Raw genomic sequence first — 226846 nt, 5'->3', positions numbered from 1 at the left:
GGCTGATGAGCCCGCTATAGTGAAGGCAGAGGTCGTTTGAAGAGGCGTGGACAACGAGCAGGACGCTCAAGCCGTCAATTATTTCAGCCGGGGCGCACGCCGCTGGCGCATGGCGTTGGCCACTCGCGAGGAATGCGTGCAAACCAATCTGCGAACGGCAGACGGTGATGCCAGTTGTCGGCAAACGTGACATGTAACCCCCGGTATTATTGATGTTATGGGTTGCCACCGAGCTTAGCGTTGTTCATTTTTTTACACAACACCCCCGTAAAAAATAGAACACGGCACGCTCAAAACAGCCGATACCGTACGAAAGGAGTCCTTGCTCATGCCCTCTATTGCAGCAAAAATGCCGCTGCGAGGCCATTTTAGGGCATCATGGGGTTGGCTTGACTTCAGCATGGCTTTCGGATTGACTGAACCTGCAAGCCCCCATTGATTGATATTTTTAACAACAAAGGTGTTGCATCATGTCGGTACCCCCGCGTGCCGTTCAGCTTAACGAAGCGAACGCGTTCCTTAAGGAACATCCTGAGGTTCTCTACGTTGACCTTCTGATTGCAGATATGAATGGTGTGGTGCGTGGCAAGCGCATCGAGCGCACCAGCCTCCACAAGGTTTACGAGAAAGGCATCAACCTGCCGGCCTCCCTCTTCGCATTGGATATCAACGGCTCCACGGTCGAAAGCACCGGCCTGGGCCTGGACATCGGCGATGCCGACCGCATCTGCTATCCAATCCCGGACACCCTGTCCAACGAACCCTGGCAGAAGCGCCCAACCGCGCAACTGCTGATGACCATGCACGAACTCGAAGGCGAGCCGTTCTTTGCCGACCCGCGGGAAGTCCTGCGCCAGGTCGTGAGCAAGTTCGACGAGATGGGCCTGACCATTTGCGCCGCGTTCGAGCTGGAGTTCTACCTGATCGACCAGGAGAACGTGAACGGTCGCCCACAGCCACCGCGCTCGCCCATCTCCGGCAAACGCCCGATGTCGACCCAGGTTTACCTGATCGACGATCTGGACGAATACGTCGACTGCCTGCAGGACATCCTCGAAGGCGCCAAGGAACAGGGCATCCCTGCCGACGCCATCGTCAAGGAAAGCGCTCCGGCGCAGTTCGAAGTCAACCTGCACCACGTTGCCGACCCGATGAAGGCCTGCGACTACGCGGTATTGCTCAAGCGCCTGATCAAGAACATCGCCTACGACCATGAGATGGACACCACCTTCATGGCCAAGCCCTATCCGGGCCAGGCGGGTAATGGTCTGCATGTCCATATTTCGGTGCTGGACAAAGATGGCAAGAACATCTTCACCAGCGAGGATCCCGAGCAGAACGCCGCACTGCGTCACGCGATCGGCGGTGTGCTCGAGACCCTACCGGCGTCGATGGCGTTCCTGTGCCCGAACGTCAACTCGTACCGCCGTTTCGGTGCCCAGTTCTACGTACCGAACTCGCCAAGCTGGGGCCTGGACAACCGTACCGTTGCCCTGCGCGTTCCAACCGGCACGCCAGACGCCGTGCGCATCGAACACCGGGTTGCCGGCGCCGATGCCAACCCGTACCTGCTGATGGCGGCCGTGCTGGCCGGTGTCCACCATGGCCTGACCAACAAGGTCGAGCCGGGTGCGCCGACCGAAGGCAACTCCTACGAGCAGAACGAGCAGAGCCTGCCGAACAACCTGCGCGATGCACTGCGCGAGCTGGACGACAGCGAGATCCTGGCCAAGTACATCGATCCGAAGTACATCGATATCTTCGTGGCCTGCAAGGAAAGTGAGCTGGAGGAGTTCGAACACTCCATCTCCGACCTTGAGTACAACTGGTATCTGCATACCGTATGAATGCAATCGCGGGGCCAGCCCACTCCTACTGTAGGAGCGGGCTGGCCCCGCGATGCATTTAAAGCGACTTCTCGAAAATCTTCGAATTACGCTGATAGTTGTACAGTGACGCCCGCGCCGCCGGCAGTCGCTCGACTCCGCTCGGCACAAACCCCCGCTCCCGGAACCAGTGCGCCGTACGCGTCGTCAGCACGAACAGCGTATTGAGCCCCATCTCCCGCGCCCGCGTCTCGATGCGTTCCAGCAACTCGTCACCGCGCCCGCCATGGCGGTACTCAGGGTTCACCGCCAGGCACGCCAGCTCTCCGGCCTCGGAGTCTGCAATCGGGTACAACGCCGCACAGGCGATGATCATGCCTTCGCGCTCAACCACGCTGAACTGCTCGATCTCGCGCTCCAGTACCTCGCGTGAACGACGCACCAGAATGCCCTGCTCTTCCAGCGGGCTGATCAGGTCGAGCAAACCACCGACATCCTCGATCGCCGCCTCGCGCACCTTCTCGAATTGCTCCTGGGCCACCAGGGTGCCGCCACCGTCACGGGTGAACAACTCGGTCAGCAAAGCGCCGTCTTCGGCGTAGCTGACGATGTGACTGCGCGCCACGCCGCCCCGGCAGGCTTCGGCCGCCGCATCGAGCAGCTCGCCCTGGTAGTCGCTGCCCAGGCGCTGCAAGTGCGCGGGTACCTGCTGCGGACGCAGTTCACGCACCAGCCGCCCCTGCTCGTCGAGCAAGCCACGCTCAGCTCCGAACAAAAGCAGCTTGTCGGCGCCCAGTTCGATGGCCGCACGGGTGGCGACATCCTCACAGGCCAGGTTGAAGATCTCGCCCGTGGGCGAGTAGCCCAATGGCGACAACAGCACGATCGAACGCTCGTCGAGCAGGCGGTTGATACCTTTGCGGTCAACCCGGCGCACTTCGCCGGTGTGGTGGTAATCCACCCCTTCGACAACGCCGATCGGCCGCGCGGTGACCAAGTTGCCTGCGGCTACCCGCAAGCGCGAACCCTGCATCGGCGAGGCAGCCATGTCCATCGACAGGCGCGCCTCGATAGCGATGCGCAGGTGCCCCACGGCGTCGATCACACATTCCAGGGTCGCGGCATCGGTGATGCGCATGCCGCGATGGTAGTGCGGGGTCAGGCCGCGGCTGGTCAGGCGGCTTTCGATCTGCGGACGCGAGCCATGCACCAGCACCAGGCGAACCCCCAGGCTGTGCAACAGGACCAGGTCGTGGACGATATTGCCGAAGTTGGGGTGCTCGACGCCGTCTCCGGGAAGCATGACCACAAAGGTGCAGTCGCGGTGGGCATTGATGTAAGGCGAAGCATGACGCAACCAATTGACGTATTCGGGCATAACCACAGAGCCTGTAGAGAGTGGAGACAAGTACGGGAAAGCACACAGCGCTCGAAGGGTTATCGTCGGAACAGGCTTGGCGTCACGCGCAATCTCCTTGGGAAAACGGCCGAACTCAGCGGGTAATGACCGGGCTCAGGCAGTAATGTTCGATCAATTCACGCAATAGACGCACGGTAGGCTGCAAGCGTGACATTTCAAGGTACTCACCCGGCTGGTGGGCACAGGCGATGTCGCCAGGGCCCAGCACCAGGGTTTCACACCCCAGGCGCTGAAGATAAGGCGCTTCGGTGCCGAAGGCTACCGCTTCGGCCCGATGACCGGTCAGACGTTCGGCTACCCGCACCAGCTCGGCATCGGCCGCCTGCTCGAACGGCGGCACCTCCGGGAACAGCGGCGCGTAATCGATCTTTACCTGATGCTGCTCGGCCAGCGGCACCAGCTTCTGCCGGATGGCGGCGCGCAGCGCTTGCGGGTCCATGCCCGGCAATGGCCGCAAGTCGAACTCCAGGGCACACTGGCCGCAGATCCGGTTGGGGTTGTCACCGCCATGGATACAACCGAAATTCATCGTCGGCTGCGGCACGCTGAACTGAGCGTTGTTGAATTCTTTCTGCCATTGCCGGCGCAGCTCCATCAGTTCGCCCATGACCTGGTGCATGGCCTCGAGCGCACTGTGGCCCAGGCTTGGGTCCGACGAATGGCCACTGCGGCCGAGAATATCGATGCGTTCCATCATTACGCCCTTGTGCAGGCGAATCGGCTTGAGCCCGGTCGGCTCGCCGATCACGGCAGCCCGGCCCAATGGCCGGCCTGCTTCAGCCAGGGCCCGGGCACCTGACATCGAGCTCTCTTCGTCGCACGTGGCGAGGATCAGTAGCGGCTGCTTGAAATCGTGAGCCAGCAGCGGTTGCACCGCCTCGATGATCAGGGCGAAGAAGCCCTTCATGTCGCAACTGCCAAGGCCGACCCAGCGCCCGTCTACCTCGGTCAGCTTCAGCGGATCGGTCTGCCACAGTTCAGGATCGTAAGGCACGGTATCGCTGTGCCCGGCCAGCACCAGCCCACCCGGACCGCTGCCGTAGGAGGCCAGCAAGTTGAACTTGCCCGGCGTAACCTGCTGGATATCGCAGGTAAAACCCAGGTCTCCCAGCCAGCCGGCCAGCAGGTCGATCACCGCACGGTTGGATTGATCCAGCGCAGCTTGGGTACAACTGACCGAGGGCGCGGCAATCAGCGCGGCGAACTGGTCTTTGAGCGATGGCAACGGCATGCGCATTCTCCACGGGGCTTGGCCCATCATAGGGCCATCGGGCACCGGGAATAAACCGCCACGAGCCGACTCCTGTACACTGCGCCCCACGACGCTCCCTGTCATTCGAGCCTGGATCACCAGCAATGCATAAAGAAACCGAAATCAAACTGCGGGTCAGCCGCGAGACCCTCGCCGCCTTGCGCGAGCACCCATTGCTGAAGAAGCGCAACAAGTCCGGCTGGCAGCAGCGCGAGCTGCTGAACCAGTACTTCGATACCCCGGAGCGTGACCTGGCCGCGGCCAAGGTTGCCCTGCGCCTGCGCCGCGACGGTGACGTGGTCATCCAGACCCTCAAGACCCGCGGCCAGAGCGTCGCCGGCCTGTCCCAGCGCAACGAGCACGAATGGGAGCTGCCCAAGGCCAAGCTGGACCTGAAGAAACTTGACGAGCAATGCTGGCCGGCTGAGCTGGCCGAAGTGGACAAAAAGACCATCAAGGCGCTGTTCACCACCGATTTCACCCGCGAATACGCGGAAATCGCCTGGGGCCGCGGCAAGGCCAAAGTGGTGATCGAAGCGGCCCTGGACCTGGGCACCGTAGTCGCCGGCAAGCAGAAGGAAGAAATCTGCGAGCTGGAACTGGAACTGCGCGAAGGCGAGCCAGAGGCGCTGCTGGAACTGGCCGCCGAGCTGTCCGCCACGCTGCCATTGTTCCCGTGTGATATCAGCAAGGCCGAGCGCGGCTATCGCCTGCTCGACCCGAGCAGCTACGCCCTGAGCCTGCCAGGCGCCGAGCTGAATGCCGAAATGACGCTGGACGACGCCTTCGCAGCCCTGGCCTGGCAACTGCTGGGCAGCAGCCAGCGCCTGGCCGAGCAGTATCGTTTTAATGGCCACTGGCGCCTGCTGCAGGACTGGGTCCAGTCCCTGTCCGAACTGCGCGCCCTGGCCAGCAGCCTGGGTCAGGCCGCACCGCGTGCGACTACCCGTGCCCTGCGTGCCAGCCTCGACGCGCTGCTGGAAGACTGGCGCCCACTGGTACTGGCCGGCAACGACGACGAAGATGTACGCCGTGCGGCGCCCGAGCAGTTCGCCGAAGAGTTGCTGGACACGCGCTGGGGCCAGTTCTCCCTGGAAACTTCGCGCTGGCTGCTGGCCCGCGGCTGGACCGTCGAGCGCAACAAGCGCGGCGACCGCCAAGGTGCGGCACAGCTGGCCAACTGGCTGAACGTGCTGCTGGCTGACGAAGCGAAGGACCTGCAACTGCCCCTGTACCATCGCCAACCTGAAGACCTGGCCGAGCAACTGCCACGTATCGAGCGCCTGCTGGCCTGGTTGCACCACGCCCGCCAGGTGCTGGAGAGCCCGGACCTGGACCGCCTGTTTGGTGAGCTGAACAAGCTGCACGAGCTGGCCAACCTGCCGATCAGCGACGAAGTGGAAGCTGATGTGCGCACCGAGGTCCTCGAAGCCCGTGCGGACCAAGCGATGGCTGTGTTCCAGAGCCGTGGCTGGAAGCACTTGCTGCGCAAGTAAGGCTCAGCGCAGCACCGGCAGACTCGTCGTGGACTTGATTTCGGACAAGGCCACGATCGAGTTGACCTCCTGGATCCCCGGCACCATCGACAACTTTTCGAAGAAGAAACGTTCGTAGGCTTCGATGTCCGGGGTGACAATACGCAACAGAAAGTCCACCGCGCCCATCAGCACATAACACTCCAGCACTTCGGGAAAACCGCGAATCGCCTCGGTGAACTCGGTAAAGTTGCTGCGGCCATGGGCGTTGAGTTTGACCTCGGCGAAAATCTGCGTGTTCAGGCCGATCTTCTTGCGATCGAGCAAGGTCACCTGGCCTCGAATCACCCCCTCCTCCTTCATCCGCTGAATGCGCCGCCAGCACGGCGACTGCGAGAGCCCCACCCGCTCGGCAATCTGCGCACTGGAAAGCGAGGCATCCTCCTGCAACAGGGCCAGGATGCGACGATCATAGGCGTCTAACTCACTCTGCATATTTTTTCCTCTTGATCGGCACCGGGCGAATTGATCAATTCGTAATTTCTGGATAGTTGCCGATCATAGAGAAAAATTTCCCGCACGCGCATGTAAAAATTTCCCCACTGACACCGGAGATTCCCATGAGCGCACTCGAACGTTTCGACAGCCCCCTCACACCGCTGCGTGAAGACGTCTGGGCCGCCAGCACTGCCCACAGCAACGTGCGCTACCACCTGCAGGTCGAGGCCGAGCCCGATAGCCTGTGCCGCGTACTGAACCTGTTCGCACTGCAGTTCCTCACCCCGCACAAAGTGCAGATGAAACAACAGGACGAACTGCTGGAGGTCGAGATCGACATCACCGGGCTGAGCTGGCACCGGGCTGAGCTCATTGCTCAAAAAATGCGCAATCTTATTTGCGTCGACGATGTCCGACTGCAGTCAGCGCATACCTTGTAATGCTTGAAGTCGCTTGCCGACCGCACTGATTGAATCGGTCGACTAATCTTGTCGTTGCCACCCCTTCAGGCAACGGCAAGGACGCCACATGCCCACTCCCCCTCAGGACCACTGGCTGAGCTTGGACAGCCTGCTGACCGACCTGCTCGACGCCCAGCTCATTACCCCTGCCGCCGCTCGACTATTGGCCACTCAAGGACTGGCCGAGGATGAACACCCGCTCGAACCGATCGCCCGCCAGCATCTGCCCGACCCACGCCGGGCCGGCCAACGCCTTGACCTCGACACCCTGTGCCAGTGGTTGGCAGAGCGCGCCTGCCAGCCCTATCTGTATATAGACCCCCTGCAACTTGACCTGAGCGCGACGGCTGAGCTGATGTCTGCCGCCTTTGCCCGACGCCACGCAATACTGGCCGTCGCTGTCGATGCCCACTGCGTCACGGTGGCCAGCGCGCAACCCTTCGTGCGGGCCTGGGAGGTGGATCTTGGCCAGGTGCTGCGCCGCCCGATCAAGCGCGTCCTGGCCAGCCCCGCGCAGATCCGCCAGTTCAGCCAGACGTTCTGCCAGCTTGCACGGTCGGTCAACGCGGCTAACAGCAACACGGCCCGGCGCGACAATGAAGAAACCCATATTGTCGCCATCGTCGACTGGCTTTTGCAGTACGCCTTCGACCAGCGCGCCAGCGATATCCACATCGAACCCCGACGCGATCACGGCCAGCTGCGGTTTCGCATCGACGGATTGCTGCACCCGATCTACCAGTTCCCCACCGACGTCACGCTGGCGGTCGTCAGTCGCCTGAAAACGCTGGGACGCATGAATGTCGCCGAAAAGCGGCGCCCACAGGACGGCAGGATCAAGACCCGGCTCACCGCCGGCAGCGAAGTCGAGCTGCGCTTGTCGACCCTGCCCACTCCCTTTGGTGAAAAACTGGTGCTGCGCCTCTTCGATCCGTTCCTGTTGCAGCAGGACTTTGCTCAATTGGGCCTGGACGGCGACGACCTGACACTGTGGCAGCGCGTGATTGGACAGCGGCACGGCCTGATCCTGGTAACCGGCCCCACGGGCTCTGGCAAGACCAGCACCCTTTACGCCACCCTCAAGTACCTGGCTACACCCGAGGTCAATCTGTGTACTGTCGAAGACCCGATCGAAATGGTTGAACCGACGTTCAATCAATTGCAGGTTCACCCGGCCATCGACCTGGGCTTTGCAGAAGGTGCCCGGGCCCTGCTGCGGCAAGATCCGGACATCATCATGATCGGCGAAATACGTGACCTGGAAACCGCCCAGGTGGCGTTCCAGGCTGCGCTCACCGGCCATCTGGTGCTTTCCACCCTGCACACCAACGACGCCTGCAGCGCCATCACCCGCCTGCTGGAGCTGGGTATCGCGCCCCACCTGATCAAGGCCGGGCTGATCGGGGTGATGGCGCAGCGGTTGGTGCGCACGCTCTGCCCTGCCTGCAAACAGCCGCTAGCCGCGCTCGAGGCTGGCTATCAGGCCAGGGGCTGTAACGAATGCCGGCAAACCGGCTATCACGGGCGTACGGGTATCCATGAAGTGCTGTGCGTCAGTGCCGCGTTCGGTCGCCGTATCGGCAATGATGCAGACCTGACAGCACTTCGTCGCCAGGCATGTGATGAGGGACTGCGCAGCCTGCACCAGAGCGGGGCACAAAAGGTGGCACTGGGCCTGACGTCAACGGCAGAAGTGCTACGGGTGGCGCCGGGGAACTAGAGCAAGGGGATTCGATCCAAGCGCTCAGTTCAACTCAGCTGGAGTCACCCGCAATGCGTGTCAAATTTGCAGTCGCAACCCTTGCCCTGCTGTCCCTGCCTGTCGGTTCGGCCATGGCCGATACGTTCTGGCGCAATGTCATTTCCTCAGGCGCAACCACCGGCTCCACCTACCTGACCTTCAAGGACCACAAGCTGGTTGTTGCCGCCCAGGACGATGCCGGTAGTTTTGTTGCCAGCGAAGGCAATATCTGTGGCCCCTACCTGGAAGCGGCGATGCAGAAAGTACGGGCCGACAACCCAGGCCTGGACGCGAGCGACATGGAACTGGCCAATGCAATTCTGGCCAAGAATGCCGTAAGCGAATAAAAGACGTCGCGGAGCAAGCCCGCTCCTGCAGGCACATACAAAACCTGTGGGACCTGGCTTGCCAGCGATGAGACCCGTGCTGACCTACGACCGCTGTGCGGTCGATCGCCGGCAAGTCCGGCCACACATATGTCCCAGTGGGCCTGCGGGAGCGATCAACGATAGTCCTCCACCGGCACACACGCACAGAACAAGTTCCGGTCACCAAACACGTTGTCGACCCGGTTCACCGCCGGCCAGTATTTGTGCAAGCGCACGTGGTTGCTGGGCGCAATACCCTGGGCGATGCTATACGGACGCTCCCATACCCCCAGTACATCCGCCAGAGTATGCGGCGCATGCTTGAGCGGATTGTCTTCTGCCGGCCAGCCGCCGTCCTGCACTTCACGAATTTCTGCACGAATGCAAAGCATTGCTTCGACAAAGCGATCCAGTTCGGCCTTCGACTCGCTTTCGGTCGGCTCGACCATCAAGGTGCCCGGCACCGGAAACGACATGGTCGGTGCATGAAAGCCGTAGTCCATCAGCCGCTTTGCCACATCCTCCTCGGTAATTCCGGTCAGCGCCTTCAACGGTCGCAGATCGAGGATGCACTCATGGGCCACTCGCGCGTTGCGCCCGCGGTACAGCACCGGGAAAGCCCCGCCCAACTGCTCTGCCAGGTAATTGGCCGAAAGAATCGCCACCTCGCTGGCATCCGCCAGTTGCGGGCCCATCATGGCGATATACATCCAGCTGATCGGCAGAATGCTCGCACTACCCCAGGGGGCGGCACTGACGGCAGTGTTCTGTGGATCGGGACCGGGAACCGGGACTACCGGATGGCTGGCCACGAACGGTGCCAGGTGTGCCCGCACCCCGATCGGCCCCATGCCCGGTCCACCACCGCCGTGAGGAATGCAAAAGGTCTTGTGCAGGTTCATGTGTGACACATCGGCGCCGATATCGGCGGGTCGGGTCAACCCCACCTGAGCATTGAGGTTGGCCCCGTCCATGTACACCTGGCCACCCTGCTTGTGGATAACCTCGCAGATTTCACTGATGCCCTCCTCATACACCCCGTGGGTCGACGGATAGGTCGCCATCAAACACGACAGGCGCTCGCCGGCCGCCTGCGCCTTGGCCTTGAGGTCGGCCAGGTCGACGTTACCTGCTTCGTCGCACTCGACGATCACCACCTGCATGCCCGCCATCTGCGCCGAAGCCGGGTTGGTGCCGTGGGCCGACGAGGGAATCAGGCAGATATCGCGCTGGGGCTGGTGACGACTGCGGTGATACTTGGCGATGGCCATCAGCCCGGCGTACTCGCCCTGGGCGCCGGAGTTGGGCTGCATGCAAATGGCATCGAAGCCGGTGATCGCACACAGCCAGGCCTCAAGCTCATCGATCATGGCTTTGTAGCCCTGCGCCTGTGCCGCAGGGGCAAAGGGATGCACGTGGGCAAAGCCTGGCCAGGTAATCGGGATCATCTCGCTGCTGGCGTTGAGTTTCATGGTGCAGGAGCCCAGTGGAATCATCGACTGGTTCAGCGCCAGGTCCTTGTTCTCCAACTGTTTGAGATAACGCAGCATCTCGGTTTCGCTGTGATGCAGATTGAACACTGGATGGGTCAGGAACGCGGAGCGGCGCACCAGCGCGGCGGGAATGCCCTCGGGCAATGCCAGGGCATCGAGGCTGGCGATATCCAGGCCGTGGTCTGCGCCCAGGAAAATATCGAACAGGCGCAGCACGGTGGCTTCATCGCAGGTTTCGTCGAGGCTGACACCCAGGTGACCGCGCCCGAGTATGCGCAAGTTGATCTGCGCCGCCTCGGCGCTTTCGATGATCGCTGTCTGGCTGCCACCGACGTCCAGGGTCAAGGTGTCGAAGAAGTGTTCGTTGACGCGCTTGATACCCTTGCTCTCAAGGCCTGCAGCCAGGATGAAGGTCAATGCATGCACCCGCTGGGCAATGCGCAGCAAGCCCTCCGGGCCGTGATAGACCGCATAGAACGCGGCAATGTTGGCCAGCAGCACTTGCGCGGTACAGATGTTGGAATTGGCCTTCTCGCGGCGGATATGCTGCTCGCGCGTTTGCAGCGCCATACGCAGCGCCACGTTGCCCCGGGCATCCTTGGAGACGCCGATGATGCGTCCGGGCATGGCCCGCTTGAACTCATCGCGACAGGCAAAGTAGGCCGCGTGGGGCCCACCAAAGCCCATGGGAACACCAAAGCGTTGCGATGACCCCAACACCACATCGGCGCCCTGCTCGCCCGGTGGGCTCAACATCAGCAGGCTCAACACGTCGGCGGCCACGCAGGCCAGGGCCTGCTGTTTGTGCAGTTGCTCCACCAGCGGGCGCAGGTCGCGGATCTCGCCGTGGGTATCGGGGTACTGCAGCAACGCCCCGAACACCTGGTAGTTGCCGAGGTTATCCACGGAATCGACGACCAGCTCGAAGCCAAAACCCTCGGCGCGGGTCTGCAACACCGAAAGTGTTTGCGGGTGGCAATGTTCATCGGCAAAGAACACATTGCTTTTCGACTTGGCCATGCGCTTGGCCAGGGCCATGGCTTCGGCGGCGGCTGTTGCCTCATCGAGCAAGGAGGCATTGGCCAGGTCGAGCCCCGTGAGGTCGATGATCATTTGCTGAAAATTCAGCAAGGCTTCCAGACGACCCTGGGCAATTTCCGGTTGGTAAGGCGTGTAGGCGGTGTACCAGCCCGGGTTCTCAAGGACGTTGCGCAGAATGACGGTCGGCGTGATCGTGCCGTGGTAGCCCATGCCGATCAGGCTGGTCCACACCTGGTTCTGTTCGGCGTAGCCCCTGAGCTTGTTCAGGGCGGCCTGTTCATCCAGGGCGGCAGGCAGGTCCAGCGCTCGATTCAGGCGAATACCCGGCGGGACGGTCTGCTCGATCAGTTCGCGACGGCTGCCCAGGCCAAGAGCCTCGAGCATGGCCTGCTGCTCCGGGGCATCGGGGCCCAGGTGGCGACGCAGGAAAGGATTGGGGTCGTGCAGTTGGCTCAGGGACGGCGACTGGGACATAGCGGCTCTCTCTTCCTAGACCAAGCCCCGACCAGTCGAGGCATATTGAGTCTAGGAAGAGATTGCCGCTTTGTGTGAAAACTATTCGCCGATGGCAGCTTTGTAGCCGGCGGCGTCGAGCAGTTTGTCCAGTTCGGCCTTGTCGCTCGGCTTGAGCTTGAAGATCCAGCTGGCATAGGGGTCGCTGTTCAGCGACTCGGGGCTGTCGGCCAGCGCCTCGTTCACCGCGATCACTTCGCCGCTGACCGGCGCGTAGATATCCGAGGCTGCCTTGACCGACTCGACCACGCCGGCTGCATCCCCTGCGGCGAACACCTTGCCGATTTCCGCCAGTTCGACGAACACCACGTCACCCAGGGCTTCCTGGGCGTGGTCGCTGATGCCGACGGTCACGCTGCCATCGGCTTCCAGCTTGGCCCACTCGTGGCTCTCGGCAAAACGCAGGTCGGCGGGGATATTGCTCATCTTGTTGTCCTCGATAGGGTCAGCGGTAAGCCCGCCAGAATAGGTTCAGATCAGAATCTTGCCATGGCGCACGAAGGTCGGCTTGACCACCCGCACCGGGTACCACTTGCCGCGAATTTCCACCTCGGCACGATCGGCGGTTGCCATCGGCACCCGCGCCAGCGCGATCGATTTGCTCAGCGTAGGGGAGAAACTACCACTGGTGATCTCTCCTTCGCCAATACCGTTCACGCGCACCACTTGATGGGCACGCAGTACGCCACGCTCCTCGAGCACCAGGCCGACGAGTTTCTGCTCGACGCCGTGCTCGATTTCCGCCAGTAAACCATTGCGGCCAATGAAGTCACGACCGGCCGGCTTCCAGGCGATGCTCCAGCCAAGGTTGGAGGTCAGGGGGGTATGGGCCTGGTCAATGTCCTGGCCGTACAGGTTCATGCCCGCTTCGAGACGCAAGGTATCGCGCGCGCCCAGGCCGCTGGGGGCAATGCCCGCGCCCACCAGGTCGTTGAAGAACGCCGGCGCCTGCAAGGCGGGCAGGATTATTTCCAGGCCATCTTCACCGGTGTAGCCGGTGCGAGCGACAAACCAGTCACCTTCGGCACGACCTTCAAAGGGCTTGAGATCGCGGATCAGCGCGGAGCGCGCCGCGCTGACCAGTTCAGCGACCCTGGTCCTGGCTTCGGGCCCCTGGATAGCAAGAATGGCCAGCTCCGGACGCTCATGCAGCTCGACCTCGTAGCTGCCTTTGCAGGCATTGAGCCAAGCCATGTCCTGGTCGCGGGTCGAGGCGTTGACCACCAGGCGATAACCGTCATCGCAGCGGTAGACAATCATGTCATCGATCACAAAGCCTTGTTCGTCGAGCATGGTGCTGTACAGGGCTTTGCCAGGTTCGTTCAGACGACCGACATCGTTGGCCAGCAGGTGCTGCAACCAGACTTCGGCCTGCGCGCCTTGAACATCGATCACGGTCATATGGGAGACATCGAACACCCCACAGTCACGGCGCACCTGATGGTGCTCCTCGACTTGCGAGCCATAATGCAGGGGCATGTCCCAACCGCCAAAATCGACCATCTTGGCGCCTAGCGCCAAGTGCAGGTCATAAAGAGGCGTACGCTGTCCCATGGGTTTCTCCTTCCGGGCGTGGCGAAGCTAGCGGCTGAAGGCAGCATTGCAGCTACCTGGTCTGTAGGACCGACCGCAGCGAATGCCGCGCATTGTAGCTGCAAGCTGGAAGGCTTACACCCTTCAGCGCGTTTGACCGATGTGCCTGGCTGAACGTCGAATCAGACCGATGACCGGCAACAGACCGACCAGGATCAGCGTCAGGGCAGGCAGCGAAGCCCGCGCCCACTCGCCTTCGCTGGTCATTTCAAACACACGCACCGCCAGGGTATCCCAGCCGAACGGGCGCATCAGCAAAGTCGCGGGCATTTCCTTCAGCACATCGACGAACACCAGCAAGGCTGCACTCAAGGCCCCGGGTACCAGCAACGGCAGATACACCTTGAAAAACAATCTTGGACCACTGACACCAAGGCTGCGGGAAGCCTCGGGCAGCGACGGCCTGATCCGGTCCAGGCTGTTTTCCAGCGGGCCGTAGGCGACAGCAATGAAGCGCACCAGGTAGGCCAGCAACAGCGCGAACAGACTCCCCAGCAGCAATGGCCTGCCTGCGCCGCCCAGCCAATTCGAGAGCGGGACGACCAAGTGGTTGTCGAGGTAGCTGAACGCCAACATGATCGACACAGCCAGTACCGAGCCTGGCAGCGCATACCCGAGGTTGGCCAGGCCGACACCGGCGCCGATGGCCGTGGTCGGCGCCTGGCGCCGGGCAAAGGCCAGCACCAGCGCCACACACACGGTGATCAACGCCGCCATCGCCCCCAGGTAGAGGGTATGCAGGATCAGGGCGGCATACCGCTCATCCAGGTCAAACCGCCCCCGCTGCCAGAACCACACCAGCAACTGGATGACCGGAATGACAAACGCGCAGGCGAACACCAGCAAGCACCAGCCACTGGCAGCCAGCGCCTTGACACCACGCAGGTGGTACAACGCCTTGCCCCTTGGCCGCTCATTACTGCCACGCACCGCGCCACGCGCGCGACGCTCGCCATACAGCACCAGCATCACCACCAACAGCAACAGACTGGCAAGTTGAGCCGCACTGGAAAGGCTGAAGAAGCCATACCAGGTCTTGTAGATCGCGGTGGTGAAGGTGTCGAAGTTGAACACCGAGACGGCGCCGAAATCCGCCAGCGTCTCCATCAACGCCAAGGCAACACCCGCACCGATGGCAGGGCGGGCCATGGGCATTGCCACCCGCCAGAACGCCTGCAAGGGCGAGTGCCCCAGCACCCGCGCCGCCTCCATCAAGCCTTTACCCTGGGCCATGAACGCGGTGCGTGCCAGCAAGTAGACGTAGGGGTAGAACACCAGCACCAGGACAATGATCACCCCACCGGTGGAGCGCACCCGTGGCAAGCGCATGGGGCCGAACCACTCGCGCATCAGGGTCTGCACCGGTCCGGCAAAATCCAGCAGTCCGACAAAAACGAACGCCAGCACGTACGCAGGGATGGCAAACGGCAGCATCAGCGCCCAGTCCAACCAGCGTCTCCCGGGGAATTCGCAGAGGCTGGTGAGCCAGGCCAGGCTCACGCCGAGCACGGTAACGCCCATGCCCACACCGACAATCAGGGTCAGGGTGTTGCCCAACAGGCGGCTCATCTGGGTGTCCAGCAGGTGCGACCAGATCTGCATGTCGACCGACTGCCAGGACAACAGCAGCACGCTCAGGGGCAGCAGCACCAGGGCAGCAATGACAAAAACCAGGGGATACCAGCGACGTTGGGCGGGGTGAGCCAAAACAAAAATCTCGGTTGTAGGAGCGGGCTTGCCCCGCGATCCCATCAGGCGGCACAAGGCCGCTCCTGCAGATGCAGGAGCGGCCTCATGAAGGATAAAGCCTTGCGCTTAGTTCCAGCCAGCCCGATCCATCAAGCGAATCGCTTCAGCCTGGCGCTTGCCAGCGATTTCCACCGGAATGGAGTCGGCCTTGAACGAACCCCAGGCGGCAACTTCTTCCGAGGGCTTCACTTTCGGATTGGCCGGGAATTCCTGGTTCACATCGGCGAAAAGCTTCTGGGCTTCTTCACCGGTCATCCACTCCACCAGCTTCTTGGCGGCTTCCGGATGCGGGGCGTACTTGGTCAGGCCGATACCCGAGAGGTTTACGTGGACACCGCGGTCAGCCTGGTTGGGCCAGAACAGCTTGACCGCCAGCTTCGGGTCTTGTTTGTGCAGGCGACCGTAGTAGTAGGTGTTGACGATACCGACATCGCACTGGCCGGCATTGATGGCCTGCAACAGCGCGGTATCGTCGGAGAACACATCGGTGGACAGGTTGTTGACCCAGCCCTTGATGATTTCCTCGGTTTTCTTCTCACCGTGGGTTTCGATCAGGGTGGCAGTCAACGACTGGTTGTAGACCTTCTTCGCCGTACGCAGGCACAGGCGACCTTCCCAGTTCTTGTCGGCCAGGGCTTCATAGGTGCTCAGCTCTTCTGGCTTGACCCGTTCGGTGGAGTAGGCGATGGTCCGGGCGCGCAGGCTCAGGCCGGTCCAGTCGTGGGACGAGGCACGGTACTGCTTGGGAATGTTGGCGTCGATAACATCGGACTTGATCGGCTGCAGAATGCCCATCTGCTCGGCCTGCCAGAGGTTGCCGGCGTCGACGGTGAGCAGCAGGTCGGCTGTGGCATTCTGGCCTTCAGCCTTGATGCGCTGCATCAGCGGCGCTTCCTTGTCGGTGATGAACTTCACCTTCACGCCCGTCTTGGCGGTGTAGGCATCGAACACCGGCTTGATCAACTCGTCGATGCGCGAGGAATACACCACCACCTCGTCTGCCGCCTGGGCAGTGCCGCCCAACAGGGTCAGAGCCAGGGCGGCCAATACGTGCTTGCGTGGCAACATGGTGCAGTCCTCGGAGATAAATAGAGGCGCAAATGGTAGTTAATCCCATTTGCCTTCTCAACCGAACTCACCGGGGAGGAGTTACCAGATGTTACCAGGCCTCAAGCGCGTGCCAGATCCGGCAGATCACCGGTCAAGCCCATGGCCTGGCGAACGAACAGTGCCTTGGCCTCGGGCAGTTGCTCCACCCATTTCAGACCACTGTTGCGCAACCAGCGCAACGGCAGCGGGTCAGCCTGGAACAGGCGCTCAAAACCTTCCATGGCTGCCATCAGTGCGAGGTTGTGTGGCATGCGACGGCGCTCGTAGCGGCTCAGCACACGTACGTCGGCCAACCGCTCGCCACGCTCATAGGCATGCTGCAGTTCCTCGGCCAGCACCGCGGCATCGAGAAAGCCCAGGTTGACGCCCTGCCCGGCCAGCGGATGGATAGTGTGGGCGGCATCGCCGATCAGGGCCAGGCCCTCGGCCACGTAACGCTTGGCATGACGCTGGCGCAACGGCACGCAGACCCGAGGGTCGGCCTGCAACACAGCGCCGAGTCGGCCTTCGAAGGCGCGCTCGAGTTCGGCACAGAAAGCTTCGTCGGGCAGGCCCATTAGGTGTTCGGCCTGCTCCGGCGTGGTCGACCAGACAATCGAGCACCAGTCTTGCTGGCCATCGCGCAGCAGCGGCAAGAAGGCCAGCGGACCGTCATCAGTGAAACGCTGCCAGGCCGTGGCCTGGTGCGGCTCGGCGCAGCGCACGCTGGTGACGATGGCATGATGCAGATAATCCCACTCGCGGGTTTCGCAACCGGTCAGGCGCCGCACTGCAGAGTTGGCACCATCGGCGGCGATGACCAGTGGCGCACGCAAGGTGCGGCCATCGGCGAGTGTCAGCAGCCACTCGTCACCCGAACGACGCATCTGCTCCAGGCGCGCGTTGGCCAGCAAACCGATCTCGCTGTCGTGCAGGCGTTCGAGCAATCCGTCCTGCACCACCCGGTTCTCGACAATGTGCCCCAGTACTTCGGCATGCACACTGGCGGCCGAAAAATGGATCTGGCCGGTGCCACTGCCATCCCATACACGCATGTCCGAGTAGGGGCTCAAGCGTCGGTCGCTGATGCCCTGCCAGGCCCCCACCCGCTCGAGGATGCGCTGGCTGGCCATCGACAGGGCGCTGACGCGCGGTTCGAAGGCAGACTGATCATCGAAGGGTTTGATCGACAGCGGGCTGCCATCAAGCAGGAGTATCTCCAGGCCGCTGTGCTGCAATGCCAGGGCCAGGGCGCTGCCGACCATACCGGCACCGACAATCAACAGATCTGCGCGCATTTCCATGCCTTAAGCCTGTCTCGCTTGCGGCTTGAGCCGCACATAAAGGGTTTTGTCGACCCGTGCCACCAGCTCGCCGGCAGCATCTCGGATATCGACCTGAAGTCGTGGCAGGTATTTCTTGCCGCCTGCGGTGTGTTCGCGAATATCGGTCAGCAAGTCGTCATCAATACACAGCTCGGCAAATACCGGGCCTTTGCCCGGTGAAATGAAGTCGATGCTGGCGGCCTTGTCCCAGACGATGTACTCGCGGCCCAGGAGTTCCATCAGCATCAGCATGTAGAACGGATCGACCATCGAATACAGGCTGCCGCCGAACTGGGTATGGACATAGTTGCGGTTGAACCAGTGCAAGCCCATGCGCACCTTCACCTGGCGCAGGTCAGGGCTGATGCTCTGCACGCGGATACCGGCGCCAATGTAGGGCGGGTACACATTCAGCAGCCAGCGCAGCATGCGCGCACGCCGTGCCAGTTTTCGCGAATCGCTCATGCTTAGCTCCGCGGGTCCGGACGAGTTCCCAGGCCCATGGCCTGACGGGCGAACCAGCGTTTGGCCGGCGGCAACAGATCAAGCCCCAGCAGCCCCAGGTTACGTCCGGCAGCCACCAACGGCTGCGCGCTGCCGAACAACCGGGTAACGCGGTCGGAGAAGCCCACCGTCAGGTCCTGGTCCAGACGCTGACGCTCGCGGTAAGCCTGCAGGGTGGCGAAATCACCGGGGACCGCCGGGCCTGCCAACAGCCCTTCAGCCAGCGACTGCACATCGCGCAGCGACAGGTTGAAGCCTTGCCCGGCGATCGGGTGCAGGCTGTGAGCGGCATTGCCCAGCACGACCAGGTGCGAGCGCACCTGCTCCTGTGCTTCAACCAGCGACAAGGGATACAAATGCCGCGCACCGACCTGGCGCAACGTGCCCAGGCGATAGCCAAACACGTCCTGCAACTCGGACAAGAAGCTGCGCTCGTCCAGCTCTGCCAGGCGCTTTGCGTCCATGCCGGCGCGGGTCCAGACCAACGCACAGCGGTTTTCCGGCAACGGCAGAAGGGCCATCGGGCCTTCATCGGTGAAGCGCTCGAACGCCTGCCCGCAATGGGCTTCGCTCGGGGTGATATTGGCGATCAGCGCGCTCTGGTTGTACGGGCGCTGGCTGACATGAATGCCCAGTTGTTCACGCAGACCGGAGCGGCCGCCATCGGCCAGGACTGCCAGGTCGCACTCAACGGTGGTGTCATCATCGAGCGACAGCCGATAGCCATCTTCGAGGGCCTGCATGGCCGTTACTTGCGCCGGGCAACGCCAACTGACCACGTCGGCATCCAGGCCTTTCCACAGGCACTGGCCGAGCCAGGCGTTCTCTACCACGTAACCCAGGGCCGGGACGCCCTCTTCCAGCGCATCGAGGCGTGTGGAGCCGAAGCGGCCACGGTCGGACACCTGGATCTGCCGGATCGGTTCGGCGCGGCGGCTGATCTGCTGCCAAAGGCCCAGGCGTTCGTAGATCTGGCGAGTACCAAAGGACAACGCCGAGGAGCGTGCGTCATAACTTGGCTGGTAGGTATCGCCCGGCGCGAAGGGTTCGATCAGCAGAATGCTCCAGCCACGCGCCTTGGCACCGGCCTGCAAGGCCAGGGCCAGGCTTGCGCCAACCAGGCCACCACCGATAATTGCCAGGTTTACTCGATTCATGCCGCGACACTACGCGCGGCAGCCATCAAGGCTTCGATTTCGGCGACCGCTTTCGGCACGCCGGAGGTCAGGATTTCACAGCCCTGCTTGGTTACCACTACGTCATCCTCGATACGTACACCAATGCCACGCCACTTCTTTGCAACACTCTGGTTGTCGGCACCGATGTAGATGCCCGGTTCCACGGTCAGGGCCATGCCGGGTTCAAGCACCCGCCACTGACCACCCACCTTGTATTCGCCGACATCATGTACATCCATGCCCAGCCAGTGCCCGGCGCGGTGCATATAGAAGGCCCGATAGGCCTCGCTCTCGATCAGTTCCTCGACCTTGCCCTTGAGCAGGCCAAGCTCCACCAGCCCTTCGGTGATCACCTGGACCGTAGCCTCATGGGCGTGGTTCCAGTGCTTGCCTGGGGCGATGACCGCGAATGCTGCTTCCTGAGCCTTGAGCACGAGCTCGTAGATTGCCTTCTGCTCCGGCGAAAACCGCCCGCTGACCGGGAAGGTGCGGGTGATGTCGCTGGCGTAGCAATCGATCTCGCACCCGGCATCGATCAACACCAGGTCGCCGTCCTTGAGCAGTGCATCGTTCTCCTGATAGTGAAGAATGCAACTGTTGCGTCCGGCAGCAACGATCGAACCATAGGCCGGCATCTTCGCCCCGCCCTTGCGAAACTCGTAGTCCAGCTCTGCCTCCAGGCTGTACTCGCGCAAGCCCGCGCGACAGGCCTGCATGGCCCGCACATGGGCGCGGGAGGAGATCTCGGCGGCCTCGCGCATCACTTTCACTTCAGTTGCCGATTTATACAGGCGCATGTCGTGAAGCAAATGATCCAGGGCAACGAATTCGTTCGGCGGCTGGGCACCGAGCCGGGCCTTGGAGCGGATCACGTTGATCCACTCCATCAGGTGGCGATCGAACTCGGGGTTGCTGCCCATGGCCGAATAGACCCGGTCGCGGCCTTCGATCAGGCCGGGCAGGATGTCGTCGATATCGGTAATGGGAAAGGCGTCATCGGCGCCGAAGTCGCGGATCGCGCCTTCCTGGCCCGCGCGCAGGCCATCCCAGAGTTCGCGCTCCGGATTGCGCTCGCGGCAGAACAGTACATATTCACCGTGCTCACGGCCGGGGATCAGGGCAATTACCGCTTCAGGCTCGGGAAAGCCGCTCAGGTACTGGAAATCGCTGTCCTGTCGATATACATGCTCAACGTCACGGTTGCGAATGGCAACTGCGGCGGCAGGCAATATGGCAATGCTGTTGGGCTCCATCTGCGCCATCAGCGCCTTGCGTCGACGGGCGTATTCCGACTTGGGGATATGGCTCATGGGCAGGTGGGCCCCTCTGTAGAATCAGTGCAGCGACGGTTTGGCTGCAGGCTCGACTGGCTTGGCCAGCTCCGTGTACAGCAGCAGGGGAGCGACGCGCAGGTACTCCATTACTTCCATATAGTCGTTTTCGCCGTCTTCGGATTCTTCCAGGGCGTCTTGCACCTGGGAAATAGCGACCAGGTCCTGCAGCACTTCCTTCGCCTCAGTGCTCAGTTCCTTGCCGCCGGCGTTCAGGCCGAATCCGGAAATGAACCCCTGGCACCATTGGCCCAGCGCGGCAGCACGATCGGTCAGGGGCAACTCGTCACCGGGCAACAACAGCACGACAGTGATATCGTCGCTAGTGAGTTCGCCCTTGACCATTTCCTGCAGGCCGATCAAAGCGTTACGAACGTTGTCAGAAGGTTCGACCTCGAGCAGCTGAGCGGCGTCAGCCAACCAGCCCTCGGCATCGAAGCCCGCCCCTGCACAGCTGCGCCCGAGCAACAGCCCGTGCAGTTCGGCAGGGGAAACAGGATGCCCATTGTTGTTGAGCAAGGTGGCGAAGGCGGTGTACGGCGAATTGGTATTGGGCATGGGCAACTAGGCGCCAGACGGCGCAATGACTAGAATGAAGACCTTGTATCCTAGCACCGGCAGGCGCGCCAAGACCATCGACGCGGCCAACTCGGGGCAGGCCGGGGCATAATCCGGGCAACCACCCGCCAGACCGAATCGAGTGGCAACCAATGCAAGAGAACGATCTGCAAACGCTGATGGGCCGATTCGAACTGCTGATTGAGCGAGTCGAGCAACTAAAACGGCAAAATGCACTCCTATTAGCTCAGGAAAAGTCCTGGCGCGAGGAGCGCGCCCACCTCATCGAAAAAAACGAAATCGCCCGGCGTAAGGTCGAATCGATGATTTCGCGGCTCAAGGCCCTGGAGCAAGACTCATGAGTTCAAGCAATAGCGTCACCGTTCAGATCCTCGACAAAGAGTATTCGATCATCTGCCCGCCCGAAGAGCGCAGCAACCTGGTCAGTGCAGCCCGCTACCTCGATGGCAAGATGCGCGAGATCCGCAGCAGCGGCAAGGTGATCGGCGCCGACCGTATCGCCGTGATGGCGGCGTTGAACATTACCCACGACCTGCTGCACAACCAGGAACGCCCCGAAGCACCCGCCGGTGGCGCGACCCGTGAACAGGTGCGTGACCTGCTCGATCGTGTCGACCAGGCGCTGACCGACGATGCGGATACAAAAACCAGTTGAGTTTCAGTATACTGGCGCCACTCCCTGGAGTGCTTGCCAGTCGGTCATGTCCCTGAGCCGATACGCACAACCACGGGGGTTGCACGTGGGGCCGGTGTGCATGTCCGCTTGACGGAAAGCCTTAACGCCTCCTGCAATCTCCACCTTGAACTTTCGGGTTCAAGGGCTACACCGACAGCGGTTCGTCGGGGAGCCTGAATTACCTCTGCTCGCGCCATCCAGCGGGCAATCGAGCTGTCACCCAAGCGTGACAGCCCTCTCTGGGAACGCCTGTGCCATGACCGACACCGCGCCGCTCACCCGCCCCCAGCTTCGCCGCCTACTACGTGATGCCCGTCGAGCCTTGAGCCCGGCCCAGCAACGTCAGGCCGCGCAAGGCCTGTATCGTCAACTGGCCCAGCACCCCCTCTTCCGCCGCGCCCGGCACATCGCCCTCTACCTGCCCAACGACTGCGAGATCGACCCGCGCCTGCTGCTGCGCGAAGCACAGCGTCGTGGCAAGCGTACTTATCTGCCGGTTCTGCACGCCTGGCCGAAGTGCAAAATGGTCTTCCAGCGTATCGAGCCCGGTGAAAAGCTGCGACCGAACCGCTTCCACATTCCGGAACCGCACATCAGCCTGGCTCGGCAGCGTCCGATCTGGGCGCTGGACCTGATCCTGCTACCGCTGGTGGGATTTGATGAAGTGGGAGGACGACTGGGCATGGGCGGTGGCTTCTATGATCGAAGCCTGGCCTATCAGGCACGCCGCAAGGCCTGGAAAAAGCCGTTGCTGCTGGGCCTGGCCCATGAGTGTCAGAAGGTCGAAAAGCTGGCCCAGGCCAGTTGGGATGTACCGTTGCAAGGCACGGTATCGGACCGTGCCTGGTACCTGGCGCCTTCCTGAAGGCGCCAGCAAGGCGATTAACGCTGTTGCGGATTGACCGGCATTTCGTAAGGGGCGTCGAGCTTGCGTTCCCAAAGGCTTTGCGCATAACCGGTAGTGACAACACCCAAACCGAACAGAAATACCAGAATCCAGAGCAAGTCCGGTTTGCGATTCATCGATTGCCCCCCTAAGGCAAACTGATCACGTTGTCAGCAACGTTTTTTAATGGTTGCAGCAGCGTCAAGCTTAAAATGGGCGCATTCTCCGACAACCTGCGGCAACACGCAAACCTTGACGCCAACCGACCGTCGGTTTGATAAAAGAGGTTATTACAAATTTTGTCAGGAGCAACATCCATGGCCTATTGGCTGATGAAATCCGAGCCAGATGAACTGTCGATCAAGGATCTGGCGCGCCTGAAAGAAGCGCGCTGGGACGGCGTTCGCAACTACCAGGCGCGTAACTTCTTGCGCAGCATGGCAGTGGGTGACCAGTTTTTCTTCTACCACTCCAGCTGCCCCGAGCCGGGTATCGCCGGCATTGCCCGCATCAGCGCGGCAGCCTACCCCGACCCGACCGCGCTGGATCCGCAAAGCCATTATTTCGACGCCAAGGCCAATGACGAGAAGAACCCTTGGAGCGCCGTCGATGTAGCCCACGTCGAAACCTTCAGCAAAGTCCTCGGTCTCGGTTACCTGAAACAGCAGGCCGCCCTGGCTGAACTGCCCCTGGTACAAAAAGGCAGCCGCCTGTCGGTGATGCCTGTTACCCCTGAACAATGGGCCGCAGTACTCGCTTTGCGTTAAACCGGGTAGGATTGCCGCACATTTGACGAACATCAACGCACCAGGACCGGTGCCGCGTCACAATCTGACGCGAATGCAGCAGGATGCAGACTGATGAGCCAACATACCCCGAAACTCTTCGCCGGCGCCTTGATCGCCTTGCTCTTGGCCGCTGGTGGCCTGGGCTACTGGAAGTCGTTGCATGATCGCCTGCCCGACGGCCTGAGCATGGGCAACGGCCGACTCGAAGCCACCGAAGTGCAGATTGCCAGCAAGATTCCCGGCCGCCTGGCCGAAGTGCTGGTCGACGAAGGCGACACAGTCGGCAAGGGCCAGTTGCTGGCACGTATCGATACCCGCACCCTCGAAGCGCAACGCAACCAGGCCGAGGCCGAAGTGCTGCGCGCCCAGGAAAACTACTCCGCCGCCCAGGCCAACGTGCAACTGCGCCAGAGCGAGCTGTTGCTGGCCAGCCAGGAACTCAAGCGGGTTCGGGAAATCTTCCAGCGCAAATACGCTAGCCAGCAGTTGCTCGATCAACAACAGGCTCGCTACGACACCGCCAATTCCGCCGTGGTTGCAGCACGCGCCCAGCTGGCCGCAATCAAGGCAGCCATCGGTGCTGCCCAAGCCCAGGTAGCCCAACTCACCAGCGAGATCGACGACGCCAGCCTGCGCGCCCCCATTGATGGCGTCATTCAGCTGCGCCTGGCCGAACCTGGCGAAGTACTCGGTGCCGGTGGTCGCGTGCTGATGCTGATCGACCCGAACGATCAGTACATGAACCTCTACCTGCCCGCGTCCACCACAGGTCGCCTGGCCGTAGGCGACCAGGCCCGCGTGGTGCTCGACGCCCTGCCGGAAAAAGCCCTGCCGGCCAAAATAACCTTTGTAGCTGCCAAGGCCCAGTTCACTCCCAAGCAGGTGGAAACCCGCGACGAGCGGCAAAAACTGGTGTTCCGGGTCAAGCTGCGCCTGACCGAGCCCAGCGCCGTGCCGCAAGCCAAGCCCGGCATGCCCGGGGCAGGTTATGTGCGCACCGCTGAAGTGGACTGGCCGGCCAATCTGCAATGAATGCGCTTGCGCTTCAAGCCGCGGGCATCAGCCACCGCTACGGCAAGCTGGATGCCCTGCTGGATATCACCTTCGACCTTCCCGCCGGCACCCGCTGCGGCCTGATCGGCCCGGACGGTGCTGGCAAGTCCAGCCTGCTCGGCCTGATCGCCGGGGTGAAAAAGCTGCAAGACGGCGAACTCTCGGTGCTGGGCGGCTCGATTCGCAAACGGCGCCATCGCAACAGCCTGTACCCACGCATCGCCTTCATGCCCCAGGGCCTGGGTGGCAACCTCTACCCTGAGCTTTCGATCAGCGAAAACATCCGCTTCTTTGCCACCCTGTTCGGACTGAGCACGGCCGAGTGCGAGCAGCGCATGCACGGCCTGCTGCTGGCAACCGACCTTGCGCGCTTTGCCGACCGCCCGGCGGGGAAACTATCGGGCGGCATGAAACAAAAGCTCGGTTTGTGTTGTGCCCTGATCCACGAGCCGGATCTGTTGATCCTCGACGAACCGACCACCGGGGTAGACCCGTTGTCACGTCGACGCTTCTGGGAGCTGGTCGAGCAGGTTCGCGAGGAGCGACCGCAACTCACGCTGCTGGTCGCCACCGCCTACATGGAAGAGGCCGAGCAATTCGAACACTGCCTGATGCTCGATCGCGGCAAGCTGATCGCCTCGGGCCTGAGCCAGACCCTTGCCAGCGTCACCCCCAGCGGCAAGCTGGATGATGCCTTCACCCACTTCCAGGGCGACAGCGCCCACAACGCACAACCCCTGCAAATCCCACCCCGGCCCGAAGGCGATGCCACCATTGCCATCGAAGCGCACGAACTGACCTTGCGCTTTGGCGACTTCACTGCGGTGAACAAGGTCAGCTTTGCCATCGGTCGCGGTGAAATCTTCGGCTTTCTCGGTTCCAACGGATGCGGCAAGACCACCACCATGAAAGTGCTCACCGGCCTGATGCCCGCCAGCGAAGGCAGCGCCACGTTGTTGGGCCGTCCGGTCGATGCCAAGGACCTGGCCACACGCAAGCGTGTCGGCTTCATGTCCCAGAGTTTCTCGCTGTATGGCGAACTCAGCGTGCGCCAGAACCTGGAGCTGCACGCGCGCCTGTTCGATCTGCCCAAGGCCGAAAGCGCGCCGCGCATCGCCGAACTGATCGAGCGCTTCGACCTGGGCGAAATCGCCGACCAGCAATCCGGCGCCCTGCCTTTGGGGTTGCGCCAGCGCCTGTCGCTGGCAGTGGCAGTGCTGCACCGGCCTGAAGTGCTGATCCTCGACGAACCGACATCAGGCGTCGACCCAGCTGCCCGCGACGACTTCTGGCGCTTGCTGATCGAATTATCGCGGGACCAGGGCGTGACTATCTTCCTGTCCACCCACTTCATGAACGAAGCCTTGCGCTGCGACCGCATCTCCCTGATGCACGCCGGCAAGGTGCTGGCCTGTGACACCCCCGCCGCCCTGCAACAGCAGTTTGCCGGCGCCACGCTGGAAGACGCTTTCGTCACCTGTCTTGAGCACGCACAAGGCGCGAGCAGTACGCCCGACACAACCACCCCGCTCGAAACCCCACCTGGCGCAGTGCCCTCAGCGCTGCGCCAGGGCTTCAGCATCAAGCGCCTGTTCGCCGTGGCCACCCGCGAAGGCAAGGAACTGCTGCGCGACAAAGTGCGCCTGGCGTTCGCCCTGGCAGGTGCATTGTTCATGATGGTGATTTTCGGCTACGGCATTTCACTGGACGTCGAGAACCTCGCCTTCGCCGTCTACGACCAGGATCAAAGCCCGCAAAGCCGGGCCTACCTGGAGGCGTTCCGCGGCTCGCGCTACTTTGAAGAGCAACCACCTATTCGCGACTCGGCACAATTGCACAAGCGCCTGCAGCGCTCGGAAATCAAACTGGCCCTGGAGATTCCCCCCGGCTTTGGCCGCGACCTGCACGCAGGGCGGCAACCGGTGGTAGCCGCCTGGCTCGATGGCGGCATGCCGTTTCGCGCCGAGACCAGCCGCAACTATGTCGAGGCCGTGCATCAGGCCAACCTTGAACAACTCGCCGCCCTGAGCAGCAACGCCGTGCCCGGACAATCCCCGGTACGCCTGGAAACCCGCTTTCGCTACAACCAGGACGTGGTCAGCGTCAACGCCATCGGCCCCGGGGTCATGGCGCTGATCCTGGCGTTCATTCCGGCCATGCTCACGGCCCTGGGCATCGTGCGCGAAAAAGAGCTCGGGTCGATCACCAACTTCTACGCAACACCCTTGACCCGCCTGGAGTTCCTGCTCGGCAAGCAAGCGCCATACCTGGCGATCAGCCTGGTCAACCTGGCGTTACTGGTGGCCATGAACCGCTGGTTGTTCGGCGTGCCGTTCAAAGGCAGTGCCCTGACCCTGGCCCTGGGCGGGTTCCTGTACCTGCTGGCGACCACCAGCCTGGGCTTGCTGATCTCGGCGTTCACCCGCACCCAGATCGCCGCGATTCTCGGCACCATGATCATCACCAGCCTGCCGACCATCCAGTTCTCCGGCCTGATCGTCCCGCGCTCGTCGCTCGACGGCTCGGCGGCGCTGATGGGGCAGCTCTTTCCGGCCGGCTACTTTCTCGACATCGCCGTCGGCACCTTCACCAAGGCCCTGAGCCTACGTGAGCTGTGGCCACAGTGCCTGGCACTGCTGGGGTTCTTCCTCGGCTTTACCGGCTTGAGCCTGGCTATGCTCAAGAAGCAGGAGGCCTGATGCATCGATTGGCACACACTCTGCGCCTGGGCCTCAAGGAGCTGACCAGCCTGCGCCACGACAGCGTACTGCTGCTGTTTCTGCTCTATGCCTTCAGCGTGGCGATCTATATGCCAGCGGCCGGCTCGATCATCGGCGTACACAACGCCAGTGTTGCCGTCGTGGACGAAGATCACAGCCAGCTTTCCCGCAAGCTTGCCGAGGCACTTCAGCCTCCGGAGTTCCAACCGGCCGCAACCCTGGCCTACGACCAGCTCGACAACGCCATGGACAGTGGCCTGTACACCTTCGTGATCAACGTCCCGGTGAATTTCCAGACTGACCTGCTGGCAGGGCGTTCCCCGGAGTTGCAGGTCAATGTCGACGCCACGGCAATGAGCCAGGCCTTCATGGGCGCCGGGTACATCGGGCGGATTTTCGAACGCGAGCTACTCGACTATGCCAACCAGGGTTCAGCCACCAGCAACACCCCGGCGCTGATCAGTCCCCGAGCACTGTTCAACCCAAACCTGGAAGGCGGCTGGTTCCTGGCAGTGATCCAGATCGTCAACAACATCACCATCCTGGCCATAGTCCTGACCGGCACGGCGCTACTGCGCGAACGCGAACACGGCACACTCGATCACCTGCTGGTGCTGCCGCTGACGGCGCTGGAAATCATGCTGGCGAAGATCGGCAGCAACGCCCTGGTGGTGGTGCTGTGTACCTGGGTGTCGTTGGAGGTGGTGGTAAAAGGTGCCCTGGGCGTGCCGCTGGCAGGGTCCCTGGGGTTGTTCCTGGCGGTCACGGCGCTCTATCTGTTTGCCAGCACGTCGCTAGGCATCTTCCTCGCCACACTGGCCCGCTCGACCCCGCAGTTCGGCCTGCTGGCCATTCCGGTGATCATCCCCATGCTGTTGCTGTCGGGTGGCAGCACACCGCTGGACAGCATGCCGCAATGGCTGCAATGGGTCATGCAGCTCTCGCCTTCGACCCACTTCGTCAGCCTGAGCGCCGCCATTTTGTTCCGTGACGCCGGACTGAGCGTAGTCTGGCCCGACATACTGGCCCTGGCCGCCATCGGCCTGGCGTTTTTCGCAGTTGCCCTGGGACGCTTCCGCCGCAGCCTGACGTCCTAGACCTGAAGCGGCCTACTGGACGATCAGGTTGTTGAACAGCAGGTCATCCACCAGCGGCTTGCCTTCTTCGGTCTCGAGCACCTGTTGAACCTGCTTCAAAGCTTCCTGGCGCAGCTTTTCCTTGGACTCGACATTGCTCAGGCTTTCCAGGTTCTGCTGGGTGAACAGTGCCACCAACTGGTTGCGGATCAATGGCTCGTGGTGGCGCACCGCAGCGGCCGCCGCATCACTGTTGACCCGCAGGGCCACGTCAGCCTTGTACACGCGCAGCTTCGGGCTGCCATCAAGGGCGTAGTTGCCGACAAAGGGTGGGCTCAGCGAGATGTAGGAGACCTTCGGCACTCCTTCCTTGGCTTCTTCGGCCATGGCCACCATCGGCAGCATCAGGGCCAGTACCATCAAGATCCACGCTTTCACGAATTCGCTCCTCAAACAGTTGGCGCCAGCATACCCAGCGCACCGGTCAATCCCAAGCCCGGGCTTATGCCGGCCTATCAGGGCGGGCCATGCTCGTTGACCCGGCAACTGACCCACCTACACTTATCGGCCACTACGCGCAAAGGAATAGTCCCGATGAAAGCAGTGTTGTGCAAAACCCTCGGCCCGGCGCAGAACCTGGTCCTGGAAGAGGTTGCCAGTCCCGTCCCGAAGAAGAACGAAATCCTGTTGGATGTGCATGCGGCCGGGGTCAACTTTCCCGACACCCTGATCATCGAGGGCAAGTACCAGTTCCAACCGCCGCTGCCTTTCTCTCCGGGAGGCGAAGCCGCGGGGGTAGTCAGTGCGGTGGGCGAAAAAGTCAGCGATCTCAAGGTTGGTGACCGGGTCATGGCCCTCACGGGCTGGGGCAGTTTTGCCGAGCAGGTGGCGGTACCGGCCTACAACGTGCTGCCCATTCCGCCTCAGATGAACTTCACCCAGGCCGCCGCCTTCGGCATGACCTACGGCACCTCGATGCATGCCTTGCAGCAGCGCGGTCAGCTCCAGGCCGGCGAAACCTTGCTGGTGCTGGGTGCCTCGGGGGGTGTGGGACTTGCGGCAGTGGAGATCGGCAAGGCCATGGGCGCGCGAGTCATTGCAGCAGCGAGCAGCGCCGAGAAGCTTGCCGTGGCCAAGGCAGCAGGTGCCGATGAGCTGATCAACTACAGCGAGCACAGCCTCAAGGACGAAATCAAACGCCTGACCGGGGGCAACGGCGCCGATGTGATCTACGACCCGGTCGGCGGCGACCTGTTCGACCAGGCGGTGCGTGGTATTGCCTGGAGCGGCCGCTTGCTGGTGGTGGGCTTTGCCAGCGGCCGCATCCCCGAGCTGCCGGTGAACCTGGCACTGCTCAAGGGAGCGGCGGTGATCGGCGTGTTCTGGGGTGCGTTTGCCCAGCGCCAGCCTGCAGACAATGCGGCGAACTTCAAGCAACTGTTTGCCTGGTTCGCCGAGGGCAAACTCAAGCCGCTGGTATCGCAGACCTTTCCGTTGGCCGAAGCCGGGGCTGCCATCGATACGCTGGGCCAGCGCCGGGCCGTCGGCAAGCTGGTCGTCACCACTCGCTGACCCGTGGCCTTCCAGCGGCGTTACAGCCGCTGGATCAGGCGTTCACGCAAGGCGGCCGGCCAGACATCGACAAGGTCGACACCTGGGTAGGTCTCGCACTTCTTCATGATGCCGGGAAGTGCCTTCTGGAAGGACTCGGCGGTGGCCCGCGACTCTTTGTAGCTGGTGACACCATCGACGTTGAAGCTCGACATCATGCGAACCGATACCAGCGTGGTTTCCATGTCGTCGAGCGACCGGGTCGGATCATCCTTGCGGTACAGCGCCACTTCCTCGTTGAACTGCTTGCAGGTCTTGAGCACCAAGCCGGCGCGCTCATAGATGTCCCACCACTCTTTCTTGTCGTTCAGACGAAAATGCAGATCGTTGCGCACATCGAGAAATGCCGGGTTCTCTTTGGAGACAGTCCAGGGTTTGAAGCGCCATTGGCGAACGGCTTCCAGGGCAGCATTGGCAAAGGCGGGTTCACTGCTTCGAATGACCTTCACATCAGTGACCGTACCATCGGCCATGACCCGAAAACCGACTTTGACGGAACCGGTAATAGTCGCCTTGCGCATCTCGGCGGGATAGACCGGAACGACCTTCTTTTCAAACTCCAGCCCTACATCCGCCTGCGCTATTCCTGCTGCCATCAATAGCAAAACCGCAAACCATTTCATCCTTGATCCTAGCCTGTCCGAAAAATACGAAAGGCGCGATAGTAGCGTGCCAGAGCCCTCCAGACGAAGTAACAATTCTCATTATCTTGTATGGAGGGCTTGCCCCGCGATCCCGATCCGTCAGTCACAACCGCTTGAACCGGGCCTCCAGATTGCGATCAGGCATGGCATGGCTGCGCAGGGCATTGAGCGTTTGTTCGACATAGTCGCGGGTACTGCCATAACGCCCCTTGGCGTTGGCGAAAACCATGCTGAGCAAGTTGTCTGGCAAGTTGCCGGCGTAACACGGCAGGTGTCGCTCCAGCACAAAGCCCAGGGCCTGGACCTTGGTACCGTCATCAAGGCGGCAATTGAGCCAGTGCGGCCGATACGCCGGGTAGGGCATTTCACGCTGCCACAGGGCCAGCAGGGACTCTTCAAGGCAGTCGTCTGGCAAGCGGTAGGCGAAACCACTGCAGGAACCGCCACGGTCCAAGCCGAAGACCAGGCCCGGGCACTCCGGGGTGCCCCGATGCGCGTGGGACCACAAGTAAAGACCCCGATGGTAACCATGTACCCTGGCGCGCCGACGCTCGGCTGCATTGCATTCCGGGCGCCAGATCAGCGACCCATAGGCAAACAACCAGACCGGACCACCCTGGTGACGGGACATGGTGTGATGAACCGAAAGTCTAAGTTGCTCCTGGGACAGTTGCTGTCCAAAGTCGAGCAACGGAGGATAGGCCACATTCAAAGATGCAGTTTCGATCGCCGACATAGCTGCCGCCAGAATTCCTCGTGAACTACTGGAGTGAGTCACGTTAAACGAATACGTTATCCGCGTACTTACCGTACAGCAGATTGCGAATTCAACACACGCCTCACTTCGCCCCGGAAGCGCCCTGCAATAGGGCTTTGAGCTAACAACCGGGTGTTGTTTCAAGTGTAGCGAACGTTATTTGCATTGCCGGCAATAATTATCAGCCTTCTGCCGGACATCAACAACGGCGGCTATTAAATCCGGCACGCTATTGCCGCGCGCCTTATTCCTTCATTCAACCGCGCGGCGCATAAGCGAATACATCGGCGCGCATCTGGTGAGCGTCCATTCCCGCGTCAACCAGCGCATCGAGGGTGGCATAGATCATATTGGGCGAGCCGCTGGCATAAACATGCACACCCGCCAGATCGCTCAAATCTTCACAAACCGCCTCATGCAGCATCCCGCAGCGCCCTTCCCAGCCACACAGGTCACTGACGACCTTGTGCAGGAACAGGTTGGGCAAGCGCTCCCATTCGTCCCAGTGCTCGATCTCGTAGAAATCTTCAGGACGGCGAACCCCCCAATAGAGATGGACCGGGTGCTTGAAGCCCTGGGCCCGGCAATGCTCGAGCAGGCTGTGCATCTGTGCCATGCCGGTACCAGCAGCGATCAACACCAGCGGCCCCTCGGGCAGTTCGGCAAGGTGGGTATCGCCAAACGGCATCTCGATCCGTGCCATGCGCGTACGCTGCAATTGCTCGATCAGCTGTTGGGCGCTGTTCTCGCGGGCCAGCACATGCATTTCCAGATCGCGCCCACGATGGGGCGCCGAGGCCAGTGAGAAGGCGGCCTTGTCACCGCCTTCGCGTTCGATCATCAGGTACTGCCCAGCGTGGTAGCGCGGCGGCTTGCCGGCAGGCGCACGCAGGCGCACACGCCAGACGTCGCCACCGACCTCGACGCACTCACTCAGCTGACAGGCCAGTGTCCTTACCGGCAACTCGCCCAGGGCGAGCACGCCATCCCACAACAAGACGCAATCCTCCAGTGGCTCGGCGATACAGGTGAACAGCTCACCGTGATCGCGCACCTGGCCCTCTTGGCGCACCCGGCCTTCAACCAGCAACGCGGCACAGACATGGCAGTTGCCATTGCGACAGCTCTGCGGGCAGTCATAGCCGAGTCGGCGCGCCGCATCCAGAATCCTTTCCCCGGGCTTGAGTGCCAACACGGCCCCGGACGGCTGCAAGGTTACCTGCATTTAGTCTATTCCCAACTGGTTCCACAGCTCATCGATCCGCCGGGTGACAGCTTCATCCTTGACGATGACCCGTCCCCATTCACGGGTGGTTTCACCTGCCCATTTATGGGTGGCATCCAGCCCCATCTTCGACCCCAGGCCCGAGATCGGCGAGGCGAAGTCCAGGTAGTCGATCGGGGTGTTGTCGATCATCACCGTATCGCGCTTGGGGTCCATGCGCGTGGTGATGGCCCAGATCACATCATTCCAGTCGCGGGCATTGATGTCGTCGTCGGTGACGATAACGAATTTGGTGTACATGAACTGTCGCAAAAACGACCAGACACCGAGCATGACGCGCTTGGCGTGCCCCGGATACTGCTTCTTCATGGTCACTACCGCCATGCGGTAGGAGCAGCCTTCAGGCGGCAGGTAGAAGTCGGTGATCTCCGGGAACTGCTTTTGCAGGATCGGCACGAACACTTCGTTCAACGCCACACCGAGAATCGCCGGCTCATCAGGTGGACGGCCAGTGTAGGTGCTGTGGTAGATAGGCTTTTGTCGATGGGTGATGCGCTCGACCGTAAACACCGGGAAGCTGTCGACTTCATTGTAGTAGCCGGTATGGTCGCCGTACGGACCTTCCGGGGCCATCTCGCCTGGGTGAATCACCCCTTCGAGGATGATTTCGGCGGTGGCCGGCACTTGCAGATCGTTGCCACGGCATTTGACCAGCTCGGTCCGGTTACCGCGCAGTAGCCCGGCGAAGGCATACTCCGACAGGGAGTCGGGCACCGGCGTCACTGCACCAAGGATGGTGGCCGGGTCCGCCCCCAGGGCCACGGAGACCGGGAACGGCTGGCCCGGGTGTTTCTCGCACCATTCGCGATAGTCCAGGGCGCCGCCCCGGTGGCTGAGCCAGCGCATGATGACCTTGTTGCGGCCAATCACCTGCTGACGGTAGATGCCCAGGTTCTGGCGGTCCTTGTTCGGCCCGCGGGTCACCGTGAGGCCCCAGGTAATCAGCGGCGCCACATCACCCGGCCAGCAATGCTGCACCGGCAGCATGCCCAGATCGACATCGTCGCCTTCGATGATGACGTCATGGCAGGCCGCATCCTTGACCACCTTCGGCGCCATAGACACGACTTTCTTGAAGATGGGCAGTTTCGACCAGGCATCCTTGAGGCCTTTGGGCGGCTCAGGTTCCTTGAGGAAGGCCAGCAGCTTGCCGATCTCGCGCAGCTCACTGACCGACTCGGCGCCCATGCCCATGGCCACCCGCTCCGGGGTGCCGAACAAGTTGCCCAGCACTGGAATGTCGAAGCCCGTTGGCTTCTCGAACAGCAGGGCCGGGCCTTTGGCGCGCAGGGTGCGGTCGCAGACTTCGGTCATTTCCAGAACTGGAGAGATCGGAACCTGGATGCGCTTGAGTTCGCCGCGCTGTTCCAGGCCACGGATAAAGTCGCGCAAATCGCGATACTGCATGCAAAAGCCTCGTATTCGCCGTACCGGTCGGGGTGCAAAGTGTATCGCCTAACCCGGCCGGCCAGAATAGCCAAAGTACAGATAGCAAAAAGCCGGGTTGCCCCGGCTCTTGCGTACCGCAACTGTTTTACTTGCGCTTCATCGACAAGAAGAACTCGTCGTTGGTCTTGGTCTGCTTGAGCTTGTCGATCAGGAACTCGATAGCGGCAACTTCATCCATCGGGTGCAGCAGCTTGCGCAGGATCCACATGCGCTGCAGTTCGTCGTCAGCGGTCAGCAGCTCTTCGCGACGGGTACCCGAACGGTTGATGTTGATGGCCGGGAAGACGCGCTTCTCGGCGATCTTGCGGTCCAGAGGCAGCTCCATGTTGCCGGTGCCCTTGAACTCCTCGTAGATCACTTCGTCCATCTTCGAGCCGGTTTCAACCAGCGCGGTGGCGATGATGGTCAGCGAGCCGCCCTCTTCGATGTTACGCGCGGCACCGAAGAAACGCTTCGGCTTCTCCAGGGCGTGGGCATCGACACCACCGGTCAGGACCTTGCCGGAGCTCGGGATCACGGTGTTGTAGGCACGGGCCAGACGGGTGATCGAGTCGAGCAGGATGACCACGTCTTTCTTGTGCTCAACCAGGCGCTTGGCCTTCTCGATGACCATTTCGGCAACCTGCACGTGGCGGGTTGGTGGCTCGTCGAAGGTGGAGGCGACCACTTCGCCGCGCACGGTGCGCTGCATTTCGGTCACTTCTTCCGGGCGCTCGTCGATCAGCAGAACGATCAGGTGGCACTCGGGGTTGTTACGGGTGATGTTCGCCGCGATGTTCTGCAGCATGATGGTCTTGCCCGCTTTTGGCGGGGCGACGATCAGGCCGCGCTGGCCTTTGCCGATCGGGGCGCAGAGGTCGATAACACGGCCGGTGAGGTCTTCGGTGGAGCCGTTGCCGGCTTCCATCTTCAGGCGCTCGTTGGGGAACAGCGGCGTCAGGTTTTCGAACAGGATCTTGTTCTTCGCGTTTTCCGGCCGGTCGAAGTTGATGGTATCGACTTTCAGCAGGGCGAAGTAACGCTCGCCTTCTTTTGGCGGGCGGATCTTGCCGACGATGGTGTCGCCGGTACGCAGGTTGAAGCGACGGATCTGGCTTGGCGATACATAGATATCGTCCGGGCCGGCCAGGTAAGAGGCATCAGCCGAACGCAGGAAGCCGAAGCCGTCCTGGAGAATCTCCAGCACGCCGTCACCGGAGATTTCCTCGCCGCTTTTCGCATGCTTTTTCAACAGGGAGAAAATCACATCTTGCTTGCGCGAACGGGCCATATTTTCTATGCCCATCTGTTCGGCCATTTCGAGCAGATCGGTAATCGGCTTTTGCTTGAGTTCAGTCAGGTTCATAAGGGGAGTGACGTAATCATGTAAGAAGGGGGAATTAAGCTTCTGGCTTAATGAAGCCGCGCCGCAGAGATGGCGACAGGATCGCGTACTGATTCGAATTAGGGATGCGTCGGCGACGGCGTGCAGAGGGCACCGAAGAAACAGTGCGAGGCCGAATGTAACACCTGCATTTTCTGGCGTCTAGTCACCAGATAAAGAAAAGCCCCGACGAATGCGGGGCTTTTTTGACTCAGATATTGGCGTCCAGGAAGGCTGCCAGCTGAGACTTGGACAGTGCGCCGACCTTGGTGGCCTCGACGTTGCCGTTCTTGAACAGCATCAGCGTCGGGATGCCACGCACGCCGTGCTTGGCCGGGGTTTCCTGGTTTTCGTCGATGTTCAGCTTGGCGACGGTCAGTTTGCCCTGGTAGGTAGTGGCGATGTCGTCCAGAACCGGAGCGATCATTTTGCATGGGCCGCACCATTCAGCCCAGTAGTCGACCAGCACCGGGCCTTCAGCCTTCAGTACGTCGGCTTCGAAGCTGGCGTCGGTGACGTGTTTGATAAGATCGCTGCTCATGGAAGTCTCCAAGGTCGTAAGCAAAAAAAACGTGGCCCATCATAGCCGCACCGGCGACGGACAGGAAGTCGCGGACGATTGAGTGTAACTATAGTTGTGCATGACGGTTCATATCGACCCTGTCACAGGAAGGTCATATTTCCTGTTCCACCTGCCCCATATCAAGCCTTGATACGCTGCGCGTTGGCGTCAGCCGTGGATCGTGGCAGGATTGCCGGGTTATCGACCGAGACCCCATGACCATGCCGCAAACCACAGCCAAGAATCTGTCCTTGATCGCTGCTATAGACCTGGGCTCCAACAGTTTCCACATGGTGGTAGCCAAGGCCCACCATACCGAGATCCGCATCCTCGAGCGCCTCGGGGAGAAGGTTCAGCTGGCCGCCGGTATCAACGAGGAGCGCCAGCTCAACGAAGAGTCCATGCAGCGCGGCCTGGACTGCCTCAAGCGTTTCGCCCAACTGATCAGTGGCATGCCTGACGGCGCAGTTCGAATCGTCGGCACCAACGCCCTGCGCGAAGCGCGCAACCGCGGCGAATTCATCCGCCGCGCCGAAGCGATCCTGGGGCACCCGGTAGAAGTGATCTCCGGGCGTGAAGAGGCCCGCCTGATCTACCTGGGCGTGTCCCACACCCTGGCCGACACCCCCGGCAAACGCCTGGTCGCCGACATCGGCGGTGGCAGTACCGAATTCATCATTGGCCAGCGCTTCGAGCCACTGCTGCGCGAAAGCCTGCAGATGGGCTGCGTCAGCTACACCCAGCGCTATTTCCGCGACGGCAAGATCACCCCGGCACGCTACGCCCAGGCCTACACCGCGGCACGCCTGGAGCTGATGAGCATCGAAAACGCCCTGCACCGCCTGACCTGGGATGAGGCCATCGGCTCTTCCGGGACCATCCGCGCCATTGGCCTGGCGCTCAAGTCCGGCGGCATGGGCAATGGCGAAGTCAACGCCGAAGGCCTGGCCTGGCTCAAGCGCAAGCTGTTCAAACTGGGTGAAACCGACAAGATCGACTTCGAGGGCGTCAAGCCGGACCGCCGGGCGATCTTCCCCGCGGGCCTGGCTATCATGGAGGCGATTTTCGACGCCCTGGAGCTGCAGCGCATGGACCACTGCGACGGCGCCCTGCGCGAAGGCGTGCTCTATGACCTGCTAGGCCGTCATCACCATGAAGACGTGCGCGAGCGCACCCTGAGCTCGCTGATGGAGCGCTACCACGTCGACCAGGGGCAAGCAGCCCGGGTCGAACGCAAGGCCCTGCACGCCTTCGACCAGGTGGCCAAGGCCTGGGACCTGGAAGACGGGATCTGGCGCGAACTGCTCGGCTGGGCCGCCAAGGTGCATGAAGTGGGCCTGGATATCGCCCACTACCATTACCACAAGCACGGCGCCTACCTGATCGAGCACTCGGATCTGGCCGGTTTTTCCCGGGAAGACCAGCAGATGCTCGCGCTGCTGGTGCGCGGTCACCGTCGCAATATCCCCAAGGACAAGTTCGCCGAGTTCGGTGATGAAGGCGTCAAGCTGATACGCCTGTGCGTGCTGCTGCGCTTTGCGATCCTCTTCCACCACATCCGCGGCACCCAGCAAATGCCGAAAGTTACGCTGCATGCGGCCGGTGAAAGCCTGGACGTGGAATTTCCGGCAGGCTGGCTTGAACAGAACCAGCTGACCCAGGCCGACTTCGGCCTGGAGGCTGAGTGGCTGACCCGGGTCGGCTTCGTCCTCAGCGTACGCTGAGGACCGGGTTGCTCAGGCGTTCCAGCAAGGTCGCCTGGGCACTGCGAGGGTTCTGGTTGCCGGTCGGTGTGCTACGCACGTAGCGGCCGTCCGGCTGCAGGATCCAGGCGTGGGTATTGTCGGTCAGGTACCCTTCCAGTTCCTTTTTCACCCGCAGGATCAACTTCTTGCCCTCGACCGGGAAGCAGGTCTCGACGCGTTTGTCGAGGTTGCGCTCCATCCAGTCCGCGCTCGACAGGAACATCTGCTCCTCGCCACCGTTGAGGAAGTAGAACACCCGGGTGTGCTCCAGGAAGCGGCCGATGATCGAGCGCACATGGATGTTGTGCGATACCCCGGCAATCCCCGGACGCAGGCAGCACATACCGCGCACGACCAGATCGATACGCACACCCGACTGACTGGCCTTGTACAGCGCGCGAATGATCTTCGGATCGGTCAGCGAGTTGAACTTGGCGATGATGTGCGCAGGCTTGCCGTCGAGGGCAAACTGGGTTTCTCGCGCGATCATGTCGAGCATGCCCTTCTTCAGGGTGAACGGCGCATGCAGCAGCTTTTTCATGCGCAGGGTCTTGCCCATGCCAATCAACTGGCTGAACAGTTTGCCGACGTCTTCGCACAAGGCATCGTCGGAGGTCAGCAGGCTGTAGTCGGTATACAGGCGGGCGTTACCGGCGTGATAGTTACCGGTACCCAGGTGCGCGTAGCGAACGATCTCGCCGGCCTCGCGACGCAGGATCAGCATCATCTTGGCGTGGGTCTTGAAACCCACCACACCGTAGATCACTACCGCACCGGCAGCCTGCAGCCGGCTGGCCATCTGCAGGTTGGACTCTTCGTCGAAGCGCGCACGCAATTCGATCACCGCAGTGACCTCCTTGCCGTTACGCGCCGCGTCGACCAGCGCGTCGACGATCTCCGAGTTGGCACCGCTGCGGTACAGGGTCTGGCGCACGGCCAGGACGTGCGGGTCCTTGGCGGCCTGGCGCAGCAGATCGACCACCGGGGTGAACGACTCGAAGGGGTGCATGAGCAGGATGTCCTGCTTGCCGACCACGCTGAAAATGTTCTCGGCGTTCTGCAGCAGCTTGGGGATGGCTGGCGTGAACGGGGTGTACTGCAATTCGGGATGGCTATCCAGGCTGGTAATGCTGAACAACCGGGTCAGGTTGACCGGGCCGTTGACCTGGTAAAGCTCGCTTTCGCTAAGGCTGAACTGCTTGAGCAGGTAGTCCGACAGATGCTTGGGGCAGGTGTCGGCCACTTCCAGGCGCACCGCATCGCCATAACGGCGCGAGAACAGCTCACCGCGCAGGGCCCGGGCGAGGTCCTCGACATCCTCGGAGTCCAGCGCCAGGTCGGCGTTACGGGTCAGGCGGAACTGGTAGCACCCCTTGACCTTCATGCCCTGGAACAGGTCATCGGCGTGCGCATGGATCATCGACGACAGGAACACATAGTTGTCGCCAGTGCCGCCCACATCCTCCGGCACCTTGATCACCCGCGGCAACAAGCGCGGAGCGGGAATGATCGCCAGGCCCGAATCGCGGCCGAAGGCATCCACACCCTCAAGCTCGACGATGAAGTTCAGGCTCTTGTTCACCAGCAACGGGAACGGGTGCGTCGGGTCAAGGCCGATCGGGGTAATGATCGGCGCGATCTCGTCACGGAAGAAGCGTCGCACCCAGGTTTTGATCTTGGTGTTCCAGTGACGACGGCGAATGAAGCGAATCTGGTGTTTTTCCAGTTCCGGCAACAGCACGTCGTTGAGGATCGCGTATTGGCGATCCACTTCGCTGTGTACCACTTCGCTGATTCGTGCCAGGGCCTGGTGCGGCTGCAGGCCATCGGCTCCGGCCTGTTCACGTGCGAAGGTGATCTGCTTCTTCAGGCCCGCCACACGAATCTCGAAGAACTCATCCAGGTTGCTGGAGAAGATCAGCAGAAACTTCAACCGCTCCAGCAATGGATAGCTCTCATCCAGTGCCTGCTCAAGCACGCGGATGTTGAACTGAAGCTGGGACAGCTCGCGGTGAATGTACAGGCTGCTGTCATCCAGGCCAGGGATAGCGATGGCCGGCGCCGCGGGTGCCGGGGCAGGCGTAGGCGCCTCGACCTCGGCCACAGGCAGCGCAGCAGGCTCAGGCGGGGTTTCGAGCAGTTGCTCGGGCACGGGCTGGGCTTGCTTCATGTCGACATCACTCAGTACTTCGTTATTCATCTGGCGTTCCTGAAGGGCGTTACTGCCCTCTCATCAATTGAGCAGCGCGAACAGCGAAATAGGTCAGGATGCCATCAGCTCCTGCCCGTTTGAAGGCCGTAAGGGATTCAAGGATCACCCCTTCACTGAGCCAGCCGTTCTGGATCGCGGCCATGTGCATGGCGTACTCGCCACTGACCTGATAGACAAAGGTCGGGACCTTGAATTCATCTTTGGCCCGATAAAGGATGTCCAGGTACGGCATACCTGGCTTGACCATGACCATATCGGCGCCCTCGGCCAGGTCTGCAGCCACTTCATGCAGGGCTTCGTTGCTGTTGGCCGGGTCCATCTGGTAGGAGGCTTTGTTGGCCTTGCCCAGGTTCAGGGCCGAGCCGACCGCGTCGCGGAACGGGCCGTAATAGGCGCTGGCGTACTTGGCCGAGTACGCCATGATACGCACGTTGACGTGACCGGCCAGCTCCAGGGCTTCACGGATGGCCTGGATGCGGCCGTCCATCATGTCCGAAGGAGCCACCACCTGGGCGCCAGCTTCAGCATGAGACAGCGCCTGACGCACCAGCGCGTCGACGGTAATGTCGTTCTGTACGTAGCCTTCCTCGTCGAGGATACCGTCCTGGCCGTGAGTGGTGAACGGGTCGAGGGCGACGTCGGTGATCACACCCAGCTCAGGGAATCGCTCACGCAGGGCACGGGTGGCGCGCTGGGCGATACCGTCCGGATTCCAGGCTTCGGCGCCGTCCAGCGACTTCTTCTCGGTCGGCGTGACCGGGAACAGCGCCAGGGCCGGAATACCCAGGTTCACCCACTCTTGCGCAGCTTCCAGCAGCAGGTCGATGCTCAGACGCTCGACACCCGGCATCGAGGCAACTTCTTCGCGGCGGTTCTCGCCATCCAGCACAAACACCGGCAGGATCAGGTCATCGACAGTCAGTACGTTTTCGCGAACCAGACGACGGGAAAAATCGTCACGACGGTTGCGACGCAGACGAGTGGCAGGAAACAAACGGTTAGCGGGGGTAAAGCTCACGGCAGACTCCTGAGCCCGCGCAGGCGGGCGGGCGCGACAGTTATAAGCGGCCATTATGACGCTTGAATGACAGCCTGGGACAACCCTGCGACTTGAGGACGCAGTCATTGTCCTTGTAGGAAATGTTAACGTCGAGACACATTTGGATACTTTCCCCAACGGCCACGAAGGGTTAGGCTGCGCGTTCATTTCGCCAGCACCCAGAAAATGCTCCAACAATTCCTGCAGGATTTTGGCTACTTTGCCCTTTTTCTCGGCACGTTTTTCGAAGGTGAGACCATCCTGGTTCTCGCAGGCTTCCTTGCGTTCCGCGGATACATGGATATCAACATGGTGGTCCTGGTGGCCTTCTTCGGCAGCTATGCCGGGGACCAGCTCTGGTACTTCATGGGGCGCAAGCATGGGCGCAAGTTGCTGGCACGTAAACCGCGCTGGCAGTTGATGGGTGACCGCGCCCTGGAGCACATTCGCCGCCACCCGGATATCTGGGTGTTGAGCTTCCGCTTTGTGTACGGCTTGCGGACCGTGATGCCGGTGGCCATCGGCCTGTCGGGCTACCCGCCGCGTCGCTACCTGTTGCTCAATGGTATTGGCGCCGCTGTATGGGCCCTGGCCCTTGGCGCCGCTGCCTACCACTTCGGCGCCATTCTCGAAGGCATGCTGGGCAACGTCAAAAAGTACGAGCTATGGGTGCTCGGCGGCCTGCTGGCCCTCGGCGGCTGCCTGTGGCTGCGTCGACGCTTCCGTGCTGCGCGCGTTGCCCGCAAGGAAGCGGCTGCCATACAGGCCGAGCAAACTGATCAGGCTGTAGGCAAGCAGCCCGACCCAGACCAGGGCAGTGACCGGCCATAAGCCGGTGATCCCGGCCAGCAGCATGGCCGGGATGTTCAACCCCAGCCGCGCCAGCTCCAGCCGGAACGCCCAGGGCCGGTTCTCCAGTGCAGTGCCGAAGACGAACAAGCCGAACGCCATCACCCCCCACCCCAGCACCAGGGAGGCCACCGAAAGCCTGTCGGCGTGCTCCATCAAGTAGCTGCCCAAGCCCACATACACCGCGAACTGCAGCGTCACATACAGCTGCTGCGACCAGCCGAGCGGCACTTCGAATTTGCGAAAGCGGCTCAGGTCCTGCTTGGCCTGCGGGAAGCGCCGCGCCACGTCCTCCGGACGCCAGCCGGTGGGCATGAACCAGATCCGCAACTTGTCCCGCCAGCGCTCGGCATGACGGGCGTCGTGCCACAACTGGGCATAGAACTGCAGGTTGGCCCACAACGGATTCCAGCTCGCCAGGGGCGTGGTGACACCGAAAATGACTGGCTCGTTTTCGTCTTCCTCCTGAAAGGTGCCAAACAGCCGGTCCCACACAATGAACACTCCGCCGTAGTTGCGATCCAAATACAAAGGATTCTGCGCATGGTGGACACGATGATTGGACGGAGTGATGAACAGCCACTCGAACCAACCCAGTTTGGGAATGTGCCGGGTGTGTACCCAGAACTGGTACAGCAGGTTCAGCGCCGCGACGGTGATGAACACCAGCGGCGGCACGCCCACGACCGCCAGCGGCAAGTAAAAGATCCACGACAGCAAGAAGCCGCTACTGGTCTGACGCAGGGCGGTGGACAGGTTGTAGTCCTCGCTCTGGTGATGCACCGAATGCGCAGCCCACAGAATGTTGCGCTCGTGCCCGAAGCGGTGCAGCCAGTAGTAGCACAGGTCATACAGCACAAAGGCAAGCACCCAGACCCACACCCCATCCCCCGGCAACGAAAACAGCGCCAGGTGCTCCCAGGCCAGCGCGTAGGTGACCAACCCTACCCCTTTGGTCAGCAGCCCTGTGGTAGTCGACAACACTCCGGTGCTGAGGCTGTTGATGGCGTCGGCGAGGCGATAGGTACGCATCCCGCGCAGGCGATCGGCGAGCAACTCGACCACAATCAGGACAAAGAAGAACGGTACCGCCAACAGGATCAGATCCATGGGTCATCCATCTCCAGGCTATTGCATAAGATTAGGCCCGGAATGCCTCAGACCCTATGGCGACATCTGCCAATTTAGAGGACATTTAGCGCCTCGACTCGGGAGTAGTGAGCATGACCAAAAAAGTTGCAGTGATTCTTTCCGGCTGTGGTGTCTATGACGGCGCCGAAATCCACGAAAGCGTGATCACCCTGCTGCGCCTCGACCAGCGCGGCGCCAAGGTGCAGTGCTTTGCGCCCAATATTGCGCAGATGCACGTGATCAACCACCTGACCGGCGAAGAAATGCCTGAAGCACGCAACGTGCTGGTGGAGTCGGCTCGCATCGCCCGTGGCGACATCAAGGACTTGCGCGAAGCCGACGCCAAGGATTTCGACGCCCTGATCGTGCCGGGCGGCTTCGGCGCGGCAAAAAACCTGTCCAACTTTGCCGTTGAAGGCACCGGCTGCACCGTCAACCCGGACGTGCTGGCCCTGGCCGAGGCCTTTGCCGAAGCCGGCAAACCGGTCGGCCTGATCTGCATCTCGCCGGCCCTGGCGGCAAAGATCTACGGCCCGGGCGTGGTCTGCACCATCGGCAGCGATGCCGACACCAGCGCAGCTATCGTCAAGATGGGTGGCACCCATGAAGAATGCGATGTGCATGACATCGTCGAAGATACCCAGCGCAAACTGGTCAGCACCCCGGCCTACATGCTCGCCAAAAGCATCAGCGAAGCCGCGGGCGGTATCTACAAGCTGGTTGACCGGGTGCTCGAGCTGACCCACGAGAACGACTGACGCTGATCGCGGGGCATACCGGCTCCCACGGCAATCAGGTAGGAGCGGGCTAGCCCCGCGATGACGCCAGCCGCGTCAGAATGCGATCCAGCGAATTGGCAAACGCCTGCTTCTCGCGATCACCATACGGCGCCTGACCACCACCGACCTGCCCCTGCTCGCGCAGGTCGGTGAACAGGTTACGCACGGCCAGCCGCTCCCCCATGTTGCGTTCATCGAATTCGCGACCGCGCGGATCGAGACAGGCGACACCCTTCTTGACCAGGCGATCGGCCAGTGGCACATCGCTGCAGATCACTAGCTCACCTGGCACGGCATGCTCGACCAGGTAATCGTCGGCCGCATCCGGTCCACTGGGCACCACGATCAGCCTGACACAGGCAAACGCAGGCTTGATCTGGCTCTGGCCGGCCACCAACACCACCTCCAGCTGGCGCTTGAGGGCGAACTTGACGACCTGATCCTTGGCCGCCTTGGGGCAGGCATCGGCATCGATCCACACACGCATGACAGAACATTCCAACAAAAACGGGTGAACAGTATCCCCGCTCACCCGTCTGGCTTCAAATCAACCCGCCGGCAGGCGACGCTTCTCAGCCAGTCGGCTGCGCCCGTAGAGCACGGCAATTGCCAGCAAGGCAACCACTTGCGCCGCCAATGAGTACGCATCGGCATGAATACCCAGCCAGTCGAACTCGAAGAACGCCACCGGGCGGGTGCCGAACACGCCGGCTTCTTGCAGCGCCTTGACCCCGTGCCCGGCGAACACCACCGACAGCGCGCACAGCAAGGCAGCGTTGATACTGAAGAACAGTGCCAGCGGCAACTTTGCCGAACCGCGCAGAATCACCCAGGCCAAGCCCACCAACAACACCAGTGCCGTTGCGCCCCCGGCCAGCACCGCGTTGTGCCCTGCGGGCCCGGCCTGCAGCCAGAGGGTTTCGTAGAACAGGATCACCTCGAACAGTTCGCGGTACACCGAGAAAAACGCCAGGATGGCAAAGCCGAAGCGACCACCGCCACTGAGCAGGCTGCTCTTGATGTAGTCCTGCCAGGCCGCCGCGTGCCGGCGGTCATGCATCCACACCCCGAGCCACAGCACCATGACGCTGGCAAACAACGCCGTGCAGCCTTCGAGCAACTCACGTTGCGCACCGCTGACATCGATCACGTAGGCCGCCAGGGCCCATGTTCCCAGGCCGGCCAAAAGCGCCAACCCCCAGCCGACGTTGACGCTGCGCACCGCGGACTGCTGGCCGGTGTTGCGCAGGAACGCCAGGATCGCCGCCAGCACCAGAATCGCCTCCAGGCCTTCGCGCAGCAGGATCAACAAACCGGAGATATAGCTCAGCGACCAGCTCAGGCCATCCCCGCCCAGCAGGCCTGCAGCCTCCTTGAGCTTGGCCTTGGCCGCATCCAGACGCTGGTTGACCTGCTCGAGCGGCAGGCCGTCCTGCAAGGATTGTCGGTAGGCCATCAGCGACTTTTCAGTGTCCTTGCGTACATTGGCGTCGACATTGTCCAGCGAGCTTTCAACCAGCTCGAAGCCTTCCAGGTAGGCCGCCACTGACAGGTCATAGGCCTGTTCATGGTCACCGGCCTGATAGGCCGCCAGGCTCTTGTCGAGGGTGCTGGCGGTGTAGTCGAGCAACTGCGCCGGGCCACGCTGGACCTGTGGCGGCTGGGCGCGCTGGGCACGGAACATAGCTGCAGACTCGGCGCCCTGGGACGCTTCAACCTCCAGGGGCGTCTGGCGGGCCAGGTCGGCAAGGTTGTAGGGGGTGTCATTTTTAGCGTGCGCAGGGTCAGCGGTGAAACTGGCGATATAGGTCGCCAGGTCCCAACGTTGACGATCGTCGAGCTGGTCGGCGAACGACGGCATGTCGGTGCCTTCGATGCCCTGGCCCAAGGTGTTGTACAGGTCATACAGGCTCAAGCGATCCACACGCTCACTGCTGCGCAGATTCGCCGGTGGCGGAGTCAGCCCGACACCTGCCGGGCCGTCACCTGCACCAGTATCGCCATGGCACACCGAGCAATGCTGAGCGTAGAGCGGAGCGCCACGGGCCGGGTCGGGGGTGATGACCGGGGCCTGGCTGACCTCATAGGCCACCGCCAGTTGCGCACCGAGTTGGCGAGCCAGGCGGGCGACACTGGCACCGTCCTGGCGCTGGTTGATCGCCTGGCGCAGGTCGACAACGCCTTGCTCCAGCGCCTGGCGCTCGGCGCGAGCCGGCAAAGCGCCAATGACACCTTGCAGTACGTCGGTGAACTCCAGCTGCTCGCGGTATTCCCCGTCGTCTACCACCTTGCCGGCCGCCACGGTCGCCGGATAGTCGGCACCAATGTAGCCGAGCAGGTGCAAAGCCTTGGCGGCGTCATCGACGGTGTCGGCCCACACCATCAAGCTGCTCAGCGCCAGCACCGGCCACAGCAGCCAGGCAAACAAGCGGGAACGGGAAATCATCAGGTAATCTCAAATAGCAATACGAGGTATTGCATTGTTCACTTCCAATGACGATCGCTCAAGGAATCCGGCAAAATTTAGTGACAATTTAATCACCGACAAAAAAAGACGACCCTGAGGTCGCCTTCTTTTTTTGTCGGTGCGGGTCTCAAACCGGCGCGCGTCGAATCGTCGCCAACAACGTTGCTGCGCCCAGGAACAGGCCGGCAAAGGTCCGGTTCATTCGCCGCTGCTGTCTGGGTGTACGCAGCAGACGCAGAACCCGCGCGGCCAGCCCGGTGTACCCCGCCATGACCAGCAGGTCCACGATCACCATGGTCGCCGAAATGATCAGGTACTGTGGCAACAACGGCGCATGCGGGTTGATGAACTGCGGCAGCACCGCAAGCATGAAGATCAGCGCCTTGGGGTTGCTGACGTTGACCAGAAAACCACGAAACACCAGGGCAAGGGGCTTGCCGATGGGACGAACCGCGGATTCGTCGCTGAGATCGGCAGGCAACGCACGCCACTGCTTGACCGCCAGGTACACCAGGTACGCAACACCGAACCACTTGATCACCTGGAACGCGGTGGCTGATGCCGCGAGGATGGCACCGACGCCCGCCGCAATGATCGCAATCTGCAACACCAGGCCCAGCTGCAGGCCAAGGGCGTTCCAGTAACCGCGCCAGAAACCGTACTGCAGGCCGCACGACATCGAGGCAATGGCCCCGGCGCCCGGCGACAGACTGATGACCCAGCAAGCGGCAAAAAATGCCAACCATGTTTCCAATGACATCGCGCACCTCGGCCCGGGATTTTTACAAAACCTTAAGCTAGTGCGCTGGCGAAAAAATAACCACGATTATTTTCAACCGTCGATCACTTGCCGATGACCTTGTCGTCGCCCACCAGCGGCACGACCTCGGCGCCGCGCCAGCGTCGGACCGACTTCTGGAAAAACTGGCTATTGGGTACTTGAACCAGTGCGCCACCGGCCTCCGGCATCTCGATCAAGGTGGTGAACAACAAGTTGATTGCGACCACCCGCCCCTTCACGCCTGGCTTGTCGATAGTCTCGACCAGCTCCACCACGTCACCGATACGAAACGGCCCGACGGTGAAGATCAGTACCGCACACAACAGGTTGGACAACACGCTCCACATGGCAAAGAACGCGACAGCCGCTACCGCAACGAAGCCGGACAGCGCCGTCCATAGCACCGTGGCGGAAACCCCGAGGCGCTCCAGCACGAACACCAGTGCACTGCCCATGATCAACCAGCGCAAACCGCCGCGCACCGGCATCATCAGCTCCGGCGGCAATGGATAGCGCTCACCGAGGCGCTTGAGACATCGCCCTACCAGGCGCTGCAGTACAAAGGCCGCGCAGAGAATCAACAAAATCTGCAAACCCAGCCAGAACGGTGCAATCCACTCCGGTGGTACTGGCAGTTGCAACGACGCCATCAAGACAACGCCTCCAGCTCCGCCTGCATAGTCTCTAGCTGCTCAAGGGCTGCCATCCAGGCTTCTTCCAGTTCCGCTTCGCGCACTTTCAGCTTGGCCTGCTTGGCCAGTAGGTCACGCAGCTCGTCCTTGCGCGCGACTTCATAGAGGGCACTATCGCCCAGGCTGGCGTCGATCTTGGCCAACTGCTCATGCACGGTGCCCAGTTCGCGCTCAAGCTTGTCGGCTTCACGCTTGTGCGGGGCCAACTGCTGACGCAGGGCTGCCGCTGCCTGGCGCTGGGCTTTCTTGTCGGTCTTGTCGGCATTGACCGGCGCAGTGCTGACAGGCGCGTTGCGCTGACGGTACTCGACCAGCCAGCGGGTGTAGTCATCCAGGTCGCCGTCAAACGTCTCGACTTTGCCATCAGCGACCAACAGGAAATCGTCGGTAGTGCTCTTGAGCAAGTGACGGTCGTGAGAGACGACCAACACAGCACCGCTGAACTCTTGCAGGGCCATGGTCAGCGCCAGGCGCATTTCCAGGTCCAGGTGGTTGGTCGGCTCATCGAGCAGCAGCAGGTTCGGCCGCTCCCAGGCGATCAGTGCCAGTGCCAGGCGAGCCTTTTCACCGCCGGAGAAATTCAGCACCGGTTCATCGATACGAGCGCCACGGAAGTCGAAGCCGCCGAGGAAGTCGCGCAGGGTTTGCTCGCGCTCGGTCGGTGCCAGACGCTGCAGGTGCAGCAACGGGCTGGCCTTGTTGTCCAGCGAGTCGAGCTGGTGCTGGGCGAAGTAACCCACCGACAGGTTTTCTCCACGTACCAGACGCCCGCCTAGCGGCTCCAGCTCACCCGCGAGGTTCTTGATCAGGGTCGACTTGCCAGCGCCGTTCGGGCCCAGCAAGCCAATACGCGCACCCGGGGTGAGCTGCAACTTGACCTTCTCCAGGATGGTCTTGTCGCCATAGCCCAGGCGGCCTTCGGACAGGTCGAGCAAGGGGCTGGAGATTTTCTCCGACTCACGGAACGTGAAGTCGAATGGCGAATCGACATGCGCCGCCGACAGCTCCTCCATGCGCTCCAGTGCCTTGATCCGGCTCTGGGCCTGACGTGCCTTGGTAGCCTGCGCCTTGAAGCGGGCTATGTACTTTTCCATGTGCGCGCGCTGGGCCTGCTGCTTCTCGTAGGCCTGTTGCTGCTGGGCCAGGCGTTCGGCACGGGTGCGCTCGAAGGCGGAGTAACCGCCACGGTACAGCGTCAGCTTGCACTGCTCGACATGCGCCACATGGTCGACCACCGCATCGAGAAAATCGCGATCGTGGGAGATCAACAACAGCGTGCCCGGATAACCCTTGAGCCAGTCTTCCAGCCAGAGGATGGCATCGAGGTCCAGGTGGTTGGTGGGTTCGTCGAGCAACAACAGGTCGGAGGGGCACATCAGTGCCTGGGCCAGGTTAAGGCGCATCCGCCAGCCACCGGAGAAGTCCCCTACGCGGCGATCCATCTGTTCGTTGGTGAAGCCCAGGCCGGCCAACAATTTGCGCGCACGCGCATCGGCGGTGTAGCCATCGGCGCTGTCGAGCTCGATATGCAGGCGCGCCAGGGCCGTGCCGTCGTGGGCTGCCTCGGCCGCCGCCAGGTCGGTTTGAACCTTGCGCAGGCGCGCGTCGCCATCAAGCACATAGTCGACCGCCAGGCGATCGAGGGTATCGACCTCCTGGCGCATGTGCGCGATACGCCAGTCGGCGGGCAGCTGGCAGTCGCCCGAATCGGGCGTCAGCTCACCGCGCAGCAAGGCGAACAGGCTGGATTTACCGGCGCCGTTGGCACCGATCAAGCCGGCCTTCTGACCGGCGTGCAGGGTCATCTCGGCGCCTTCTAGCAGGCGCTGGGGACCACGCTGTAAAGTGAGGTTCGATAGTCTGATCATAATGGCCGCGGAGTCTACCAGCTTCGTCGGCAACTGGCGCGAGTAGGACCATGCACACCGACCTGTGGAATTTTGCCTTGAAACTGTACGCCCGCCCAGGCGTCGAAGCGGCCTGCCTGCAATGGCAGGACCAGGGCGGTGATGTCTGCTTGCTGCTGTGTGCAGCCTGGCTTCGCGAGCGCGGCAGAATTCCGAACGAGCAGCGTGCCCGCGCATTGCATGCACAGGCTCGAAGCTGGCAGGCAGAGGTGGTAAAGCCGCTGCGCAGTTTGCGCCAGCAATGGCGAATGGCATCGGCACACGATGCGCAACTGGCGAGCTTGCGTGATCAAGTGAAGGGCTTGGAGCTGGCGGCAGAGCGCGTGTTGCTGGAACGCCTGGAGGCAGTCAGCGAAGGCGGGGAAGCAGAGAGCCCATCTCATGCAGACTGGCTGCAATGGGCGCTGCCCTCAGGCGCCCGCTTGCATCACGACGCGCTGCAAAAGCTGCGCGCCGTGATGCTGACCACTCAGGATGCCGAAGACGGCGTCTGAGAAGTCGTTACCGACGATGCGGTGGCCGTCGACGGCGTAGTTGCCGGTGGCGTAGTCGCGGCTGGCGTTGTGGCTGGGGCGACGGGCGCCGCAGGGGTTGCAGGCTTGGCCGCTACGGGCTGCGCCGCAGGTTTGGCAGCCGGTTTTGCGGCTGGCTTGGCCGGTGCTTTGGCGGCAGCGGGTTTGGCTGCTGGCTTGACAGGCGCCTTTGCCGCAACAGGCTTGGCCGCAGGTTTTGCCGGGGCCTTGGCGGCAGCAGGTTTGGCTGCTGGCCTGGCAGGTGCTTTTGCTGCAGCAGGCTTGGCGGCAGGTTTGGCCGGAGCCTTGGCGGCGGCAGGTTTGGCTGCAGGCCTGGCAGGTGCTTTTGCTGCAGCAGGCCTGGCGGCAGGTTTTGCCGGGGCCTTGGCAACTGCAGGTTTGGCTGCAGGTTTGGCGGCTACCGTTCTGGCAGCTGGTTTGGCGGCGGCGGTTTTAGCCGCTGGCTTGGCAGGCGATTTTGCCGCTGCAGGTTTGGCCGCAGGTTTTGCAGCAGCCGTTCTGGTCGCTGGCTTGGCCGCAGGTTTTGCAGCTGCGGTTTTAGCAGCCGGCTTGGCAGCGGGTTTTGCCGCAGCCGCTTTAACAGCAGGCTTGGCGGCAGGTTTGCTGGCAGCCTTGGCAGCTGGCTTGGCAGTAGCGACAGGTGCAGGTTTTGCTGCACGCTGGGTCAGCGCCTTGGCAGCCGCTTCCCTGACCTTGCCAACACCCTGGGCCAGTTTCAGGCTTTCCTGGGCATCACGCTTGAGTTGCAGAATGTAGGTGCGTGTCTGCGACTGACGCTCCTTGAGCGAGTCGAGCAGCGTTTCGAGTTCACCAACTGCCGACTTGGCCTTGCCTTGCGCCTTGGCTTTGCCGGACTTGGCAGCGTCCTGCAGTTTGAGGCGGGACTTGTGCAGTTTCTCTTGAGCCTTGCCACGTTGTTTTTCCAACTTGGCGAGCAGTTTTTCAGCATCAGCCAGCGCTTGCGAGCAGGCATTTTCCAAATGGTCGAGCAGGCTGCCCGAGAGTTGCTGGAGCAGGTGCAACGGCGTACTTACTGGCTTCTTATTGGCCGACATGGTTTACCTCCTGGCTGACGAGAGTGCGGCTCATACTATGCTTCTGCTGCTACCGCCGCTAGGGCATGTTGACAGTATTAAAGGCGCCGCGTTGCATGCCTGGGCAAAGTTGTTATCGCTGCAGCTGGAAGCAAGTGTAGATGCTGCACAAAGTGTTGCTGATATTTGCACGAAGTAACGAGTGAAGGCTGGCATACTTTATTTCCGCTGAAGCAGGAGTGAGCCAGTGTCGCGTTATCTAGTATTAGCTCTTTTTCTATTGCCGGTGTCGCTCATGGCAGCGCCTGCGAACACCCCTGAAAGCAATCACGACCTGGCCTACAGCCTGGGCGCCAGCCTGGGTGAGCGGCTGCGCACGGAAGTTCCAAACCTGCAGTTGGATGCCTTGCTGGAAGGGTTGCGACAGGCCTACCAGAACAAGCCCCTGGCCCTGAGCAAAGAACGTATGACGGCAATACTCGGCGAACATGAAATCCAGGCCAACCAAGCTGCGTTACAGGCACACAGCGAACAGTTGCAGACTGCGGAAAAACGCTTCATGGCCACAGAGCGGGCACGTGCAGGCGTGCGCGAATTAGCCGCAGGTATTCTGGTGGCCGAACAGGTCAACGGTACTGGCGCCAAACCTTCAGCGCAGGGAAAAGTCCAGGTCCGGTATGTCGGCAAGTTGCCTGACGGAACCGTTTTCGATCAGAACCAGCAAGCGCAGTGGTTCAATCTGGGCAGTGTGATCGAGGGATGGCAACTGACATTGCCAGAGATGACGACAGGGTCGAAATGGCGCCTGGTGATTCCTTCAGCCCTGGCCTATGGTGCCGAAGGCGCGGGCGACCTGATTGCGCCCTATACGCCATTGGTGTTCGAGATCGAATTGCTGGGTGTCGCCGAATAAACCGTCGGCACACCCATCAAGCCTGAACGGCAGCTTCTTCGCTATGTGCGTTGTGCAGCACTTCGATCAGGCAGTCTTCAAGCTCGAAGCGCTCATGCAACAAGCTGCCCAGTTCGTTGAGCTTCTTTGCGAAGCGCTCCGGGTCGTTGCAGTCGCCTCTGTCGCAATGATCATTGAAGGCAGAGGCTATCTCGGTGATCGCATCGATCCGCGGGCTGATCTGTGTAGCCAGTTCCAGGCCTCGCGTATCACCAAAGGCCTTGGCTTCGCTGACCAGCTGCTCGCTGACTTCAAAATGCCAGGCCGATACATAGTCGATCAGCACGGCACAAAAGTCGCGACTCTTGTCCTTGTCGGCAAAGGCCGGCTTGGCATCGCGTAACTCACGAAAGGCTGTCACCAGCTCTGCACGCTCATCCAACCAGCGGTCAATGAGCTTATGAACCCCACCCCAGCGTTCCTGAGCATTCTGACAACTATCTAGCATGGCGATCTCATCCCTTCTGGGTAATGCCCCCGCTCCTCGCTCGCAAGTGTGCAAGCAAAGGTGACGTCAGCAGGGCAGCATCGAGCAGCTGTATTTTCGGTATGCGTGCAGGGAGATTATTCCCGTGCGCCCTAGGCTTCAAGGTACGCAGGCGACAAAGTTCATACAAGTGTTTAATCCCTGCCTGACCTGCCGCCGGTCGTTTGCAGACAGAAGTGACCGCCTCAGTTTTTCGCCGGACGATTGAACACTGCAGCCCTCCCCCCGAACAGGCGCACTAAAGCCAACACTGCCAAGAAGACAAATGCCAACAGGCTCCACTCGGGAATCGTCAGATCAAGAAAGCTCCAGTTCAAGCGCACGCAGTCAGGGCTACCGATCAGCATCAGCTTGAACTGATGGGCCAGCGGCATGCTGTCGACGGCAGGCGGGCAATCGCTGGCAACGGGCCAATGCATGCCCTGAAGCCACACATGCCTGCCGGCGAGGAGGGCACCGCAGGTAGCGCACAGCAGCGCCAGCGCCGCATAGATTCGCGCCCCCAGGCACCCAGGGCCATGGAGCACCGCACACACGCTCACCAACGCGAAAGCTCCCAGGAACAACCGCTGGCTGTAGCACAACAGGCAAGGCTCCAACCCCACTTCCCACTCAAGGTAGAACGCAGCCGCCAGCATCAGCACCGAGACCACGAAGGCCAGAAGGAACATTGAGCGCAGGGAGACCGACGGCATGAGTAGTCCGGAGGGGTAGAAAGACAGGCGTCAACGGTAGAGGATGTCCGTGCCTTGTTTCAAGCTACTACAACTGAGACAAATCACTGATTAGTAAGGGAATAATCCCATGTTAGATATGAGTTTTCTTTGAGCGCCTAAAGAAAAAACTCACGTGCATGTAGGATATTTCGATAACAGCTTGGGCTCGCGGCTTGGCGCGAGCCCAAGGGTTACTCAAGCGCGTACCGTGTCTGGCAACGGCAATGCCAACAGGCGATCATCGAGCAGGCCAAGGCCTTCCTGGAACAGTTGGTTACTCCGGTCCGTATCACCTAGCCCGGCCAACAAACGGGCCAGTTCGGCACACGCCTCGGGATTACGCTGCAATCGCAAACTGCTTTCCAGATAATCACGGGCCTTGCCCCACAGACGGTTCTGCAGGCTCAACCGACCTAGCGTGAGCAACAAGCTGGGATCATCACCATGTTGCTTGAGCCATCCCTCGGCCGTCTGCAGCTGGCGCGCCAGATCGGCGCCGCGCACCAGGCCGTAGAGCCTGGCAAGGTGGCTTTCATACTGACGCTTGAGCGCCGTGCGCAGCGCCTCTTCTGCCTCACTCTCGGCGCCCAGCTGGCGCAGTTGCTCGGCATAGGCCAGCACCAGTTGCGGCTCCTGGCGCTGGGCAGCCGTCAATTGCTGCCAGGCGCGCTCCAGGGACTGCCGCGCACTGTGCTCCTCCCCTTCACGGCTGGCGGCAAGGGAGAGGTTTTCCCCCCAGGAACGCCGCTCCAGCTCTTCCAGCTCGGCAGTCGGAAGCACTTTCCCCTTGCGCAGCTCCGGCAACAAACGGATGAGCGCCGACCAGTCACCCCGTTCGCGGTACAAGCGCTGCAGCAGCCGCAGTACCTGGGCGTTATGCGGGTGACGCTCCTGCATCGCTTGCAAGGTTTCCAGCGCTGCCTCGCTTTCACCGTTGTCCATCTGCATTTGCGCATGGCTCAGCGCGATGGCCAGTTCTGCTTCTGGCTGGCGCTCCAGTGCGCGCTCAAGCAGCTTGTCGCGGTCTTCGATACGCCCCAGTTCATTGGCTGCCCGCGCCGCCCCAAGGTAGTACAACAGCGGTTGGCGCTCGGCCTCGGCAGCACGATGGAGGTGACGCTGGGCACTGGACCAGCGCCCTTCGGCAAGGTCCAGCTGCCCCTGCTCTATGGCCAACCGGGTGCGACGGCTGCGGTTGCGCCGTGACCAGGGATTGACCACACCGCTGGAGGTCAGCACCAGGCCAACCAGGTAGCGCACCAGCAATACCAGCAACAGGATTGCCGCCAGCGCCGCCAGCGCGGCCCACAGGCCCGATTGATAGCGAAAGTTGCCATAGGAAATCAGTACGTAACCGCTATGTTTGGCGATCGCGACCCCGAGTGCGGCAGCGGCTGCAATGGCCACCACCATCAGCAGGTACACGCGCTTCATGGCTTGGCCTCCTCGACCGGCAGGTGCCGACGCTCCAGGTAGGCCTGGACCGCACTGAGGCTGTCGGCCAGGTCAGGCACCACCACCGAGACCGGCTCGTTGGCCAAGGCGTTGAGGCTGTCGAGCATTGCCTTGCTTTGCGGGTTGTCCGGATTGAAGTTGGCCAGCAGCACGCTGCGTGCATCATCCAGTGCCTGGGTGTAGACCTTGGCCTCTCCGTTGAGCGCCGCCCACTGGGCCTGCTCGAGGGTCAGGCTCAGGGCCAGGCGCAGTTGGTTGAGCGACTGCCCAGCAAGCAGTGGGCGGATGTTATCGTCGGCATTGAAGTCGATCTGGAAGTACTTCGACAGCTCCGCCCACCATTGCGACCAGCGACTGGCACCGTCACCGTCGGCAGTCAATGCACCCAGGGCATCGGCATTGCTTTCAAATTCCGGGGACAGGGCACTGAGTTGCTGCACTTGCTCACGTTGGGCGGCGAGCTTGAGGAACAACCCGGTGCGATCCGGCTGCTGGACGCTGTTGAGGGTCGCCAGGCTCTTGGCCAGCTGCTCACGGGCGGCAAATGCTCCCGGGTCGCTCTGCTCACGCAGAATATCATCGGCGCCCTGGACCAGCGCACGGGCGCTGACGATGTCCTGCAAGGCCGACAAACGCAGGCTGGCCAGACGCAACAGGTGTTCGGCTTCAGCCAGGCGCCAGTCCTTGCGGCTGGCACCCAGGATAGTCTCCAGGCGCTGGCTCAACCGCTGCTGGTCGCCCTGCAGTTGCGCCACCAGGCGGCGGCGATCTTCCAGTTCGGTGGCAGCAGGCAGGCTGGCAAGCTGCGCAGAGATTTGCTGCTCGCGCAACTGCAGTGCCTGAGTCTTCTCACTCAGACCTTGCAGGTACTGACCCTGACCCTGTTCGGTGCCCTGAAGCTGGCGCACCTGCCAAACACCCCACCCTCCTACAGCAACACCCGCTGCACCGAGCAGCAAGGCCAGGATCGCCAAGCCGTTGCCCGAGCGCTTGCCCGGCGTGGCGGCGGTAGGTTCAGACGCCTCAGGCGTCGATTGCAGGTCATCGTTGGGCAAGACAGTTTCGCTCACGTATCCATCCTTTGCATTGGGCTCGTCGCCAATCAGCTTAGCGCCTCAGGGGGCAGGTGCAGGTGTTTGCTGCAGCGCTGCCAACAAAGCCGCGGCGCTGGCACCGCGACAATCCACTACATTCCGGGCCCCGGCATCGCGGGCCTGCGCCGCAACACGAGGGCTGGGCACGAACAGCGGCAACTGCGCCAATTGCGGCCAATCACCGGCAGCCAGTTGCTGCAAGTGTTCAAGACCCTGCCCACTGCTGACCACCAGGCCATTCAGGCGTTCCCCGCTAACGCGCGCAGACAGCGCATTGCTCGGGTAAACCGGCAGGAATCGGCGATAGAGTTGCAGATATTCGACACTAGCACCTAGTTCAGCGAGACGCTCGGCGAGCAATTCACGCCCCCCTTCGCCCCGCATGATCAGCACCCGCGGTGCTGTGCAGGCAATGGCCTGGTGCAGCGCCGGTAGCGCTAGCAGTGCCTCGCTATCGTCACCAGCCTGGGGATAACTGACCTGACAGCCATGGTCCTGCAGAATTTGTGCAGACGCAGCTCCCACCGTGAACCAGGCCTGGGCCGGCAGTTGCGGCCAGAACGGCGAAAGCGCGGCCAGCCCGAGGCGGGCCGCTGGCTTGCTGACCACGATGATCGCGGCATACCGATCAAGATGGCGTAGCGTGTCGAGCTCGGGTTGATCCAGCGGCAGCGGCTCGATATCGAGCAATGGCAGGCTGCTGCTGGCCACTCCCTGTTCAGCGAGTATCTGGGCCAGCGCAGTACATTCTTCAGCCGGCCGGGTCAGGAGCAGGCGCCAGGTCCTCACGGGTGGCCGGCCTCGCCGTACACCGCCTTCAGAATATCTTCGGCACCTTGCTTGAGCAGGTCTTCAGCGACCTGAACACCCAAGGCTTCTGCATCGGCGCGCGATGCGCGCGCCTGGGCTGTCAGCAGCTTGCCGCCGCTAGGTTCGCCCACCAGGCCACGCAGCCACAATTGATCGCCTTCGAGCACGGCGTAACAGGCAATCGGCACCTGGCAGCCGCCATTGAGGTGCTTGTTCAGCGCGCGCTCTGCTACCACGCGGTCTGCGGTGTCCTGGTGGTGCAGCGGCGCCAGCAGCGCGTGGATCTCGGTATCGGCGCTACGGCATTCGATACCCACGGCACCCTGGCCACCAGCGGGCAGGCTGTCGTCAACGCTGATGCCGGAGGTGATGCGATCTTCAAAGCCAAGACGAATGAGGCCTGCGGCCGCGAGGATGATCGCGTCATATTCACCCGCGTCGAGCTTGGCCAGGCGGGTGTTGACGTTGCCGCGCAGAAAGCGGATCTCGAGATCCGGGCGGCGAGTCAGCAGCTGGGCCTGGCGGCGCAGGCTGGAGGTGCCTACCACGCTGCCGGCGGGCAGGTCGTCTAGGCTCTTGAAGGTATTGGAAACGAAGGCGTCACGCGGGTCTTCACGCTCGCAGATGCAGTACAGGCCCAGGCCCTGCGGGAAGTCCATCGGCACGTCTTTCATCGAGTGCACGGCAATGTCGGCCTGGTTGTCCAGCAGCGCGGTTTCAAGCTCCTTGACGAACAAGCCTTTGCCGCCGATTTTCGACAGGGGCGAGTCCAGCAGCTTGTCGCCACGGCTGACCATCGGTACCAAGGTCACGATCAGACCAGGATGCGCCTGCACCAGACGGGATTTGACATATTCGGCCTGCCACAGGGCCAAGGCACTTTTGCGGGTGGCAATGCGGATTTCGCGAGTGGACATGGAACGATCCGTACGAGATAGATTCGCCCGATGATAACAGTTCAACCCAACCCGCTTGCAGATCTAAATCACGAGAGCAGCCGGCCGTCCCTGGCTGCACGCGGCAACCTCAAAGCTGCTGCATCATCTTGCGCACGCCCGCAACATGGCGGCGGCTGACAATCAGGGCGTCGCCATTGAGGCCCTTGAGAAACAACTGAAAATGCCCAAGGGGCGTGCGCTGCAGGCGCTCGATGCGACTGCGGGCAACCAGTGCATTGCGGTGAATACGCACGAATCGCTCGCCAAACTCGTCTTCAAGGGCCTTGAGCGGTTCATCCAGCAGGACTTCGCCACCTTCGTGACGCAGGGTCACGTACTTGTGGTCGGCGATGAAATAGATCACCTGGTCCAGTGGAATCAACTCAATGCCCTTGCGGGTCCGGGCGCTGATATGGCTGCGCGGACCGCTGCCGCTTTCGGCGGCAGGACGTGTCAGCGCCGCCAGCTGTACCCGACTCGGGCGCTCGGCCTTTTTCAAGGCTTCGCGCAGGTTGTCCGGCTGCACCGGCTTCAACACATAGCCCAAGGTACTGTCCTTGAACGACTCCAGGGTGAATTCATCATCCCCGGTACAGAACACCACGGCAGGCGGGGCTTCGCGCTCACACAGACGAGCAGCGACCTGAAGGCCATCAAGGCCCGGCATGCGGATGTCCAGCAAGACCACCTCGGGCTTGAGGCTGTCAATCAGGGCCAGGGCCTCTTCGCCATTGGTGGCGCTGGGCTCCAGCACGGTATAGCCCTCCAGTTCACCGAGCAGTCGGCTCAAGCGTTCCCGGGCTTGGGGTTCGTCATCAACGATCAGGACATTCATATTGCGCTGGATTCCTGCGTGAGTCTCGCACAAGGATAGCGTAGACAGGTGAGGTGACGACCGTCACGGCGATCCACGCTCAGACTCGCACGATGGCTAAAGATTCACTGGCGCGGCAGGAAACATGCCACGCCTCTGTCCAACTGTAGACGGTTGCCGGAACGCTGCCGTTCAATCGTTAAATATCCTGTTACCCGCCACCCCCTGCGACACAAACCCGCATTAACCCGTATTTGCCCCGACCGCAGTCCTGCGGTGCGGGTGCCAACCCTGCTATTATCGGCACCACTTTTCCGTTCACGCCTTCAACGAGTGAATCCATGAGCACCGACAAGACCAATCAGTCCTGGGGCGGCCGCTTCAGTGAGCCCGTCGACGCCTTCGTCGCCCGTTTCACCGCCTCCGTCAACTTCGACCAGCGCCTGTACCGCCACGACATCATGGGTTCGATCGCCCACGCCACCATGCTGGCGAAGGTCGGCGTGCTCACAGACGCCGAGCGCGACACTATCATCGACGGCCTCAAGACCATCCAGGCTGAAATCGAGGCCGGCAACTTCGACTGGCGCGTCGACCTCGAAGACGTGCACATGAACATCGAAGCACGCCTGACCGACCGCATCGGCATCACCGGTAAAAAGCTGCACACCGGCCGCAGCCGCAACGACCAGGTCGCCACCGATATCCGCCTGTGGCTGCGTGACGAGATCGACCAGATCCTGGCCGAAATCACGCGCCTGCAGCAGGGCCTGCTGGAGCAGGCCGAGCGTGAAGCCGAGACCATCATGCCCGGCTTCACCCACTTGCAGACCGCTCAGCCGGTCACCTTCGGTCACCACCTGCTGGCCTGGTTCGAGATGCTCAGCCGCGACTACGAGCGCCTGGTCGACTGCCGCAAGCGCACCAACCGCATGCCCCTGGGCAGCGCTGCGCTGGCTGGCACCACCTACCCGATCGACCGTGAACTGACCTGCCAGCTGCTGGGTTTCGAAGCCGTGGGCGGCAACTCGCTGGACGGCGTTTCCGACCGCGATTTCGCCATCGAATTCTGCGCTGCTGCCAGCGTCGCGATGATGCACCTGTCGCGCTTCTCCGAAGAGCTGGTGCTGTGGACCAGCGCCCAGTTCCAGTTCATCGACCTGCCTGATCGCTTCTGCACCGGCAGCTCGATCATGCCGCAGAAAAAGAACCCGGACGTCCCGGAGCTGGTTCGCGGCAAGACCGGCCGCGTGTTCGGCGCCCTCACCGGCCTGCTGACCCTGATGAAAGGCCAGCCCCTGGCCTACAACAAGGACAACCAGGAAGACAAGGAACCGCTTTTCGACGCCGCCGACACCCTGCGCGACTCGCTGCGGGCCTTTGCCGACATGATCCCGGCAATCAAGCCGCGTCATGCCATCATGCGCGAAGCAGCGCTGCGTGGTTTCTCCACCGCCACCGACCTTGCCGACTACCTGGTGCGCCGCGGCCTGCCGTTCCGTGATTGCCACGAAATCGTCGGTCACGCGGTCAAGTATGGTGTCGATACCGGCAAGGACCTGGCCGAAATGAGCCTGGACGAACTGCGCCAGTTCAGCGACCAGATCGAGCAGGACGTCTTTGCCGTGCTGACCCTCGAAGGCTCGGTCAACGCACGTGACCATATCGGCGGTACCGCACCGGCCCAGGTGCGCGCTGCCGTGGCGCGCGGCCAGGCACTGCTGGCCAGCCGCTAAGCCCCATGCCCAGGCTCGTCGGCATCCTGCCGCGAGCCTGTTGCATCAGCCGTCAGCGCTTGCCGCTGCGCACCATCTCAAGGAATGCGGGCATCTGCGCGTCCTTGTCTGCGATGATTTTCTGCACGTTGGGATTCTGCCTGAAGTGCTTGAGCAGGGCCTTGGCCTCCGGGAAGTCCGCCAGCAGATCCAGATCGAAGACATCCTTGCCCACTGCACTGGCCAGATCGACGCTGAAGCAGAACAGCATGTCGGCGATGGTCATTTCGCTGCCCGCCACATACGGCGCGAACTTGCCGTTGCGCTTGAGCGTTGCCACACCGGCCAACAACTCGGCCTTCGCTTTTTCCTTTATCGCCGGATCGACCTTGGCGCCAAAAAACGCCTCGGGGAAGCAAGCCCGGGCAGGCAGCTCGATGTACAACTCGATCTCCTTTGCCAGCTCACGCACCTTGAACTGTTCGAAATGGTTCGCCGGCAGCAGGGCCTTGCCCACTTGGGTCTGCTCGATGTACTCAAGGATCAGGTTGGTTTCGCTGAGAAAGCCGTGCTCGGTTTCCAGCACCGGCACCTTGCCTCGCGGGCTTACCTTCAAGGCTTCCGGGCTCTGGCCGCCAAAAAACAGCACCTCTTCGAACGGGATGCCCTTTTCCAGCAGCGCCAGTTTGACCATGTTGTAGTAGTTGCTGACTGCGAATCCATGAAGCTTGAGCATGAAAACAGCCTCCAGGCCGTAAAGGGGGTTGGCGGGGCAGTTATAGCCCCAGCCAGAGGTACTGACCAGCATCATGGCGATTGTCGATAGCCAGGCATTGCCGATAACGCCGTGGCAAACTGAGCATCCATCCCGAGGAGTCCGCCCATGAGCGAGCACAACGAAATCGACAACGATGAAGAAGAATTCGCCGAGTCGACCCTGATCCAGGCCATCGAAAACCAGATCGAAAGCGACAACCCGCCTGCGGCCAAGGCCACCTTCAACAAGCTGACCCTGGTGGGTTACGAACGTGACGACATTCTCAACCTGATGGCCCACGTGCTGGCGATCGAGATCGACGCCATGCTCGATGAGGACCGAGCGTTCAATACCGAATGGTACGAAACCGCCCTGCGCGCCCTGCCCGAGCTGCCGCCGGAAAAGGACTGAAGCAAAAGCGGATTTCCCTGACTACACTGCAAAGCCAGGCACCGGCGACGGTGCTGCCCTCCTTGTCTGGAAGTCGGAGTCACTATGTCGTTTACCCCCGATCTGATTGCCGAGCTTGAAGTCCTTGCCCTGTTCAACCTGGATAGCAGCCAGGAAGGAATCAAGGTCCATAACACTGCCTCCAAAGAGCTCATTGCTGCAGCCAAGCGCCTGTACGACAAACAACTGACCGACCAGCCCGATGGCGGCTACCTGACCAGCCTGGGGCATGATGCGGCAGAGCACGCACAACAATTGCTGACCATCCTGAAAGTCGCCCAGCCGGCCTGATATTTGTAGATCGCGGGGCAAGCCCGCTCCTATCGATAGGAGCGGGCTTGCCCCGCGATGCGTCCGGCGCTAGTAAAATGGCGTCAAAAACCCTGCCACAACAGCTAAACTCGCCGGTGCTTCCCTGACGGCCAGTTCCAGCGCGCATGAACCACCCCCATGAAATCCGCCCCGACCTCGACGAGGGCATCGACCGCAAAGTGCTCAGCCAACTGCGCACGCGCTTCCTCACGCTCAATCAAGGGCGCCTGGAGCGTGCCAGGGAGGGCTTGTCCAGCCGCCAGCAACTGGTCCTGACGCTGCTACCGCTGTTCCTTCACGTCAATCACCCGCTGCTGCCCGGCTATGTTTCCAGTGCTACGCCTGCGGGCGTCTCGGGTTTTGAGCCGGACGCACAGGTGCTTGCCGAAGCCCAGCGCCTGACTCGCTCGTTCTCTTACAAGGCGCGGCGCGGCAAGCCACCACAGCCGATCCTCGGCCTGTTCCTGATGGGCAGCCTGGGCACCCTCGCCCAGGCCGAGCAGAGCGATATGGACGTGTGGGTCTGCCATGACGCCGCACTCGACGAAAACGGCTTGGCCGAACTGCGCAAAAAATGCCAGCTGCTGGAGGCCTGGGCCGCCAACCAGGGCGCTGAAGCGCACCTGTTTCTGATCGAGCCACAGAGCTTCGTGCAAGGTGAGCGCGACAGCCAGCTCAGTTCCGACGACTGCGGCACTACCCAGCATTACCTGCTGCTCGATGAGTTCTACCGCACCGCCATCTGGCTGGCCGGGCGCACCCCGCTGTGGTGGCTGGTCCCTGTGTATGAAGAGACACGCTACCGGGATTACATCCAGACCCTGCTTTCAAAGCGCTTCGTGCGCGCCGAAGACAACCTGGACCTGGGCCACCTGGCACACATTCCGCCTGGCGAGTTCGTCGGCGCCGGGCTGTGGCAACTGTTCAAGGGCATCGAATCCCCCTACAAGTCTGTGCTCAAGCTGCTGCTGATCGAGGTCTATGCCAGCGAGTATCCCCAAGGGCAGTGCCTGAGCCTGCACTTCAAACAGGCGGTATTTGCCAACCGCCTGGACCTTGATGAACTCGACCCTTACATGATGGTGTATCGACGTATCGAGCAGTACCTGCTTGGGCGCGGTGAAAATGAGCGATTGGAGCTGGTACGACGCAGCCTGTACCTGAAGGTCAACAAAAAGCTCAGCAGCCTGGCGCCAGTTCGCACCAACAGCTGGCAGCGCACGCTGCTGCAGCGTCTGAGCCAGGAATGGGGATGGGATGAACGCCAGTTGGCCCTGCTCGACAGCCGCAGCCAGTGGAAAGTGCGCCAAGTCGCCGTTGAACGGCGGGCACTGGTCGCCGAGCTGAACTACAGCTACCGCTTTCTCTGCCAGTTCGCCCGCACCCGCAACGCCATCAACCGTATCGACCAGCGCGACCTCAGCGTGCTGGGCCGGCGTTTGTATGCAGCCTTCGAGCGCCGTGCCGGCAAAATCGAATTCATCAATCCCGGTGTAGCCCCGGACCTGGCCGAAGACACCCTGACCCTGGTGCAGGCGCCCAATCGCAAAGAGCCCGGGCAGCAGCACTGGGGTTTGTACAATGGCAACCTGGGCATCCATGAGTGGGAGCACTTCACACCGATCAAACGCTGCCATCAATTACTCGAGCTACTGACCTGGGCCCACCGCAACGGCGTCATTGACAGCAGCACTCGCCTGGCCCTGCACCCAGGTGCCAGCGACCTGAGTGAATACGAGCTGTTCAACCTGCTCGGCAGCCTGCAACAGAGCCTGGCCCTGCCATTGCCCGCGGTCAGCGATCAGCGCCTGCTGCAACCGAGCGTAGCCGATGAGATGCTGCTGCTGGTCAACGTCGGGGTCGACCCACTGCAGCAGCACCGCGACCTGAATATCCTGATGACCACCGAACGCACCGATTCGCTCAGTTATGCCGGGGTGCGCGAAAACCTGGTGCTGACGCTCGATCAGGTCACGCTCAACAGCTGGAACGAAGTACAGGTCCAGCGCTACGACGGCGAACATGCGCTGATGCGCTGCCTGCGCGACTACCTCAACAGCCTGGACAACACAGCACATCGGCCTCTGTTGCGGGTGCGCTGCTTCTGTCATAACCGGGCCCAGGCCATCGCCCAGCGGGTCGAAGAGGTATTCACCACTGCCCAGGCGCTGCTCGGCCAGGGCCAGAACCACCGATACCTGTTGCAGGTCCAGCACCACACCCACGTGCTGGAACTGCAAGCCGGTGCAGTCGAGCTGGTAACCCTGGACGACCACAGGGCCCTGCTGGGCTACCTGTGCGAAGAGCGTGTCGACTACAGCCCGTTGCACCTGGATGCCAACGCCCTTCAGGAGCTGGAACTGGCGCAGGTTCTGCCCCTGGGTTTACCCCACTGCATTCAAGTGTTCTATCGGGTTCAGGATGCCTGGGCAGATCTCTATGTGCTGGATGAACACAACGCCCTGTGGCAACAGCGCCTGCCGTTTCATCACGAGAGCAGCTTGCTGCTGCCCTTGCAGCGCTTCTTGCAGTCGATCATCTTTCGCCGTGACGCTCGCCTGCCGCTGGCCAACCTGCACAGCCAGGGCTCGCTGGAGGTTCTCTACTATCAGCTGACGCCTGCAGGCCCGGGCAAAGCTCGAACTGCCACCTCCCGGCCAGTGCCGAGCTTGGGCGTCGAGACGCGGTTCTATGACGTGCAGGCCATCGTGCAACCCGGCATCGGCGACGCTGTCCAGGTTACGCTGTACTGCAACCAGCGGGAGTTTTCAGCGCTCGAGCATGGCGACCAGCTGTATGTCATGGTCGCCCGGGAGATCATCGAGCAGCGCCGGGAAACCGAGCGCTATCGTTGCTATATCACCGACCTTGACCTATCCGGCCTGCTCGCCGATGGGCAAGGATCGAGCTTGCTCTACCTGCGCTACAAGGGCGAACTGGAGCGTTCGCTCAACGAAGCCCTGGCGCAGGTCTGAAGCTCAGAGGTCGAAGTTGCCGGCAGCTTCTGGCTGGTATTCGACTTCCAGCAATTTGAGCTTGAGGGTCTTGCCGCCCGGCGCAGGCCAGTCGATCTGCTCGCCCACCGACAAGCCCAGCAGCGCGCTGCCGATCGGTGCAAGGATCGAGATCTTGCCTTCGTCGGCATTGGCGTCTTTCGGGTACACCAACGTCAGGTGATAGTCCTTGCCGCTGGCTTCTTCGCGGCAATGAACCCGGGAGTTCATGGTCACGACACCGGCCGGAACCTCCTCGTGACCGACCTGATCGGCGCGGTCCAGCTCGTCCTGCAAGGCGAGCACACCCGGCGACTCCTGCGTCTTTTCATCGAGGCTGTCGATCAGACGCTCGAGACGCTGTACGTCCAATCGGGTGACGATAATGGAAGGCTTGGTGCTCATGATCCAGTCAGACTCCTTTTTTTGAGCGATATAAAGCAAAACCCCGCCCAAGGGCGGGGTTTGCAGGAATTCGGCACTGCCGAAGCAAGATCGACACTACCACAGCCAATTAAATACACAATAGCTGAAGGGTCTACGCCAATTCGGCCAGTTCTCGACGGGCCTGGGCTTCCTGGCAGATCTGCCGGCGGCGCTGGTCATCGGCAGAGCGCCACTGGCGAATGTCTTCGACATGGCGATAACAGCCGATACAGACCTTGTGCTCATCCAGCCGGCAGGTGCTGATGCAAGGCGACGGCACGGCCGGGCTGGCATTGCTGTAGAGCGGCTTGGCCGGCTTCGGCGGGGTACTCATCTCAGATCTCTTCGAAATCGAGCTTCTCACCCACCCGCTCCCAGACGATGCGCTCGAGCATCTCGCCCAGCAGCTCTTCGGTCTTCTCGCAGGTCCACTTGCCGTTCTGTTCGTCGTAGTCGAAGTGGAAACCACCGGACTTGTCGGCCAGCCACAGCTGGCGCAGCGGCTCCTGGCGGCTGAAGATCAATTGGCTGCCGTTGTCGAACTTGATAGTCAGGACCCCAGCGGAGTTCTCCATATCCAGATCCAGGTCAGTGTCATCGAACAGATCTTCCAGTGCCTGTTGGGTCGCATCGACCAGGTCGTGAAAACGCGCTTCGGTCAAACTCATTGCAAGAACCTCAAAAATGTCTGCACACACGCAAGCCGGGCAAGATACGAGTGCCGCGCACCGAATGCAAAGGATAACGCCCCGCCCCTACCCCCGCAGCTCCCCCCGCCCGACGGCGGGGCGCCTGCATAGGCAAGGCGCCAGGTGCTCGGTATACTCGGGCGCAATACTGCTTATTTCAAAGGATTACGCCATGAAGCGCCTGATCTCCACCCTCGCGGCGCTCGTCGCGGTTGCCTGCCTCGTTTCCGCCTGTGGCCAGAAGGGCCCGCTGTACCTGCCAGACGACAGCAAAGACGGCAAGAAATCGCAATCGCACCAGCATCAGTAAGGGTAAACCATGGACGCTTTCAACTACCGCGACGGTGAACTGTTCGCGGAAGGTGTGGCCTTGTCGGCCATCGCCGATCGTTTCGGCACACCTACCTACGTCTACTCGCGCGCCCACATCGAGGCCCAGTACCGTAGCTACACCGACGCCCTGCAGGGCGTTTCGCACCTGGTCTGCTTCGCCGTCAAGGCCAACTCCAACCTTGGCGTGCTGAACCTGCTGGCCCGCCTGGGTGCAGGTTTCGACATCGTTTCCGGCGGCGAGCTGGAGCGTGTTCTGGCCGCCGGTGGACGTGCCGATCGCGTGGTTTTCTCCGGTGTCGGCAAGACCCGCGAAGACATGCGCCGCGCGCTGGAAGTCGGTGTGCACTGCTTCAACGTCGAATCCACCGACGAGTTGGAACGCCTCCAGGTGGTCGCTGCCGAAATGGGAGTTCGTGCGCCAATTTCGCTGCGGGTCAACCCGGACGTCGATGCCGGTACCCACCCGTACATCTCCACCGGCCTTAAAGAGAACAAGTTCGGCATTGCCATCGCCGATGCCGAAGAGGTCTACATTCGCGCGGCCCAACTGCCGAACCTGGAGGTAGTCGGTGTCGACTGCCACATCGGCTCGCAACTGACCACCCTGGACCCTTTCCTCGACGCCCTCGACCGCCTGCTGGCGCTGATCGACCGCCTCGGCGACTGCGGCATCCACTTGCGTCACCTGGACCTGGGCGGCGGTGTCGGCGTGCGCTACCGCGACGAAGAGCCGCCACTGGCCGGTGACTACATTAAGGCCATTCGCGAGCGCGTTGACGGCCGCGACCTGGCCCTGGTCTTCGAGCCGGGTCGCTACATCGTGGCCAACGCCGGCGTACTGCTGACCCGCGTCGAGTACCTCAAGCACACCGAACACAAAGACTTCGCCATCGTCGATGCGGCCATGAACGACCTGATCCGCCCGGCCCTGTACCAGGCCTGGATGGACGTCACCGCCGTACAGCCGCGCGCCGGCGAAGGTCGCTCCTACGATGTGGTCGGGCCGATCTGTGAAACCGGTGACTTCCTGGCCAAGGAACGCACGCTGAACCTGGCCGAAAGCGACCTGCTGGCTGTTCATTCCGCGGGCGCCTATGGTTTTGTCATGAGCTCGAACTACAACACCCGTGGCCGCTGCGCCGAAATCCTGGTCGATGGCGACCAGGCATTTGAAGTACGCCGCCGGGAAACCGTGGCCGAGTTGTTCGCCGGCGAAAGCCTGTTGCCGGAGTAATCCCATGCTGCTGCGTTTTACCAAGATGCATGGGCTGGGCAATGACTTCATGGTCCTGGACCTGGTCAGCCAGCATGCGCACATCCTGCCCAAGCACGCCAAACAATGGGGCGACCGGCATACCGGCATCGGCTTCGACCAGCTATTGATTGTCGAGGCGCCAAGCAATCCGGAAGTGGATTTCCGCTATCGGATCTTCAATGCCGACGGCTCCGAGGTCGAGCAGTGCGGCAACGGTGCGCGCTGCTTTGCCCGCTTCGTGCTGGACAAGCGCCTGACCGCGAAAAAGCGCATTCGCGTCGAAACCAAGGGCGGCATCATCGAACTGGACGTGCGCAACGACGGGCAAATCTCCGTCGACATGGGCCCGCCGCGGCTGATACCGGCCGAGATCCCGTTCGATGCACCGGCCCAGGCCCTGAGCTATCCGCTGGACGTGGAGGGGCAGCAGGTCGAGCTGGCAGCAGTATCGATGGGCAACCCCCATGCCGTACTGCGCGTCAACGACATCAACAACGCTCCGGTTCACGAACTGGGGCCAAAGATCGAACACCACCCGCGCTTCCCGCAGCGGGTCAATGTCGGCTTCATCCAGGTCATCGACCGCCACCGCGCCCAATTGCGCGTTTGGGAACGCGGCGCAGGGGAAACCCAGGCCTGCGGCACTGGCGCCTGTGCTGCCGCCGTCGCGGCGATCAGCCAGGGCTGGATGGATTCGCCTCTGTTGATCGACCTGCCCGGTGGACGCCTGTCCATCGAATGGGGCGGCCCCGGCAAGCCGGTGCTGATGACCGGCCCCGCCGTACGCGTATTTGAAGGACAGGTTCGTCTATGAGTGAGTATCGACCATGACCGATCAGCCCCAGGCTCCCGCCGAACAGCCCACCGACCTTAGCGCCGAGGGCTCGACGCCCACCCTCGGGGCTGAAGCCGTGGTTGCCTACCTGCGCGACAACCCGACGTTCTTCGCCGAGCATGATGAACTGCTCAGCGAACTGCACATCCCCCACCAGCGCGGCGACACCGTCTCGCTGGTGGAGCGCCAGCTCAAGCTGCTGCGCGACCGCAACATCGAGATGCGACACCGCCTTTCGCAACTCATGGATGTGGCCCGCGACAACGACCGTCTGTTCGACAAGACCCGCCGCCTGATCCTCGACCTGCTTGATGCCGACAGCCTGGAAAGCGTGGTCATGGCTGTCGAAGACAGCCTGCGCCAGGAATTCAAGGTGCCCTTCGTCAGCCTCATCCTGTTCGGCGAAAGTGCCGCCCCGGTCGGCCGCTGGGTCAACAGTGCCGACGCCCAGCAAGCCATTGGCGGGCTGCTGTGCAGCGGCAAGACCGTCAGCGGCAACCTGCGCGAGCATGAGCTGGACTTCCTGTTTGGCGCAGAACAGCGCAAGGAAGTCGGCTCCACTGCCGTCGCCACCCTCAACCACCAGGGCCTGCACGGCGTGCTGGCGATTGGCAGCCGTGACCCGCAGCACTACAAGAGCACGGTCGGCACCCTGTTCCTCGGCTACATTGCTGAAGTGCTGGGCCGCGTAGTACCGCGCTTCACCCAGACCCTGCGCCCGGTGCGCTGATGGAGCGCCAGCTGCAGGCGTTCAGTGCGCACCTGCGCAATGAACGCCAGGTGTCCGAACACACCCAGCTGGCCTACCGCCGCGACCTGGAAAACGTCCTGGCGTTCTGTACCAAAAGCGGCATCGATAGCTGGAACGCGCTGCAGATCCAGCAGCTTCGCCAGTTCATCGCCCGCCAGCATCACCAGGGGCAATCCTCGCGGAGCCTGGCACGACTGCTTTCAGCAGTACGCGGCTTCTACCGCTACCTGAACCGCGAGGGCCTGTGCAGCCACGACCCGGCCAACGGCCTGTCGGCACCCAAGGGGGAGCGGCGCCTGCCCAAGACCCTCGACACCGACCGCGCCCTGCAGCTGCTCGAAGGCGGGGTAGAGGACGATTTTCTCGCCCGTCGCGACCAGGCCATGCTCGAACTGTTCTACTCATCGGGCCTGCGCCTGTCGGAGCTGACCAGCCTGAACATCGACCAGTTGGACCTGCCGGCAGGCCTGGTCCAGGTACACGGCAAAGGCAGCAAGACCCGGGTACTGCCGGTCGGTCGCAAGGCCCGCGAAGCCCTGGAGCAATGGCTGCCCCTGCGCGCCGGCAGCGGCCCGCAGGACGGTGCCGTGTTCGTCAGCCAGCAAGGGCGACGCCTCGGCCCACGCGCCATCCAGATGCGTGTACAGGCCGCCGGTGTCAGGGAGCTGGGCCAGAACCTGCACCCGCACATGCTGCGTCACTCCTTTGCCAGCCACCTGCTTGAGTCTTCCCAGGATTTGCGTGCAGTGCAGGAGATGCTCGGCCATGCCGACATCGCCACCACACAGATCTACACTCACCTTGATTTCCAGCACCTGGCCGCTGTCTATGACAGCGCCCACCCTCGGGCCAAACGCAGTAAGGGCAGCGATTCATGAGTATCAAGCTGATCACATTCGACCTGGACGATACCTTGTGGGACACCGCGCCGGTGATCGTCAGCGCCGAAGCCGTCCTGCGCGACTGGCTGGCCGCCAACGCCCCGGACCTTGGCGCCGTCCCCGTGGAGCACCTGTACGCCATCCGTGAGCGCCTGGTACTGGCCGAGCCCGGCCTCAAGCACCGCATCAGCGCCTTGCGCCGGCGCGTGCTGTTCCACGCCCTTGAAGATGTCGGCTACAGCGAGAACAAGGCGCGGGAACTTGCCAACGAAGGGTTCGAGGTGTTCCTGCATGCCCGTCACCAGATCGACATCTTCCCCGAGGTACAGCCGGTGCTGGAGATTCTGCGCCACCACTACACCCTCGGCGTGGTCACCAACGGCAATGCCGATGTACGCCGCCTGGGCCTGGCCGACTACTTCAAGTTCGCCCTCTGCGCCGAGGACCTGGGAGTAGGCAAGCCCGACCCGCAACCCTTCCTCGAAGCCTTGCGCCACGGCCAGGTCGAAGCGCACGCCGCCGTGCATATCGGCGACCATCCCGGCGATGATATTGCCGGGGCACAGCGGGCCGGCCTGCGGGCGATCTGGTTCAACCCACAAGGCAAGGCCTGGGAAGCCGACAGCCGCCCTGACGCCGAAATCCAGCGCCTGTCGCAATTGCCCGAGCTGCTCAACAGCTGGCGCTGAACGTACTCCGGCCGCGCACAAAAAAGCCCGCAGCGACGGCGGGCTTTCGTGTTGACGCAACCACTCAGATAGGGCGGCTGCCATACTTGTTGTCTGGCTTCTTGGGCGGATCGGCGACCACGTTGGCCTCCACTTCCTGCACCTTGCCACCACGGGAGAGGAACTCTTCCATGGCCTTGGCCAGCGCATCACGTTCTTTCTGCTTGGCTTCCATGCTCGGCATCTCGTCTACCGAGACGGCGGCCTTGGACTTGCCCTTGGCAACGGGAGCCGGGCTATCGTCACCGCTGTCGTCAGCTACGTCATCAGCTGCCGCTTCGAGGCCTTCATCGCCTTCGTCTTCATCGCCTACTTCGAGGTCGTCAGTTTCCAGATCGTCGTCGCTCATGTTCTACCTCATGACTTGCGAAAAGCAGATTAGTTATAGACCAGCAGCGCCGGGAATCGACAGCTACCGGAAAAAATTCAAGGGCCGCGGGTTTGCCGCCACCTCAGGCATGCGCCATGGCATATGGCGAACGCCGTGCAAGCCCCGCTCTTGGCAGGACCTGACAAAATAAAAGAGCTGCCGACAGTACGTCGTCGACCTACCCTGGCGTGATCAGCCTGCTCAATGGCAAGCCTAGCAAAGGGTAGCGAAGTTTGCGGACAGCTTGTCTGCACCCTTCGGCGCGCATTCTAGCGTGCCCAGAGAAAAAGCAAAGTGCCTAAATATCTCTCCGGCCTGTAAGTTTTCGACCTTCGCCAAGACAGCCCGAAAAGCAGCGGCAAAAGCGTCGAAAGAAACCGTTTGCGCTGTAGGAAATCGACAAACTGCAGACAAAAAAATGCCCGGCGAGCCGGGCAAGTTTTTTCGAGGGCGTTACAAGTTGTAGCCGCGCTCATTGTGTTGCGCCAGGTCGAGACCGACCGACTCTTCTTCTTCATTGACCCTCAGGCCCATGACCAGATCCAGCACCTTGAGAATCACGTAGGTGACAATCGCGGTGTAGATCACGGTGAACCCGACACCCTTGGCTTGAATCCACACTTGCGCACCGATGTCCTCGACGGTGCCGAAACCACCCAGTGCCGGGGCTGCAAACACACCGGTGAGGATCGCCCCGACGATACCGCCGATACCGTGAACGCCGAAGGCATCCAGCGAGTCGTCGTAGCCGAGCTTGCGCTTGAGGCTCGTAGCGCAGAAGTAGCAGACCACACCCGACACCAGACCGATCACCAGGGCGCCCATCGGGCCGACCGTACCGGCCGCCGGAGTGATGGCGACCAGGCCGGCCACCACGCCGGAAGCGATGCCCAGGGCGCTTGGCTTACCGTGGCTGATCCATTCGGCGAACATCCAGCCCAGTGCCGCAGCGGCGGTAGCGATCTGGGTGACCAGCATGGCCATGCCGGCTGTGCCGTTGGCGGCGGCCGCAGAGCCGGCGTTGAAGCCGAACCAGCCGATCCACAGCATTGCCGCGCCCATCAGGGTGTAGCCCAGGTTGTGCGGGGCCATCGGCGTGGTCGGGAAGCCCTTTCGCTTGCCCAGGACCAGGCACGCTACCAGGCCTGCGATACCGGCGTTGATATGCACCACGGTGCCACCGGCGAAGTCCAGCACGCCCCAGTCCCACATCAGGGCGCCATTGCCGCTCCATACCATGTGGGCAATCGGTGCGTAGACCAGAGTGAACCAGATGGCCATGAAGATCAGCATTGCCGAGAACTTCATGCGCTCGGCAAAGGCACCGACGATCAACGCTGGCGTGATGATCGCAAAGGTCATCTGGAAGGTAATGAACACGGCTTCAGGGAACAGCGCCGCTGGAGACGTCAGGCTCGACGGCGTCAGGCCAGCCAGGAAGGCCTTGGACAAGCCACCGACGAAGGAATTGAAATTGACTACGCCTTGCTCCATACCCGTGGTATCGAACGCCAGGCTATAGCCATAGACCACCCACAGGACACTGATCAGACCCGTGATCGCAAAGCACTGCATCATCACCGAAAGCACGTTCTTGGAACGCACCATACCGCCGTAGAACAAGGCCAGACCAGGGATGGTCATGAACAGTACCAGGGCTGTGGCGGTCAACATCCAGGCGGTGTCGCCGGAGTTGAGGACGGGGGCTGCCTCCTCTGCCAGGGCCAGGCCGGGCATTACGAGGGACAAAAGGGCTCCTAGCCCTGCGAATTGACGCAGAGTCATGTTGTTATCTCCTGGGGCGTTGGGGTTTGGTGAGGCTTTTTTAGATCGCGTCGGTATCGGTTTCGCCGGTACGGATGCGAATCGCCTGCTCCAGATTGACCACGAAAATCTTGCCGTCACCGATCTTGCCGGTGTTGGCTGCCTTGGTGATTGCCTCGATGACCCGATCCAGATCCTTGTCGTCGATGGCGACGTCGATCTTCACTTTTGGCAGGAAATCGACCACATATTCAGCGCCGCGATACAGCTCGGTATGACCTTTCTGCCGACCGAAGCCTTTGACCTCAGTGACAGTAATGCCCTGCACGCCGATTTCGGACAGCGACTCGCGCACGTCGTCCAGCTTGAACGGCTTGATGATGGCAGTGACTAGCTTCATGAAACTCTCTCCCGAATTGGTGGACTTGCCCCAGGAAAACAAACCCGACTCAAGTCTAAGCGCAGCGCCTGGCTTTGTAACGCACCGTCGACCTCATATCCCCGGTCAACACCAGAAACCGCACATGACGAAACAGCGTGATACTCCGCCTGCACCCTGGCTCGTCACGGTGACTGCATCAGTGCATGGGTCATGAAGGTCTTAGCAGAAACCTTGCCAGATCCGTTAATTCACCCAATTACAGTGACTTACGTTTGGCAGCCTGACTTGGCCAGTCGCCAGCACCGATTCGGCGCACAACAACGGTGCGCGATGTTTCCCCGCAATGCGCGAAAAGCGTGCAGCCAAAAGCCCGCAAAACTGCGTGCTACACTGGCGCCCCCTTGGATACCTGCGGATAGCCGAACATGCTCGCGCCCAAAGCCTTTCTCGACGCCCTGAGCGACCAAGCCTCGCGCCTGTTCAGCGGCGACACCTCACAGCCCCGCGCCGAACTCGAAAGCCAGTTCAAGGCCCTGCTGCAAAGCGGTTTCAGCAAACTGGAACTGGTCAGCCGGGAAGAATTCGACAGCCAGATGGTCGTACTGGCCCGCACCCGCGCCCGCCTTGAAGCGCTGGAAGCCAAAGTGGCTGAAATGGAAGCTCGCCTGAGCCCGCCAGCGGCTGAGTAACCCGATCGCGGGGCAAGCCCACGCCTACCGAAAAAAGCTGACTCACTCTTCCCCGCTGCCTCTCGCCCCACCCCACTATCCTTGCAACGCCGCAGGACGCGGCCCCTGCAACGATCATGGAGTGCTCATGTCCCTCGCCCTTGTCCACAGCCGCGCCCAGGTGGGCGTATCGGCCCCGGAGGTCAGTGTCGAAGCCCACCTGGCCAACGGCCTGCCCGCCCTGACCCTGGTGGGCCTACCCGAAGCCACCGTCAAGGAAAGCAAAGACCGCGTTCGCAGCGCGATCCTCAATTCAGGCCTTGAGTTTCCTGCCCGGCGCATCACCCTCAACCTCGCCCCGGCAGACCTGCCGAAAGACGGCGGCCGATTCGACCTGGCTATCGCGCTGGGAATTCTGGCTGCCAACGGGCAGTTTCCGGTCACGGCACTGGACGAGGTCGAATGCCTGGGTGAGCTGGCGCTGTCCGGCGCCGTGCGGCCGGTACAAGGCGTACTGCCGGCAGCGCTGGCCGCACGGGCAGCCGGGCGCGCACTGGTGATCCCGCGGGAAAACGCCGAAGAGGCCTGCCTGGCCAGTGGGCTGGTGGTTTACGCCGTCGAGCATCTGCTGGAGCTGATTGGGCATTTCAACGGCCAGGCGCTGCTGCCACCCTATGCCGCCAATGGCTTGCTGCTGCAGGTACAACCCTACCCCGACCTGAATGAAGTACAGGGCCAGCAAGCCGCCAAACGCGCGCTGCTGGTAGCCGCTGCCGGGGCACACAACCTGCTGTTCAGTGGCCCGCCTGGTACCGGCAAGACGCTGCTCGCCAGCCGCCTTCCCGGCTTGTTGCCACCGCTGGATGAGCGCGAGGCGCTGGAGGTGGCGGCGATCCAGTCAGTGGCCAGCCACGTTCCGCTGAGCAGTTGGCCGCAACGCCCCTTTCGTCACCCTCACCACTCGGCTTCAAGTGCCGCGCTGGTAGGTGGCGGGAGCCGCCCGCAACCGGGCGAAATAACACTGGCCCACCACGGCGTATTATTCCTGGATGAACTGCCAGAGTTTGAACGCCGCGTACTGGAGGTACTGCGCGAGCCCTTGGAATCCGGCGAAATCGTCATCGCCCGGGCCAAGGACAAAATCCGCTTTCCGGCCCGCTTCCAGCTCGTCGCCGCCATGAACCCCTGCCCCTGTGGATACCTGGGCGATCCGACCGGCCGCTGCCGCTGCAGCACCGACCAGATCCAACGTTACCGCAACAAGCTCTCGGGGCCCCTCCTCGACCGCATCGACCTGCACCTGACTGTCGCCCGCGAGGCTACAGCTTTGTCAGCCAGCTGCAACAACGGTGAAAGTAGCGCCAGCATTGCCGCGCTGGTGGCCCAGGCCAGGGATGTCCAGCAGCAGCGCCAGGGGTGTGCCAATGCCTTCCTCGATCTGCCGGGTTTGCGCCAACACTGCGGGTTATCCACAGCCGACCAGCAGTGGCTGGAAAGCGCCTGCGAACGCCTGACACTCTCACTGCGCGCCGCCCACCGGCTGCTCAAGGTCGCCCGCACGCTGGCAGACCTGGGCCAGGCCTCACACATTAACCGCGAGCACCTGGCCGAAGCGCTGCACTATCGATCCGGCAATTAATAACTGCGCGCCATTGAAGTGCCACTATTCATGTGGTGAAATAACGAAAGTTACAAGTCGACAAAACCCGCGCAACTAACTCCCCTCGCATAAGTATTCAACTCCATGATTAGCTTCAAACAGCTTACGCTTGCCACAAGTATGGGTGCCCTGTCCTTGGCCCTGGTCGCATGCTCGGACAGCGAGGCGCCTGCCTCGGCAACTACCCCTGCCAATGCCCCCGCAGCGGCCAAAGAAGCCAAGCCTGCTGTGAACCCCGATGCCGCCCTGGTCACCAGCTTGCCAGCCCACGCGCTGCAAGATGATCGCTCCGACTACTGGGAGATCACCTCGGGCACCCAGGCCACCTATATCTACAACGGCAAAATGCCCGAGCCAGACGGCACCGTGGCCGTCATCAAGACCTTGAACACGGGCCGCTACTTCCGCGGCACCGATGAGCTTTCCGAGCGGCTCGACACGTACTCGAAGACCCGCGACGAGTTCGTCAAAAAAGACCTCGAAAAAACCATTACGCCGCTGCTCCAGGAGCAAATCACTAAATACGGCACTCACGATTTTTATAAAAAGACGTTGACCGCCCACGCCATCGACATGAAGCCCTACGACTTCGAGAAAGAAGAATTCCCGCTGACCAGCACGCTGTTCAGCTCGATGGACGAGAAGCTGCTCTCGGCAAGAACCCCTAATAAATACAAAGTCTCCAATAGTGGCCATCACTATTTGGAGTTCTATGATGCCCGTGATTATCGCTTCGGTTTCTCCAATGGCGAACAGTTGAAGTCCATCAAGGTCAAAGGCGATGAAGCGCGCGCTATCGAAGCGGTGCGTACCGCCGGTGGCGGTGATCATCTTGAGATGCACGTGTACGGCTACGTCGACAAAACCATCAAGGGTGATGTCCGGGCCACAGACCCGATCCGTGCTGTCCTCCTGTCGGTGCAGTACATCGAGCTGGTCGACAAGACCAAGCCAAACGTCGTGCTGTACCGTCATACGCTGTAAGCGGGCGACCGCCTGACAGCGGCCTCCCCCATGGCTTGCAGCGAACCTGCAAGCCATTTATCGATGGCCGGGTGAATTATTTCAATATTGAAATATATAGAGCCCAATAGTCTATAAATAAAACCCCTTCATCACGAGCCCCTGCTATCGACTTGCCTGAATAACAGCGCGCCTTATAATGGCGACAAATTTCACAATGCGCGTGTTGCTTCATGATTTACCACTTTCGCCTTAAAAGCAGTGCGCGTGTTGAATTCAATACCGAACACTGCAAACTCCTTATCCACAAAATACCCGGCGCGCCCGAGACACTGTCACTGCCACGCGCAGACTCCCGAATACTTGAAATACTGCTCAGTTCCCCTGGGACGGTCTGCTCACGCGAGGCCATTGTCGAGTTCGCCTGGGAGGATCGCGTCGTCTCGACGGGTAGCCTGAACCAATCCATTTTTGCACTCCGAAACATGCTGGATGACGGCAAGGATCACGACATCGTCATCACTGTGCCGCGCCGGGGTTACCGCTTCAATACCCAGTACCTGGTCCACGCGCCCGAGACACCCGCTCCGCAAGCGCCCGCAGCACCGCCAGGCAGAAGCCAGGGTGTCGGCATGGCAATTCGGGCGGGTTACCTGGCGGTGTCTGTGTTCGCGCTGTTTACCATGTGGCAGGTGTATGCCTGGTATCAGCCCACTGGCGAGTTGTACATCGTCGATGCCCTGCAAGGCCCCCTGGCCGTTTCAGCGGTCGGCAAAAACCCAGCCGACGTGAATAACCTCCAGGCCGAGTTAGTTGAATTCAACCTGGCAGAACAGAATCTGCGGGGGCGCGTCTACGTCAGCCGGGCGGGTTCGCGCATGAACCTGTCGTGCCTGCGGGATAACGGCGACGCCTATAACCTCGAATTTCAGTTCCAGCACGAGCACTTCATCAGCATGTTGAAAAAATGCGTGGCCGGATCATGACGCGTTACCCACACGCCTGGCGTCATGTCCTGATCATCACTTGTGTATTTCTGATATGCCTGGCAACGGTGCTGGCTACACGCCCCCGCCCCTATATCAACAGCCAACCTTATCGCTCTGAAGGCCATCACTTCATGGGCAGCGATATCATGGACTTCAAAGATGGCCTGACCATCAGTGAACCCAGCGCGGTGCTCAGTATCCTCGAGCGACTGGGGGATAAAGAGCGGCATGTCGCGGTGGGGGCCTCCATTGTCGATACCTCGCGCTGGCGGATAAAAATCAAGGTTGAAGATATTCAGGCCAGCCGCCAGGAAGAACTCTTTGATGTCAGCACTAATTCGGAGTTGCTGTTTGCGCGCCAGTACTTCAGGTTGGGCTCCATTCTGACGCTGGCGGTTATCCCCGATGACCGGGATGCCCTGTGCTATTACATCCTCGAGCTGGACCGCTTGAGGTGCATGAACGACTGACGCAAGCCCTCGCCTGAGGGCCATAAATAACAATTTTTGATTCCTGTTTTTCTCGCTCGCCGCCCAGAGTGGGGATACGTCGGTCACCCCCCAGGTGACGCCAACAGGAACGTTCATGCCATTCAAAAATCTCGCCCTGCTCCTCTTCTCATTGAGCCTTTTCGGCTGCTCGATGGCACCCAGTATCGACACGGCCATGCCTGCAGCTCAGACGCCGGCTGCGCCGTTGCAGACCATTGAACACGATGATGGCACTGTCGCCTGGCAACGCGCGTCTGCGCCATTTTCAAAAAGTCACGACAAGACAATATTCATCAACTTGCCAAAAACCTTTTCATTCGACAGCCATGACCCTCGATTCGCCAACTTCGAAGGCGACGCCAACACGTTGCGCCAGCACTTTCGCGAGCAACTGGAAAAGCAACTGACCACGGCGGGTTATCGATTGGTCGACAAACCCACTGCACGGGCCTTGTCGCTGCAGATATCGATTGCCGACATCGAACGCGCCCCGCGTGATCCCAATGTCACTGAATACATTCCCATCGGCATGTTGGTGGGCTTGTCCCTGCATGCCACCGGTGTTCGCGACGACACCTTGTATCTGTTCTTCCAGAGCGAAGTCAGCGACAGCCTGAGCGGTGAAACCCTGGCTCGCGCCGTGGACCGCGCCAGCGGCAGAAACATCGAGCAGGACCAGGGCCCGGCCGTCGAAGACGTCTACCCCGCCATGGATACCGCCGCACGCCTGATTCGTGAGCGCCTGGACAGAGCGTTCCAACCTGCTGGGTCGGCCTGATCCAGCCACGCCCCACCCACCAACCACATTGGATGAAAGATGAAATTCGCAAAACAGCTTGTAGCCGCTCTCTTTGTATTCAGCTCTTTGAGCGTGATGGCAGATGACCGAGGCCTTTACCTGGGGGGTGGTATAACCCGAGTGGAAACTGACGAACACCAGCTCAGCGACGACGACAACGCCTACAAGGCCTTTGTCGGCTATCGACTCAACCCGTACCTTGCGGTGGAAGGCGCCTGGGTGGATCTGGGCAACTTTGATGGCAAGTACGGTGATTTTGAAGGTCACTCGCTGCAGGCCACTGCCCACTTCGGTGTACCGGTAGGCCAACGGGTGCGCCTGTTTGCCAGCGCCGGGGTACACGCCTGGGATGCCGACAACGACATCGCTGGCGACAGCAACGACCTGGACTTGACCTACGGCCTGGGCGTCGAGGTCGACGTGTTCCGCAATCTAGGCGTGCGCCTTGAACAAGAAGTGCTCAAGGTCGGCGATCTCGATCTGGATCAGACCAGCGCCAGCGTCTATTACATGTTCTGATCCCGCACGATTGCCACCCCGGACTCGCAGTAGTAATTGGCGCCAACCTGCTCTTTACTAGCAACAGCCCACCGCTGTGAGTCCGGTATGTCCGCATTCGTACAGAGTTACCCGCTATTGATCGGCATCGGCCTGATAGCGCTCGATCTCCTGCTCTGGCAAGTGATCCCCGTTGACCGGCGATACTGGCGGATCGGCCTGCGCCTGGGCATGTTCCTGTTGTTCACCTGGGTGCTGATCAGTGCCGGTGTCAGCCCCTTGCAACCTGCCCCCTGGATCGAGGATGTGCCTCGCAACCTTCTGGCAACAGTGCTGGCCATCGCCTGGTGGTTGTTCGCCGCACGTACCGTCACGGTGATTTTCGGCCTGCTGATCATCTCCCGCAGTGGTCATGCCGGGCGCTTGCTGCAGGATGTGGCCGGGGCACTGATCTTTCTGGCGGCCATCGTCGCTGCCGCCGCGTACGTGATGCAGCTGCCGGTCAAAGGCCTGTTGGCGACGTCCGGGGTCATGGCCATCGTCATCGGTCTGGCGCTGCAAAGTACCCTGAGCGATGTGTTCTCCGGCATTGTCCTCAACACCACCCGCCCCTATCAGATCGATGACTGGATCAGCATCGACGGCACCGAAGGCAAGGTGATCGACATTGACTGGCGTGCCACCCGCCTGCTCACCAGCAACGGCAGCATGGCGGTGATCCCCAACTCGGTGGCGGCCAAGGCCAAGCTGCTCAATTTCAGCCGGCCAAGCGATGTTCATGGCGTCTCCATAACCGTGGTGGTGCCGGCGCAGGTGCGCCCCAAACGGGTCATCGATGCGCTGGAAAAAACCCTGCAGGGCAGCCGCGCATTGCTCGCCATACCCGCCCCCAAGGTAACGATCAAAAGCTCGACCCTCGAATACGTCGAGTACGAGGCCAGCGGCTTTGTCGGCGCCATGGGCCAGAAAACCGAAGTACGCAACCAGATGTTCGATCTGGCCCACCGCCACCTGGAAGCAACCGGCGTGGTCTGGAACGCCGATACCCCGTCTTCCCAGGGCTGGAACCGGCAACGGGTACTGCTCGAAGACGTGCGTATCTTCCGCTCGCTGACCAGCGATGAGAAAGACAACCTCAGCCAGCGCATGACCTCGGTGGAGTACCTCCCCGACCAGGTCATCCTGGGAGTTGGCGACAGCTCGGATTACTTGCTGGTGATCGGCACCGGTGTGGTGTCGGCGTCGATCCGTGATGGCGACAAGCTGATCGAAGCCGGACGCATGGGGCCCGGCGAAGTGCTGGCGGCCGAAGGGTTGCTCGATGAAGATCAGTCCATCGCCGAGTTCCGCAGCCTGACCAGTTGCCTGCTGTACCGTATCGACAAAGACGATGTGCGCAGTTGCCTGGAGGAGCGCCACGAGGTCAAGACCGCGTTGACCAAACTGCAGCGCATCCGCCAGCAAACCAATCAGTCACTGCTGGAGCAGAAACCGGCAGCCATCAAGAAAGGCGGCTTTCTCAGCTGGCTGCACAAATAGCTCCTACAACACCACGCGCAGGCACTGGCCGGCGTGATACAGCGAGAACCCGGTTTCGTAGAAGCCGGTGCGCAGCGCCGGGGCCGACACCGGCTTCATTGCCGAGAATGGAATCGGCAAGGCATCCGGGTTGTCCTGCAGCAGGAACTGGGCAAAGGCTTTGCCGATCACCGTACCGGTGGTGTTGCCCCGCCCGTTGTAACCGGTAACCGCGACCAGGCCCGGGGCCGGCTCGAACAACCGCATCAGGTGATCGGGGGTGAAGTCGATGCAACCGGTCCAGTGCATTTCCCACTCGATCTTGCCCAATTGCGGGAAGTAGTGATGCTGGATGCGGTCGGCCCAGCTGCGGATAAACCAGTTGGGCTTGTTGTCGACCCGCCCCAGGCTGCCGAGCAGCAGGCGACCCTCATCATCACGGCGGATGCTGCTGAGCACGGTACGGGTGTCCCATGAGCCCTGGCCGTGCCTGAGGACGTTGTCGGCGGCCTCGCCTTGCAGCGGCACCGACGCAACCTGGTAGTAGTAACCGCGGAAAAAGTGCTTTTGCAGGGTGGTCCAGTCGCCTTCGGTGTAGGCACCGGTGGAGATCACAACCTTGTCGGCGCTGACCGAGCCCTTGGCGGTTCTTACCCGCCAACCGCGTCCTTCGCGCTCCAGCCCTTCGACAGCCGACTGCTGGAAAATCTGCCCACCAAGGCGGGTGACTGCGGCGGCCAGGCCCTGGGTGTAGCCCATGGGGTTGATGGTGCCGGCGCGGCGGTCGAGCAGCGCGGCAGAAATCTTGTCGGTACCGCAGTATTCCTCGCAGCGCGCACCGGTGAGCAGTTCGACATCGGCGCCGCGTCGACTCCACTGTTCATGGCGAGCTTCAAGGTCGGCCACGCCGGTGGCGTTGTGGGCCATGTGCAAGGTGCCGGTGTTGTGTGCCTGGCAGTCGATGCCCAGGCGCTCGATGGTGGCGAAAACTTCGGCGGGCGCTTCGCCCAGCACCTTGTTCAGGCGGCTGCCTTGCTTCTGGCCGAGGGTGGCTTCGACGTCGTCGGGGCGAATCCAGGTGCCGGCATTGACCAGGCCGACGTTGCGACCGGAACCACCGTGGCCGATGTTCCAGGCCTCCAGCAGAATGACCGACTTGCCCGCTTCGAGCAGGTGAATCGCGGCACTAAGGCCGGTGATGCCGCCGCCGATGATGCAGACGTCGGCCTTGAGTTCGGTGGCCAGCTTGTCGACCGGCGCAGCGAGCCTGGTGACGTGTTCCCACAGACATTGTTGACGCAGCTCTGGCATGGCCGGCTTCCTTCATTGTTCTTGTTAATGTCGAAAGGCAAGCCCGCTCCTACCGTAGGAGCGGCAGTGCGACGTCTCGACTTGCCCCGCGATTAATGCGCCAATCAGTCGAACACAATCCCCTGTGCCAGCGGCAGCTCACGGGAGTAGTTCACCGTGTTGGTCTGCCGACGCATGTAGGCCTTCCAGGAATCGGAGCCCGACTCTCGACCACCACCGGTTTCTTTCTCGCCGCCAAAGGCGCCGCCAATTTCTGCGCCGCTGGTGCCGATGTTGACGTTGGCGATACCACAGTCGCTGCCCGAAGCACTCTGGAAGCGCTCGGCTTCACGCAGGTCGGTGGTGAAGATGCACGACGACAGGCCTTGTGGCACTTCGTTGTTCAGGCGCAGGGCCTCTTCAAAGTCGTCATAGGCCAGTACGTAGAGGATCGGTGCGAAGGTTTCGTGACGCACCACCGCGCTCTGCGCCGGCATCTCGGCAATGGCCGGAGACACGTAGTAGGCGTTCGGGTACTGCTCCTGCAGTTGGCGCTCGCCGCCGAATACTTGCCCACCTTCGTCGCGGGCACGGGCCAGGGCATCCTGCATGGCGTTGAACGATGGCTTGTCGATCAGCGGGCCGACCAGGTTGTCTTTGCGTGGATCGCCAATGCGCACCTTGGCGTAGGCGGCTTTGACCCGCGCCACCACTTCGTCCTTGATCGAGCGGTGTACGATCAGGCGGCGCAAGGTAGTGCAACGCTGGCCGGCAGTACCGACAGCACTGAACAGGATGCCGCGCACAGCGAGGTCCAGGTCGGCACTCGGGGCCAGGATCATGGCGTTGTTGCCACCCAGTTCGAGAATGCTGCGGCCAAAGCGGGCAGCCACGCGCGGGCCGACTTCGCGCCCCATGCGGGTGCTGCCGGTGGCGCTGACCAGCGGTACGCGCGGGTCATCGACCAGGGCTTCACCGGCGTCTCGGTCACCGATGACCAGCTGGCTCAGGCCGTCTGGCGCGTCGCCAAAGGCTTTCAGGGCTTTTTCAAACAGCGCCTGGCACGCCAGGGCGGTCAGCGGCGTCTTCTCCGAAGGTTTCCACACCACGGCGTTGCCGCACACCAGGGCCAGGGTGGTGTTCCACGCCCAGACTGCAACCGGGAAGTTGAAGGCGCTGATAACGCCGACCACACCCAGCGGGTGCCAGGTTTCACGCATGTGGTGGCCCGGGCGCTCGGAGGCGATGGTCAAGCCGTAAAGCTGGCGCGACAGGCCAACGGCGAAGTCGCAGATGTCGATCATTTCTTGCACTTCACCCAGGCCTTCCTGGGTGATCTTGCCGGCTTCGATGGACACCAGCTCGCCGAGATCTGCCTTGTACTGGCGCAGCACTTCGCCGAACAGGCGGATCAACTCACCGCGACGCGGTGCCGGCACATTGCGCCAGGCCTGGAATGCCTGTTCGGCCTTGTCGATCTTGGCCACGACCTGGGCTTTGCTTTCCAGGTGCACCGAGGCAATCGCGCTGCCATCGATAGGGGTGTGAACGGGATGGTTGCCGTGGGTGTAGGCGTTGGCCGGGACACCGAGGCGGTCTAGCAGTCCATCAACCATTTTCTTCTCCTGCATGCGATGAGTGGTTGAATTAGTGATCCGGATCAGTATTAATCCGATCACTCTGGCGCAACAAACGACCTTTATTCTGCATATCATTCCGCCAGGTAATGATCTACCTGTTCAGAGACCGCTATGTCCAAACGACTGGTGCCATCGATGGCCGCCCTGCAGTGTTTCGAGGCCGCCGCCCGGCACCTGAGCTTCACCCGCGCCGCCGAAGAACTGCACCTGACCCAGAGCGCGGTCAGCAAACAGGTGGCGCAACTTGAAGAAATGCTGCGCCATCACCTGTTCCTGCGGATTCGCCGTCGGCTGCAACTCACACCAGCAGGCGCGCTGTACCTGGCCGAGGTCAACAAGATTCTCACCCAGGTCGACATGTCCAGCCGCTACATCCTCTCCTACGGCCAGCAGACCGAAGTGCTCAAGGTCGCCACCCAGCCGAGCTTTGGCGTGCGCTGGTTGATTCCGCACCTCAAGGGGTTTGGTAAACGCCATCCGAACATCCACCTGGATATCCGCAACGAGATGGAGCCCTTCGCCCTGCTCCAGGGTAAGGCCGACGTGGTGTTCTTCTACGGCCAGGGCACCTGGCCAGGGGCGACCTGTGTCGAGCTGTTCGGCGAGGACGTGCTGCCGGTGTGCGCGCCGGAGCTGTTGCAGGGCCGTGCCTTGAAGGACGCCAACGAGCTGTCCGAGCTTGTGCTGCTGCAAAGCACCTCGCGTCCCGAAGCCTGGCATGAATGGTTCCTCGAGCAGGGGCTGCATTCGGCCCACAGCTATCACGGCCCGCGCTTCGATACCTTCTATATGAGCCTGAGCGCTGCCCAGGCTGGCTGCGGCGTGGCGCTGGTGCCGCGCTACCTGGTGGCCCAGGAACTGGCCGAAGGCAAGCTGGTGGTGCCTTGGCAACACAGCATGCGCAGCAGCGGCGCGCATTTCCTGGCCTTTGCCGAGCATGCCGCCGAAGTGCCCAAGGTACGCGCACTGGTCGACTGGGTCGGCGCTGAACTCGCGCCCCAAGATCACGAAATAACGGAATGACTGATCGACTTTTTTTCGCTTGCGGGAGCAGTGCATTCCTCGCTTTCATGTAGGGGTGCCCACTCACCAGGAAGCTTTCGATGCCCGCTCAAGATTTCGTCAGCCCGGACAGCATTCGCGCGCAGTTCTCCGCCGCCATGTCGCTCATGTACAAGCAAGAGGTGCCGCTCTACGGCGCGCTGCTGGAGCTGGTGAGCGAGATCAACCAACAGGTGATGACCCAGCAACCGGCGGTTGCCCAGGCCTTGCGCTGGACCGGCGAGATCGAGCGCCTGGACCAGGAACGCCACGGCGCCATCCGTGTCGGCACTGCCGAAGAGCTGGCCACCATCGCCCGCCTGTTCGCGGTCATGGGTATGCAGCCGGTGGGTTACTACGACCTGAGCTCGGCCGGCGTACCCGTGCATTCCACGGCGTTTCGCGCGATACACGAACAGTCGCTGCACATCAGCCCGTTCCGGGTGTTCACCTCGCTGCTGCGCCTGGAACTGATCGACAACCCGGCCTTGCGCGAACTGTCCCGCGTGATCCTCGCCAAGCGGCAGATCTTCACCCCGCGAGCGCTGGAGCTGATCCAGCAGTTCGAGCATGAAGGCGGCCTGAACGCCGATGACGCCCGCACGTTTGTCGATGAGGCACTGCACACCTTCCGCTGGCACCACGACGCCACCGTGACAGCCGAGCAGTACCAGCAACTGCACGACCAGCACCGCCTGATTGCCGACGTCGTGGCCTTCAAGGGCCCGCATATCAACCACCTGACACCGCGCACCCTGGACATCGACGCCATCCAGCTGGGCATGCCGGCCAAGGGCATTCCACCCAAGGCCGTGATCGAAGGCCCGCCGCCACGTCGCTGCCCGATCCTGCTACGCCAGACCAGCTTCAAGGCCCTGCAGGAACACGTTGCGTTCAGTGACCAGCTAGGGGACGCCGGCGGCAGCCATACCGCGCGTTTCGGCGAAATCGAACAACGCGGTGCAGCGCTAACCCCTAAAGGCCGCCAGTTGTACGACCAACTGCTCGATGCCGCCCGCGAGGCACTGGGTGGCGTACCCGCCGAGACCAATGCCGAACGCTACATGAGCCTGCTCAAGGACAGCTTTCAGGCCTTCCCGGACGACCTGGCGCAGATGCGTGAGCAAGGGTTGGCGTATTTCCGCTACTTTGCGACCGAGGGCGGCATGGCGGCGCGCGGCGATGCTGGACGCCCCACCTCGCTGGATGACCTGATCGACGCCGGGCACGTGCATTTCGAAGCGCTGGTGTATGAAGACTTTTTGCCGGTCAGCGCTGCGGGGATCTTCCAGTCCAACCTGGGTGACGATGCCCAGAGCGAATACGGCAGCAATGCCAATCGAGATGCCTTTGAGCAGGCGCTGGGCAAGACCGTACAGGATGAGCTGGCGTTGTATGCACAGAGCGAGCAGCGATCATTGCAGGCGTGTGCCCAGGCTCTGGAGCTGGCTGGTTTTTGAACAATCCACAACGCACCGGCTCCACAGTCAGTCGCCCCACCGTCAGAGAATTTCCACCTTCGGCAGGTCCATGGCATCGGCCTCCCCCTGCAAGAAATCGCTCAACCGCCGCAAACGCTCCCCACCCGGCCGAGTTTTCGGCCACACCAGGTAATAGTCCAGGCCGCTGGCCACCGCTGTCGGCCAGGGCAGGCTCAAGCGGCCCTGGGCCACGTCCTCGGCCACCATCAGCAGATCACCCATCGACACCCCATAGCCCCGTGCTGCAGCAATCATCCCCAGCTCCAACGTATCGAATACCTGCCCGCCCTTGAGCGAGACCTTGTCGGTCAGCCCCATGCGCGCCAGCCAGGCGCGCCAGTCGCGTTTGTCCGGAGTCGGGTGCAACAGTTCGACCCCGGCCAGGCGCCGGACATCCCACGGGCCTTCATCGAGCAGTTCAGGCGCGCCCACCGGTATCAGCAACTCGGAAAACAGCCGGGCCACTTCCCAATCCGGTGGAAAGTGACCATCGCCCAGCAGCACGGCGCAATCGAAGGGCTCGTGGTTGAAGTCCACATGGTCGACATCCATCCAGGCACTGGTGAGCTGCACCTCATTACCCGGTTGCAGGTGACGAAAGCGACTGAGCCGGGCCAGCAGCCAGCGCATGGTCAGGGTCGAGGGAGCTTTCATGCGCAGGATGTCGTCTTCGCTGCGCAGGGTGTTGCAAGCCCGCTCCAGCGCGGCGAACCCTTCGCGAACACCCGGCAGCAGCAACCGGGCAGCTTCGCTCAGTTGCAGGCTACGACCATTGCGCACAAACAAACGGCAGGCGAAGTGCTCTTCAAGGGTGCGGATATGCCGGCTGACCGCACTTTGGGTAATCGATAACTCATCCCCGGCACGGGTGAACGAGCTGTGCCGGGCAGCGGCTTCGAAAGCCCGCAAGGCGTACAGGGGCGGTAAACGACGAGACATGGGAAAGCGTCCAGGTAAACCGGGAAAGGGTCATCGGGATCATACCAGCATGAGTTTTAATCATGCCAATGATCGTTTTTATCCTTTTGTGGAGACGCACATAAAAGCCCAGAATCCGAGACTTTCCCTCATACCGCGTCAGAAAGGACGATCCAATGCAGGCTGCACCCACTCATGAACTCAAGGCACTGCTGCGCCTGGCCGGTCCATTGATCGCCTCGCAGTTGGCCCACATGCTGATGGTGCTGACCGACACCTTGATGATGGCCCGCATCAGCCCCCAGGCGCTGGCCGGTGGTGGCCTGGGCGCAGCCAGCTATTCGTTCGTGTCAATTTTCTGCCTGGGAGTGATCGCGGCCGTGGGGACCCTGGTGGCCATTCGCAAGGGGGCCGGTGATATTGCCGGCGCCACCCGCCTGACCCAGGCCGGGCTGTGGCTGGCCTGGGCGATGGCGCTGGTGGCGGCGCTGGCGCTGTGGAACCTGGAGCCGGTGTTGTTGCTGCTCGGTCAGAGCCCGGAAAACGTCGCATCGGCCGCCCAGTTCCTGCTCCTGCTGCCGCTGGCCCTGCCCGGCTACCTGAGCTTCATGGCCCTGCGCGGCTTTACCAGCGCCATCGGCCGCTCGACGCCGGTAATGGTCATCAGCCTGATCGGTACCGTGGCCAACTTCCTGCTCAACTATGCATTGATCGAGGGCATGTTCGGCCTGCCAAAACTGGGCCTGGTAGGCATAGGCCTGGTCACCGCCGTCGTCGCCAACTGCATGGCGATAGCCATGGCGTTGTACATCCGCTGGCACCCGGCCTACACCCCCTACCCGATCCGCCAGGGCCTGAGCCGCCCGTCGTGGCCGGCCTTGCGTGAACTCTGGCGCCTGGGCTTGCCCATTGGCGGCACCTACACCGTCGAAGTCGGGTTGTTCGCCTTCGCGGCGCTGTGCATGGGCGTGCTCGGCAGCACTGAACTGGCGGCCCACCAGATCGCCCTGCAGATTGTCTCGACGGCATTCATGATTCCAGCGGGATTGTCTTACGCGGTGACCATGCGGGTGGGGCTCTACTACGGCGCCAACAATCTGCTCGGCGCCCGTCACGCCGGGCGCGTGGGGATCGGCTTCGGGGCGGCGATGATGCTGGGGTTCGCCATCCTGTTCTGGCTGTTGCCGGATCCGCTGGTGGGGCTGTTCCTCGATCACGATGACCCCGCCTTCGCCGACATCATCCAACTGGCCGTGAGCCTGCTGATGGTTGCTGCGTGGTTCGAACTGTTCGATGGCGTGCAGACCATCGCCATGGGCTCGATTCGTGGCCTCAAGGATGCCAAGACCACCTTCCTGGTCGGGCTGTTCTGCTACTGGGTGATCGGCGCGCCTGCGGCCTGGCTGCTGGCGTTTACCCTGGGCATGGGCGCGGTGGGGGTCTGGTGGGGACTGGCATCGGGGCTGGCATGTGCGGCGATCAGTTTGACGCTGGCGTTCGAGTGGCGAATGAAGCGGTTGCTTGGCCATGCCGGAAAAGTGAACAAGGCGACGGCTTCGCTGACTTGAGCAACTGATCGCCGGCAACGCAGGGTCCCACATTGATCCACTGTGGGAACCCGCGTTGCCGGCGACGGAGCCTACAGCGCCACCGACTGCTGCCCTGCTCCGCTCAACAAAAACGCCATCAGTTCGTCGATCGGCAACGGCCGGCTGATCAGGAAACCCTGAACCTGGTCACAGCCATAGCTGCGCAGCAAGGCCATCTGCTCCGGCGTTTCCACGCCTTCGGCGACCACTTCCAGGTTGAGGTTGTGCGCCAGGTTGATCATGGCGTGGACCAGTTTGCGGTTTTCTTCTCGCTGTTCCATGCCACCGACAAAACTGCGATCGACCTTGAGCAAGGTGATCGGCAGGCTGTTGAGGTGGACGAACGATGAAAAGCCGGTGCCGAAGTCGTCGAGGGAGAAGCGCACGCCCAGGCGCCCGAGGGCATCCATGGTTTGCTTGACCAGGTCATTGCGGCGCATCACCGCGGTTTCGGTCAACTCGAACTCCAGCCAGCGCGCATCAACGCCGTGTTCGATGATCAACCGGCTCAAGGTTGCCAGCAGCTGGCTGTCCTGAAATTGGCGAAACGACAGGTTCACTGCCATGTGCAGCGGCGCCAGGCCTTGTTCCCGTAGCGCTTGCATGTCGCGCAGGGCCCGGGAAATCACCCAGTAGCCCAAGGGCACGATCAGCCCGCTCTGCTCGGCCAGCGGCACGAACTCACTCGGTGGCAACAACCCCCGTTCGGCGTGGCGCCAGCGCACCAGCGCCTCCAGGCCGACGATGTGGCCGTCGGCCAGGTCCAGCCGTGGCTGGTAGTGCAGCTCCAGCTCATCACGGCGCAGGGCGCGGCGCAGCTCGCTTTCCAGATCGGCAAGGCTGCGGGCGTTGCGGTTGATTCGCTCGTTGAAGATATGGAAGGTGCAGCCCTGGGTACCCTTGGCCTGCTGCATGGCAATGTGCGCATGCCACATCAAGGGGTCGGCACCGCCTTGGGCACGGGCATGGGCCACGCCCAGGCTGCAGCCGATCAACAGGCTCTCGCCGTCGACCCAGTAGGGTTCGGCCAGGGCCTCGGTAATGCGTTCAGCCATCCATTCGGCGCGCTGGGGTTCGCGGCGCGTGTCGATCAACAAGGCAAATTCATCGCTGCCCAGGCGGGCGACCTGGTCCCCCGCTTCGAGCTGGCTCTTGAGCCGCCCGACCACCTGGAGAATCAGCCGGTCGCCGGCCTGGTGGCCCAGCGCGTCGTTGGCATGGCGAAAGTTGTCCAGGTCCAGGTGGCCGAGCGCCACGCCGCGCCCCTCGTTGTCGGCCAGGCGTGCGGCCAGCAGGGTCTGGAACCCCTGGCGGTTGGCGATACCGGTCAACGGGTCCTGTTCGGCCAAGCGTTGCAGGGTCGCTTCCAGCACACCGCGCTCACGCACATGACGCAGGCAGCGGCGCAGGGTATCAGGGGTCAGGTGGTCGAGTGCCAGCCAGTCGCTGACACCCGGCGGTGCCACCGGCGGCTCGTGGTCGAGCAACAGCACCATCGGCAAGATGCAACGCCCGGGGGCCGGTTGAAGTGTCGGGGTGGCCAGCACTACCGCATGGCGGTCACTGGCAAACAAGCTGTCGACAGCGTCCCAGTTCGGGGCGGTCAATACCACCGCACTGCCCGCCAGCGGTACCAGGCAATCACGCAATGCCGCAGCCCATTCGGGCTCATCAGCCAGCAAGAGCAAACGCAAGGGTTCGACAGGCGTGGACAAGCTGGCTCCTTAGGACGTAGGCACAGTCAAATGACAATGGGCAGCGAGGAGGCTCATCCTAAACCATTAGTGAAAATGATTTTCACTTGAAGTCATGCCATTCCATTGCCGACATCCCGCAGGTTTCGCCACGCATCCTGCGGGAAAGTAACAAAAGCGGCAAATTTAGATCGAGTGGTACGTCACACTGTCAGACGGTCGCGGCAGAATCTTTCTACCCCTGCTAAAATGCGCGGCTATTTTTCTAGCGACCCCGGTTTCTGTCATGTCCCGACTCAACCCCCGGCAACAAGAAGCCGTGAACTACGTCGGCGGCCCACTATTGGTGCTCGCCGGTGCTGGCTCCGGCAAAACCAGCGTGATTACGCGCAAGATCGCGCATCTGGTGCAGAACTGCGGTATTCGTGCGCAGTACATCGTGGCCATGACCTTCACCAACAAGGCCGCGCGGGAGATGAAAGAGCGGGTCGGTACCCTGTTGCGCAAGGGCGAAGGCCGCGGCCTGACCGTGTCGACCTTCCACAACCTGGGCCTGAACATCATCCGCAAGGAGCATGAACGGCTGGGCTACAAGCCGGGGTTCTCGATCTTCGACGAGACCGACGTAAAAGCCCTGATGACCGACATCATGCAGAAGGAATACTCGGGCGACGACGGCGTCGACGAGATCAAGAACATGATCGGCGCCTGGAAAAACGACCTGATCCTGCCACCCGAAGCGCTGGAAAAGGCCCGTAACCCCAAGGAGCAGACCGCCGCCATCGTCTATGCCCACTACCAGCGCACGCTCAAGGCGTTCAACGCGGTGGACTTCGACGACCTGATCCTGCTGCCGGTCAAGCTGTTCGAAGAACACGCCGACATCCTGGAAAAGTGGCAGAACAAGGTGCGCTACCTGCTGGTGGACGAGTACCAGGACACCAACGCCAGCCAGTACCTACTCGTGAAAATGCTGATCGGTACGCGCAACCAGTTCACCGTGGTGGGTGACGACGACCAGTCGATCTACGCCTGGCGCGGTGCGCGGCCCGAAAACCTGATGCTGCTCAAGGACGACTACCCCTCCCTGAAGGTGGTCATGCTCGAACAGAACTACCGTTCCACCAGCCGCATCCTGCGCTGCGCCAACGTGCTGATCTCGAACAACCCCCACGCCTTCGAGAAACAGCTGTGGAGCGAGATGGGCCACGGCGATGAAATCCGCGTGATCCGCTGCAAGAACGAGGAAGCCGAGGCCGAGCGCGTGGCCATGGAGATCCTCAGCCTGCACCTGCGCACCGACCGCCCCTACAGCGATTTCGCCATCCTCTACCGGGGCAACTACCAGGCCAAGCTGATCGAACTGAAGCTGCAGCACCACCAGGTGCCGTATCGTCTTTCGGGTGGCAACAGCTTCTTCGGCCGCCAGGAAGTGAAAGACCTGATGGCCTACTTCCGCCTGCTGGTGAACCCGGATGACGACAACGCCTACCTGCGGGTGATCAACGTACCACGCCGTGAAATCGGCTCGACCACCCTGGAAAAGCTCGGCAACTACGCCACCGAGCGCAAGATTTCGATGTATGCCGCCAGCGAGGAGCTGGGCCTGGGCGAGCACCTGGACAGCCGCTTTACCGACCGCCTGCAACGCTTCAAGCGCTGGATGGACGGGGTACGCGAGCAGGTTGCGCTGGAAGACCCGATCGCCGCCCTGCGCAGCATGGTCATGGACATCGACTACGAGAACTGGATTCGTACCAACAGCTCCAGCGACAAAGCCGCGGACTTTCGCATGGGCAACGTCTGGTTCCTGATCGAGGCGCTGAAAAACACCCTGGAGAAGGACGAAGACGGTGGCATGACCATCGAGGAAGCCATCGGCAAGCTGGTGCTTCGCGACATGCTCGAGCGCCAGCAGGAAGAGGAAGACGGTGCCGAGGGTGTGCAGATGATGACCCTGCACGCCTCCAAGGGTCTGGAATTCCCCTACGTGTTCATCATGGGCATGGAAGAAGAGATTCTGCCGCACCGTTCCAGTATCGAAGCCGACACCATCGAAGAGGAACGGCGCCTGGCCTACGTGGGCATTACCCGCGCGCGCCAGACCCTGGCGTTTACCTATGCAGCCAAGCGCAAGCAATACGGCGAGATCATCGATTGTGCGCCGAGCCGTTTTCTCGACGAGCTGCCCGATGACGACCTGGCCTGGGAAGGCCTGGATGATGCACCGACGGAAGTGAAAGCCGCTCGCGGCAATAATGCACTGGCCGATATCCGCGCCATGCTCAAACGTTAGATAATCAACCTTTGCTGCGGCGTATTGCCGTGGCCACTCTTGCTACATCGAGGAATTACCACAGTGGAAGCACTGCACCAGAAGATTCGCGAAGAAGGCATCGTGCTTTCCGATCAGGTTCTCAAAGTCGATGCGTTTCTCAACCATCAGATCGACCCTGCGCTGATGCAACTGATCGGCGACGAGTTCGCCCGTCTGTTCGCCGACTCCGGCGTCACCAAGATCGTCACCATCGAAGCCTCCGGCATTGCCCCGGCGGTGATGACTGGCCTGAAGCTGGGTGTACCGGTGATCTTCGCGCGCAAGCACCAGTCGCTGACCCTGACCGAGAACCTGCTGACCGCCTCGGTGTACTCCTTCACCAAGCAGACTGAAAACACCGTGGCAATCTCTCCACGCCACCTCAACAGCAGCGACCGCGTGCTGGTGATCGACGACTTCCTGGCCAACGGCAAAGCCTCCCAGGCGCTGATCTCGATCATCAAGCAAGCCGGTGCAACCGTTGCTGGCCTGGGTATCGTCATCGAGAAGTCGTTCCAGGGCGGTCGCGCCGAACTGGACAGCCAGGGCTACCGCGTTGAGTCGCTGGCTCGGGTCAAGTCGCTCAAAGAGGGTGTGGTTACGTTCATCGAGTGATCACGTTGATCGCGGGGCAAGCCCGCTCCTACCTCATGGGAGCGGGCTTGCCCCGCGAAAAACCTTCAAGCCGTAGCCTTCAATCCCGCCAGCAGCAAACGCTGATACACCTCCTCCTTCAGCCCCTGTGGCTGCACCAAACCCATCCTCGCCAACTGCGCCGGATACGCTTCAGGCGCCGGAGCATCCAGTGCCGCCTTGCCCAGCTCCAACACCTCGCTCAGTTTGAACTTGCTCTTGAGCCAGTTCAGCGCACGCAATAAATCGCGTTCTTCAGTGCTGAAGTCACTGCCCAGCGGATACTCCGGAAACAACCGCGCATGCTGGTCGCGTATCTGCTGCAAGCGCTGCGGAGTGTTCTCGGCAAAGCGCGGATCAAGCCGGAAGTCCTTGGCCAGCTTGCCGGCCTTTTGCGCTCGTTCGATCAATTCAGGCTGAAAGCGTGAATCCGAAATGCTCAGCAGCCTTGCAATCACTTGCGCGTCGGTCTGCCCACGCAGGTCGGCAATGCCGTACTCCGTGACGACGATGTCGCGCAAATGCCGGGGAATGGTGCAGTGACCGTAATCCCAGACCAGGTTGGAGCTGACCACCCCGCCCGCTTCGCGCCAACTGCGCAGCAGCAGGATCGAGCGCGCGCCCTCCAGGGCATGGCCCTGGGCAACGAAGTTGTACTGGCCACCCACGCCGCTCAGGACCCGCCCGTCTTCCAGCTGGTCGGCTACACCGGCACCCATCAGGGTCATGGTGAATACGGTGTTGATAAAGCGCGCGTCGCGGCGCTGCAAACGTTTGAGCGGCTCCTGGCCGTACAGTTCGTTGATGTAGCTGATGGCGCTCATCGAAATACGTTTTCGCGCCATCGGCGACATCTCGCGCAAGCGCTGGTAAAACGCCCTGGGGCCAAGAAAGAAGCCACCATGTACCAGTACGCCCGAGTCATCCAGCTGGCCCTCGTTGGCCGCCTGCTGGCGTACTTCATCGGTATACACCGGACGCCGGATAATGCCTGCATCCAGCAGCGCGAGCAGGCCATTGACGAACATTTCACTGCAACCATAAAGCCCCTGGGCGAAAGGGGCGATACCGCCTTCGCGCTCGATCAGTGCGCGCCAGGGTTGCAGGTCGATGTCCGCCAGCAATGCCTGGTACGCCTCGCTGTCGGCCTGGCGTGCCAGCACCGCAGCGGTCAGAGCGTCGCCCATGGCACCAATGCCGATCTGCAAGGTGCCGCCATCGCGTACCAGGGCGCTGGCGTGCAGGCCGATGAAGTGGTCCTGGGTGGTCACCGGCATGTTAGGGGTCGAGAACAGGCGCCTGTACTCGGCGCTGTCGACCAACAGGTCGAAGTCCTGGCGGGGCAGCTCGCAGGCGCCTGGCATGTAGGGCAACTCGGCGTGAACCTGGCCCAACAGCAGGATGGTCTCACCGGCGGCACGTCGGCGGACGATCATGGGCAGCAGGTCGAGCGTGATATCCGGGTTGCAGCTCAGGCTCAGGTGATCCGGGTGCTGGGCGTCTTGCGCCACCAGCTGGGCCACCAGGTTCAGGCCCTTGGCGTTGATGTCGCGGGCAGCGTGACTGTAGTTGCTGCTGACGTAGTCCTGCTGGGCGGTAGCACTGTGCAGCAAGCTGCCGGGCTGCATGAAGAATTGCTCGACACGGATGTTGGCCGGTAGCCGGTCCTTGCGCAGGTCGTCCAGATAGGCGAGCTCTTCGTAGTCGCCGAACACGCGCTCGATGAAGGGTTCGAGAAAACGCCGCTGCAAGCCGTCGCCCAGATCGGGGCGGCCCAGGCTCAGGGCGGTGTAGATCGTCAGCTGACGCTCGGGCAACTGGCGGACCCGTGCATACAGCGCGTTGACGAATGCATTGGGCTTGCCCAATCCCAGCGGCAAGCCCATGTGGATATGCGCCGGCAATCGCGCCAGCACTTCGTCCACGGCCTTCTCAATCGAGCAATCGAGCGTCATGTGCGCCTCCTGGTCGTCCTTGCAGGTTCGACCGAGCATGCCCCGTGTTTGCTTCACAGGCCAGTGCTTAAATCGCTGCGCAGGCGACGGGGCTCATCACGGGGCAAGCCCGCGCCTACAGGCAAAGACAACAAAGCCCGCGCTAGGCGGGCTTTGTTTGGCAAGCGTCGAGGCTTACAGGCCGGACATCTTTTTGATGGCGCCCATCAGGTCGTCGTCCGAGCAGTCGGCGCAGGTGCCTTTTGGCGGCATGGCGTTAAGGCCGGTGATTGCCTTGGCCAGGATACCGTCGAGACCACCCTGGTGGTCGGCACGTTCTTTCCAGGCGGCAGTGTCGCCGATCTTCGGCGCGCCCAAGAGGCCGCTGCCGTGACAGGCGTTACAGTGCTTGGCGATGATTTCGTCCGGGGTTTTGGCACCGCCGCCACCTGCGGAGGCAGCGACTTCCATCCCCTTGCATTCCTGACCCTGTACACACACCTGGCCAACCGGTTCCAGTCGTTTGGCGATGTCGTCGTTGGTCGCAGCTTGTGCGCTGACTGCCCAAAGGGCCAATACGGCAGCTGGTACGGCCAGCATTTTCTTGATTAGATTCACACGTACACCCTCATGGTGGCTAGTCACGCCCGCGGCCACGGTTTCGCAGGCGGCGCAAGTATAACGGGAACCCTGCCTCACCGAAACAACCCTAGAGTCCAAAGGGTCTTAGCCGCGACAATCCGCCGCGTGCTGCACCTTAGAAGTTGGCCGGTGTCGCTGCGCTGATCAAACGGGCCGGCTCGTCGTACGGATTGCGAAAGCGGTGCGGCTTGGTACTTTCAAAATAGTAGCTGTCGCCCGCTTCGAGGATAAAAGTTTCAAGCCCCACCACCAGTTCCAGGCGGCCTTCGAGCAGGATGCCGGTCTCTTCACCGTCGTGGGTGAGCATCTCTTCGCCGGTATCGGCACCCGGTGGGTAGACTTCGTTGAGAAAGGCGATAGCCCGACTCGGATGCGCCTTGCCGACCAGTTTCATGGTCACTGCGCCGTCGGAGATATCGATCAGCTCGTGGGCCTTGTACACGATTTGCGTGGGATTTTCCGGTTGCAGCTCTTCGGAAAAGAACTCGACCATGGACATCGGAATACCGCCCAGCACCTTGCGCAGCGAACTGATCGAAGGGCTGACACTGTTCTTCTCGATCATCGAGATGGTGCTGTTGGTTACGCCCGCCCGTTTGGCGAGTTCACGCTGAGACAGGCCCTTGAGCTTGCGAATGGCTTGCAGTCGTTCACCGACGTCCAATGCTGGAGCCCTCCTAAACGAACGAGTGGGGTCGAAATTGAACGTTATCATGGCAACAGCGTTCAGTATTTACAACACTTCGACCCGCAGCCTGTCCGCTTTGGCGCCTCAATCGCCGATATAGTCCAATGGCACGCGCTTGAGGTTGCAGAAGATCTGGTAAGGGATCATTCCGGCCTGCATGGCCAAATCACTGGCCAATACATTCTTGCCCCACAGCTCCACTGGGCTGCCGACACCGGCGTCCGGCACATCGGTCAGGTCAATGCAGAGCATGTCCATCGACACCCGGCCGATCAGTTGGCTGCGCTTGCCGGCCACCAGTACAGGTGTACCCGTCGGCGCCTGGCGTGGGTAACCGTCGGCATAACCCATGGCAACCACACCCACCCGGGTGGGGCGCGGGCTGATGAATCTGGCGCCGTAGCCCACCGGCTCACCGGCCGGCAACTCGCGCACGCTGATCACCCGCGATTGCAGGGTCATCACCGGCTGCAGGCGCGCCGCATCGGCCTGGGGTACTTCGAACGGGGTGGCGCCGTAGAGCATGATGCCTGGGCGCACCCAGTCACTGGGAATGTTCGGCCAGCCGAGCACGGCCGGCGAGTTGCGCAGACTGACTTCGGCACTCAGGCCCTGACGAGCAGCCTGGAACACCGCCACCTGGTCGGCGCTGGCAGCGCTGTCGAGTTCGTCGGCGCGAGCGAAGTGGCTCATCAGCACGATGCGGGTCACCTTGCCGCTGGCCAACAGGCGCTGGTAGGCGCCCTGGTAGTCCTTCGGATGCAGTCCAACCCGGTGCATGCCGGTGTCCATTTTCAGCCACACGGTGATCGGTTTGTTGATCCGGGCTTGCTCGATTGCCTCCAGTTGCCACAGCGAATGCACCACACACCACAAGTCGTGCTGGGTGATCAGCTCCAGTTCGCTGGCTTCGAAAAAGCCTTCGAGCAGCAACACCGGCGCCTTGATCCCGGCAGCCCGCAGTTCCAGCGCTTCCTCGATGCAGGCCACGGCGAAACCATCGGCCTGTTGCTCCAGCGCCAGGGCGCAGCGCACGGCACCGTGGCCATAGGCATCGGCCTTGATCACGGCCAGGGCTTTGGCACCGGACAATTCGCGGGCCAGTTGATAGTTGTGACGCAGGGCTTGGAGGTCGATCAGGGCACGGGCGGGACGCATGGCGGCAGCCTTCTGGGCAGTCTGGTTAGAAGTAAAAAACCCGGTGCACAACTACAGCTTGTGGGCCGCCAGCGGCACCGGGTGAGGGATTGCGGGTTACGGCAATGCAGCGACCACCGACAGCTCAACGAGGATTTCCGGCTCGCACAATTTGGCTTCGACGGTGGCACGGGCCGGTGCGACGCCTTTGGGCAGCCACTTGTCCCACACCGCGTTCATGCCCTGGAAATCGGCATCGATGTCCTTGAGGTAGATGGTCACCGACAGCAGGCGGCTTTTGTCGGTGCCTGCCAGGTCCAGCAGGCGCTCGATGTTGGCCAGGGTTTCACGGGTCTGCTGTTCGATGCCGGCATTCATGTCGTCACCCACCTGGCCCGCCAGGTAGACGGTGCCGTTGTGGGTAACGATCTGGCTCATACGCTCATTGGTGAGCTGGCGCTGGACTGGCATGCTTAGCAGACTCCTGGTGTTTTCCATAACGCGAAATATCGAGGCCTTCGGCGCTGATTTGCGGCTTTTTGCGCGCCATCAGGTCAGCCAGCAGGCGACCGGAACCGCAAGCCATGGTCCAACCCAGCGTACCGTGGCCGGTGTTGAGGAACAGGTTGCGGAACGGCGTGGCGCCCACGATCGGCGTACCGTCCGGGGTGGTCGGACGCAAGCCGGTCCAGAAGCTGGCCTGGCTCAGGTCGCCGCCGCGAGGATAAAGGTCGTTGACGATCATCTCCAGGGTTTCACGTCGACGCGGGTTCAGCGACAGGTCAAAACCGGCAATCTCGGCCATGCCGCCAACGCGAATGCGGTTGTCGAAACGGGTGATCGCGACCTTGTAGGTTTCATCGAGAATGGTCGAGGTCGGTGCCATGGCCGGGTCGGTGATCGGCACGGTCAGCGAGTAACCTTTGAGCGGGTAGACCGGTGCGCGAATGCCCAGTGGCTTGAGCATTTGCGGCGAGTAGCTGCCCAGCGCCAACACGTAGCGGTCGGCGGTCTCCAGCTTGCCATCGATCCACACACCATTGATGCGATCACCTGCGAAGTCCAGGCGCTGAATGTCCTGGCCGAAGCGGAACTCGACGCCCAGTTTGATTGCCATTTCCGCCAGGCGCGTGGTGAACAGCTGGCAGTCGCCGGTCTGGTCGTTAGGCAGACGCAACGCGCCGGCCAGAATGTCGGTAACGTTGGCCAGCGCAGGTTCGACGCGGGCGATGCCGTCGCGGTCGAGCAGCTCGTAAGGCACACCGGATTGCTCCAGAACAGCGATGTCCTTGGCAGCATTGTCCAGTTGCGCCTGGGTACGAAACAGCTGGGTGGTACCCAGGGTGCGACCTTCGTAGGCGATGCCGGTTTCGGCGCGCAGTTCGTCGAGGCAGTCACGGCTGTACTCGGACAGACGTACCATGCGCTCCTTGTTCACGGCATAGCGGCTGGCAGTGCAGTTGCGCAGCATTTGCGCCATCCACAGGTATTGATCAACATCGGCGGTGGCCTTGATGGCCAGGGGCGCATGGCGCTCAAGCAGCCACTTGATGGCCTTCAGAGGCACGCCCGGCGCAGCCCAGGGCGAGGCATAGCCTGGCGAGACCTGGCCGGCGTTGGCAAAGCTGGTTTCCATGGCAACTGCTGGCTGACGGTCGACCACGACCACTTCGTATCCCTGCCGTGCCAAATAGTAAGCACTGGCGGTTCCGATCACACCGCTACCAAGTACCAGAACTCGCATGTTGATTACCCTCGACGCAGCGTACCGCTGACATTTGTTGTTAATGGCGTAGATGGGCGCAGTATAGGAAGGTATGGGCAGTGCTTTTCACTATATAAAAGCCTATATTTGGCGAGAATTCTCGGCAAGGTTGGCTTTTACGGAGGGGCATCCACTATGAGAACCCAGCACCAAAGCAAGCGTGAACTGGACAAGATCGACCGCAATATCCTGCGTATCCTGCAGGCGGATGGGCGTATTTCATTCACTGAACTGGGTGAGAAAGTCGGCCTCTCGACCACGCCCTGCACCGAGCGGGTGCGGCGCCTGGAGCGCGAAGGGATCATCATGGGCTACAACGCCCGGCTCAACCCGCAGCACCTGAAGGGCAGCCTGCTGGTGTTCGTCGAGATCAGCCTGGACTACAAGTCGGGCGATACATTCGAGGAGTTTCGCCGCGCCGTCCTCAAGCTCCCCCATGTGCTGGAGTGCCACCTGGTCTCGGGCGACTTCGACTATCTGGTCAAGGCGCGGATCTCGGAGATGGCCTCCTACCGCAAGCTGCTGGGCGACATCCTGCTCAAGCTGCCGCACGTGCGCGAATCCAAGAGCTACATCGTCATGGAAGAGGTGAAAGAGAGCCTCAACCTGCCCATTCCAGACTGAGCCTCAGACCAGCACCTGGCGGGTGCTGGCGATGTACTGGTGCACCAGTTTCTCGGCCTGGGGATCAATCATTTGCGCTGGCCCACGACCATTGGGGCATGGCAGGCGCGGGCTAGTACCGAACAGCCGGCAGATCAGCGGCCGCTCTTCATACACCGTGCAGCCTTCGGGCCCCAGGTGTACGCAGTTCAGTTCGTTGAGGGCGGCCTCCTGCTCGGCAGCGCTCTTGCGCGGCAGGCGGGCCATTTCCTCGGACGACGTGGTCACCGGCCCGCAGCAGTCGTGACAGCCCGGGATACACTCGAAGGACGGGATCTGGTCGCGCAGGAAACGGATCTTGTGGCTATTGCAACTCATGGCGGCCTGCGGCGAAGAAGGGGAAAGACGCTATTTTGCCCCATGGTTGCCCGGTGCCGAAAGCGCAGCTTATCCTGCGTCAATTTTTCTAAACATATCAATCAGGACTCATGCATGAGCGCCCCTGTTCAACAGCCCACTTCCCACACCGCTTCGTACTATGCAGCCAGCAGCCTGCCGCAGCCGGAATATCCGCCGTTGCAGGGCGAGTTGACTTGCGATGTCTGCGTGGTGGGCGGTGGCTTTTCCGGGTTGAACACGGCCATCGAACTGGCTGAACGCGGCCTGAGCGTGATCGTTCTGGAAGCGCGCAAGATGGGTTGGGGCGCCAGCGGACGCAATGGCGGCCAGCTGATTCGTGGTGTTGGCCATGGCCTGGATCAGTTCGCCTCGATCCTGGGGAACGAGGGCGTTCGTCAACTCAAGTTGATGGGGCTGGAAGCCGTGGACATCGTTCGCGAGCGCATCGAGCGCCACAACATTGCCTGCGACCTGACCTGGGGCTACTGCGACCTGGCCAACAAGCCACGCGACCTGGAAGGCTTCGCCGAGGATGCCGAGGAACTGCGCAGCCTGGGCTATCGCCATGAGCTGCGCCTGGTTCAGCCTGAGCAGATGCACACGGTAGTCGGCTCCGACCAGTATGTGGGCGGCCTGATCGACATGGGCTCTGGCCACCTGCATCCACTGAACCTGGCCCTGGGTGAAGCGGCCGTCGCCAGCCAGCTGGGCGTCACGTTGTTCGAGCAATCGGCGGTGACGCGCATCGACTACGGCCCGCAGGTGCGCGTACACACCGCCAGCGGCTCAGTACGCGCCAATACCCTGGTGCTGGGCTGCAATGCCTACCTCAACGACCTGAACCCCACACTCGGCGGCAAGGTGCTGCCGGCGGGCAGCTATATCATCGCCACCGAGCCACTGAGCGACGCCAAGGCACGGACACTGTTGCCGCAGAACATGGCCGTGTGCGACCAGCGAGTGGCCCTGGACTATTACCGCCTGTCGGCTGACCGGCGCCTGCTGTTCGGCGGCGCCTGCCATTACTCCGGCCGCGACCCGCAAGACATTGCCGCCTACATGCGCCCGAAAATGCTCAAGGTGTTCCCGCAACTGGCCGATGTACGCATCGACTACCAGTGGGGCGGCATGATCGGTATCGGTGCCAATCGCCTGCCGCAGATTGGCCGCCTGCCCGACCAGCCGAATGTGTATTTCGCCCAGGCCTATTCCGGCCATGGGCTCAACGCGACTCACCTGGCCGGCAAACTGCTCGGCGAGGCCATCAGCGGCCAGCAAAGCGGACGCTTCGATCTGTTCGCCCAGGTACCACACATCACGTTTCCAGGCGGCAAGCACCTGCGCTCGCCGCTGCTGGCCCTGGGCATGCTCTGGCACCGCCTCAAAGAGCTGGTCTAGCCCCGCCAGAAGGGCTTCAGCCCTTCTGCGCGGGCCTGCGTCGCACTCAGCCCGATATCACGCAACTGCTCGGGCGTCAGTTGCAGCAGCGCACGGCGGCTGTTCCAACGGTGCGCCATCAACCCCCAACGTCCGAGCCCGGCCGGCGCATTCACCAACTGCACCGACTGTTCCTGACCCAGTTCTTCGGCGTGCAAACTCAGGCGCACATCGCTCATACCGCTCATTGCTTGATTCCTCCGGGGTGGGATAACCGCAGGAAAAGCATGCGCGCATGGACGAAAGCATTACAGATTCAATACAGCGCTATTATTTCCATACAGAATTGGCAAATTTCCTACTGAATGCTGTATTTTTTCAGCAACTGTATCGGTCACCAGTCGAAACGTGGCGCGGGAGTATGCAATGACCCTCTACATCAATCTTGCCGAGCTGCTCAGCACCCGCATCGAACAAGGCTTGTACCGCCCCGGCGACCGCCTGCCCTCGGTACGCGCCCTGAGCGTGGAGCACGGGGTCAGCCTGAGTACGGTGCAACAAGCCTATCGCCTGCTGGAAGACAACGGCCTGGCCGCACCACGACCGAAATCCGGCTATTTCGTGCCCACTGACCGCAGCCTGCCGGCCCTGCCCGATGTCAGTCGCCCGGCACAGCGCCCGGTGGAAATCTCCCAGTGGGAGCAGGTCATCGAACTGGTCCGCAGCGTGCCGAACAAGGACGTCGTGCAACTGGGACGCGGCATGCCGGATATCGACAGCCCGACGCTCAAGCCCTTGCTACGCAGCCTGGCCCAGCTCAGCCGGCGCCAGGACATGCCCGGGCTGTACTACGACACGATCACCGGCACCCAGGCGCTGCGCGAGCAGATCGCCCGGCTGATGCTCGACTCCGGGTGTACCGTCAGCCCTGAGGACCTGGTGGTGACCACCGGTTGCCACGAAGCCCTGTCGGCCAGCATCCGTGCGGTGTGCCAGCCTGGCGACATCGTCGCGGTGGACTCCCCCAGCTTTCACGGCGCCATGCAGACCCTCAAGGGCCTGGGCATGAAGGCCCTGGAGATTCCCACCGACCCGATCACCGGCATCAGCCTCGAAGCCCTGGAGCTGGCCTTGGAGCAATGGCCGATCAAGCTCATCCAGATCACCCCCAGTTGCAACAACCCGATGGGCTACATCATGCCCGAGGCTCGCAAGAAGGCCTTGCTGACCCTGGCCCAGCGCTTCGATGTGGCGATCCTGGAAGATGATGTGTATGGCGACCTGGCCTATACCTACCCTCGCCCGCGCACCATCAAGTCGTTCGACGAAGACGGCCGTGTACTGTTGTGCAGCTCGTTCTCCAAGACCCTGGCACCTGGCCTGCGCATCGGCTGGGTCGCCCCGGGACGCTACCTTGAGCGGGTGCTGCACATGAAGTACATCAGCACCGGCTGCACGGCCACGCAACCGCAGCTGGCGATTGCCGACTTCATCGAAGGGGGCCACTACCAACCGCACCTGCGGCGCATGCGCAGCCAGTATCAACGCGGCCGCGATCAGATGAGCGACTGGGTTACCCGCTACTTTCCGCCCGGCACCCGTGCCAGCCGTCCGCAAGGTGGTTTCATGCTGTGGGTGGAGTTGCCGGAAAGCTTCGACACGCTGCGCCTGAACCGGGCGCTGCTCGGGCAAGGTGTACAGATCGCCGTAGGCAGTATTTTTTCCGCCTCGGGCAAGTACCGCAACTGCCTGAGGATGAACTTCGCCGCACGCCCGACCCAGGAGATCGAAGCAGCCGTACGCAAGGTTGGCGAGACCGCCATTCGTCTACTGGCTGAAGACGACAGCGGCGGGTAACTTTCCGCCGCCGCTCGCGGTCCAACCCCATAAGCCTTCGTCGTTAAGGACTCATCGCCTTGAGAAACCCGCGTGCGCTACCCGTGATGCTGTCGCTGATGCTCGGCCTGGGTGGTTGCGCCACGGTCAGTCAGCCGCACGAAGTGACGCAGGCGCTGCCCGCTGGCGACTCGGCCTTCGGTCGCTCGGTGCAGCGCCAGGCTTCAGCCTATGAGGGGCGTTCCGGCTTTCGCCTGCTACCCAACAGCAACGAGGCTTTTCGTGCCCGCGCCGAGCTCATCCGCAACGCCCAATCGAGCATCGACCTGCAGTACTACATCGTCCATGACGGCCTGAGCACCCGCGCGCTGGTACATGAACTGCTACTGGCCGCCGACCGTGGTGTGCGCGTGCGCATCCTGCTTGACGACACCACCAGCGATGGCCTCGATGTTCAGATGGCCACCCTCGCCGCCCACCCCAACATCCACATCCGCGTATTCAATCCCTTGCGCCTTGGGCGCAGCACTGGCCCGACCCGGGCCGTGGGCCGCTTGTTCAATCTCAATCTGCAGCACCGGCGCATGCACAACAAACTGTGGCTGGTGGACAACAGCATGGCGATTGTCGGCGGGCGCAACCTGGGCGATGAGTACTTCGATGCCGAACCCAACCTGAACTTCACCGACATCGACCTGCTCGGCGTCGGCCCGGTGGCCGAGCAGCTGGGGCACAGCTTTGACCAGTACTGGAACAGCGCATTGAGCAAGCCAATCGGCGACTTTCTCCTGACCCAGCCCGACGCCAGCGACCTGCGGGCCAGCCGCCAGCGCCTGGAGGCCTACCTCGCCGACGCCAGGATCAAGCGCAAGCCCCTGTACGACCGCTTGATGGCCTACCAGACTCAACCGCGCCTGGACGTGTGGCGCAACGAGTTGATCTGGGCTCACAACCAGGCGCTCTGGGACGCACCGAGCAAGGTACTGGCCAGCGACGAACCCGACCCGCAGCTGCTGATGACGCAGCAGTTGGCCCCGGAGATGAACGGCGTGCAGCACGAACTGATCATGATCTCGGCCTACTTCGTCCCCGGCGAGCCCGGCCTGCTGTACCTCACCAGCCGCGCCGATGCCGGCGTGTCGGTCAAGTTACTGACCAACTCCCTGGAAGCCACTGACGTACCGGCGGTTCATGGCGGCTATGCCCCCTACCGCCGGGCATTGCTGGAGCATGGCGTACATCTGTATGAACTGCGCCGCCAGCCCGGCGACCCCAGCGCCAATCGGGGATTGCGGCTGTATGGCAGCTCCGACTCCAGCTTGCACAGCAAGGCAATCATCTTCGACCGGCGCAAGACCTTCATCGGCTCGTTCAACTTTGACCCGCGCTCAGTGCTGTGGAACACCGAAGTAGGCATTCTGGTCGACAGCCAGGAACTGGCCGAGTACGCCCGCGAGCTCGCGGTCCAGGGTATGTCCCCGGCGTTGAGCTACCAACCGCAACTGGTGAACGACAAGATTGTCTGGGTCACTGAAGACAACCACCACCTGCATACACTCACCACCGAGCCCGGCGGGCTGTGGCGACGCTTCAACGCCTGGGTCAGCAAGGCCGTGGGCCTGGAACGAATGCTCTAGGCCGACGCCGGTTCGAAGGCATTCGGTCGTCGCGCCAGCAGCACCAGGCCGGCAGCGCCAGCCGCCATCAGCAACGGCAAGGCATGCCCACTGACCCACTGACTGCCCGCCCCCGCCGCCAGCGGCCCTATCAGGCAACCAATCCCCCACAATTGCGCCACATGGGCGTTGGCGCGCACCAGCGCATCGTCGCGGTAGCGCTCGCCGATCAGCACCAGCGACAAGGTGAACAGGCCGCCAGCACTGGCGCCGAACAAGACCCATAGCGGCCAGATCATCCAGGTCTGCATGAACAGCGGAATGGCCAGGCTCGAGAGCAGCAGGGTCAGCGCGCAGCCGCTGAACAGGGTGCGCCGCGACATACGATCGGCCAAGGCGCCGATGGGCAGTTGCAGCAGCGCGTCGCCCACCACCACCGTGCTGACCATGAACAAGGCCAGTTCGGTGCTGAAGCCTTGTTGCAGGCAATAGACCGGCAGCAGGGTCAGGATCATCGCCTCGAACGCGGCAAACAGGGCAATGGCCCAGGCAATCACCGGCAAGCGCCGGCAAAAGCCGATCAGGTCGTTGAAGGTGACACTGCAGGACTCCGAAACCGGCGCCCCACTGCGCCCCAGCAGCACCAGTGGTGCCACCAGTAACAGACCAGCTCCCACCCAGAAACCGAGGTCATCCTCCGACCCCACCACCCCAAGCAGCAGCGGGCCGGCCAACTGGCTCAAGGCATAGGTGCTGCCGTACAGCGCCACCAGCCGGCCGCGCCATTGCTCGACCACCAACTGGTTGATCCAACTTTCGCCCAGAATGAAAACAATCGTCAGGATCACGCCGATCAGCAGGCGCAGTACCAGCCATATCGGGTAACTGGGCAACAGTGCCAGCAAACCGATCGACAATGCCCCGGCCCACAAGCACAGGCGCATCAGCCCGGGCGTACCGAACCGGGCAGCAAGACGGCTGGATACTTTGGCGCCGACCAGCACTCCGATAGCCGGCATCGCCGCCATCACACCAATGGCAAAGCTGCCATAACCCCAGCCCTCCAGGCGCAGGGACACCAGCGGCATGCTGACTCCCAGTGCAAGGCCGACACTGAGCACCGCCGAGAGCACGGCGAAATAAGTACCCCAACGCATTGCAGCCTCCCAGGCTGTGGTGATAGAGCAGAAACAACACAGCCGGACCTGCATCGAGCAAGGTCCGGCTGTGTACGGGATCGAACGGCTGTGGTTACAGCTTGATCCAGGTCGCCTTCAGCTCGGTGTACTTGTCCAGCGCGTGCAGCGACTTGTCACGGCCGTTGCCCGACTGCTTGAAGCCACCGAACGGTGCGGTCATGTCGCCGCCGTCGTACTGGTTGACCCAGACGCTACCAGCACGCAGGGCCTTGGCGGTCAGGTGAGCCTTGGAGATATCGGCCGTCCACACACCGGCGGCCAGGCCGTACGGGGTGTCGTTGGCGATATTGATCGCTTCTTCGACGGTGTCGAAGGTAATCACCGACAGTACCGGGCCGAAGATTTCTTCCTGGGCAATCTTCATGGCGTTGGTCACGCCGTCGAAGATGGTCGGCTCGACGTAGGTACCGCCAGTCTCTTCGAGAATACGCTTGCCACCCACCAGCAGCTTGGCGCCGTCACTATGACCCGCATCGATGTACGACAGCACGGTGTTCATCTGCTGGGTATCGACCAGCGCCCCCACGGTGGTTGCCGGGTCCAGCGGGTTGCCAGGTTTCCAGGCCTTGAGGGCTTCGAGTACCAGGGGCAGGAACTTGTCCTTGATCGAACGCTCCACCAGCAGGCGCGAACCGGCGGTGCACACTTCGCCCTGGTTGAAGGCAATGGCACTGGCGGCAGCTTCAGCAGCAGCATTCAGGTCCGGTGCGTCGGCGAAGACGATGTTCGGGCTCTTGCCGCCGGCTTCCAGCCAGACGCGCTTCATGTTCGACTCACCGGCGTAGATCATCAACTGCTTGGCGATCTTGGTGGAACCGGTGAATACCAGGGTGTCCACATCCATATGCAGGGCCAGGGCCTTGCCGACGGTGTGGCCGTAGCCTGGCAGCACGTTGAGCACGCCTGCCGGGATACCGGCTTCGATAGCCAACTGGGCAATACGGATGGCCGTCAGCGGCGACTTTTCCGACGGCTTTAGCACCACCGAGTTACCGGTGGCCAGGGCCGGGCCGAGTTTCCAGCACGCCATCAGCAGCGGGAAGTTCCACGGCACGATAGCGGCAACCACGCCCACCGGCTCACGGGTAACCAGACCGAGTTGATCGTGCGGGGTGGCCGCGACTTCGTCGTAGATCTTGTCGATGGCTTCGCCGTTCCAGCTCAGCGCCTGTGCCGCACCCGGAACGTCGATGTTCAGCGAGTCATTGATCGGCTTGCCCATGTCCAGGGTTTCCAGCAGTGCCAGCTCCTCGACGTTTGCGTTGAGCAGGGCGGCAAAGCGGATCATGGTGGCCTTGCGCTTGGCCGGGGCCAGGCGCGACCAGACACCAGAGGCGAAGGTAGCGCGGGCGTTTTCGACGGCACGCTGGGCGTCGGCGTCGTCACAGCTGGCAACCTGTGCCAGCAGGCGGCCATCGACCGGGCTGAGGCATTCGAAGGTCGCGCCGGAAACGGCGGCGGTATATTCACCGTTGATGAAGGCACGGCCCTCGATCTTCAGTTGCTGGGCACGCTGTTCCCAATCCGCACGAGTCAGGGTGGTCATACGAAACTCCTCCTCTTGTATTAAGGTGCAGTGCCGCACGAGGGATCAGGGCACTGTCAAAAATTCTGGCTGGGCGAGCTACGCGCACAGGCACCTGCCACCCTAAACCACTGGCGACCCAATTATCAATATATTTGACATAATCAGCCCAGACACCTACTGATGTTCATTTTATTAAACAAACAAGAGAGCTAGCCATGCGCATTGACCAGATCATCGACTTCGCTCAGGTCCTCACCGAGGCCGAGCGCTATCGTCCAGCCGCTGAAAAAGTGCTCAAGGGCGACCCTGAGCAGGCCGTCTACAACCACTATTCCAGCCCATGCGGTCAGTTTGCGGCGGGGGTTTGGGAAGGCGAGATTGGCCAGTGGACCGTCAATTACACCGAACACGAATACTGCGAGATCGTGCAGGGCGTTTCGGTGCTGCGCGATGAAAATGGTGGGGCGAAGACCTTGCGTGCCGGCGATCGGTTCGTGATTCCGGCGGGCTTCACAGGCACCTGGGAAGTGCTGGAGCCGTGCCGCAAGATCTATGTGATGTTCGAACAGAAATAATGAGCAGGAGCGGGCTTGCCCCACGATAGATTGTTTCGCGAGAGAAGCCCGCGCCTACCGAGGTGCCAAAAAAAAGGGCCCGTATCCAGAGATACGGGCCCTTTTTTCGTCAGCCGGATCAATTACTTGATCTTGGCTTCCTTGTAGATCACGTGCTTGCGAACAACCGGATCGAATTTTTTGATTTCGATTTTGTCCGGAGTGGTGCGCTTGTTCTTGTCGGTGGTGTAGAAGTGGCCGGTATTAGCGGTCGACACCAGACGGATCAATTCACGCATGATTCTCTCCCTTAGACCTTGGCGCCGTTACGGCGAATGTCGACCAGAACGGCATCAATGCCGCGCTTGTCGATGATGCGCATGCCTTTGGCAGATACGCGCAGACGCACGAAACGCTTCTCGGACTCGACCCAGAAGCGATGATGCTGCAGGTTCGGCAGGAAACGACGACGGGTTTTGTTGTTTGCGTGGGAAATGTTATTCCCGGTTACCGGACCCTTACCGGTAACTTGACAGACTCTCGACATGCCTCAGCCCTCTAAAACCACATGCCCAACCCGGCATGGGTTGGCCGCTTAATCTCTCAGTCTTTGGCGCCAGGCGCCGTGTTTCTTCAGGGTCTTATCGACTCAATCAGCAGATGCGACAAGCCGAGCCCCTAGAAAAGAGCGCTGCTTTATACCAGAAAGACCAAAGCACAACAACAGAAGATGTGCTTTGACTTGATGATGGAGACGCGGGAGCAGCATAACGACTGGCCCGGCAAGGTGTCGACCACTCGTCGCACGAATGGCAAAAAAGGATATGGTCATTTGTGAGCCAGCGCACTAGGGTAGGACGTTTCCAGACTGCACTGGCAGATGGGCCAACGATCAGCCAAGGAATCCCCCATGCGCGCTGCCGCTCTACCCCTGTTGTTCGCCACCCTGCTCGGCCCGGCTTTCGCCCAGGCGGCTGCGCTGAGTGTGTGCACCGAGGCCAGTCCTGAAGGCTTTGATGTGGTTCAGTACAATTCACTGACTACCACCAACGCCTCGGCTGATGTCTTGATGAACCGCCTGGTCGAATTCGATGCCGTCCAGGGCAAGGTCGTACCCAGCCTGGCCGAGCGCTGGACAGTTTCGCCAGACGGCCTGGTCTACGAATTCAAGTTGCGCCCGGAGGTCAAGTTTCACAGCACTGGTTACTTCAAGCCAGGCCGCAGCCTGAACGCCGACGACGTGCTGTTCAGCTTCCAACGCATGATTTACCCGGCCCACTCCTGGCACAAGATCGCCCAGAGTGGCTATCCCCATGCCCAGTCACTGCAGTTGCCGGAGCTGATCAAACACATCGAGGCACCAGAGCCGCTGACGGTGCGTTTTACCCTCAATCATGCCGACGCGACCTTCCTGCCGACCCTGAGCATGGGTTTCGCTTCGATCTACTCGGCCGAATATGCGGACCAGTTGCTCAAGGCCGGCACCCCGGAAAAACTCAATAGCCAACCGATCGGCACCGGTCCATTCGTGTTCAACCGCTTCCAGAAGGATGCGGTGATTCGCTACCGGGCCAACCCGGATTACTTTGACGGCAAGCCGGCGGTCGACCCGCTGATCTATGCCATCACTCCGGATGCCAACGTGCGCCTGCAGAAGCTCAAGCGCAACGAGTGCCAGATCGCCTTGTCACCCAAGCCGCTGGACATTGCCGCGGCCAAAGATGATGCGGCCTTGAAGGTCGAAAAGACCGAAGCCTTCATGACCGCGTTCCTGGCCATCAACAGTCAGCATGCGCCACTGGACAAAGTTGAAGTCAGGCAAGCCATCAACCTGGCTTTCGACAAGGCCAGCTACCTCAAGGCCGTTTTTGAAGACACCGCCGTTGCTGCCAATGGCCCCTACCCGCCCAATACCTGGAGCTATGCCAAGGACCTGCCCGGCTACCCCACCAACCTCGACAAAGCCCGTGCCCTGCTGGAAAAGGCTGGTTTGAAGGACGGCTTCAGCACCACCATCTGGACCCGCCCGCAAGGCAGCCTGCTCAACCCCAACCCGAGCCTGGGCGCGCAATTGCTGCAGGCGGACCTGGCCAAAATTGGTATCAAGGCCGAAATTCGTGTCATTGAATGGGGTGAGCTGATTCGCCGGGCCAAGGCAGGCGAGCATGACCTGCTCTTCATGGGCTGGGCGGGCGACAATGGCGACCCGGATAACTTCCTCAGCCCGCAGTTCGCGTGCGCCGCGGTCAAGTCAGGGACCAACTTCGCCCGCTATTGCGACCCGCGCCTGGACCAGCTGATCAGTGCCGGCAAGACCACTACCGACCAAAGCGTGCGCAGCCGCCTGTACCAGCAAGCCCAGGCACTGATCCAGCAACAGGCACTGTGGTTGCCGCTGGCGCATCCGACGGCTGCGGCACTGATGCGCCAGGGCGTGGAGGGTTATCGGGTCAGCCCATTTGGCCGCCAGGACTTTGCCAAGGTCAGTACGACGCGCTGAACCACCCCTGCTCGACCATTGATAGCGGCTCACCGTCGCCAACGATGAAATGGTCGAGCAGCCGTACCTCGATCAATGCCAGTGCCTCCTTGAGGCGTAGCGTGAGGTTCACGTCGGCCTGGCTCGGCTCCGATACGCCCGACGGATGGTTATGGCAGAGAATCACTGCCGCAGAATTGTGCGCCAGGGCACGCTTGACCACTTGCCGGGGATAAACGCTGGCACTGTCGATAGAGCCTCGAAACAGTGCTTCGAACCCCAGCAAACGGTGCTTGGTGTCGAGAAACAGGCAGGCAAATACTTCGTGTGGCTCATGGCGCAACTGGGCTTTGAAATAGTCCTTTACCGCCGTGGGGCTTTCCAGTGCAGAACCACGCCGCAGTTGATCGGCCAGGTGGCGCCGGGACATTTCCATCACCGCCTGCAATTGCGCGAACTTGGCAGGGCCCAGGCCAAACTCCTTGTTGAAGCGGACGTCATCGGCTTCGAGCAACTCACGCAGGCCACCGAATTGCCTGAGCAGATGACGGGCCAGATCGACCGCGCTATAGCCCCTGGCGCCGGTGCGCAGGAATATCGCCAGCAGCTCGGCATCCGAAAGGCTTAACGCGCCTTGTTCCAGCAATTTCTCCCGCGGTCTCTCCGCCGCAGGCCAGTCCCTGATACTCATGCCTCACCTCCCTGTCTATCGGTTACTGCTCCTGTGTTACAGCCCTGTGCTACATTAGCCCCTCTTTTTTCCGCGACGATTCGGCCTGGGGAGGCGTCGTCGCCGCGTGCAATCACTGAGCAAAAGGCAAGCCTATGCAGCGGCTGTATCGTAAGCGCATCGTTCTCGGCGTCGGCGGCGGTATCGCCGCCTACAAGAGTGCCGAACTGGTTCGCCGACTCCTGGAACACGGCGCGCAGGTGCGTGTCGTCATGACCCGCGGCGGCGCTGAGTTCATCACGCCGCTGACCCTGCAGGCACTGTCCGGCCACCCGGTGCACATGGATCTATTGGACCCTGCTGCCGAAGCGGCGATGGGCCATATCGAACTGGCCAAGTGGGCTGACCTGGTGCTGATCGCCCCGGCCACTGCAGACCTGCTGGCCCGCCTGGCCCAGGGCGTGGCCGACGACCTGCTGACCACCCTGGTACTGGCCACCGACGCCACCGTGGCTGTCGCCCCGGCCATGAACCAGGCCATGTGGCGCGACCCGGCCACCCAGGCCAATCTCGATCTGCTGCAAAGTCGCAATATCAAGGTCTTTGGCCCGGCCTCCGGTAGCCAGGCCTGTGGCGATGTCGGCCTGGGCCGCATGCTCGAGGCCAACGACCTGGCCTGGTGCGCGGCGGAAAGCTTCCAGCGCCAGTCGCTGACCGGCAAACACATTGTGATCACCGCTGGCCCGACCCAGGAAAACATCGACCCGGTGCGCTACATCACCAACCATAGCTCCGGGAAAATGGGCTTCGCCCTGGCCGAAGCCGCCGTCGAGGCGGGCGCCAAGGTGACATTGATCAGCGGCCCGGTTCACTTGCCAACACCCGACCGGGCGTCGCGCATCGACGTTGTCAGTGCTCGCGACATGCTGGCCGCCTGTGAAGCGGCCATGCCCTGCGATATTTTCATCGCCTCAGCCGCGGTCGCAGACTACCGCCCTGAAGTGGTCGCGCCGCAAAAACTCAAGAAAGACCCTACGACAGGTGACGGCCTGCTGCTGCAGATGGTCCGTAACCCGGACATTCTCGCCACCATTGCCACCCGTCCCGATCGCCCGTTCAGCGTCGGCTTTGCCGCCGAGACCGAACACCTGCTCGATTACGCAGCGCGCAAGCTCAAGGACAAAAACCTCGACCTGATTGTCGCCAACGATGTGGCCAACCCCAGCATCGGCTTCAACAGCGAGGAAAACGCCTGCAGCGTGATCGATCGCCAGCTCCACGAAACACTCTTTGCACAAACCAGCAAGGGCAAGATCGCCCGCCAGCTGGTTGCTTTCATCGCCGAACGTCTCAACCAGGTTTAATTCTGCATGCACGCTCTACAAGCCAAGATTCTCGACCCACGCATCGGCAACGAATTCCCGCTGCCACAGTACGCTACACCCGGTTCGGCCGGCCTCGACCTGCGCGCCATGCTCAAGGAAGACACCCTCCTCGAGCCAGGCCAGACCCTACTGATCCCTACCGGCCTGTCGATCTACATCGGTGATCCAGGCCTTGCCGCCATGATCCTGCCGCGCTCGGGCCTGGGCCACAAACATGGCATCGTGCTGGGCAACCTGATCGGCCTGATCGACTCCGACTACCAGGGTGAACTGATGGTGTCGTGCTGGAACCGTGGCCAGACCCCTTTCACCATTGCCATCGGCGAGCGCATCGCACAACTGGTGTTGGTGCCCGTCGTACAGGCTCATTTCGACATTGTCGAAGCCTTCGACGAAAGCCAGCGTGGCGCTGGTGGCTTCGGCCATTCCGGCAGCCACTGATCCCTCGACTCATTACCTCGCGCCAAGGACGGCGAACTCTCTGGCGAAAACGTCGTCAAAGCGTTCAGTTTGAGCCTGCCCTGCACGCCCTCGATATTGGAGCTTCCCCAGAGATGAACGACATGGCACACCTGGTACCAGCACTTCCAGAAAGCATCTTCCGCGCCTACGACATTCGGGGCGTAGTCGGTGACACCCTGACCGCCGAAACCGCCTACTGGATCGGCCGCGCCATCGGCGCACAGACCCTCGCCCAGGGCGAACCCAACATTTCTGTCGGCCGTGACGGTCGCCTGTCCGGCCCGATGCTGGTCGAGCAACTGATCAAAGGCCTGGTCGAAGCCGGCTGCCTGGTCAGCGACGTCGGCCTGGTGCCGACCCCTGCCCTGTACTACGCCGCCAACGTGCTGGCCGGCAAGTCCGGGGTCATGCTCACCGGCAGCCACAACCCGCCGAACTACAATGGCTTCAAGATCGTCATCGCTGGCGACACCCTGGCCAACGAGCAGATCCAGGCCCTGCTGACTCGCCTGAAAACCAACGACCTGAGCCGTGGCGACGGCCGCGTGGAAAAAGTCGAGATCCTCGAACGCTACTTCCAGCAGATCACCGCTGACATCAAGCTGGCTAAGACACTCAAGGTGGTCGTCGACTGCGGCAACGGCGCTGCCGGCGTGATTGCGCCGCAACTGATCGAAGCCCTGGGCTGCGAAATGATCCCGCTGTTCTGCGAAGTCGACGGCAACTTCCCGAATCATCACCCCGATCCGGGCAAGCCAGAGAACCTGGTGGACCTGATCGCCAAGGTCAAGCAAACCGGTGCTGACCTGGGCCTGGCCTTCGATGGCGACGGCGACCGCGTTGGTGTTGTGACCAACACTGGCAACATCGTCTACCCGGATCGCCTGCTGATGCTCTTTGCCCAGGATGTGCTTGAGCGCAACCCGGGCGCCGAAATCATCTTCGACGTCAAATGCACCCGTCGCCTGACGCCGCTGATCGAGCAATTCGGTGGCCGTGCGCTGATGTGGAAAACCGGTCATTCGTTGATCAAGAAGAAGATGAAGCAGACCGGTGCCTTGCTGGCCGGCGAAATGAGCGGCCACATCTTCATCAAAGAGCGCTGGTATGGTTTTGATGACGGCATCTACAGTGCCGCGCGCCTGCTGGAGATCCTCAGCAAGGCCAACACCGACGCCGAACAGCTGTTCGCTGCATTCCCGAACGATATTTCCACGCCGGAAATCAACATTGATGTGACCGACGAGGGTAAATTCAGCATCATTGATGCACTGCAACGCGAGGCCGATTGGGGCGATGACGCCAACCTGACCACCATTGACGGTGTGCGGGTCGACTACCCCAACGGCTGGGGCCTGGTACGCGCTTCCAACACCACACCAGTGCTGGTACTGCGCTTCGAGGCCGACAATGACGCCGAGCTGCAGCGAATCAAAGAGGTATTCCGCGCACAGCTCAAGCGCGTAGCCGCTGACCTGCAACCAACGTTCTGACCGACCATTTGTTCCAATTGGAGCCCTGCATGACCCTCGATCGCGATGCCGCCACCCATGTCGCCAAGGTTTTGTCCGAAGCGCTGCCTTACATTCGCCGCTTTGTCGGTAAAACCCTGGTGATCAAATACGGCGGCAACGCGATGGAGAGCGAAGAGCTCAAAACCGGTTTTGCTCGCGATGTGGTACTGATGAAGGCCGTGGGTATCAACCCCGTGGTTGTACACGGCGGCGGCCCGCAGATCGGTGATCTGCTCAAGCGCCTGTCAATCGAGAGCCACTTTATCGATGGCATGCGCGTTACCGATGCGCAGACCATGGACGTGGTGGAAATGGTCCTGGGCGGCCAGGTGAACAAGGACATCGTCAACCTGATCAACCGTCATGGCGGCAGCGCCATCGGCCTGACCGGTAAAGATGCCGAGCTGATTCGTGCGAAAAAGCTCACCGTTACCCGCCAGACGCCAGAGATGACCACCCCGGAAATCATCGACATCGGTCATGTCGGCGAAGTGGTCGGGGTTAACACCGATCTGCTGAATATGCTGGTCAAAGGTGATTTCATTCCCGTGATCGCACCGATCGGCGTAGGCGCCAACGGCGAGTCGTACAACATCAACGCCGACCTGGTCGCCGGCAAGGTCGCCGAAGCACTGAAAGCTGAAAAGCTGATGCTGCTGACCAACATCGCCGGCCTGATGGACAAGCAAGGCACTGTGCTTACTGGCCTGACCACCGAGCAGGTCAACGAGCTGATCGCTGACGGCACTATCTACGGCGGCATGCTACCGAAGATCCGCTGCGCCCTGGAAGCGGTGCAAGGCGGCGTGAACAGCTCGCACATCATTGATGGTCGCGTGCCCAATGCAGTGCTGCTGGAGATCTTTACCGACAGTGGCGTGGGTACTCTGATCACCAACGACAAGTCACGCTGAGGCCTGTAGGAGCGGGCTTGCCCCGCGATCAAGACATAAAAAAGGCGACCTGATGGTCGCCTTTTTTATGTACCTCAGATCCCGTACTGGGCCCGATAGGCCTCGACGGCCGGCAGATGCTGCTTGAGTGCCGGATCGTCCGCAAGGAACTGCAGCACCTGGGTCAGTGAAACGATGCTGACCACCGGAATGCCGAAGTCGCGCTCCACTTCCTGGATAGCCGACAGCTCGCCGTTGCCCCGCTCCTGGCGGTTCAAGGCGATCAGAACGCCTGCAGCCTTGGCCTGTTGGCCCTGGATGATCTGCATGACCTCACGGATTGCAGTGCCGGCAGTGATCACGTCGTCGATGATCAGCACGTCGCCTGTCAGCGGCGCACCGACCAGGCTGCCTCCTTCGCCGTGTGCCTTGGCTTCCTTGCGGTTGAAACACCATGGCAGGTCGAGGTTGTGGTGCTCGGCCAGGGCCACTGCAGTGGCTGCCGCCAGGGGAATACCCTTGTAGGCGGGGCCGAACAGCACGTCGAACGGAATCTTGCTGTCGACGATTGCCGCCGCATAGAAACGTCCGAGCTGAGCCAGGGCAGAGCCGCTGTTGAACAGGCCGGCATTGAAGAAATACGGGCTGGTGCGGCCCGACTTGAGGGTGAATTCACCGAAGCGCAGAACCCCGCGGTCGATGGCAAAACGAATGAAGTCGCGCTGATACGGCTGCATGAAGAGTCCCGGATACCACGGATTTAGCTAATTGAGTACAGCTCGGGTATCATACACGCACGAGATTTTTGGGGCCATTTATGCGGATCATCAGTGTGAACGTTAATGGCATTCAGGCTGCAGTCGAGCGTGGTTTGCTCAGCTGGCTGCAAGCCCAGAATGCTGACGTCATCTGCCTTCAGGATACCCGCGCCTCGGCCTTTGAACTCGACGACCCAGCTTTCCAGCTCGATGGCTACTTCCTTTATGCCTGCGATGCAGAAGTTCCCGCCCAAGGCGGCGTGGCACTTTATTCGCGGTTGCAGCCCAAGGCAGTCATCAGCGGCCTGGGCTTCGAGACAGCCGATCGCTACGGACGTTACCTGCAGGCCGATTTCGACAAGGTAAGCATCGCAACGCTGCTGCTGCCTTCTGGAATGAACGGCGACGAAGACTTGAACCAGAAATTCAAGTTGATGGACGACTTCGCCAAGTACCTGGACAAACAGCGACGCAAACGTCGTGAGTACATCTATTGCGGCTCGTTGTATGTGGCGCAACAGAAGCTCGACGTCAAGAACTGGCGTGACGGCCAGCAGTCACCAGGTTTCCTGGCGCCGGAGCGCGCCTGGATGGACACCGTTGTCGGTGACATGGGTTATGTCGACGCCTTGCGCGAAGTCAGCCGTGAAGGCGACCAGTACAGCTGGTGGCCAGACAACGAGCAGGCTGAAATGCTGAACCTGGGCTGGCGCTTTGACTACCAGCTCCTGACCCCAGGCCTGCGTCGCTTTGTACGAAGCGCTCGCCTGCCGCGTCAGCCACGCTTCTCCCAGCACGCGCCACTGATCGTGGACTACGACTGGACGCTGACGATCTGATCGCTCAGCCACAAAAAAGCCGACATTGCGTCGGCTTTTTTGTGGCTGCTGCTTTTATCAGATCATTATTTGATCGGTCGCCAGGTCAGCGGATAGCGATAGGGCTGGCCATCATTGGCCTTGACCCCGGCAATGATGGTCAGGACCAGCACGGCGACCATCAACATGCCAAACAGCACGATACCCACCAGCACGAACATCAGCGCAAAGCAGATGATCGATGCCAGGAATACCGTGAGCTGGAAATTCAGCGCTTCCTTGCCCTGGGCATCAATGAACGGATCCAGGTCTTTCTTCCAGATCCACATCACCAGCGGCCCGAGCAAATTGCCGAACGGAACGATCAGGCCCAGCAGCGCGGCAAGGTGGCAGAACATTGCCCACTGCCTGATCTCGGCATTGGGGGTGGGCAACTGCAGCGGTTGCTCGCTCATGCTCTGCTCCTTGCGTTGGCGAAATCAGTCGGCCAGCGAGGCTTTCTGCAGTTCGAACAGGTCGACCATGCCTTTTTGAGCCAGCGCCAGCATGGCGTTGAGCTCTTCTGGCTGGAACGGTGCACCTTCAGCGGTACCCTGGACTTCGATGAAACCTCCCTGGCTGGTCATGACCACGTTCAGGTCGGTCTCGGCAGCGGAGTCTTCAAGGTAGTCCAGGTCGAGCACCGCCTCGCCCTGGTACATGCCCACCGAAACTGCGGCGATCATGTGCTTGAGCGGGTCGCCGCCCTTGAGACCACCACGTTTTTTGACCACACGCAGCGCATCAACCAGGGCAACCATGGCGCCAGTGATCGAAGCGGTGCGGGTGCCGCCGTCAGCCTGGATCACGTCGCAGTCGACGTACAGGGTGATGTCGCCCAACTTGCTCATGTCCAGCGCGGCGCGCAGCGAGCGGCCGATCAGGCGCTGGATCTCGAGGGTGCGACCACCCTGCTTGCCACGGGCGGCTTCGCGCTGGTTACGCTCGCCGGTGGAGCGCGGCAGCATGCCGTACTCGGCGGTCAACCAGCCTTGGCCCTGGCCCTTGAGGAATCGCGGCACGCCGTTTTCGACGCTGACTGTGCATACGACTTTGGTGTCACCGAACTCGACCAGTACTGATCCCTCGGCGTGTTTGGTGTAGTTGCGGGTGATGCGGATCGAGCGGAGCTGATCGGCAGCGCGACCACTTGGACGTTTCATTTGGGATACCTGTACTGGGTTTGAATCTGCCCAGCATTATAGAGTGCGCCGGCCTTCGTGGACACGCCTATTGTCGCAACCCCGAAACAGACGGCCCAGCGGCGTTGGTCCGGTTTTTTGCGGACGCTGCCAGACTGTTTGTAACATCAGTGGATTGGGAGCTGGCGCCGCACTGCGCTACAATCCTGCGCCTTTGCAGCCGGTTGGCTTCCCTTGACCCATCTTTTGCGAGGTACTTCCCATGGTGCACAGCATGACCGCTTTTGCTCGTGTCGAGCGCGCCGGTAGCCAGGGCACCCTGATCTGGGAATTGCGCTCGGTCAACCATCGCTACCTGGAACCCCACCTGCGCCTGCCAGAGGCCCTGCGCGACCTCGAAGGTGCAGTGCGTGAAGCCTTGCGCCAAGGCCTGTCACGCGGCAAGGTCGAATGCACCTTGCGCTTCAATGAAGAGAGCATTGGCAAGCCGCTGCAGGTAGACCGCGAGCGCGCGGCCCAATTGGTTGCGGCCGCCGAGACCGTTGCCAGCCTGATCCAGCAGCCGGCACCGTTGAATCCGCTGGAAGTGCTGGCCTGGCCTGGTGTGCTGGTGGCAGATGCCAGCGACCCTCAAACCCTCAACAATGAGGCTATCGCCTTATTCGAAGAGGCGCTCAAGGAGCTCAAGAACGGTCGGGGCCGCGAAGGCAGCGAACTGGCCCGCCTGATCAATGAGCGCCTGGACAGCATGGCCAGCGAAGTCACCACCCTGCGCGCCCTGGTGCCGCAGATGCTGGCCACCCAGCGTCAGAAAGTCCTCGATCGCTTCGCCGACATGCAGGCCGAACTCGACCCGCAGCGCCTGGAACAGGAAATGGTCCTGCTGGCGCAGAAGAGTGACGTCGCCGAAGAGCTCGACCGTCTGAGCACCCACATCACCGAAGTTCGCCGGGTGCTCAAATCCGGTGGCGCCGCCGGTCGCCGCCTGGATTTCCTGATGCAGGAGCTCAACCGCGAAGCCAATACCCTGGGCTCCAAAGCCTTCGACCCACGCAGCACCCAGTCCGCGGTCAACCTCAAGGTACTGATCGAGCAGATGCGTGAACAAGTACAGAACATTGAGTAAGGCCACCCCCACCATGAATCACAGCAGCGGCACCCTTTATATCGTTTCGGCTCCCTCCGGTGCCGGCAAGACCAGCCTGGTCAAAGCCCTGATCGACGCCCAGCCGACCATCCGCGTCTCGGTCTCGCACACCACCCGCGCCATGCGACCGGGAGAAGAGCACGGGGTGAACTACCACTTCGTCGATCACGCCGAGTTCGCCCGCATGACCGAGCAGGGTGATTTTCTTGAGCAGGCCGAGGTGTTCGGCAATTACTACGGCACCTCGCGCAGCGCGCTGCAGTACACCCTCGACCAGGGCCATGACCTGATCCTGGAGATCGACTGGCAAGGTGCCCAGCAGGTGCGCAAGCTGATGCCCGAGGCACGCTCGATCTTCATCCTGCCGCCAACCCAGGAAGCCCTGCGCCAGCGCCTGACCAACCGTGGCCAGGACAGCGACGAGATCATCGAAGGCCGGATGCGTGAAGCTGTGAGCGAGATGAGCCATTACGACGAGTATGACTTCGTCATCATCAACGACGACTTCGCCACTGCGCTGGAAGACCTCAAGGCGGTATTCCGCGCCAACCGCTTGCTGCAGGCGAACCAGCAGCAGCGTCATGGCCATTTGCTCAAGCAATTGCTTGCCTGAGCAACTGGCAACTCCAGCCGCTTAGCGGCGGCTGGAGACCGTGGCGTGACGGTGCAGGGTCATGCCCAGGAAGAACGCCGGCGCCCGCAGGCGTGACAGCAACATCAGCCCCAGCCCCAGCAGTGTGATGATCACTGCGATCACGAACACCAGGCCCAAGCCCCCGACATGCGAACCGCTGCCAAACGAAGGCGAAGCGCTGTCGTATGCCGTCTGCAGGAAAATCACCGAGAGAATGCCGCCACCCAGCAGTGGGCACAGGCCGCGCATCAGGAAGTGACGAACGCTGTCGAACAGGCTGTGACGGAAGTACCAGACGCACGCATAGGCCGTCAGCGAGTAGTAGAAGCAGATCATCATGCCCAGGGCGGTGATGGTGTCTGCCAGCACGTTCTCACTCAAGGTACGCATGGTGACGTAGAACACCGCCGCCGCCACACCAGCACAGATGGTGGCATAACGGGGGGTTTTCGAGCGTGGGCAGACGCTGGCGAAACGCTCCGGCACCGCGCCGTAGTACCCCATGGCCAGCAAGGTGCGCGCCGGCGAAACGAAGGTCGACTGCAGCGAGGCGGCGGTACTGGCCAGTACGGCGATGGACATCAGGATCGCCAGTGGCCCCATGACTGGACCTGCCAGGTGAGCGAAGACGTTTTCCTGGATACGTGGATTGTTCAGGCCCAGGCCGATATCGCCGATACCGGCAAACTGCAGGGTGGCAATCGCTGTGACCAGGTACAGGCCCAGAATCAGCAGTACCGTCAGGGTCGCTGCTCGGCCAGGCGTATCACCGCTGCCCACCGACTCTTCACTGATACTCAGGCAGACATCCCAGCCCCAGAAGATGAAGATCGACAGCGACAGGCCTGCGGTGAATGCCGAGAACGACTCGACACCAAAGGGGTTGAACCAGTCCAGGTCAAACTCCAGTGGCGGGGTATCGACAGAAGAGCCCCCGAACGCGGCCATGGCAAAGCCCACCAGCACCACCAGCTGCAATGCCACCAGGCCGTACTGCACGGTCATGGTGGTGGCAATCCCGCGGCAGCAGATCCACACCGCCATGGCGATGAACACGCAACAGGTGACCACGTTGATCAGCAAGTTGTCGCTTAGCGCAGCCACCTCGTGGCTGCCGGTGATTTGCCCGAGAAAGAGGTAAAAGAAGTCCACCGCCACGCCGGCGAGGTTGGACAAGACGATCGTGGTTGCCGTTACCAGCCCCCAGCCACCAATCCAGCCGATCATCGGGCCAAATGCCCGGGCCGACCAGGTAAAGGACGTACCGCTGTCAGGCTCCGCCGAGTTCAGCTCGCGGTAACCCAGGGCCACCAGCAGCATGGGCAGGAAGCCAACGATGAACACTGCCGGCAGATGGGCACCGACCTCGCGCACGGTTGGTCCGAGCGCGCCGGTGAGGGTGTACACCGGTGCAATGGTGGAAATGCCAAGCACAATGCTCGCCAGCAGCCCGAGCCGGCCCTTGGCCAGCCCCTTGGTTGCTTTCGCTGCAGTATTTGCCTGGGTGCGAGCCTGTCCCATACCTGGGGACAAGCCTGCTTCGAATTCGCTCATGAGTAGTGCCGCCGCTTTTGGTATTGTTTTTCAGGACGCCCCGCAGGGCGCCCGCTTTCACTCATTCAAACCTGTTGCCGATACTGCACGTCCGGATCACCCGGATGACCTCATAGGGCCTTCTCCCGGTAGCACTCGCCCCTTGCACGGGCCAGGCATGCTTCACGAAACGCCTGGAACAGACGCAGCGAAACCGGGTTTTCGGCCAGGCGGTACTCGGGGTGCCATTGCACACCGACTACAAAGCCCGGGGCGTCTGGCATCGACACCGCTTCAATCAACCCATCGGGCGCCCGCGCTTCCGCGCGCAAATCACCCGCCAGGCGATCGATGCCCTGGCTGTGAAGGGAATTGACCATGAAGCCGGGCTCCAGCCCAAGGCGCTCGAACAACCCGCCGGGCTGAACGGTAACGCTATGGCGCGGGCTGTATTGCTCTTCCAGTGGTGCGTCCTGCGGCTCGCGGTGATCCAGGAAACCTGGCAGCTCCTGCACCCGCTGGTGCAAGGTGCCGCCCAAGGCGACATTCAGTTCCTGAAACCCACGGCAGATGCAGAACACCGGCACACCGCTGGCAATGGCGGCCTGCAGCAAAGGCAGGGTCAAGCGGTCGCGAAACACATCGTGCTTCGTACCTTCCACGCTGGGGGCGCCATTGTAATGATGCGGCTCGACATTTGAAGGCGAACCGGTAAAAAGAATGCCATCCAGGCGCTCGAGCACGCGCTGTGGATCGACTGGCTCGGCCCGCGCCGGAAGAATCAGCGGAATCCCGGCGAAGCCTGCCGCCTCGACATATTTGTCGCCCACGGTATGCGACGAGTTGTGGCCAAGCTGCTGACGACAAGCCGAAATGCCAATCAAAGGCGGCAGGTCATTGGTAGTTTGCATGGGTTCACCCTCCCTTACAGCTTGATCCAGGTCGCCTTGAGTTCGGTGTATTTGTCAAAAGCGTGCAGCGACTTGTCACGGCCATTACCCGACTGCTTGAAGCCGCCGAACGGCGCGGTCATGTCACCGCCGTCATACTGGTTGACCCAGACACTGCCGGCACGCAGGGCACGGGCGGTCTTGTGGGCGCGAGAAATATCGCTGGTCCACACGGCTGCGGCCAGGCCGAAAGGCGAGTCGTTGGCAATGGCCACGGCCTCCTCGGCGCTGTCGAAGGTGATCACTGACAGCACCGGCCCGAAGATCTCCTCGCGCGCGATGCGCATGGCGTTGGTGACGCCATCGAAGATTGCCGGCTGCACATACACACCGCAGGTGTCTTCCAGCACGCGCTCGCCACCGGTCAGCAGCGTGGCCCCATCGGCCTTGCCGGCCGCGATGTAGCCCAGCACGGTGTCTAGCTGCGTGGTATCTACCAGGGCACCCACACGGGTTTCGGGGTCCAGCGCGTGGCCCGGTTTCCAAGCCTTGAGCGCGTCGACCACCATCGGCAGGAAGCGCGCCTTGATGCTGCGCTCGATCAACAGGCGTGAACCGGCAATGCACACCTCGCCCTGGTTGAAGGCGATGGCGGCCGCGGCAGCTTCAGCGGCGGCCTGCAAGTCGGGGGCATCGGCGAACACGATGTTCGGACTCTTGCCACCGGCTTCCAGCCAGACACGCTTCATGTTCGACTCACCGGCATAGACCATCAGCTGCTTGGCAATGCGGGTGGAGCCCGTGAACACCAGGGTGTCCACATCCATGTGCAGGGCCAAGGCCTTGCCGACGGTATGGCCGAAACCTGGCAGCACGTTCAGCACGCCTGCGGGGATTCCGGCCTCCAGGGCCAACTGGGCGATACGAATCGCCGTCAGCGGTGATTTTTCGGACGGCTTCAAGATCACCGAGTTACCGGTGGCCAGGGCCGGGCCGAGCTTCCAGCAGGCCATCATCAGTGGGAAGTTCCACGGAACAATGGCCGCGACCACGCCGACCGGCGAGCGGGTGACCAAACCCAGCTGGTCGGACGGGGTCGCAGCAACTTCGTCGTAAATCTTGTCGATGGCTTCGGCATTCCAGCGGATGGCATTGGCCGCCGCCGGAATATCGATGCTCAGGGAGTCGGCAATGGGCTTGCCCATGTCCAGGGTTTCCAGCAATGCCAGCTCCTGGGCGTTGGCCAGCAGCAGATCGGCAAAGGCAATCAGCACACGCTTGCGTTGGGCTGGTGCCTGGTCGGCCCAGACACCACTGTCGAAGGTACGTCGCGCAGCGGCCACCGCGCGCTCGGCGTCGGCGCTGTCGCAACTGGCGATCTGCGCCAGGTGACGGCCGTCGACCGGGCTCGAGCAATCGAAAGTGTCACCAGCGACACTGGTGCAATACTGCCCGTCGATAAAGGCGCGGCCTTCGATCTTCAGGGTCTGGAACAGCTGTTCCCAGTGTTCACGTGGTGCAGTTGCCATTGTTGTTTTCTCCGGGCATCACACGGTATGCAGGTACCAGTTGTATTCGAGGTCGGAAATCGACACCTCGAACTCGGCCATTTCGCTTTCCTTGCAGGCGACAAAAATGTCGATGTAGTCCGGGCTGATGTATTGGTTCAGCACTTCACTGTCATCGAGTTCACGCAGCGCATCGCGCAAGTTGTTCGGCAGGCTCTGCTCCAGCTGTTCGTACGAGTTGCCTTCGATAGGCGCACCCGGCTCGATCTGATGGGTCAGGCCGTGGTGAATACCGGCCAGAATCGCTGCCATCATCAGGTAGGGGTTGGCGTCGGCGCCGGCTACGCGGTGCTCGATACGCACGGCATCGCTGCTGCCGGTTGGCACACGCACCGCCACAGTACGGTTGTCCAGGCCCCAGCTCGGTGCATTGGGCACATAGAATTGAGCGCCGAAACGGCGGTACGAGTTGACGTTCGGGCACAGGAAGGCCATCGACGCCGGCATGGTCTCGAGCACGCCACCGATGGCGTGACGCAGGGTCTGGCTCTGCTCGGGATCGTCGCTGGCGAAAATGTTCTTGCCGGTTTTCTTGTCCAGCAGCGAAATATGCACGTGCAGACCGTTGCCGGCCTGGCCCGGATAGGGCTTGGCCATGAAGGTGGAATCCATCTCATGGTCGTACGCGATGTTCTTGATCAGGCGCTTGAGCAGCACCGCGTAGTCGCACGCCTTCATCGGGTCGACGACATGGTGCATGTTCACTTCGAACTGCGCCGGAGCACTTTCCTTGACGATGGCATCGGCCGGAATGCCCTGCTCTTTGGCAGCCTCGAGCATGTCCTGCAGGCAGTCGACGTATTCGTCCAGATCGTCGATCAGGTAAACCTGGGTCGACATCGGGCGCTTGCCGGAGATCGGCGAGCGCGGCGGTTGCGGGCGACCGTTGAGGTTATCCTGGTCGATCAGGTAGAACTCAAGCTCGAAGGCCGCACAGATGTCCAGGCCCAGCGCGTCGAACTTCTCTACCACACCACGAAGCACTTCCCGCGGGTCAGCGAAGAACGGCTTGCCGTCCAATTCGTGCATGGTCATCAGCAACTGAGCGGTTGGGCGCTTCTGCCAGGGCTCGTAGCTCAGGGTGCCGGGAATCGGGTAGCAGATACGGTCGGCATCGCCGATATCAAGGCCCAGGCCTGTGCTTTCGACGGTAGAACCGTTGATGTCCAGGGCAAACAACGAGGCCGGCAGGTTGATGCCTTTTTCGTAGACCTTGACCAGGCTCGCACGCTCGATGCGCTTGCCCCGTACCACGCCGTTCATGTCTGCAATCAGCAGGTCGACAAATTGCACCTCAGGGTAGGCCTTGAGAAATTCACCCATCTCGTCGAGAGGGATGGCGCACGGAGAGACCGACGTCATGGCTAGGCATCCTTTGATTTTTTATCGGGCGACTGTGGGGAGGTACTGCTGCGCTATCGGGAGCGGCGATGGTTTGGTTTGTTGTTTTAAGGAGTCCCATCGTGGGGAACTGCCGGACGTCGTCTTTACTAGGACGCACGTTCCAAAAATCTGACAGCGTTGTGAGTTGATTCACCGCTGCCGCTTCACTATAGAATGGCCCCAGCGCAACAGACATTGGCATTTAGGCAAGTAAAGAGTGCACCCATGCAATATCAGATCAGTCACGCCGACCTATCGCTGGTCCTCGCCCTGGTACGCGGACGCTCGCTGGCCAAGGCGGCAGAGCTGCTACGGGTAGACGTTTCAACGGTGTTCCGCTCGATCCGGCGCATGGAAGCCGCCCTGGGTACCGCGTTATTCGTCAAAAGCCGCAAAGGCTACATCCCCACTGGCACTGCCCAGGCCCTGGCCGAACAGGCCGAGCGCGCCGAGCAGGCCCTGGATGCCGCCCGAGTGGCCCTGGAGCATGGTGAGCAAGTGGTGAGTGGTACCGTGCGCCTGACCTGCACCGATGCAGTGCTGCACAGCCTGTTGCTGCCGGCGCTGGCCGAGTTCATGCCGGCCTACCCTGCGCTTTCGCTTGAGCTGGCCACCTCTAACACCTTCGCCAACCTGAGCCGCCGCGACGCCGACCTCGCCCTGCGCCTGACCAACTCGCCACCGGAGCACCTGGTCGGTCGCTGCCTGGGCAAGGCCTCCTACGTGGTGTGTGGCCGCGAAGAGTTTCGCGAAAAGCTCAAGGAAACCCCGGCCAGCCTGCCCTGGATCGCCCCGGATGACACCATGCAGGACCACTCCACCGTGGTCTGGCGCAGTGAGCACCTGCCGGGAGTGATGCCCCGCTACCGATGCAGCAGTATCTCTGCCATAGCCCAATTGGTCAGTGCCGGCATGGGTGTGGCCGCGCTGCCAGACTACATGGCCCACACCCTGCCGGGGGTCGCGCCTTTGAGCGATGCCTTGCCCGGTTGTGACACCGAGCTCTGGTTGCTGACTCGTCCGGACTGCCGCGCGCTGCGCTCAGTACAGACGCTGTTCGATGAGCTGACCCCTCGGCTGCGTGATGCATTGGGGCGCCAATAAGGCGTCACCGTGGCGCAACAGCGGGCTTGCGCCACGATATACCTGGATTCACTGCCACAACAGGACACTTGAAATAGAGCCCTGTAACTGGATATTGTCGACCTATCAAGGACTCGAATCGAAATCAGCGCTTCCCTAAAGGCTGGTGATTTTTTAAACTATCGAGTCCGCTCGCCCATTCGGGCTGAACACCGCATTTGCTACTTGAGGAAGACCATGGCCCGCGTAACCGTTGAAGACTGCCTAGAACACGTGGATAACCGTTTTGAGCTGGTCATGCTCTCTACCAAGCGTGCCCGTCAGCTGGCCACCGGCGGCAAAGAGCCGAAAGTGGCATGGGAAAACGACAAACCTACTGTCGTTGCCCTGCGTGAAATTGCTGAAGGCATCTGCACTCCAGAATTCATTGCCGCCGAATCCATCGTCGAAGTCGAACCTGCCTTTGCATTCGGTAGCGAGGAAGAGGCCAACGAGGCCGTCTAAGCCTATGCCTGGTCGATGCGGTACGGCGCAGGGCCCCATTCCTCGGCAGGAGGTAACACTGTGCCGAGCATAGACGCCCTCGCCGATCGACTGTCGACCTACCTCGGCGCCGACCAGGTCAACCTGGTGCGCCGGGCGTACTTCTACGCCGAACAAGCCCACGACGGCCAGCGCCGTCGCAGCGGCGAAGCCTACGTCACGCATCCGCTGGCGGTGGCCAGCATCCTTGCCGACATGCACATGGACCATCAGAGCCTGATGGCTGCCATGCTCCATGACGTGATCGAAGACACCGGCATTGCCAAAGAGGCGCTCAGCTCGCAATTTGGCGAGACCGTGGCCGAACTGGTCGACGGGGTCAGCAAGCTGACCCAGATGAACTTCGAGACCAAGGCCGAGGCCCAGGCGGAAAACTTCCAGAAAATGGCCATGGCCATGGCCCGGGACATCCGTGTGATCCTGGTGAAACTGGCCGACCGCCTGCACAACATGCGCACCCTTGAGGTGCTGTCTGGCGAAAAGCGCCGACGCATCGCCAAAGAAACCCTCGAAATCTATGCCCCCATCGCCAATCGCCTGGGCATGCACAGCGTGCGCGTGGAGTTCGAGGACCTGGGCTTCAAGGCCATGCACCCGATGCGTTCGGCGCGCATCTACCAGGCCGTCAAGCGCGCGCGCGGCAACCGCAAGGAAATCGTCAACAAGATCGAAGAGTCACTGGCCCATTGCCTGGCCGTCGACGGCATCGAAGGCGAAGTCAGTGGCCGGCAAAAGCACCTTTATGGCATCTACAAGAAGATGCGCGGCAAGCGCCGCGCCTTCAACGAGATCATGGATGTCTATGCGTTTCGCATCATCGTCGACAAGGTAGACACCTGCTACCGCGTGCTCGGCGCCGTGCACAACCTGTACAAGCCACTGCCCGGACGCTTCAAGGACTATATTGCGATCCCCAAGGCCAACGGCTACCAGTCGCTGCACACCACCCTGTTCGGCATGCACGGGGTGCCCATCGAGATCCAGATCCGCACCCGCGAAATGGAAGAGATGGCCAACAACGGCATCGCCGCCCACTGGCTGTACAAGTCCAGTGACGACGAGCAGCCAAAGGGCACCCATGCCCGCGCTCGCCAGTGGGTCAAAGGTGTGCTGGAAATGCAGCAGCGTGCCGGCAACTCGCTGGAATTCATCGAAAGCGTGAAGATCGACCTGTTCCCCGACGAGGTCTACGTCTTCACGCCCAAAGGCCGGATCATGGAGCTGCCAAAAGGCTCCACGGCGGTCGATTTTGCCTATGCGGTACACACCGACGTCGGCAACAGCTGCATTGCCTGCCGGATCAATCGCCGCCTGGCGCCATTGTCCGAGCCTCTGCAGAGCGGTTCGACCGTCGAGATCGTCAGCGCCCCGGGCGCTCGCCCAAACCCAGCCTGGCTCAACTTCGTGGTCACCGGCAAGGCCCGCACGCATATCCGCCATGCCCTCAAGCTGCAACGTCGCTCCGAGTCCATCAACCTGGGCGAACGCTTGCTGAACAAAGTCCTCAACGGTTTCGACAGCGCCCTGGACAAAATTCCGCAGGAACGCATCCAGGCCATGCTCAGCGAGTACCGCCTCGAACAGATCGAGGACATGCTCGAAGACATCGGCCTGGGCAACCGCATGGCCTATGTCGTCGCCCGTCGCCTGCTGTCCACCGAAGGCGAACAGCTACCGACCCCGGAGGGCCCACTGGCCATTCGCGGCACCGAAGGCCTGGTACTGAGCTACGCCAAATGCTGTACGCCGATTCCAGGCGACCCGATCGTCGGTCACCTGTCGGCGGGCAAGGGCATGGTCGTTCACCTGGAGAACTGCCGCAATATCAGCGAAATCCGCCACAACCCGGAAAAATGCGTACAGCTGTCCTGGGCCAAGGATGTCACTGGCGAATTCAATGTCGAACTGCGCGTCGAGCTGGAGCACCAGCGCGGCCTGATCGCCCTGCTGGCCAGCAGCGTCAATGCCGCCGACGGCAACATCGAGAAAATCAGCATGGACGAGCGCGATGGTCGCATCAGCGTGGTCCAACTGGTGGTCAGCGTACACGACCGTGTACACCTGGCCCGCGTGATCAAGAAACTACGCGCCCTGACCGGCGTGATCCGCATCACCCGCATGCGTGCGTAGCCCAATAACAGCAAGGAGTCATCATGACCAAGACCGTCATCACCAGTGACAAGGCCCCAGCCGCCATCGGCACCTACTCCCAGGCGATCAAGGCCGGCAACACGGTGTACATGTCCGGGCAGATCCCGCTGGACCCAAAAACCATGGAACTGGTTGAAGGCTTCGAGGCCCAGACCGTTCAGGTCTTCGAGAACCTCAAGGCCGTTGCCGAAGCCGCTGGCGGTTCGTTCAAGGACATCGTCAAGCTGAACATCTTCCTGACCGACCTGGGCCACTTCGCCAAGGTCAACGAGATCATGGGCAAGTACTTCGAGCAACCTTACCCTGCCCGCGCGGCCATCGGCGTAGCTGCCCTGCCACGCGGCTCGCAAGTTGAAATGGACGCGATCCTCGTCCTCGAGTGATACCCCGCGCGGCGAGCCGTCCGGTTCGCCGCCGCACGACCCCGGAAGGACCCCCGACATGCGCCATGCGCTTGCCTTGGCATTGGCCGCCGCACTGCTGAGCGGCTGCTCCAGCCACAAACCCGAAGACTACAACGGCATCTGGATCAATCAGAAAGCCATCGATGCTGCCGCCAAAGGCGTCAGCCTGCGCCAAGCCCTGCGCGAGAATGGCCCCAACTACGAGTGGAAGCTCAACGTCGCGGCCAACCAGGCCAGCTACACCAATGGTTTCGAGATCGTTGAAGGCCAACTCAAGACTGGCGAAAAGCAAAGCCAGGTCGAGTTTGGCGATGGTCAGGCCCAGGCCCTGACCCTGGACGGCGATGAGCTGGTGCAGAACGCCAGCCAGCTGTTACCGGAACAGAACTTCGAAAAGCCCAAGACCCCTGCCCCCATCGCAGCACGCACTGGCACCAGCTTCGAGCAGGCGCTGTACAGCGCTTATCTGGGCGGCAAATGGGAAATTATCGAAGGCCCCGGCAAGGGCGCAGTTGTAAAGTTTGGCGAGAACGGCAGCGTTGAAGGCCTGCCGAACCTGGACCGCTACGCCCTGTGCCTGGCTGGCGACTGCGCCGACATGACCGGTGAGTTCGATAGCCTCTGGCTCGAGCGCAACAAGCACGGCGCACCGTGGATTTTCAAACGTGACGGCGACCAGCTGGAAATCCTGCGGGCCCTGAACAGCGCCAAGCCGGATGAAAAACCGCAGCTGCATCCTGGCGCCCGCCAATGGTTGCTCGAGCGCGACTGACAGCCTTACGCTTACTCTGAACGCCCTTCAAGGATCGCCGCATAGCCTTCCTTGAAGCTCGGGTACTGTGGCGCCCAGCCCAACGCCCGAGCCCGCGCGTTGCTGCAACGCTTGCTGCCGGTACGACGCACCCGCTCCTGCTCCGACCACTGGGTTACGCCCATAAAGTCACGCAGCCAGGCCATCACTTCGGCCAGGGGAGCCGGGGCGTCATCCACACCTATATAGCAATCATCCAATGCACGCCCGTCGGCGTCGGCCTTGAGCAGAAATGCCAGCAAGCCGGCTGCGTCTTCGGCATGAATGCGATTGCCGTAGAGCGGCGGCTCCTCAGTTACCCGATAACCCTGGCGCACCTGGCTGAGCAGCCATTCACGCCCAGGCCCATAGATACCCGTCAGGCGCACGATCGTTGCGGGAACGGCGCCGGCCAGTGCCAACTGCTCAGCATCGAGCATTACCGTGCCGGAGTAACCTTGCGGTTCAGTCACCGCCTTTTCGTCAATCCATTCACCGCTCTGCTGGGCATACACGCTGCTGCTAGAAACGAACAGCAAGCGCCGCGGCGTTTGCCCGCGCTCGGCAAGCCAACCCAGAACATGCTTCAGGCCATCGACATAGGCCGCCTTGTAGCCGGCCTCGTCATGCTGGCTGGCTGCTGTGCAGTAGACGAGATAGTCCGGTGTTTCAACCGGCCAGGTAGCCGGGCACTGCGCATCGAACAGATCGGCTGCAACCCCCTTCACCCCGGCTGGCAACTGGCCAATATTGCGGCGAAGGCCACTCACCTGCCAGCTGCACGCGAGCAATTGCTTGGCCAAACGGCTACCTACATCGCCACAACCGACGATCAGAACTGAAGGCGCAGACATCCTGAAACTCCGCAAATCAAAGGCCCAGCCTATCCAAACAACTCGATAGGCGGCTAGCTATTATGGAAAAAAAGCAACTTTATTACTTCTGCTAACAAGAATTACTTGCAATAATGGCCGCCCAAAATTTGTTCTCGGCCGTCTCGAGGCCTAGAAGGACAACCACCTTTTTCTTCTTCATCAGGTCCGGCCAGCATGACACGTATTCAACCTTCCGCTTCGCCAACCACGCCGCGCGCATGGCGCGCCATTGCCGCGCTGATGTTCAGCCTGGTAATGGCCCCCGCTGCACTGGCCGATGAGCCGACCACGCCACCTGCCGCCCCTGCTGCGGTAGAAGCGCCCGCGGCCGCAGGGCCTGCTGCCCCGGCCGACCCTGCCGCTGCGCCGGCTGTAGCGCCGATCGATGGCCAGGCCGTCACTGAAGCGGAAGAAGTTGAAGCGCTGGTCGAAGACACCAGCCTGGGCATGGCCCACGACCTGTCTCCTTGGGGCATGTACAAAAACGCCGACATCGTCGTCAAAATCGTGATGATCGGCCTGGCCATTGCCTCGATCATCACCTGGACCATCTGGATTGCCAAAGGCTTCGAGCTGATGGGCGCCAAGCGTCGTCTGCGTGGCGAAATTGCCCTGCTGAAAAAATCCACCTCTCTCAAGGAAGCCAGCGACGTCGCCAATAAAGAGGGCACCCTGGCCCACTTGCTGGTCCACGATGCGCTGGATGAAATGCGCCTGTCGGCCAACGCCCGCGAGAAAGAAGGCATCAAGGAACGTGTCAGCTTCCGTCTTGAACGCCTGGTAGCCGCCAGCGGCCGCAACATGAGCAGCGGCACCGGCGTGCTGGCCACCATCGGCTCCACCGCACCGTTCGTCGGTCTGTTCGGCACCGTCTGGGGCATCATGAACAGCTTCATCGGCATCGCCAAAACCCAGACCACCAACCTCGCCGTTGTCGCCCCTGGTATCGCCGAGGCCCTGCTGGCTACCGCGCTGGGCCTGGTTGCCGCGATTCCGGCCGTAGTGATCTACAACGTCTTCGCCCGCTCCATCGCCGGTTACAAGGCTCAGGTTTCCGATGCCTCGGCAGAAGTCCTGCTGCTGGTCAGCCGCGACCTGGACCACCAGACCGGCGAGCGCACCGCTGCCCCTCACATGGTGAAAGTGGGGTAAGCCATGGGCCTGCATCTTAACGAGGGTGGCGACGATCTCGCCGAAAACCACGAAATCAACGTCACGCCGTTTATCGACGTGATGTTGGTCCTGCTGATCATCTTCATGGTGGCAGCGCCTCTGGCAACCGTTGATATCAAGGTCGATCTGCCGGCCTCAACGGCCAAGCCGGCACCAAGGCCCGAAAAACCGGTGTTCCTCAGCGTCAAGGCCGACCAGAACGTCTATGTCGGCGAAGAACAGGTCCAGCGGGACCAACTGGGCGCGGTACTCGATGCCAAGACCAAGGGCGACAAGGACACCACGATCTTCTTCCAGGCCGACAAGGGCGTGGATTACGGCGATCTGATGGAAGTCATGAACACCCTGCGCGCGGCCGGTTACCTGAAAGTCGGCCTGGTGGGACTTGAGACGGCAGCCAAGAAATGATCATGACGCGGCATAAGCTGGCGCGTTACAGCAGTAGTCTGGCGATTGTGCTGGGGGTCCATGCCATCGCCGTGCTGCTGACGCTCAATTGGTCGGTGCCCCAGGCGATCGAGTTGCCCCCCGCGGCGATGATGATCCAGATGGCCCCGATGCCTGAACCGGCTCCTCCTCCACCGCCCAAGGTGGTGACCCCGCCACAGCCGCCAGCGCCGGTAGAAGAGCCGCCGCTGCCGAAACTGGCCGAGGCGCCCAAACCCAAAATCGCCGTCGCCAAGCAGGTGAAGCCAAAGGCCAAGCCACAGCCGCCCAAGCCTGAGAAAAAGCCTGAGCCGCCGCAGGAAAAACCTGCCGACGAGGAAGTGGTCGATACGCCGCCCACCACCGCACCGGCACAGAAATCTGCAGCTCCGGCACCTAGCATCGCCAGCAACAGCAATGCCCTGCCTACCTGGCAGAGCGACCTGTTGCGCCACCTGGCCAAGTACAAGCGTTACCCGGAAAACGCCCGGCGCATGCGCATGGAAGGCATCAACCGACTGCGTTTCGTGGTCGATAGCGAAGGCAAGATTCTTTCTTACGCCATCGCCGGTGGTTCGGGCAGTGCGGCACTGGATCGGGCAACCCTGGAGATGATCCGTCGAGCCCAACCAGTACCACCACCGCCGAAGGAATTGCTTACCAACGGCAGCATCGAGGTGATCGCGCCTTTCGTCTACTCGCTGGACAAGCGCTGACGCATTGTTTCTGTCACACATAAGCAACTCTGATAACGTGCGTCTATCGAGTGCAGCCGCTATGCTGGGGCCGCAACTTCATGGACGCACGTTATGACCCTCACAGAATTGCGCTACATCGTCACCCTCGCCCAGGAACAGCACTTCGGCCATGCCGCCGAACGTTGCCATGTCAGCCAGCCGACCTTGTCGGTGGGTGTGAAAAAGCTTGAGGACGAGCTGGGTGTTCTGATTTTCGAGCGCAGCAAAAGCGCTGTACGCCTGACACCGGTTGGCGAAGGTATCGTCGCCCAGGCCCAGAAAGTACTCGAACAGGCCCAGGGCATCCGTGAGCTGGCCCAGGCCGGCAAGAACCAGCTTACCGCCCCCCTGAAAGTCGGCGCCATCTATACCGTTGGCCCCTACCTGTTCCCGCACCTGATTCCACAACTGCACCGGGTCGCCCCGCAGATGCCGTTGTACATCGAAGAGAACTTCACCCACATCCTGCGCGACAAGCTGCGCAACGGCGAGTTGGACGCGGTGATCATTGCCCTGCCGTTCAACGAAGCCGACGTACTGACCATGCCGCTGTACGACGAACCTTTCTATGTATTGATGCCCAGCGAGCACCCCTGGACCCAGAAGGAAACCATCGACGCCAGCCTGCTCAACGACAAGAGCCTGCTGCTGCTCGGCGAAGGCCACTGCTTCCGCGACCAGGTGCTCGAAGCCTGCCCGACCCTGGCCAAGGGTAGCGATGGCTCCAAGCACACCACGGTTGAATCCAGCTCCCTGGAAACCATCCGCCACATGGTCGCCTCGGGCCTGGGCGTATCGATCCTGCCGCTCTCTGCGGTACACAGTCACCACTATGCTCCCGGGGTCATCGAAGTGCGGCCGTTGAGCCCTCCCGCGCCGTTTCGTACCGTAGCCATTGCCTGGCGCGCCAGCTTCCCGCGGCCCAAGGCGATCGAGATCCTCGCCGACTCCATCCGCCTGTGCTCGGTGGCCAAGCCACCCGTGAGCCAGTAGGAAACCACCATGCCGGAGTTGTCCCAAGTTGCAGTGACGGCCTTGAAGGGCGTCGGCGAGGCCATGGCCGAGAAGCTTGCCAAGGTTGGCCTGGAGAACCTTCAGGACGTGCTCTTCCACCTGCCGCTGCGCTACCAGGACCGCACCCGTGTGGTCCCCATCGGCGCGCTGCGTCCCGGCCAGGATGCGGTGATCGAAGGTGTGGTCAGTGGCACCGATGTGGTCATGGGCAAGCGTCGCAGCCTGCTGGTGCGCCTGGGTGACGGCACCGGTGTGCTGAGCCTGCGCTTCTACCATTTCAGCAATGCGCAGAAGGAAGGCCTCAAACGGGGCACCCACCTGCGCTGTTACGGCGAAGCGCGCCCGGGCGCCTCGGGCCTTGAGATCTACCACCCGGAGTACCGCGCCCTGACCGGTGACGAGCCTGCACCGGTGGAGCAGACCCTTACCCCGATCTACCCGACCACCGAAGGCCTGACCCAACAGCGCCTGCGCCAGCTTTGCCAGCAAAGCCTGGCCATGCTCGGCCCCCGCAGCCTGCCCGACTGGCTGCCACAGGAGCTGGCCCGGGATTACCAACTGGCGCCGCTGGACGATGCGATTCGGTACCTGCACCACCCGCCCGCCGATGCCGACGTCGACGAACTTGCCGAGGGCCAGCACTGGGCTCAGCACCGCCTGGCCTTTGAAGAATTGCTGACCCATCAGCTGTCCCAGCAGCGCCTGCGCGAAAGCCTGCGTGCCCAGCGAGCGCCTGTACTACCCAAGGCAACCCGGCTGCCGCAGCAGTACCTGGCCAACCTCGGCTTCGCCCCCACGGGCGCCCAGCAGCGGGTCGGTAACGAAATCGCCTACGACCTCAGCCAACCTGAGCCGATGCTGCGCCTGGTCCAGGGTGACGTAGGCGCCGGCAAGACCGTGGTTGCCGCACTCGCGGCCCTGCAGGCCCTGGAGGCCGGTTATCAGGTCGCGCTGATGGCCCCCACCGAGATTCTTGCAGAACAGCACTTCGTGACCTTCAAGCGCTGGCTGGAGCCGCTTGGCATCGAAGTGGCCTGGCTGGCGGGCAAGCTCAAGGGCAAGGCCCGCGCCAGTGCCCTGGAGCAGATCGCCGGCGGTGCTCCAATGGTGGTCGGCACCCATGCCCTGTTCCAGGACGAGGTGAAGTTCAACAACCTGGCCTTGGCGATCATCGACGAACAGCACCGCTTTGGCGTGCAACAGCGCCTGGCACTGCGCCAGAAAGGCGTGGGCGGCCAGCTTTGCCCACATCAGTTGATCATGACCGCCACTCCTATTCCGCGCACCCTGGCCATGAGCGCCTATGCCGACCTGGACACCTCGATCCTCGACGAACTGCCCCCTGGTCGTACGCCAGTGAACACCGTCCTGGTCGCCGACAGCCGACGCTTCGAGGTGGTCGAGCGGGTTCGCGCCGCTTGCGCCGAAGGGCGCCAGGCGTACTGGGTATGCACCCTGATCGAAGAGTCCGAGGAGCTGACCTGCCAGGCCGCCGAAACCACCTTCGAGGAACTCGGCAGCGCCTTGGGCGAACTGCGGGTCGGTCTGATCCACGGGCGCATGAAGCCTGCCGAAAAGGCCGCAGTCATGGCCGAGTTCAAGCAAGGCAATCTGCACTTGCTGGTAGCGACCACGGTCATTGAGGTTGGGGTCGACGTGCCCAACGCCAGCTTGATGATTATCGAGAACCCCGAGCGCCTGGGCCTGGCCCAGTTGCACCAGCTGCGTGGCCGGGTCGGTCGAGGCAGTGCGGCGAGCCATTGCGTGTTGCTCTATCATCCACCATTGTCGCAGATTGGTCGTGAACGCCTGGGGATCATGCGTGAAACCAACGATGGTTTCATCATTGCCGAAAAAGACCTTGAACTGCGCGGCCCCGGTGAAATGCTCGGCACCCGCCAGACCGGCCTGCTGCAGTTCAAGGTCGCGGACCTGATGCGTGACGCCGACCTGCTTCCCGCCGTGCGCGATGCCGCCCAGGCCCTGCTTGCACGCTGGCCCGAGCATGTCAGCCCGCTGCTTGAGCGCTGGTTACGCCATGGCCAGCAATACGGACAAGTGTGACGCCTGCCCCAGAATGGATCCAGCTTGAGGCCCAAGCTGGTTATACTCTTGCGATTGTAAAATTTCTGGATACAGACCATGACTGAAGTTGCCCTGGACACCGCAACCCCCCACGCTCCGTCTGTTATCCGGCTGCTGCTCGACAAAATCGGCATCGCCTACCGCGAAGTGCTGGATCACTCGCAGCTGCTGTCCGAGCGCAAGGTCCAGGCCGTTTTGCTCGATGACGCAGTCGGCGCGCTGATGGTGCTGTTCCCGCAGAACCAGTTGCTCGACCTCAACCGCCTCGCCGAACTCACTGGCCGCAAGCTTGCCGCCGTGCCCCTGGAGCGCCTCAAACACATGCTCGACAAGCATGGCCTTAAGACGCTGCCGGGCATTCCCGCGTTGACCAGTTCGCCTTGCCTCTATGAAGAGAGCCTGCTCAAGCCCGAAAAGCTGCTGGTGCATTCCGGTGAAGCCGGCCTGCTGCTGGAGATCGAGCGCGATGACTTCAAGAAAATGCTCAGCAAAGCCAGCGCCGGCAATTTCGGTGAGCGCCTGAGCAGCATTCGTCCCAACCTCGATCGCCCTGCCGACGACCGCGAAGAAATCACCCAGGCAGTCCAGGCCTTCACTGCCCGGCGTATCCAACAGCGCCTGGAAAGCACGATCGAGATTCCACCCCTGGCAGAAACCGCGCAAAAGATCATCAAGCTGCGCGTCGACCCCAATGCGACCATCGACGACATTACCGGGGTGGTCGAGACCGACCCGGCGCTGGCTGCCCAGGTTGTCAGCTGGGCGGCGTCACCCTACTACGCTTCACCGGGCAAGATCCGCTCCGTCGAAGACGCCATCGTCCGCGTGCTGGGTTTTGATCTGGTCATCAACCTGGCGCTGGGCCTGGCACTGGGCAAAACCCTGAGCCTGCCCAAGGACCACCCGCAGGACACCACGCCATACTGGCAACAGTCGATCTACACCGCCGCCGTGATCGAGGGCCTGACCCGTGCCATCCCACGCGCGGAGCGCCCGGAAGCCGGCCTGACGTACCTGGCCGGCTTGCTGCACAACTTCGGCTACCTGCTGCTGGCGCACGTGTTCCCGCCGCATTTTTCACTGATCTGCCGCCACCTGGAGGTCAATCCGCACCTGTGCCACAGCTATGTCGAACAGCATTTGCTGGGGATCAGCCGCGAGCAGATCGGCGCCTGGTTGATGCGGTTCTGGGACATGCCCGAAGAGTTGGCCACCGCCCTGCGCTTTCAGCATGATCCGCAGTACGACGGTGACCATGCCGCGTTCCCCAACCTGGTGTGCCTGGCTATTCGCCTACTGCGCGTGCGAGGCATCGGCTCGGGGCCGGTCGAGCCTATTCCGGACGAGTTGCTGGACCGCCTGAACATCCCTCGCGAGAAAGCCGAGGATGTGGTCAACAAGGTACTTGAGGCCGAAGTGCTGTTGCGTGAACTGGCTTCGCAATTCAACCAGCACTGAGCAAACAGCCTGACCCCGAGGGTCAGGCTTTCTTTTTCGGTTTCAGGTACTTCATCAGGCCCTGGAACCAGATCACCAGCGCCGGATTGCCCTTGATCTGGATACTTTTGTCCTGAATCCCCTGCATGAAGGCCAGTTGCTTGTTTTTCGCCTGCAAGGTGGCAAAGCCGAATGCGGCATCCTTGAAGGCAATGGCGAAGGCCGGGGCAGCATGGGTGCCGGACTGGCTGCGAATACGCCCATCCTTGACAACAAAATGGCGTGCCACCTTGCCATCGAGGGTCTGCAGCTGGAACACCAGGTCCTTGTCAGCCAGTTGTTGCTGGAATGCCGGATTCTTGCGACTGGCCTTGGCCATCAGCAATCCCATGGCCCAAAGGAGAAAGCGAAACTTCATGCGCACGCCTCGACTAAAAAGTGACTGGCGGAGCAGTTTATAGTCTCGCTGCGAAAACACCATAGGTGACGAGTCTGTATCCGCGCGATCGCTGCATCGCTCTGTAGCGGCATGTTGCGCAAAAAAACGGGCACCGCGTCGGGTGCCCGTCTTTTACTGCGATCGATCTGTGTGAGGCATCACGGATTGACGCTGTCCTTCAGGGATTTACCTGGTTTGAAAGCCACAGTATTGCTGGCCTTGATCTTCACCGGCTCGCCGGTTTGCGGGTTCTTGCCGGTGCGGGCACCGCGATGGCGCTGCAGGAACGTACCGAAGCCGACCAGCGTTACGCTGTCCTTGCGATGCAAGGCGCCGGTGATTTCTTCGAGCACGGCGTTGAGTACGCGGTTGGCTTGCTCTTTGGTGAGATCGGCCTTTTCAGCAATGGCTGCGGCGAGTTCTGGTTTACGCATAGTGAAGCCTCTTTGACGGTTTTTTTGTTGTTATGCCGTGCTGCTCTTCAAGGAGCAGCGCCCAAGGCACCGCAGGCTCTAAACTGCGGCAGACGGCAGTGAGAATGGCACGCCGTCAGGGGTCGCGCCAGTCTCTGAGCGGCCATTGTTGGTGCAATAGCAGGGGGAATCCGACAGAACACCCGTCGTTTACGCCATTAGCGCCGGAAGTTGCCGATTTAGAGCCAGCTTCTCCATCACCGCAGCACCGGTCAGGGCATAGCCCAGCAAGTTGCCGTCTGCATCGCGGCAAAGCACCTTGAGGTCGAGGCCCTGGCCTTCAACCTGCCATTCACCTTCACGGCCAGGGGGCGGTGGCGAAACCACCAAGGGGCAGGCGGGCGTCTTGACCGTCACCGGCATCGGGCCATAGGCAACCGCTGTCGGGTTGCCGGCAAGGGTCTGGGCCAGGGCCCGGGCACAGCTCATCAGCGGCATGACATACAGCAGGTTGAGGCCGTCGACTTCGGCGCAGTCGCCCAAAGCGTAGATGTTGCCATGGGAGGTGCGCAGATGACGATCGACCACAACGCCACGATTGACCTGCAGGCCGGCTGCAGCAGCCAGGTCGATGCGTGGTCGCAGGCCAATGGCCGACACCACCAGGTCACAAGGAATGAGCGTACCGTCGGAGAGGTGCGCTTCCAGACCCTTGGCAGCCCGCTGCAGGCGCGTCAGCACCGGTCCCAGGTGGAAGCGTACACCAAGCCCCTCCAGGCCAGCCTGTACGGCTGCTGCAGCGGCAGGATGCAGCAACGTGGGCATGACCTGCTCGCACGGTGCCACCAGCTCTACCTCGAAGCCTCCCAGGCTCATGTCGTTGGCAAACTCACAGCCGATCAGGCCTGCTCCCAGAATCAGCACGCGTTGCTTGCCAGCGGCCGCAGCACGGAAGCGGGCGTAATCCTCGAGGTCGTTGATCGGGAAAACAGCCTCGCCCGCGTCACCTTCGATCGGCACCTGAACGGTTTGTGCGCCCCATGCCAGGATCAGATCGCGGTACGGCACCTGCTCTTCGCCGATCCACAGGCGCTTGTGGCCCGGGTCGATACCGCTGATTCGCGTATGAGTACGCACTTCCGCCTTGAGCTGTTCCGCCATGGCGCCGGGCTCTGCCATGCCCAGGCCGTCGGCATCCTTGTTCTTGGCAAAACCGGTGGAAAGCATCGGTTTGGAATACGAACGGCCATCATCGGCAGTGATCAGCAACAGCGGCGTTTCGCCGTCGAGCTTGCGAAATTCGCGGGCCAGGTTGTAGCCCGCCAGGCCTGTACCGACAATTACCACTGGAGCCGTCATACCGTGCTTCCCTTAACGTCTTGGGTTAAAAATTGATCAGCCGATTGCGATCATTTCAAAGTCCATCTTGCCGACGCCGCAGTCGGGGCACAGCCAGTCCGCAGGAACATCTTCCCAGCGGGTTCCCGGGGCAATACCGTCATCCGGCCACCCCTCGGCTTCGTCATAGATCAGGCCGCAAACAATACACTGCCACTTTTTCATCACACACTTCCTCAACAAACTCAGGCTTTGGAGTGGCCGCCCTGGGGAACGTTACGGTGGCGACCATCAAGGGGGGCTTTGTACTGGAGCCAGGTGCCAGCATGCAAGCCGGATCGGGCATTCATGCTAAGCTCGCGGTCTCTTTGGCCTGTTAATCCATACCATCGTGCCGTACGAAACATCGCAAGCGCCCGCTGCAGAATGGTTGCAGTACTCGCAGGTAGCAGACAGCGCAACGCCTGCCTTCCTTGACTGGTTGTTCGATGAAGGGTCCTTGACCCGTCGCCTGACCCAATTATCCGCCGATCACTTTTCCGTCACACCCCTTTGCGAAGGCTGGCAGCCGCTGCGTGATGACGAATGCCACGCGCTGGAGCTGGTGCCTGGCAGCGAAGGCTGGGTACGCGAGGTATACCTGCGTGGTCATGGCCAGGCCTGGGTCTTCGCCCGCAGCGTGGCAGCCCGCAGTGCCCTGGAAAGCGGTGGTCTGGACATGGAAGCACTGGGCAGTCGCTCCCTGGGCGAGCTGTTGTTCTGCGACCAGGCCTTTACCCGCCGGGCCATCGAAGTCTGTCATTACCCCAAGGCCTGGCTGCCTGTCACAGATGCCAACAATACGCTGTGGGGACGCCGCTCGCGCTTTGATCGCGCCGGGCTAAGTGTGCTGGTTGCCGAAGTCTTCCTGCCCGCGCTATGGCAGGCCGCTGATATTTCCGGGGAGATCCGCTGATGTACCTGCAGCTGCTCAAGTCGCTCAATCGCCTGCATCCACGGGCCTGGGACTTCATCCAGCTGAGCCGCATGGACCGGCCGATCGGCATCTACCTGCTGCTGTGGCCAACCCTCTCGGCCGTATGGATCGCCGCCAAGGGTGCGCCGACCCTGGCCAACGTGGTGATCTTCACCCTCGGTGTGGTGCTCATGCGGGCGGCAGGCTGTGCCATCAACGATTTCGCCGACCGCAAGGTCGATGGCCATGTCAAACGCACCGCCGACCGCCCCCTGGCTGCCGGCCGGATCAATGCCCGCGAGGCCCTGGTGCTGTTCGCGATCCTGGTGGGGGTGAGCTTCCTGCTGGTGCTATGCACCAACGCCACGACCGTCTGGCTGTCATTCGGCGCCGTGGCGCTGGCAGCCTGCTATCCGTTCATGAAGCGCTACACCTACTACCCGCAGGTGGTGCTCGGGGCTGCCTATTCGTGGGGCATTCCCATGGCCTTCACGGCGGCCAACGGCGAGCTGCCGGCCATTGCCTGGTTGCTGTACATCGCCAACGTGCTGTGGACCGTGGGTTACGACACCTACTACGCCATGGTCGACCGCGACGACGACCTGAAGATCGGCGTCAAATCGACGGCGATCCTCTTCGGCGAAGCCGACCGGATCATCATTCTGACCTTGCAGGTACTGTCGCTGGGCTGCTTGCTGCTTGCCGGCAGCCGCTTCGAACTGGGCGGCTGGTTCCACCTGGGGCTGGTGGCGGCGTTGATCTGTTTTGTGTGGGAGTATCGGTCGACCCGCAACCTGGATCGCGAATCCTGCTTCAAGGCTTTCCTGCACAACCACTGGGCCGGGCTGCTGATCTTCCTCAGCATCGTCGTCGACTACAGCCTGCGCTGACGGCTATCGGGCCGCCAGCGCAAGGTCGGCCCGACTACTTGATCACGTGCCACACATCCTTCATGCCGTCACCGGTCATGTCACCGGCCTTTTTGTCCTTGATGAAGGTGTACACAGGCTTGCCCTTGTAAGCCCATTGCATTGAACCGTCATCGCGCTTGATCTGGGTCCAGCCCTCTTCAGCCATGTCGCCGGCCTTGACCGTCAGCGGCGGCCAGTTCTTGGCGCACTCGTCGTTGCACATGGATTTACCGCCCGAGTCCTTGTCGAAGGTGTAGAGCGTCATCCCGGCATGGTCGACCATCACACCGTCTTTCATCATGGCATGATGGGCCGACGCTATCCCTGGCAACGCCAGTGCCACCGCAGTAAAAAGCGCCATCCAGTTCAGCGTATGTCGTGTCATTGGATCCACCATGATTCTCGGGAGAGGGAATTTAAGCCTAGTCCAGTAACAGAATGTTGCTGCAACAGCCCACGACCTGTCACACGACTGCAATAATTCCGTTATCTAATGCGGGCCAAGACACCTGAATGGGAAGAGGTTAAAACATGGTTGGCAGGAACATTCTGATCGTTGACGACGAAGCGCCGATTCGCGAGATGATCGCCGTTGCATTGGAAATGGCCGGCTATGACTGCCTGGAAGCGGAAAACTCCCAGCAAGCCCACGCCATCATCGTCGACCGCAAGCCCGACCTGATCCTGCTCGACTGGATGCTGCCGGGCACTTCAGGCATCGAGCTGGCGCGGCGCCTGAAGCGCGACGAGCTGACCGGCGACATCCCGATCATCATGCTCACCGCCAAGGGTGAGGAAGACAACAAGATCCAAGGCCTTGAAGTCGGGGCCGATGACTACATCACCAAGCCGTTCTCGCCACGCGAACTGGTAGCCCGCCTAAAGGCCGTGCTGCGTCGCGCCGGCCCGAGCGACGGTGAAGCCCCGATCGAAGTCGGTGGCCTGTTGCTCGATCCGATCAGCCACCGCGTGACCATTGATGGCAAGCCAGCCGAAATGGGCCCGACCGAATACCGCCTGTTGCAGTTCTTCATGACCCACCAGGAGCGTGCCTACACCCGGGGCCAGTTGCTTGACCAGGTGTGGGGCGGCAATGTCTATGTCGAGGAGCGCACGGTCGACGTGCACATCCGCCGCTTGCGCAAGGCCTTGGGTGAGGCGTACGAAAATCTGGTACAAACCGTCCGAGGCACCGGCTACCGCTTCTCCACCAAGAGCTGAGCCGTTTTTCACGCCAACGCTTTGCAAAGGACGCGTCGTTAATTGAACCAGAATTGGCATGGCACCCTGATTCGCCACATGCTGCTGTTGATCACTGCCTGCCTGCTGGTGGGCCTGATCAGCGGCTATTACGGCTGGAGCCTGGCGGTGGGCCTGGCAATTTACCTGGGCTGGACTCTCAAGCAACTGCTGCGCCTGCACGAGTGGCTGCGCCAGCACAAACCCGATGAAGCGCCTCCCGACGGTTATGGCCTGTGGGGCGAGGTGTTCGACAGCATCTATCACCTGCAACGCCGCGATCAACGCGTGCGTGGCCGCCTGCAGGCGGTGATCGACCGGGTCCAGGAGTCCACCGCCGCCCTCAAGGACGCGGTGATCATGCTCGACAGCGACGGCAACCTGGAATGGTGGAACCGCGCCGCCGAAACCCTCCTCGGCCTCAAGACGCCCCAGGACAGCGGCCAGCCGGTCACCAACCTAGTACGCCATCCACGCTTCAAGGAGTATTTCGAGCAGGAGAACTACCTCGAGCCGCTGGAAATCCCTTCGCCGATCAACGACCGCCTGCGCGTACAACTGCACATCACCCGCTACGGCAACAACGAGCACCTGATGCTGGTTCGCGACGTCACCCGCATTCATCAGCTCGAGCAGATGCGCAAGGACTTCGTCGCCAACGTCTCCCATGAACTGCGCACGCCATTGACGGTGATCGCCGGCTACCTGGAAACCCTGCTCGACAACGTCGAAGAGGTGAACCCGCGCTGGGTCCGGGCGTTGCAGCAAATGCAGCAGCAAGGCGGCCGCATGCAGACCCTGCTCAACGACCTGTTGCTGCTGGCCAAACTGGAAGCCACCGATTACCCCTCCGACAACCAGCCTGTGGCCGTCGATGCACTGCTGCAGTCGATCAAGGGTGATGCCCAGGCCCTTTCCGGCCAGCGCAACCAGCGCATCACCCTGGAAGCGACCCCCGGCATTCGCCTCAAAGGCAGCGAGGCCGAGTTGCGCAGCGCCTTCTCCAACCTGGTGTTCAATGCGGTCAAGTACACCCAGGATGGAGGCCAGATCCGCATTCGCTGGTGGGCCGACGAACAGGGCGCGCACCTGAGCGTGCAGGACTCCGGTATCGGTATCGACGCCAAACACCTGTCTCGCCTGACCGAGCGTTTCTACCGGGTAGACTCCAGCCGTGCCTCCAACACCGGCGGCACCGGGCTGGGACTGGCGATCGTCAAGCATGTGTTGCTCCGCCACCGGGCGCGCCTGGAGATCAGCAGCGTGCCAGGCCATGGCAGCACCTTCACCTGCCATTTCGCGCCCATCCAGATCGCCTCGCGCATGGCCTCCTGAAGCCGCGCCCCTAGGCAATCGCGCCCTCAGCCGCTACATTGGCGGACCGGTGCCAGCGCATGCTGGCACTCTACTTCTCTCTTTTTTCAGATGACGGACCCCGTAAAACCCCATCATGGACCCTTCCCCTGGTATTAGCCTCGCCTCTCTGTTCGCCGATTTCGGCATGATTCTTTTTGCTCTGCTGCTGGTTCTGCTCAACGGCTTTTTCGTTGCCGCCGAGTTCGCCATGGTCAAATTGCGCTCGACCAAAGTCGAGTCGATTGCCGTGCAGCATGGCTGGCGCGGGCAAATCCTGCGCACCGTACACAACCAGCTGGACGCCTACCTGTCGGCCTGCCAGTTGGGTATCACCCTCGCCTCCCTGGGCCTGGGCTGGGTCGGTGAGCCGGCCTTCGCACATCTGCTCGAGCCGCTGCTGGCCGCCGTGGGCGTCCAGTCACCGGAAGTCATCAAGGCCGTGTCGTTCTTCAGCGCCTTCTTCGTGATTTCCTACCTGCACATCGTGGTCGGCGAACTGGCACCCAAATCCTGGGCCATCCGCAAACCCGAGTTGCTGTCGCTGTGGACGGCGGTGCCGCTGTACCTGTTCTACTGGCTGATGTACCCGGCCATCTACCTGCTCAACGCCAGCGCCAACGCCATCTTGCGAATCGCCGGCCAGGGCGAACCCGGTCCGCACCACGAGCACCACTACAGCCGCGACGAACTGAAACTCATCCTGCACTCCAGCCGCGGCCAGGACCCTAGCGACCAGGGCATGCGCGTGCTGGCCTCGGCAGTGGAAATGGGCGAACTGGAAGTGGTCGATTGGGCCAACTCCCGCGAGGACATGGTCTGCCTGGACGCCAATGCGCCGCTGAAGGAGATCCTCGCGATGTTCCGTCGGCACAAGTTCAGTCGCTACCCGGTACTGGATGCCGAGCGCGGTGAGTTCCTCGGCCTGCTGCACATCAAGGACCTGCTGCTGGAGCTGGCGGACCTGGACCACATCCCCGAGTCGTTCAACCTGGCCGAACTGACCCGCCCTCTGGAGCGCGTGTCGCGCCACATGCCGCTGTCGCACTTGCTGGAGCAGTTCCGCAAGGGCGGCGCGCACTTCGCCCTGGTCGAAGAAGCCGACGGCAAGGTGATCGGCTACCTGACCATGGAAGACGTGCTGGAAGTGCTGGTGGGCGACATTCAGGACGAACACCGCAAGGCCGAGCGCGGCATCCTCGCCTACCAGCCGGGCAAATTGCTGGTGCGTGGCGATACGCCGCTGTTCAAGGTCGAGCGCCTGCTGGGGGTGGATCTGGACCACATCGAGGCGGAAACCCTCGCAGGCCTGGTCTACGAGACCCTCAAGCGGGTTCCGGAAGAAGAAGAGGTACTGGAAGTCGAAGGCCTGCGCATCATCATCAAGAAGATGAAGGGCCCGAAAATCGTCCTGGCCAAGGTGCTCAAGCTCGACTGAGCCGCCTTAAGGGTTGCCGGCGGTGAAGTTCGGCAACCCACCGACCGGCTGGTTGAACTGGTAGGGGATCGACTCCAGGGCCAGCCCGACGTTGCGCTGCACCACAAAATGCAGGTGCGGGCCGGTGCTGTTGCCAGTATTGCCGGACTTGGCCAACGCCGTACCGTACGTCACCCGTTGCCCCTCACTCACCACCACCGAACCGCGCATCAGGTGCAGGTACACGCCCATGGTGCCGTCGTCATGAAGGATCCGCACAAAATTCCCCGCCGGGTTCGTCCCGCGTCCGCTCTGGTTGTTCTCGGTCTTGATCACCACCCCGGCCCTTGCGGCAATGATCGGCGTGCCTTCGGGCATGGCGATGTCCATGGCGTAACGCCCCTTTGGTCCAAAATGGCTATAGCGTCCATTGGCGCCTTGCGTCAGCCGGAACGGCCCACCGCGCCACGGCAACGGGTAACGGAATGCCTGCTGGCGCTGGGCGGGGTTGCCCAGGGCATACTTGAACTTCTCCTGATAGCCCACCGGCTTGCCCGGCAGGCGCGCACTGAGCACCGTCAGCGGCACTGTGGTGCGGGGCGGCAGCACCCGCCGGACAATCCGTGATGCACCGCCCTGGACGTTGCTCAAGCGCTCCAGGCGCAGTTCTACCTCGACCGGGGCATAGGTGTCATTGCGCGCAGTGAAACGCACACCACCCACAAACTGGCTGGCCTGCAGATGAACCTGACGCTCCAGCTGCTCAACCATCCGATCACGAAAAACAAACGGTCTGCCGCCGGGCATGGGGCTGTCGGAATAGGAGACCACGCCGAACGGATCGGTGTGTTTGTAGAGGGTCATGGCCAACGCCGGGCCGCAAGCCGCGAGCAAGGCGCAGAACAGCAAAGTGCGTACGGGCATCGGTAGTGGCTTTTTGACAGTTGGTGATCTGTCGAAGCCTAGCAGCAGATTTTCGCGTGGGCCTGGCGGGGGTGTTTCGGCGTTGTACCAGGGGACGAATGGTAATGCTGATCGCGGGCCAAGCCCACTCCCACGGAGCGGGCTTGGCCGTGATCAGGCACCCGGCACGAAGTGCTTCTGCGCCGTACCCCGGGCAATCAGCCGCGAGAGGTAGTCGAGCTTCTGGGCATCCTGGTCGACGAATTTGAAGGTCAGTTGCAGCCAATCGCTGTCAGGCTTGGGCTCCAGCGCCGCGACGGCGTGCAGGTAGCCGTTGAGCCGGGCCACTTCAGCGTTCTCGCCCTGCTCGAGGTCGAGCACGGCGCCTTCAAGTACTTGTGGCAGGGTCTCGCCTCGACGCACCACCAATAGCGCTTCCTTGAGGCTCAGGGCCTTGATCACGCACGGCTGTACGCCGCCTGGCAGGCGCAACTGGCCCTGGCCACGGCCAGCGGGCGCAACGGGCCTGGGCGCATCGATCAAGGGCTTGGCAGCTGCCGCAGGTGCCGCTGCTGGCGTGGGTTTGACCGCTTCGGCGCGCCCTCCCGTCAAGGCATTGAGCGAGTCATTGGCAAAGGCCGAACCGGCCCGGGTCGGCGCGCTGGCCATCAGGGCGTCCAGCTTGCCCACCTTGGTCAGGGCCTTTTTCACTTTGCTCAGCAGTTGTTCGTTGGTGAAGGGCTTGCCGACAAAGTCTGAAACACCGGCCTGGATTGCCTGCACCACATTTTCCTTGTCGCCACGGCTGGTCACCATGATGAATGGCATGGCCTTCATCGCGTCTTGCTCGCGGCACCAGGTCAGCAGTTCAAGGCCCGACATTTCCGGCATTTCCCAGTCGCACAGCACCAGGTCAAAAGCCTGGCGCGACAGCAGGGTCTGCGCCTTGCGGCCATTGATGGCATCTTCGATGACCACGCCCGGAAAATGGTTGCGCAGGCACTTTTTCACCAGGTCGCGAATGAACGGCGCATCATCGACCACCAACACACTGACTTTACTCATCGCCACTCCTATCGCATCCCGACCAGCATAACGCTGACTAATGGCCATTTGCCAAACATTGGCGTGCACCGGGACGCGTGATTCCGTTCGCGGCTGCCTTTGAAGTACTCACCCCACAAACGAAAACGCCCGGCCAGGGCCGGGCGTTCTTGTACGGGGCAGTCTTACTTATCGTCAGCTTCGGCCGGAACATTAGCCTTTTCACTGCCGCCCTCGACCTCTTCTTTCATGCGTTTGAGGCCCAGGTGACGCACGTCGGTACCGCGTACCAGGTAGATCACCAACTCCGAAATATTGCGCGCGTGGTCGCCGATACGTTCCAGCGAACGCAAGGCCCAGATGACGCTCAGCACCCGAGAGATCGAACGCGGGTCTTCCATCATGTAGGTGACCAGCTCACGCAGGGCGGTCTTGTATTCGCGGTCGATGGTCTTGTCGTACTGGGCCACCGACAGCGCCAGGTCGGCGTCGAAACGGGCGAATGCATCCAGGGCATCGCGGACCATGTTGCGCACCTGATCGCCGATATGACGCACTTCGACGTAGCCACGCGGCGACTCACCTTCTTCGCACAGCTGGATGGCACGGCGAGCGATCTTGGTCGACTCGTCACCGATGCGCTCAAGGTCGATCACCGACTTGGAGATGCTGATGATCAGACGCAGGTCGGAGGCGGCCGGTTGACGACGGGCCAGAATGCGCACGCATTCTTCGTCGATGTTGCGCTCCATCTGGTTGATCTGGTCGTCGACTTCACGCACCTGCTGGGCCAGGCCCGAGTCGGCATCGATCAGTGCGGTGACCGCGTCATTGACCTGTTTCTCGACCAGGCCGCCCATCGCCAGAAGGTGGCTGCGAACCTCCTCGAGCTCGGCGTTGAACTGCTGGGAGATGTGGTGGGTAAGGCTGTCTTTATCAATCATCTTTCGCTCCGCGAAAAAGCCGCTGGCTTCAAGCCGCAAGCTTCAAGTCATACGTGTTATGCCAGGCACCGCCGTCTTCTTGCCGCGTGTAGCGTGCAGCGTGAAGCTGTCGCTCGGCCCTAGCCGTAGCGACCGGTAATGTAGTCTTCGGTCTGCTTCTTCGCCGGGTTGGTGAACAGGGTGTCGGTATCACCAAACTCGACCAGTTTGCCCATGTACATGAACGCGGTGTAGTCCGAAACCCGGGCCGCTTGCTGCATGTTGTGGGTAACGATGACGATGGTGTACTTGGACTTGAGCTCGTAGATCAACTCTTCGACCTTCAGGGTCGAGATCGGGTCCAGTGCCGAGCACGGCTCGTCGAGCAGCAGGACTTCCGGCTCCACGGCGATGGTACGGGCAATCACCAGACGCTGCTGCTGACCACCGGACAGGCCCAGTGCCGACTCGTGCAGGCGGTCCTTGACCTCATCCCACAGTGCCGCGCCCTTGAGCGCCCACTCAACGGCTTCGTCGAGCACGCGCTTCTTGTTGATGCCCTGGATACGCAAGCCATACACCACGTTCTCGTAGATTGTCTTGGGGAACGGGTTGGGCTTCTGGAACACCATGCCAACGCGGCGACGCAGCTCGGCCACATCTTCGCCCTTGCGGTAGATGTTGTTGCCGTACAGGTTGATCGCGCCTTCTACACGGCAACCGTCAACCAGGTCGTTCATACGGTTGAAGGTACGCAGCAAGGTCGACTTGCCGCAGCCGGACGGGCCGATGAAGGCAGTCACGCGCTGCTTGGGGATGTTCATGCTGACGTCGAACAGGGCTTGCTTGTCGCCGTAGTACAGGCTCAGGCCAGGCACTTCGATGGCAACGGTTTCTTCAGCCAGACGCAGGCTCTGCTTGTCGCGGCCCAGGGCCGACATGTCGATACCGTGGGCGTGGGATTCATGTTGCATGATTTCACTCCGTTTGTAGCTGCAGGCTTCAAGCCGCACGCTGCAAGTGTGTGCAAAAGCGGCGTCCAGCTTGCCGCTTGTGGCGAATAACGTTCAGTCAGCTGTCCAGCGCCTTGTACTTCTCGCGCAGGTGGTTACGCATCCATACCGCCGACAGGTTCAAGGTGGCGATCACCAGTACCAGCAGCAATGCGGTGGCGTATACCAGCGGCCGCGCAGCCTCTACGTTGGGGCTCTGGAAGCCGACGTCGTAGATGTGGAAGCCCAGGTGCATGATCTTCTGGTCCAGGTGCAGGTACGGGTAGTTGCCGTCAACCGGCAGCGACGGCGCCAGTTTCACCACACCCACCAGCATCAGCGGCGCCACTTCACCGGCGGCGCGGGCCACGGCGAGGATCATGCCGGTCATCATGGCCGGACTGGCCATCGGCAGCACGATCTTCCACAAGGTCTCGGCCTTGGTCGCGCCCAGTGCCAGCGAGCCTTCCCGGACAGTGCGTGGAATACGTGCCAGGCCCTCTTCGGTAGCCACGATCACTACCGGTACCGCCAGCAGTGCCAGGGTCAACGAAGCCCAGAGCAGGCCGGGAGTACCCAGGGTTGGCGCGGGCAATGCCTCGGGGAAGAACAAGCGGTCGAGCGAGCCACCCAGTACATAGACGAAGAAGCCCAGGCCGAATACGCCGTAGACGATCGCCGGAACACCGGCGAGGTTGTTCACCGCGATACGGATCAGGCGGGTCACCGGGCCCTGGCGTGCATATTCACGCAGGTACACCGCCGCCAGTACGCCGAACGGGGTGACGATCACGGCCATGATCAGGGTCATCATCACCGTACCGAAGATGGCCGGGAAGATACCACCTTCAGTGTTCGCCTCACGCGGATCGTCGCTCAGGAACTCCCAGACCTTGGCGAAGTACACGCCCAGCTTGGTGAAAGTACCCATGGCGTTCGGCTGGTAGGCGTGGACCACCTTGCTCAGGTTGATCTCCACTTCACGGCCATTGCCGTCCTTGGCCACCAGGCTGTCACGCCCGAAGTCCTGATGCAGGCTGCCCAGGCGTTCTTCGATGGCCTTGTAGCGGTTGTTCAGCTCGGCGCGCTCAGCTTCGATGTCGGCCTGGGCGGCCGCATCCAGCTTGCCATTGAGTTCCAGCTTGCGGGTCTGCAGGCGCAGGCGCTCGAGGCCATAGTTGATGGCACCGATGTCTTTCTTCTCGAGCTTCTGCAGCTCACCGGCGAGCTTGTCGGCACGCTTGAGGCGCGCCTGCAGCTCGGCCCAGGCGGCATTGCCTTCGGCGACGACCTTGCCATCTTCCTTGACGCTGACCAGGCGGCCGTAGAAGTTGCCCCACTCGCGACGCTCCAGAGCGATCAGGTCGACCGGCGTCTGCTGCTCGGTCAGCCATTCGCCGACCACCCAGGTGAAGTCGCTGCCGTTCAAGTCACGGTTACCGACCTTGATCAGCTCACGGGTCATGAACTCCGGGCCTTCATCAGGCACCGGCAAGCCGGCCCCCTTGAGACGCACACGCGGTACTTCTTCCTTCTGTACCACCTCGCCGACCACTACGTGGCTGGCTTGCCCTGGCACGGTGTAGTTGGCCTGAACCAAATCGGCCGGCCAGAAGTGGCTCAGGCCACGCACAGCGATCACAGAGAGCAGACCAATGGTCATGATCACCGCGATGGCGACCGCGCCACCGCTGATCCAGACGCCAGGGGCGCCGCTCTTGAACCAGCTTTTGAGGGAATCCTTTTTCACGGATCTCTACCTTTCTATCAAAGCGACGAGTATTTCTTGCGCAGACGCTGGCGAATCAGCTCGGCCAAGGTGTTCATCACGAAGGTGAACATCAGCAGCACCAACGCGGCGAGGAACAGCACGCGGTAATGACTGCCACCGACTTCCGACTCCGGCATCTCCACGGCAACGTTGGCTGCCAGGGTGCGCATACCTTCAAACAGGTTCAGCTCCATGACCGGGGTGTTACCGGTGGCCATCAGCACGATCATGGTTTCGCCCACCGCACGGCCCATACCGATCATCAGCGCCGAGAAGATACCCGGGCTGGCGGTCAGGATGACCACGCGGGTCAGCGTCTGCCATGGGGTCGCGCCCAGTGCCAGGGAGCCCAGGGTCAGGCTGCGCGGTACGCTGAACACGGCGTCTTCGGCAATCGAGTAGATGTTCGGGATGACTGCGAAGCCCATCGCGATACCGACTACCAGGGCGTTGCGCTGGTCGTAGGTGATGCCCAGGTCATTGGTGATCCACAGGCGCATGTCACCGCCGAAGAACCAGGTTTCAAGGAACGGGCTCATGTACAGGGCGAACCAGCCGGTGAACAGGATCACCGGAATCAAGATGGCCGCTTCCCAGCCATCGGGCACCCGCAGGCGCAGCGACTCGGGCAGGCGGCTCCAGGTGAAGCCGGCGACCAGGATGCCGATCGGCATCAGCAGGAACAGGCTGAACACACCCGGCAAGTGCCCTTCCAGGTACGGTGCCAGGAACAGACCGGCGAAGAAGCCGAGGATGACCGTTGGCATCGCTTCCATCAGCTCGATCACCGGCTTGACCTTGCGGCGCATGCCCGGGGCCATGAAGTAGGCGGTGTAGATGGCCGCGGCAATGGCCAGCGGCGCGGCAAGGATCATCGCGTAGAACGCGGCCTTCAGGGTGCCGAAGGTCAGCGGCGAAAGGCTGAGCTTGGGCTCGAAGTCGGTGTTCGAGGCGGTCGACTGCCAGACGTATTTAGGCTCGTCGTAGTTCTCGTACCAGACCTTGCTCCACAGCGCGCTCCAGGACACTTCCGGGTGCGGGTTCTTCAGGGTCAGTGGCAGCAGCTTGCCGCCCTCTTCGATGATGATGCGGTTGGCACGTGGCGACAGCGCCAGCACGCCTGCACCTTCCGCAACCGGCTCGACCAGCAAGGTACGGTGGGCGGTGCTGTGGAACACGCCGAGCTCGCCGGCAGCATCCAGGGCAATGAAGCCTTTGCGACGCTCTTCGGCATCGATCTGCACGATGGGCGCCTTGCCCATCTGGAAGTCGCGGATGCGCTTGAAGCGCTGCTCGCCGTCCGGGTCACGGGCCATGAACCATTGGGCCAGGCCACCTTTGGAATCACCGATGATCAGCGAGATACCACCGACCAGCTGGGCACTTGCGGTAACTTCGGCATCGCCGTTGTCGAGCAATTTGTAGCGACCGTTGAGGCTTTTTTCGCGCAGGCTGAAGACATCCGCCTGGGCCCGGCCATTGATGACGTACAACCACTGCTGGCGCGGATCGATGAAGATCGACTTCACCGACTCGGTCATCTGCGGCAGATCGATACGGCTCTGCTCGCTGGTGACCTCACCGGTCATCATGTTCTCCTCGCGGGTCAGCGAGACCACCTGCAGGTGTGCGCCGGTAGAGCCGGCTACCACCAAGGTGTCGCCATTCACGTTGAGGCTGACATGCTCCAGGGCACGGCCCTGCTCATCGAGCACGAAGGGCTCCTGGCCATAGGGGTAATCAATGCCAGGGCTGATGGTCTTCTTGTTGTCCGGGTAGGTGATCTTGTAGCTATGGCTAAACGCCAGCGCCTGGCCGTTGGACAGCCCCAATACCACCAGTGGATTGCCCGGCTGGTCATTACCGATCGAGGTCACCTGGGTGCCGGCCGGCACTGGCAGGTCGACGCGCTTGAGTTCGGCACCGGTCTTGGTGTCGAAGAACAATGCCTGGCCCTTGTCGGACACACGCATGCCCACGAGGTTCTGCTCTTCCAGGGCAATCATCAGCGGCTTGCCGGCGTCCTGGCTCAGCCAGGTCGGTTCCAGCGCCTTCTTGCTGGTCAGGGTAGCGCCCTGGAACAGCGGCACGACCACGTAGGCCAGGTAGAAGAAAATCAAGGTGATCGCCGCCAGCACGGCAAGCCCGCCCACCAGTACATACCAGCGGGTCAGGCGATCCTTGAGCGCACGCAGGCGACGCTTGCGTTGCAGTTCGGGCGTATTGAAATCAATCCGCACGGGGGGAGAATTTTGGGTCATGGTGGAGTTGGCCAGATCATTCATGCGCACACCCTAGCGGTCCCGTATTACAAAAACATGACAATGAAGTGACGCAAAAAAGCCCGCCGCTCAGTGGTCCTGGCAGCGGACTCGCAATTTGCGGTGGAGACTGGTCATTTCCAGACCCCACCTGTCTCACACTCAGTTCTTCGCGACGCCTTTATTGGCGTGGCTCAGGCCCAGGTCGGCCAGGGCTTTTTCAGCGACTTTGGCCGGCAGTGGAATGTAGCCGTCCTTCACGACAACTTGCTGGCCAGCCTGGGACAGGACCAGCTTGACGAACTCGGCTTCCAGCGGGGCCAGAGGCTTGTTCGGCGCCTTGTTGACGTAGACATAGAGGAAGCGCGACAGCGGGTAGGTGCCGTTCAGGGCGTTGGCTTCGTTGTCTTCAACGAAGGCGCCACCCTCTTTCTTGGCCAATGGCACAGTCTTGACGCTGGCGGTCTTGTAGCCGATGCCCGAGTAGCCGATGCCGTTCAGCGAGCTGCTGATCGACTGTACGACCGAAGCCGAACCAGGTTGCTCGTTGACGTTGGGCTTGAAGTCGCCTTTGCACAGGGCTTCTTCTTTGAAGTAACCGTAGGTGCCGGATACCGAGTTGCGACCGAACAGCTGGACCGGCTTGTTGGCCAGGTCGCCCGTCACGCCCAGGTCAGCCCAGGTCTTGACGCCGGCCTTGGCACCACACAGGCGAGTGGAGGAGAAAATCGCATCGACCTGAGCCATGGTCAGGCCCTTGATCGGGTTGTCTTTGTGTACGAAAACGGCCAGGGCGTCGACGGCAACCGGAATGGCGGTTGGCTTGTAGCCGTACTTCTGCTCGAACGCCTGCAGCTCGACGTCCTTCATCTTGCGGCTCATCGGGCCGAGGTTGGCGGTGCCTTCGGTCAACGCGGGTGGCGCGGTGGAGGAGCCGGCAGCCTGAATCTGGATGTTTACGTTCGGGTATTCCTTCTTGTAGGCCTCAGCCCACAGAGTCATGAGGTTCGCCAGGGTATCGGAACCGACGCTGGAGAGGTTGCCCGACACACCGGTGGTCTTGGTGTAGGTCGGAATAGCAGGGTCAACAGCGGCAACCGCATTGGCGGTGGCAACGCCAGCGGCGACGAAAGTCAGGGCCGCCATCAAACGCTTCAGTTTCATGCCTTACTCCTAGCAGGAATTGGGGGTGAGATGGATCGGGCCCAAGTATCTGCAGGCCGTATGAACACTCTATGAACCGAATGTGACAATTAGATGAAAGGCCATCACCGAATGTCGGTGATGGCCTTTTCAAGATGTTGCGAGGTGGGAACGGGAAGGGATTCAGCGTTTCTTGGCCAACAGATAGAGGCCGACCAGCAGACCAATGGTGCAGATACCGGCCACGTAATAGGCTGGTCCCATCGGGCTGAACTTGAGCAGGTAGGTGACCACCATTGGGGTCAGGCCGCCGAAAATGGCGTAGGCCAGGTTGTAGGAAAAGGACAACCCGCTGAAACGCACGACGGCGGGGAAAGCATGAACCATTACATAAGGCACCGCGCCGACGATGCCGACAAACAGGCCGGTGAGGGCATAGAGCGGGAACAGCCATTCGGGGTGGTCGACCAGGCTGTGATAGAAGCCCCAGGAGCTGGCCAACAGTGCCAGGCTCCCGACCACGAACACGCGCCCTGCGCCGAAGCGATCGGCCAGCATCCCGGCCACGATGCAACCCAGGCTCAACAGCACGATGGCCAGGCTGTTGGCTTGCAGGGCCACGGTGGGTGCAATGCCATAAACCGTCTGCAGCACCGTCGGAGTCATCAGAATGACCACGATGATCCCGGCCGACAGCAGCCAGGTCAGCAGCATCGACAAGACAATGGCGCCACGGTGGTCGCGCAGCACCGCCCGCAATGGCACTTCCTCGGCCAAGGCCTTGCGTGCCTGCAGTTCGGCGAACACCGGGGTTTCATGCAACCAGCGACGCAGATACACCGCGAACAGCCCGAACACGCCACCCAGCAGGAACGGGATCCGCCAGGCATAGTCGGCCAGCTCTTCTGGTGTATAGATGCTGTTGATCGCAGTGGCGACCAGCGAGCCGAGCAGAATTCCGGACGTCAGCCCTGCCGTCAGGGTGCCGCAGGCGTACCCGATATTGCGCGAGGGTACGTGCTCGGACACGAATACCCAGGCGCCCGGCACTTCACCACCGATGGCCGCGCCCTGGATCACCCTCATCAGCAACAGCAGGATCGGCGCCCACATGCCGATCTGCGCGTAGGTCGGCAGCAAGCCCATGATCAGCGTCGGCACGGCCATCATGAAGATGCTCAAGGTGAACATCTTCTTGCGCCCCAGCAAGTCGCCAAAGTGCGCCATGACGATGCCGCCCAGTGGACGCGCCAAGTAGCCGGCGGCGAAAATCCCAAACGTTTGCATCAGGCGCAGCCATTCGGGCATATCCGCAGGGAAGAACAGCTTCCCGACGACCGTGGCGAAGAACACGAAAATGATGAAGTCGTAGAACTCCAGCGCTCCGCCCAGGGCGGAAAGCGACAGGGTCTTGTAGTCACTGCGGGTGAGCGGCCTCGAAGGCTGCGCGATACTGCCGGGCACGGAGGTCATAGGTATCTCTTATTGGTATCGCTGATTGGTACTGCAGGCCGCTTGCCGCGCGGGTTTGGGGCCTGGTGGGCCCCGAACGATAGCAAATTGCAAGAAAAAGCACAGTGCGCACAAATTCAATACAAGTATTCATAAATGCATGGTCGTCGCTGCGCTTTCTGCTCTATATACTGGCCGCTTGTATCAAAAGGTTGCGTCTACTGGAGGATGTTGTGCGAAAACGCCGCTAGGTATGCTTAGTCGGTTTCGCAGAGTTTCCCTTCGCCGCCTGGCAAAGCGAAAGCAGCGTAGTATGGTTGTGCTGAATCGTTTTTCTAGGCGTCTGCATTAGCGCCAACCAACGAAGCGTCACGGGTCAGAGGCACCCCCGGCATGATTGAACTCGAACAAGAAGATCCCATCCCGCAAGGCGACCTGGCCTTGCAGATCACAGCATTACCGCGTGAAACCAATGGTTTCGGCGATATATTCGGCGGCTGGCTGGTTGCCCAGATGGACCTGGCCGGCACCGCAATGGCCAGTCGCGTCGCCGGGGGCCGGGTGGCTACGGTCGCAATCGACCGCATGGCCTTTCTGGTACCCGTGGCCGTTGGCGCACAGTTGTCCTTCTATACCCAGACCCTGGAAATCGGCCGCAGCTCGATCCAGATGATGGTCGAAGTGTGGAGCGACGACCCGCTGTCCAGCGAATGGCGCAAAGTCACCGAGGCTGTGTTTGTCTTCGTAGCCATCGACGGCAGTGGGCGCACCCGTTCGGTTCCTCCTCGTCGCTGAGTCGGCTGCGCGGTAAACTCGAGGGTATGCAAGCGGTCCAAGACCGTACGGCAAACCCAAGAGATCAAGCGCATGTCCACACCCAAGGTCGAATCCGAACAACACGGCGAGCTCAATTGCTGGCGCATCACCACTGACAGCGCCGAACTGCTGGTCGCCCAGCAGGGCGCCCAGGTGTTGAGCTACCAGCGGCTCGGCGAACCCCCTTTGTTGTGGTTGAGCGAACAGGCCATTTTCAAGCAGGGCAAATCCGTGCGCGCCGGGGTTCCGGTGTGCTGGCCCTGGTTCGGCAATCTGAGCCGCAATCCGCAGGCCGTACAGGCCATGTACCACGGCAGCGAAGCGCCCGCCCATGGATTGGTGCGCGGTCGCGACTGGCAATTGCAAGGCATCACTGATATCGGCAATGCGGTGCGGGTCGACTTCACTCTGCCCGACACCCTGGGGGATCTCCCCGGCTGGCCACACACGGTCGAGCTCACGCTGAGCATCGTCATGGGGGAGCAGTTGACCGTCACCCTCACCAGCTACAACCTCGACAACATCCCCGTCACCATCAGCCAGGCACTGCACAGCTACTTCGCCGTCAGCGATGTGCGCAAGGTTCAGGTGGAAGGCGTAGAAGGCCTGGGCTATATCGAGACCCTGGAAAACTGGCAGCAACGCACACAACAAGGCGCGTTGGGCTTTGCGAGCGAGACCGACCGCATTTACCTGCAGGCGCCGGAACAGCTCAGCATCGTCGACCCGGATTGGAACCGACGTATTCGCCTGACCAGCAGCGGATCACGTTCAGCGGTTATCTGGAACCCGTGGACCGACCGCGCAGCAGAGCTGGCGGACATGGCTGACGATGGCTGGCAGCGCATGTTGTGTATCGAGACGGCCAATGTGTGGGATGACCTGGTTACCCTCCAACCCGGGGCAAGCCATTCCCTGAGCCTGGCCATCGACAGCGAAACGCTCTAGGGCAGGAGCGTCAACGTACCCGCACAAGGCTTTGCACCGCCAGTTCCAAAGCCTTTTGCATATCCAGCCGCGCCGATCGCCCAAGATCCTCATCGTTCATCTTGCCATCGCGCTCCGATGGCAGGATCGGTGCAGTGAGGTCTTCACCATCCGTCGCTTCAAAATCCTGCTGCTGACCCAAAGGCATCGCGCTTCGCCGCAACAGCATGCGTAATTGCTCCGGGGTCAGGCCGGGATTGATCGACAGCATCGCCGCCACCGTAGCCGTTACCAGGGGTGTAGCGTACGAGGTGCCACACTGTACGGTCCCGACATCTCCGGCAATGGCGGGCGATGCGCGAACACAGGCTGCGGCACTGATATCCACGCGCATATCGATATTCGAGCTGCCGCGCTTGACTACGTAATCCGGGGCGCGCAGTACCTGCGCTGATCGATTGCGCTGATGACCACCCACCACCAGCAATTGCTCGGTCACGAACGAAGAAGGCAAGCGATACTCGTCGGTTCCGGATCGCGAGGCGCCATTGCCCGCCGAGTTGATAACGATCACGTCAGGATGCTTGGCCCGCAACCAGAGAAAAAACTCTTCCAGGAGTTCTTCATAGCCACTCATGGCCAGCCCCGACCGCAACAGCGAATCGACTTCATCCCCTTCGATGTTGCGTGCCCCGACCCGGTGAACTCCCCAGCTCCAGTTCAATACACGCACACCGTCTTCTACCAGGTTGACCGAGGCGGCAATGTTGGCGGTGATTCCAGCATCGGAGTTTCGTTCGACAATCACTTCAAAACCCGGGCTCGCCGGGCCAAGCCCCTGAAGAAAGCCGCTATTACCCTGCGCTTGCCAGTCTGCTGCAAGTATGCCGGCCACAGTGGAACCGTGGCTGTCGGCCTTGTGTGCATCCCGGGCAAACAGGCAAAGGCGCCCTGGACTTGCCCGGCAGTCACCTCGATACGCGGCGAAATCCACCGCATCGAAATCCAGGTTGCGCTCGATGACACCTACCCGAACAGGCTGCACCTTGATCTGTTGCCGTTTGGCTGGAATCCGGCGCTGGTAGTAATACACCGCATCCAAATATCGATTGGCGGCCCATTCATCTTGCCAACTGGATGACGCTTCACCCGTACCCGATGATTCTTTACCCCGCTCCGGAGCTGACTCTTCGATGATCACCGCATCGACACTGGCTTCGCTTCCCATGCGCAATACCATGGCATCACGCTGAATGAGGTCGTCCACCGGCAGGCGCAACTGGTAGACATTGAGCGGCGCGATCGCGCCGACCACCTGAGCATCGTATTTACGGGCAATTCTCCTGGCTTGTTCGAGCCCGTCGTGGCGCTCCTCGATCAACAGGCTGACAAGATCGACATACGTGGTAAGGCCGTCCATGTTCTTGGCCACTTCACCAGGCCCGGCAGCGAGTACATGACTGCTGCCCGTTGAAAGCCATACCGCATTGCTTTGCAGGCCCTGAGCCTCCAGCCACAGCGGTGCACTGCGATACTGGCCGGGGTCCAACTGCAGGGTCAGCGTCCGCCCTTGGCGCTTGAAAGCATGGTGGGGGAGCGGTTGGCCGCCTAGCCAGAGGACCGGAGGCTGACTGTCCAGCCCCTCAACCTGAAGACACCATTGCTGTGGGACCTGTGCCAGCAGGTCCCCACAGCGCTGCAACTCGGTAATTCGCGGGGCCGGCCCTTCGGCAAGGGTCAGCGACGGCATCAGGCCTAACCAGGCCAGCAATAAAATACTGCCTTTCATGTTGGCGGTGCGCTCGGTGGCAATCACTTGAACATCCGACTGCCACCACCCACCAACGTTCAGCGCTAGCGCAGGGGCGCTGAAAACTAGAGGTCGCCCTCTTCCACCGCCTTTACCTTCCCCGCATCCAGTGCGTAGGCCGCATCGGCAAGATCATTGCTGACTTTCTCGATTTTCAGCGTGCCGCTTACCCACAGCGGTGTGTAGATATCGTCCAGCTTCACGCCACGGGGATATCGCACCAGCACCAACTGGTTGGGCGGCGGTGGCGGTACGTGAATGCAAGCGCCCGGATAAGGCACCAGGAAGAACAAGGTGCTGTTGCCCTTGGCGTCGCTTTCCAGCGGCACCGGATACCCGCCCAGACGAATCTGCTTGCCGTTCATCGCTGGCACAGTCTTGGTCGAATACATCACCGCCGGCAGGCCTTTGCTCTGCTTCATGCCACCCTTCTCGGTGAAGGTGCCCATGGCTTCGGGAGAGCTGTGGTCGATCTCGGGCATCAGCTCCAGGGCTTTCTGGTCCGACTTGGGCATCAGCTCCAGCCAGTCGGTTTCCGGCAGCTCGGCATGGGCAAGGCTGCTGATCAGCAGCAGTGAAACCAGTAAGACACGGCGCATAAAAATGCTCGGCAACGAAAAGTGCCGAGCATTCTAGCCTGCCGTCAGTTCTTTTTGACCATGCCGTAGATCACCAGAAGCACGACCGCGCCCACCAGCGCGCCCAGGAAGCCTGCGCCTTCGCCTGCCTGGTAGATACCGAGCGCCTGGCCGCCGTAAGTCGCGGCAAGCGAACCGGCAATGCCGAGGAGAATGGTCATGATCCAGCCCATGCTGTCGTCGCCAGGCTTGATGAAGCGTGCCAGCAGACCGACGATCAGGCCGATGAAGATGGTTCCGATGATACCCATGGCAATCCCTCTGAGTGAAATGGCGCACGCCAAAGCCTAGTCAGGGCTTTGGCATCCCGCCATCAGAGGGACTGTGAAGAAGGAAGGTTCCCTTCAGCCCTGGATCAGGGCCTCGACCTGCTTGATCTTCTCTTCCAGCGTGGCCATGTCGTCGCAACGCAGGGTGGCGTGACCGACCTTGCGGCCGACCTTGAAGGCCTTGCCGTAGTGATGCAGATGGCACTCGTCGATGGACACGACCTTGTCTACCGCTGGCACTTCACCGATGAAGTTGAGCATGGCGCTTTCGCCGACCTTGGCGGTCGAGCCCAGCGGCAAGCCGGCAACGGCACGCAGGTGGTTTTCAAACTGGCTGCACTCGGCGCCTTCGATGGTCCAGTGGCCGGAATTGTGCACCCGCGGGGCGATTTCGTTGGCCTTCAGGCCACCGTCGACTTCAAAGAATTCGAATGCCAGCACGCCCACGTAGTCCAGCTGCTTGAGCACGCGGCCCGCGTAGTCTTCGGCCAGGCCCTGGAGCAGGTGGTCTTCACTGGCCACCGACAGACGCAGGATGCCGTTCTCGTGAGTGTTGTGCACCAGCGGGTAGAAACGGGTCTCGCCATCACGGGCGCGCACGGCGATCAGCGACACTTCGCCGGTGAACGGTACGAAGCCTTCAAGCAGGCACGGCACGCTGCCCAGTTCGGCGAATGTGCCGACTACATCCTCGGCAGATCGCAGCACTTTCTGGCCTTTTCCGTCATAACCCAAGGTGCGGGTCTTGAGCACGGCGGGCAGGCCGATGCTGGCCACGGCGGCGTCCAGGTCGGCTTGCGACTGGATGTCTGCAAACGCCGGGGTCGGAATGCCCAGGTCCTTGAACATGCTCTTTTCGAACCAGCGATCACGCGCAATGCGCAAGGATTCGGCGCTCGGGTAGACCGGCACGAACTGGGACAGGAAGGCGACGGTTTCAGCCGGCACGCTTTCGAATTCGAAGGTGACCAGGTCAACTTCGTCGGCCAGTTGGCGCAGGTGGTCCTGATCGCCGTAATCGGCACGCAGGTGCTCGCCCAATGGCGCGGCGCAGGCATCTGGCGCCGGGTCCAGGAAGGCGAAGTTCATACCCAGCGGCGTTCCTGCCAGGGCCAACATGCGACCCAGCTGGCCGCCACCGATTACACCGATTTTCATGGGTTTGACCTCAAGCCTGGCGCGGATCTGGATTGTCCAGAACGTTGTCTGTCTGCTCAGCGCGGAACTGCTTCAACACGCTGTGGAACTGCGGGTGCTTGGCGCCCAGGATGCTCGCCGAGAGCAGTGCGGCGTTGATTGCGCCGGCTTTGCCGATGGCCAGGGTGGCAACCGGAATACCGGCCGGCATCTGCACGATCGACAGCAGAGAGTCGACACCGGAGAGCATCGACGACTGGACCGGCACGCCGAGTACCGGCAGGTGGGTCTTGGCGGCGCACATGCCTGGCAGGTGGGCAGCGCCACCGGCACCGGCGATGATGACCTCGATGCCACGGCCTTCGGCCTCTTCGGCATACTGGAACAGCAGGTCCGGGGTACGGTGGGCGGAGACCACCTTGACCTCGTAGGGAATGCCGAGTTTTTCCAGCATATCGGCGGTGTGGCTAAGGGTGGACCAATCGGACTTGGAGCCCATGATCACGCCAACCAGTGCACTCATCGTCGAGCCTCTTCTCTTGGGCGCCCGCAGGCGCGTCAAAAAACAACAAGCCACGCGGGGACGACCGGCGTGGCTTGTTATGCGAATTAGGGCCGGAAAAAACCGACCGAAGGCCGCGCAGTATATCGTAACCCGGTGCATTTAAGGCACCCCGGCGACCAACTGTCGGCCCTTATTTTTCGGGGCTTTGGCTGACTTTCAGGTCAACCTGCCGTCGACGGCCCGCCCTCCAGCTTGCGCCAGAGCAAACGCACATTGGCCTTGCGCACCAGCGCGCAACGGTACAGGCGGATTTCCAGCGGTACGTGCCACTGCGGGCCACCACAGATCACCAACTCGCCGCGCTCAAGCTCGGCGCGCGCCGAAAGCCGCGGCACCCAGGCTATCCCCAGGCCTTCCAGGGCCATGCTCTTGAGGCTGTCGGCCATGGCCGTCTCATACACCGTGGTAAAGCGCAGGGCGCGCTGACGCAACAGCAGGTTGACCGAACGACCGAGGAAAGCCCCCGCGCTGTAGGCCAGCAGCGGTACGCTGCCCTCGCCTTCCAGGTCGAACAGCGGCTTGCCATCGGCATCGGCCGCGCACACTGGCAACATTTCGGTATGCCCCATGTGCAGCGAGGGGAAAATTTCCGAGTCCATCTGCAGGGCCGCATCCGGATCGTAGAACGCCAGCATCAGGTCGCACCCGCCTTCGCGCAGGGCATGCACTGCATCGCCGACGTTAGTGGCCACCAACCGGGTGGCGATGTTCAGGCCATCGTTGCGCAACTGGGCAATCCAGCGCGGGAAAAACCCCAGCGCCAGGGAGTGCGCCGCCGCTACCTGAATGACCTCGCCCTGCCCGCCTTCCAGGTGATGCAAGTGGCGCAACACCTCGCCCAGTTGATCGACCACGGTTCGCGCCGTCACCAGGAACAATTGTCCGGCGGCCGTCAGTTCAATCGGCGTACGCGAGCGGTTGACCAACGTCAGCCCCAGCGCAGCCTCAAGGCTGCGGATGCGGCGACTGAAGGCCGGCTGGGTTACGAATCGGCGTTCGGCGGCCTGGGAAAAACTGCGTGTCGCCGCCAGGGCGCTGAAGTCTTCCAGCCATTTGCTTTCGAGGTTCATCTGTCTCTCCAGGCGCGCACCAAAATAGCACACGCTCGAATGTCGGTTGGCGTCACACTAACCATTATGCCGTTTGCGCATAGGTTAGCGCGCAACAGCATTGGCCGCAAAATCGCCGCAGGCCTAGGATTGGCGCCATTCCGGCATGTGCCGGGCCAAATTCGAGATGATATTTATCATGTCCGCTGCTGCATCGTTCCGCGTCGAAAAAGACCTGCTTGGCACCCTTGAAGTCCCAGCTGATGCCTACTACGGCATCCAGACCCTGCGCGCTGCCAACAACTTCCACCTCTCCGGTGTTCCGCTGTCGCACTATCCGAAACTGGTCGTGGCCCTGGCCATGGTCAAGCAGGCTGCTGCCGACGCCAACCGTGAGCTGGGTCACCTGAGCGATGCCAAGCACGCTGCCATCAGCGAGGCTTGCGCTCGTCTGATCCGCGGCGACTACCACGAGCAGTTCGTGGTCGACATGATTCAAGGCGGTGCTGGTACTTCTACCAACATGAACGCCAACGAAGTAATCGCCAACATCGCGCTGGAGGCCATGGGCCACCAGAAAGGCGAGTACCAGTACCTGCACCCGAACAATGACGTGAACATGGCGCAGTCGACCAACGACGCCTACCCGACCGCGATCCGTCTGGGTCTGCTGCTGGGCCACGACGCCCTGCTGGCCAGCCTCGACAGCCTGATCCAGGCCTTCGCCGCCAAGGGCCAGGAATTCGACCACGTACTGAAGATGGGCCGTACCCAGCTGCAGGACGCCGTGCCGATGACCCTGGGCCAGGAATTTCGCGCCTTCGCCACCACCATGACCGAAGACCTCAACCGTCTGCGTTCCCTGGCGCCTGAGCTGCTGACTGAAATCAACCTGGGTGGTACCGCCATCGGTACCGGCATCAACGCCGACCCGGGCTACCAGATGCTGGCCGTTCAACGCCTGGCCACCATCAGCGGCCAACCGCTGGTACCGGCAGCCGACCTGATTGAAGCCACCTCCGACATGGGCGCCTTCGTCCTGTTCTCCGGCATGCTCAAGCGTACCGCGGTCAAGCTGTCGAAGATCTGCAACGACCTGCGCCTGCTGTCCAGCGGCCCACGTACCGGCATCAACGAAATCAACCTGCCAGCGCGTCAGCCAGGCAGCTCGATCATGCCAGGCAAGGTCAACCCGGTTATCCCGGAAGCCGTCAACCAGGTTGCCTTCGCCATCATGGGCAACGACCTGGCCCTGACTGTCGCGGCCGAAGGCGGCCAGCTGCAACTGAACGTGATGGAGCCGCTGATCGCCTACAAGATCTTCGACTCGATCCGCCTGCTGCAACGCGCCATGGACATGCTGCGCGAGCACTGCATCGTCGGCATCACCGCCAACGAACAGCGCTGCCGTGAACTGGTCGAACACTCGATCGGCCTGGTCACCGCTCTGAACCCGTACATCGGCTACGAAAACGCCACCCGTATCGCCCGTATCGCGCTGGAAAGCGGCCGCGGCGTACTGGAGCTGGTGCGTGAAGAAGGCCTGCTGGACGAAGCGATGCTCAACGACATCCTGCGTCCGGAAAACATGATTGCTCCGCGTCTGGTCCCGCTCAAAGGCTGATCGACGCTGTAACACCGCTCACCAGGTCGAGGGACTAGACACCTCTCACCTTTTGAGGGCCCAGGGATCATTCCCCGGGCCCTTTTTTTATGCCTGGATGGCGCAGCCCTTGAAGCCGCTGGCGACAGCCTGCGATCGACCGCGCAGCGGTCCTGCTCCCCAGCAGGACATCTGCCCCCAGCCAGCCCGCGCCTACCCGCTTTTCGACTGATGGCGTACTGTGGTCGGCCAACCCCTGGCCACCCAAGGAGACAGCCCCATGACCACCGCACATCCCGCACGCAACATCATGGTGCTGTACACCGGCGGCACCATTGGCATGCAGGCCAGTGCCAACGGTCTGGCCCCGGCCTCGGGTTTCGAGCAGCGGATGCGCGAACGCCTGGCCGGCGTGGCCGATATCCCGGACTGGCAATTTCGCGAACTGCTGCCGCTGATCGACAGCGCCAACATGACCCCACAGTACTGGCAGCGCCTGCGCGAAGCGGTCATCGACGCCGTCGATAATCAGGGAAGCGATGGGGTGTTGATTCTGCATGGCACCGATACGCTGGCCTACAGCGCTGCCGCCATGACGTATCAACTGCTGGGCTTGCGAGCTCCCGTGCTGTTTACCGGGTCGATGTTGCCGGCCGGTGTTGCCGACAGCGATGCCTGGGACAACCTGACGGGCGCATTGCACGCCCTGGGCCACGGCCAGGCCCCCGGCGTGCAGCTGTACTTTCACGGTGAACTGCTCGACCCCCTGCGCACGGCCAAGGTACGCAGCTACGGGCGCCACCCCTTTGTCACCCTCAAGCGCAATGCCGGCGCAACAAAGGCGTCGCAGCTGCCTGCCGCACTCGACTATCGGCATCCCAGGCAGCCGGTCACGGTGGCCGTACTGCCACTGGTGCCAGGCTTTGGCGCCCCACTGCTGCAAGCGGCACTCGACAGCGGTGCGCAAGGATTGATCCTGGAGTGCTTCGGCAGCGGTACAGGGCCAGCCGACAATCCGGCGTTTCTCGCCGCCCTTGGCCAGGCACAGGCCAACGGAGTGGTGGTGGTGGCGATCACCCAATGCCACGAAGGGGGTGTCGAGCTGGATGTCTATGAGGCGGGCAGTCGGCTGCGCCAGGTCGGCGTGGTGTCCGGTGGCGGCATGACCCGCGAGGCGGCCTTTGGCAAGTTGCAGTGGCTGCTGGGCTCAGGCGTGCCGGCGAACGAGGTGCGGCGGCTGGTCGAGCTGGAACTGCCTTGATGCAATAACCCTGGCAAGGCACACATATTGCTCGGTAACCTGCAGACCTCCCGCAGGAAGCCGAGCATGCTCCACTCACACCTCACCACCCTCAATGCCGTATCCCTGGTTCTGCAGGCCTTTGAGGGCGATGACACAAACGCCCAGGCGCTGCTCGAAGGCAGTGGTATCAGCCTGGCCGACCTGGGGCGCGCCGATTCGCGCATCACCACCCGCCAGGAGTTGCAGGTGTGCGCCAACGCCGTGGCCCGGCGCCGTGAAGTGGGTCTGGAACTGGGGCGGCGCATGCATGTGTCCTGCTACGGCATGCTGGGTTACGCCCTGCTCTCCAGTGCCACCTTAGGTGACGCTTTGCAGCTGGCCATGCAGTACCCGGCGCTACTGGGAACACTTTTCCAGTTGCGCCTGGTCGACGACGGCCGGCGTATCTGGTTCAGCGCCAGCGAATATGGGGAAGACCCGCATCTGGCTGCCTTCAATGCCGAGTTTTGCCTGACCTCACTGAAAGTCATCTGCGACGATCTGCTCGGGCAGTCATTGCCACTGCTGGCGGCACGCTTCACCCATGCCGCGCCCGACTACCAGCCGCTGTACAGCCATACCTTCGACTGCCCGCTGCAATTTGAAGCCGACGACAACGCCTTCGCCTTCGAGCGGCGCTGGCTGAATACACCCCTGCCCCTGGCAGATCAGGTCACCCACCGGGCCATGAGCGAACGTTGCCGCCGGCAGAACCTGGAGTTCACCGGACGCCAGGCCTGGCTGGGGCGAATCCGCCAGTTGCTGCTTGACCAACTCGATGCCGCTCCCGGCCTGGAAGGCCTGGCACGTCAAATGAACTGCTCTTCACGCACGTTGCGCCGACATCTGCAGGAAATGGGCAGCAGCTACCAGCAATTGCTCGACGAATTACGTTTTGAGCGGGCCAAGCAACTACTCGCCGACGACCAGTTACCCATCTACCGCATTGCCGAAGTGCTGGGCTTCAGTGAAACCGCCAGTTTCCGCCATGCCTTCCTGCGCTGGAGCGGTGTGGCCCCCAGCCATTTCCGTACCTGAGCGGCCTGGGGGCCGATCCGGACACATAGTTTGGCCATATCGGTCCCCTTTTGGCCGTTTATGCCGTTCTACCCCGGGGCGCTGCCATCAACAATGGACGGCACGCCAGTGAACCCGGAGAACAATAAATGCTGACGATCTATTCTGATGACCACCGCCTGCACCACGGCCGCTGCGAGCTGATCGACGGGCAATTGATGCCCTGCTTTGAAATGCCTTCACGCGCCGATCATGTGCTGGAGCGGGTCAAGTACTGCGAGCTGGGGCCAGTGCAAGGCCCTTCAGACTATGGCCGCGCGCCGCTGCTGCGGGTACACGGCGCCGATTACCTGAATTTCTTCGAGGGCGCCTGGCAGCGCTGGGTCCAGCTGGGCCACGAGGGTGACCTGCTGCCCTTCACCTGGCCGGCGCGCACGCTGCGCAACATCAAGCCCAGCGGCTTGCATGGCGAGTTGGGCTACTACAGTTTCGACGCCGGTGCGCCGATTACCGCTGGCACCTGGAAGGCCGCCTACAGTGCTGCCCAAGTCGCACTGACCGCCCAGGCCGCCATCCAGGCCGGCGCCCATAGTGCATTTGCCTTGTGCCGGCCACCTGGACACCATGCCGCCAGCGATGTGATGGGCGGCTACTGCTACCTGAACAACGCCGCCATCGCCGCTCAGGCCTTTCTCGACCAGGGCCGGCAGAAAGTGGCGATCCTCGACGTGGACTACCATCACGGCAACGGCACCCAGGAAATCTTCTACCAGCGCAACGACGTGTTCTTCGCCTCGATTCATGGCGATCCACAAGCCGAGTTTCCGTTCTTCCTCGGCTATGCCGATGAAGAAGGCGAAGGTGAGGGCCAAGGCTTCAACATCAATTACCCGCTGCCGGCCGGCAGCGACTGGCCGACCTGGAGCAATGCCCTGGACCAGGCCTGTGAACGTATCGCTGCCTATGGGCCGGATGTGCTGGTGGTTTCCCTGGGGGTCGACACCTTCAAGGACGATCCGATTTCCCAGTTCAAGCTGGACAGTCCCGACTACCTGCAGATGGGCGAACGCATTGCCCACCTCGGCAAGCCGACCCTGTTCGTCATGGAAGGCGGTTATGCGGTCGAGGAAATCGGCATCAACGCAGTGAACGTACTGGAAGGTTTCGAACGCGCCCAACAGGAAGCTCAACGATGACCCGACTCAAGCGCCTGATTGCCCCCTTGCTCTGCAGCACCCTGCTTGCCGGTAGCCTCCAGGCTGCCGAGCAGCGCACCCTGCGGGTCTACAACTGGTTCGACTACATCACCCCGCAAACCCTGGTGGACTTCCAGAAAGACAGCCAGGTCAAGTTGATCTACGACATCTTCGACACCAACGAGGCGCTCGAAGCCAAGTTGCTGACTGGCAACTCCGGGTATGACGTGGTCGTACCCTCCAACGTGTTCCTGGCCAAGCAGATCGAAGCCGGGGTGTTCCAGCCGCTGGACCGCAGCAAGCTGCCGAACTGGCAGCACCTGGACCCCAAGCTGATGAAGCTGATCGAGGCCAACGATCCCGGCAACAAATTTGCCGTGCCGTACATGTATGGCACCGTGCTGATCGGCTTCAACCCGGCCAAGGTCAAGGCCGCGCTGGGTGACAACGCCCCGGTGGACAGCTGGGACCTGATCTTCAAGGAAGAGAACCTCGCCAAGCTCAAGCAGTGCGGCGTCGCCCTGCTCGATTCGCCCTCGGAAATCCTGCCCCTGGCCCTTCAATACCTGGGCCTGCCGCCCAACAGCGACAAGCCGGCTGACTACAAGAAAGCCGAGGCGCTGATGATGAAAATCCGTCCGCACATCACCTACTTCCACTCTTCCAAGTACATGGCCGACATCGCCAACGGCGACATCTGCGTGGCCGTGGGCTACTCGGGCAGCTTCTCCCAGGCAGCCAACCGCGCCATCGAAGCGAAAAACGGCGTGGTGGTGGACATGCGCCTGCCCAAGGAAGGCGCACCGATCTGGTTCGATATGCTGGCGATCCCCAAAGGCGCGGCCAACCCAGAGGACGCGTACACCTTCATCAACTACCTGCTGCAGCCCAAGGTCATTGCCCCCATCAGCGACTTTGTCGGGTATCCGAACCCGAACAAGGACGCCACCGAACGGGTCGCCCCGGCGATTCGCAACAACCCCAACCTGTACCCGACCGAGGAAGCCATGGCCAAGCTGTATACCTTGCAGCCGCTTGCCCGCGACGCCGAACGCGCGCGCACTCGGGCCTGGACCAAGATCAAGGCCGGCACCTGACCGTCACCCGCGCCAGGCACGCCGCAAGCGTGCCAGGGCATCGGCAATTCGGGCTTCGTCCACGGCGGCGAAGCCCAGCACCAACCCGGCACGGTTATCCACAGAGGCCGTGGAGTCGGGCAACCAATAGTCGCTCAGGGCGTTGAGCTCAACCCCAACGGCTTCGGCACGAGCGATCAGTGCCTGCTCGCGGGCGTAACAGTCCACATCGACTTTCACATGCAGCCCGGCAGCTACTTCCGGCATCGGGCCCAGGCCTGGAACATCCACGGGCCAACCGGCCTGCAAGGCATTGCGCCGGCTCAGGGCTGCACGCCGCACACGGCGGATGTGGCGCTGGAAGTGTCCCTTGGCCATGAACTGCGCCATTACCGCCTGGGTCCCGACCTCCGAATGCCGCACTGCCAGCGCCCGGCAACGGGAAAAGGCCTGTACCAGCTGTTGCGGCAATACCAGATAACCCAGGCGCAGGGCCGGGAAGGCGATCTTGCCGAAGGTGCCGATGTATAACACCCGCCCGCTGCGATCCAGCGCTGCCAAGGGCGCCAAGGGGGCGCCGCTGTAGCGGTACTCGCCATCGTAGTCGTCCTCGATGATCCAGCCGTCCTTGCGCTGGGCCCAGGCAAGCAGTTCCAGGCGCCGGGCCAGGCTCATGGTGACCCCGGTGGGGTACTGGTGCGAGGGCGTCACGTAGCTCAGGCGACAATTCGCCAGGGCCTCGAGCGCGGTGCAATCGAGCCCTTCGTTGTCCACAGCCACCCCATGCACCCGCGCGCCGGTCAGGGCGAAGGCATTTCCGGCGGCGCGGTAACCAGGGTTTTCCACAGCCACACTCTCCCCCGGCTCCAGCAGCAGCTGTGCACAAAGGCTTATCGCCTGCTGCGCACCACTGGTGATCACAATTTGTTCAGCCATGCAGGAAAGCCCCCGTGATCGACGCAAATAGGTCGCAATCAGCTCACGAAGCTGCGGTTCGCCGGCCGGATCGCCGTAGCCCAGGGCGGCCGGATCCGGGTTACGCCAAAAACCCGCCTGCAGCTTGGCCCAGACGTCAAAAGGGAACAAATCGAGCGCCGGTAAACCGACGCGAAAAGCCCGCGGCGGCCCGCTTTTGGGAGCAGGTAAATGATGATTTTGGAGCCGCGCCAAAGGGCCTGTGTGGATAACTTTACTGGACAAAACCTCAGTATTTTCAGTCGATTTTGTGGATAACCCTGTGGAAAAACCCAGGGATAACCCTGTGGATACTTTTGTGGATAGTTTTGGTAGTTGGCTCACGTACGTGCCATCGCCCACCCGGCTTTCGATGAAACCTTCGGCATACAGTTGGTCATAGGCGCGCACCACACTGTTGCGCGACAAGGCCAGGGCCGTGGCCATGTCACGGGTGGCCGGCAACCGTGTCCCACTGCTCAAGCGCCCATCCAGCACACGCATGCGCAGTGCCTGGTAAAGCTGTCGGCTCAGCCCCTGGCGACGATCGAGCACGATTCCGGTGGGGTCGAACGGCAAGGTGAAGGGGCGCTCGCTCATGACAATGGACCTATCAAATTAGCTGTTAATGGCTCTTACCATAGACCAATAGCCTGCCTAGGATTGAGCCATACACCAAGGACAATCCCCATGTTCACACCTTCGAGCTACAAGGAAACCGACCTCAGCCAACTGCACCAGCAGATCGAGCAAACCCGCCTGGCCGTACTGGTGACTCAGGGCGAACAAGGCCTGCAGGCCAGCCACCTGCCCTTGCTGCTCGACCGCAGCCAGGGCAGCAACGGCACGCTCTACGGCCACTTCGCCCGCGCCAACCGCCAATGGCAGGCGCTGGAAAACGGCGCCGAGGCCCTGGTGGTGTTTGCCGGGCCCGATGCGTATGTCAGCGCCGGTTACTACCCCAGCAAGCTCGAGGACCCGCGCACCGTGCCGACCTGGAACTACATGGCGGTCCATGCCTGGGGCAAGGCCCAGGTGTATCACGATGCCGAGCACCTGCTGGACATCGTCCGGCGCTTGAGCGACCACCATGAACAACGCCAGGCCGCGCCCTGGTCGGTGGATGAAGCACCTGCCGACTACATGGCCGGGATGCTCAAGGCCATCGTCGGCTTTGCCCTGCCCATCGAGCGCCTGCAAGGCACCCGCAAACTCAGCCAGAACCGCTCGGCCATCGATATCGAAGGTGTGCGCAAAAGCCTGAGCAACAGCACCGATCCTCTGGACAATCAACTGGCCGCCCAGATGCGCCCACTCTGAAGGAAACCGCTATGTCGACCGTGAATATTCGCCCTGTAGCCGCCAACGATCACAGTGCCTGGCTGCCCTTGTGGCAGGCGTATCTGGACTTCTACCAAACCCGTCTTGCCGGTGAAGTGACGAACGTCGCCTGGCAGCGCATGCTGGACCCCAACGAACCGACCAACGCAGCGCTGGCCTGGGTCGATGGCAAGGCAGTGGGCATGGTCCACTGGATCTATCATCGTTCCAACTGGAGCATCGAGAACTCCTGCTACCTGCAGGACCTCTACGTCCAGAGCGAGCAACGTGGCCTGGGTGTTGGCCGTCACCTGATCGAATATGTCTACGATACGGCTCGCGAAGCGGGCTGCGCCAAGGTCCATTGGTTGACCCACGAAACCAACGCGACGGCGATCAGCCTGTACGAGCAGGTTGCCGAGCGCCCCGGCTTCATCCAGTTTCGCAAACCGCTGTAACTCCAGGAGCCACACGATGAGTGATACCTTGAACTGGCACCCGGCCAAACGTCCGCAACCGACCGCGCTGATGGGGCGCTTCATCCGCCTGGAAAAACTCGACCCCCGGCGCGACCGCGAAGACCTCTGGGACGTATTCCAAGGCCCGGACGCCGATCCGAAGCTCTGGGACTACCTGGCATATGGCCCGTTTACCGAGCGCGAAGATTTCGACCACTGGCTCGACAGCAATGCGGCCAGCAGCGATCCCTTGTTCTACAGCGTCATCGACCTGGCCAGCGGCCAGACCCAGGGCATCCTCAGCCTGATGTCCATCGTCCCCGACCAGGGCCGTATCGAAATCGGCCACATCGCCTTCGGCGCCGCCATGCAACGCACCCCCAAGGGCACCGAAGCGGTGTACCTGCTGGGCAAGCTGGGGATCGAGCTGGGCAACCGTCGCCTGGAATGGAAGTGCAACGATGCCAACGCCCGCTCCAAACGAGCGGCACTGCGCTTTGGCTTTACGTTCGAGGGGGTGTTTCGAAAACACATGGTGATCAAGGACCGCAATCGGGATACGGCCTGGTTTTCGATTACCGATGATGAATGGCCGGCGATTGCGGCGGGGTTTGAGCGGTGGTTGAGTGAGGATAACCAGCGGCCGGAGGGTCAACTACGTACCTTGGAAGCCTGCCGGCAGGAATAGCATGTAGCCGCAAAAAAAAGGGGAGCTATCGCTCCCCAGAGGTTAACCGCTTGTAGACCGGGGCCTGTAATCAGCCCTCGATCTCGATCAGGATTTCACCCGGGTTGACCCGGTCGCCCTTGGCCACGTGGATGGCGGTGACCTTGCCGGCAATGGCTGCCTGGACTTCGGTTTCCATCTTCATGGCTTCGGTGATCAGTACCGATTGGCCGGCCTTGACCGTGTCGCCTTCCTTGACCAGTACATCGACGATGTTCCCTGGCATGGTGGTGCTCACGTGACCCGGTGCGCTGGCCTGCTTGCGCTTGCTGCTGCCACCGCCGACGAATTCGTTGAGCGGCTCGAACACCACTTCTTCCGGCATGCCGTCGATGGACAGGTAGAAGTGACGCTTGCCTTCAGCCTTGACACCCACACCGGTAATGTCGACGCGGTAGGTTTCACCATGTACGTCGATGACGAACTCGGTCGGAACACCTTCGCCACCAGCCGAGGCTACCGCGCCGGCTTCTGGAATCGGCAGCAGCGCTTCAGGGGTCAGGGTGCCGGCTTCACGCTCTTCGAGGAACTTGCGCCCGATGTCCGGGAACATGGCGTAGGTCAGCACGTCTTCTTCAGACTTGGCCAGGTTGCCGATGTCGGCGCGCAGCTTGGTCATTTCCGGCTTGAGCAAGTCGGCTGGGCGCACGTCGATCACTTCTTCGCTGCCGATGGCCTGGCGACGCAGTTGCTCATCGACCACACCCGGCGCTTTGCCGTAGCCCCCTTGAAGGTACAGCTTCACTTCGTTGGTGATGGTCTTGTAGCGCTCGCCAGCCAGCACGTTGAAGAACGCCTGGGTGCCGACGATCTGCGAGGTTGGGGTCACCAGCGGCGGGAAACCGAGGTCTTCGCGAACCCGGGGAATCTCGGCCAGCACTTCGTTCATGCGGTTGAGTGCGCCTTGCTCCTTGAGCTGGTTGGCCAGGTTGGAAATCATCCCACCCGGAACCTGGTTCACTTGCACGCGGGTATCGACGGCGGTGAACTCGCTCTCGAACTGGTGGTACTTCTTGCGAACGGCATAGAAGTACAGACCGATTTCCTGCAACAGCTCCAGGTCCAGGCCAGTGTCGAACTCGCTGCCCTTGAGGGCTGCGACCATCGATTCGGTGCCGGGGTGGCTGGTGCCCCAGGCGAAGCTGGAGATGGCGGTGTCGATATGGTCAGCGCCGTTCTCGACAGCCTTGAGCTGGCACATGGCAGCCAGGCCGGCGGTGTCGTGGGAGTGAATGAACACGGGCAGCGACTGCTCGGCCTTGAGTGCCTTGACCAGTTCGCCGGTGGCGTACGGGGTCAGCAGGCCGGCCATGTCCTTGATCGCAACCGAGTCGCAACCCATGGCTTCCATCTGCTTGGCCTGGGCCACGAACGCATCGATGGTGTGCACCGGGCTGGTGGTGTAGGCGATGGTGCCCTGGGCGTGCTTGCCGGCAGCCTTGACCGCCTCGATGGCCACGCGCAGGTTACGCACGTCGTTCATGGCGTCGAAGATACGGAACACGTCGATACCGTTGACGGCAGCCTTGGCAACGAACGCCTTGACCACGTCATCGCTGTAATGGCGGTAGCCCAGCAGGTTCTGGCCACGCAGCAGCATTTGCAGGCGGGTGTTGGGCAGAGCGGCGCGCAGCTTGCGCAGGCGCTCCCACGGGTCTTCCTTGAGAAAGCGTACACAGGCGTCGAAGGTAGCGCCGCCCCAGACTTCCAGCGACCAGTAGCCGACTTTGTCGAGCTTGTCGCAGATCGGCAGCATGTCTTCGGTACGCATGCGGGTAGCCAGCAGGGACTGGTGGGCGTCGCGCAGGATTGTGTCGGTTACAAAAATTTTCTTGGACATTGTCGGGTTCCTCACAGGCCTGCGTGGGCGGCGATGGCGGCAGCGATGGCCAGGGCCAGCTCTTCGGGTTTGCGCTTGATCGAGTAGTTGGTCAGTTCCGGATGGCTTTCAACGAAGCTGGTATTGAACTGACCGCTGCGGAATTCCGGATTGCGCAGGATTTCCTGGTAATAAGCGGCGGTGGTCTTGACCCCTTGCACGCGCATGTCGTCCAGGGCGCGCAGGCCACGGTCCATGGCTTCTTCCCAGGTCAGCGCCCAGACCACCAGCTTCAGGCACATCGAGTCGTAGAACGGTGGAATGGTGTAGCCGGTATAGATCGCCGTGTCGGTACGTACGCCCGGACCGCCGGGAGCGTAGTAACGGGTGATCTTGCCGAAGCTTGGGAGGAAGTTGTTCTTCGGATCTTCAGCGTTGATCCGGAACTGCAGGGCGAAGCCCCGGTGCTGGATGTCTTCCTGCTTGACCGACAGCGGCAGGCCGGAGGCGATGCGGATCTGCTCGCGAACGATGTCGATACCGGTGATTTCTTCGGTGATGGTGTGTTCCACCTGCACCCGGGTGTTCATCTCCATGAAGTACACCTCGCCATCGGCGAGCAGAAACTCCACGGTACCGGCGTTCTCGTAACCCACGGCCTTGGCGGCGCGTACCGACAGGTCGCCGATGTAGGCGCGCTGTTCAGGGGTTAGTTGCGGGCTTGGGGCGATTTCAATGAGCTTCTGGTTACGACGCTGGATCGAGCAATCGCGCTCGAACAGGTGCACAACGTTGCCGAAGCTGTCACCGAGGATCTGCGCCTCGATGTGTTTCGGGTTGACGATGCATTTTTCCAGGAAGACTTCCGCCGAACCAAAGGCCTTGGTCGCTTCGGATATCACCCGCGGGAAGGCTTGCTCGAGCTCTTCGCGGCTGTTGCAGCGACGAATGCCGCGACCGCCACCACCGGAGGTGGCCTTGAGCATCACCGGATACCCGATGCGATCACCTTCCTCGAGGGCTTCATGGATGTCGGCAACGTTGCCTTCAGTGCCTGGCGTCACCGGGACACCCGCCTTGATCATGCTGCGACGGGCTTCAGTCTTGTCACCCATGCGGCGAATGACTTCTGCCGCCGGGCCGATGAACTTGATACCGCGTTCGGCACAAATGTCTGCAAGCTCAGCGTTCTCAGACAAAAAGCCATAACCGGGATGCAGGGCATCGCAACCGGTTTCCACTGCCAGGTTCACCAGCTTGCGCGGGTTCAGGTAACCGGCCAGGGGCTCGGCACCAATGCTGTGGGCCTCGTCGGCACGCTTGACGTGCAAGGCATGGCGGTCGGCGTCGGAGAAGATCGCCACGGAACGGATGCCCATCTCGGCGCAGGCACGCACGATTCGAACAGCAATTTCACCGCGGTTGGCGATCAGGATCTTTTTTATCACTGGAATAATTCCCAAGGCCGCTAGAACAAACGAGCCGGCATAACCGGTCGGCGCGTGACCAATCGTCGCTGGCCAGTCGCATCTTTACCCTAGCGCTGTCTTGGAATAAACAAAAATCAATATTTATTAGGGCGAGCATTAGCAAAAGCTTATAGTGCTGTTACAAGGTTTTGCCAGGACAAGAATAAAATGCGTAAGTCATTGATGCGTATGACATTGCGTCAACTGCAGATCTTCAATGAGGTCTGTGATTTACGTTCCTACAGCCGGGCGGCCGAGGAGATGAATCTGACGCAACCCGCCGTTAGTCTACAAATCCGCCAGCTTGAAGAACTGGTGGGCCAACCGTTGTTCGAGTACGTCGGCAAGAAGCTTTACCTGACCGAAGCCGCCGAAGCGCTGCAACGGGCCAGCCGGGATATCTTCGGCCGCCTGGAGAGCCTGGACATGCAGCTCTCCGACATGCAGGGCTCGTTGCAGGGGCACTTGAAGCTGGCCGTCGAATCCAGCGCCAAGTACTTCGTGCCACACCTGTTCGCTGCCTTCAAGCGCTTGCACCCGGAGGTCAACCTCACCCTCACCGTGGTCAATCGCGCGCAGGCAATTCGCAGGCTTTCCGACAATCGTGATGACCTGATCATCATGTCGATGGTACCCCAGGACATGGGCCTGGAGTTCCTGCCCTTCCTTAATAACCCGATTGTCGCCGTGGCGCCGCCCGAGCACCCACTGTGCAAGCTGGAAAAGTTGCGCCTGCAAGACCTTGAGCCACACACCCTGCTGGTGCGCGAACAAGGCTCGGGGACCCGCAAGGCGTGCGAGGAATACTTCAAGGACAAGCGCGTACACTTCACCCAGACCCTTGAAGTGGCGTCGGCCGACGCCCAGCGTGAATGCGTGATTGCCGGTCTGGGCATTGCCCTGCTGACTCGTCACGCGCTTAACCTGGAACTGGCCACCGGCGTGCTGCGCGAGTTGCCGGTAGAGGAACTACCGCTGTACCGCAGTTGGTGCGTGGTGCAGGCCAAGGCCAAGCGGCAGTCACCGGTGGCCTTGGCCTTTCTTGCGTTCATTCGCAGCGAACGTACGCAAATCAGCGGGCTTGTTGAGCGTTTTTCGGGGAACTTGCCGCCGATACCTGCCACACATTGATGGCCTGCAACTCGGGAAAATCGGCTATTTCTTGCAGAAGGCGGCGCTGTTCGGAGTAACTTTCGATCGCGCGGCGAAATTCCATGCGGCGCTGATCTTTCTCCTGCTGCTTGCGGGATTTTGCGTTGGGTTGATACGAGCCATCGAATTCACGAGCCATTGCATATCTCCCTGATCGAGTGCGGGAGTTCAGCCTGGCGCAGGCGGGTTACAGTTTGGCGGCGGGGTGGTTACAGGCGGGTGAATCTGCAGTGTAGGAGCGGGCTTGTCCCGCGATTGGGCTCTTCTGCCGACCTCGATCGCGGGGCAAGCCCGCTCCTACACGCGTTCAGTCGTCGAGTGCCTTCACTGACTTGGGCGACAGGCGCAGGCTGCGCAAGCTGCGTTTGACGCTCTTGAGGTGGTTGACCAGGCTAGGGCCGCGCGCCATGGCTACGCCCATGGCCAGTACGTCGATGACCACCAGGTGAGCGATACGTGAGGTCAGCGGGGTGTAGATCTCGGTGTCTTCATGCACGTCGATGGCCAGGTTGACCGTCGACAACTCGGCCAATGGCGTCTGGCTCGGGCACAGGGTAATCAAGGTGGCACCGCTTTCACGCACCAGGTTGGCAGTGATCAGCAGATCCTTCGAGCGCCCGGACTGGGAAATGCAGATGGCTACATCACCCGGCTTGAGGGTCACGGCCGACATTGCCTGCATGTGCGGGTCGGAATACGCCGCGGCCGTCAGCAGCAGGCGGAAGAACTTGTGCTGGGCATCCGCCGCCACCGCACCGGAAGCACCAAAGCCATAGAACTCGACGCGCTGGGCGTTGGCCATGGCCGTCACGGCACGTTGCAAGGCCTGTGGATCGAGATGCTCGCGCACCTCCATCAGGGTATGCAGGGTGGTGTCGAAAATCTTCAGACTGTAGTCGGCAACCGAGTCGTCTTCATGAATGGCGAACTGGCCAAAACTGGCACCGGCCGCCAGGCTCTGGGCCAGCTTGAGTTTGAGGTCCTGGAACCCGGAGCAACCGATGGCACGGCAAAAGCGCACGATGGTTGGCTCGCTGATACCAACGCTATGGGCAAGATCGGCCATGGAGCTATGCATGACGGCTGCGGGATCCAGCAGCACGTGATCGGCAACCTTCAGTTCCGATTTGCGTAGCAGATGGCGCGACTGGGCGATGTGTTGCAACAGATTCAAGGGCAGGACTCGGTTATGATCGACTGACCGGGTTGTAGCTTTCTTGTAGTTATACTACATGACCGGCGACCCGCCCAGCTAAACGAACTAGGAGAGTGGTGGTATTGACTATCCCTTGCGACATATTGGTGTTCGGCGGCACCGGTGATCTGGCCCTGCACAAACTGCTTCCGGCGCTCTATCACCTGTATCGCGAGGGGCGCCTGCACAACGCCGTACGCATCATTGCCCTGGCTCGGCGCACGCTGCCACGAAATGAATTTCTCAAGCTCACCGAACGGCGCTGCCGGGCCCAGATCGCCCGCAACGACTTCGAGGAAGATGTCTGGGCGCGTTTTTGCGCGCGCCTGGACTACTTCTCCATGGACGCTTCGCAGAGTGCCGACTTCGGTCGCCTGGCACGCTTTCTGGGTGAGCCGGGCGGCCTGACCCGAATTTACTACCTGGCCACCGCCCCCAACCTGTTCGTGCCCATTGCCAAGAACCTCAAAGTTGCGGGCCTGGCCGACAGCGAAGCACGCATCGTCCTGGAAAAGCCCATCGGCCATTCGCTGGAGTCGGCCACCGCGATCAACCAGGCCATCGGCGAAGTGTTCGACGAGTCGCAGGTGTTTCGTATCGACCACTACCTGGGCAAGGAAACCGTGCAGAACCTCATGGCCCTGCGCTTCGCCAACGCCCTGCTCGAACCTGTCTGGCGCAACAGCCAGGTAGATCACGTGCAGATCAGCGTGTGTGAAACCCTGGGGGTGGAAAACCGGGGCGCCTATTACGACCGTTCCGGCGCCACCCGTGACATGCTGCAGAACCACCTGCTGCAACTGCTCTGCCTGGTGGCCATGGAGCCGCCAGCGCAGTTCGAAGCTGAAGCCGTACGCGACGAGAAGGTGAAGATCCTCAAAGCCCTCAAGCCCATCAGCGGCCAGGATGTGCAGGACAAGACTGTGCGCGGCCAGTACAGCGCCGGCAAGATTGGCGGGCAGGAAGTGCCGGCCTACTACTTCGAGAAAGATGTCGACAACGACAGCGATACCGAGACCTTCGTCGCCGTTGAGGCGCATATCGACAACTGGCGCTGGGCCGGCGTGCCGTTCTACCTGCGCACCGGCAAGCGCCTGGCCAAGCGCTCCTCGCAGATCGTCATCCAGTTCAAGCCGGTGCCTCATCGTTTGTTCGAGGGTGACCAGGCCAACCAGTTGCTGATCCAGCTGCAGCCGGACGAGCGCATCAGCCTGCAAATGATGACCAAGAGCCCTGGCAAAGGCATGCGCCTGGAGCCGGTTGAACTGAACCTCAACCTCGCTCAGGTGTTCGGACAGACTCGCCTGTGGGACGCCTATGAACGTTTGCTGCTGGATGTGCTTGATGGTGACTCGACGCTATTCATGCGCCGCGACGAAGTAGAAGCCGCCTGGGCCTGGATTGACCCGATCCTCATCGGCTGGCAGGAGCACTTCCAGGCCCCGCGCCCCTACCACGCCGGCTCCAATGGCCCGGACCAGGCCCACAGCCTGCTGGCGCACCAGGGGCGCGCCTGGCATCTCTAGAACGGGTGACGGCTGGCCAGCAACGCGGCCAGCTCCGGTGCCGTTACCGGCCGGCTGATCAGGTAGCCCTGCACTTCATTGCAACCCTGCCTGCGAAGAAACTCCAGTTGCTCGCGGGTCTCGACCCCTTCTGCAACCACCTTCAGGCCCAGGCTCTGGGCCATGGCAATGATCGCCCGGGTGATGGCGGCGTCTTCGCTGCCCTCACTCAAGCCGCGAATGAACGCCTGATCGATTTTCACGAAATCCACCGGGAAGCGCTTGAGGTAGCTGAGCGATGAATAGCCAGTGCCGAAATCGTCAATCGCAAGCTTCACGCCCAGCTCATGCAATTGGCCGAACGTTACAATGATGTGCTCCACACTGTCGAGCAATTGGCTCTCGGTCAGTTCCAGCTCCAGCAAGTGCGGCGCCAGCCCGCTTTCATCCAGCACCTGGCGCACCAGGCTGACCAGCTTGCCCTGGCGCAGTTGATAGACCGACAGGTTGACCGACACACGAATCGGCTCAAGCCCCTGGCGCTGCCACTCACACGCTTGCCAGCACGCCTGGCGCAGAACGAACTCGCCCATCGGCGCTATCAGCCCGGTCTCTTCGGCAAGCCCGATGAAATCCGCTGGCGGCACCATGCCCCACTGCGGGTGCTGCCAGCGCACCAAAGCTTCGGCGGCATGCAGGCGCCCGGTGGCCAGGCACAATTTTGGCTGGTAATAAACCTGCAGCTGACGCTCTTCGATGGCCTTGCGCAGATGATTCTCCAACTGCAGCCGCTGCAGCGTACTGGCCTGCAGACTTTCGGTGTAGAACTGGAAATTGTCGCCGCCCAGGTGCTTGGCATGCTGCATGGCCATATTGGCCTGACTGACCAACGCGGTGACGTCCCGGCTGGCGTCGGACAACAGGCTGATACCCACCGATGCGCTGACCACCAATTCATGACCGTCGGCACGCAGCGGCACCCGCAGCTTTTCCAGCAAGCGGGTGGCGACCCGCACCAGGCTCGACAAGTGGGTGTAGCCATCGAACAGCACGCAAAACTCATCGCCAGACAAACGCGCCACCGTATCGGCCTCGGGCACGGCATTGCCAATGCGACGGGCCATTTGTTTCAGCAGGTGGTCAGCCTGTTCATGACCCAGGCTGTCATTGAGCAGCTTGAAGCGGTCCAGATCGATATGCAGCAAGGCCAGGCCCCGCCCGCTCAGGCGCACGCGCTGGCCGGCCTCGTGCAGGCGCAGACGAAACAGCGCACGGTTGGCAAGCCCCGTCAGCTCGTCGTAGTGGGCCAAGTAACGCAATCGCTCCTCTGACTCGCGGCGTGCCGACAGGTCAGTAAAGAAGCCAACGATGCTGCTCAAATGGCCGCGGGCATCACGCACGCCATTGAGTTGTAGCCACTGAGGGTACAGCTCTCCGTTCTTGCGAGCCTCAACCAGCTCCCCCTGCCAACTGCCCTGCTGCTCAAGGGCTTGCTCGATGGCCTGGTGGTGACGCCAGGCATCGCGACTGCAGGGCAACGCCAGCAGCTTGCCTCCCAACAGCTCTTCGCGAACATAACCTGTGACCCGGCAGAACGCCTGATTGACCGCCAGCAGGCTGTAGTCCGGGTCGAGGATCGCGATGCCTTCGCTGGCCGCTTCAAATACTGTGGCCGCCAGCCGCTGTTGCTCTTCCTGGGCCTTGCGCTCGCTGATGTCCCGGCGTGTTCCCAGCATGCGCAGCACGCGACCGCAGGCGTCTCGCTCAACCGCACGGCCGCGGTCTTCGATCCAGCACCAGTGCCCCTCGCTGTGGCGCACCCGGTACTCGATGCGATAGTCCTCGGTGCGCCCTTTCAGATGGTCCACCAGCGTGCGCTTGAGCAATGGCACATCGTCTGGATGAAGACGCGGCTTGAGATGGGCAAGCATTTCGCGAACCTGGTCGGGGTCAATGCCGAACAACTCGCGCAGCTGGGTGTGATGGATCTCATCGGTTTCAAGGTTCCAGTCCCAAAGGCCCAGCTCACTCGCTTCCAGAGCCAGGGCCAGACGCTGCTCGCTTTTGATCAAGGCGTGAGTGGCCTGCTCCAGCTCCTGGCTACGCTGAACTACCCGCGACTCCAGCCCCACTTGTGCCTGACGCAATTGCTCCTCGATCTGGCGTCGCTGCTCCACCTCATCCGCCAACGCCTGGTTGAGCCGTTCACTACGCGTCTGGGCCGCTTGCAGGTGCTCGATCAGGGCCTGGTTCTGGAAGCGCCGCAACAGGCTGTCCTCGATCAGCCGGTTGACCTGCCAGGCCACCACTATCAATGCCCCCAACAGAATCAGCCCGAGCCAACCCCAACCATGCTGGTGCGCATCACCACTCCAGAGCAGGAAGGCAATGGGCGGCAGCAGGCAGGGCAAGGTGAAACTGAGAAACGCCGGCAAGCTGACGGCATAGGCGATACTGGCAGACAAGGTGGCCGCGCCCAGCAGGCCGAATACCCAGGCCTGCTGCACGAAGTTATCCACAGGCACCAGGGCAATCGCCGCACTGGCCAGGGTCAGGCCACTGAAGGCCGAGCCCAGCAGAAACATTCGCCACCAACTGGGCTGGGCCTGGCGATCGGGCATGGCCGAATCGAATGCGGCCACCTGGATAACCCTCAAGGCCACCAGCGCCATCAGCCACACCACCCAGACACTGACCAACAGGTAGCGGGCCGGGCTCCAGAGCATCCAGGCACAGACCAGACCATTGAGCAGCATGAACAAGGTGGGCAGCAACGAGCCTTGATAGAGCAGCCGGGTGCGCTCTACCGCCAGTTGTGTAGCGAAGTGTCTACGGATACTCCCACGTGTCTGCAAAGGCACGCCGACGGAGTCGGAAACGGATGTCATAGGCAGTGTTCTTGTAATGGTTAGCCCTAAACGTGCACGGAGCATACACAAGCAAGAGCCCCTGCCAAACTGCTCTGGATCATTATTCATCGGATCGATTTTCCGACGAAAGCGCTCAAGCGCGCAGGCCTTGGGCTGCAGCCGATGACTGCCCGGTCGTCAGGGCAAAGTTTTTCTACTGTATATTTGCCCAAGGGTTGCCCGCGCCCCTAAAATGCCCGGATGCGCGATGATCTCTCTCTCCTGTTGAACTCTCTCAACGACGCCCAACGCCAGGCCGTAGCCGCCCCCGTTGGTCGTCAGTTGGTCCTGGCCGGTGCCGGCTCCGGCAAGACCCGTGTGCTGGTGCACCGCATCGCCTGGTTGATCCAGGTCGAGCAGGCCTCGCCGCACTCGATCCTGTCGGTGACCTTCACCAACAAGGCCGCTGCCGAGATGCGCCAGCGCATCGAGCAACTGATGGGCATCAACCCGGCCGGCATGTGGGTAGGCACGTTCCACGGCCTGGCGCATCGCCTGCTGCGGGCGCACTGGCAAGAGGCGGGGCTGAACCAGAACTTCCAGATCCTCGACAGCGACGACCAGCAGCGCCTGGTCAAGCGCGTGATCCGCGAACTGGGCCTTGATGAGCAACGCTGGCCCGCACGCCAGGCCCAGTGGTTCATCAACGGCCAGAAAGACGAAGGCCTGCGCCCGCAACATATCCAGGCCAGTGGCGACCTGTTCCTGGGCACCATGCGCAGCATCTATGAAGCCTATGAGGCCGCCTGCCAGCGGGCTGGGGTCATCGACTTCTCCGAGTTGCTGCTGCGTGCCCTGGACCTGTGGCGTGACAACCCGGGGCTGCTCGAGCACTACCAGCGCCGCTTCCGCCACATTCTGGTAGACGAGTTCCAGGACACCAACGCCGTGCAGTACGCCTGGTTGCGCCTGCTGGCCAAGGGCGGCGACAGCCTGATGGTCGTCGGCGATGACGACCAGTCCATCTACGGCTGGCGCGGAGCCAAGATCGAGAACATCCATCAGTACACCGCTGACTTCCCCGACGCCGAACTGATCCGCCTGGAGCAGAACTACCGCTCCACCGCCGGCATCCTCAAAGCGGCCAACGCCCTGATCGCCAACAACAGCGGTCGCCTGGGCAAAGAACTGTGGACCGACGGCGGCGATGGCGAGCCGTTGAGCCTGTACGCGGCCTTCAACGAACACGATGAAGCGCGCTATGTGGTCGAGACCATCGAGAGCGTGCTCAAGACCGGCCTGGCACGCAGCGACATTGCCATCCTCTACCGTTCCAACGCCCAGTCGCGCGTGCTTGAAGAAGCCCTGCTGCGCGAGCGTATTCCTTACCGCATCTATGGTGGCCAGCGCTTCTTCGAACGCGCCGAAATCAAGAACGCCATGGCGTACCTGCGCCTGCTCGAAGGCCGCGGCAACGATGCTGCACTTGAGCGGGTGATCAACGTACCGCCACGGGGCATCGGCGAAAAAACCGTCGAAGCGATTCGCGACCACGCCCGCCACGCACAAGTGTCGATGTGGGAGTCGATGAGCCTGCTGATCGCCAACAAGGGCCTCAAGGGCCGCGCCGCCGGTGCCCTGGCTGCGTTCATCGAGCTGATCGAGAACCTCGCCGCCAAGGTCATGGAGATGCCGCTGCACCTGATGACCCAGACCGTCATCGAGCAGTCCGGGCTGATCATCTATCACCAGGAAGAAAAAGGTGAAAAGGGCCAGGCACGGGTAGAAAACCTCGAGGAACTGGTCAGCGCTGCGCGCAACTTCGAAAGCAGCGAAGAAGACGCCGAGCTCTCGCCGTTGGCGGCCTTCCTCGGCCATGCCTCGCTGGAAGCCGGCGACGCCCAGGCCGACGAGCACGAAGACAGCATTCAGCTGATGACCCTGCACAGCGCCAAGGGCCTGGAATTCCCCTATGTGTTCCTGGTGGGCATGGAAGAAGGCCTGTTCCCGCACAAGATGAGCCTGGAAGAGCCCGGCCGCCTTGAAGAGGAACGCCGCTTGGCCTATGTGGGTATCACCCGGGCCATGCAGCAGCTGGTGATGACCTACGCCGAAACCCGACGCCTGTATGGCAGCGAAACCTACAACAAGGTGTCGCGCTTCGTTCGCGAGATTCCGGCCGGGTTGATCCAGGAGGTGCGCCTGTCCAACAGCGTCAGCCGTCCATTCGGCGCCGCGCAGAAGGTCGGCACCAGCAGCCTGTTCGCCAACGCGAACATTCCGCAAACCGCCTTCAACCTTGGCCAGCGCGTGCAGCATGCGGTGTTTGGCGAGGGCGTGATCCTCAACTTCGAGGGTTCCGGCGCCCAGGCCAGGGTTCAGGTCAACTTTGCCGAAGGCAGCAAGTGGCTGATGCTCGGCTACGCCAAGCTGGAAGCGCTGTAGGCGCGGGCTGACCCGCTCCTGCAGCCAGGCAAAAGCTAGAAACATTATGGCGCTGGTCATGTGTCCTACAACCTGTGCAACATGACGCGCGTGCAATCCACAAAATGGGAATACCCTTCTATGCAACGTTTTCTTAGCATCGCTTTGGCGCTGTGCATCGGCCTGACGATGAGCCTCGACGCCAACGCCAAGCGCTTCGGCGGCGGCAAGAGCTCGGGCGCCGCGCCAACCCACCAGACCCGCCAGGCAGCCCCGGCTACACCGGCCGCCTCGCCAACCGCTCCAGGTCGTGCACCTGCAGCCGCCAGCGGTGCTTCGCGCTGGCTCGGCCCTCTGGCCGGTATCGCCGCCGGTGGCCTGCTGGCCTCGATGTTCATGGGCGATGGCTTCGACGGCATGCAGATCTTCGACATCCTGATCATCGCACTGATCGCCTTCCTGGCGTTCCGCTTCATCGCCGCCCGTCGTCGCAAGCAGCAGCCACAAATGGCCGCCGCCGGCCACGCCCCTTACGAGCGTGAAGTGCACCAGCAGCCTGCCCAGCCGTCGATCTTCGGTGGTTCGGCCGCCCCTGCCGCCGCTGCCCGTCCAGTGATCAACGCCCCGGCCTGGTTCAACGAGCAGAGCTTCCTGGCTGCCGCGCGCAACCACTTCCAGTCGCTGCAGCAGCACTGGGATGCCAACGAAATGGACAAGATCACCGAGTTCGTAACCCCTCAGTTGCTGCAGTTCCTCAAGCAGGAACGTGCCGAGCTGGGCGAAGGCTTCCAGTCCACCTACATCGACAATCTGGACGTGCAGCTTGATGGCGTCGACGATCGCGCCGACAAGACCATCGCCACCCTGACCTTCAGTGGCGTGTCCAAGACCTCGCGCTTTGACCAGGGCGAAGTGTTCAGTGAAAGCTGGAACATGGAACGTGCCCAGGGCGAAAACCAACCTTGGCTGGTCGCAGGGATCCGCCAGAACGGCTGATCTTGAGGCATTGCACAAAAAAACCCCGGGCTTGTCCCGGGGTTTTGCTTTTTCACTGCAGGCTACTAGGGTATAACGCGCAGCGTGTCGCAATAGGTTAGAGGATAGAACCGTGGAAGAAGTCATCGAACAGCTCCGAGAAGCCAACGAACCAGTGCCGGTGCCGCTTGAGCTGCCGGATGAAGACCAACTGGTCGAGATTGAAGAAGAGCTGTTCATCAACATTCCCTTCGTCTTCAAGGAGTACCTGCTGACGGTCAGCGATGTGGTCTATGGCAGCCTTGAGCCCGTCACTGTCACTGACCCACAGTCGCACACCTACCTGCCGGAAGTAGCGGCCAACGCCTGGGACGCGGGTGTTCCTCGTGACCTGATCCCGATCTGCCAGGATGGTGACGATTACTACTGTGTCGAGGAAGATGGCACCGTGGTGCTGTGGTCGGGTGAAGAAGAGATTGTCACCGAGGAAAGCTGGGAATCGGTCTGGCACTGGGTGCGGGATGTCTGGCTGGAAAGCTGAATGAGAAATATCCTCACAAAATGATGGCTCTTAGCTATTAATGTTCGTAGAATCGCCACGCCTTCCTGCGCGGCGAGGCGATTCGCTACCGCTCCATCCCCTCGGACATTCGAATCGCCCCCCGCAGGAAGCGTTTCTTCTCATCACCCTAGTGGTGATTCTCCTGATGGTTTTCCAACGTCTCCAGCAAGGCGACCTGCATCCGCGTGTGCACGCGGATAAGCCAGCGCCACAGCAAGGCCGCCACAACTGCCGCCACCACCACGATCAACACCAACAACTCGCTGGTCGGCAGGATGCTGGCAGACAGTGCAGAGAGCAGCAGGAAGATCACCAGCAATGACAACAGCGGGATCACTTCGGCAATCACCCGACGTACCCGCTGGGTGTGCCTGCCGGCCATTTCCGGCTTGACCCCCATCTCGGCCAGCAGCATCGACAGTGCCTTGAGCTTGCGGTAGGCGGCGATCAGGAACGGCAGTGACAGCAGCAGCGCAGCGCCCCAGATCATCGCCTTCTGCTGGCCAACGTCGCTGACCCATTCGCCCAGGTAGACACCGATGCGCGCAGCGAAATAGCCGCCGCTGAAGAAGATCGCCACCACCAGTGCCAGGTTCACCCCCACCTGCAGCAGGATGCGCCGGATCATCGACGCCAGCAGTGCGCCCTCGCCATGCGGCTGGATGCTTCGCAGCCACTCGCCATACAGCGACAGCACTCGCGCCAGGCGCTGCGGCACCACCTTGGAAAGCTTGAGCGACAACGGATCAGCCCCACGGATCAGGTACGGTGTCAGCAAGGTGGTGATGGCCGATACCGCCACCGCGACCGGGTACAGGAAGTCGCTGGTGACCTGCAGGGTCATGCCCAATGCAGCGATGATGAATGAGAACTCACCAATCTGTGACAGGCCCATGCCCACTCGCAGCGAGGTGCGTCCGTCGTTGCCGGCGATAAAGGCTCCCATGCCGCAGGACAACATCTTGCCCAGCACCACGGCGATGGTGATCACCACGATCGGCCAGGCATATTCGACCAGCACCAGCGGGTCGATCATCATGCCGATGGCGACAAAGAAAATGGCACTGAACAAGTCCCGCACCGGCTCGATCAGCCGCTCGATCTTCACCAACTGGCGGGACTCGGCCATGATCGCGCCAATCAGGAACGCGCCCAGCACCATGCTGTATTCAAGCTTGACCACCAGCAGGCAGAAGCCGAAACACAGCCCCAGCACGGTAATCAGCAGCATCTCGTTGCTTTCAAAACGCGCTACATAAGCCAGCAGGCGCGGCACCAGCAGAATGCCCACCACCAGCGCGACGATCATGAACAGCGACAGCTTGCCGACCGTGGAGAACACCTCGCCCGAGCTGACCGAGCCACTGACAGCGATGCCCGACAGCAAGGCAATGATGCCGATGCCCAGAATGTCCTCGACGATCAGTACGCCGAAGATCAGCTGTGCGAAGCGCTCGTTTTTCATCTTCAGGTCGTTGAGCGCCTTGACGATGATAGTGGTCGAGGAGATCGCCAGGATGGCGCCGAGGAACAGCGAGTCCATGGTGCTCCAGCCGAACCAGCGGCCGATCTCGAAGCCAATCCAGATCATCAGGACGATTTCCAGGAATGCCGCGATGAATGCCGTGGCCCCCACCTTGAACAGCTTGCGCAGGCTGAACTCCAGGCCCAGGCAGAACATCAGGAAGATCACCCCTAGCTCCGCGAGGGTCTTGATGGTGTCTTCGTCGTGGATCAGACCAAACGGCGGAGTGTGGGGGCCGATAATGAAGCCGGCAACGATGTAGCCCAACACCACCGGCTGCTTGAAGCGGTGAAAGAGGATGGTGACCACACCGGCGACGAGCATGATCACTGCCAGATCCTGGATGAAACTGATGGCATGCACGGCGCGGTACTCCTTACCCCAAGACAATGAACACCCCGCGACCTCCTCAGATTTGACTGATTGAGTTGCAGGGACATAGTGTTTTTAATGTAGGAAACCCACCTTGCATGGGTTTCCTCAGGTTAACACCGCCGCCAGTTGCGAAAAGCCGATGCAATAAGTGGAAACAGATCGACCAAATCAACGCCGTTAATGGCACAAACAGCGTGACGGCAAGGCCGCTGTCAGCGTCCCGTCATTAGATGGGAATCGTAATAGGGGATAGAAGCGTGAATACCAGTCGCCACCCCGCCTCAGCGCAACCTCACCGTGAGCACACTATGGAACCTGGAAACGCCCAGCTATCGATGACTGTCTTGATGACCCCGGACATGGCCAATTTTTCTGGCAACGTTCATGGCGGCACCTTGCTCAAGTACCTCGACGAAGTCGCCTATGCCTGCGCCAGCCGCTATGCCGGCCGCTACGTGGTGACCTTGTCGGTTGACCAGGTGGTCTTTCGCGAGCCGGTGCATGTCGGCGAGTTGGTGACCTTTCTTGCCTCGGTCAACTACACCGGCAACACCTCGATGGAGGTGGGCATAAAAGTGGTCACCGAAAACATTCGCGAGCGTTCGGTGCGCCACAGCAACAGTTGCTTCTTCACCATGGTCGCAGTGGATGACGACCGTAAGCCGGTTGCCGTGCCACCCCGCCAGCCAGAAAGCAGCGAAGAAAAACGCCGCTTCCTGCAGGGCAAGCAACGCCGCCAGATTCGCCAGGAGCTGGAAAAACGCTATCAGGAGCTCAAGGGCGACGCGATCTAAGCGTCAAGACGTCGGGCCTCGAAGCGCACCCGTGGATGCACGATGCGGTCCTGGGCCCGTACCAGCTCAAGCTCGTAGCTGGCGCAGGCCTGGGTTTCGAGCAGCGCCTCATGAACAGCGGCTGCTGTGAATTCAAACGCCGCTACCCAGCTATCGCCCAGCAGCACTCGCGCCAGGAACAGCCCCGAGGTCAGATCACCCACGCCCACAGGCTGGCGCGGGAAGGCCAGCAGCGGACGGCGCAAATGCCAGCTGCCCTCACCTGTCACCAGCAACATTTCAAACTCTTCCGCGCCGCGCCCCGGGTAGACCAGGTGCTTGACCAGCACCGCTTTTGGTCCGCGCTCCAGCAGACTGCGCGCCATGGCGACGCAGTCTTCCAGTGACTCGGGGCGCCGCTCACAGAAGCTGTCGAGCTCCAGCTGATTGGGGCACAACACATCAGCTACCGCCACCGCCTCATCCAGCAGAAACGTACTGACTTCCGCCGGAACGATGCAGCCCTTCTCCGGATGTCCCATTACCGGATCGCACAGGTACAACGCCTTGGGATTGACGGATTTGATCCGCGCCACGCCACTGAGAATCGCCCGCCCTTGCTCGGCACTGCCCAGGTAACCAGACAACACTGCATCGCAATTGCCCAACTCACCGATCGTCGCAATACCCTCCACCAGCGCGGGAATTTGCGCTGGCGCAAGCACTTCCCCGGTCCACTGACCATACTGAGTGTGGTTGGAGAACTGCACAGTGTTGAGGGGCCACACATTCACACCGACCCGTTGCATGGGGAACACCGCCGCGCCATTGCCGGCGTGACCGAAAACCACATGGGACTGGATAGCGAGCAGGTGCGGCGTACGTTTCATGCAGGACTTCCGAAGCTGATAAATGAAAACACGGCGCGCAGTATGGCGCTAAAAGGCACCTGTACGACAGACCGGAGAGGCAGGTAAGCTGGGCGTACTTCGTTGGAGCAAATGTAATGCTGACCCTGGGTAATCTCTTCGTGCTGATGGTGCTGGGTGCTGGTGGCGCCTGGCTGTGGCATAACCACGGATTGCGTGAAAAGGCCCTGGATCGGGTCAAGCAGCACTGTGCAAAACTCGACCTGGAACTGCTCGACGGTAATGTGGCGCTCAAGCGAATCGGCTTCGTTCGCGATGCCCAAGGGCGCAAGCGCCTGGCCCGTGTGTATAACTTTGAGTTCACCGTCACTGGTGAGCAACGCCACCCCGGCACCGTCACTCAGTTTGGCGCTCACAGCATGCAGATCGAACTGGCGCCCTACCCGTTCGAAATCAAAACAGTCCCGCATGCCGATAACGTCATTGAAATGAACCAGTGGCGTCAGGATCACAATCGCTGGCGAAACTAAAGACGGCAGGCCTGCATGGCTTGCTGCAGCGCTTCCACGTCCTGGGCAGTGGAAAAAATCAACTCAAGACGTGAATCACGCCGCCATTCACTGGGCTGCCAGCGCAACTCATGCTGCCCTGCCAAGGCGTTGATCGACTGCCACCCTTGGGGGCTGTGGATAACCAGCTTGGCCCGACGCCAGTCAAAATCGCGTAACAGCAGCTCAATGCGCTGTGGATAAAAAATCTGTCGAGGGTGCCAGCGCCAGCCGATGCTCCAACCCTCTGCAACATCTTGTACACAGCAAATGGGCTCCTCCGGATTTATCCACAGACTCGCCAACGGCCCAGTTTCATTGGGCAATGTCAGCTTACCCACAGCCTCGCCCGGACTGATATCAACAGGCAGTTTCGACAATTGCAGCTCACCGTGATCTGTCCAGAACAACGTTCTTTTTGGCAGATTTGCCGTTATCCACAGACGTTTTTCACTGTCCACAGGCTGCGATTTATTCAATACCAACAAACCCGCTTCGAGCAACGCCTCCTGCTGGGCACTGGGTAAGGCAACGCCGGCTGCCAGTTGTTCGGCATCCAGCACGACCACAGCCGGCTGAACTGCCAGCACACCGCGCCAGGGCGGCTGGCGCAGTTGTTCAAGTAATTGCAGCGGATGCCCCAGGCCTGAGGGTTCGATGAACAGCCGATGCGGTTTGGCCTTGCGCAACAACCGCGCCAAGCCGATCTGGAATGGCGTGCCATTGACGCAGCACAAACACCCGCCCGCCACCTCGCCCATGGCAATGCCCTGATCGTCGGTGCTCAGCAGCGCGGCATCCAGGCCGATCTGCCCGAACTCGTTGATCAGCACTGCCCAGCGCTCATCAGCCGGTCGTTGGGCGAGCAAGTTGCGAATCAGACTGGTCTTGCCGGCGCCCAAGGGCCCGGCAATAACGTGAGTGGGGATGTTCTGCAGCATAGGACGCCAAGTGCTCGGGATTTTCGTCACTATGCCTTGAGGTCAGCCCTTCAAGCCACCTCCTCGACATACCAGGGGCCGAAAGGATCTGGCAGTTGCAGCCAGCTTTCGACACCCCCGGCCATCTCCACCTCGGTCAGCAGGCACGCCTGCAGCTCGGCATCCAGCTGGGCAAAATCAATGTCCTGGCCGATGAACACCAATTCCTGACGGCAATCACCGCAATCCGGCGTCCAGTGCTTGAGGATAGTAGCAGTGCTCTGCTCGTCCTGCGGCCAGTGCTCGCGCGGGACAAAGCGCCACCAGCGCCCGGCAAATCCATAGCGCATCATGCCCCCGGCCTGGGACCAACTACCGGCGTCCTGGTGCTTGCTGGCCAGCCAGAAGAAGCCCTTGGAGCGCAGCAACCGGCCATTGCTCCAGGGCCCGTTGATAAAGTCGAAGAAGCGTTGTGGATGCAACGGCCGGCGGGCTTGCCAGGTGGTGGCGGCGATGCCGTACTCCTCGGTTTCCGGGACATGCTCGCCGCGCAGTTCCTGCAGCCAGCCGGGGGCCTGGGACGCCCGCTCGAAGTCGAACAGGCCGGTGTTGAGGATCGCCTCCAGCGGCACCTGGCCCATCACCATCGGCACTATCTTCGCGTGAACATTGAGACGCCGCAGGATGGCACTCAACTCATCACGCTCGTGACTGCTGATCAGATCAATCTTACTGAGCAGGATCACATCGGCGAATTCCACCTGCTCGATCAACAGATCGGTGATAGAGCGCTCGTCTTCCTCACCCAGGGTTTCGCCGCGGCTGGCGAGACTCTCCGCACCCTGGTAGTCGCGCAGGAAGTTGAGCCCGTCGACCACGGTGACCATGGTGTCCAGCCGCGCCTGATCGGCCAGGCTGCGACCCTGGTCATCACGGAAGGTGAAAGTCTCGGCGACAGGCAGTGGCTCGGAGATGCCGGTGGACTCAATCAGCAGGTAGTCAAAGCGCCCTTCACGGGCCAGCCGCCCCACCTCCTCAAGCAGGTCTTCACGCAGGGTGCAGCAGATGCAGCCGTTGCTCATCTCCACCAGTTTTTCTTCAGCCCGGTTGAGGCTGACATTGCGCTGCACCTCGCTGGCATCGATGTTGATTTCACTCATGTCGTTGACGATCACTGCCACCCGCAGGTTCTCGCGGTTGCGCAGAACATGATTGAGCAGCGTGCTTTTACCGGCTCCCAAAAAGCCGGATAACACAGTGACGGGAAGGCGATTGGGCATGGGACGGGTCCTCATCAGGGCGAGTGCATTCAAATGATACATTGCGCAATGTTATATAGTAACAATACAATCTCGCCAACCCGCTTCCCCTGAATACGACCAAGAGACACCACAAAATGAGATTGCCGGGCTTGTCCGCCACCGTTGCGCTGCTGTGCCTGAGCACCAGCTCCCAAGCCATTCCCTTGAGCCAAGGTCTGGCGCTGTGCACACGCAGTGCTACGTTGCTGGCCTGTGGCGATGCGCTGGGCAACTACTACAGCGTACAAACTGCCGGCAACACGACCTACTTGCGTGGCTATGAAGCACAAGGCCGGCGGCTGTGGACACAAACCAACAGTCGCTACGGGCAATTGACCTTTTACACAGGCCTGGCCAGCGACGGTGAAACCTGGGTGGGTTACAGCCGAAAAATCGGCTGGACTACCCTCAACAGCGTTTCAAGTTCCAGCGGTCAACGTTTCACCCTGCGCTGCAATCGCCTGAGCGGCTGCCACTAGTACTCTCTACCGTCACACACTTTCGAGCCGTTCATGACAGCACTCACGCTCCCGGACATTGCTGCACAAGACATCCATACCAACTTGCCGCTGGAGTGGGTCGGCATGTGCAATATCGCCTTGCCGGTACATTTTGCAGGCGACACACTTCGCGCCAGTGCCGATGCTGGGGTCAGCCTGGACGACGGTACTTCGCGCGGCATCCATATGTCGCGACTGTACCTGGCATTGGAAAGTTTTGAATCCGAGCCATTGAGCGTGCCGTTGCTGCACACAGTGTTGGAGCGTTTCCTCGACAGCCATCGTGGGTTGTCAGCCAGCGCCTACCTGAATTTGCGCTTTGAACTATTGCTCAAACGTCCGGCATTGATCAGTCCATTGGCGGGTTGGAAATCTTATCCGGTGAGCCTGGCAGCGCACCTGAAAGACAAAGTGTTCCACGTGGAACTAAAAGTTGGGCTGAAATACTCCTCCACCTGCCCCTGCTCTGCTGCCTTGTCCAGGCAGCTCATTCAACAACAATTCCTGAACGATTTTGGCAATCGAAGCCTCAGTCATGAAGCTGTATTGAGCTGGCTAGGAAATACGCAGGGCATTGTGGCAACCCCACATAGCCAACGCAGCACCGCAACATTGAACATTCGCCTGAAACCCGAAGTTTGCGAATTGCCGATTACGGAACTGATCGATCAGGCAGAATCCGCTTTGGGCACCGCGGTGCAAACCGCAGTGAAGCGTGCAGACGAACAAGCTTTCGCCTTGGCCAATGGTCAAAATCTGATGTTCTGTGAAGATGCGGCAAGGCGGTTGCACATTACTCTTCAACACCTGAACTGGCTGACTGGCTTCAATCTGCGCGTGGAACATGCAGAGAGCCTGCATGCCCACGACGCGGTCGCCCAGAGCCAGTGGCGCTGGTAACTCTTCAGGCAAATGCTAAGTACGCGGTTTGACTGTGCCGCAGTCGTTGCCCAACCAGACCGCACGCGTGTTCATGCTGCCCTGCTGCTGAACACCCGAGGCATTGAAGGTGCCGCTGACCTGCGTGAGAAACTCGCGGTCGCTGAGGAAAGTCGCCTGCCCTGCACCTTGCGCTTTCGGGCAACTGAAGGTGAACTTCCACACATTGCCCGTGCGTTCGGTGATCTTCTGGGTGCAGCCCGACTTGGGGTCCTGCAGCGGAATATCGTCGGTCTTCACCTGCTCGGGTGTGAGGCATGAGCGCACCCCCTGACCAGCCACACTGATGCCCTGCTGAGCCAAGCCACCCTCAATCATCGCCCGCTGCTCGGGTGGCAGGTTCTTCAACTGACCGAGCATGAAACCCATATCAGGCAGTGGCTTTCCATCGACCTGCATGTTGCTGGTCGTCAGTTCCCACAACCCCGGTTGCAACATCTGCGCATGCACCAACGGACTCGACAGCCCCAACACCAGTGCGAGCATCGGCAGACGACTTTTCATGTAATGACTCCTCGAAACTCCAGCCCCAAGCTGGAACAGAGCTTAGACGTCAATTTGGCCTTTGGGTTGCAACTGGGGTGTGGAACATGCTCTGTTAGAGGCCGTGCCTTTGGACAGCAGGATGCGTATGGATTACCACAGCCCCTACTTCTTCGGTTACCTCATCGGTGCCTTGCACCTGCTCGGGGCCATCGCCGCGACACATGCGGTGCTCACCGTACGTACAGCCCAGGGAGCCATTGCCTGGGCCCTGTCGCTGCTGTTCATTCCCTACTTCACCCTGATCCCTTATCTGGTGTTTGGCAGCCGGACATTCGACGCCTACATCAAGGCGCGTCGCCAGGCCAACCGCGAAATGCATGTGGCCATGGCCGACCTCAACTGGCGGCCCTGGGTTGAGGAAGCGCTCACCGCGCGTAATTCAGAGTCCTATGGCGCCCTGCGGGCCATGCCCAAACTTGGGCGAATGCCCTGCCTGGCCAACAACCAGGTGAGTCTGCTCATCGATGGCAAGGCCACATTCGATGCCATCTTCGCGGCCATCAGCCAAGCCCGCGACACAGTGCTGGTACAGTTCTTCATCATTCATGACGACACGCTGGGCCGCTCACTTCACAGCCTGCTGCTCAAGAAAGCCGCCGAAGGCGTGAGGGTCTATGTGCTGTATGACCGGGTCGGCAGCCATGCCCTACCCTCCGCCTACAGCCAGACCCTTCGAGACGGCGGCGTGAATATTCGCGCCTTCGCCACCCGCCGCGGCTGGTTCAACCGCTTCCAGGTGAACTTTCGCAACCACCGCAAGATCGTCGTGGTCGATGGGCTGCAAGGCTTTGTCGGTGGCCACAACGTGGGCGATGAATACTTGGGGGGCAAACCAAAGCTCTCGCCTTGGCGCGACACCCATGTGCAAGTCAGCGGCCCGGTGCTGGCCTGCCTGCAGGAATCGTTTGCCGAAGACTGGTACTGGGCCACTCGCCAGTTACCACCACTGATCCTGCCCGATACCTATCCCGAAGATGGCGTGCTCTGCCAAGTGCTCGCCAGTGGCCCGGCCGACTCACAGGAGACCTGCTCGCTGTTTTTTGTCGAAGCGATTCATTCAGCCCGCGAACGCGTTTGGATCACCAGTCCCTACTTCATTCCCGATGAAGCAGTGTTTGCTGCGCTGCGCCTGGCGGTATTGCGTGGTGTGGACGTTCGCATCCTCCTGCCGTCGCGTGCCGACCACCGCATCGTCTATGCAGCCTCGAGCCTGTTTGCCTTCGAGGCCGTGCGCGCCGGGGTGAGGATGTACCGCTACGGACCAGGCTTCCTGCATCAGAAGGTGGTGTTGATCGACAACGAGATCAGCGCCATCGGCAGCGCCAATCTGGACAATCGCTCCTTCCGCCTGAACTTCGAAGTGATGCTGTTGACCGTCGACCGCGCCTTCGCCGACCAGGTCGAAACCATGCTCCTGCATGACTTCGACCTGGCCCGGGAGATAACCGCCGAAGACAGCGAGGACACCCATCGCTTGCAACAACTGGGCATGCGTATCGCCCGGTTGATCTCACCCATTCTCTGAGCGCGCTTAGCGGTACAGATCCTCGCGAGTCAGTGGCAGGTCATGGTGGCCGTCGGCAAAAGGTTTGACTGCGAGGATCTGGTGCAGGTTGATCCAACCCTTGGCGAAGGCATAGGAGCAGCCCGCCAGGTACAGGCGCCAGATTCGCAAAGCCTTCTCCGGCACCATCGTAGAGGCTTTGTCCAGTTCGCTTTCAAGGCGGTCACTCCAGTGCTGCAATGTGCGCGCATAGTGCAGGCGCAGGCTCTCGACATCGACAACTTCCAGCCCCGCCTGGCTGACGGCGGCCGTGATCATCGACAGGTGCGGCAGCTCACCATGGGGGAACACATAACGATCGATGAAGCTGCCAGCACCCCGCCCTACCGGACGCCCGTCCACATGCTTGGCGGTGATGCCATGGTTCATCACCAGGCCGCCTTCGCGCACCGCGCCGAACAGGCGCTGGCAATACAACGCCAGGTTGGCATGGCCAACGTGTTCGAACATACCGACACTCACGACCTTGTCGAAACGGCCATCCTGTGGAATATCGCGGTAATCAAGAATCTTCAGCTCTACTTTGTCTTGCAGGCCTTCGGCCTTGATGCGCGCCTTGCCGAGCTTGAGCTGCTCCTTGCTCAGGGTGATGCCCAGCACTTTGACGCCAAACTCGCGGGCGGCAAAGCGTGACAGCCCTCCCCAACCACAGCCGACATCGAGCAGGTAGTCACCCGGCTGCAGGCGCAGCTTGCGGCACAGGTGCTCGAACTTGTTCTGCTGGGCCTGTTCCAGGGTGTCCTGGTCGGTTTTGAAATAGGCACAGGAATAGGCCATGTCCTTGTCCAGCCACAACTGGTAGAAGTCATTGGACAGGTCGTAGTGATAGGAAATCGCCGCTGCATCGGTGGCCTTGTCGTGCTCGCGGCGCACCGGTTGATCGTCGACTTCATCCTTGAGCAGCGCTTCGCTGAGTTCGTCGCAAACCCGGATCACCTCACTGATGGTGCCCTCCAGCTCCAGCTTGCCTTCGACAAAGGCTGCGCCCAGTTCGTCCAGGCTCGGGTGGGTCAGTTGGGTAATCAGCTGCGGGTCCTTGACCAGAATGGTGACCTGCGGCTGGGGACCCAGATCATATTCATGACCATCCCACAGCTTCAGGCGCAGGGGCAGTCGCAGGCTTTGCAGAACAGGTGGAAGTTGCGCAAGCATGAAATGAACCCTCCTTTTTTCTTCGGACGTCACCGCAGAAGGGTAGTTCATACTGAATAATTTTCAGCCTAGCGCGACCATGGTCTGGAACTGTCACGCCCGTTCCAGACCCTCGGACGGTGCGATAAATTGTATACAATCACTCACCCAGCAGACTAATCTTGGCGCCATTGTCGATTCTTCATCCTGGAGTACAACAATGAAAACCTATGATGTGGTGATCATCGGCGGCGGCCCCGGCGGCTACAACGCCGCTATTCGTGCTGGCCAGCTGGGCTTGAGCGTGGCTTGCGTCGAAGGCCGTTCAACCCTTGGTGGCACCTGTTTGAACGTTGGTTGCATGCCGTCCAAGGCGCTGTTGCATGCCTCGGAGCTTTACGAAGCGGCCGTGGGCAGCGAGTTCGCCAACCTGGGTATCGAGGTCAAGCCGACCTTGAATCTGGCCCAGATGATGAAACAGAAAGACGAAAGCGTTACTGGCCTGACCAAGGGCATCGAGTTCCTGTTCCGCAAGAACAAGGTCGACTGGATCAAAGGCTGGGGCCAACTGGCAGGCCCGGGCCGGGTCAATGTGAGCACCGAAGACGGTAGCGTCACCGAACTGCAGGCCAAGGACATAGTCGTCGCCACCGGTTCCGAGCCAACCCCGCTGCCCGGCGTGACGATTGATAACCAGCGCATCATCGACTCCACCGGCGCCCTTTCGCTGCCGGGCGTCCCCAAGCACCTGGTGGTGATTGGCGCCGGTGTGATCGGCCTGGAGCTGGGTTCGGTATGGCGTCGCCTCGGCAGCCAGGTCACCGTCATCGAATACCTGGACCGCATCTGCCCGGGTACCGATGAAGAGACCGCCAAGACGCTGCAACGCTCGCTCGCCAAACAAGGCATCACCTTCAAGCTGGGCAGCAAGGTGACCCAGGCCAGCGCCTCGGCAGACGCCGTCAACCTGACCCTTGAGCCTGCCGCCGGCGGCGCCAGCGAAAGCCTGGAAGCCGACTACGTGCTGGTCGCCATCGGCCGCCGGCCCTACACCAAGGGCCTGGGCCTGGAGAGCGTCGGGCTGGAAACCGACAAGCGCGGCATGCTTGCCAATGAGCATCACCGCACTGCAGTACCGGGCATCTGGGTCATCGGCGACGTCACCTCAGGCCCGATGCTCGCGCACAAGGCCGAAGACGAAGCGGTTGCCTGCATCGAGCGAATCGCCGGCAAGCCCCATGAGGTCAACTACAACTTGATTCCCGGGGTGATCTACACCCGCCCGGAACTGGCCAGCGTCGGCAAGACCGAAGAGCAGCTCAAGGCCGAAGGGCGTGAGTACAAGGTCGGCAAGTTCCCCTTCACCGCCAACAGCCGGGCCAAGATCAACCACGAGACAGAAGGCTTCGCCAAGGTCCTGGCTGATGCCAGGACCGACGAAGTACTGGGTGTACACCTGGTCGGCCCGAGCGTCAGCGAAATGATCGGCGAGTTCTGCGTGGCCATGGAGTTCTCGGCGTCAGCCGAAGACATCGCCCTGACCTGCCACCCGCACCCGACCCGTTCCGAGGCCTTGCGCCAGGCCGCGATGAACGTCGAAGGCATGGCCATGCAGATCTGACCTCAGTCAGTTCGCAGCCCTGCCCTGCTCGCCTGCGGCGCTGGTCGCCGCAGGTTGAGCAGCAGGTGGGCGAACAGGCCGAAGATCAGCCCCCAGAACGCCGCCGACAAGCCCATGAAGGACATACCCGAGGCTGTCACCAGAAAGGTGATCAGCGCCGCCTCGCGATCACTCGGCACACTCATCGCTCCCGCCAGTGCCCCCCCGATGGCGCCGAACAACGCCAGCCCGGCCAACGCTGCAATCAAGGCCGCCGGAAAGGCGGTAAACAGCGACACCAAGGTCGCGCCGAACACCCCCAGCAGCAGGTACAGCACCCCACCCGACACCCCCGCCCAATAGCGCTTGCCCGGATCGTCGTGCGCTTCGCGGCCGGTGCAGATCGCCGCAGTGATCGCCGCCAGGTTCAGACCATGGCAACCAAAGGGCGCCAGTAAGACACTGGCCAGGGCATTGCTGGAAATGATCGGGCTGGCAGGTGTGCGATAGCCGTCGTTGCGCAAAACGGCAATGCCCGGCACAAACTGCCCGGTCAGCGCCACCATCACCAACGGCAGGCTGATACTCAACAGCGCATGCCAAGTGAACGCCGGCGTGGTCCACACCGGCGTGGCCAGGCCCACTACCAGCGCCGAGCTGTTCATCTCACCACTGAACACCGCAATGCTCACCCCACACACCAGCACGGCCAGAACCGCATAGCGAGGGGCAATGCGCTTGAACATCAGGTAGGTGACGAACATTGCCAACACCAGCAGCGGTTGCGACTTCAGCGAGATGAACAACCCGGTGCCGAAGCTGAACAGAATACCCGCCAACATGGCAGCAGAGATGGCCGGTGGCAGCTTGCTGACAATGCGGTCGAAGGCACCGGAAACGCCGACCAGCAAGATCACCAGGTTGGGGACGATATAGGCCCCCACCGCCTCGGCGAAGGCGATATCCGGCAGCAGCGCCACCAGCAGGGCCGATCCCGGCGCAGACCAGGCAATCACCACCGGCACCTTGTAGCGCAGGCTGAGTACCACGCCCAGCACGCCGCTGCCGATGGAAATTGCCCATACCCACGAAGACAGTTCGGCCGCCGACAACTGTGCGCTGTGGGCGGCCTGGAAAATGATCACCAAGGGGCCTGCGTAAGAAATCAGCGTGGCAATGAAGCCGGCGACCAAGGCGGAAAGGGAGAAGTCCTGAATTATTGTTTTCATTGATCATCCTTAAAGAGCATCGCGGGGCAAGCCCGCTCGTACAGGGATTTCTGTAGGAGCGGGCTTGCCCCGCGATGGATTCAACCCGGATATCAGGCGTCCTGCAATGCCCGCGGCCGCTGGCTGCGCACTTCATTCGCAGGCTTGGGCGCACCGAGCAACTGGAAGTCAAAATCCATTTCGGCAAAGCGCCCCTCCACACCCCGGGCATCCGCTGCGGCCGCATCCTCTACAAAGCGCAGCTCTCCGATCAAGCCGTCACGGGTGGCATAGGCAAAGTCATCCCACAGGTACTCATCGCCCGCCAGGTTGATCTGGGTGGTCAGGTGACGATACCCCGGCGCCGAGATAAAGAAGTGAATGTGCGCCGGGCGATTGCCATGGCGGCCGAGCTGGTTGAGCAACTCCTGGGTCGGGCCGTCTTCAGGGCAGCCATAGCCCGACGGCACGATGCTGCGCGCGCGGTAGCGGCCGTCGGCATCGGTGACGATGCGTCGGCGCAGGTTGTAGTCCGACTGGGTGCTGTCGAAGTAGGAGTAGGTGCCCTGGGTATTGGCGTGCCACAGGTCCACCACTGCACCGGCCACCGGCTGGCCCTGCTCGTCCAGCACGCGGCCCTGAAGGAACATCACCGTACCCGAGTCCAGGCCATCGTCCATGCGCACCTCGCCTTCGGCCATCGGCGCGCCCGCCACATACAACGGGCCTTCGATGGTGCGCGGGGTACCGCCGCTGATACCGGCCTCGGCATCCTGGGCATCCAGTTGCAGGTCCAGGTAGTGCTCCACTCCCAGCCCCGCGACCAGCAGGCCAGCTTCCTGGCGACTGCCCAGGCGGTTGAGGTAGTCCACGGCCTTCCAGAACTCATCGGGTGTCACTTGCAGGTCTTCGATGATGCGCGCCACGTCGTTGACGATGCGGTTGGTCAGCAGCTTCAGGCGTGGGCTGCCCAGGTCATTGTTCAGGCCACTGACTTCTTCGAAGAATGTCTGCACGTCGGCAGTGTGGGCAATTTTCACGGTCATGACAGGTACCTCGAATTGTTGTTATCGGCGTTTGGCGTTCAACGGTCGTCGCTGTGGATCGAAGACGGGTGGCGACACAGGCCATCGATCTCGATGTCCATGTAGGGGAACAGTGGCAGCTGCATCAGGGTGTCGTGCAGCGCCTCGACGCTGGGCAGGTCGAATACGCTGTAGTTGGCGTAGTGGCCGGCGATTCGCCACAAGTGGCGCCAGGCACCTTCGCGCTGCAGGCGCTGGGCCAGTGCCTTCTCGTCGGCCTTGAGCTGCGCGGCGTTGGCCGGGTCCATGTCCAGGGGCAGGTTCACGGTCATTTTCACGTGGAACAACATGGCATCTCTCCTTACGTGCGGCTGAAGAACGCCAGGCGCTCTTCGTCCAGGGTCAGGCCCAGGCCTGGGGTACGAGGTACGTGCAAGGCGAAGTCGCGGTACACCGGTGCTTCGATCACGATCTCTTCAGTCAGCAGCAGCGGGCCGAACAGCTCGGTGTGCCAGGTCAGCTGGTTGAGGGTTATGAAGGCATGGGCGGCGGCCAGGGTGCCGATCGAACCTTCGAGCATGGTGCCGCCATACAGGGCGATACCTGCCGCTTCAGCGATCTGCGCTGTACGCAACACGGCACGGGGGCCACCGTTCTTGGCGATCTTCAGGGCGAAGATGCTGGCGGCACCGTCGGCGGCCAGGCTGAAGGCGTCCTCGACGCTTTCAATGGATTCATCGGCCATGATCGGTGCCGGGCTGCGCTGGTTCAGGCGAATCTGTCCGGCGCGGTTGATGCGCGAGATCGGTTGCTCGACCAGGTCGATACCATTGTCACCCAGCACCTGGCAGGCGCGGATCGCCTGGGACTCGTCCCAGTACTGATTGACGTCGACCCGCACACTGGCGCGCTCGCCCACCGCCCGTTTGATGGCGATCACATGCTTGAGGTCATGGGCAACGTCGTTGGCGCCGATCTTCACCTTGAAGATGCGGTGGCGGCGCAAATCGAGCATCTGCTCGGCCTCGGCGATGTCGCGCTCGGTGTCGCCGCTGGCCAAGGTCCAGGCCACTTCCAGGCTGTCGCGCACGCGCCCGCCAAGCAGTTCACTGACCGCCAGGCCCAGGCGTTTGCCCTGAGCATCGAGCAAGGCGCTCTCGATGCCGGAACGGGCGAAGGTGTTGCCTTTGATCACCTTGTCCAGGCGCTGCATGGCAGCGTTGATGTTGCTGGCATCCTGGCCGATCAGTAGCGGTGCAAAGTAGCTGTCGATGTTCTGCTTGATGCTTTCCGGGCTTTCGTTGCCATAGGCCAGGCCGCCGATGGTGGTGGCCTCGCCCAGGCCTTCGATGCCGTCGGAGCAGTGCAGGCGGATGATCACCAGGGTCTGCTTCTGCAGGGTGTGCATCGCCAGCTTATGCGGGCGAATGGTGGGCAAGTCGACGATCAGGGTCGAGATGCGTTCAATCAAGGGATGACTCATCGAAGGTTCTCCAGGGGCGCTCAACCGAGGTCGCCGCCGCCGACCGGCAACACCGTGCCGGTGATGTAGGAAGCCTCGTCGGAGGCCAGGAAGAGGATCGCGCCAACCTGCTCATCGAGGTTGCCGTAGCGTTTCATCAGGCTGCTGTCGAGGGTCTGGTCGACGATCTGCTGGTACCAGGCTTTCTCTTCGCTGCTCTGCTCGGCACGGTTGCGTGGCACCCGCCGTGGCGGCGCTTCAGTGCCCCCCGGCGCGGTGGCATTGACACGCACACCGCGGCCAGCGGTCTCGAATGCCAGGCAAGCGGTCAGTGCATTCACTCCCCCCTTGGCCGCGCCATAAGGCACGCGGTTGACACTGCGGGTGGCAATCGAGGACACGTTGACGATGGCGCCCCTGCCCTGTTCCAGCATGTAGGGCAGCGCCGCATGACAGCACCACAAGGTAGGGAACAGCGAGCGCCGGACTTCCGCCTCGATCTGCGCCGCTTCGTAGTGCTCGAACGGTTTGGCCCAGATGGTGCCGCCAACGTTATTGACCAACACATCCAGCCGGCCAAAATGCTCCACCGCTGCTGCCATTACCCGGCTGCACTCGTTGTGCTGCTCAAGGTCGGCGGTCAGGGTCAGTACACCTTCGCCTTGCAGCTCGTGAACAAGCTCCGAGCGGTCCACCGCCACCAGGGTCGCGCCTTCGTCGAGCAGGCGCTCGCACAAACGACGGCCGATCCCCTGCGCTGCGCCGGTAACCAGCGCGACTTTGTTGTCGAATCTGTTGTTCATGACAACCTCGAATAAAAAAGGGACCGACCGTACCCGCACGATGCGCCCGGCCCCGTAAAACGGGTTCAGGCAGCGGCGGCGGCAAACTTTTCGTAGTAGAAATTCGCCGGGGTGATACCCTGTTCGCGGATGTACTGGCTGACCGCCTCGACCATCGGCGGAGGACCGCACAGGTAGACATCGACATCGCCTTCGTTGAGATGGCGAGGCTCGATGTGCTGGGTGACATAGCCCTTGAGCGGGTGCTGGCTCTCGGGGTTGGCCACACACGCGCTGAAGCTGAAGTTGGGGATGCGCTCGGCGAACGACTGCAGGCGGTCGAGTTCGACGAGGTCGAAGTCGTTGGTCACGCCGTAGACCAGGTGCAGCGGATGCTCGCTGCCCTCCTCGGCGATTTTCTCCAGCATCGCGGTGAACGGCGCCAGCCCCGTGCCACCGGCCAGCAGCAACAACGGCCGACGAATCTCGCGCAGGTAGAAACTGCCCAAGGGGCCGGCCAGGGTCATGCTGTCGCCCGCCTTGGCAAGGCCGGTGAGGAAGCTGCTCATCAGGCCGCCCGGTACGTTGCGGATCAGGAAGCTGACCTCGCCGTCCTTCTGCAACGAACTGAAGGAGTAGGCGCGGGTCTGCTCGCTGCCAGGCACGCCAAGGTTCACATATTGCCCCGGCAGGAAAGCCAGGCGACTCAACGCCTCACCCTTGATCGACAAGGCAATGGTGCTGTCCGAGAGCTGGCGTACGGCGCTGATGCTGGCCTGGTAGCTGGACTGTTCGGTCTTGCACACCTGGGACGATGCCGGGATCCTTACCACGCAATCGCTTTGCGCACGCATCTGGCAGGTGAGCACATAACCCTGGCCGGCTTCTTCCTCGCTCAAGGCGTCTTCGATGTACTCCTGACCCAGGTCGTAGCGACCGGCTTCGGCGAAACATTTACAGGTGCCGCAGGCGCCGTCACGGCAGTCCAGCGGGATATTGATGCCCTGGCGGTAAGCGGCATCGGCCACGGTTTCGTCAGCGGTGGCGTCGATGAAACGGGTGACCCCGTCCTCGAAATTCAAGGCGATCTTGTGCATGGCGCACCTCGCGTAAAAGCTGGATTCAGATGTGGTAAACGTCGATGACCTGACGCACGTAGTCGTTCTTGAGCACCACCTTCTTGGCCTTGATCAGCGGTCGTTCACCGCGCACATCAAGGGTGTAGAAACTGGTACCGAAGTGACTGTCCACGGTCTTGTAGCGAAAGCTCAGGGTGTGCCAGTTGAAGCGCACCTTGCACAGGCCTTCGCCCTGCTCCAGCAGCTCGATGTTGCTGATGTTGTGCGAGGTCCGGGTGTCGGGCATGGTCGCACTGGAGCGTTCGGTCTTGATGCGGAACACCCGGTCTTCCAGGCCGCCACGGTTGCCGTACCAGATCAGCGATATTTCCCGTTGCGGGTCTTCGGTGAGCTGGTCGTTGTCGTCCCAGGCCGGCATCCAGAAGGTGGCATCGCTGGCGTAGCACTCCAGCCACTGGTCCCATTGGCTGTCGTCCAGGTAACGCGCCTCTTCGTAGAGAAAGTCGCGTACGTGCTCGAAGGAAATGCTCATTGCACGGCCTCCACGGGGATCAGTTGCTGCTCGGTGGCGAGTGCCTTGAGCATGGTGTCCTGCCAGTACTTGTGTTGCAGCACGAACAGGCCTTCGTCCTCGGTGCGTACACCGCTCATCTGCGGATGCAAGTCGATTTCCTGGGCGGCTGTGTCGGCACCTTCGATCCAGTGGGTGGCACCACGCGACATATCGTTCCAGCCTCGCCCGCCCTGGTAGCCCATCTGGCAGGAGCGGAATTCTTCCAGGTCGTCCGGGGTGGCCATGCCACTGACGTTGAAAAAGTCTTCGTACTGACGAATGCGCTGGGCCCGGGCTTCGGCGCTTTCGCCCTTGGGCGCAATGCAATAGATGGTGATCTCGGTCTTGTCCACGGCAATCGGCCGGGCAATACGGATCTGCGAACTGAACTGGTCCATCAGGTACACGTTCGGGTACAGGCACAGGTTGCGCGAGTTCTCGATCATCCAGTTGGCACGGGCCTGGCCGAAGTCGGCAGCCAGCTCGTCGCGGCGCTCGAACAGCGGACGGTCCTCGGGGTTGGCCCAGCGGGTCCAGAGCAGCAGGTGACCTTTGTCGAAGGAGTAGAAACCACCACCGCTCTTGGCCCAGCCGCCAGCGCTCATGGTTTTGACTTCATCACCGGCCTCGCGCTGCTTGCGCTGGTTCTGGGTGGCGGCGTAGTTCCAGTGCACGGCGCTGACGTGGTAACCGTCGGCGCCATTCTCGGCGGTCAGCTTCCAGTTGCCTTCGTAAATGTAGGAAGACGAGCCGCGCAGCACTTCCAGGCCTTCAGGCGACTGGTCGACAATCATGTCGATGATCTTGGCCGACTCACCCAGGTGCTCCACCAAGGGCACCACATCCGGGTTCAGGCTACCAAACAGAAAGCCGCGGTAAGACTCGAAGCGGGCGACCTTGGTGAGGTCGTGGGAGCCTTCGCAGTTGAAGCTGGCCGGGTAGCCGGCGTCCACCGGGTCCTTGACCTTGAGCAGCTTGCCAGAGTTGTTGAACGTCCAGCCGTGAAAGGGGCAGGTGTAGGAGGAGCGGTTTCCGCTCTTGTGCCGGCAAAGCATCGCACCGCGGTGGCTGCAGGCATTGAGGAAGGCATTGAGCACCCCATCCTTGTTGCGCGCGATAAAGATTGGCTGGCGCCCCATGGTGGTGGTGAGGAAGTCGTTCTTTTCAGGAATCTGGCTTTCGTGGGCAAGGTACAGCCAGTTGCCTTCGAAGATATGTTTCATTTCCAGATCGAACAGACGGGGGTCGGTGAACATCTCGCGCTTGCAGCGAAAGACGCCCTTCTCCTGATCTTCTTCAAGCAGGGAATTAAGGTAATCGAATCCCAGGGACATGGCCGGGGCCTCCGTTGTTATTGTGTTCAGGCCATGTCAGGTTAGGGAGCGAGGGGCACGGCAAATATCCGCTTTGTGCAGACCTTTATCCGTTTTCTGCAAAGTGTCAGGGGCGACGCTTGAGGGTATCGGAGGGGAGTTCGCCGAACAGCGACTTGTAGGTTTCCGAGAAACGGCCGAGGTGGACGAAGCCATAGTCCATGGCCAGCTCGGTGATATTGCGCACCGTACACTGCGGGTCGCTGAGGCTGGCTCGGATGCGCGCGAGTTTTTTATCGCGGATGTAGACCTTGGGCGTGGTGCCGGCGTTGCGCTCGAACAGAATGTACAGTGAGCGCAGACTCATGCTGGCCTGGCGGGCCAGTTGCTCGCTGCACATGTCCTGCTTCAGATTTGCCTCGATGTACTCGGCAATACGCTCGAACGACGACGCTTGCCCGCCCAGCGCCTCGCGCCTGACATTGGTTGGCATCAGGGTCAAAAGCTTGCTGGCGACAATCTGGCTGTAGTGCTCCTGCACCCGCAGCAATGGCTCGCTGGCTTCGGCTTCATGGCAGACCATGGCCAGCAACCCGGCAAACCCTTCCAGCGCCAGCAACTGGTAATGGTTCTGGATGAACCGCACGCCTTCGCTGGGGCGCTGCCAGCGTTGCTCGTCACAGACACTTTCGAGCAGGCGGTTGGGCAGCTTGAGGATGAATTTTTCGCAGTCGGCCGAATAGGCGAGATCCACTGGTTCATCCGGGTTGATCAGCAGCAGCTCGCCGGGCCCGAGCAAACGCTCGGCACGCCCGCGTCGCCACAGGCAGTGGCCACGCAGCAGGATCTGCAGGTGAAAGACGTTCTCCAGGGCTGCCGACATCACCCGCACTTCACCGCCATAACTGATCCGGCACAAATCGAGGCTGGCAAACTTGCGGTGGTCGAGGCATGCCTCGGGATGCCCGTAGCGCGGCAAGCGGATGTGGTGCACGCCGACATGCTGATTGACGTAGGTCGACACGGCATGAGGATCGGCACGATCGAAAACCCGGCTGCGCTCACTGAGCAGGGGACTCTCCATACCAGGATACTCGTTGTAGTTGTCCGGCCAGTCTAAGCGATCCTCTGGTCAGTGGCCCAGTGTGGGGATGGACGGTGAAGCGATCGCGGGGCAAGCCCGCTCCTACACATTTTGTGGGAACGGGCTTGCCCCGCGATCGCCCTATAAAAGACTCCACGTATACGTCAGAATCACCCGATTCTCATCAATGTCCGAGCGGTAGCTCGAACGTGCCACCGCGTTGCGCAACCTGACTCCCAACCCCTTGAACACCCCGCTCTGCACCGCGTAGCCCAGGTCCAGATCGCGTTCGTGTTCCTTGCCCTCGAAGCCAAGCCCGGTGTCGACATTGTTGCCTTTCAGATAGCGCACCGTCGCTGTAAGTCCCGGTATGCCCATGGCCACGAAATCGTAGTCATAACGCACCTGCCAGGAGCGTTCATCAGCATAGGAAAACTCATAGGTCGGCACTTCATTGCCCAGCGGCGAAATGTTCGGAAACACTCTGGGAAACGCATCATCACCAAAGATGCCCTGGTAGCCAACGCTGAAAGTATGGCCGCCGCGCCTGGCCGACAGCAGCGAATAGAACGCCTGGTTGTCGACATCGCCAATGCGGGCTTCTCCCTGCTCCCTGGCGCTGAAGTAGCCAAGGTTGGCACCCATCACCCAATCGCCAACCGGCTCACTGTGCTTGAGGCCGAAAAAAACCTGCTGATAGATATCTTCCAGGCGCCCGTACCAGAGGCTCAAGGTGCTGCGGTTGGCGTTGAAGCTGTAATCGCCACCGGCAAAGTTGAAGGCATCGCTATCGGCCTGGCGCTGGGGCAAATGCCCGAGCATTGCAATCAACTTTTCATCACCGGCTTCATTGCGCAGGCTGGTTGAACTCAAGTGGCCGGCCTGGAGAGTGAGGCCGCTGATCTCGGCCGAGGTGATGCTGGCGCCCTGGTAGGTTGGCGGCAGCAGGCGAGAGTCGTTGTACTGCAGGATCGGCAGGTTGGTCTGCAGCTCGCCGACCTTGAGCTCGGTTTTCGAGTACCGCAGCTTCACGGTCGCACCGAGCCGGCTGTACTCATCGGCCGCCCGGCCATCGTCCTGGACCGGCAACAAGCCAGTGCCGGTGCGGTCCGGGCTGCTGTCGAGCTTGAGCCCGAGCAGGCCGATGGCATCCACACCCACACCAACAACGCCCGGGGTATAGCCGGATTTGTAGTTGAAGATGAAACCTTGCCCCCACTCCTCGGCCTTGGACTGCTGGTTGGCACCGACGATGCCGGAGAAGTCGCGGCTGAAGTAGTAGTTACGGGCTTGCAGGGTAGCGGCGGCATCCTTGAAGAAATCAGCTTCGGCGGCCTGGGTGATAAAACTCAGGCCGAACAAGGGCAGCAACCCGGCTTGGCGGAGGTTGTTCATGGTTCGTGCACTCTTTTTATTGTTGTTATTAGATCGCGGGACAAGCCCGCTCCCACCCCTGCAAGGGCGGGCCTATCCCGATACCGGCAACCCAGCTCGGGCCTGCGCCACCCCACGGCCGGCAAACACCATCATGGCCACCGCAGCCACGGCCCCCGGGACGGCAAAGGCCATGAAATTGAGCGCCAGCGGCAGCTGGATGCCCAGCAACATGCCGCCCAGGATCGGCCCGACAATCGCCCCGCTGCGCCCAATGCCCGAGGCCCAGCCCAGGCCGGTGGAACGAATGCCCATCGGGTAGTACTGGGCGACACAGGCATAGGCCAGGATCTGCGTGCCGATGGTGGTCGCCCCCGCGATGGCAATCAGCAGGTACAGCACTGGGGTCGGGCTCTTGAAGCCGAGCAGGCTGATCGACAGGGCCGCCACGGCAAAGAACACCACCAGCACTCGGTCGAGCTTGAAGCGGTCACCCATCCAGCCACCGCCCACCGCACCGAAGATTGCCCCGAAGTTGAGCACCAGCAGGAATGCCAGGCTGGAACCCAGGCCGTAGCCCGCATTATTCATCAGCTTGGGCAACCAGGAATTGAGCGCATAGACCATCAGCAAGCAACAGAAAAACGCCACCCAGAGCATCAGGGTGCTCAATGCCCGACCTTCGCGAAACAGCTGCGGCACAGAGCCACCGACTTGCGTGCCGGTCGCCACATCCAGACAATCACCCGCCTGAGGCTGGTAGCTCGGTTCCACCCGCGCCAACAACTGGCTGGCTTGTTCGGTACGTCCCTGGCGCACCAGAAACCCCAGTGACTCAGGCAGAAAACGAAGGATCAATGGCAACAGCAGCAGCGGAATGATTGCCACATAGAACACCGACTGCCAGCCAAAACGCGGCAACAGCGCAATGCCCAGACCCGCCGAGAGCATGCCGCCCACCGAATAGCCGCTGAACATGATCGCCACCAGAATGCTGCGCATGCGCTTAGGCGCGTACTCATTCATCAGGGCGACCACGTTGGGCATCACCCCGCCGATACCCAGCCCGGCCAGAAAACGACAGGTACCAAATTCGGTGGGGTTGCGGGCAAAACCGTTGAGCACGGTAAAACCGCTGAACAGGATTACGCAGATCATGATGGCTTTCTTGCGGCCAATACGGTCCGACAACGGGCCGAACACCAACGCCCCGAACATCATGCCAAACAGCGCGTAGCTACCCAGGGCACCGGCTTGCAAGGGGGTCATGCCCCACTCCTGCATCAGCGCTGGCAGCACCACGCCATAGATGACCAGGTCGTAGCCATCGAAGATGATGATCAGCGCGCACCAGAACAGCACACGCCAGTGAAAGGCATTGAACTTCGCCTGATCGATCAGGCTGTTGATATCGATCGTTCGCATGAGGCGTGTCTCTTTTGTTGTTGTTATCGAAACCGTATGGCGAACCTGCCGAGCAGTGTTCGCAGCCTCAGGTTAGGAGCACAGCAAAAGGGCCAATAGCCGATTCCTGCGAATCAATATCCAGTTTGCGCAAGGCGCGATCAGGGGTCAGCGGTGACGCTTGAAGGTCACCGACGGCAGCTCGCCAAAGCGCTGGCGATAGCTTTCGGCAAAGCGCCCCAAGTGCAGAAAGCCGAAGTCCAGGGCGATTTCGGTGACATTGCGCACCGAGCTTGCCGGGTCTTGAAGGGCCGCATGAATTCGCTCCAGTTTGCGCTGGCGCACATAACCCTTGGGCGACAAGCCGGCATGGCGTTCGAACAATGAGTACAAGGAACGCTCGCTTACCCGCGCCACGTTCATCAGTTGCGCAACACTGATGTCCTGCTGCACATGGGCATCAATATAAGCAGCCAGCTGCTCGAACGAGTGGGCCTGCTGCGCCGGCTCGCTACGCTGGACATTATTGCCCAGCAGGCTGAGCAACTTGCTGGCAACGATGCGGGCGTAATGCTCCTGCACCTGCAGCAATGACTGGGTGGATTCCGCTTCTTCGCAGATCAGCCCGAGCAGGCCGACAAACCCCTCAAGCTCGTGCGTGACATGACGCGCACGGGTGAAGCGGATGCCGCCTTCAGGCACCTGCCAACGCTGGTCGACGCAGGCCTGTTCCAACAGGCCGACCGGCATTTTCAAAATGAACTTCTCGCAGTCGGCCGAGTAGGTCAGATCCACCGGGTCATCGGGATTGATCAGCATCAGCTCGCCGGGGACATAGTGATGTTCGTTGCCCCGACAGCTGGACTGGCAGTGTCCGCTGAGCAATACCTGAAGGTGATACAACGTGCCCAGCGCTGGGGAAGTGATCCGTGCCTTGCCGCCATAACTCAGGCGACACAGATCGAGGCTGGCGAACTTTCGATGGTTGATACTCGCCTGCAGATCGCCGGTGCGGGGCAAGCGCAGACTATGTCCCCCAACATGCTGGTTGACGTACTCGGACACGGCATAAGGGTCGGCGCGCTCAAACACACAGCTGCGCTCGCTCAACAGGTGGCTGCTCATGGGCTGCCCTCTTATTGTTCTTGGCGAACGATATCCACAGGGTCTGGTTATCCACAAGGCGCCAGCTTGCGTCAGCCCCGGCTAGCAGTCCAATATCTGTTGGGTGGGCAACAATACCCAGGAGGTATCATGGAACTGCGCCATCTGCGTTACTTCCGGGTGCTGGCGCAGACCCTGAACTTCACCCGCGCCGCCGAACAACTGCACATTGCCCAACCGCCCTTGAGCCGGCAGATCCGGCAGCTGGAAGAAACCCTGGGCGTCGAACTGCTGGAGCGCAGCCGACCGTTGCGCCTGACCGAGGCCGGGCGCTACTTTTACGAGCAAAGTGCAATGTTGCTGGACCAGCTGGAACAGATTGGCGACGGCACCCGACGTATCGCCAACAGTGAGCGCCAGTGGCTGCGCATCGGCTTTGCGCCTTCGACCCTCTACGACCTGCTGCCCGAGCTGATTCGCCAGCTGCGCAACCAACAGGAACTGGAGCTGGGCCTTCAGGAAATGATCACCCTGCAACAGGTCGAAGCCCTGAAAGCAGGACGCATCGATATCGGCTTCGGGCGCATCCATATCAAGGACCCGGCCATCGACCAGCACGTGCTGCGCGAAGAACCGCTGGTGGTCGCCCTGCCCTGTGGACATCCGATGATCGGCCGGCCAATCGACCTGGTGCGCCTGGCCTTTGAACCATTCGTGCTCTACCCCGTCACGCCGCGCCCAAGCTATGCCGACCACATCATGGCTTTGTTCACCAATCAGGGCCTGAGCGTGCAGGTGATCCAATGGACCAATGAACTGCAGACTGCGCTCGGGCTGGTGGCTGCGGGCCTGGGGATAACGCTGGTGCCCGCCTCGGTACAGCGCCAGCACCGCGACGATATCGTCTACGCGCCGCTGAGCGAGTCGGCGGCGGTTTCACCGATCATTCTCAGTCGCCGCGCTGGGGATAACTCGCCGCAGGTCAGGCACTGCCTGGGTTTGATTGAAGCAATGATCGGGCATTCATAAATCATCGTTGTCTTCAATTGCCCAAGGGCTAGAGGCGTTGCAGCTTTTAATCCTCGAACTCGCTGAAGTCTGCCTTGCGGATCATTGAGTTGATGCCTTTGGTTCTATCGACCACCTGAGAGACCTGAAAATCAGTCGCGGCACTGAGGTAGGCGAACGCAATCGCTTCATCGATGCCGTATTTCGTCTTGAGGAAGTGGATCGCTTCGCGTGTGGACTTTTTCATGGCCTCGTCCAGATCCTCATCCAACCCAAGGGTGATCCAGAAATCATCTGTTTCGCCCATCGGTTGGGAAATCGATCTGCCAGGAATTTGCTTGGCGCCGCTTTTCAGCAACGTTAGGCGAAAGGTTGCCCGGGCCGAACCTTCAAGCGCAGTCAGCGCCACCTCGCCATCCCCTTGAACAAAGTGGCTATCGCCGGTGTAGAACAGCGCACCGGGGACCATTACCGGGTAGTAGGCTGTGGCGCCCGCGCCCAGATCGTTCACGTCCAGATTGCCGCCATAGTGGGCCGGGGGAACAGAATGTACGGGCTGGTCGGTGTTAGCCGCAACGCCCATGATGCCCATGAAGGGATGCAACGGAAATCGGATCTTCTTGCCCGCGCCGCCATCCAGCGTGCCGACATACCCCTCCTCGCCCTGTTCGATGGGAGTGAAGATCGACAGGTTGCCGTAACGCTCCGGATGCTCGGCGCTGGCATTGGCCTGGGCCGGTTTTTTGGGGTATTCGCCCGGAAGCGCGCCAAAGCCGTGTCGACTTGAAATAACGCCATAGGGAACCCGTGGCTCGACTGCCAGAATTTCAACTTTGAGCACATCGCCCGGCTGCGCTCCTTTCACGGCAACGGGTCCCGTGACCACGTGGGGCCCATCCTTGGCGAAATCATGTGCGCGATCGGAGGCTGTCAAGGCAATCGCTTCCTTCAACACCTGCCCTGGCTTGACGCCGTGCGCTCCAAAATAGGCGACCGGATCTCGCCCCTGATCTTCCATGAGGCCTTCATGAGACAACGTGTCAAAGGTCACCACGCTTCCGGATGGGACGGTCAACACCGGCTTCGCGGTGCGATTCGGCAAGTACCCCCAACTGACATTCTCCAGCGAAGAAGGTACATAGAAATTCCCCGCATACTGACCGTGTTCCAACTTGGTCGCAGTAGCAGAGAGCTGCTCCAGAATGGAAAAAGATGACTGTTTTTCAGCCTGAGCAACTTCGGCCAGAGGGAGAAAGGCAAATGGAAGAAAACAAGAAATGAAGCGGCTGTTGGCAAGCATGAATCGTCCTCGTTGATTTAGCTCAACCAGGCCATCGCAAAATCCACGCCAAAGTACAAAGTGACTGTTTTCAACCACAGCACAGCTAAAACGAAGCAGAAACCGCCTCTAAACAGTGCAACAACGTTCCCCAAATGGAGCGCTCGTCCACACCCGCCAGGCATCGTTGATCGATTGCCGGATACAAGAAGGGAGCCAATGAATGGCTCCCTTCCTGTTGCGACAGTTTTTATTCATCAAACCCGTTTTTGTGACGAAACAATAAAGATTGTCACAACCCCCTGCGTAATCCGCGGCCTGTATGGCATTACTGAGCTAGCACTTTGAAAATAAAGTTTGTCACAAATCTCCATATCTCCAAATAAATGGCTCAATTGCAAACAATAAAGATTGTCACAAGCCTTCGGGGTTACGAAAACCGCAAAAGGGTGCGCTCTGATCTCAGTCGGGCGTATTGTTCCAGCGCGTATTTCAGCAATTTGAAGGAAGTCGAAGAGCAGCATCTGCAGGCGATAAACAAGCCGCCCTGGTACCCATCTGGACCTTCGGTGCCCATTTGAGCTGCCAGACGAGATGAAGTCGAACGTGGTGAAACTTACTCATGCAGACCGGACATCGGGTGATCGCGAAGGTTTTTGATTCGGCTCTCACCGAAAGTGAGCGGTCCGCATTGAAGCATTATCGATCTGTCACCAGGTGCACGCTCCCCCCAATAAACCAGCCCGCCGACTGCCGGTGCCAAAGGCGACAGATCGAAGATCCGACTAGAGCGTTCCATGACTGCATGGATTTGGTACCAGCACCGCCAACGCCCAAGAAGCCCAAGTGATGGGACTCAGCTCCGCATTCTACGCAGGCGACGCCCCTTCCTAGTGGGAGTCACCGAAAAAATCATTTTTGGCGATCAAACCAAAATCATCAGCGGTTGATGTCTGGTCATTCTGATCGAAAAGATTCTGTATGCACCGCTCTTGCTTGAGGTAGGCAACCGTTCCGAAGAAGCAGTTTTTCACAGAGATGAAGTTCATAGCGCTCGCCGTCATGCTTGGTACCGAACCCCCAGTGCGTTTGAACAGTGGCGAACTGAAGCCCACCAGTATCTAAACGGGTTGAGCACCGGCAAACGTCGCACTGTACATCAGTGACTGCCTCAATCTCGACTCGTCCAGTGATCTTCATCGCTGTTCACCCCTTACCAGTTTCTAGCATCCGGAATATAGGTTCCACCGGATCTGGCGGTTGCCGCTCGGCGAGATCTTTCGGCCTTATGTTGGCAGAGGGTTGAAAGTAGAGGCAGTAACGCTTCCCTGGTTAAAAAATGACCAACTATAGTTGGCGAGATAATTCGAGATAATTCCCGTAAACCCGGACCTAGCCACCGATGCATCTAGCCGAACTCTGCCTTTAGCCAACGGTAGTGTAGGCGCCGACGCCAAATTGACCCAGTTGCCAAGATCTCATTGACCCGGTCAGACTCCTCGCGAACGACTACCTTTACTGGAGTTGTGCCGATTTAAAGGTGAGGTAGTCTTGCGTCAGCAGATGGGTCAATTCGACATTGGCGTCAACACTCGAGTGTCCTCCATCTCCTACTCAGCTCTGTCGGCGCGGAACGCTAGCGCCTCATATTATCCCTCTACCGCGTTCGAGGCCGGGGCGAACATGCGTAACGCCAGGAGCGTCAGCATTCCAGCCCAGGTAAGTCGTATCGACTCCTGAGCGGGGTTCTACCAACGGTCACAAGTCGACGACGCAGGATCAGCAATTCACCGAGAACGTCCAAGCGTGACGGCATCTTCGAAATTTGCACACCGTACCGACTCCTATTCAATCGCTGAATAGCTTCGCAGCTTTCCAGATGCTCACCAACGACCCCGCCCTGTAACCAATGCTGGAGAGCATGCTGTGCGCCGCCGTTGCCCAAGCCGCATACGCCGATGTAACCGCACAGTTTGAGGAACTGAAAACCCTCGGTCTCACGCACCCAGCGACGGCCACTGTTCATCCCATGCTGCAAAGCAAATAGAATGAATCGCCGATAACGGATGATAGCGACCAATAAGACGCAGATTGCAAGTAACACGACCATCTGCCGCGACGACAGCAGTGTCAGTCGTTCCCACCAGGAAAGCCGCAGCCGCGAATCAGCTTGTTCGTGCGCCACCGCGTGAATCGTGCTCCCGGCCAAATGCTCGGTTTTGAATGTACCCGAGCCCAGATCGTACCAGCGGACCGCGAGGGGTCGCAGCTGGATGCGATTTTGCTCCCCAGGTGCATAAAACCAGTGTTCGATACGCCTGCCACCTGTGAAATCGCCATAATTGTTCAGGTCGAGCGCTTGCGCCTGATGCTGCAGCGAATCGCCATCGACAGGCAGTGGTGGGATCTGGTTACCTTGGATGCCCTGAGCTTCGATAGTAATTCGGCGTTCAAGTACCTGTCCGTTTTGCAGCATCAACTGGTCCAGATTACCCGGGGCAACCTCCTGCGGCTCATTTTCACCCGTCTGCAAATAGAACTGCTGGGTGGCCTTGAGGGCCGTTGCCGGGAGGAACTGTTCGATTCAGCCGGCAGCGTTTGGCAACGCCACCTGCAATTGCATAGGCGCGAACGGCAAGACGGGCGAATCCGCTAAATCCGGGTAAACCGTGATCTGCGTCGGCGCCAGTCGCAGGGTGCCTTCCGCCAGCGGTGTGAGCAGGTAATTCTGGGTCGCGCCCCGCTGAGTGGAGCCGGCCTGTTCGCGTTCAATTGTCGGCGACAACATCAGCAGCGGCAACAGGACTGCACCGGGCATGTCCCACTGCGGATAGCGCGGATACCAATTGACCTTCTCCGGCATCCACACAGTGACTTTCAATATCACGCTCTGTTTGGGCACCACAACGTCCGGCAACTTCGCCATGCCAAGCGGCTGTATGTCCACTGTAGCCTGCCACGCAGGAAGTGTTGCGGCGGCCAACATGGATGACACAAACAACGTCGCGACGGCCAACAACCACCTGGACATCAGCGCCCCTCCTGCTGGTAGCGTTCCTGTGTCTGTAACAGGAACAGCGCTTTGAGCATATCCCTTGGCGATGACTTCACGTTGGCCATCCACTGGTTCAACTCATCATCGCTCATGGTGTGCGCGATGGGGCCAGCACCCTGCGAGATTTGTCGAGGCTGGAGGTCGATGCGAATGGAGCTAAAGTCATTGTCACCGGGCTGTGCTTTTTGCCGCTCACCAGGATGTTTGGCCAACTCGTCCAGCAGTGCCTGCATCGCCTTGGCGTTATCGCGAGCCTCGACGAAATCGCTTTTCAGGAACAAAGCCTGGCGGTAGGAACTGAGCGCTGCCTGGTAGCGCTGCTGCTGGGCCAGGCTGTTGCCAAGATAGAAGTATCCCTGTGCCGTTTGAACCTGGCTGAACGCCGCGGCAGCCTGGGGATAGTCCTTGGCCAAATAATAGGCCCGCCCCTTACGGTAAGGATCAGTAAAGCGCTGCGCCGCGCGTGCGTAATCCCCGTTGTCCATTGCCTGCTGGCCCTGCTGATCGGCAGTCCACCACAGATCCTGCCAGTCCGCACGGGCATCGGGGGTGTACGCCCCCGTCAGCAGCACCCAAGGAAGAAAGAAGCTGAGCGCGCGTAGTTGGCGCTGCAGCAGCAGTCCCAACGGCAACATGGCAAGTACCAGCCAGTAGCCGCTATCCTGCCAGTGCCATTGGTTATCACCGTTGTGCGTCCGGGTCAGAGTGCGGCGAATGTTCTGTTGCAGCCAGGTCAGGTCCTGATCGTCACTGCCAATTCCCGTGACAGGCATGCCTTCTGCCTTCAGAGCGGCGAAGTCGTCCAGCGAAACTCCCGTTTCCGACGGTGCCATATTCGCCGGAGCGAAGCGCAGGGGGCCTCCCTCTGCGGTGCCAACGACCAACACTTCGATGGAGGTAAAATCCTTGTAGAACGCCTCGAGATCATCGCGCTCCTGGGCAGACAGACGATCTGTGATCAGAACGATATTAGCCGGCATGCTGGCGCTGGCAGCGGCCTGCCGCGCCAGGTCGAGGGCCATGCTTAGGCCGGAGTTTGCCAGCGTATTGGCCGGCATGATGTCCGGTTCCAGAGGGTTGAGAAACAGCTCGAAGAAGCTGTCGTCACGGGTCGCAGGGATCACCAGGTGAGCGGTACCGGCATAGGCGATCACACTGAACGTAGCTTGCGGCATCAGGCGCCGCAGGCCCTCGATCTTGCCCTTGGCCGCGCGGTTGCGATTGGGAGCAATGTCCCCGGCATACATGCTGTTGCCGTTGCCCAACACAATGACTACCGCCGCCTGGTCCTTGAGTTCGTCCGGCAACTGCTTGCTCCAGGTCGGTCCAGCCAAGGCCAGCAGTCCGAGGCAAACCAGCAGCCCCAGTAGTTCAACCGTACCCACACTATAGCGGCCTGTGTGGGCCCGGATCAGTGCGCTGGCGAGTTTGGCGTCCAGTACCTGATGCCATTGCGAACGGCCGGTACGTCGCCGTCGAGCGACGACGGTCAACAGGGCGCAGAGCACGACGCCGAGCAACCACCAGGGACGCAGGAAATGCAGGTCAGTCATGCCCGCCTCGCTTTCGCCTCAGCCGCAAGACGATCAAGCCGAGGCCACCCAACGCCGCCAGCAGTGGATAGCAGTACAGCGGCTGGCGGTAGGACCAGCCCAGCTTGCGCACTTTGCGTGGGGTAATGCGGTCAAGGTTGGCATAAACCTCCTGCAGCGATCGGGCACTCTGGCTGGCAATGTGGAAGGTGCCCCCCGTCTCGCTGGCGATCCTGCGCAACAATTGCGAGTCGCTGCCTTCATCCGTGCCCTCGCTGAGTGCAATGGTATGGATGCTCACGTGTTCCTTACGGGCCAGGCGAATGGCCACCTCGGGGGGCAATACCGATGAGGTGTCCTTACCATCGGTCAGCAGTACCACCACGCGCTCCATGCCCTCACCCGAAGCTGGCACATTGCGGAACATCTTCACCGTACTGCCAAGCGCGTCGCCGATACTGGTCTGTGGCCCTGCCATGGCCGGTTTCAACTCGTCCACACGCTCCAACAGAACGCGGTGATCGCGACTTAGCGGCGCGAACGGATAGGCCTGGCTACCGAAAACGATCAGGCCAATGTTGTCGTCCTTGCGTGCCTCGATAAAGGCGCGCACCGCCTCCTGCAAAGCAGCCATGCGGGTGATCCTGCCACCCTTGCCGTCTTGCATGTCCTCGGTGGCCATGGATGCCGAAACGTCCAGAACCAGCACCAGATCACGCACCGGGACCTCGCGGTAACTGGCTGGCATGAGCAACTGCGGGCGAGTGGAGGCAAACACCAGGCAGCACCAGAAGAAAGCAAACGCGGCCCAGAGAAACCGATCCTGCCCAGGCACGGAGGCAGGTCGTTGATCAGGCCCCAACAGATTCGCAAGGTTGGGCACGCGCACACTGTCACGGTGGACAAGGCGTGGCGCCGGCAGCAGTCGAATCAGAAGTGGCATCGGCAGCGCCAGCCACATTAACGGCCATTCGAATGTGAGCCTGTGCAGCAGCGCCAACACGCTATCGAGCATCAGGCAGCCCCTTGAGCCATTGGTCAAACGCGTCGGCCACCTTCTCGTTGGTCGAATCGGTCAACCGATCTGCGTGCCGATAATGACGGTCGAGCAACGCCTGGCGTGCAGATTCATCCAGCATTGTCAGACGCGCCAATACTGCGTCATCGTCAAGCGCCGCCACTTGCCCGCGGGGCATGTGCAGCAGGCACACGCGCTTGATCAGTACGAACCAGTCATTGCTGCTGCCACTTACTCGCGCCGCCGATGCCAGACTTACCGCTTGGCGTCGCCAACGTCGACGCACATAGCGACGGTAATGCACAAGCAGGTAAATCAACAGCACGAGCACGATGGCAGCGAGCAGCAACTGCCAGGCCAGGGTCTGCGGAAACAGGCTCACCGGCGTGGGCATAACCAGCTCAGCCAGGTCAGGCAAGTCCATTCCAGGCACTTCGCTGCGCATCGGCGTACTCATCTTCCACCGCCCACCAGGCTCAGCGCCCTACTCAATTGGGTCTGCGCCGACTCATAGGTGCAAAACGGCGACACCCCCATCCCCGCCTGGGCGAGGCGCGCCTCCAGTACAGAAAGATTACGTCGGGCGCGGTCCTCGATACCCTGGCGCTGCTGGCCGGAGGAAAAACGTAATTCTGCCGTGATGCCGCCGTAGGTGGCCAGGAACTGTCCCTGCTTCGGCCATTTGTCGATGATTCCGTCGAAGACCGGAATCGCCAAGGCCTGTGTCCGGGCGGCGATTTCGTCGACCAGCAACCAGGCTTCGTCGTGGAAATTGTGGAAATCGCTGATTAGGACTACGAGGGCATCACGGGACACCAGTCGGAGCAGCCGGCGCAAGGCCAGTGGAATCTGCGCCGCCGCGTGAGTCTCGCCAGCGTCGGCAGCCAGCGCACGGTTAGCGTGCACCAGTTGCGCGAATACGTGGATCAAGTGCCCTCGGTGCTGGCGTGGTGGACAACTGAAGACCTGCTGCTCGCTGGCGATGACGACGCCGAAGGGCTGTTTACGATGTTGCGCGAGCCAAAGCAACTGCGCGGCGGTCCTGGCCGCCAGCACCGACTTGAGCTGTACGCGGGTGCCGAAGAACATATCGCTGCTCTGATCGACCAGTACCAGCAGCGTGCGCTGCCGCTCCTCGTTGAAGACCCGTACGAAGGGTGCACCGCCCATGCGCGCGGTAACGTTCCAGTCGATGTCGCGCACGTCATCGCCTTGCAGGTAGGGCCTGATCTGATCGAATGCCCCCCCGCGACCATTCAGGCGCGACGGCCGATTACCCAGCTGCAGGTTATTGCTCACCCGTGGGAAGCTGACGGCCATCTGTTGGGTCACCGCGCCGTAGGCGATCAATTCCTCCAGGTCGACGTAGACACCCTCATCGGTTTTCATCGGTATCAACCCGCAATGACGAGACTCAGGATCCGGTCAATCGCCTGTTCGACCGTCACTCCCGAGGCTGCCGCCTGAAACGACAGCACCAGACGGTGGCGCAAAACGTCATGGGCTACCGCGCGCACGTCACCATCGTCGACATAATCTCGACCTGCCAGCCAGGCGTGAGCCCGCGCGGCACGTTCCAGTCCAAGGGTGGCTCGCGGGCTGCCCCCGATCGACAGCCATTGTGCGAGTTCCTCATCGTGCTGCCCGGGATAGCGGCTGGCCTGGACGATGCCGACGATGTAGTCCTTGATCGGCTCGCTGACGTGGATTTCAGCCACCGCGCGCCAGGCTTGGTACACCACCTCCACCGAGAGTCGCTCGGGTGCCTCGCTCGCCGTTACTTCGTCGGACGCAGATTCGGCTTCGGCGTAAGAGCGCTGTTGTTCACCGCGGACCAGGTCGAGGATGCCTTTTTCGCTGTCTGCCGACGGGTAATCGACCTGAATCTTCATCAGAAAGCGGTCGAGTTGCGCCTCTGGCAAATTATAGGTGCCCTCCTGCTCCACCGGGTTCTGTGTGGCCAGGGCCATGAACAGTCGGGGCAGCCGATAGGTCTTGCCGGAGACGGTAATCTGCCGTTCCTCCATGGCCTCCAACAACGCCGACTGTACTTTGGCCGGGGCTCGATTGATCTCGTCCACCAGCACCAGGTTGCCGAACACCGGCCCCTGTCGGAACTGGAACGCGGCCTCCAGCGAGGCCGCATCCGGCACGTAGATTTCCGAGCCTGTGATGTCGGCAGGAAGCAGGTCCGGGGTGAACTGGATGCGCCGGAAGCTCGCATCCAGATTATTGGCCAGGCTGCGTATGGCACGGGTCTTGGCTAGCCCGGGCATGCCTTCAAGCAGCAGGTTGGAATCGCATAACAGGCACAGCAGAATACTGCGCACGACCCGCTCCTGACCGATGATCGAGCGGCTCATGCGTTGTTCCAGGGCTAGAACCTGCGCCAGTGCGGTCATGGGACCGGTACTCATTTGACCTTTTCGATATCGCCCAGCGTCCAGGACTTGTCGAAGAAAGCTTCGGTCGGCGCATAAAAGCGGAAGTAGGTGAACCAGCCATCGCCGGGATTGGTTTGCACCCAGTTCTGTTCGAAGCCTTTCACCGGCTTGGGTCCGTAGTAAATGTCCACCGAACCGTCGGCGTTCTCCTTCAGCCCCTGCTTGCCGGCAGCAATGTCCGGCGCTTTTTCGTCATTGACGATCATCTGCCGCTCTTTCTCGTCATACACTGTGGAGGACCAGAACTGCTTGGCGGGTACATTCGCGGGAACGTGCAGTTTGTAGGTGTTCTCGCCGGTCAGCCAGTTACCGTCCTTGTCCTGGTAAGTCACGATATACCGCTGCCCCACACCCGGGGTTTGGGTGAGCATGGCCTTGGAGATCGAGACCGCTTCATAGAACCAGGAGGCGCGCTCGTCGAACTGGTCCCAGTTCTCCGCGCGCTGATTGGTACTCACGGTGATGGCATGTTTCCAGTGCGTCCCTTTCCAGAATGGCGGTTCGAAACGTTTGGCGTAGTTGTTGGCCTTGGCCATGGCCTGGCCCAGCACGGCACCTTTTTCGAGGGCTGTTTTCTGATTGGCGTCCGGTTCGAAGGGCTTACCCTTCTCGATGCCGAGGGACCGCAAGTGTTCCATCATGAAGCGGTCACGATCCTCAACCACTTCTTGCTGCACCAGTTGGTTGATGCTCTTCCAATAGTCCATGCCGGTGCGTGGCGTCTGGCTCCATGGCTGCTCGCCGGCCGGGAGCACGGGCCAGCTCTCACCGAGCTTGCCGTCTTTATAGAGCGCAGTACTGATCTGCGGCACCAGGGTCTTGACAGCCTCGGCCTTGTCCTTGCCCAACAAGCGCACGCCGAAAAACACGATGTTGGACTTCGCCGGTATCACGAAGTAACCCTCAGGCGCGATGGGCTCGTGCCCCGGCGGAAGGAACAGGTATTTGCCACCTTCGCCCTTATCCGGGCCTACCACACCTAGGTCTTCCAGAACACGCTGATGTACATCCATGACCATGCCCGCCATCAGGCCCTTGGGCAGGGTCAGCACAATCGGGCCGGTCTTGGACAGATCGGCGAAGGTAGCAATGTAGGGGGTTGTGTAGTTAGGCGTGAGAATGCCCTGCTTCTGCTTCTGGGTGATGTAGGAGACCAGTTGGCCATCCTGGATTTTGAAGACGTTGTTCTGGGCGTTCTTCCATTCGATCATCCCGGCAGCAGGAATACCCCAGAGATAGGCGTCGGTCGCCCGCATCAAATCCATCTCGCCCAGCAGCTTGGTCATGGTGGGCTGGGTAGGATAACCACCATCGAACTCCAGTTTTCCAATCGCGGAGTCCTCGCTTTCCATCTTCCCCGCCATCGCTGGGGCTGACAGGGCTAATATCGAACAACTGATGAGCGAAGCGAGCAGGTTCCTGGTGAACGTCATAGCGGGTAGTCCCTTGAAAAATGGTCAAAAAAACAAAGCCGGAGTGAAGGTCGCTTGATACTCGGCAGCGCTGGGAAAGTATTGTCCGATCCCGACTTCGCGCTCTCCGCTCGCACCCCTTATGTTCGCCTCCCGGTGAATGCGCAGGGTAACGACGACGGAAATATCCGGGCCTGAGCATAGTCACTGTCCATGAAATTGCCACAGCACTCAGGTCATCGACAGCCAAGACTTTGGCGGCATATTCACCCGGGCTTGATCCCCCTGATGGGGGAAATCGGTGCCTGTTTTCGGGTGCTGACTCATCACACAAGGCTCAGGCGATCATCCCCAATAACTTTGCCTGGGCAATGGCCTGGCTTCTGCTCGATACCCCCAGCTTGGCGTTAATCTTCTGCGCGTGACTTTTGATGGTATGCAATGAAAGGTGCAGCCCTTCGGCAATTTCCCGGTTGGACAATCCCTGGGCAATCATTTCCAGGACAATGAGTTCCCGCCGGCTGAGCCTGACATCGCTGACTGAAATTTTTGATGCTTGATCGATCACCATTAGCCCATGCCCCTGCATCTTGAAACTTCGCTCGATGCCGCTCAATCCGAGTCGGCGGGACAACCTCAAGCCTTCCATCAAGGCATGCCCGGCCTGGCTTCTCTGACCATTGAAATCGAATGCCTGGGCGAGGCAGAGCCACAGCTTGCACACCAGTGCCCAGCGGCCTTGCGCTTGCGCCTCCAGGCGCATGTCCTCCAGCCCGGCAATGACATTGTGACCTGCGGCCATCTGCACTTGCGCAAGCTGCAGCGCTAGACGTGGCAGCAACTCCGGATGACCGAGAACCGTTCGGCCTTGATACAACGCCAGGCACTGAGCCAATGCGCGCTCTGCTTTAGCGTGCTGTCCCTGGCATAACCAAAGCCTTGAGTAGGCCAGCGTCAGTTGGCACTCATAGAGCGGTTGCGCGACTTGCTGGCATTGCTGCAAGCGACTGGCGTTGCCCAAGTGAATGAATGCCTGCTCCAGTTCGTTCTTTGTCGCCGCCATGTCGGCAAGGCCCAGATACCCCCGAATAGCCAGCGGATCCTGACACGCAAGCGACGCCTCGAGGCCCGACTGAAAAAAACGCGTCGCCTCTGAACAGCGACCCAATTGCACCAGGACCCCGGCGTGTCGTATGCGTATACGGGCACCCAAAAAGTCAGTCTCGGTATTGGAAACGGTTTTGAGTTCGAAATACATTCGATCAAGCAGCATGTCTGCACGCTTCAACTCGCCACGAACTTCCAGAAAATCGACATACTGCAGCAACAAAATCCCTTCAATCGCCAGGCTGGCGTGTCGACGAGCCATCGCCAAGGCACTGCGAATGCGCTGCCGAGCGAGCCCTAGCCGTCCTTCGCTCAGCGCCAGTTCTATTAGCGTGGCCTGCCCCAGCGACCGTTGCACCCAGGCATCCTCCGCCAGACAGTCCACGGCGTCTTCCAGCGCCAGCTCCTGGCTTGGGGTATCAGCTCGATGACAGGCGATGGTCGCGGTCAATACTTGCCACTGTGCCAGTCCCGCGCGTTGCCTGTTCGCATCAGGCTGCGGCATAAAGCGCTGCAAACGGTTCGTCCAGCGTTGTGCCTGTGCCAGACGACCACCAAGTAGCTGCGCCCATGCAACCAGGGTCACGAGTTCAAGCGAGTCGCTCAACCTCGGCACCGACAACTGCTCGCACCAGTGGAGCACCCGCGCCAGCTCCTGACCTTGCAGTAAACGATCGTGGCTGAACGTCTGCAGTACGGACACAGCGACGTCCTCCTGTCCGGCCAGCAACGCATATTCGATGGCCTGGTGCTCCTGTTTCGCAGCAATACACCAGTGGCAT

General features: G+C 61.4%; 211 protein-coding genes, 1 other RNA gene and 4 pseudogenes (1 of these 216 running past the window's edge). 93 read left to right on the top strand and 123 right to left on the bottom strand.

Features of this window, described 5'->3' with window-relative positions:
- Positions 1-470: 470 nt before the first annotated feature.
- Entirely contained in the window at positions 471-1847 is a 1377-nt protein-coding gene (locus ABVN19_RS24085; protein WP_028942350.1) for a glutamine synthetase family protein, read from the top strand.
- 58 nt (positions 1848-1905) lie between these two features.
- Here ABVN19_RS24085 and argA read toward each other — a convergent pair whose 3' ends face one another.
- Positions 1906-3204: an amino-acid N-acetyltransferase gene (argA, locus tag ABVN19_RS24080; RefSeq protein ID WP_028942351.1), complete on the bottom strand. Its 1299-nt coding sequence runs from the start codon at positions 3202-3204 to the stop codon at positions 1906-1908.
- A 115-nt stretch (positions 3205-3319) separates the two neighbouring features.
- Positions 3320-4477, bottom strand: coding sequence for an acetylornithine deacetylase (gene argE, locus ABVN19_RS24075; RefSeq protein WP_028942352.1), 1158 nt, complete (start codon positions 4475-4477; stop codon positions 3320-3322).
- 125 nt (positions 4478-4602) lie between these two features.
- On the opposite strand from argE, the gene ABVN19_RS24070 reads away from it, so the two are divergent.
- Positions 4603-5994 carry a CYTH domain-containing protein gene (locus tag ABVN19_RS24070; protein WP_028942353.1) on the top strand — a complete coding sequence of 464 codons (1392 nt, stop codon included), beginning with the start codon at positions 4603-4605 and terminating at the stop codon, positions 5992-5994.
- Between the two features lie 3 nt (positions 5995-5997).
- On the opposite strand, the gene ABVN19_RS24065 is transcribed toward ABVN19_RS24070, so the two are convergent.
- The gene (locus ABVN19_RS24065) at positions 5998-6468 is read right to left on the bottom strand and encodes an Lrp/AsnC family transcriptional regulator (RefSeq protein ID WP_028942354.1); all 471 of its coding nucleotides are present in this window, start codon (positions 6466-6468) and stop codon (positions 5998-6000) included.
- A 125-nt stretch (positions 6469-6593) separates the two neighbouring features.
- On the opposite strand from ABVN19_RS24065, the gene ABVN19_RS24060 reads away from it, so the two are divergent.
- The 3 genes from ABVN19_RS24060 to ABVN19_RS24050 all read left to right on the top strand — a co-directional run bounded on the left by ABVN19_RS24060 (position 6594) and on the right by ABVN19_RS24050 (position 9020).
- Entirely contained in the window at positions 6594-6911 is a 318-nt protein-coding gene (locus ABVN19_RS24060; protein ID WP_051270455.1) for a hypothetical protein, read from the top strand.
- 88 nt (positions 6912-6999) lie between these two features.
- Positions 7000-8652 (top strand): GspE/PulE family protein, encoded by a 1653-nt coding sequence (locus tag ABVN19_RS24055; RefSeq protein WP_353632777.1) that lies wholly within the window; start codon positions 7000-7002, stop codon positions 8650-8652.
- A gap of 53 nt (positions 8653-8705) precedes the next feature.
- Entirely contained in the window at positions 8706-9020 is a 315-nt protein-coding gene (locus ABVN19_RS24050) for a DUF2388 domain-containing protein (protein ID WP_105641401.1), read from the top strand.
- Positions 9021-9175: 155 nt separating this feature from the next.
- Here the strand turns inward: ABVN19_RS24050 and gcvP are convergent, their stop codons facing one another.
- The 10 genes from gcvP to ABVN19_RS24000 all read right to left on the bottom strand — a co-directional run bounded on the left by gcvP (position 9176) and on the right by ABVN19_RS24000 (position 21415).
- On the bottom strand, positions 9176-12049 hold the full coding sequence (gene gcvP, locus ABVN19_RS24045) for an aminomethyl-transferring glycine dehydrogenase (protein ID WP_028942358.1): 2874 nt from the start codon (positions 12047-12049) through the stop codon (positions 9176-9178).
- Positions 12050-12130: 81 nt separating this feature from the next.
- Positions 12131-12514: a glycine cleavage system protein GcvH gene (gene gcvH, locus ABVN19_RS24040; protein WP_028942359.1), complete on the bottom strand. Its 384-nt coding sequence runs from the start codon at positions 12512-12514 to the stop codon at positions 12131-12133.
- A 45-nt stretch (positions 12515-12559) separates the two neighbouring features.
- A complete protein-coding gene (gene gcvT / locus ABVN19_RS24035; RefSeq protein WP_353632776.1) occupies positions 12560-13642 on the bottom strand; it encodes a glycine cleavage system aminomethyltransferase GcvT in 1083 nt (360 codons plus the stop codon).
- Positions 13643-13765: 123 nt separating this feature from the next.
- Entirely contained in the window at positions 13766-15388 is a 1623-nt protein-coding gene (locus ABVN19_RS24030) for an iron ABC transporter permease (protein ID WP_028942361.1), read from the bottom strand.
- A gap of 108 nt (positions 15389-15496) precedes the next feature.
- Positions 15497-16498: an extracellular solute-binding protein gene (locus ABVN19_RS24025; protein ID WP_028942362.1), complete on the bottom strand. Its 1002-nt coding sequence runs from the start codon at positions 16496-16498 to the stop codon at positions 15497-15499.
- Positions 16499-16599: 101 nt separating this feature from the next.
- Positions 16600-17817, bottom strand: coding sequence for a 2-octaprenyl-3-methyl-6-methoxy-1,4-benzoquinol hydroxylase (locus tag ABVN19_RS24020; RefSeq protein WP_167332094.1), 1218 nt, complete (start codon positions 17815-17817; stop codon positions 16600-16602).
- 9 nt (positions 17818-17826) lie between these two features.
- Complete coding sequence (locus tag ABVN19_RS24015) at positions 17827-18309, bottom strand: DUF4442 domain-containing protein (RefSeq protein ID WP_028942364.1); 483 nt, start codon at positions 18307-18309, stop codon at positions 17827-17829.
- A 2-nt stretch (positions 18310-18311) separates the two neighbouring features.
- On the bottom strand, positions 18312-19505 hold the full coding sequence (ubiH, locus tag ABVN19_RS24010; RefSeq protein ID WP_028942365.1) for a 2-octaprenyl-6-methoxyphenyl hydroxylase: 1194 nt from the start codon (positions 19503-19505) through the stop codon (positions 18312-18314).
- Positions 19502-20836 carry a Xaa-Pro aminopeptidase gene (gene pepP / locus ABVN19_RS24005; protein ID WP_028942366.1) on the bottom strand — a complete coding sequence of 445 codons (1335 nt, stop codon included), beginning with the start codon at positions 20834-20836 and terminating at the stop codon, positions 19502-19504. The genes ubiH and pepP overlap by 4 nt, the downstream gene beginning before the upstream one ends.
- A gap of 24 nt (positions 20837-20860) precedes the next feature.
- On the bottom strand, positions 20861-21415 hold the full coding sequence (locus ABVN19_RS24000) for a YecA family protein (protein WP_028942367.1): 555 nt from the start codon (positions 21413-21415) through the stop codon (positions 20861-20863).
- Between the two features lie 152 nt (positions 21416-21567).
- On the opposite strand from ABVN19_RS24000, the gene ABVN19_RS23995 reads away from it, so the two are divergent.
- The 4 genes from ABVN19_RS23995 (at position 21568) to ABVN19_RS23980 (ending at position 22977) form a co-directional block, all read left to right on the top strand.
- Positions 21568-21777: a TIGR02449 family protein gene (locus tag ABVN19_RS23995; protein WP_028942368.1), complete on the top strand. Its 210-nt coding sequence runs from the start codon at positions 21568-21570 to the stop codon at positions 21775-21777.
- Positions 21774-22091, top strand: coding sequence for a cell division protein ZapA (locus ABVN19_RS23990; RefSeq protein WP_028942369.1), 318 nt, complete (start codon positions 21774-21776; stop codon positions 22089-22091). The genes ABVN19_RS23995 and ABVN19_RS23990 overlap by 4 nt, the downstream gene beginning before the upstream one ends.
- Before the next feature lie 18 nt (positions 22092-22109).
- Positions 22110-22287: non-coding RNA, 6S RNA (gene ssrS / locus ABVN19_RS23985), on the top strand.
- Positions 22288-22368: 81 nt separating this feature from the next.
- On the top strand, positions 22369-22977 hold the full coding sequence (locus tag ABVN19_RS23980; RefSeq protein WP_105641400.1) for a 5-formyltetrahydrofolate cyclo-ligase: 609 nt from the start codon (positions 22369-22371) through the stop codon (positions 22975-22977).
- 17 nt (positions 22978-22994) lie between these two features.
- Here the strand turns inward: ABVN19_RS23980 and ABVN19_RS23975 are convergent, their stop codons facing one another.
- Entirely contained in the window at positions 22995-23135 is a 141-nt protein-coding gene (locus ABVN19_RS23975) for a hypothetical protein (RefSeq protein ID WP_165392175.1), read from the bottom strand.
- 180 nt (positions 23136-23315) lie between these two features.
- Here ABVN19_RS23975 and ABVN19_RS23970 point away from each other — a divergent pair, with 180 nt between their 5' ends.
- From ABVN19_RS23970 to ABVN19_RS23955, 4 genes are all read left to right on the top strand, one after another.
- Entirely contained in the window at positions 23316-23765 is a 450-nt protein-coding gene (locus ABVN19_RS23970) for an EVE domain-containing protein (protein WP_028942371.1), read from the top strand.
- Between the two features lie 93 nt (positions 23766-23858).
- The gene (locus tag ABVN19_RS23965) at positions 23859-24818 is read left to right on the top strand and encodes an HlyD family efflux transporter periplasmic adaptor subunit (RefSeq protein WP_105641399.1); all 960 of its coding nucleotides are present in this window, start codon (positions 23859-23861) and stop codon (positions 24816-24818) included.
- Complete coding sequence (rbbA, locus tag ABVN19_RS23960) at positions 24815-27538, top strand: ribosome-associated ATPase/putative transporter RbbA (RefSeq protein ID WP_028942373.1); 2724 nt, start codon at positions 24815-24817, stop codon at positions 27536-27538. The genes ABVN19_RS23965 and rbbA overlap by 4 nt, the downstream gene beginning before the upstream one ends.
- Positions 27538-28656: an ABC transporter permease gene (locus ABVN19_RS23955; RefSeq protein ID WP_028942374.1), complete on the top strand. Its 1119-nt coding sequence runs from the start codon at positions 27538-27540 to the stop codon at positions 28654-28656. Before rbbA ends, ABVN19_RS23955 begins: the two co-directional genes overlap by 1 nt.
- A gap of 12 nt (positions 28657-28668) precedes the next feature.
- On the opposite strand, the gene ABVN19_RS23950 is transcribed toward ABVN19_RS23955, so the two are convergent.
- Entirely contained in the window at positions 28669-29073 is a 405-nt protein-coding gene (locus ABVN19_RS23950; protein ID WP_028942375.1) for a flagellar basal body-associated protein FliL, read from the bottom strand.
- A 156-nt stretch (positions 29074-29229) separates the two neighbouring features.
- Between ABVN19_RS23950 and ABVN19_RS23945 the strand changes: the two genes are divergently transcribed.
- Positions 29230-30207, top strand: coding sequence for an NADPH:quinone oxidoreductase family protein (locus ABVN19_RS23945; RefSeq protein WP_105641398.1), 978 nt, complete (start codon positions 29230-29232; stop codon positions 30205-30207).
- A gap of 20 nt (positions 30208-30227) precedes the next feature.
- Here the strand turns inward: ABVN19_RS23945 and ABVN19_RS23940 are convergent, their stop codons facing one another.
- The 6 genes from ABVN19_RS23940 to trxA form a co-directional block, all read right to left on the bottom strand.
- Positions 30228-30842 carry an energy transducer TonB gene (locus ABVN19_RS23940; protein WP_158259220.1) on the bottom strand — a complete coding sequence of 205 codons (615 nt, stop codon included), beginning with the start codon at positions 30840-30842 and terminating at the stop codon, positions 30228-30230.
- A gap of 151 nt (positions 30843-30993) precedes the next feature.
- Entirely contained in the window at positions 30994-31626 is a 633-nt protein-coding gene (locus tag ABVN19_RS23935) for a gamma-glutamylcyclotransferase (protein ID WP_105641396.1), read from the bottom strand.
- Between the two features lie 277 nt (positions 31627-31903).
- Complete coding sequence (locus ABVN19_RS23930; RefSeq protein ID WP_028942378.1) at positions 31904-32872, bottom strand: CDP-6-deoxy-delta-3,4-glucoseen reductase; 969 nt, start codon at positions 32870-32872, stop codon at positions 31904-31906.
- The gene (ubiD, locus tag ABVN19_RS23925; RefSeq protein WP_028942379.1) at positions 32873-34339 is read right to left on the bottom strand and encodes a 4-hydroxy-3-polyprenylbenzoate decarboxylase; all 1467 of its coding nucleotides are present in this window, start codon (positions 34337-34339) and stop codon (positions 32873-32875) included.
- Positions 34340-34466: 127 nt separating this feature from the next.
- Positions 34467-35726 carry a transcription termination factor Rho gene (gene rho / locus ABVN19_RS23920; protein ID WP_028942380.1) on the bottom strand — a complete coding sequence of 420 codons (1260 nt, stop codon included), beginning with the start codon at positions 35724-35726 and terminating at the stop codon, positions 34467-34469.
- Between the two features lie 229 nt (positions 35727-35955).
- Positions 35956-36285, bottom strand: coding sequence for a thioredoxin TrxA (gene trxA, locus ABVN19_RS23915; RefSeq protein WP_028942381.1), 330 nt, complete (start codon positions 36283-36285; stop codon positions 35956-35958).
- 242 nt (positions 36286-36527) lie between these two features.
- Between trxA and ppx the strand changes: the two genes are divergently transcribed.
- Positions 36528-38030, top strand: coding sequence for an exopolyphosphatase (ppx, locus tag ABVN19_RS23910; RefSeq protein ID WP_028942382.1), 1503 nt, complete (start codon positions 36528-36530; stop codon positions 38028-38030).
- Here the strand turns inward: ppx and ppk1 are convergent.
- Both ppk1 and hemB read right to left on the bottom strand, forming a co-directional pair.
- Complete coding sequence (gene ppk1 / locus ABVN19_RS23905; protein WP_028942383.1) at positions 38017-40251, bottom strand: polyphosphate kinase 1; 2235 nt, start codon at positions 40249-40251, stop codon at positions 38017-38019. The genes ppx and ppk1 overlap by 14 nt on opposite strands.
- Positions 40252-40270: 19 nt before the next feature.
- Positions 40271-41281, bottom strand: coding sequence for a porphobilinogen synthase (hemB, locus tag ABVN19_RS23900; RefSeq protein ID WP_105641395.1), 1011 nt, complete (start codon positions 41279-41281; stop codon positions 40271-40273).
- Positions 41282-41488: 207 nt separating this feature from the next.
- Between hemB and ABVN19_RS23895 the strand changes: the two genes are divergently transcribed.
- Positions 41489-42133 (top strand): DedA family protein, encoded by a 645-nt coding sequence (locus ABVN19_RS23895; protein ID WP_028942385.1) that lies wholly within the window; start codon positions 41489-41491, stop codon positions 42131-42133.
- Between the two features lie 501 nt (positions 42134-42634).
- Here ABVN19_RS23895 and ABVN19_RS23890 read toward each other — a convergent pair.
- A pseudogene (locus ABVN19_RS23890) lies at positions 42635-43183 on the bottom strand (sterol desaturase family protein); the annotation flags it as partial.
- Positions 43184-43374: 191 nt separating this feature from the next.
- Between ABVN19_RS23890 and elbB the strand changes: the two are divergent.
- Positions 43375-44040 (top strand): isoprenoid biosynthesis glyoxalase ElbB, encoded by a 666-nt coding sequence (elbB, locus tag ABVN19_RS23885; RefSeq protein ID WP_105641393.1) that lies wholly within the window; start codon positions 43375-43377, stop codon positions 44038-44040.
- 49 nt (positions 44041-44089) lie between these two features.
- Here elbB and ABVN19_RS23880 read toward each other — a convergent pair whose 3' ends face one another.
- From ABVN19_RS23880 to ABVN19_RS23860, 5 genes are all read right to left on the bottom strand, one after another.
- Positions 44090-44548, bottom strand: coding sequence for a YaiI/YqxD family protein (locus ABVN19_RS23880; RefSeq protein WP_028942388.1), 459 nt, complete (start codon positions 44546-44548; stop codon positions 44090-44092).
- Between the two features lie 60 nt (positions 44549-44608).
- Positions 44609-46507: a cytochrome c/FTR1 family iron permease gene (locus ABVN19_RS23875; protein WP_105641392.1), complete on the bottom strand. Its 1899-nt coding sequence runs from the start codon at positions 46505-46507 to the stop codon at positions 44609-44611.
- Between the two features lie 148 nt (positions 46508-46655).
- A complete protein-coding gene (locus tag ABVN19_RS23870; RefSeq protein ID WP_028942390.1) occupies positions 46656-47288 on the bottom strand; it encodes a LysE family transporter in 633 nt (210 codons plus the stop codon).
- 83 nt (positions 47289-47371) lie between these two features.
- Complete coding sequence (locus tag ABVN19_RS23865; RefSeq protein ID WP_028942391.1) at positions 47372-47959, bottom strand: mechanosensitive ion channel family protein; 588 nt, start codon at positions 47957-47959, stop codon at positions 47372-47374.
- Positions 47959-49869, bottom strand: a complete 1911-nt coding sequence (locus ABVN19_RS23860; RefSeq protein WP_105641391.1) for an ATP-binding cassette domain-containing protein — start codon at positions 49867-49869, stop codon at positions 47959-47961. Before ABVN19_RS23860 ends, ABVN19_RS23865 begins: the two co-directional genes overlap by 1 nt.
- 50 nt (positions 49870-49919) lie before the next feature.
- Between ABVN19_RS23860 and ABVN19_RS23855 the strand changes: the two genes are divergently transcribed.
- Positions 49920-50402 carry a TIGR02444 family protein gene (locus ABVN19_RS23855; RefSeq protein WP_028942393.1) on the top strand — a complete coding sequence of 161 codons (483 nt, stop codon included), beginning with the start codon at positions 49920-49922 and terminating at the stop codon, positions 50400-50402.
- Here the strand turns inward: ABVN19_RS23855 and ABVN19_RS23850 are convergent.
- Positions 50378-51496, bottom strand: coding sequence for an AlgP family protein (locus ABVN19_RS23850; protein ID WP_028942394.1), 1119 nt, complete (start codon positions 51494-51496; stop codon positions 50378-50380). The two genes, ABVN19_RS23855 and ABVN19_RS23850, sit on opposite strands and share 25 nt — an antisense overlap.
- 274 nt (positions 51497-51770) lie before the next feature.
- On the opposite strand from ABVN19_RS23850, the gene ABVN19_RS23845 reads away from it, so the two are divergent.
- Entirely contained in the window at positions 51771-52388 is a 618-nt protein-coding gene (locus tag ABVN19_RS23845; RefSeq protein WP_105641390.1) for an FKBP-type peptidyl-prolyl cis-trans isomerase, read from the top strand.
- A gap of 16 nt (positions 52389-52404) precedes the next feature.
- Here the strand turns inward: ABVN19_RS23845 and rsd are convergent, their stop codons facing one another.
- The 8 genes and pseudogenes from rsd to ABVN19_RS23805 all read right to left on the bottom strand — a co-directional run.
- Positions 52405-52875, bottom strand: a complete 471-nt coding sequence (gene rsd, locus ABVN19_RS23840; protein WP_105641389.1) for a sigma D regulator — start codon at positions 52873-52875, stop codon at positions 52405-52407.
- Positions 52876-53099: 224 nt separating this feature from the next.
- The gene (locus tag ABVN19_RS23835) at positions 53100-53609 is read right to left on the bottom strand and encodes a disulfide bond formation protein B (RefSeq protein ID WP_028942397.1); all 510 of its coding nucleotides are present in this window, start codon (positions 53607-53609) and stop codon (positions 53100-53102) included.
- A 216-nt stretch (positions 53610-53825) separates the two neighbouring features.
- Entirely contained in the window at positions 53826-55064 is a 1239-nt protein-coding gene (locus tag ABVN19_RS23830) for a heme biosynthesis HemY N-terminal domain-containing protein (RefSeq protein ID WP_028942398.1), read from the bottom strand.
- The gene (locus ABVN19_RS23825; RefSeq protein WP_028942399.1) at positions 55061-56155 is read right to left on the bottom strand and encodes a uroporphyrinogen-III C-methyltransferase; all 1095 of its coding nucleotides are present in this window, start codon (positions 56153-56155) and stop codon (positions 55061-55063) included. Before ABVN19_RS23825 ends, ABVN19_RS23830 begins: the two co-directional genes overlap by 4 nt.
- 45 nt (positions 56156-56200) lie before the next feature.
- Complete coding sequence (locus tag ABVN19_RS23820; RefSeq protein ID WP_028942400.1) at positions 56201-56968, bottom strand: uroporphyrinogen-III synthase; 768 nt, start codon at positions 56966-56968, stop codon at positions 56201-56203.
- The gene (gene hemC / locus ABVN19_RS23815) at positions 56965-57906 is read right to left on the bottom strand and encodes a hydroxymethylbilane synthase (RefSeq protein WP_028942401.1); all 942 of its coding nucleotides are present in this window, start codon (positions 57904-57906) and stop codon (positions 56965-56967) included. Before hemC ends, ABVN19_RS23820 begins: the two co-directional genes overlap by 4 nt.
- A 109-nt stretch (positions 57907-58015) precedes the next feature.
- Positions 58016-58762, bottom strand: coding sequence for a LytTR family DNA-binding domain-containing protein (locus ABVN19_RS23810; RefSeq protein ID WP_028942402.1), 747 nt, complete (start codon positions 58760-58762; stop codon positions 58016-58018).
- Positions 58759-58866, bottom strand: a pseudogene (locus ABVN19_RS23805) (sensor histidine kinase); the annotation flags it as partial. The pseudogene ABVN19_RS23805 and the gene ABVN19_RS23810, both read right to left, overlap by 4 nt.
- A gap of 216 nt (positions 58867-59082) precedes the next feature.
- Here ABVN19_RS23805 and argH point away from each other — a divergent pair.
- On the top strand, positions 59083-60477 hold the full coding sequence (gene argH, locus ABVN19_RS23800) for an argininosuccinate lyase (protein ID WP_028942403.1): 1395 nt from the start codon (positions 59083-59085) through the stop codon (positions 60475-60477).
- A 52-nt stretch (positions 60478-60529) separates the two neighbouring features.
- Here argH and ABVN19_RS23795 read toward each other — a convergent pair whose 3' ends face one another.
- Positions 60530-61192, bottom strand: coding sequence for a glutathione S-transferase (locus ABVN19_RS23795; protein ID WP_105641475.1), 663 nt, complete (start codon positions 61190-61192; stop codon positions 60530-60532).
- A gap of 147 nt (positions 61193-61339) precedes the next feature.
- Here ABVN19_RS23795 and ABVN19_RS23790 point away from each other — a divergent pair, with 147 nt between their 5' ends.
- The 3 genes from ABVN19_RS23790 to ABVN19_RS23780 all read left to right on the top strand — a co-directional run bounded on the left by ABVN19_RS23790 (position 61340) and on the right by ABVN19_RS23780 (position 64950).
- Positions 61340-61624 (top strand): hypothetical protein, encoded by a 285-nt coding sequence (locus tag ABVN19_RS23790; protein WP_028942405.1) that lies wholly within the window; start codon positions 61340-61342, stop codon positions 61622-61624.
- A gap of 84 nt (positions 61625-61708) precedes the next feature.
- On the top strand, positions 61709-61954 hold the full coding sequence (locus tag ABVN19_RS23785) for a TIGR02647 family protein (protein ID WP_028942406.1): 246 nt from the start codon (positions 61709-61711) through the stop codon (positions 61952-61954).
- 146 nt (positions 61955-62100) lie between these two features.
- Positions 62101-64950: a class I adenylate cyclase gene (locus ABVN19_RS23780; protein ID WP_105641388.1), complete on the top strand. Its 2850-nt coding sequence runs from the start codon at positions 62101-62103 to the stop codon at positions 64948-64950.
- Between the two features lie 3 nt (positions 64951-64953).
- Here the strand turns inward: ABVN19_RS23780 and rnk are convergent, their stop codons facing one another.
- From rnk to cyaY, 3 genes are all read right to left on the bottom strand, one after another.
- Positions 64954-65373: a nucleoside diphosphate kinase regulator gene (rnk, locus tag ABVN19_RS23775; RefSeq protein ID WP_028942408.1), complete on the bottom strand. Its 420-nt coding sequence runs from the start codon at positions 65371-65373 to the stop codon at positions 64954-64956.
- 133 nt (positions 65374-65506) lie between these two features.
- The gene (locus ABVN19_RS23770) at positions 65507-65728 is read right to left on the bottom strand and encodes a DUF1289 domain-containing protein (RefSeq protein ID WP_028942409.1); all 222 of its coding nucleotides are present in this window, start codon (positions 65726-65728) and stop codon (positions 65507-65509) included.
- Position 65729: 1 nt separating this feature from the next.
- Positions 65730-66062: an iron donor protein CyaY gene (cyaY, locus tag ABVN19_RS23765; protein ID WP_028942410.1), complete on the bottom strand. Its 333-nt coding sequence runs from the start codon at positions 66060-66062 to the stop codon at positions 65730-65732.
- Positions 66063-66255: 193 nt separating this feature from the next.
- Here cyaY and ABVN19_RS23760 point away from each other — a divergent pair.
- The 6 genes and pseudogenes from ABVN19_RS23760 to ABVN19_RS23735 all read left to right on the top strand — a co-directional run.
- Positions 66256-66390, top strand: a pseudogene (locus ABVN19_RS23760) (lipoprotein); the annotation flags it as partial.
- A 12-nt stretch (positions 66391-66402) separates the two neighbouring features.
- Positions 66403-67650: a diaminopimelate decarboxylase gene (lysA, locus tag ABVN19_RS23755; RefSeq protein ID WP_028942411.1), complete on the top strand. Its 1248-nt coding sequence runs from the start codon at positions 66403-66405 to the stop codon at positions 67648-67650.
- A gap of 4 nt (positions 67651-67654) precedes the next feature.
- Complete coding sequence (dapF, locus tag ABVN19_RS23750) at positions 67655-68485, top strand: diaminopimelate epimerase (RefSeq protein ID WP_105641034.1); 831 nt, start codon at positions 67655-67657, stop codon at positions 68483-68485.
- Between the two features lie 13 nt (positions 68486-68498).
- A complete protein-coding gene (locus ABVN19_RS23745) occupies positions 68499-69236 on the top strand; it encodes a DUF484 family protein (protein ID WP_028942413.1) in 738 nt (245 codons plus the stop codon).
- A complete protein-coding gene (xerC, locus tag ABVN19_RS23740) occupies positions 69236-70135 on the top strand; it encodes a tyrosine recombinase XerC (protein ID WP_028942414.1) in 900 nt (299 codons plus the stop codon). The genes ABVN19_RS23745 and xerC overlap by 1 nt, the downstream gene beginning before the upstream one ends.
- Complete coding sequence (locus tag ABVN19_RS23735; protein WP_028942415.1) at positions 70132-70827, top strand: HAD-IA family hydrolase; 696 nt, start codon at positions 70132-70134, stop codon at positions 70825-70827. The genes xerC and ABVN19_RS23735 overlap by 4 nt, the downstream gene beginning before the upstream one ends.
- A gap of 64 nt (positions 70828-70891) precedes the next feature.
- On the opposite strand, the gene sutA is transcribed toward ABVN19_RS23735, so the two are convergent.
- The 3 genes from sutA to glnK form a co-directional block, all read right to left on the bottom strand.
- On the bottom strand, positions 70892-71215 hold the full coding sequence (gene sutA / locus ABVN19_RS23730) for a transcriptional regulator SutA (protein WP_105641035.1): 324 nt from the start codon (positions 71213-71215) through the stop codon (positions 70892-70894).
- Positions 71216-71689: 474 nt separating this feature from the next.
- Positions 71690-73021 (bottom strand): ammonium transporter, encoded by a 1332-nt coding sequence (locus tag ABVN19_RS23725; RefSeq protein WP_028942417.1) that lies wholly within the window; start codon positions 73019-73021, stop codon positions 71690-71692.
- Positions 73022-73061: 40 nt separating this feature from the next.
- Positions 73062-73400 (bottom strand): P-II family nitrogen regulator, encoded by a 339-nt coding sequence (gene glnK / locus ABVN19_RS23720; RefSeq protein WP_002555808.1) that lies wholly within the window; start codon positions 73398-73400, stop codon positions 73062-73064.
- Positions 73401-73807: 407 nt separating this feature from the next.
- Here glnK and ABVN19_RS23715 point away from each other — a divergent pair, with 407 nt between their 5' ends.
- From ABVN19_RS23715 to ABVN19_RS23680, 8 genes are all read left to right on the top strand, one after another.
- Positions 73808-74071, top strand: a complete 264-nt coding sequence (locus ABVN19_RS23715) for an accessory factor UbiK family protein (RefSeq protein WP_028942418.1) — start codon at positions 73808-73810, stop codon at positions 74069-74071.
- A gap of 127 nt (positions 74072-74198) precedes the next feature.
- Positions 74199-75689 carry a YifB family Mg chelatase-like AAA ATPase gene (locus tag ABVN19_RS23710; protein WP_028942419.1) on the top strand — a complete coding sequence of 497 codons (1491 nt, stop codon included), beginning with the start codon at positions 74199-74201 and terminating at the stop codon, positions 75687-75689.
- A 105-nt stretch (positions 75690-75794) separates the two neighbouring features.
- Positions 75795-76694, top strand: coding sequence for a DUF4852 domain-containing protein (locus ABVN19_RS23705; protein ID WP_146117306.1), 900 nt, complete (start codon positions 75795-75797; stop codon positions 76692-76694).
- 212 nt (positions 76695-76906) lie between these two features.
- Complete coding sequence (locus ABVN19_RS23700) at positions 76907-77659, top strand: winged helix-turn-helix domain-containing protein (RefSeq protein WP_105641036.1); 753 nt, start codon at positions 76907-76909, stop codon at positions 77657-77659.
- Positions 77656-78132, top strand: coding sequence for a hypothetical protein (locus tag ABVN19_RS23695; RefSeq protein ID WP_245219030.1), 477 nt, complete (start codon positions 77656-77658; stop codon positions 78130-78132). The genes ABVN19_RS23700 and ABVN19_RS23695 overlap by 4 nt, the downstream gene beginning before the upstream one ends.
- 115 nt (positions 78133-78247) lie before the next feature.
- A complete protein-coding gene (locus ABVN19_RS23690) occupies positions 78248-78931 on the top strand; it encodes a DUF3313 domain-containing protein (RefSeq protein WP_028942423.1) in 684 nt (227 codons plus the stop codon).
- A 39-nt stretch (positions 78932-78970) separates the two neighbouring features.
- Positions 78971-79471: an outer membrane beta-barrel protein gene (locus ABVN19_RS23685; RefSeq protein WP_105641037.1), complete on the top strand. Its 501-nt coding sequence runs from the start codon at positions 78971-78973 to the stop codon at positions 79469-79471.
- Between the two features lie 87 nt (positions 79472-79558).
- Positions 79559-80989 (top strand): mechanosensitive ion channel family protein, encoded by a 1431-nt coding sequence (locus ABVN19_RS23680; protein ID WP_028942425.1) that lies wholly within the window; start codon positions 79559-79561, stop codon positions 80987-80989.
- 3 nt (positions 80990-80992) lie between these two features.
- Here ABVN19_RS23680 and ABVN19_RS23675 read toward each other — a convergent pair whose 3' ends face one another.
- Together ABVN19_RS23675 and ABVN19_RS23670 are read right to left on the bottom strand one after the other, a co-directional pair.
- Positions 80993-82279, bottom strand: coding sequence for an FAD-binding oxidoreductase (locus ABVN19_RS23675; protein WP_028942426.1), 1287 nt, complete (start codon positions 82277-82279; stop codon positions 80993-80995).
- A gap of 104 nt (positions 82280-82383) precedes the next feature.
- A complete protein-coding gene (locus ABVN19_RS23670; protein WP_105641038.1) occupies positions 82384-83874 on the bottom strand; it encodes an aldehyde dehydrogenase family protein in 1491 nt (496 codons plus the stop codon).
- A gap of 135 nt (positions 83875-84009) precedes the next feature.
- Here ABVN19_RS23670 and ABVN19_RS23665 point away from each other — a divergent pair, with 135 nt between their 5' ends.
- Together ABVN19_RS23665 and ABVN19_RS23660 are read left to right on the top strand one after the other, a co-directional pair.
- Complete coding sequence (locus ABVN19_RS23665; RefSeq protein ID WP_028942428.1) at positions 84010-84921, top strand: LysR family transcriptional regulator; 912 nt, start codon at positions 84010-84012, stop codon at positions 84919-84921.
- An 80-nt stretch (positions 84922-85001) separates the two neighbouring features.
- Positions 85002-86399, top strand: coding sequence for a VOC family protein (locus ABVN19_RS23660; RefSeq protein ID WP_028942429.1), 1398 nt, complete (start codon positions 85002-85004; stop codon positions 86397-86399).
- 42 nt (positions 86400-86441) lie between these two features.
- Here ABVN19_RS23660 and ABVN19_RS23655 read toward each other — a convergent pair whose 3' ends face one another.
- Complete coding sequence (locus tag ABVN19_RS23655) at positions 86442-87359, bottom strand: LysR substrate-binding domain-containing protein (RefSeq protein ID WP_028942430.1); 918 nt, start codon at positions 87357-87359, stop codon at positions 86442-86444.
- Between the two features lie 155 nt (positions 87360-87514).
- Between ABVN19_RS23655 and ABVN19_RS23650 the strand changes: the two genes are divergently transcribed.
- Positions 87515-88906 carry a NorM family multidrug efflux MATE transporter gene (locus ABVN19_RS23650; protein ID WP_028942431.1) on the top strand — a complete coding sequence of 464 codons (1392 nt, stop codon included), beginning with the start codon at positions 87515-87517 and terminating at the stop codon, positions 88904-88906.
- A 71-nt stretch (positions 88907-88977) separates the two neighbouring features.
- Here the strand turns inward: ABVN19_RS23650 and ABVN19_RS23645 are convergent, their stop codons facing one another.
- Entirely contained in the window at positions 88978-90642 is a 1665-nt protein-coding gene (locus tag ABVN19_RS23645) for a bifunctional diguanylate cyclase/phosphodiesterase (protein WP_028942432.1), read from the bottom strand.
- 265 nt (positions 90643-90907) lie between these two features.
- Here ABVN19_RS23645 and rep point away from each other — a divergent pair, with 265 nt between their 5' ends.
- Together rep and xpt are read left to right on the top strand one after the other, a co-directional pair.
- On the top strand, positions 90908-92917 hold the full coding sequence (gene rep / locus ABVN19_RS23640; RefSeq protein WP_028942433.1) for a DNA helicase Rep: 2010 nt from the start codon (positions 90908-90910) through the stop codon (positions 92915-92917).
- Positions 92918-92980: 63 nt separating this feature from the next.
- On the top strand, positions 92981-93553 hold the full coding sequence (xpt, locus tag ABVN19_RS23635) for a xanthine phosphoribosyltransferase (protein WP_028942434.1): 573 nt from the start codon (positions 92981-92983) through the stop codon (positions 93551-93553).
- A gap of 65 nt (positions 93554-93618) precedes the next feature.
- On the opposite strand, the gene ABVN19_RS23630 is transcribed toward xpt, so the two are convergent.
- From ABVN19_RS23630 to dadA, 6 genes are all read right to left on the bottom strand, one after another.
- Entirely contained in the window at positions 93619-95526 is a 1908-nt protein-coding gene (locus ABVN19_RS23630; RefSeq protein ID WP_105641039.1) for an acetyl-CoA hydrolase/transferase C-terminal domain-containing protein, read from the bottom strand.
- Between the two features lie 174 nt (positions 95527-95700).
- Complete coding sequence (locus tag ABVN19_RS23625; RefSeq protein WP_028942436.1) at positions 95701-96123, bottom strand: c-type cytochrome; 423 nt, start codon at positions 96121-96123, stop codon at positions 95701-95703.
- 139 nt (positions 96124-96262) lie between these two features.
- Positions 96263-96811, bottom strand: a complete 549-nt coding sequence (locus ABVN19_RS23620; protein ID WP_028942437.1) for a cupin domain-containing protein — start codon at positions 96809-96811, stop codon at positions 96263-96265.
- A gap of 108 nt (positions 96812-96919) precedes the next feature.
- Positions 96920-97993, bottom strand: coding sequence for an alanine racemase (gene alr, locus ABVN19_RS23615; protein WP_105641040.1), 1074 nt, complete (start codon positions 97991-97993; stop codon positions 96920-96922).
- Positions 97994-98089: 96 nt separating this feature from the next.
- On the bottom strand, positions 98090-98443 hold the full coding sequence (locus ABVN19_RS23610) for a RidA family protein (RefSeq protein ID WP_028942439.1): 354 nt from the start codon (positions 98441-98443) through the stop codon (positions 98090-98092).
- Entirely contained in the window at positions 98415-99716 is a 1302-nt protein-coding gene (dadA, locus tag ABVN19_RS23605; RefSeq protein WP_028942440.1) for a D-amino acid dehydrogenase, read from the bottom strand. Before dadA ends, ABVN19_RS23610 begins: the two co-directional genes overlap by 29 nt.
- A gap of 156 nt (positions 99717-99872) precedes the next feature.
- On the opposite strand from dadA, the gene dadR reads away from it, so the two are divergent.
- Positions 99873-100361, top strand: coding sequence for a transcriptional regulator DadR (gene dadR, locus ABVN19_RS23600; protein WP_008366790.1), 489 nt, complete (start codon positions 99873-99875; stop codon positions 100359-100361).
- A gap of 3 nt (positions 100362-100364) precedes the next feature.
- On the opposite strand, the gene ABVN19_RS23595 is transcribed toward dadR, so the two are convergent.
- Complete coding sequence (locus ABVN19_RS23595) at positions 100365-100718, bottom strand: YkgJ family cysteine cluster protein (protein ID WP_028942441.1); 354 nt, start codon at positions 100716-100718, stop codon at positions 100365-100367.
- 114 nt (positions 100719-100832) lie between these two features.
- Between ABVN19_RS23595 and ABVN19_RS23590 the strand changes: the two genes are divergently transcribed.
- Positions 100833-102137 carry an FAD-binding oxidoreductase gene (locus ABVN19_RS23590; protein ID WP_028942442.1) on the top strand — a complete coding sequence of 435 codons (1305 nt, stop codon included), beginning with the start codon at positions 100833-100835 and terminating at the stop codon, positions 102135-102137.
- On the opposite strand, the gene ABVN19_RS23585 is transcribed toward ABVN19_RS23590, so the two are convergent.
- Positions 102134-102364: a DUF1127 domain-containing protein gene (locus ABVN19_RS23585; RefSeq protein WP_028942443.1), complete on the bottom strand. Its 231-nt coding sequence runs from the start codon at positions 102362-102364 to the stop codon at positions 102134-102136. The genes ABVN19_RS23590 and ABVN19_RS23585 overlap by 4 nt on opposite strands.
- Positions 102365-102542: 178 nt before the next feature.
- On the opposite strand from ABVN19_RS23585, the gene ABVN19_RS23580 reads away from it, so the two are divergent.
- Together ABVN19_RS23580 and ABVN19_RS23575 are read left to right on the top strand one after the other, a co-directional pair.
- Positions 102543-103973 (top strand): PLP-dependent aminotransferase family protein, encoded by a 1431-nt coding sequence (locus tag ABVN19_RS23580; RefSeq protein ID WP_028942444.1) that lies wholly within the window; start codon positions 102543-102545, stop codon positions 103971-103973.
- 59 nt (positions 103974-104032) lie between these two features.
- Positions 104033-105589, top strand: coding sequence for a phospholipase D family protein (locus ABVN19_RS23575; protein ID WP_028942445.1), 1557 nt, complete (start codon positions 104033-104035; stop codon positions 105587-105589).
- Here ABVN19_RS23575 and ABVN19_RS23570 read toward each other — a convergent pair.
- Together ABVN19_RS23570 and ABVN19_RS23565 are read right to left on the bottom strand one after the other, a co-directional pair.
- Positions 105586-106725 carry an MFS transporter gene (locus ABVN19_RS23570; protein ID WP_028942446.1) on the bottom strand — a complete coding sequence of 380 codons (1140 nt, stop codon included), beginning with the start codon at positions 106723-106725 and terminating at the stop codon, positions 105586-105588. The genes ABVN19_RS23575 and ABVN19_RS23570 overlap by 4 nt on opposite strands.
- A gap of 94 nt (positions 106726-106819) precedes the next feature.
- On the bottom strand, positions 106820-108313 hold the full coding sequence (locus ABVN19_RS23565; protein ID WP_028942447.1) for an aldehyde dehydrogenase: 1494 nt from the start codon (positions 108311-108313) through the stop codon (positions 106820-106822).
- Positions 108314-108510: 197 nt separating this feature from the next.
- Between ABVN19_RS23565 and ABVN19_RS23560 the strand changes: the two genes are divergently transcribed.
- Positions 108511-108870 carry a cupin domain-containing protein gene (locus ABVN19_RS23560; protein ID WP_028942448.1) on the top strand — a complete coding sequence of 120 codons (360 nt, stop codon included), beginning with the start codon at positions 108511-108513 and terminating at the stop codon, positions 108868-108870.
- 122 nt (positions 108871-108992) lie between these two features.
- Here the strand turns inward: ABVN19_RS23560 and rpmG are convergent, their stop codons facing one another.
- Both rpmG and rpmB read right to left on the bottom strand, forming a co-directional pair.
- On the bottom strand, positions 108993-109148 hold the full coding sequence (gene rpmG, locus ABVN19_RS23555) for a 50S ribosomal protein L33 (protein WP_010225867.1): 156 nt from the start codon (positions 109146-109148) through the stop codon (positions 108993-108995).
- 11 nt (positions 109149-109159) lie between these two features.
- The gene (gene rpmB, locus ABVN19_RS23550) at positions 109160-109396 is read right to left on the bottom strand and encodes a 50S ribosomal protein L28 (RefSeq protein WP_010225868.1); all 237 of its coding nucleotides are present in this window, start codon (positions 109394-109396) and stop codon (positions 109160-109162) included.
- Between the two features lie 363 nt (positions 109397-109759).
- Here rpmB and ABVN19_RS23545 point away from each other — a divergent pair, with 363 nt between their 5' ends.
- Positions 109760-111349: an ABC transporter substrate-binding protein gene (locus tag ABVN19_RS23545; protein WP_105641041.1), complete on the top strand. Its 1590-nt coding sequence runs from the start codon at positions 109760-109762 to the stop codon at positions 111347-111349.
- On the opposite strand, the gene radC is transcribed toward ABVN19_RS23545, so the two are convergent.
- Positions 111333-112019, bottom strand: coding sequence for a DNA repair protein RadC (gene radC / locus ABVN19_RS23540; protein ID WP_105641042.1), 687 nt, complete (start codon positions 112017-112019; stop codon positions 111333-111335). The genes ABVN19_RS23545 and radC overlap by 17 nt on opposite strands.
- 134 nt (positions 112020-112153) lie before the next feature.
- Between radC and coaBC the strand changes: the two genes are divergently transcribed.
- The 4 genes and pseudogenes from coaBC (at position 112154) to argB (ending at position 116273) form a co-directional block, all read left to right on the top strand.
- Positions 112154-113362, top strand: a complete 1209-nt coding sequence (gene coaBC / locus ABVN19_RS23535) for a bifunctional phosphopantothenoylcysteine decarboxylase/phosphopantothenate--cysteine ligase CoaBC (protein ID WP_028942451.1) — start codon at positions 112154-112156, stop codon at positions 113360-113362.
- Positions 113363-113368: 6 nt separating this feature from the next.
- A complete protein-coding gene (gene dut / locus ABVN19_RS23530) occupies positions 113369-113824 on the top strand; it encodes a dUTP diphosphatase (protein ID WP_028942452.1) in 456 nt (151 codons plus the stop codon).
- Positions 113825-113967: 143 nt separating this feature from the next.
- Positions 113968-115338: pseudogene (locus tag ABVN19_RS23525) on the top strand (phosphomannomutase/phosphoglucomutase); the annotation flags it as partial.
- Positions 115339-115367: 29 nt separating this feature from the next.
- A complete protein-coding gene (gene argB, locus ABVN19_RS23520; RefSeq protein ID WP_105641044.1) occupies positions 115368-116273 on the top strand; it encodes an acetylglutamate kinase in 906 nt (301 codons plus the stop codon).
- Between the two features lie 74 nt (positions 116274-116347).
- Here the strand turns inward: argB and pyrE are convergent, their stop codons facing one another.
- Positions 116348-116989, bottom strand: coding sequence for an orotate phosphoribosyltransferase (gene pyrE, locus ABVN19_RS23515; protein WP_028942455.1), 642 nt, complete (start codon positions 116987-116989; stop codon positions 116348-116350).
- A gap of 80 nt (positions 116990-117069) precedes the next feature.
- Here pyrE and ABVN19_RS23510 point away from each other — a divergent pair, with 80 nt between their 5' ends.
- Positions 117070-117849 (top strand): exodeoxyribonuclease III, encoded by a 780-nt coding sequence (locus ABVN19_RS23510; protein WP_028942456.1) that lies wholly within the window; start codon positions 117070-117072, stop codon positions 117847-117849.
- Between the two features lie 65 nt (positions 117850-117914).
- On the opposite strand, the gene ABVN19_RS23505 is transcribed toward ABVN19_RS23510, so the two are convergent.
- Together ABVN19_RS23505 and rph are read right to left on the bottom strand one after the other, a co-directional pair.
- Positions 117915-118283 carry a DUF4870 domain-containing protein gene (locus ABVN19_RS23505; protein WP_028942457.1) on the bottom strand — a complete coding sequence of 123 codons (369 nt, stop codon included), beginning with the start codon at positions 118281-118283 and terminating at the stop codon, positions 117915-117917.
- 24 nt (positions 118284-118307) lie between these two features.
- Positions 118308-119030, bottom strand: a complete 723-nt coding sequence (gene rph / locus ABVN19_RS23500; protein ID WP_028942458.1) for a ribonuclease PH — start codon at positions 119028-119030, stop codon at positions 118308-118310.
- 241 nt (positions 119031-119271) lie between these two features.
- Here rph and ABVN19_RS23495 point away from each other — a divergent pair, with 241 nt between their 5' ends.
- On the top strand, positions 119272-120135 hold the full coding sequence (locus ABVN19_RS23495; protein ID WP_028942459.1) for a YicC/YloC family endoribonuclease: 864 nt from the start codon (positions 119272-119274) through the stop codon (positions 120133-120135).
- 13 nt (positions 120136-120148) lie between these two features.
- Positions 120149-120769 carry a guanylate kinase gene (gene gmk, locus ABVN19_RS23490; protein WP_028942460.1) on the top strand — a complete coding sequence of 207 codons (621 nt, stop codon included), beginning with the start codon at positions 120149-120151 and terminating at the stop codon, positions 120767-120769.
- 21 nt (positions 120770-120790) lie between these two features.
- Here the strand turns inward: gmk and ABVN19_RS23485 are convergent, their stop codons facing one another.
- The 4 genes from ABVN19_RS23485 to ABVN19_RS23470 form a co-directional block, all read right to left on the bottom strand.
- On the bottom strand, positions 120791-122344 hold the full coding sequence (locus ABVN19_RS23485; RefSeq protein WP_028942461.1) for an APC family permease: 1554 nt from the start codon (positions 122342-122344) through the stop codon (positions 120791-120793).
- A gap of 110 nt (positions 122345-122454) precedes the next feature.
- Positions 122455-123234, bottom strand: a complete 780-nt coding sequence (locus tag ABVN19_RS23480) for a gamma-glutamyl-gamma-aminobutyrate hydrolase family protein (protein ID WP_105641045.1) — start codon at positions 123232-123234, stop codon at positions 122455-122457.
- Between the two features lie 14 nt (positions 123235-123248).
- The gene (locus ABVN19_RS23475) at positions 123249-124742 is read right to left on the bottom strand and encodes an aldehyde dehydrogenase (RefSeq protein ID WP_028942463.1); all 1494 of its coding nucleotides are present in this window, start codon (positions 124740-124742) and stop codon (positions 123249-123251) included.
- Positions 124743-124760: 18 nt separating this feature from the next.
- The gene (locus ABVN19_RS23470; RefSeq protein WP_028942464.1) at positions 124761-126143 is read right to left on the bottom strand and encodes a glutamine synthetase family protein; all 1383 of its coding nucleotides are present in this window, start codon (positions 126141-126143) and stop codon (positions 124761-124763) included.
- 246 nt (positions 126144-126389) lie between these two features.
- On the opposite strand from ABVN19_RS23470, the gene ABVN19_RS23465 reads away from it, so the two are divergent.
- From ABVN19_RS23465 to ABVN19_RS23445, 5 genes are all read left to right on the top strand, one after another.
- Positions 126390-127268, top strand: coding sequence for a LysR family transcriptional regulator (locus ABVN19_RS23465; protein WP_028942465.1), 879 nt, complete (start codon positions 126390-126392; stop codon positions 127266-127268).
- A 216-nt stretch (positions 127269-127484) separates the two neighbouring features.
- Complete coding sequence (gene rpoZ, locus ABVN19_RS23460; RefSeq protein WP_028942466.1) at positions 127485-127751, top strand: DNA-directed RNA polymerase subunit omega; 267 nt, start codon at positions 127485-127487, stop codon at positions 127749-127751.
- A 60-nt stretch (positions 127752-127811) separates the two neighbouring features.
- Complete coding sequence (gene spoT / locus ABVN19_RS23455; RefSeq protein WP_028942467.1) at positions 127812-129920, top strand: bifunctional GTP diphosphokinase/guanosine-3',5'-bis pyrophosphate 3'-pyrophosphohydrolase; 2109 nt, start codon at positions 127812-127814, stop codon at positions 129918-129920.
- Between the two features lie 23 nt (positions 129921-129943).
- The gene (locus ABVN19_RS23450; RefSeq protein WP_028942468.1) at positions 129944-130324 is read left to right on the top strand and encodes a RidA family protein; all 381 of its coding nucleotides are present in this window, start codon (positions 129944-129946) and stop codon (positions 130322-130324) included.
- 58 nt (positions 130325-130382) lie between these two features.
- Positions 130383-131117, top strand: a complete 735-nt coding sequence (locus ABVN19_RS23445) for a hypothetical protein (protein WP_028942469.1) — start codon at positions 130383-130385, stop codon at positions 131115-131117.
- 11 nt (positions 131118-131128) lie between these two features.
- On the opposite strand, the gene ABVN19_RS23440 is transcribed toward ABVN19_RS23445, so the two are convergent.
- On the bottom strand, positions 131129-131989 hold the full coding sequence (locus tag ABVN19_RS23440) for an SDR family oxidoreductase (protein WP_028942470.1): 861 nt from the start codon (positions 131987-131989) through the stop codon (positions 131129-131131).
- Between the two features lie 195 nt (positions 131990-132184).
- Between ABVN19_RS23440 and exbB the strand changes: the two genes are divergently transcribed.
- The 6 genes from exbB to ABVN19_RS23410 all read left to right on the top strand — a co-directional run bounded on the left by exbB (position 132185) and on the right by ABVN19_RS23410 (position 138903).
- Positions 132185-133162 (top strand): tonB-system energizer ExbB, encoded by a 978-nt coding sequence (gene exbB / locus ABVN19_RS23435; protein WP_105641046.1) that lies wholly within the window; start codon positions 132185-132187, stop codon positions 133160-133162.
- Between the two features lie 3 nt (positions 133163-133165).
- Positions 133166-133591: a TonB system transport protein ExbD gene (exbD, locus tag ABVN19_RS23430; RefSeq protein ID WP_028942472.1), complete on the top strand. Its 426-nt coding sequence runs from the start codon at positions 133166-133168 to the stop codon at positions 133589-133591.
- Positions 133588-134325, top strand: coding sequence for an energy transducer TonB (locus ABVN19_RS23425; protein WP_105641047.1), 738 nt, complete (start codon positions 133588-133590; stop codon positions 134323-134325). The genes exbD and ABVN19_RS23425 overlap by 4 nt, the downstream gene beginning before the upstream one ends.
- A gap of 93 nt (positions 134326-134418) precedes the next feature.
- Positions 134419-135339 (top strand): hydrogen peroxide-inducible genes activator, encoded by a 921-nt coding sequence (locus ABVN19_RS23420; RefSeq protein ID WP_028942474.1) that lies wholly within the window; start codon positions 134419-134421, stop codon positions 135337-135339.
- A 9-nt stretch (positions 135340-135348) separates the two neighbouring features.
- The gene (gene recG / locus ABVN19_RS23415; RefSeq protein WP_105641048.1) at positions 135349-137424 is read left to right on the top strand and encodes an ATP-dependent DNA helicase RecG; all 2076 of its coding nucleotides are present in this window, start codon (positions 135349-135351) and stop codon (positions 137422-137424) included.
- A gap of 78 nt (positions 137425-137502) precedes the next feature.
- A complete protein-coding gene (locus ABVN19_RS23410; protein WP_028942476.1) occupies positions 137503-138903 on the top strand; it encodes an aminoacyl-tRNA deacylase and HDOD domain-containing protein in 1401 nt (466 codons plus the stop codon).
- A 22-nt stretch (positions 138904-138925) separates the two neighbouring features.
- Here ABVN19_RS23410 and ABVN19_RS23405 read toward each other — a convergent pair whose 3' ends face one another.
- From ABVN19_RS23405 to ABVN19_RS23390, 4 genes are all read right to left on the bottom strand, one after another.
- The gene (locus tag ABVN19_RS23405) at positions 138926-139300 is read right to left on the bottom strand and encodes an SCP2 sterol-binding domain-containing protein (RefSeq protein ID WP_028942477.1); all 375 of its coding nucleotides are present in this window, start codon (positions 139298-139300) and stop codon (positions 138926-138928) included.
- A 179-nt stretch (positions 139301-139479) separates the two neighbouring features.
- The gene (locus ABVN19_RS23400) at positions 139480-139755 is read right to left on the bottom strand and encodes an HU family DNA-binding protein (RefSeq protein ID WP_003213368.1); all 276 of its coding nucleotides are present in this window, start codon (positions 139753-139755) and stop codon (positions 139480-139482) included.
- Positions 139756-139944: 189 nt separating this feature from the next.
- A complete protein-coding gene (locus tag ABVN19_RS23395; RefSeq protein WP_028942478.1) occupies positions 139945-141093 on the bottom strand; it encodes an FAD-dependent oxidoreductase in 1149 nt (382 codons plus the stop codon).
- 36 nt (positions 141094-141129) lie between these two features.
- Positions 141130-141297 (bottom strand): rubredoxin, encoded by a 168-nt coding sequence (locus ABVN19_RS23390; RefSeq protein WP_028942479.1) that lies wholly within the window; start codon positions 141295-141297, stop codon positions 141130-141132.
- 166 nt (positions 141298-141463) lie between these two features.
- Between ABVN19_RS23390 and ABVN19_RS23385 the strand changes: the two genes are divergently transcribed.
- Both ABVN19_RS23385 and ubiA read left to right on the top strand, forming a co-directional pair.
- A complete protein-coding gene (locus tag ABVN19_RS23385; protein WP_028942480.1) occupies positions 141464-142027 on the top strand; it encodes a chorismate lyase in 564 nt (187 codons plus the stop codon).
- Entirely contained in the window at positions 142027-142917 is an 891-nt protein-coding gene (gene ubiA / locus ABVN19_RS23380) for a 4-hydroxybenzoate octaprenyltransferase (protein ID WP_028942481.1), read from the top strand. The genes ABVN19_RS23385 and ubiA overlap by 1 nt, the downstream gene beginning before the upstream one ends.
- A 34-nt stretch (positions 142918-142951) precedes the next feature.
- On the opposite strand, the gene ABVN19_RS23375 is transcribed toward ubiA, so the two are convergent.
- The gene (locus ABVN19_RS23375) at positions 142952-143323 is read right to left on the bottom strand and encodes a hypothetical protein (protein ID WP_028942482.1); all 372 of its coding nucleotides are present in this window, start codon (positions 143321-143323) and stop codon (positions 142952-142954) included.
- A gap of 146 nt (positions 143324-143469) precedes the next feature.
- On the opposite strand from ABVN19_RS23375, the gene phoB reads away from it, so the two are divergent.
- The 3 genes from phoB (at position 143470) to ABVN19_RS23360 (ending at position 146968) form a co-directional block, all read left to right on the top strand.
- The gene (phoB, locus tag ABVN19_RS23370; protein ID WP_028942483.1) at positions 143470-144159 is read left to right on the top strand and encodes a phosphate regulon transcriptional regulator PhoB; all 690 of its coding nucleotides are present in this window, start codon (positions 143470-143472) and stop codon (positions 144157-144159) included.
- Between the two features lie 78 nt (positions 144160-144237).
- A complete protein-coding gene (gene phoR / locus ABVN19_RS23365; protein WP_245219033.1) occupies positions 144238-145512 on the top strand; it encodes a phosphate regulon sensor histidine kinase PhoR in 1275 nt (424 codons plus the stop codon).
- A gap of 115 nt (positions 145513-145627) precedes the next feature.
- Positions 145628-146968, top strand: a complete 1341-nt coding sequence (locus tag ABVN19_RS23360; RefSeq protein ID WP_028942485.1) for a hemolysin family protein — start codon at positions 145628-145630, stop codon at positions 146966-146968.
- Between the two features lie 6 nt (positions 146969-146974).
- On the opposite strand, the gene ABVN19_RS23355 is transcribed toward ABVN19_RS23360, so the two are convergent.
- The 8 genes from ABVN19_RS23355 to ABVN19_RS23320 all read right to left on the bottom strand — a co-directional run bounded on the left by ABVN19_RS23355 (position 146975) and on the right by ABVN19_RS23320 (position 157463).
- The gene (locus tag ABVN19_RS23355) at positions 146975-147871 is read right to left on the bottom strand and encodes a peptidoglycan DD-metalloendopeptidase family protein (protein WP_105641049.1); all 897 of its coding nucleotides are present in this window, start codon (positions 147869-147871) and stop codon (positions 146975-146977) included.
- Between the two features lie 153 nt (positions 147872-148024).
- A complete protein-coding gene (locus ABVN19_RS23350) occupies positions 148025-148915 on the bottom strand; it encodes a response regulator (RefSeq protein WP_028942487.1) in 891 nt (296 codons plus the stop codon).
- 164 nt (positions 148916-149079) lie between these two features.
- The gene (phoU, locus tag ABVN19_RS23345; protein ID WP_028942488.1) at positions 149080-149838 is read right to left on the bottom strand and encodes a phosphate signaling complex protein PhoU; all 759 of its coding nucleotides are present in this window, start codon (positions 149836-149838) and stop codon (positions 149080-149082) included.
- A gap of 119 nt (positions 149839-149957) precedes the next feature.
- Positions 149958-150791: a phosphate ABC transporter ATP-binding protein PstB gene (gene pstB, locus ABVN19_RS23340; RefSeq protein WP_105641050.1), complete on the bottom strand. Its 834-nt coding sequence runs from the start codon at positions 150789-150791 to the stop codon at positions 149958-149960.
- Between the two features lie 97 nt (positions 150792-150888).
- Positions 150889-152559, bottom strand: coding sequence for a phosphate ABC transporter permease PstA (gene pstA, locus ABVN19_RS23335; protein WP_028942490.1), 1671 nt, complete (start codon positions 152557-152559; stop codon positions 150889-150891).
- Between the two features lie 17 nt (positions 152560-152576).
- Complete coding sequence (locus ABVN19_RS23330) at positions 152577-154865, bottom strand: ABC transporter permease subunit (protein ID WP_028942491.1); 2289 nt, start codon at positions 154863-154865, stop codon at positions 152577-152579.
- A 138-nt stretch (positions 154866-155003) separates the two neighbouring features.
- Entirely contained in the window at positions 155004-156005 is a 1002-nt protein-coding gene (locus tag ABVN19_RS23325) for a phosphate ABC transporter substrate-binding protein PstS (RefSeq protein WP_028942492.1), read from the bottom strand.
- 162 nt (positions 156006-156167) lie between these two features.
- Positions 156168-157463 (bottom strand): MFS transporter, encoded by a 1296-nt coding sequence (locus tag ABVN19_RS23320; protein WP_177431027.1) that lies wholly within the window; start codon positions 157461-157463, stop codon positions 156168-156170.
- Positions 157464-157829: 366 nt separating this feature from the next.
- On the opposite strand from ABVN19_RS23320, the gene ABVN19_RS23315 reads away from it, so the two are divergent.
- Together ABVN19_RS23315 and ABVN19_RS23310 are read left to right on the top strand one after the other, a co-directional pair.
- Positions 157830-158231, top strand: coding sequence for an acyl-CoA thioesterase (locus tag ABVN19_RS23315; protein WP_009402429.1), 402 nt, complete (start codon positions 157830-157832; stop codon positions 158229-158231).
- Between the two features lie 72 nt (positions 158232-158303).
- On the top strand, positions 158304-159200 hold the full coding sequence (locus ABVN19_RS23310) for a D-hexose-6-phosphate mutarotase (RefSeq protein ID WP_028942494.1): 897 nt from the start codon (positions 158304-158306) through the stop codon (positions 159198-159200).
- Positions 159201-159210: 10 nt separating this feature from the next.
- On the opposite strand, the gene ABVN19_RS23305 is transcribed toward ABVN19_RS23310, so the two are convergent.
- From ABVN19_RS23305 to ABVN19_RS23280, 6 genes are all read right to left on the bottom strand, one after another.
- Positions 159211-160968 (bottom strand): S8/S53 family peptidase, encoded by a 1758-nt coding sequence (locus ABVN19_RS23305; RefSeq protein WP_105641149.1) that lies wholly within the window; start codon positions 160966-160968, stop codon positions 159211-159213.
- Between the two features lie 86 nt (positions 160969-161054).
- On the bottom strand, positions 161055-161588 hold the full coding sequence (locus tag ABVN19_RS23300; protein ID WP_028942496.1) for a DUF3299 domain-containing protein: 534 nt from the start codon (positions 161586-161588) through the stop codon (positions 161055-161057).
- Between the two features lie 44 nt (positions 161589-161632).
- Positions 161633-161878: a GlsB/YeaQ/YmgE family stress response membrane protein gene (locus ABVN19_RS23295; RefSeq protein ID WP_028942497.1), complete on the bottom strand. Its 246-nt coding sequence runs from the start codon at positions 161876-161878 to the stop codon at positions 161633-161635.
- A gap of 93 nt (positions 161879-161971) precedes the next feature.
- The gene (locus tag ABVN19_RS23290) at positions 161972-163054 is read right to left on the bottom strand and encodes a 5-(carboxyamino)imidazole ribonucleotide synthase (RefSeq protein ID WP_028942498.1); all 1083 of its coding nucleotides are present in this window, start codon (positions 163052-163054) and stop codon (positions 161972-161974) included.
- 10 nt (positions 163055-163064) lie between these two features.
- Positions 163065-163556: a 5-(carboxyamino)imidazole ribonucleotide mutase gene (gene purE, locus ABVN19_RS23285; protein WP_028942499.1), complete on the bottom strand. Its 492-nt coding sequence runs from the start codon at positions 163554-163556 to the stop codon at positions 163065-163067.
- Positions 163557-163759: 203 nt separating this feature from the next.
- Complete coding sequence (locus ABVN19_RS23280) at positions 163760-164668, bottom strand: LysR substrate-binding domain-containing protein (RefSeq protein ID WP_028942500.1); 909 nt, start codon at positions 164666-164668, stop codon at positions 163760-163762.
- A gap of 178 nt (positions 164669-164846) precedes the next feature.
- Between ABVN19_RS23280 and aspA the strand changes: the two genes are divergently transcribed.
- From aspA to ABVN19_RS23255, 5 genes are all read left to right on the top strand, one after another.
- Positions 164847-166271, top strand: a complete 1425-nt coding sequence (aspA, locus tag ABVN19_RS23275) for an aspartate ammonia-lyase (RefSeq protein WP_028942501.1) — start codon at positions 164847-164849, stop codon at positions 166269-166271.
- A gap of 259 nt (positions 166272-166530) precedes the next feature.
- Positions 166531-167511, top strand: a complete 981-nt coding sequence (locus tag ABVN19_RS23270; protein ID WP_105641052.1) for an asparaginase — start codon at positions 166531-166533, stop codon at positions 167509-167511.
- 66 nt (positions 167512-167577) lie between these two features.
- The gene (locus tag ABVN19_RS23265) at positions 167578-168570 is read left to right on the top strand and encodes an AraC family transcriptional regulator (RefSeq protein ID WP_028942503.1); all 993 of its coding nucleotides are present in this window, start codon (positions 167578-167580) and stop codon (positions 168568-168570) included.
- A 128-nt stretch (positions 168571-168698) separates the two neighbouring features.
- Positions 168699-169745: a histone deacetylase family protein gene (locus ABVN19_RS23260; protein ID WP_028942504.1), complete on the top strand. Its 1047-nt coding sequence runs from the start codon at positions 168699-168701 to the stop codon at positions 169743-169745.
- Positions 169742-170842, top strand: coding sequence for a polyamine ABC transporter substrate-binding protein (locus ABVN19_RS23255; RefSeq protein WP_028942505.1), 1101 nt, complete (start codon positions 169742-169744; stop codon positions 170840-170842). Before ABVN19_RS23260 ends, ABVN19_RS23255 begins: the two co-directional genes overlap by 4 nt.
- A gap of 3 nt (positions 170843-170845) precedes the next feature.
- On the opposite strand, the gene ABVN19_RS23250 is transcribed toward ABVN19_RS23255, so the two are convergent.
- Positions 170846-172375: a PLP-dependent aminotransferase family protein gene (locus ABVN19_RS23250; RefSeq protein ID WP_028942506.1), complete on the bottom strand. Its 1530-nt coding sequence runs from the start codon at positions 172373-172375 to the stop codon at positions 170846-170848.
- 90 nt (positions 172376-172465) lie between these two features.
- On the opposite strand from ABVN19_RS23250, the gene ABVN19_RS23245 reads away from it, so the two are divergent.
- From ABVN19_RS23245 to ABVN19_RS23235, 3 genes are read left to right on the top strand one after another with little or no spacing between them, the layout of a single operon-like run.
- Positions 172466-173095, top strand: coding sequence for an FMN-binding negative transcriptional regulator (locus ABVN19_RS23245; protein WP_028942507.1), 630 nt, complete (start codon positions 172466-172468; stop codon positions 173093-173095).
- 11 nt (positions 173096-173106) lie between these two features.
- A complete protein-coding gene (locus ABVN19_RS23240) occupies positions 173107-173553 on the top strand; it encodes a GNAT family N-acetyltransferase (RefSeq protein ID WP_028942508.1) in 447 nt (148 codons plus the stop codon).
- A gap of 16 nt (positions 173554-173569) precedes the next feature.
- On the top strand, positions 173570-174241 hold the full coding sequence (locus ABVN19_RS23235; protein WP_028942509.1) for a GNAT family protein: 672 nt from the start codon (positions 173570-173572) through the stop codon (positions 174239-174241).
- A 70-nt stretch (positions 174242-174311) separates the two neighbouring features.
- On the opposite strand, the gene oadA is transcribed toward ABVN19_RS23235, so the two are convergent.
- Both oadA and ABVN19_RS23225 read right to left on the bottom strand, forming a co-directional pair.
- Entirely contained in the window at positions 174312-176120 is a 1809-nt protein-coding gene (gene oadA, locus ABVN19_RS23230; protein WP_028942510.1) for a sodium-extruding oxaloacetate decarboxylase subunit alpha, read from the bottom strand.
- An 11-nt stretch (positions 176121-176131) separates the two neighbouring features.
- Complete coding sequence (locus tag ABVN19_RS23225) at positions 176132-177547, bottom strand: acetyl-CoA carboxylase biotin carboxylase subunit (RefSeq protein WP_028942511.1); 1416 nt, start codon at positions 177545-177547, stop codon at positions 176132-176134.
- A 204-nt stretch (positions 177548-177751) separates the two neighbouring features.
- Between ABVN19_RS23225 and ABVN19_RS23220 the strand changes: the two genes are divergently transcribed.
- Entirely contained in the window at positions 177752-178699 is a 948-nt protein-coding gene (locus ABVN19_RS23220) for a LysR family transcriptional regulator (RefSeq protein ID WP_167332095.1), read from the top strand.
- On the opposite strand, the gene ABVN19_RS23215 is transcribed toward ABVN19_RS23220, so the two are convergent.
- A complete protein-coding gene (locus tag ABVN19_RS23215; RefSeq protein ID WP_084167928.1) occupies positions 178641-178859 on the bottom strand; it encodes a hypothetical protein in 219 nt (72 codons plus the stop codon). The two genes, ABVN19_RS23220 and ABVN19_RS23215, sit on opposite strands and share 59 nt — an antisense overlap.
- A 168-nt stretch (positions 178860-179027) precedes the next feature.
- Positions 179028-179894 (bottom strand): transcriptional regulator HexR, encoded by an 867-nt coding sequence (hexR, locus tag ABVN19_RS23210; protein WP_028942513.1) that lies wholly within the window; start codon positions 179892-179894, stop codon positions 179028-179030.
- Positions 179895-179998: 104 nt separating this feature from the next.
- On the opposite strand from hexR, the gene zwf reads away from it, so the two are divergent.
- Positions 179999-181441 carry a glucose-6-phosphate dehydrogenase gene (gene zwf, locus ABVN19_RS23205; RefSeq protein ID WP_028942514.1) on the top strand — a complete coding sequence of 481 codons (1443 nt, stop codon included), beginning with the start codon at positions 179999-180001 and terminating at the stop codon, positions 181439-181441.
- Here the strand turns inward: zwf and ABVN19_RS23200 are convergent.
- Positions 181438-184308 (bottom strand): EAL domain-containing protein, encoded by a 2871-nt coding sequence (locus ABVN19_RS23200; RefSeq protein ID WP_105641053.1) that lies wholly within the window; start codon positions 184306-184308, stop codon positions 181438-181440. The two genes, zwf and ABVN19_RS23200, sit on opposite strands and share 4 nt — an antisense overlap.
- Positions 184309-184530: 222 nt before the next feature.
- Between ABVN19_RS23200 and uvrD the strand changes: the two genes are divergently transcribed.
- From uvrD to ABVN19_RS23185, 3 genes are all read left to right on the top strand, one after another.
- On the top strand, positions 184531-186714 hold the full coding sequence (gene uvrD, locus ABVN19_RS23195) for a DNA helicase II (protein WP_028942516.1): 2184 nt from the start codon (positions 184531-184533) through the stop codon (positions 186712-186714).
- A gap of 120 nt (positions 186715-186834) precedes the next feature.
- Complete coding sequence (locus ABVN19_RS23190; RefSeq protein WP_028942517.1) at positions 186835-187689, top strand: Tim44 domain-containing protein; 855 nt, start codon at positions 186835-186837, stop codon at positions 187687-187689.
- Positions 187690-187801: 112 nt separating this feature from the next.
- A complete protein-coding gene (locus tag ABVN19_RS23185) occupies positions 187802-188209 on the top strand; it encodes an SMI1/KNR4 family protein (RefSeq protein WP_028942518.1) in 408 nt (135 codons plus the stop codon).
- A 148-nt stretch (positions 188210-188357) separates the two neighbouring features.
- Here ABVN19_RS23185 and ABVN19_RS23180 read toward each other — a convergent pair whose 3' ends face one another.
- Positions 188358-190118, bottom strand: coding sequence for a cation:proton antiporter (locus ABVN19_RS23180; RefSeq protein ID WP_028942519.1), 1761 nt, complete (start codon positions 190116-190118; stop codon positions 188358-188360).
- A 320-nt stretch (positions 190119-190438) separates the two neighbouring features.
- On the opposite strand from ABVN19_RS23180, the gene ABVN19_RS23175 reads away from it, so the two are divergent.
- Complete coding sequence (locus ABVN19_RS23175; RefSeq protein ID WP_028942520.1) at positions 190439-190924, top strand: acyl-CoA thioesterase; 486 nt, start codon at positions 190439-190441, stop codon at positions 190922-190924.
- Here the strand turns inward: ABVN19_RS23175 and pdxY are convergent.
- Positions 190921-191793 carry a pyridoxal kinase PdxY gene (pdxY, locus tag ABVN19_RS23170; RefSeq protein WP_028942521.1) on the bottom strand — a complete coding sequence of 291 codons (873 nt, stop codon included), beginning with the start codon at positions 191791-191793 and terminating at the stop codon, positions 190921-190923. The genes ABVN19_RS23175 and pdxY overlap by 4 nt on opposite strands.
- A gap of 116 nt (positions 191794-191909) precedes the next feature.
- Here pdxY and ABVN19_RS23165 point away from each other — a divergent pair, with 116 nt between their 5' ends.
- On the top strand, positions 191910-192302 hold the full coding sequence (locus ABVN19_RS23165) for a DUF3301 domain-containing protein (RefSeq protein ID WP_028942522.1): 393 nt from the start codon (positions 191910-191912) through the stop codon (positions 192300-192302).
- On the opposite strand, the gene ABVN19_RS23160 is transcribed toward ABVN19_RS23165, so the two are convergent.
- Entirely contained in the window at positions 192299-193261 is a 963-nt protein-coding gene (locus ABVN19_RS23160; RefSeq protein ID WP_028942523.1) for a CobW-like GTP-binding protein, read from the bottom strand. The genes ABVN19_RS23165 and ABVN19_RS23160 overlap by 4 nt on opposite strands.
- Positions 193262-193311: 50 nt before the next feature.
- Entirely contained in the window at positions 193312-194520 is a 1209-nt protein-coding gene (zigA, locus tag ABVN19_RS23155; protein ID WP_105641054.1) for a zinc metallochaperone GTPase ZigA, read from the bottom strand.
- 116 nt (positions 194521-194636) lie between these two features.
- On the opposite strand from zigA, the gene ABVN19_RS23150 reads away from it, so the two are divergent.
- Positions 194637-195020, top strand: coding sequence for a hypothetical protein (locus ABVN19_RS23150; protein ID WP_028942525.1), 384 nt, complete (start codon positions 194637-194639; stop codon positions 195018-195020).
- A 33-nt stretch (positions 195021-195053) separates the two neighbouring features.
- The gene (gene folE2 / locus ABVN19_RS23145) at positions 195054-195941 is read left to right on the top strand and encodes a GTP cyclohydrolase FolE2 (RefSeq protein ID WP_105641055.1); all 888 of its coding nucleotides are present in this window, start codon (positions 195054-195056) and stop codon (positions 195939-195941) included.
- Positions 195942-195956: 15 nt separating this feature from the next.
- Here folE2 and ABVN19_RS23140 read toward each other — a convergent pair whose 3' ends face one another.
- On the bottom strand, positions 195957-196484 hold the full coding sequence (locus ABVN19_RS23140) for a DUF3617 domain-containing protein (RefSeq protein ID WP_028942527.1): 528 nt from the start codon (positions 196482-196484) through the stop codon (positions 195957-195959).
- A 127-nt stretch (positions 196485-196611) separates the two neighbouring features.
- Here ABVN19_RS23140 and cls point away from each other — a divergent pair, with 127 nt between their 5' ends.
- Positions 196612-198051, top strand: a complete 1440-nt coding sequence (cls, locus tag ABVN19_RS23135; RefSeq protein ID WP_028942528.1) for a cardiolipin synthase — start codon at positions 196612-196614, stop codon at positions 198049-198051.
- A 6-nt stretch (positions 198052-198057) separates the two neighbouring features.
- Here cls and cfaB read toward each other — a convergent pair whose 3' ends face one another.
- Positions 198058-199242 (bottom strand): C17 cyclopropane fatty acid synthase CfaB, encoded by a 1185-nt coding sequence (cfaB, locus tag ABVN19_RS23130; RefSeq protein ID WP_028942529.1) that lies wholly within the window; start codon positions 199240-199242, stop codon positions 198058-198060.
- 199 nt (positions 199243-199441) lie between these two features.
- On the opposite strand from cfaB, the gene lpdA reads away from it, so the two are divergent.
- On the top strand, positions 199442-200842 hold the full coding sequence (gene lpdA / locus ABVN19_RS23125) for a dihydrolipoyl dehydrogenase (protein WP_028942530.1): 1401 nt from the start codon (positions 199442-199444) through the stop codon (positions 200840-200842).
- Positions 200843-200844: 2 nt separating this feature from the next.
- On the opposite strand, the gene ABVN19_RS23120 is transcribed toward lpdA, so the two are convergent.
- The 12 genes from ABVN19_RS23120 to ABVN19_RS23065 all read right to left on the bottom strand — a co-directional run bounded on the left by ABVN19_RS23120 (position 200845) and on the right by ABVN19_RS23065 (position 213230).
- Positions 200845-202050 carry a benzoate/H(+) symporter BenE family transporter gene (locus ABVN19_RS23120; protein WP_105641056.1) on the bottom strand — a complete coding sequence of 402 codons (1206 nt, stop codon included), beginning with the start codon at positions 202048-202050 and terminating at the stop codon, positions 200845-200847.
- 92 nt (positions 202051-202142) lie between these two features.
- Positions 202143-203075 carry a catechol 1,2-dioxygenase gene (gene catA, locus ABVN19_RS23115; RefSeq protein ID WP_105641057.1) on the bottom strand — a complete coding sequence of 311 codons (933 nt, stop codon included), beginning with the start codon at positions 203073-203075 and terminating at the stop codon, positions 202143-202145.
- Between the two features lie 38 nt (positions 203076-203113).
- Entirely contained in the window at positions 203114-203404 is a 291-nt protein-coding gene (gene catC / locus ABVN19_RS23110) for a muconolactone Delta-isomerase (RefSeq protein ID WP_028942533.1), read from the bottom strand.
- 11 nt (positions 203405-203415) lie between these two features.
- Positions 203416-204537, bottom strand: coding sequence for a muconate cycloisomerase family protein (locus ABVN19_RS23105; RefSeq protein ID WP_105641058.1), 1122 nt, complete (start codon positions 204535-204537; stop codon positions 203416-203418).
- 20 nt (positions 204538-204557) lie between these two features.
- Complete coding sequence (locus ABVN19_RS23100; RefSeq protein ID WP_028942535.1) at positions 204558-205319, bottom strand: 1,6-dihydroxycyclohexa-2,4-diene-1-carboxylate dehydrogenase; 762 nt, start codon at positions 205317-205319, stop codon at positions 204558-204560.
- Between the two features lie 65 nt (positions 205320-205384).
- The gene (gene benC / locus ABVN19_RS23095) at positions 205385-206395 is read right to left on the bottom strand and encodes a benzoate 1,2-dioxygenase electron transfer component BenC (protein ID WP_028942536.1); all 1011 of its coding nucleotides are present in this window, start codon (positions 206393-206395) and stop codon (positions 205385-205387) included.
- 25 nt (positions 206396-206420) lie between these two features.
- A complete protein-coding gene (benB, locus tag ABVN19_RS23090) occupies positions 206421-206909 on the bottom strand; it encodes a benzoate 1,2-dioxygenase small subunit (RefSeq protein ID WP_028942537.1) in 489 nt (162 codons plus the stop codon).
- The gene (gene benA / locus ABVN19_RS23085; protein WP_028942538.1) at positions 206906-208264 is read right to left on the bottom strand and encodes a benzoate 1,2-dioxygenase large subunit; all 1359 of its coding nucleotides are present in this window, start codon (positions 208262-208264) and stop codon (positions 206906-206908) included. Before benA ends, benB begins: the two co-directional genes overlap by 4 nt.
- 106 nt (positions 208265-208370) lie before the next feature.
- On the bottom strand, positions 208371-209327 hold the full coding sequence (locus ABVN19_RS23080; RefSeq protein ID WP_028942539.1) for an AraC family transcriptional regulator: 957 nt from the start codon (positions 209325-209327) through the stop codon (positions 208371-208373).
- A 141-nt stretch (positions 209328-209468) separates the two neighbouring features.
- Positions 209469-210722 (bottom strand): OprD family porin, encoded by a 1254-nt coding sequence (locus ABVN19_RS23075; RefSeq protein ID WP_105641059.1) that lies wholly within the window; start codon positions 210720-210722, stop codon positions 209469-209471.
- Positions 210723-210794: 72 nt separating this feature from the next.
- Complete coding sequence (locus tag ABVN19_RS23070; protein WP_028942541.1) at positions 210795-212126, bottom strand: MFS transporter; 1332 nt, start codon at positions 212124-212126, stop codon at positions 210795-210797.
- A gap of 147 nt (positions 212127-212273) precedes the next feature.
- Positions 212274-213230 carry an AraC family transcriptional regulator gene (locus tag ABVN19_RS23065; protein ID WP_105641060.1) on the bottom strand — a complete coding sequence of 319 codons (957 nt, stop codon included), beginning with the start codon at positions 213228-213230 and terminating at the stop codon, positions 212274-212276.
- 129 nt (positions 213231-213359) lie between these two features.
- Between ABVN19_RS23065 and ABVN19_RS23060 the strand changes: the two genes are divergently transcribed.
- Positions 213360-214238 carry a LysR family transcriptional regulator gene (locus ABVN19_RS23060; protein WP_028942543.1) on the top strand — a complete coding sequence of 293 codons (879 nt, stop codon included), beginning with the start codon at positions 213360-213362 and terminating at the stop codon, positions 214236-214238.
- 46 nt (positions 214239-214284) lie between these two features.
- Here ABVN19_RS23060 and ABVN19_RS23055 read toward each other — a convergent pair whose 3' ends face one another.
- From ABVN19_RS23055 to ABVN19_RS23010, 10 genes are all read right to left on the bottom strand, one after another.
- A complete protein-coding gene (locus ABVN19_RS23055) occupies positions 214285-215517 on the bottom strand; it encodes an acetamidase/formamidase family protein (RefSeq protein WP_105641061.1) in 1233 nt (410 codons plus the stop codon).
- 1681 nt (positions 215518-217198) lie between these two features.
- Entirely contained in the window at positions 217199-218029 is an 831-nt protein-coding gene (locus ABVN19_RS23050) for a hypothetical protein (protein WP_353632775.1), read from the bottom strand.
- 51 nt (positions 218030-218080) lie between these two features.
- On the bottom strand, positions 218081-218527 hold the full coding sequence (locus ABVN19_RS23045) for a hypothetical protein (RefSeq protein WP_353632774.1): 447 nt from the start codon (positions 218525-218527) through the stop codon (positions 218081-218083).
- Positions 218527-220104 carry a VWA domain-containing protein gene (locus ABVN19_RS23040; protein ID WP_105641063.1) on the bottom strand — a complete coding sequence of 526 codons (1578 nt, stop codon included), beginning with the start codon at positions 220102-220104 and terminating at the stop codon, positions 218527-218529. The genes ABVN19_RS23045 and ABVN19_RS23040 overlap by 1 nt, the downstream gene beginning before the upstream one ends.
- Positions 220097-221026 carry a VWA domain-containing protein gene (locus ABVN19_RS23035; RefSeq protein WP_158259208.1) on the bottom strand — a complete coding sequence of 310 codons (930 nt, stop codon included), beginning with the start codon at positions 221024-221026 and terminating at the stop codon, positions 220097-220099. Before ABVN19_RS23035 ends, ABVN19_RS23040 begins: the two co-directional genes overlap by 8 nt.
- A 61-nt stretch (positions 221027-221087) precedes the next feature.
- Positions 221088-221558, bottom strand: a complete 471-nt coding sequence (locus tag ABVN19_RS23030) for a DUF4381 family protein (protein WP_105641065.1) — start codon at positions 221556-221558, stop codon at positions 221088-221090.
- Complete coding sequence (locus ABVN19_RS23025) at positions 221555-222490, bottom strand: DUF58 domain-containing protein (protein WP_105641066.1); 936 nt, start codon at positions 222488-222490, stop codon at positions 221555-221557. The genes ABVN19_RS23030 and ABVN19_RS23025 overlap by 4 nt, the downstream gene beginning before the upstream one ends.
- 5 nt (positions 222491-222495) lie before the next feature.
- Positions 222496-223503, bottom strand: coding sequence for an AAA family ATPase (locus tag ABVN19_RS23020; protein WP_105641067.1), 1008 nt, complete (start codon positions 223501-223503; stop codon positions 222496-222498).
- An 11-nt stretch (positions 223504-223514) separates the two neighbouring features.
- The gene (locus ABVN19_RS23015) at positions 223515-224897 is read right to left on the bottom strand and encodes a DUF1254 domain-containing protein (RefSeq protein ID WP_158259209.1); all 1383 of its coding nucleotides are present in this window, start codon (positions 224895-224897) and stop codon (positions 223515-223517) included.
- Positions 224898-225294: 397 nt separating this feature from the next.
- On the bottom strand, positions 225295-226846 hold the 3' portion of the coding sequence (locus ABVN19_RS23010; RefSeq protein WP_105641069.1) for a LuxR C-terminal-related transcriptional regulator. 959 nt of this gene lie beyond the right edge of the window; the window shows 1552 of its 2511 coding nt (coding positions 960-2511); its start codon lies beyond the right edge, outside the window; the stop codon is at positions 225295-225297.

Origin of the sequence: Pseudomonas vranovensis (assembly GCF_040438935.1) — a bacterium.
In the GTDB taxonomy this organism is placed as follows: Bacteria; Pseudomonadota; Gammaproteobacteria; order Pseudomonadales; family Pseudomonadaceae; genus Aquipseudomonas; species Aquipseudomonas vranovensis.
This window is presented reverse-complemented; position numbering and strand designations above follow the sequence as displayed.

What these genes read in the sequence shown, in the direction of transcription:
- dadR (WP_008366790.1), top strand. Translation starts at nt 99,873, where the DNA reads ATGAGAACCCAGCACCAAAGCAAGCGTGAACTGGACAAGATCGACCGC.
- ABVN19_RS24065 (WP_028942354.1), bottom strand. Translation starts at nt 6,468, where the DNA reads ATGCAGAGTGAGTTAGACGCCTATGATCGTCGCATCCTGGCCCTGTTG.
- ubiD (WP_028942379.1), bottom strand. Translation starts at nt 34,339, where the DNA reads ATGCAGTATCGCGATTTGCGCGACTTTATCCGTGGCCTGGAACAGCGC.
- ABVN19_RS23770 (WP_028942409.1), bottom strand. Translation starts at nt 65,728, where the DNA reads ATGAGTACCCCGCCGAAGCCGGCCAAGCCGCTCTACAGCAATGCCAGC.
- ABVN19_RS23700 (WP_105641036.1), top strand. Translation starts at nt 76,907, where the DNA reads ATGATTTACCACTTTCGCCTTAAAAGCAGTGCGCGTGTTGAATTCAAT.
- ABVN19_RS23445 (WP_028942469.1), top strand. Translation starts at nt 130,383, where the DNA reads ATGCGCCATGCGCTTGCCTTGGCATTGGCCGCCGCACTGCTGAGCGGC.
- ABVN19_RS23695 (WP_245219030.1), top strand. Translation starts at nt 77,656, where the DNA reads ATGACGCGTTACCCACACGCCTGGCGTCATGTCCTGATCATCACTTGT.
- gcvT (WP_353632776.1), bottom strand. Translation starts at nt 13,642, where the DNA reads ATGGGACAGCGTACGCCTCTTTATGACCTGCACTTGGCGCTAGGCGCC.
- phoB (WP_028942483.1), top strand. Translation starts at nt 143,470, where the DNA reads ATGGTTGGCAGGAACATTCTGATCGTTGACGACGAAGCGCCGATTCGC.
- ABVN19_RS23965 (WP_105641399.1), top strand. Translation starts at nt 23,859, where the DNA reads ATGAGCCAACATACCCCGAAACTCTTCGCCGGCGCCTTGATCGCCTTG.
- rep (WP_028942433.1), top strand. Translation starts at nt 90,908, where the DNA reads ATGTCCCGACTCAACCCCCGGCAACAAGAAGCCGTGAACTACGTCGGC.
- ABVN19_RS23150 (WP_028942525.1), top strand. Translation starts at nt 194,637, where the DNA reads ATGAGATTGCCGGGCTTGTCCGCCACCGTTGCGCTGCTGTGCCTGAGC.
- dadA (WP_028942440.1), bottom strand. Translation starts at nt 99,716, where the DNA reads ATGCGAGTTCTGGTACTTGGTAGCGGTGTGATCGGAACCGCCAGTGCT.
- pepP (WP_028942366.1), bottom strand. Translation starts at nt 20,836, where the DNA reads ATGAGCCATATCCCCAAGTCGGAATACGCCCGTCGACGCAAGGCGCTG.
- coaBC (WP_028942451.1), top strand. Translation starts at nt 112,154, where the DNA reads ATGCAGCGGCTGTATCGTAAGCGCATCGTTCTCGGCGTCGGCGGCGGT.
- ABVN19_RS23350 (WP_028942487.1), bottom strand. Translation starts at nt 148,915, where the DNA reads ATGAGTAAAGTCAGTGTGTTGGTGGTCGATGATGCGCCGTTCATTCGC.
- ABVN19_RS23080 (WP_028942539.1), bottom strand. Translation starts at nt 209,327, where the DNA reads ATGGAGAGTCCCCTGCTCAGTGAGCGCAGCCGGGTTTTCGATCGTGCC.
- cls (WP_028942528.1), top strand. Translation starts at nt 196,612, where the DNA reads ATGGATTACCACAGCCCCTACTTCTTCGGTTACCTCATCGGTGCCTTG.
- ABVN19_RS23970 (WP_028942371.1), top strand. Translation starts at nt 23,316, where the DNA reads ATGGCCTATTGGCTGATGAAATCCGAGCCAGATGAACTGTCGATCAAG.
- ABVN19_RS23235 (WP_028942509.1), top strand. Translation starts at nt 173,570, where the DNA reads ATGAGTGATACCTTGAACTGGCACCCGGCCAAACGTCCGCAACCGACC.
- hemC (WP_028942401.1), bottom strand. Translation starts at nt 57,906, where the DNA reads ATGTCCACTCGCGAAATCCGCATTGCCACCCGCAAAAGTGCCTTGGCC.
- ABVN19_RS23990 (WP_028942369.1), top strand. Translation starts at nt 21,774, where the DNA reads ATGAGTTCAAGCAATAGCGTCACCGTTCAGATCCTCGACAAAGAGTAT.
- ABVN19_RS24015 (WP_028942364.1), bottom strand. Translation starts at nt 18,309, where the DNA reads ATGAGCGATTCGCGAAAACTGGCACGGCGTGCGCGCATGCTGCGCTGG.
- ABVN19_RS23255 (WP_028942505.1), top strand. Translation starts at nt 169,742, where the DNA reads ATGACCCGACTCAAGCGCCTGATTGCCCCCTTGCTCTGCAGCACCCTG.
- aspA (WP_028942501.1), top strand. Translation starts at nt 164,847, where the DNA reads ATGTCCGCTGCTGCATCGTTCCGCGTCGAAAAAGACCTGCTTGGCACC.
- ABVN19_RS23025 (WP_105641066.1), bottom strand. Translation starts at nt 222,490, where the DNA reads ATGAAAACCGATGAGGGTGTCTACGTCGACCTGGAGGAATTGATCGCC.
- cfaB (WP_028942529.1), bottom strand. Translation starts at nt 199,242, where the DNA reads ATGCTTGCGCAACTTCCACCTGTTCTGCAAAGCCTGCGACTGCCCCTG.
- ABVN19_RS23295 (WP_028942497.1), bottom strand. Translation starts at nt 161,878, where the DNA reads ATGGGTATCATCGGAACCATCTTCATCGGCCTGATCGTCGGTCTGCTG.
- ABVN19_RS23690 (WP_028942423.1), top strand. Translation starts at nt 78,248, where the DNA reads ATGCCATTCAAAAATCTCGCCCTGCTCCTCTTCTCATTGAGCCTTTTC.
- gmk (WP_028942460.1), top strand. Translation starts at nt 120,149, where the DNA reads ATGAATCACAGCAGCGGCACCCTTTATATCGTTTCGGCTCCCTCCGGT.
- ABVN19_RS23830 (WP_028942398.1), bottom strand. Translation starts at nt 55,064, where the DNA reads ATGAAGCGCGTGTACCTGCTGATGGTGGTGGCCATTGCAGCCGCTGCC.
- ABVN19_RS23475 (WP_028942463.1), bottom strand. Translation starts at nt 124,742, where the DNA reads ATGGCAACTGCACCACGTGAACACTGGGAACAGCTGTTCCAGACCCTG.
- ubiA (WP_028942481.1), top strand. Translation starts at nt 142,027, where the DNA reads ATGTACCTGCAGCTGCTCAAGTCGCTCAATCGCCTGCATCCACGGGCC.
- argB (WP_105641044.1), top strand. Translation starts at nt 115,368, where the DNA reads ATGACCCTCGATCGCGATGCCGCCACCCATGTCGCCAAGGTTTTGTCC.
- ABVN19_RS23505 (WP_028942457.1), bottom strand. Translation starts at nt 118,283, where the DNA reads ATGAGCGAGCAACCGCTGCAGTTGCCCACCCCCAATGCCGAGATCAGG.
- rpoZ (WP_028942466.1), top strand. Translation starts at nt 127,485, where the DNA reads ATGGCCCGCGTAACCGTTGAAGACTGCCTAGAACACGTGGATAACCGT.
- ABVN19_RS23120 (WP_105641056.1), bottom strand. Translation starts at nt 202,050, where the DNA reads ATGAAAACAATAATTCAGGACTTCTCCCTTTCCGCCTTGGTCGCCGGC.
- alr (WP_105641040.1), bottom strand. Translation starts at nt 97,993, where the DNA reads ATGCGTCCCGCCCGTGCCCTGATCGACCTCCAAGCCCTGCGTCACAAC.
- ABVN19_RS23975 (WP_165392175.1), bottom strand. Translation starts at nt 23,135, where the DNA reads ATGAATCGCAAACCGGACTTGCTCTGGATTCTGGTATTTCTGTTCGGT.
- ABVN19_RS24085 (WP_028942350.1), top strand. Translation starts at nt 471, where the DNA reads ATGTCGGTACCCCCGCGTGCCGTTCAGCTTAACGAAGCGAACGCGTTC.
- catC (WP_028942533.1), bottom strand. Translation starts at nt 203,404, where the DNA reads ATGTTGTTCCACGTGAAAATGACCGTGAACCTGCCCCTGGACATGGAC.
- ABVN19_RS23630 (WP_105641039.1), bottom strand. Translation starts at nt 95,526, where the DNA reads ATGACGCTCGATTGCTCGATTGAGAAGGCCGTGGACGAAGTGCTGGCG.
- purE (WP_028942499.1), bottom strand. Translation starts at nt 163,556, where the DNA reads ATGAGTGCACTGGTTGGCGTGATCATGGGCTCCAAGTCCGATTGGTCC.
- ABVN19_RS23440 (WP_028942470.1), bottom strand. Translation starts at nt 131,989, where the DNA reads ATGTCTGCGCCTTCAGTTCTGATCGTCGGTTGTGGCGATGTAGGTAGC.
- ABVN19_RS23545 (WP_105641041.1), top strand. Translation starts at nt 109,760, where the DNA reads ATGCGCGCTGCCGCTCTACCCCTGTTGTTCGCCACCCTGCTCGGCCCG.
- ABVN19_RS23055 (WP_105641061.1), bottom strand. Translation starts at nt 215,517, where the DNA reads ATGCTTGCCAACAGCCGCTTCATTTCTTGTTTTCTTCCATTTGCCTTT.
- ABVN19_RS23875 (WP_105641392.1), bottom strand. Translation starts at nt 46,507, where the DNA reads ATGATTTCCCGTTCCCGCTTGTTTGCCTGGCTGCTGTGGCCGGTGCTG.
- ABVN19_RS24060 (WP_051270455.1), top strand. Translation starts at nt 6,594, where the DNA reads ATGAGCGCACTCGAACGTTTCGACAGCCCCCTCACACCGCTGCGTGAA.
- ABVN19_RS23390 (WP_028942479.1), bottom strand. Translation starts at nt 141,297, where the DNA reads ATGAAAAAGTGGCAGTGTATTGTTTGCGGCCTGATCTATGACGAAGCC.
- ABVN19_RS23650 (WP_028942431.1), top strand. Translation starts at nt 87,515, where the DNA reads ATGCAGGCTGCACCCACTCATGAACTCAAGGCACTGCTGCGCCTGGCC.
- ABVN19_RS23395 (WP_028942478.1), bottom strand. Translation starts at nt 141,093, where the DNA reads ATGACGGCTCCAGTGGTAATTGTCGGTACAGGCCTGGCGGGCTACAAC.
- ABVN19_RS23715 (WP_028942418.1), top strand. Translation starts at nt 73,808, where the DNA reads ATGCTCGCGCCCAAAGCCTTTCTCGACGCCCTGAGCGACCAAGCCTCG.
- ABVN19_RS23510 (WP_028942456.1), top strand. Translation starts at nt 117,070, where the DNA reads ATGCGGATCATCAGTGTGAACGTTAATGGCATTCAGGCTGCAGTCGAG.
- ABVN19_RS23305 (WP_105641149.1), bottom strand. Translation starts at nt 160,968, where the DNA reads ATGAAAGGCAGTATTTTATTGCTGGCCTGGTTAGGCCTGATGCCGTCG.
- ABVN19_RS23165 (WP_028942522.1), top strand. Translation starts at nt 191,910, where the DNA reads ATGCTGACCCTGGGTAATCTCTTCGTGCTGATGGTGCTGGGTGCTGGT.
- ABVN19_RS23585 (WP_028942443.1), bottom strand. Translation starts at nt 102,364, where the DNA reads ATGAGCGGTATGAGCGATGTGCGCCTGAGTTTGCACGCCGAAGAACTG.
- argH (WP_028942403.1), top strand. Translation starts at nt 59,083, where the DNA reads ATGAGCACCGACAAGACCAATCAGTCCTGGGGCGGCCGCTTCAGTGAG.
- ABVN19_RS24070 (WP_028942353.1), top strand. Translation starts at nt 4,603, where the DNA reads ATGCATAAAGAAACCGAAATCAAACTGCGGGTCAGCCGCGAGACCCTC.
- ABVN19_RS23860 (WP_105641391.1), bottom strand. Translation starts at nt 49,869, where the DNA reads ATGATCAGACTATCGAACCTCACTTTACAGCGTGGTCCCCAGCGCCTG.
- uvrD (WP_028942516.1), top strand. Translation starts at nt 184,531, where the DNA reads ATGCGCGATGATCTCTCTCTCCTGTTGAACTCTCTCAACGACGCCCAA.
- ABVN19_RS23835 (WP_028942397.1), bottom strand. Translation starts at nt 53,609, where the DNA reads ATGCCGTCGGTCTCCCTGCGCTCAATGTTCCTTCTGGCCTTCGTGGTC.
- ABVN19_RS23245 (WP_028942507.1), top strand. Translation starts at nt 172,466, where the DNA reads ATGTTCACACCTTCGAGCTACAAGGAAACCGACCTCAGCCAACTGCAC.
- rbbA (WP_028942373.1), top strand. Translation starts at nt 24,815, where the DNA reads ATGAATGCGCTTGCGCTTCAAGCCGCGGGCATCAGCCACCGCTACGGC.
- ABVN19_RS23310 (WP_028942494.1), top strand. Translation starts at nt 158,304, where the DNA reads ATGTCCACACCCAAGGTCGAATCCGAACAACACGGCGAGCTCAATTGC.
- ABVN19_RS23935 (WP_105641396.1), bottom strand. Translation starts at nt 31,626, where the DNA reads ATGTCGGCGATCGAAACTGCATCTTTGAATGTGGCCTATCCTCCGTTG.
- ABVN19_RS23300 (WP_028942496.1), bottom strand. Translation starts at nt 161,588, where the DNA reads ATGCGCCGTGTCTTACTGGTTTCACTGCTGCTGATCAGCAGCCTTGCC.
- zigA (WP_105641054.1), bottom strand. Translation starts at nt 194,520, where the DNA reads ATGCCCAATCGCCTTCCCGTCACTGTGTTATCCGGCTTTTTGGGAGCC.
- ABVN19_RS23930 (WP_028942378.1), bottom strand. Translation starts at nt 32,872, where the DNA reads ATGCAGGTAACCTTGCAGCCGTCCGGGGCCGTGTTGGCACTCAAGCCC.
- ABVN19_RS23795 (WP_105641475.1), bottom strand. Translation starts at nt 61,192, where the DNA reads ATGCTCAAGCTTCATGGATTCGCAGTCAGCAACTACTACAACATGGTC.
- catA (WP_105641057.1), bottom strand. Translation starts at nt 203,075, where the DNA reads ATGACCGTGAAAATTGCCCACACTGCCGACGTGCAGACATTCTTCGAA.
- benC (WP_028942536.1), bottom strand. Translation starts at nt 206,395, where the DNA reads ATGCACAAGATCGCCTTGAATTTCGAGGACGGGGTCACCCGTTTCATC.
- phoU (WP_028942488.1), bottom strand. Translation starts at nt 149,838, where the DNA reads ATGATTGATAAAGACAGCCTTACCCACCACATCTCCCAGCAGTTCAAC.
- gcvH (WP_028942359.1), bottom strand. Translation starts at nt 12,514, where the DNA reads ATGAGCAATATCCCCGCCGACCTGCGTTTTGCCGAGAGCCACGAGTGG.
- ABVN19_RS23360 (WP_028942485.1), top strand. Translation starts at nt 145,628, where the DNA reads ATGGACCCTTCCCCTGGTATTAGCCTCGCCTCTCTGTTCGCCGATTTC.
- ABVN19_RS23375 (WP_028942482.1), bottom strand. Translation starts at nt 143,323, where the DNA reads ATGACACGACATACGCTGAACTGGATGGCGCTTTTTACTGCGGTGGCA.
- ABVN19_RS23895 (WP_028942385.1), top strand. Translation starts at nt 41,489, where the DNA reads ATGCTCCAACAATTCCTGCAGGATTTTGGCTACTTTGCCCTTTTTCTC.
- ABVN19_RS23200 (WP_105641053.1), bottom strand. Translation starts at nt 184,308, where the DNA reads ATGACATCCGTTTCCGACTCCGTCGGCGTGCCTTTGCAGACACGTGGG.
- ABVN19_RS23480 (WP_105641045.1), bottom strand. Translation starts at nt 123,234, where the DNA reads ATGCAAACTACCAATGACCTGCCGCCTTTGATTGGCATTTCGGCTTGT.
- ABVN19_RS23270 (WP_105641052.1), top strand. Translation starts at nt 166,531, where the DNA reads ATGACCACCGCACATCCCGCACGCAACATCATGGTGCTGTACACCGGC.
- ABVN19_RS23850 (WP_028942394.1), bottom strand. Translation starts at nt 51,496, where the DNA reads ATGTCGGCCAATAAGAAGCCAGTAAGTACGCCGTTGCACCTGCTCCAG.
- ABVN19_RS23160 (WP_028942523.1), bottom strand. Translation starts at nt 193,261, where the DNA reads ATGCTGCAGAACATCCCCACTCACGTTATTGCCGGGCCCTTGGGCGCC.
- ABVN19_RS23705 (WP_146117306.1), top strand. Translation starts at nt 75,795, where the DNA reads ATGATTAGCTTCAAACAGCTTACGCTTGCCACAAGTATGGGTGCCCTG.
- ABVN19_RS23675 (WP_028942426.1), bottom strand. Translation starts at nt 82,279, where the DNA reads ATGCCAGAGCTGCGTCAACAATGTCTGTGGGAACACGTCACCAGGCTC.
- glnK (WP_002555808.1), bottom strand. Translation starts at nt 73,400, where the DNA reads ATGAAGCTAGTCACTGCCATCATCAAGCCGTTCAAGCTGGACGACGTG.
- ABVN19_RS23265 (WP_028942503.1), top strand. Translation starts at nt 167,578, where the DNA reads ATGCTCCACTCACACCTCACCACCCTCAATGCCGTATCCCTGGTTCTG.
- ABVN19_RS23560 (WP_028942448.1), top strand. Translation starts at nt 108,511, where the DNA reads ATGCGCATTGACCAGATCATCGACTTCGCTCAGGTCCTCACCGAGGCC.
- ABVN19_RS23215 (WP_084167928.1), bottom strand. Translation starts at nt 178,859, where the DNA reads ATGGCTCGTGAATTCGATGGCTCGTATCAACCCAACGCAAAATCCCGC.
- ABVN19_RS23790 (WP_028942405.1), top strand. Translation starts at nt 61,340, where the DNA reads ATGAGCGAGCACAACGAAATCGACAACGATGAAGAAGAATTCGCCGAG.
- ABVN19_RS23030 (WP_105641065.1), bottom strand. Translation starts at nt 221,558, where the DNA reads ATGAGTACGCCGATGCGCAGCGAAGTGCCTGGAATGGACTTGCCTGAC.
- ABVN19_RS23940 (WP_158259220.1), bottom strand. Translation starts at nt 30,842, where the DNA reads ATGGCAGCAGGAATAGCGCAGGCGGATGTAGGGCTGGAGTTTGAAAAG.
- ABVN19_RS23465 (WP_028942465.1), top strand. Translation starts at nt 126,390, where the DNA reads ATGCAATATCAGATCAGTCACGCCGACCTATCGCTGGTCCTCGCCCTG.
- ABVN19_RS23495 (WP_028942459.1), top strand. Translation starts at nt 119,272, where the DNA reads ATGGTGCACAGCATGACCGCTTTTGCTCGTGTCGAGCGCGCCGGTAGC.
- ppx (WP_028942382.1), top strand. Translation starts at nt 36,528, where the DNA reads ATGCCGCAAACCACAGCCAAGAATCTGTCCTTGATCGCTGCTATAGAC.
- ABVN19_RS23670 (WP_105641038.1), bottom strand. Translation starts at nt 83,874, where the DNA reads ATGGTTGATGGACTGCTAGACCGCCTCGGTGTCCCGGCCAACGCCTAC.
- pyrE (WP_028942455.1), bottom strand. Translation starts at nt 116,989, where the DNA reads ATGCAGCCGTATCAGCGCGACTTCATTCGTTTTGCCATCGACCGCGGG.
- ABVN19_RS24050 (WP_105641401.1), top strand. Translation starts at nt 8,706, where the DNA reads ATGCGTGTCAAATTTGCAGTCGCAACCCTTGCCCTGCTGTCCCTGCCT.
- ABVN19_RS23330 (WP_028942491.1), bottom strand. Translation starts at nt 154,865, where the DNA reads ATGAATGATCTGGCCAACTCCACCATGACCCAAAATTCTCCCCCCGTG.
- ABVN19_RS23485 (WP_028942461.1), bottom strand. Translation starts at nt 122,344, where the DNA reads ATGAGCGAATTCGAAGCAGGCTTGTCCCCAGGTATGGGACAGGCTCGC.
- ABVN19_RS23100 (WP_028942535.1), bottom strand. Translation starts at nt 205,319, where the DNA reads ATGAACAACAGATTCGACAACAAAGTCGCGCTGGTTACCGGCGCAGCG.
- benB (WP_028942537.1), bottom strand. Translation starts at nt 206,909, where the DNA reads ATGAGCATTTCCTTCGAGCACGTACGCGACTTTCTCTACGAAGAGGCG.
- ABVN19_RS23945 (WP_105641398.1), top strand. Translation starts at nt 29,230, where the DNA reads ATGAAAGCAGTGTTGTGCAAAACCCTCGGCCCGGCGCAGAACCTGGTC.
- ABVN19_RS23725 (WP_028942417.1), bottom strand. Translation starts at nt 73,021, where the DNA reads ATGACTCTGCGTCAATTCGCAGGGCTAGGAGCCCTTTTGTCCCTCGTA.
- exbB (WP_105641046.1), top strand. Translation starts at nt 132,185, where the DNA reads ATGACACGTATTCAACCTTCCGCTTCGCCAACCACGCCGCGCGCATGG.
- ABVN19_RS23065 (WP_105641060.1), bottom strand. Translation starts at nt 213,230, where the DNA reads ATGAGCAGCCACCTGTTGAGCGAGCGCAGCTGTGTGTTTGAGCGCGCC.
- ABVN19_RS23450 (WP_028942468.1), top strand. Translation starts at nt 129,944, where the DNA reads ATGACCAAGACCGTCATCACCAGTGACAAGGCCCCAGCCGCCATCGGC.
- ABVN19_RS23710 (WP_028942419.1), top strand. Translation starts at nt 74,199, where the DNA reads ATGTCCCTCGCCCTTGTCCACAGCCGCGCCCAGGTGGGCGTATCGGCC.
- ABVN19_RS23040 (WP_105641063.1), bottom strand. Translation starts at nt 220,104, where the DNA reads ATGACTGACCTGCATTTCCTGCGTCCCTGGTGGTTGCTCGGCGTCGTG.
- elbB (WP_105641393.1), top strand. Translation starts at nt 43,375, where the DNA reads ATGACCAAAAAAGTTGCAGTGATTCTTTCCGGCTGTGGTGTCTATGAC.
- ABVN19_RS23660 (WP_028942429.1), top strand. Translation starts at nt 85,002, where the DNA reads ATGCCCGCTCAAGATTTCGTCAGCCCGGACAGCATTCGCGCGCAGTTC.
- benA (WP_028942538.1), bottom strand. Translation starts at nt 208,264, where the DNA reads ATGTCCCTGGGATTCGATTACCTTAATTCCCTGCTTGAAGAAGATCAG.
- ABVN19_RS23685 (WP_105641037.1), top strand. Translation starts at nt 78,971, where the DNA reads ATGAAATTCGCAAAACAGCTTGTAGCCGCTCTCTTTGTATTCAGCTCT.
- ABVN19_RS23420 (WP_028942474.1), top strand. Translation starts at nt 134,419, where the DNA reads ATGACCCTCACAGAATTGCGCTACATCGTCACCCTCGCCCAGGAACAG.
- ABVN19_RS23075 (WP_105641059.1), bottom strand. Translation starts at nt 210,722, where the DNA reads ATGAACAACCTCCGCCAAGCCGGGTTGCTGCCCTTGTTCGGCCTGAGT.
- argA (WP_028942351.1), bottom strand. Translation starts at nt 3,204, where the DNA reads ATGCCCGAATACGTCAATTGGTTGCGTCATGCTTCGCCTTACATCAAT.
- ABVN19_RS23400 (WP_003213368.1), bottom strand. Translation starts at nt 139,755, where the DNA reads ATGCGTAAACCAGAACTCGCCGCAGCCATTGCTGAAAAGGCCGATCTC.
- ABVN19_RS23570 (WP_028942446.1), bottom strand. Translation starts at nt 106,725, where the DNA reads ATGCGTTGGGGTACTTATTTCGCCGTGCTCTCGGCGGTGCTCAGTGTC.
- dut (WP_028942452.1), top strand. Translation starts at nt 113,369, where the DNA reads ATGCACGCTCTACAAGCCAAGATTCTCGACCCACGCATCGGCAACGAA.
- ABVN19_RS23470 (WP_028942464.1), bottom strand. Translation starts at nt 126,143, where the DNA reads ATGACGTCGGTCTCTCCGTGCGCCATCCCTCTCGACGAGATGGGTGAA.
- oadA (WP_028942510.1), bottom strand. Translation starts at nt 176,120, where the DNA reads ATGTCCAAGAAAATTTTTGTAACCGACACAATCCTGCGCGACGCCCAC.
- ABVN19_RS23405 (WP_028942477.1), bottom strand. Translation starts at nt 139,300, where the DNA reads ATGAAGTTTCGCTTTCTCCTTTGGGCCATGGGATTGCTGATGGCCAAG.
- ABVN19_RS23290 (WP_028942498.1), bottom strand. Translation starts at nt 163,054, where the DNA reads ATGAAAATCGGTGTAATCGGTGGCGGCCAGCTGGGTCGCATGTTGGCC.
- ABVN19_RS23865 (WP_028942391.1), bottom strand. Translation starts at nt 47,959, where the DNA reads ATGGCGTCGTTGCAACTGCCAGTACCACCGGAGTGGATTGCACCGTTC.
- ABVN19_RS23355 (WP_105641049.1), bottom strand. Translation starts at nt 147,871, where the DNA reads ATGCCCGTACGCACTTTGCTGTTCTGCGCCTTGCTCGCGGCTTGCGGC.
- ABVN19_RS23855 (WP_028942393.1), top strand. Translation starts at nt 49,920, where the DNA reads ATGCACACCGACCTGTGGAATTTTGCCTTGAAACTGTACGCCCGCCCA.
- ABVN19_RS23020 (WP_105641067.1), bottom strand. Translation starts at nt 223,503, where the DNA reads ATGACCGCACTGGCGCAGGTTCTAGCCCTGGAACAACGCATGAGCCGC.
- ABVN19_RS23425 (WP_105641047.1), top strand. Translation starts at nt 133,588, where the DNA reads ATGATCATGACGCGGCATAAGCTGGCGCGTTACAGCAGTAGTCTGGCG.
- ABVN19_RS23735 (WP_028942415.1), top strand. Translation starts at nt 70,132, where the DNA reads ATGAGTATCAAGCTGATCACATTCGACCTGGACGATACCTTGTGGGAC.
- gcvP (WP_028942358.1), bottom strand. Translation starts at nt 12,049, where the DNA reads ATGTCCCAGTCGCCGTCCCTGAGCCAACTGCACGACCCCAATCCTTTC.
- ABVN19_RS23325 (WP_028942492.1), bottom strand. Translation starts at nt 156,005, where the DNA reads ATGAAACTGAAGCGTTTGATGGCGGCCCTGACTTTCGTCGCCGCTGGC.
- ABVN19_RS24055 (WP_353632777.1), top strand. Translation starts at nt 7,000, where the DNA reads ATGCCCACTCCCCCTCAGGACCACTGGCTGAGCTTGGACAGCCTGCTG.
- ABVN19_RS23060 (WP_028942543.1), top strand. Translation starts at nt 213,360, where the DNA reads ATGGAACTGCGCCATCTGCGTTACTTCCGGGTGCTGGCGCAGACCCTG.
- phoR (WP_245219033.1), top strand. Translation starts at nt 144,238, where the DNA reads ATGCTGCTGTTGATCACTGCCTGCCTGCTGGTGGGCCTGATCAGCGGC.
- ABVN19_RS23810 (WP_028942402.1), bottom strand. Translation starts at nt 58,762, where the DNA reads ATGAATGTCCTGATCGTTGATGACGAACCCCAAGCCCGGGAACGCTTG.
- ABVN19_RS23580 (WP_028942444.1), top strand. Translation starts at nt 102,543, where the DNA reads ATGACCCTCTACATCAATCTTGCCGAGCTGCTCAGCACCCGCATCGAA.
- xerC (WP_028942414.1), top strand. Translation starts at nt 69,236, where the DNA reads ATGGAGCGCCAGCTGCAGGCGTTCAGTGCGCACCTGCGCAATGAACGC.
- ABVN19_RS23955 (WP_028942374.1), top strand. Translation starts at nt 27,538, where the DNA reads ATGCATCGATTGGCACACACTCTGCGCCTGGGCCTCAAGGAGCTGACC.
- ABVN19_RS23595 (WP_028942441.1), bottom strand. Translation starts at nt 100,718, where the DNA reads ATGAGTTGCAATAGCCACAAGATCCGTTTCCTGCGCGACCAGATCCCG.
- ABVN19_RS23190 (WP_028942517.1), top strand. Translation starts at nt 186,835, where the DNA reads ATGCAACGTTTTCTTAGCATCGCTTTGGCGCTGTGCATCGGCCTGACG.
- ABVN19_RS23780 (WP_105641388.1), top strand. Translation starts at nt 62,101, where the DNA reads ATGAACCACCCCCATGAAATCCGCCCCGACCTCGACGAGGGCATCGAC.
- ABVN19_RS23260 (WP_028942504.1), top strand. Translation starts at nt 168,699, where the DNA reads ATGCTGACGATCTATTCTGATGACCACCGCCTGCACCACGGCCGCTGC.
- trxA (WP_028942381.1), bottom strand. Translation starts at nt 36,285, where the DNA reads ATGAGCAGCGATCTTATCAAACACGTCACCGACGCCAGCTTCGAAGCC.
- ABVN19_RS24000 (WP_028942367.1), bottom strand. Translation starts at nt 21,415, where the DNA reads ATGCCCAATACCAATTCGCCGTACACCGCCTTCGCCACCTTGCTCAAC.
- ABVN19_RS23070 (WP_028942541.1), bottom strand. Translation starts at nt 212,126, where the DNA reads ATGCGAACGATCGATATCAACAGCCTGATCGATCAGGCGAAGTTCAAT.
- ABVN19_RS23175 (WP_028942520.1), top strand. Translation starts at nt 190,439, where the DNA reads ATGGAACCTGGAAACGCCCAGCTATCGATGACTGTCTTGATGACCCCG.
- lpdA (WP_028942530.1), top strand. Translation starts at nt 199,442, where the DNA reads ATGAAAACCTATGATGTGGTGATCATCGGCGGCGGCCCCGGCGGCTAC.
- rsd (WP_105641389.1), bottom strand. Translation starts at nt 52,875, where the DNA reads ATGCTAGATAGTTGTCAGAATGCTCAGGAACGCTGGGGTGGGGTTCAT.
- ABVN19_RS23785 (WP_028942406.1), top strand. Translation starts at nt 61,709, where the DNA reads ATGTCGTTTACCCCCGATCTGATTGCCGAGCTTGAAGTCCTTGCCCTG.
- ABVN19_RS23140 (WP_028942527.1), bottom strand. Translation starts at nt 196,484, where the DNA reads ATGAAAAGTCGTCTGCCGATGCTCGCACTGGTGTTGGGGCTGTCGAGT.
- ABVN19_RS23745 (WP_028942413.1), top strand. Translation starts at nt 68,499, where the DNA reads ATGACCGATCAGCCCCAGGCTCCCGCCGAACAGCCCACCGACCTTAGC.
- ABVN19_RS23105 (WP_105641058.1), bottom strand. Translation starts at nt 204,537, where the DNA reads ATGAGTCATCCCTTGATTGAACGCATCTCGACCCTGATCGTCGACTTG.
- pstB (WP_105641050.1), bottom strand. Translation starts at nt 150,791, where the DNA reads ATGCAACATGAATCCCACGCCCACGGTATCGACATGTCGGCCCTGGGC.
- ABVN19_RS23315 (WP_009402429.1), top strand. Translation starts at nt 157,830, where the DNA reads ATGATTGAACTCGAACAAGAAGATCCCATCCCGCAAGGCGACCTGGCC.
- ABVN19_RS23680 (WP_028942425.1), top strand. Translation starts at nt 79,559, where the DNA reads ATGTCCGCATTCGTACAGAGTTACCCGCTATTGATCGGCATCGGCCTG.
- rpmG (WP_010225867.1), bottom strand. Translation starts at nt 109,148, where the DNA reads ATGCGTGAATTGATCCGTCTGGTGTCGACCGCTAATACCGGCCACTTC.
- recG (WP_105641048.1), top strand. Translation starts at nt 135,349, where the DNA reads ATGCCGGAGTTGTCCCAAGTTGCAGTGACGGCCTTGAAGGGCGTCGGC.
- argE (WP_028942352.1), bottom strand. Translation starts at nt 4,477, where the DNA reads ATGCCGTTGCCATCGCTCAAAGACCAGTTCGCCGCGCTGATTGCCGCG.
- ABVN19_RS23015 (WP_158259209.1), bottom strand. Translation starts at nt 224,897, where the DNA reads ATGGAAAGCGAGGACTCCGCGATTGGAAAACTGGAGTTCGATGGTGGT.
- ABVN19_RS23410 (WP_028942476.1), top strand. Translation starts at nt 137,503, where the DNA reads ATGACTGAAGTTGCCCTGGACACCGCAACCCCCCACGCTCCGTCTGTT.
- ABVN19_RS23240 (WP_028942508.1), top strand. Translation starts at nt 173,107, where the DNA reads ATGTCGACCGTGAATATTCGCCCTGTAGCCGCCAACGATCACAGTGCC.
- radC (WP_105641042.1), bottom strand. Translation starts at nt 112,019, where the DNA reads ATGAGTATCAGGGACTGGCCTGCGGCGGAGAGACCGCGGGAGAAATTG.
- cyaY (WP_028942410.1), bottom strand. Translation starts at nt 66,062, where the DNA reads ATGAGTTTGACCGAAGCGCGTTTTCACGACCTGGTCGATGCGACCCAA.
- ABVN19_RS23035 (WP_158259208.1), bottom strand. Translation starts at nt 221,026, where the DNA reads ATGCCACTTCTGATTCGACTGCTGCCGGCGCCACGCCTTGTCCACCGT.
- ABVN19_RS23590 (WP_028942442.1), top strand. Translation starts at nt 100,833, where the DNA reads ATGAGCGCCCCTGTTCAACAGCCCACTTCCCACACCGCTTCGTACTAT.
- lysA (WP_028942411.1), top strand. Translation starts at nt 66,403, where the DNA reads ATGGACGCTTTCAACTACCGCGACGGTGAACTGTTCGCGGAAGGTGTG.
- rho (WP_028942380.1), bottom strand. Translation starts at nt 35,726, where the DNA reads ATGAACCTGACTGAACTCAAGCAAAAGCCGATTACCGATCTGCTCGAA.
- ABVN19_RS23220 (WP_167332095.1), top strand. Translation starts at nt 177,752, where the DNA reads ATGCGTATGACATTGCGTCAACTGCAGATCTTCAATGAGGTCTGTGAT.
- ABVN19_RS23655 (WP_028942430.1), bottom strand. Translation starts at nt 87,359, where the DNA reads ATGTCTCGTCGTTTACCGCCCCTGTACGCCTTGCGGGCTTTCGAAGCC.
- ABVN19_RS23045 (WP_353632774.1), bottom strand. Translation starts at nt 218,527, where the DNA reads ATGTCCAGGTGGTTGTTGGCCGTCGCGACGTTGTTTGTGTCATCCATG.
- ABVN19_RS23880 (WP_028942388.1), bottom strand. Translation starts at nt 44,548, where the DNA reads ATGCGTGTGTGGATCGATGCCGATGCCTGCCCCAAGGCGGCCAAGGAT.
- pdxY (WP_028942521.1), bottom strand. Translation starts at nt 191,793, where the DNA reads ATGAAACGTACGCCGCACCTGCTCGCTATCCAGTCCCATGTGGTTTTC.
- rpmB (WP_010225868.1), bottom strand. Translation starts at nt 109,396, where the DNA reads ATGTCGAGAGTCTGTCAAGTTACCGGTAAGGGTCCGGTAACCGGGAAT.
- rph (WP_028942458.1), bottom strand. Translation starts at nt 119,030, where the DNA reads ATGAAACGTCCAAGTGGTCGCGCTGCCGATCAGCTCCGCTCGATCCGC.
- ppk1 (WP_028942383.1), bottom strand. Translation starts at nt 40,251, where the DNA reads ATGAATAACGAAGTACTGAGTGATGTCGACATGAAGCAAGCCCAGCCC.
- ABVN19_RS23665 (WP_028942428.1), top strand. Translation starts at nt 84,010, where the DNA reads ATGTCCAAACGACTGGTGCCATCGATGGCCGCCCTGCAGTGTTTCGAG.
- ABVN19_RS24025 (WP_028942362.1), bottom strand. Translation starts at nt 16,498, where the DNA reads ATGTTGCCACGCAAGCACGTATTGGCCGCCCTGGCTCTGACCCTGTTG.
- sutA (WP_105641035.1), bottom strand. Translation starts at nt 71,215, where the DNA reads ATGAGCGACGACGATCTGGAAACTGACGACCTCGAAGTAGGCGATGAA.
- ABVN19_RS23565 (WP_028942447.1), bottom strand. Translation starts at nt 108,313, where the DNA reads ATGACCACCCTGACTCGTGCGGATTGGGAACAGCGTGCCCAGCAACTG.
- ABVN19_RS23980 (WP_105641400.1), top strand. Translation starts at nt 22,369, where the DNA reads ATGACCGACACCGCGCCGCTCACCCGCCCCCAGCTTCGCCGCCTACTA.
- folE2 (WP_105641055.1), top strand. Translation starts at nt 195,054, where the DNA reads ATGACAGCACTCACGCTCCCGGACATTGCTGCACAAGACATCCATACC.
- ABVN19_RS24020 (WP_167332094.1), bottom strand. Translation starts at nt 17,817, where the DNA reads ATGCGCGCAGATCTGTTGATTGTCGGTGCCGGTATGGTCGGCAGCGCC.
- dapF (WP_105641034.1), top strand. Translation starts at nt 67,655, where the DNA reads ATGCTGCTGCGTTTTACCAAGATGCATGGGCTGGGCAATGACTTCATG.
- exbD (WP_028942472.1), top strand. Translation starts at nt 133,166, where the DNA reads ATGGGCCTGCATCTTAACGAGGGTGGCGACGATCTCGCCGAAAACCAC.
- ubiH (WP_028942365.1), bottom strand. Translation starts at nt 19,505, where the DNA reads ATGAATCGAGTAAACCTGGCAATTATCGGTGGTGGCCTGGTTGGCGCA.
- ABVN19_RS23845 (WP_105641390.1), top strand. Translation starts at nt 51,771, where the DNA reads ATGGCAGCGCCTGCGAACACCCCTGAAAGCAATCACGACCTGGCCTAC.
- rnk (WP_028942408.1), bottom strand. Translation starts at nt 65,373, where the DNA reads ATGAGCACCAAGCCTTCCATTATCGTCACCCGATTGGACGTACAGCGT.
- ABVN19_RS23250 (WP_028942506.1), bottom strand. Translation starts at nt 172,375, where the DNA reads ATGAGCGAGCGCCCCTTCACCTTGCCGTTCGACCCCACCGGAATCGTG.
- ABVN19_RS23280 (WP_028942500.1), bottom strand. Translation starts at nt 164,668, where the DNA reads ATGAACCTCGAAAGCAAATGGCTGGAAGACTTCAGCGCCCTGGCGGCG.
- ABVN19_RS23870 (WP_028942390.1), bottom strand. Translation starts at nt 47,288, where the DNA reads ATGTCATTGGAAACATGGTTGGCATTTTTTGCCGCTTGCTGGGTCATC.
- ABVN19_RS23610 (WP_028942439.1), bottom strand. Translation starts at nt 98,443, where the DNA reads ATGCCAGTCCAGCGCCAGCTCACCAATGAGCGTATGAGCCAGATCGTT.
- ABVN19_RS23995 (WP_028942368.1), top strand. Translation starts at nt 21,568, where the DNA reads ATGCAAGAGAACGATCTGCAAACGCTGATGGGCCGATTCGAACTGCTG.